The following is a 165,581-nucleotide window of genomic DNA, read 5'->3' as shown; positions in this document are numbered from 1 at the left end:
TGCAGGTCGCGGGCGAGCGCCGCTGTCAGCGCATCGCGGCCTGCCGGCGCCAGCAAGGTCACGCTCATCGGCAGCCCGTCGTCGCGCGTGCCTGTCGGTACGGCGATGCCGCACATGTCGAGCAAGTTGACGAAATTGGTGTAGGTGCCGAGGCGGGTGTTGGTCTCGATCGGATCGGCGAGCACAGCGGCGGTTGTGTAATGCGTCGGCGCGGTCGGCACACAGAACAAGTCGACAGAGGCGATGACGGGAGCGAGCTTTGCCCTGTGGGCCTGCAAGGCATAGAGACCGCGGAAAGCGTCCGCCGCCGTAAGCTTGCGCGCGCCGCCGATGATCTTGCGCGTCACCGGATGCAGGGCCGCTTCGTTGGCCTCCATGAAATCGCGGATCGCTGCATAGCGCTCGGCCACCCAAGCGCCCTCGTAGAGAAGGTTGGCGGTGGCGTAAAAATCGCCGAAGGGGATTTCCACCAGCCGGCAGCCGAGCCGCGACAGCGTGGCAAGCGAGGCCTCGAAGCCGGCTTGCATTGCCGCATCGCCGAAGAATTTCAGGTCGGCCTTTGCCGGGATGCCGACGCTCAGCACGGGCGGGCGTACGGCGAGCGGCTGGACAGCGATGTCGCGCGAATATGGATCTGCGGCGTCGCGCGCCGCCGCCACCGAGAACACCCGATAGGCGTCGTCGACGGTCAATGCGAACACCGACACGCAGTCGAGCGTGCGGCAGGCCGGCACGACGCCGGCGGCCGACAGCGCGCCGACCGTCGGCTTCAGCCCGACTATATTGTTGAGGCCGGCGGGGATGCGGCCGGAGCCGGCGGTGTCGGTGCCGAGCGCAAACGAGACGATGCCGCGCGCCGTCGCCACCGCCGACCCGGACGAGGAGCCGCCCGGCACCAGCTCGGCGTCGATGGCGTTGCGCGGGATCGGCCATGGCGTGCGCACGCCGACAAGGCCGGTGGCGAACTGGTCGAGATTGGTTTTGCCGACGACCAGCGCGCCGGCCGCCCTCAGCCGCGCCACCACGGTGGCGTCCCTGTCGGGCCAGTAGGTGTATTCGGCGCAGGCCGCCGTCGTCGGCATGCCGGCGACGTCGATATTGTCCTTGACGGCGAAGGGGACGCCCCAGAGTGGCTGGGCCACCGGGTCGAACGAGCAGAGGGCGGCGGCGGCCGCCAGCAGCGCGGCCTTGTCGGCCAGATGGATGAAGATGCCGGGATCGTCGGCGGCCCTCAGGCGGGCGTACACCGTCTCGATGACTTCGTCTATGCCAATGCCTGCCCGATAGGCGGCGTGCAGGCTGCTTATGTCGAAGCGCAGGTCGCTCATTTGGCCTCCCCCAGAATGATCACCGGCAGGTCCCACTGGATCAGCACGACGCAGCCGTCTTTCGTCCACACCGAATGCTCTGTGCCGACCGGATTGAGCACCACGCTGCCGGTGGCATAGTCGCCATTCTCGTCACTCTGCGTTCCCTCCAGCACGACGATGGTTTCCAGCCCGACATGGCGATGACGCGGCACGCCGGCGCCGGGCCGGTAGCTGAGGACGGCGACCGACGGCTCCACCGGCCCGCCCTTCAGCAGCCAGTGCACACTGATTCCATCTCGGAAAGGCTCGAACGCCAGATCGCGCCAGCCGCCGTCGAGCAGGCCGGCAAAGGCAAGATTAGGCATTGGCAATTCCCTTGAGTACCTGATCGGTGGTCGCTGTCCAGCCGACGATGGCGCCCTGCGCCCTGATCATGGCGATCGCCGCGGCCTTGAACTCGGGGAAATAGCTTTCCGTCGCGTCCTCGGCGAGCAGGCACTCATAGCCACGGTCGTTGGCCTCGCGCATCGTCGTCTGCACGCAAACCTCGGTGGTGACGCCGGCAAAGACCAGCTGCCCTGCGCCAAGCCTCTTAAGATCTTCGTTAAAGGAAGTGGCGTAGAATGCGCCCTTGCCGGGCTTCTTGATGACGATCTCGCCAGGCAGCGGCGCAAGCTCGTCGAGGATCGCCGTGCCCGGCTCGCCGACGATCAGCACGCGGCCCATCGGCCCTACATCGCCGATGCGGATTGTGGGATTGCCGCGATTGCGCTTGGCTGGCGGCAGATCCGAAAGGTCCGGACGATGGCACTCCATCGTGTGGATCACCGGCAGGCCGGCGGCGCGAAATCCCTCGATCAGCCGCTTCACCGTCGGCACGATCGCCACGACCCGGCTGACATCGTTGCCGAGGCTGGCGCCGAAGCCGCCGGGCTCGGCGAAATCGCGCTGCATGTCGATGACGACCAGCACCATGCTCTCACGCTTGAAGGCGAACGGAAACGGCTGCGCTGCGATTTCAGCCATCAATGATGTCCAGCCATATGCGCGCCGATCGTCTGCACGCTCGCCTGCGCGATCGGCGTCTCGTAGACCAGTGCGCCGTCCGACATGACCAGGATACGGTCGGAGAGTTCGAGCAGCTCGTCGAGGTCTTCCGACATCAAAAGCACGGCCGCACCCGCATTGCGCGCCTTCATGATGCGGGCGCGGATTTCGGCCACTGCCGAGAAGTCGAGGCCGAAGCACGGATTGGAGACGATCAGAAGGTCGACTTCGCCGGTGAGTTCGCGGGCGAGCACGGCGCGCTGCACATTGCCGCCCGACAGCGAGGCGATCGGCGAGGATAGCGAGGCGGTCTTGACCTTGAACTGCTCGACCAGGTGGGCACTGAAGGCCTTGATGGCACCGGCACTGATCCAACTCACCGGCTTGCCATTGCCGTCAATATCGAAGGTGCGGAAGGAGATGTTTTCGGCCACGGTCATCTTAGGCGCGCAGGCGTTCTTCAGCGGCTCCTCCGGAATGAGGCGGACGTTGAGCGCACGCGCCTCGGCGCGCGTCGCCGCATAGGCAGTGCCGCGCACCATCACTTCGCCGGCGTCGCGCGGGCGCTGCCCGGCCAGTACTTCGAGGAATTCCTTCTGGCCGTTGCCGGAAATACCGGCGATGCCGACGATCTCGCCGGAGCGCACGCCGAGGTCCTCGATCCGGATCGACTTCAGCCCGGTGCGATCAGGCGCCTTCAGCGCCTTGACCTTGAGTACGATCTCGGCGTCCGGCTTCGGCTCGGCGCGGCTGTCGAGCGCCGCGATCGGCTGGTCGCCGATCATCATCGCCGCCATCTGCCTGTGGTCGAGGTCGACGACGCGGCCGGTCCCGGTGAGCCTGCCCTTGCGCAGCACGCTGACGTCGTCGGCGAACGCCGTCACTTCGTGGAACTTGTGCGAGATCATCAGCACGGTGAGGTCGCCGGCCCTGGTCATGGCGCGCACGAGGCCGAGCACCTCCTGCGCCTCGGCGGGGGTGAGCACCGAAGTCGGCTCGTCCAACACCATGAAGGAGCGGCCGAGATAGAGCTGCTTGACGATCTCCAGCTTCTGCTTCTCGCCAGCGGCAAGCTCGGCCACCTTGACATCGAGGGGAAGCTTGAAAGGCATCCGGTCCATGAACACGGCAAGTTCGTCGCGCTCCTTGCGCCAGTCGATGATGGCAGGCACCTTTTCGCGCGAGATGACCAGGTTTTCCGCGCCGCTCAGCGACGGCACGAGGGTGAAATGCTGGTAGACCATGCCAAGGCCGAGCGCCGAGGCGTCCTGGGGGCTGGCGATTGCCACCTCGCGGCCGTCGACCAGCATCTCGCCGGAGGTCGGATGGTAGAAACCCATCATGCATTTGACCAGCGTCGACTTGCCGGCGCCGTTTTCCCCGAGCAGCGCATGGAATGATCCCGCCGGCACCTTGATCGAAACATCGCCCAGCGCCGTGAAGGCGCCGAAGCGCATGGTCATGCCGATGGTCTCGACACCGACGGCCTTGTGGCCGGTGATCTTGCTCATCCCGGGTTCCTCACGGCAGTTGGGCGACGAATGAGGCCGAGCTCGACACCGCGCCGAAGACGCCGCCCTGCATCTTGATCATCTTGATGGCGGCCAGATGGTTGCCGTAGTCGGTGGCGCCGCAGCAATCCTCCAGCATCACGCATTCGAAGCCGCGGTCGTTGGCCTCGCGCATGGTGGTATGGACGCAGACATCGGTCGTGATGCCGGTAAGCACGATGTTGTCGATGCCGCGCTGGTTGAGGATCAGCTCCAGGTCGGTGGCGCAGAAGGAGCCTTTGCCCGGCTTGTCAATGATCGGCTCGCCCTCGGCCGGATAGAGGTCCGGGATGATGTCCCAGCCCGGCTCGCCGCGCACCAGGATGCGCCCGCAGGGGCCGGGATCGCCGATGCCGGCATTGATGCGACGCGAGCGCCAGCGCTTGTTGGCCGGCAGGTCGGCGAGATCGGGCCGATGGCCTTCACGGGTGTGGATGACCGTGTAGCCCTTGGACCGCATCGCCGACAGCACCGACTTGATCGGCTCGATCGGCGCACGCACTAGCGACAGATCGTAGCCCATATGATCGACATAGCCGCCCGGCCCGCAGAAATCGGTCTGCATGTCGATGATCATCAGCGCCGTGTTGTCTGGACGAAGCTCGCCATTATAGGGCCATGGATAAGGATCGGCGTCGATATAGCGCTGGGTGATACCGGCTCTGGCGTTCATGGCAAAAACTCCGGTCTCATTTGGTGATCGACAGTTCGCCCGGAGCGCCGGCGAGCGAGCGGCTCGGCGACGAGGTGGCGATCATGATGACCAGGGTGAGGATGTAAGGTGCGGCGTAGAAGAGGTAATAGCCTTGCGTGACGCCGACCGACTGCAGCGCCGGCCCGAGCGCCCCGGCACCGCCGAACAGAAGTGCGGCGGCAAAGCAGCCGAGCGGGTTCCAGCGCGCGAAGATGACCAGCGCCACCGCCATCAGCCCTTGTCCAGACGAGATGCGCTCAGTCCAGCTGCCGGGATAATAGAGGGACAGATAGGCGCCGCCGATGCCGGCGAGCGCGCCGCCGACGCCGGTGGCGATCAGGCGCACGGTGTTGGGGTTGAGGCCCATGGCGCGCGCGGCATCGGAACTGTCGCCAACGACGCGCACGATGAGGCCGGCGCGGGTGTTGCGGAAGGCCCACCACAGGAACACCGCAAGAGCGGCGCCGATCAGGAACAGCACGTTGACGTCGAGGGCTGCCTGCACCTGCGGAATGTCGGACCATGCGCCCAAGGGGATGGCCGGCAGGTCGGGCGCCGAGGGCTGGATAAACGGCTTGCCGAAGAAGAAGGCGAGGCCCGAGCCGAACTGCATCAAGGCGATGCCGATGGCGATATCGTTAACCCGAGCGAATTTGCAGATCCAGCCGTGGAAGAGGCCGAAGCACAGGCCGGCGAAGGCCGCGGCGACGAGGCCGAGCCAGGGCGAGCCGGTTATAACGGCCACCGCATAGGCGGCCATGGCGCCGAACACCAGCGTGCCTTCCAACCCGAGGTTGATGCGGCCCGATCGCTCGGTGATGGCTTCGCCGAGCGAGACGAAGATGAAGGGCGTGGAGACGCGGATGGCGCCGCCGAGGATGGCGAGCGGCACGCCCCAGAGGCCGATCCCGCTGGCGTCCATCAGTTGCTCCTCTGCCACAGATCGGGGTTGAAGGCCTTGAAGCGGCCGTAGAAGGTCTCGCTGAACAGGATGACGATGAACAGCATGCCCTGCAGCACCAGCACGGTGGCATCAGGCAGGTCCATGCGGCGCTGGATCAGCCCGCCGGAGGCGTCGATCCCGCCGAGCAGGAAGGCGACCGGGATGATGGCCAGCGGATTGTGGCGGGCGAGGAAGGCGACGAGGATGCCGGTATAGCCGTAGCCGGCAGCAAGCGAGGCGTTGGCGCTGCCCTGCACCGCCGCGACCTCCAGCATGCCGGCAAGACCGGCGAAGCCGCCGGCCAACCCGGTGAAACCGACGATCAGCGAGCCGACGGCAAGCCCCTGCACCTGGGCGGCCCTGACATTGCCGCCGGCGATGCGGGCGGCGAAGCCCCAGCGGGTCTTTTCGATCAGCACCCAGGACACGACGCAGGCGACGACGCCAACGGCAAGGCCCCAATGCACCTCCATGCCCGGCATGTCGCCGATGCGGTAGATATCGGCCAACGGCTGGGTCGAGGGCTTGTTGAGCGACGCTGGGTCGCGCAGCGGCCCTTCGACCAGCTGGTTCATCAGGGCGATGGCGATATAGGCCATCAGCAGGCTCGAAATGGTCTCGTTGACGGCGCGGTAATGGCGGAGCGCGCCGACGGCACCTATCCAGATGCCGCCGGCGGCCATGCCCGCCACGCCCATGACGAGAATGACGATGAAGGAGGGGACGCCGTCGAGCGCCGTGCCTGCAGCCGCGGCGGCGACGCCGCCCAGCACGATGGCGCCCTCGCCGCCGATAACGACGAGGCCGAGCCGCGCCGGTAGCGCCACGCAGAGCGCCGCCAGCAACAGGGGTGCGGCGCGTGACAACGAGTTCTGCATCGAGAACCACGAGCCGAAGCCGCCACGCCACATCGTTTCATAGAGCTGGACCGGCGACTTGCCGACAGCCAGGATGAACAGGCTGAACAGGGCCATGCCGACGACCAGCGCGGCCAGCGGAATGACGAAGGCCTCGGCCCGCCGGGCCATCCATTCCAGCGCTGCCGGATGACTCCTGGCGCCGAACGTCACCGGCATGCCGACTTCTGTCACTATCTCGGCCATCGCCCCGCTCCCCTTCGATCAGGCGGTCGAGCCGACGACCCCGTCGACCAGATAGTCCATGCTTTCGAGTTCGATCGCGTTCTCGAGGAAGGCCTGGCCCGCAGTGGCTACAACAGCACCCTTGTTGCTGTTCAGTGGACCCTTGATGACGGCGAAGCCGCCCTTCATCATTTCGGCCAGCGTGGCGTCGAACTGCTTGCGCGCCGGCTCGCCGACGGCCGGGCCAAGCGGGCTCATCTTGACGAAGCCATCGGCCAGTCCGCCGCGGGTGAAATTGGGCAGCGGGTTGCCGGCGACGAGGTCGTCGACGAACATCTTGTAGACCTTTGCCCAATTCCATTCGGCACCAGTCAGGTATTTCTCGGGCGCCAGTGGGCTCTGGTTGGCGTGGTAGCCGCAGACGAAGGCGCCGCGGCCGGCGGCCGTCTCGACCACGACCTTGGGGCTGTCGACATGACAGGTGATGACATCGACGCCCTGGTCGACCAGTGCGTTGGTGGCCTCCGCCTCCTTGACCGCCAGGGACCATTCGCCGGTGAAGATCACCTGGCAGGTGATGGTCGGGTCGACGGAGCGCGCACCGAGCAGGAAGGAGTTGATGTTGAGCAGCACCTGCGGGATCGGCTTGGCGGCGACAAAGCCGAGCTTCTTGGTCTTCGTGGTGTGGCCGGCGACGACACCGTTCAGGTACTGGCCCACGCCGATATAGCCGAAATAGGATCCGGCATTCTTCGGATGCTTGTCCTTGTTCCACATGCCGCCGCAGTGGCGGAACTGCACGTCGGGGAATTTCGTGCACATGGCCAGCATATGCGGGTCGAAGTAGCCGAAGGAGGTCGGGAAGATCAGCGAGGCGCCGTCGAGGTTGATCATCGATTCCATCGTCTTCTGGACATCGACGGTCTCGGGCACGTTCTCCTCCTCGACAATGGAGAGGCCTTCGATACCCTTCAGCGACGCGGCCCCCTCGGCATGCGCCTGGTTATAGCCATAGTCGTCCTTCGGGCCGACATAGATGAAGCCGACAGTGGCCGAAGCGGCGAAGGCGCGGCCGATGGGAAAAGATGCCGACGCGAGCCCAAGTGCGGCTCCGGCAGCGGAGGTCTTGAGCAACTCGCGGCGGTTAAGCGTGAATTTCGCGGTCATAGTGAATGCTCCCCTGTAAGACCCTTTTCCGGGTCGGTTAACATGCCTTCGAGAAATTGCATGCAATCGCCGTGCCAGTTCCGACGACGAAATTTATCTTATAAAATCAGCATCTACATGAAACACACCTGCTCAGATCAAAGGCAATTGCATGCACTTTTTGCCTTGAAAATAGCCAGTTTGACAGGCAGATTAAAATAGAGGCATAAGCAGGGAATATCGATTCGACGGGCCGCTGAGCCGCCCAACGAGAAGACCAAACGGAGGAAACTTGTCGGGGAAGCGCAGCTTGATCAGGTCCGGTACGACCGTGGATCAGATGGTGAGGGCGATCGGCGACCGGATCGTCACCGGCTTCTTGCGCCCCGGCGAAAAGCTGGACGAGACCTCTCTCGCCGCGCGCTTCGACGTATCACGCACCCCGGTGCGAGAGGCGCTCGGCCAGCTGAGCGCCATGGGCCTGGTCGAAAGGCGGCCCAACCGCGGCGCCATCGTCGCCGTGGTGACGCAGGAGCATCTCGCCTCGATGTTCGAGAGCATGGCCGAACTGGAAGCGATCTGCGCGCGCTTCTCGGCCGAGCGCATGACCAGCAGCGAGCGCCGCGCACTCGAGGTCGAGCACCAGGCCTCGGCGCGGATGGTGCGTCTGGGCGCCGAGGAGGACTACGAGTACTTCAACACGGAGTTCCACAGCAGGCTTTATCGCGGCGCCCACAACGCACATATCTACGAAATGACCGTGATGACGCGCAGTCGGCTGGCGCCGTTCCGCCGAGCCCAGTTCATGCTGCCAGGCCGGCTCGCCAAATCCTGGCAGGAGCACGATGCCATCGTCACCGCGATCATGCGCGGTGACGGAGTTACTGCGGGAAACTCCGCCAAGGATCACGTTTCCATCGTCAGCAAGGCCAGTTCCGTCTTTGCGCTCGGCGAGCAGCCAAAGGGCACAAGTACGACAATGCCGGTTACCGCCGGTTGACGCCCACACGCCTTCATCTCGCTTTCCTCCCTTACGCCGCGCAAGCCTGCCACAAGCTTGTTGAGGCATGGTCTGGCTAAGGAAAACCGACAAAAGGCGGACTTTCTTGGCGATTTCTCCACCCAGCGACATCGTTATGGATGTGGCCCGAGCCGTCGACCCGACGGATATTGAAGCCGCCCGCGCCGCGCTTACAAAGCGAGCCGGTGGTGCTGCTGGCGCATTTTCGGTCGGTGACGCCGCTTCGGTGAATGCCGGCTCGATCCTGTCGCGCGCCACCGCCGACAAGGCCGCCGCTTCAACCGACCCCGCCAAGAAGTTCAAGAAGTTCGAGGCCATGGTGCTGCAGACCTTCATCCAGAACATGCTGCCCAAAGACACCGAAGGCGTCTACGGCAAGGGCCTGGCCGGCGACATGTGGAAATCGCAGCTTGCCGAGCGGGTGGCCGACGTCATGGCCGACCGCGGCGGCATCGGCATCGCCAAGTCGATGCTGGCCGACCACTATGTCGAAGGCAAGCGCATCGTGCCGGTCGGCCCGGTTTCGGGCGGGCCGGAAAAAACCGAGATCGATCAACAGAGCAGCCTGTCGACCTCGCTGGTCCACGAATTGCAGCGCAAGGCGGCGCGGTCAATCACCGGTGGCGAGACCACCATCAGGACAGACATCAAGATTTAAGGCATGCCCGGAAGCGGAACCAGTTTTGGAAAGTCACGCTGAACCAAGCAGATAGTGCGTATCCGAGTTCAATCTAACCAGACCGGGATTTCTCATGGCCGACTTTTCGGAATTCACCGCCAACCTGCCAGCACGCACGACCGTGTCGGAAGCGCCGATCCCGTTCGCGCGGCCTGGCAACCTCGCTGCCATCATCGGCCGCATCGAGGACGTGGTTGAGGAAGAGACGGCCGGCATTCGCAACGCCACCGATTATGATCTCAAGGCATCGAACGCCCGCAAGAGCCGCTACCTCTATGAACTGACCCGCGCCATGAAGGGCGGCAGCGAAGCCGAATTTCTCGAACAGCACCGCGAGGGCCTGACCCGGCTGCGCCATAAGCTGGCGAAGAACGAGGCGGCGATCCTGGCGCACCTCAGCGCGGTCAACGAGGTTGCCAACCTGCTGCGGCACGCCATCCAGCGCGCGGAAACCGACGGCACTTATTCGGCCGGCGAATTCGGCTGGGCAAAGGCATGATGCGGGACACAAGGAACGCATCGGCGACCCTGCTCATGCAGGAGGGCAGCGCCGCGTTGCCATCGCAAGTCAATGACGGGGCCCGATGATCAAGGTCATCGCGATCGCGGTCTGGATCTGCGCCGCGACGCTCGGCGCGGTGTTCTATTCGTTCCAGGCTGCGGGCGAAAAGGGCGTCGGCGAAACGCCGAAGCCGATGCTGGGCGGTCTCGACTACGTCAAGACGGATATCATTTCGGTGCCATTGATCCGCGATTCGCAGATCGGCGGCTATTTCCTGACAAAGCTCGTCTATACGGTCGAACCCGAGCAGATAAAGAAGCTGTCCATTCCGGCGGAAGCGCTGATCACCGACCAGGTCTATTCCTACCTCTATTCCAATCCTCAGATCGACTTCACCAACAAGGCGACGATCGATCTCGATGCCTTCCGCGCCGCGATCCGCGATACCGTCAACACGCGTGTGGGCGCCACTTTGGTGCATGAGGTTCTGATCGATCAGGTCAATTTCCTGTCGAAGGACGAAATCCGTGACAACTGGCTGCGTCGCAAGAAAAGCGAGACGGCCGCGGAAATGACCAAGGCTTTCAAGGAACACTGAGTTGCCCTGCCCACGGGTTCCGATCACATCGGGCCCCACCTGCCGCCAGCGCAGGAACCAGCCACCGGAATCCGCGTTGACGTAAACGTCAACCCAAAGCTATATGCGCCAGCGACCGTGATCGCGAAACCGCGGCATGGGCTTCGGCCGGATCGAAGCGCCGTTGCGAGACAGATGCAACCAGACAAGGAGAACAGCGTGAGCGTTCAGGAGATTGCCGAGAAGATCAAGTCGCGCGTGGCAAGCAGCGGGTTCGATCGTTCCGTGAAATTCGACACCGGCAGCGACGGCGTCATCGTCATCGACGGCGCGACAATTTCAACCACCGACGCGCCCGCCGATTGCACCATCAAGCTTTCGATCGACGACCTGGATTCGCTGATCGCTGGCGACCTGAACCCGACCATGGCCTTCATGACCGGCAAGATAAAGGTCGAAGGCGACATGACCGTCGCCATGGCCCTCAGCCAGTTGATCGGCTGAAGGTATATCTGTCGCAAGCCGCGCCGCGGCTTGCGACAGATATGCATAAGACGAAGCCGATCCGCGCCACTTCCGTCCGCAATTGCGTCATGAAAGGAAGACAGGGCGGCTCAGCGTTTTCCATGAACGATGAAGCGCTCCGGGTCACCATCCTCGAGACGGCATATTCGTTCCACAGGGTTCGGCAATCTTGGCACGAAACCTTCACGCGGCCGGGAACGGCAAGCCGCTCATACCTTTGATTGTGAAATCATCCATTTAGTCTGGCCTCGGCTCCAGAAAGGAGCAAAGCAGCGAGGTCCGGTAATGAATATCCACATCGTTCGAGCAATGGGGCGTGCGCTGCTTGTCGCTGCCCTGGTTTCGGTGACAGCGGCAGCGGCGGCTGACGAGCTTGTCCTGATTTCCTACGAGGCCACACCTTCCGTGGGCTTCGACCTGCCAAATCTGAAGACGGCCGGCTATGCCGATCGGGCTGCCTTTTCAGCGGAGGTGCTTGAGAAGATCGTGCCCAAGGTCGCCGCCGGCATAGGCGTCGATCCTGCGGTGCTTGAGACGGAAGTGACTCCGGGTGGCTACCTCCTCAAGACCAACGCCTCGCTGCAAACCGAGGCGGCGCTTGACGACGCAACCGCCGATCGCCTTGCGGCTGCCTTCGGCTACATTTTCCACCAGCATAGCGTGCTTGTATCGAGGCTGGACGACAACGGCGGGAGCACGGGTTTCGTTACCGTTCGCTTCCCGAAGGATACGCTCGACGCCGGCGTGGCACAGCGTTTCTTCGAAAAGGCCGATGCTGTGGAAAAAGGTCTGGGCGGCGGTTACACCGCCTTTGGTGACGAGCAGATATTTCTCAATGTGGTGGACGGCAGCGGCAAGCCCTACAGCGGCCTGGACAATGCTGCGTTTCTGGATGGTCTCAAGCGCACGGCAGCCTCGTTTGGATCGCCGACGCCCGAAGTCTCGGACTCCGGCACGGCAGCGGCCCGCTTCATCGGCAACGACTGGGACAAGGCTCCCAAGGGTGAGGATTACGCAGCCCGCCTGGGAGGCGCCGGCTCACCGACCGTGACCGGCCTGGATGCCGTCGCGACCGAGTATGCCGAACTGGTTTCAGCCAGCGCGTCGCGCTTCGGCTGGAACCGATAGCTTGCGCCCTGCCGCCCGCAGCGTGCCTTCGACGCCGTCCAGCGTGCCTTCCACCAATTCCAGGGCCAGCAGGCGGTGCCGCTCATAGGGGCCCGGCATGGCAAGCGAACCGGTCCTGGCGGCCGAGAATCCGAAGCGTGCGTAATAGGGCGCATCGCCGACCAGCAGGATCGCGGCATGGCCAAGACGCGCCGCCTCGGCGATGGCGTGGCGCATCAGCGCCGAGCCGATGCCGGCACTCTTGAGCGACGGATCGACGGCGAGCGGGCCAAGCAGCAGCGCTGCCGGGCCGCCCTCGCCCAACCGCACATCCCACAGCCGCACGGTGCCGGCGACGCCGCCCGCCGCATCCCGGGCAACGAAGGCCAGGCCTTCCGAAGGCCGCCGGCCACGCCGCAGCTTCTCCGACGATTTCTTCCGCCGCTTCGGCCCCATGGCCCGATCGAGCAACGCCTCGCGCGCCGCGACATCGGCAGCGGTTTCGGCGACCATCACAAAGGCCGGTGCGTGGCCCACGATTTCAACTGACATTTCCATTTCCGTCATCCCTGGCGAGCGGAGATTGTTCCACAGGCGAGCCCGGGTGGACGACAGACGCCACCTGGGATGATCTGATCGGTCTTTCGAACCGTCAGATCACGTAGGATCGGAGAGGCTCGAAGCCGTTGAAGGCGACCGCCGAGTAGGTGGTCGTGTAGGCACCGGTGCCTTCGATCAGCACCTCGTCGCCGATCGTCAGCGACAGCGGCAACGGGTACGGCGTCTTCTCGTACATCACGTCGGCCGAATCGCAGGTCGGGCCGGCGAGCACGCAAGGTGCGGTCTCCGTGCCGTCATGGCGGGTGACGAGGGGATAGCGGATAGCCTCATCCATCGTCTCGGCAAGGCCGCCGAACTTGCCGATGTCGAGGAATACCCAGCGCACATTGTCGTTGGCGGCCTTCTTCGAGATCAGGACGACTTCCGACTTGATGACGCCGGCGTTGCCGACCATGCCGCGGCCCGGCTCGATGATGGTTTCCGGGATGGCATTGCCGAAATGCTTGCGCAGCGCCGAGAATATCGCCTGGCCATAGGCCTGCGCTGCCGGCACGTCACGCAGATAACGCGTCGGGAAACCACCGCCCATGTTGACCATCTTCAAGACGATGCCTTCCTCGGCGAGCGTCGCGAACACCGCCTTGGCATCGGCCAGCGCGCGGTCCCAGGCGGTCAGGTCGGTCTGCTGCGAGCCGACATGGAACGACACGCCGTAGGCATCGAGGCCGAGCCCCTTGGCATGGCGCAGCACGTCGACGGCCATCGCAGGCACGCAGCCGAATTTGCGCGACAGCGGCCACTCGGCGCCCTCGCCATCGGTCAGCACGCGGCAGAACACGCGGGAACCTGGAGCGACACGGGCGATCTTCTCGACCTCTTCGACGCAGTCGACCGCGAACAGGCGGATGCCGAGCTGGTAGGCGCGTGCGATGTCACGTTCTTTCTTGATGGTGTTGCCGAAGGAGATGCGGTCCGCCGGCGCACCGGCGTCCATCGCCATCTCGACTTCGGCAACGGAAGCGGTGTCGAAAGACGAGCCCATCGCAGTAAGCAGGCGCAGGATCTCCGGCGCCGGGTTTGCTTTCACCGCATAGTAGATTTTCGAATCGGGCAGCGCCTTCTCGAAGGCTCGGAAATTGTCGCGCACGACATCGAGGTCGACGACGAGGCAAGGGCCGGTCGGACGTCGGGTGGCGAGGAAGTCAAGGATGCGCTGGGTGGCCATCGGGGTCTCTCCATCAGCGCCTTTCGGCGCGCAATAAGGCTGCGGGAAGCGGGCTGTTGGCCTCGCGAACACGCGGTGGACAAAGGCGGGACGGAAATCCATGGAACCAGCCGGTGGAGACCCCGGAACCATGAAACGCCGTCTCGCGGCGGTGAACCTTGGCCTTGCCCGGCCTCGGTTCGCTTTGTCTGCCTTGGCTTGGATGGGAAACCCGTCCGCACTGCCGGCAATGAAGGTGTGCCTCTTCAGTAACCCCGGTCTTTGGACAACCGGCAGAACACCAGAAAGGCCCGCACCGTCGTTGCTTCAAGGTGTCCTCGGGCTTGCGGTTGGCCGCTAGACCGACTGGAGGGGTTAGCTCCAGTTACCTTACCGATTTCCCTCACCATTCGAGGATCGGCGGACACCCACAGGCACGTGCGACTTTGGGCAAGCGCGATATAAGATTGAACGATTTCACAATCAATAAAAATCGTATTCCAGGTTGTAAAATTCCTGGCATCGAACAATGCTGCGCCAACCGTATCCGGATAGCGAACGATGACAGGCACGCACGGCCCTCTAAACGCCTTTCTCGACCTTTGCCAGATGCCGGTGGCGCATGCCGAAACTGGCCCTCTGGCCGGCCTGCGGCTGGCCGTCAAGGACATCTACGACGTCGCCGGCTACCGCACTGGCTGCGGCAACTTGCAGAAATTCGCAGACAGCCCCGCCGCCTCGCGCACGGCGCCGGCCGTGCAAGTGATTCTCGATGCCGGGGCGCGCTTCGTCGGCAAGACCCAGACCGACGAGCTTGCGTTCGCGCTGTTCGGCCAGAATGCGCATTTTTCGTTTCCGGTGAACCCGGCCGCGCCCGACCGTGTCACCGGCGGCTCGTCATCGGGATCGGCGGCGGCGGTGGCGGGCAGGCTTGCCGATATCGCCACCGGCTCCGACACCGGCGGCTCGATCCGCGCGCCGGCGAGTTTTTGCGGACTGATCGGGCTGCGCACCACGCATGGCCGCATTTCGCTCGATGGCACGATGAAGCTGGCCCCGAGCTTCGACACGTTCGGCTGGTTCGCCGACGACATCGAGACCTACGAGACCGTTGGCAGGCTGCTGCTCGGCCGCGACCCGCACCAGAACACGCTCAATCGGCCGCTGGCGCTGGACTGGCTGGATGGGATGGTCCACCACCCGGCGCTTGCCGAATATGCCCGAATGAAGGCACTGGCGAGTACGGTGTTCGGCGCGCCGGCGCCGGCAACGACGCGCTTCACCTCATCTCCCGATGAACTCTACTGGTGCTTTCGCCGGCTGCAGGCCAAGGAGGCTTGGGCGGTGCATGGCGAATGGATCACCAGCGGCGAGCGCGACCTCGGTCCGGGCGTCGAAGAGCGCTTCGGCTTCGGCCGTGCCGTCGATGACAAAACAGCCCAGGCCGAGAAGGTGCGCCGACTGACCTTTCGCGGCGAATTGAGCGCCCTACTGGGCAAGGATGGCTTCCTCATCCTGCCGACGGTGCCGGGCCCAGCTCCCTACGTGGACAGCACGCCGGAGCAGTTCCAGGCCTATCGCGAACGGGCGCTTCAACTTCTGTGCCTGGCCGGCCTGTCCGGTTTTCCACAGATCACCCTGCCCATCGGCTCGGTCGCCGGCGCCCCGTTCGGCCTGTCGCTGCTTGGCCCTTCCGGCAGCGACATTGCCCTGATACGGCTCGGCCGGAAACTTCTCGACGCCGCACGAAAGGCCTGACCATGGACACACTGACCCGCATGCGTGCCTTCATCGACGTGGTCGAGGCCGAGGGCTTTTCGGCGGCGGCACGCAAGATCGGCCGTTCCAAGGCCCTTTTGTCGAAATATGTGCGCGAACTGGAGGACGAACTCGGCGCGCTGCTGCTCAACCGCACCACGCGCCAGTTCTCCATGACCGAGGCCGGCCACACCTATTACCGGCGCGCCTCGGAGATCGTGCGCGAGGTCGACAGCCTGGCCGACGCCGTGCGCGAATCTTCCGGCGACGTGCGTGGCCGGATCAAGCTGTCGGCGCCGCGCACCTTCGCCGACGCGCCGGTCGGCCAGTCGCTGATCGATTTCGCCAAGCAGCATCCCGACATCGTGCTCGACGTCCAGCTCGACGACCGCTTCGTCGATTTGGTCGAGGAAGGCTTCGACCTCGCGGTGCGCATCTCGCGGCTCGAGAACTCGTCTCTGATCGCCAGGCGGCTGGCGCCATTTTCTATAAAGCTCTGTGCCTCTCCCGAACTGATCGCCAAGCATGGCATGCCGACGCGGCCGCAGGATCTTAGCCGCATGCCCTGTATCGTCGACACCAATGGTCGCGGATTGAGCAACTGGCCGTTCAAGGGCGACAATGGCGATCCGATGAGCGTTTCGGTGTCGGGTCCCATCGAGGTCAACAGCCCGATGACGGCGCGTGCGGCGACCGTGGCCGGGTTGGGGTTTTCCGTCCTGCCGGATTTTATCGCCGCGCCCGACCTCGAGAGCGGCCGGCTGGTGTCGGTGATGGATGACCGTATCCTGCCGGGCGGCGGAATATTCGCCGTCTACCCGCACCGCCGTTACCTACCCGCCAAGGTTCGCGTTTTCGTCGATTTCCTGGTGCAGTGGTTCAGGACGCGTGAAGCTGCCTGACCCATTCAGTCGAGTCCCGGTCCCAATTTCGCCCCCTTTCTGATAACTCTCGACATCACTCCGAGGCACATGGAATCGCGACTGAGAATGCACCTGAAACGGCACGCAATCATGCTGGCTTCGGCCCTGGCGGCGACCTTTGCCGCCACCGGACCGGCTGAGGTGCACCCGCACGTCTTCGCCGAGGCCCGCCTGGACGTGATCCTCTCCCCGGATCACCAAAGTGTGAAAGCGCTGCGTCATCTCTGGCGCTTCGACGATCTCTTCTCCAGCACGGTGATGATGGAGTTCGACAAGAACTCCGACCTGAAGCTCGACGACAACGAGCTCAAGGAGGTCGCCGACACCGTCCATGCCTCGCTGGCCGAGTTCAATTACTTCCAGCTCGTCACCGTCGATGGCAAGGACGTGGCGATGACGCCACCGCCGCATCTGATGGCCAATTTCGACAACGACCAGTTGATCATCCTGTTCGAGTCCGAGCCGAAAGTGCCGATCAAGCTCAACGGCAAGATAGATATCGGCGTCTACGATCCGACATTCTACACCGCGATCGACTTCACCGACGATTCCAACATCACGGTTGAAGGCCTGCCGTCGAACTGCACCAGCAAGGTGATCCGTCCGGACCCGGACGAGGCCATCAAAGAAAACCAGAAGACCCTCACCGATGCCTTCTTCAACGATCCGACAGGCACCGACATGAGCAAGATCTTCGCCACAAAGCTCGAACTGACCTGTCAGCCAGAAGGATGAAGCCGGTGACGAAACCGTCCCTGCGTTTGGCATTCGGCCTGTTGGCCGCCACTGTCGTCATGATGCATCTCGCCAACTCCGCCCATGCCCAGAGTTCGCTCGGCATCGGCGTCAATGACGGCATCGCGCCCAGCACCGGCCCCTTCGCCCACATACTGATGTGGATCAATCTGCGGCAGCAGGAATTCTATCGCGCGCTGGCAACTGCAATGAAGGCGATGCGCCAGGACGGCAGCAAGATTTGGATACTCGTCGGCCTGTCCTTCGCCTACGGCATCTTCCACGCCGCCGGCCCGGGCCACGGCAAGGCGGTGATCTCGTCCTACATGGTCGCCAACGAAGTGGCGCTACGGCGCGGCATCCTGTTGTCCTTCGTCTCGGCGCTGCTGCAGGGCCTGACGGCGGTCGCGGTGATGGGGGTAGCCTATTTCGTCCTGCGCGGCACCTCCGTGACGATGACGGACGCCGCCTGGTTCATGGAGATCATGAGCTTTGTCTTCGTCACCCTGTTTGGCGCCTGGCTGCTGTGGCGCAAACTCGGCCCTGCCGTCCTGCGCATGTTTGGCAAAGGCCCCGCCTACAGCCTGTCGGCGGCGCACGCCGGCCATTCTCATGGTGGGCATTCGCATGCCGGTCATGCCGGTCACAGCCATTCGGCGCATGCCCATTCGCATGCGCTGCAGGTGCATCACGATCATGACCACATGCACGACCATTCCCACGATCATCACGACCACGGAACGCATGACCATGATCACGCCACCCACGATCATGCCCATCACGATCACGCGGCCGGCGAGGTCTGCGACACCTGTGGCCATTCGCACGCGCCCGACCCGGCGTTGCTGTCGGGCGACCGCTTTGACTGGCGCACCGCCTGGTCGGCGGTGGCGGCGGTCGGCATCCGCCCCTGTTCCGGCGCGCTGATCGTGCTCAGCTTCGCGCTTCTCAACGGACTTTGGCTCGGCGGCCTGCTGTCGGTGCTGGCGATGTCGCTGGGCACTGCCATCACCGTCTCGGCGCTGGCGACACTGGCGGTGACGGCAAAGAACTGGGCGGTGTATTTCGCCGGCGACGGCCGCATGGGCAACCGCATCCACTCGATCGTCGAGATCGGCGGCGCCGCCTTCGTGTTCCTGTTCGGACTGTTGCTTTTGTCGGCGAGCCTAGCGTCAGGCGGATGATATCCCCACCGTAGTGCTGCGGGTTTAACTCGCGATCTTGCCGCCGAGTTCATCCTCGATGTGAGCGCGGATGATCTCGTCAAAACTCTTTTCGGCGACAAAGCCGAGTTCCCTTGACCGCCGCGCCTCGAACCGGGTCGGCCAGCCCTTGACGATCGCCCAGATCGTCTCGTCCGGCTCCTCGCGGATCAGGCTTGCCACCTTCGGTCCGGCGATGCGTTCCAGCGCCTCGATCTGCTCGCCAACGGTGACGGCGACGCCCGGCATCGTCAGATTGCGGCGCGGCCCCACGGCAGCGCCATCGATCTCCGCCGCATGGATCAGGAAATTGACTGCCGAACGCGGGCTGGCGTGGGTGTGCACGACGGAGCGCGGCACCGGCAGGATCGCCTCGCGGCCGCTCAAGGGCTCGCGGATGATGCCAGAAAAGAAGCCTGACGCCGCCTTGTTCGGCTTGCCGGGCCGCACGCAGATGGTCGGCAGCCGGATGCCGATGCCATCGAAGAAGCCGCGCCTGGTATAGTCGGCCAGCAGCGCTTCGCTCATCTGCTTCTGGGTGCCGTAGGAGGTCAGTGGCGTCGGATGGAAGTCGTCCGGAATGACATCCGGGAACGGCGCGCCGAACACCGCGATCGACGAGGTGAAGACGACACGCGGTGCAAAGCCCGCCAGGCGAATGGCATCGAACAGCGCGCGCGTGCCATCGAGATTGACGCGGTAGCCGAGTTCGAAATTCGCCTCCGCCTCGCCGGATACGATACCGGCGAGATGGAAGACGACATCGGGGCGCGATGCGACCAGGCGCTCGGTGGCACCCGCCTCGGCAAGATCGCCGGTGTGGAAGGTGATGCTGACCCTATCCATGCTAGGTGCCTGCGGCGGCACGATATCGTGCAGGTCGAGCGCGGTGATCCTGCCGCCGCGCAGCGTGCCGTCCTTGGCCAGCCGGGCGATGAGCTTGCGGCCGACCATACCCGCGGCGCCGGTGATCAGAATGCGCATGTCGAAAATCCCTTGCCTATTTACCCTGGTTTTTGCGCTGGTTGCGGGCCCGCAGCCAGAACACCGAGAAGAACGCCAGCACGAAGACGATGGCAAAGGCGCCGGCCAGCACGGTCGAAAGGCTGCCGAGCGCCAGCATCATGGTCGGCAGATAGTAGGCGCCGATGCCGAACAGAAGCATGATCCACACCGCTGCGATGGCCGCATTCCTGGTGTCGCGATCCATCATGCCGCGTCCGGGCAGTGGGCGTTCATCAAGCTGGTTTTCAAGGTTTGGAACTCCTGAGGCAGGACCAATCGATCGGTCCTAGTGATGGTGGTCGTGATGCGCAGCCGCTTCATGCCCATGCTCGTGGCTATAGTCGGCGCACTGTCCGAATTCCGGTTCCACGGTGGCATGGCTGATGCCGTGCTCGCTGGCAAGCCGCTTCTTGACGGCGCTGACCGCCTGGTGCGCGTCGACGCCCTCGTCGAGACAGGCATGCAGCGTCGCCATGTTGCTGGTTCCGTCGAGCGACCAGACATGCATGTGATGCACTTCGCGGACGCCGGGGACCGTCGCTTCGATGTCCATGGCGATGAGATCGCGGTCGAGGCTGGGCGGCACCCCCTCGAGCAGGACATGGGCGGCTGCGCGCATCAGCGACCATGCCGTATACAGGATCAGCAGCGAGACCAGGACCGACAGGATCGGGTCTATCGGCGTCCAGCCGGTCGCCAGGATGACCAACGCGGCCGCGATGGCGGCGGCTGAGCCGAGCAGGTCGCCCAGCACATGCAGGATGGCGCCGCGCATGTTCAGGTTCTCGTGATCGCCGCCATGCAGCACCAGGAAGGACCCGATATTGACCAGCAGCCCGAGGGTCGCCACCACCAGCATCGGTCCGCCAAGCACCGGTGCCGGCGCCTGCAGCCGCCTCCAAGCCTCGTAGACGATCCAAAGCGCGATGACGAAGATGGCGATGCCGTTGGTATAGGCCACCAGCGTCTTGACCCGGCCGAAGCCATAGGTGAGGCGCACGGTCGCCGGACGCCCCGCAAGATGAAACGCATACCAGGCAAGGCCGAGCGCGATCGAATCGGCGAGCATGTGGCCGGCATCGGCCAACAATGCCAGTGAGCCGGTAAGGATGCCGCCGAGCGCTTCGGCGACCATGAAGCCGCCAGTCAGGCAGGCCGCGGTAAGCACGCGTTTCTTGTCGGTCGAGCCAGGCACATGACCGGGCGCATGATCGTGCCCAATGTGATCGTGCCCGCTGTGATCGTGGATGTGGGCCAATGGCAACTCCCGTTACGCGCCTGATCTCACGCACCGAACTGCACGCGAAAATCCTCAAGCCGTCGCTTCTGCTGGCCGTCGCCATCGAAATTGGCCGGATCGAGCCACGCTTCATAGGCCTTGCGCAAGGCCGGCCACTCCTTGTCGATGATCGAATACCATGCCGTATCGCGGTTTTCACCCTTGACGATGAGATGCTGGCGGAAAATGCCTTCAAACTTGAAGCCGAACCGTTCTGCCGCCCGCTTAGATGGCTCGTTGTGGTTGTTGCATTTCCATTCGTAGCGGCGATAGCCAAGCTCGTCGAAGATGTATTTCATGAACAGGAACTGCGCTTCGGTCGCTCCCGGCTTGCGCGAGATGAGTGGCCCCCAGTAGATGTTGCCGATTTCGATGACGCCGTAGGCTGGATCGATGCGCATCAGCGTCTGGCGTCCGGCGACCTTGTCGCTGGCCTTGTCGATAACCGCGAAGAACAGCGGATCTTCACTGGCCTCCACCTTGTCCAGCCATGGCTGGAAGGCGGCACGGGTCTCCGGCGGATAGTCGGGCAGCCAGGCGAAGCGCCCATCGACATCGGATACGGACGACGCTTCATAGAGACCGTCGCCGTGTTTTGCAGCGCTCAGCGGTTCAAGCCGGACATACCGGCCGTCGATGGCCTTTCGTTCGGGCCGCGGGCGCGGTTGCCAGTCTTTGAGATTTTCCGACACCGAAAGCTCCAATCCGTTTGACTTTTGCGGCCTGAGGCTCACAAAAACGCGACCCAACAGTAAGAACCACACGGACGGGAAAAATGCTCCACACGATTTCGGCCTTCGACCGTCTCGGCGAGGAAAACGCCTTTGCCGTGCTCGCGAGGGCCACAGCACTGGCCCAACAAGGCCGCGACATCGTCAATCTCGGCATCGGCCAGCCCGACTTCAAGACGCCGCAGCACATCGTCGAGGCGGCGATCAAGGCGCTGCGCGACGGCCATCACGGCTACACGCCGGCCAATGGCCTTTTGGCGACGCGCGAGGCGGTGGTGCGGCGCACGCTGACCACCACCGGCGTAGAGGTGTCGCCCGAAGCGGTGATGATCCTGCCCGGCGGCAAGCCGACCATGTTCGCCGCGATCCTGATGTTCGGCGAGCCTGGCGCCGAGATCCTCTATCCCGATCCCGGCTTTCCGATCTATCGCTCTATGATCGAGTTCACCGGCGCGGCACCTATTCCAGTGCCGATGCGCGAGGAAAACGGCTTTGCCTTCTCCGCAGAGGAAACGCTGGCGCTGATCACCTCCAAGACCAGGCTGTTGATCCTCAATTCGCCCGCGAATCCGACCGGCGGCGTCACGCCGCGCGCCGAGATCGAGAAACTGGTCAAGGGTCTGGAGGCACATCCCCAGGTTGCCATCCTCTCCGACGAGATCTACGACGTCATGACCTATGACGGCGAGACGCATTGCTCGCTGCTTGGCTTCCCCGGGATCCGCGATCGGCTGATCGTGCTCAATGGCTGGTCGAAGACCTGGGCGATGACAGGCTGGCGCATGGGCTGGTCGATCTGGCCGAATGGCGACAAGGGCGCTCACCTCTACGACAAGGTGCGCAAGCTAGCGGTCAATTGCTGGTCCTGCGTCAACGCGCCGAGCCAGTTTGCCGGCATCGCGGCCATCGACGGCCCGCAGGACGACGTCGACAAGATGATGCGCGCCTTCGACCGCCGCAGGAAGATCGTGGTTGACGGATTGAACGCCCTGCCTGACATATCCTGCATCACGCCCAAGGGAGCGTTCTACGCCTTCCCCAACGTCTCGAAGACCGGCTGGAAAGCAAAGAAGCTTGCTTCGGCCCTGCTCGACGAGGCCGGCGTGGCATTGATTGGCGGCCCCGATTTCGGCATTCTCGGCGAAGGCTATATCAGGCTCTCCTACGCCAACTCCGAGGAGAACATCTTGCGGGCACTGGAGCGGATCGGAGCGTTCCTGGCCAAGTGAGGCTGTCGGGCCTTGCGACCGGCGCTGGATGTTTGCAATCACGACAGAAGGTGACTCGATGTTTTACGCCATCCTCGCCTACCATGTGGAAGGAGCCATCACCGCGCTGACGCCGGAGCAGGACGCGGCATTGATGGCCGACCTGCTCGAAATCAACGATCGGCTTTACCGGGAAGGCAATCTTGGCCCATCGGCGCGGCTTGGGGCGACCCAGTCGGCCTGCACCTTGCGTGGACCGGGCGATGGAACCATTTTTGACGGGCCGTTCGCCGAGACGAAGGAACAGCTTCTCGGTCTCTATGTGGTCGACTGCGGGACACGTGACGATGCGATCGTTATCGCCCGCGACCTGCGCCGCGTTAATCCGACCGCCGTCTACGAAATCCGTCCAATCGCGCTCTACCTGCCGGGCGTGCCATTGGCCGGGAAATAACTACCCACGCCCGACGAACGGCATCTTGGTCGCCATCACCGTCATGAACAGCACATTGGCGTCGAGCGGCAGGCTGGCCATGTGGACAACGGCGTCGGCAACGTGCTGAACGTCCATCACCGCTTCGGCAGCGATAGAGCCGTTGGCCTGTGGCACGCCGACCGTCATCGGCTGCGCCATGTCGGTCAGTGCGTTGCCGATGTCGATCTGGCCGCAGGCAATGTCGTAGGGCCTTCCGTCGAGCGCCAGCGTCTTGGTCAGCCCGGTGATGGCATGCTTGGTCGCGGTATAAGGCACGGAGCCCGGGCGCGGCGCGTAGGCCGACACCGAGCCATTGTTGATGATGCGGCCGCCCATCGGCCGCTGCTTGCGCATGGCGCCAAAGGCGGCGCGAGCGCACAAGAATGAACCGGTGAGATTGACGCCGACGATATCGTTCCACACCTCGACCGGGATCTCGTCGATGGGCGTCGATTTGTAGCCCATGCCGGCATTGTTGAAGAGCAGGTCGACGCGGCCGAAGGCCGCCGCCACCGTCTCGAACAGATCGTCGACCTCGCCGGCCTTGCTGATATCGCAGGCAACCGCCAATGCCTTGGCATCGGTGCGGCCAGCCTCGGCGACCGCGGCATCCAGCACCGGCTTGCGGCGCCCGCAAAACACCGTGTTCCAGCCGGCCTTGAGCAGCGCCGTAGCGACGCTCTTGCCGATGCCGGTGCCGGCGCCGGTGACGATGGCGGTTCTTTTTACGGTCATGGCTATTGTCCTCCGAAGCGACGCGCGCGCGCGCTATTTTCCGGGTTTGCGCACGAAGCAAAGGGATCGCAAATGACGGCGGCGATGGCAAGCCGAAGCACAAAGCATGATCCGAAAATTGGGATCCGATTTTGCTCGAGATCATGCTCGGGCGAGCAGATCGTGCCGACAAAAAGGGCGGTCATTGGCGACCGCCCTGATCTGGACCGGGCTTGGGAGGAGGAAAGCCGATCCAACTGGTTAGAATGATGCGCTTGCTGGGTTAACGAAAGGTTAACGCCAGACAAGCCGCCTGTGCCGTTTTGGCCTACCAGCGCGGATTGGGTGAAGTTCCGGCCTTGGCCGGCACCTTGGCTGCCGAAACTGTCGCCTCGACATGATCGACCAGCGCATCCGGCAGGCCAAGCCGGCCGGCCAGCAGGTCGAGGTAGCCGCGCTCGGCGCGTGTGTCGGGATCGATGGTCAGGCGCGATGCCGTGTAGAGTTCGAGCTTCTGCGCATCGGTCTGGGCGCCTGCCACCAGCGCGTCGAGGTCGAGCGGGCTCGCCAGCTCCGCCATCAGGAATTTTTCGGCGTCGGAGCCGATGCCCGAAAGACTGAGCTTGCCGGCGATCTTCTGGCGCTCGTCATCGTCGACATGGCCGTCGGCCTTTGCTGCCGAGATCATCGCCCGCACCAGCGTCAGCGTGAATTCGTCCTCGCCTTGCGGCGCCTGCGACGGGTGGAAGGCGGTGTCCTTGGGCGGCGGCAGCAATTCAGGTTCGCCGCCTGCCGGCGCCTCGGCCGGAGCATTGCCGGCCTTGTAGTTCTGGTAAGCCTTGTAGGCGAGCCCGCCGATCGCGGCCAATCCACCGAGCTTCACCGCGGTACCCGTCACCTGGCGGCCGGCACCGGTTCCGAGCAGCACTGCAGCGAGCGCTCCAGCGGCCAGCGGATTGTCCTTGGCCATCTGCACGGCCTGGCCCGCCTTGTCGCGAACGGTGCCACTGGTGCCCGGGATTTGCGAGCCGAGCAGATCGTCGAGAAGCTTCTTGGGATCGAACATTCAGTGCCTCCAGGATTGCCCGGCCGAACGGGCAGGTTTCGAACGTCGAAGACGTAGGTCCCGGATCCTTGCATTACAATGACAAACCGTCGCCTTGCGGCTGTCGATAACAGAGCCAAACTAGGATCCGATGTGCGGATCCCTGCCCCGCGCCTGCGCAAGCTCGACTTGCCGCTGACGCTCGGCATAGCGCTGGCGGTCCTCGTCCGAACGCGCATCGAAGCAATGCGGGCACGAAACACCGGCGGCAAATTTGGGCGATGTCAGGTCGTTCGGCGTCAGCGGATGGCGGCAGGCGCGGCAGAGTTCCGCCTCGCCCTCGGCGAGGCCGTGCGACACAGAAACGCGCTCGTCGAAGACGAAGCACTCGCCTTGCCAGAGGCTCTGTTCGGACGGAACCTCCTCGAGGTATTTGAGGATGCCACCCTTGAGGTGGAACACGTCCTCGAAGCCGAGCGATTTGACGTAGGCGGTCGCCTTTTCGCAGCGTATGCCGCCTGTGCAGAACATCGCGACCTTGCGGCCTTCGAACTCCGCCCGGTGTGCTTCCACCCAGGCCGGAAACTCGCGAAAGCTGGCGGTAGCAGGGTCGATTGCGCCCTTGAAGGTGCCGATCGATACCTCATAGGCGTTGCGCGTGTCGATGATGACAGTGTCGGGCTCGGAAATCAGCGCATTCCAGTCGGCAGGCGCGACATAGGTGCCGGCGCTCGTCGCCGGATCGATATCGGCGATGCCCATGGTGACGATCTCGCGCTTCAGCCGCACCTTCATGCGATGAAACGGCATTTCCGCGGCTACGCTGTATTTGACCTCGAGGCCGGCGAGCCCTTCGACGGCTTCGAGATAATCGATCAGTTCGCCGATCGCCGTTTCGCTGCCGGCCACGGTGCCGTTGATACCCTCATGCGCCAGAAGCAGTGTGCCCTTGATGCCGCGCCCGCAACAGAAGGCAGCGAGCGGCGCGCGCAACTCCTCGAAGGCGTCGAGCCGGGCAAACCGGTAGAGCGCCGCAACGCGAAAGGGTTGAAGTGATGTCATGGCCGAAGCCACTAAACGCTCCCGCAAGCCGATTCAAGGCAGCGCCGGAATCCAGCCAAGTATCGGGGCCGCGCGTGACATCGCGACACGCTTCGTTTCATGGACAGAAAAACACCCGTCTGCTAATCGGTTGAATTGCCCTCAAGCGCGTCGCGCCGAAACCAATTCATACGTCGCGCTTTAGGTCTTTGTTTTATGGATGTCGTTTTCCCAAAGCCGGGATCCCTTTGGGGCGACATGCGCTAGGATACGGAGAGACAGATGCCCAGCAAGACCGAAAACCTCCTGTCGCTCCTAAACGGCCAGCCGGTCATCCCGGTGCTGAAGATCGCCAATGTCGCTGATGCCGTGCCCTTGGCCCGCGCCCTGGCACGCGGCGGCCTGCCGGCGATCGAGATCACGCTGAGGACCGCCGACGCGCTTGAGGCGATCCGGCGGGTGGCTGGTGAGGTCGAGGAAGCCATCGTTGGCGCCGGCACCATTCTCGATGTCAGGCAGTTCGAAAAGGCAGCGAGCGCAGGCTCGCGATTCATCGTCAGCCCCGGCATCACCCGCGAGCTTCTGGCGGCAGCAAGCGACAGCGCTGTTCCGCTGCTACCCGGCGCCATCACGCCCGGCGAGATCATGGCCGCACGGGAAGCCGGCTTGCGCTTTCTCAAATTCTTCCCGGCTGAGCAGTCGGGCGGCATCGCCTCACTGAAGGCCCTCGCCTCGCCGCTTGCCGATGTGAAATTCTGCCCGACCGGCGGCATCACCGGCAAGAACGCAGCCGATTATCTCAGCCTGCCCAATGTCATCTGCGTCGGCGGCTCCTGGGTGGCCCCGGACGATATGGTCAAGGCCGGCAAGTGGGACGAGATCGAAGCCCTGGCGCGTGCGGCAAGCAAGCTGGCGAAGTAAGGCCTTCGTCGCCGCATGAAAACCCGGCCGGCTTCCGTCGACCGGGTTGCCTGATGCGAGCAGGATCCGTCGCAGGTTTTGAGCCGTCCGCGATCACCGCGATGTCAGACCGGGGTGATCGGCCGATGGCAGGCGGTCTCGCAGCAAAAAGCAGCGCAGGTTGCCCGGCGCGGCTTTGTGGATTGGCTGGTCGCTTACTTGGTCTGGAAGCGGGCGACCGAGAGGAACTTGACGGCATTGCCGGTGAAGCGGTTGGCATCGGCCATCTGGTTGTCCTGCTGGAAGCCGGCCGTATAGACCTCGCTCGGCGCCGTGTGCACGATGCTGTAGGCATAGCCCGGCGCCGTCGTCGCGCTCGAAACGGTGGCGACATGCTCGCCGCTGGTCAGCGCCCAGCGGGCGGCCTGCGGTGCGGCGGCAACCACCATGGCCTTGGGGCCCGGCTTCAGGTCTCGCGCGGTGGCTCTCGATTCCTTGCGGGTGGTTTTCACGCCGGCGCCGATCGCGGCGGCCGGATCGGAGCCGGCCGGGCGGGCAACGACAGCCTCGCGCGGCGATGCGGCATCATTACCCGAAGGATCGTTGAAGGCCGAACGCGGCTCGGACTCGGACAATGAAGCAACTTGGTATTCGCCGGCCGCGCCGACCTGGGCATTGGCCTCGTCGAGAACGGCCTTGACCGCGTCCGGCCGGGCCATCTCGGGGCGCGCCGTCGGCAGCACCGAGAACGCGTCGGTCGCGGTCTTGCTGTGCTCAGCCGTATCGGCCAACGCCATCAGCACAGTCTTGCTGGGCGACGCAGCCAGAGCGGCTGGCAGAGAAGCGTCGGGGCGCCATGTCGGCAACGGTATGTTGTTGACGGCAATCTGGGCCGGATCAGCCGAAGCCGTTGCATCGGCCATGCCGAATGGAACGGTAGCAGGCGCATGTGCGGTCGCTACGGCCTGCTCGGTGGTGGCTGTCGCATCCGCCATCCCAAACGGAACATTTTCAGGCGGCTGAGCGCCGACATCGGCCTTCGGCCGCGGTGCGAAATCAGGCAACGGAACGCTGCGTGCAGGCAATGCCGCTATGATCGTCTCCGGCGTGTCCTGTTCAGGCTCGGGGGCCTGCTCCTCGGTCACCTGCGGAATCTCGGCGCGCTGCGCGTTCTCCGGCGCCACGATGGCGATGCCTGGCAGGTTGCTGGTCTTTGCCGCCTCGGCCGGCTTCAGGTTTCTCGCCTTGGGCGGAGGTGCAGCCGAAGCGGTTTCGACATCGGCGCTGTCGTCGGCCTCGTCGTCGCCGCCGCCAAAAAAGGCCGACAGGAACCCGCCTGATTTCTTGCCGCTGCCACCAGCGCTGGCCAACTCGATGGCCGGCGAGCCCGAACCCTTGCGCGCCTTGTAGGAGGCGAGTGCCTGCTCAAAGCCGGGCAGCGGCCTGCCGTCGCTCGGCACATGCAGTGTCTTGCCATTGGGGAACAGGCTGACCAGTTCCTGGCGGCTGATGCCGGGCCAATGGCGCACATTGCCGACATCCATATGGACGAACGGCGAACCGGAAGACGGATAGTAGCCGACGCCGCCGCCCTGCATCTTGAGACCGATATTGCGCAGCTTCTTCAGCGGCACGCCGGGAATGTAGAAGTCCATCGCCTTGCCGAGCATGTGCTGGCTCTTCTCGGCGACGCCCCGGCTGCGGCTGCGCAGCATTGAGTTCGTCGACGGCGAGCGATAGCCGCAGACGACCTGGATATAGTCCGTGGCGCCGGCTTCCCGGTACGCTTCCCAGACCAGATCGAGCAGACGCGGATCCATCTTGGTCGGCTCGTTGCGACGCCAATCGCGCAGAATGATGTTGATCTTCCTGAGACCCTCCGGGACGTAGCGGCCGTTGCGCTTGTAGACGATCTCGGCCTTCTCGTGTGTGTGGAGGTGATAGAGCTTCAGCGAACGTGTTTCGGCGCTGGCTCCGGTCGCAGCCGCGGCAACAAAACCAAGTGCAACAATCAATGCCGCCAGCCACTTCGGCCAGACGTTCACTTGATGGTGCCGCCCGTTTGTGTGTCGTTCGATTCTGTTCAAATCAAAAGGCCCTGCAGGCTGCCGTTTGTCCCCGGATTTGCCCAAACGGATGTGTCGCGATCACATCCGAATATCGATCCTAATGGTTAATCATCGCTTATTGAAGTCGAAATGCGGTAACACAGTGGCGATATCCCGCCAAAAATTGTACACGGGGTTTCTTGGTAAACCACTGGTTTAGATCATGTTTCCGCCTTTGCGTGGAACACGATCTGTTACCGTTAGCCTTAATGCGTGAACAGCGCTGTCCATAGGCCCGCCACAATCCGCCAACGGCCGGTATGTGGCCTGTTGTGGCATTGCAGACTGGTGCCGAGCTTGCGCCTCAGGAAGCGAGCCGGTCGACCCGGCCGGTCTCGGGGTCGATGCCGTATTCCTTGAGCTTGCGATAGAGCGTCGAGCGGCCGATGCCGAGTCGGCGGGCGACTTCGCTCATCTGGCCGTTGTAGTGATCGATGGCGAGCTTGATCATCTCGAATTCGACATCGGCCAGAGCGCGTACATTGCCGCGATCGTCGAGCGCTCGCAACGTGCCGAAGCGGGGCGGCAACCTGGCCGGTGAATTGGACTCGGTTGCCGGGCTAACCTCGCCGGGCAAGGCTTCTTCTTCGTCCCCCTGCGGAGGCAAGGACGGCGACAGCGCATCGCCGTCGGTGTCGAGGTTGACGGTGCCTTCCACCTGCGCCCGGATCTGCGGGAAGTCCTCCGAGGTCAGCAAATCGCCTTCGCAGAGCACCGAGGCCCGGAAGACGGCATTTTCGAGCTGCCGGATGTTTCCGGGCCAGTCATAGGCCTGCAGCACGGCGAGCGCCGCGGCCGAAATGCCTTGCAGTCGATGACGCGGGTCGGCCGGAGCCACCTTATCCATGAAATGGGTGACCAAGTAGGGGATGTCGTCGCGGCGGTCGCGCAGCGGCGGCACGAAGATCGGATAGACGTTCAGCCGATAGAACAGATCCTCGCGGAACTTGCCGTCCTTGACCTGCTGCAGGAGGTTGCGGTGCGTTGCCGAAATCAGCCTGATGTCGACCCTGACGGTCGAGCGTCCGCCGACCGGGTCGACCTCGCCGTCCTGCACGGCGCGCAACAGCTTGACCTGCACGTCGAGCGGCAGGTCGCCGATCTCGTCGAGAAACAGCGTGCCTGAATGCGCTTCGACGAATTTTCCGGTGTGCTTGTCGGTCGCGCCGGTGAACGAGCCCTTCTCGTGGCCGAACAGGATCGATTCGACCAGATTGTCGGGAATGGCGCCGCAATTGACGGTGACGAAGGGTTTCGAGCGGCGGTCGCCGCTGCCCTGGATGGCGCGCGCCACCAGCTCCTTGCCGACGCCGGACTCGCCCTCGATCAGGATCGGAATGTTGGATACCGCCGCCTTCTGGCCAAGGCGGATCACCCTGTCCATGGCCGGGCTGTGCGTGATCATGTCCTTGAAGGTCAGAAGGCCGCTGCGCCGGCGCGACGTGCGCTTGACCTCGCCCTCGACGGCCTCGACCTTGAGCGCATTGCCGATCGACGCCTGCAGTCTGTCCGGAGACGCCGGCTTGACGACGAAATCGAAGGCGCCGTGGCGCATCGCCGAGACCACGGTCTCGATGCCGCCCTGGGCGGTCTGCACGATGGTCGGGACATTTATGTCGCGCTCGCGCATCGCCTTCAGCACGCCGATGCCGTCGAGACCGGGCATGACCAGATCGAGGATGACCACCGAAACCTCGCGGGCGCTGGGCCCGTCGAGGACATCGAGAGCAGCCGCGCCGCCATCGATGACGATGGCCGTGTATCCGAACCGTGTCACCGCCGCTTCGAGCAGCCGGCGCTGCACGGGATCGTCATCGACTATGAGTATGGAACCTGTCATGACTGGTATGACTGCCCGCCCGAGGAATTCTGCCCTGTGGACCATCTTGGCACAGGGTTCTAAATAAGGTTTCAAAAAACCCGGTGAATGAATTCCTTAGGATTTGACCGGCTTCTCGTTTCCCCCTGAATCTTGGCCACGGAAGGTGTCGGCAATGCACATGGTCTCTGGGCACATGGTTTCTGCTCGGCAGCTTGCGGCACCAGCGTCCAGTCAGGGCGCGGCCGAGCTTGGCGACCTGCCGGAATGGAATCTTGCCGACCTCTATGCCGGCATGGACGCGCCGGAACTGAAGCGCGACATCGCCAAGGCCGCCGCCGATGCGATCAGCTTCGAGAGCCGCTGGAAGGGCACGCTGGCCGCCGAGGCAGAGCGCGGCGGCGCAGGCAGGCTGGGCGAGGCGCTTGTCGCCTACGAGGCACTGGAGGAACTGATCGGCCGCATCGTCTCCTATGCGGGGTTGGTCTATGCCGGCAACACTGCCGACCCGCAGCGCGCCAAGCTCTATGGCGACATCCAGGAGAAGATGACCGACGCCAGCGCGCACCTTCTGTTCTTCGCGCTCGAACTCAACCTGATCGACGATGCCGCCATCGAAGGCGCGCTCACCGGTGATCCGGCATTCGGCCACTACCGGCCTTGGGTGCTCGATCTGCGCAAGGACAAGCCCTACCAACTCGAGGACCGTGTCGAGCAGCTCTTCCACGAAAAATCTATCACCGGACGCGGTGCCTGGAACCGACTGTTCGACGAGACGATGACCGATCTTCGCTTCGACATCGACGGCGAGGAACTGACGCTGGAGCCGGCGCTGAACCGGCTCCAGGATGCCGATGGCGAGGTGCGCCGCCGGGCGTCCGAGGCGCTGGCCACGACCTTCCGCAAGAATTTGCGCACCTTCACATTAATCACCAACACGCTGGCCAAGGACAAGGAAATATCAGACCGTTGGCGCGGCTTCGAGGACATTGCCGACTCACGCCATCTCGCAAACCGCGTCGAGCGCAGCGTGGTGGATGCCCTGGCGTCCGCCGTTCGCGATGCCTATCCGCGCCTGTCGCACCGCTACTACGCGATGAAGGCGCGCTGGCTGGGCATGGAGGCGATGAACCATTGGGACCGCAACGCGCCGTTGCCGGACACGCCTCAGGCGATCATCGGCTGGGACGAGGCCAGGAACACCGTGCTGTCGGCCTATCAGCGCTTTTCGCCAGACATGGCGGAGATCGCGCGAACCTTCTTCGACCGCAACTGGATCGACGCGCCGGTGCGTCCGGGCAAGTCGCCCGGCGCCTTCGCGCATCCGACCGTGCCGTCGGCGCATCCCTACGTGCTGCTCAACTACATGGGCAAGCCGCGCGATGTGATGACGCTGGCGCACGAACTTGGCCATGGCGTGCATCAGGTGCTGGCCAGCGGCCAGGGCGCGCTGATGGCCTCGACGCCACTGACCCTGGCCGAGACCGCGTCCGTCTTCGGCGAGATGCTGACCTTCCGCTCCCTGCTCGACCAGACCACGGACAGGCGCGAGCGCAAGGCCATGCTCGCCCAGAAAGTCGAGGACATGATCAACACGGTCGTGCGCCAGATCGCCTTCTACGAATTCGAGCGCAAGGTGCATGCCGAACGCAAGAACGGCGAACTGACCTCTGACAGGCTCTGCCAGTTCTGGCTCGAAGTGCAGGCCGAAAGCCTGGGTCCGGCGATCAAGCTGCGCGAAGGCTACGAGGTGTTCTGGACCTACATCCCGCACTTCATCCATTCGCCCTTCTATGTCTATGCCTATGCCTTCGGCGACTGCCTGGTGAACTCGCTCTATGCCGTCTATCAGAACGCCGAGCGCGGCTTTCAGGACAAGTATTTCGAAATGCTCCGCGCCGGCGGCACCAAGCATCATTCGGAGCTTCTGGCGCCCTTCGGCCTTGACGCCACCGACCCCGCCTTCTGGCAGATCGGGCTTGGCGTCATCAGCGGCCTGATCGACGAGTTGGAAGTGCTCGACACTTGAAATGCGTCGCGCAGGCGTCACCAAACAGTTTAGCCCGAATGCATGTTGGTATCGCTGTATTCGTGCTCTAAATATCTGTTCTTGAAGTACTCTCCGTCGAAGTTTTCAGATAGCTTTCCACAAGCTCTATGATAGCCTTCGCTCCAAGCTCAGCCGGAGCGCATGCGGATCGGCGAGGAAAGATCTCAGCCGGCAGTAGCGCTCAGGCGAACGCGACGATGGCCGTTGGCCATGGCAAGCAAGGCCGATTGCCGACAGCTCGAACCGAAGCCGGCTGTTCTGCGAACCGCGGAACCACCATCGAGTAGTCCTTCGCCGAAGGTCATGACCCAACGGCAGACGGATCTGACTGGAGAGAGACAATGGGCACTTTTTTCTACATGCTCCTGGCATTCCTGGTAGGCGTGCTTGTGGGCTGGTTCCTGTGGGGCCGCCTGCGCGGTGAGTTGGACAGCTTGCGTGGCGACATCGACCGCACACGCAGCGAGCGCGACAGACTGCGGGCCGACAGCGACCGGCTGACCGGTGAACTCGATGCATGCGGCAAGACTCGCGCCGATCTTGAGCGCCGGCTGCGCGACGCGCAGGCGACGCCCGCTGCCAGTGCCACGACAAACGCCGCCCCCTCGCCCCTGATGTCGCCGCCTTCGACGGCCAAATCCGCGCCCACAAAGCCGGCGCCTGCCAAGCCGGTGGCCGCAAAGGCAGCCCCTGCAAAGGCAGTGGCTGCGAAATCGGCGGCGCCAAAGGCGGCAGCGTCGAAACCTGCGGTCAAGCCCGCGGCGAGCAAGCCGGCAGCCGCGACCTCGGCAGCCAGGAGTTCGACCGCACCAAAGGCAGCCCCAGCCAGGAAAGCCGCACCGGCACCGGCCAAGCCAGCATCCGGCAAGCCCGACAATCTGCGCCGGCTGATTGGCATTGGGCCGGTCAACGAGAAGCTGCTCAAGGCGCAAGGCGTCACCAGCTTCGCCCAGATCGCCGGCTGGACAGCCGCCGATATCAAGCGGATCGAGGACGTGATGAATTTCGACGGCCGCATCGCACGCGAGCGCTGGATCGAGCAAGCGAAGCTGCTCGCTGACGGCAACGAGAAGGAATTCGCCAAGCAGTTTCCAACTGCTGGAACCGCCAGCAACACCTGATTGTCAGGCAATAGCTGAAGATTGCAAACGGCGGCGCCAATCCTGCGCCGCCGTTTGCTTTTGGCCCTTGGGTTTGCCCGGAGTCGACCCGAAGGTCGGCTCAAAGGTCGGCCCAAGGTCGGCCCAAGGTCGGCTTTGAGTGGCGGCGTGCCGTTCCCTCGATTGCGCGCGAGCGGCCCCCCATATAGAGCGATCGACGGCTTCATTGACCGCAGCATCCGGTGCCCATGTCCCTGCCCGCCGCAATTTTCCGCAACGACGAAAGCGCGCGCCAGCTCGTTTTCGACCGGCCGGCCGATATCATCGTGGCGCATGAGGCAAAGGATTTCCTGCCGGCGCTGGAAGCAGCGCAAGCCGCGCACGATGCCGGCAAATGGCTTGCCGGCTATTTCTCCTACGAGGCGGGTTATTTGCTCGAACCGAAGCTCGTTCCCTTGCTGCCGGACGGGCGCCGAACTCCGCTCGTGTGCCTTGGCGTTTTCGATGCGCCGGTCGAAGAGGCGGTGCCGCCGCGCAATACCGTGGCGACCAATGGCCCGATCTTCGACGCCCGCGCGACGTGGTCGCCCGAGGATTACGAGAAGCGGTTCTCACGGCTGCACCAGCACATCAGGCAGGGTGATTGCTACCAGGGCAATTTGACCTTTCCGGTGCATGCGCAATGGTCAGGCGACCCGCTGGCCGCCTTCGATGCGCTGACCGAACGCCAGCCGGTAAAGTATGGTGCGCTCGTCGCGCTCGGTGAACCCATCGTGCTGTCGCGCTCGCCCGAACTCTTCTTCGAGATCGACGCTGGGGGCATGATCGAGACGCATCCGATGAAGGGCACGGCGCCGCGCGGCGCGACCAAGGCCGAGGACGAACGGCAGAAAATCTTTCTGCGCAACGACGAAAAGAACCAGGCCGAAAACCGCATGATCGTCGATCTCCTGCGCAACGATATCTCGCTGATCAGCGAGGTCGGCACGCTGGATGTGCCGGCGCTGTTCCGCATCGAAACCTATCCGACGGTCCACCAGATGGTGAGCGACGTCAGGGCCAAACTGCTGCCGGGTCTTTCCATCCGTCAGATCTTCGCGGCGCTGTTTCCTTGCGGCTCGATCACCGGCGCGCCAAAGATCCGCGCCATGGAAATCCTGCATGATCTGGAAGGCACGCCGCGCGATGTCTATTGCGGTGCCATCGGCTGGATCGCGCCCGGCGGCAGGATGCGCTTTTCCGTGGCGATACGCACCATCTCACTCTTTTCCGGTGGCGAGGCCGTCTACAATGTCGGTGGCGGCGTCGTCTTCGATTCGACGGCGCAGGAGGAGTATCAGGAGTGTCTGCTGAAAGCGCGCTTCGCGACGGGAACACCGCCAATTTCCAGCTGATCGAGACCATGCGCTGGGAACCCGGTTCGGGCTTCCTGCGCTTCGATCGCCATCTCGCCCGCCTCTATGGTTCGGCGGCGGAACTCGGCTTCCGCTATGATCCGGGCAAGGTCGGCGAGGCATTGAGCAGCGCGGTCAGCGGATCCCGCATTGCCATGCGCACCCGCCTCGTCCTGTCGCAAGACGGCGAGGTGACGGCCTCGGCACAGCGCTTTGAACCCCTCGCCGCCGACAAGGTCTGGCTGCTGCGGCTGGCGCGAACGAGGCTCGATTCGCACGATACGCTGCTGCGCCACAAGACCAGCCGGCGGCAGCTCTACACGCATGCCCGCGCCGAATATCTCATCACCCAGGCGGACGAGGTGATCCTGGCCAACGAGCGCGGCGAAATCTGTGAAGGTACCATCACCAACGTCTTCGCCGATTTCGGCGACGGAGCATTGGCGACGCCCCGGCTCGACTGCGGCCTGCTGCCTGGCGTATTGCGCGCGGAGCTTCTGGACGAAGGCCGCGCCCATGAAGCGATCTACAGCTTGGACGATCTGAAGACCGCCAGGGCGCTGTTCGTCGGCAACTCGCTGCGCGGACTGATTCCGGCCAAACTTACCTGAGGGAAGCCCAAACAATGTTTGTCGTCTCGCTGAACTACAAGGTGCCGCTGACCGAAATCGACCGCTTGCAGGCGGCGCACGTGGAATGGCTGAACGCCTGCTATGCGGACGGCATCTTCGTTGCCTCCGGGCCGAAGAAGCCGAGGACCGGCGGCATCATCATCGCACGATGTCCGCGCGAGGTGCTCGACGCTAGGCTGGCCGCCGACCCTTTCGCCAAGGCAGGCGCGGCCGACTATGATGTCACCGAATTCCTGGCGAGGATAACCGCCGCCGGCCTCGATCATTTCAAGGAAATATGAGCTTGGCCGAGGTGCTGCCCGCCCACACGCCTTATGATGGTTCGTCGAAACTCTTCAGCATCGGACTGAAGCCGCTCGATCCGGCGGACTGGATCGAGGTCGACGATCATCTGCTGCCTTATCTCGCCGAGAAGCGCCGGCTCTACGCGGAACTCCCCGAGCGCGTTTTTGTCGAGGAGGACGGCACGCGGGACGCCCAGCGGGAAGTGCTCGAATTGCTCCGCGCATATCTGCCCGGTAGATTTCCCGGTATCTATCACCCCACCGATGCGGGCATCGAGGCCTTTGATGCCGCGAACCATCCCGCCATTCCTTCCGGTCTGGGCGATGCGCCGCTGGTCACGGCTTCGCTGCTGGTCCAGGAAGACCTGATCCTGATGCGCCGCAGCGACAGCGGCTGGCGGCTTGTCGCCGGTTCGCTGTGCTTTCCCTCTTCCTGGTCGCTTCTCGAGAAGTTCGGCAAGCCGCTGCAGGACATCCACGCCCCGGTGCCGGGTTTCGGCCCGGGCACGCGTCCGGCCGAGCTGATCAACCGCATGTTCGACGGTCTGCAGGGCCAAGCCGTCGAGCGCTACAACTGGTCGATCCAGTCGGGCGACGCGCTCTACCATCCGCTCTCCGACCTGCAGCGCATCGACCGCGCCACGAACCGGCCCTCGCGCTTTCCCGACGGCGACATCAACGCCCATGCCTTCATCCGTGTCGAGCGTCAGACATTGCGAAGACTGCCTGTTACACGCGATATCCTGTTCACCATCCGCATCCATCTCGACCCGCTCGCCGTCCTCGCCCGGCACCCGGATCGGGCGATGCTCGCGGTGTCATTCGCCGCCCAACTCGAAGCGCTCGATCTCGCCCAGCTCGACTACAAGGGCCTGACCGCAGACCGCGACCGGCTGATCTCAGTCCTTAACCACATGGCCAATGACGGCTAGCCGCTGGTTGGCGCTTTTCGCTGGTTTGTGACAATGATCTGTGATGTAGCGCATGGCCGCCGGGCAAAGATGCCCGGTTTTGTGTGCGTGTTCCCAGTTTCCTGGGCTTTAAAGGAGTGTTCGATAAAATGGCGACCGAAAACTGGCCCGTTTACGGTGAAATCACCGGCCCTGTCGTGATGATCGGCTTTGGTTCGATCGGCCGGGGAACGCTGCCGATGATCGAGCGCCATTTCCAGTTCGACAAGTCGCGCATGACGGTCGTCGACCCGCGCGACACCGACCGCAAGCTGCTCGACGATCGCGGCATCGCCTTCGTCCAGGAAGCGGTGACCAAGAAGAACTACAAGGAGCTCTTGACGCCGCTTCTGACCAATGGCGGTGGCCAGGGCTTTTGCGTCAACCTGTCGGTCGATACCGGCTCGGTAGACCTGATGCGGCTCTGCCGCAAGCTCGGCGTGCTCTACATCGACACCGTCGTCGAGCCATGGCTCGGTTTCTATTTCGATGCTGAGGCCGACAACGCCAGACGCACCAACTATGCGCTACGCGAGGCAATGATCCAGGAAAAGCACGACAAGCCCGGCGGCGCGACGGCGATCTCCACCTGCGGCGCCAATCCCGGCATGGTCTCGTGGTTCGTCAAGCAGGCGCTGGTCAATCTCGCCACCGATCTTGGGCTCGAGTTTTCAGAGCCTGCGCAGGACGACCGCGAGGGCTGGGCCAAGCTGATGAAGAAGGCCGGCGTCAAGGGCATCCACATCGCCGAGCGCGACACCCAGCGCGCCAAGAAGCCGAAGCCGATGAATGTGTTCTGGAACACCTGGTCGGTCGAGGGCTTCATCTCCGAAGGCCTGCAGCCTGCGGAGCTCGGCTGGGGCACGCATGAGAAGTGGATGCCGAAGAACGCCAAGAAGCACAAGCATGGCTCCAAGGCCGCGATCTACCTGGAGCAGCCCGGCGCCAACACGCGCGTGCGCTCATGGTGCCCGACGCCCGGCGCGCAGTACGGTTTCCTGGTCACCCACAACGAGGCGATCTCGATCGCCGATTTCTTCACCGTACGCGGCAAGAAGGGCAAGGTGCACTACCGCCCGACCTGCCACTACGCCTACCATCCCTGCAATGACGCGGTGCTGTCGCTACACGAGATGTTCGGCGCCGCCGGCACGGCCCAGCCTGTGCACCACGTGCTCGACGAGAACGAGTTGGTCGACGGCGTCGACGAGCTCGGCGTGCTGCTCTACGGCCACGACAAGAATGCCTACTGGTACGGCTCGCATCTTTCGCTCGCCGAGGCGCGCAAGTTGGCACCCTACCAGAACGCCACCGGCATGCAGGTCACCTCGGCGGTTCTCGCCGGCATGGTATGGGCATTGGAAAACCCGGAGGCCGGCATCGTCGAGGCCGACGAGATGGACTACAAGCGCTGCCTGGAAGTGCAGTCCCAGTATCTCGGGCCGGTCGAGGGCCACTACACCGACTGGACGCCGCTCGATAACCGCCCCGGCCTGTTCCCGGAAGACCTCGACCGGAACGACCCGTGGCAGTTCCGCAACATCCTCGTCCGATAGCGCCCCGCAGGGCATACCGCGCTGCCTTGCAATCGCCCGGAAATCGGGCGATTGAAGGGATGCGGACGAGAGCGACGCGTGCCCGTTTGAAGGCACGATGTACGCTCTGGAAACTTGGATGCGCGCATCGTGCTTTCCGAAAATCGATTCCGATTTTTCGGCCGATGCGAGAGGAGAGGATTTTCACATGACTTTTGCGCGCAAAGTTCTTTCTATGAGTTTGGCGGGGGCCATTGTGGCGATGCTTGCTGCTTGTGCCACCAGTGGCCCCGACGGACCGCCGATGGCGGCGTCGCCGAAAGGCGTTGAAGGCTCCTGGATCGATGCCAAGGGCACCGGCCTGTCGACCTTCACCGGCGGCACCTTCACAACCGTCGCCACCGACACAGGCCAGAAGCTTGCCGATGGCAGCTACACGATGACCGGTGCCACTTCGGTACAGATCAACGGCACCTCGCTAATCCGCCAGACGCCAGTCAGCTTCAACTGTCTGATGGTTTCGACAAGCCAGCTCAACTGCACCAGCTCCAGCGGCCAGAATTTCGTGCTGACACGACGCGTTTGAACCTGCTGGCATTCGCTGACCACGGACGGCGGCCGATTGGCCGCCGTCCTTTTTACGCCGGCAAAGTTCCCGGATTTCCGCTTGCGTCATCCGGGACGCGATGGGAACATGGCCAAAGCGCCGACTGTTATGTTCCAGTCAAGCAAGAGCGTTAAAGGCCTCTGATCAGCTTTCCGGGAGACGAAGATGAAGAAGCTTGCTGCCGTTGCCGCCCTGTCCGCCTCAGCACTCGGCCTGTCGGCCGGCGCATCCTTTGCCGACTACACTTTGAACATCTTGCACATCAACGACTGGCACAGCCGCATCGAAGGCAACAACAAATACGAGTCGACCTGCTCGGCCGACGAAGAGACCAAGGGCGAGTGCATCGGCGGCGCGGGCCGGCTGATCACCGCGATCGCCCAGGAACGCAAGAAGCTGGATGGTCAGAACGTGCTGCTGCTCAGCGCCGGCGACAATTTCCAGGGCTCGCTTTTCTACACGACCTACAAGGGCAAGGTCGAAGGCGAGTTCCTCAACCAGATGAAGTTCGACGCCATGGCGCTCGGCAACCATGAATTCGACGACGGCGAAGCGGCATTGGCGCCGTTCCTCGACATGATCGAATTTCCGGTGCTGGGTGCCAATGTGAAGGCCAATGCGCAATCCAAGCTCGGCGACCGCGTCAAGCCGTCGATCGTCGTCGAGGTCGGAGGCCAGAAGATCGGCATCATCGGCGCGATCACCAACGACACGCCGGAGCTCGCGTCCCCCGGTCCCAACGTCGCCATCGAGGACGACGTCAAGTCGATCACTGCCGAGGTCGAGAAGCTGAAGGGCGAAGGCGTCAACAAGATCATCGCCGTGACCCATATCGGCTACAAGCGCGAGCGCGATGTCATTGCAAAAATCCCGGGTATCGACGTCGTCGTCGGCGGCCACAGCCATTCGCTGCTGTCGAACACCGACCCCAAGGCTGAAGGGCCCTACCCGACGATGGTCGACAACCCGGACGGCTACAAGGTGCCGGTCGTGCAGGCGGCGTCTTACTCGAAATATCTCGGCGAGTTCAAGGTGGTGTTCGACGACAATGGCGTCGTCAAATCGGCCAGCGGCGACCCCATCTATCTCGACAAGTCGATCACGCCCGATCCGGCCGTGCTCGCCCGCATCAAGGAGCTTGGCGCGCCGATCGAGGCACTGAAGAACAAGGAAGTGGCCGAGACGACCGACGTTATCGACGGCAGCCGCGAGAGCTGCCGCACGCGCGAGTGCGCGATGGGCAACCTCGTCTCCGATGCCATCCTGGACCGCGTCAAGGGACAGGGCGTCGAGATCGTCATCTCCAATGGCGGCGGCCTGCGCGCATCGATCGACAAGGGCACAGTGACCATGGGCGAGGTGCTGACCGTGCTGCCGTTCCAGAACACGCTGGCAACCTTCCAGATTTCCGGCAAGGACCTGGTAGCCGGTCTCGAGAACGGCCTCAGCCAGGTCGAGGACGGCGCCGGGCGCTTCCCGCAGGTCGCCGGCCTGAAATACACCTTCGACAGATCCGCCGCACCCAATGCCGGCCGCGTCAAATCGGTGGAGGTCATGGAAGGCGGCGCCTGGACGCCGCTCAATCCGGACAAGGACTATCTGGTCGCCACCAACAATTATGTCCGCCAGGGCGGCGACGGCTACAAGGTCTTCGCCGACAAGGCGAAGAACGCCTACGATTACGGTCCAGGTCTTGAACAGGTGGTTGCCGACTATCTCGGCGCCCACCGGCCGTACACGCCGAAGCTCGACGGCCGCATCACCGAGATCGCGGCGACCGTCGCGGCGGCACCCGCGGCCGAACCAGCCAAGCCTGCGGAAGCGGCCCCGGCAATGCCTGAACTTCCGGCCAACTCGGGTGATATCGCCAACACACCGCCGGCCGTATCGACAGAGACAGCGCCAGCCGCGCCTGTCGCACCGGCCGAGCCGGCAAAACCGGCTGAAGCAGCACCGGCTCCTGCCCCTGCGGCACCGGAGCCGGCAAAGCCCGCCGAGCCCGCACCGGCCGAAAGCAGCCATGTCATCGTTGCCGGCGATACCTACTGGGATCTGGCGGTGAAGGCCTATGGCGACGGCACCAAGTGGAAAGTCATTTCGGACGCCAACAAGGGCTACGAGCCGCGCCGTCTTCCGGTCGGCGCAACGCTGACCATCCCGCCGAAATAGCATCGCTTCTATGCCTGAAAGACACCGCCCGCCCGAGAAACCGGGCGGGCGTCCTGTTTTCGAGCTAAGGTGCGGCCAGACGCTGCATTGAAAGTGCGCACAAGATAGTTAGGTTCGCGTCTCCCGGAGAAACCCTATGACGCTGTCCACCCCTGTCGATCGCAAGGCCGCGAAGGCACTTGGCCCGTTGCCCGCCGGACATCCGCCAGTCAAGGCGGGCAAGATCGGCATCATGCTGGTCAATCTTGGCACGCCTGATGGCACCGATTTCAAGTCGATGTGGCGCTATCTCCGAGAATTCCTGTCCGACCCGCGCGTCATCGAGCTCAACAGGGCGATCTGGTATCCGATCCTCTATGGCCTGGTGCTCACCAGGCGGCCGAAGACGTCGGGCGCCAACTATGCCCGGATCTGGAACCGGGAGAAGAACGAGTCGCCGCTGCGCACCTACACCCGCGCCCAGGGCGAGAAGCTGGCCGAAGCGCTGCGCGACCTGCCCGACGTCGTCGTCGATTGGGCGATGCGCTATGGCAATCCTTCGACCGAAAGCGTTGCCCAGCGTCTGGTCGAGCAAGGCTGCGACCGTATTCTTTCATTTCCGCTCTACCCGCAATATTCGGCGACGACCACGGCAACCGCCAACGATCAGCTGTTTCGCGCCTTGATGAAGATGCGCCGCGCGCCGGCCATCCGCAGCGTGCCCCCTTACTATGACGAACCGGTCTACATCGAAGCGCTGGCGCGCTCGATCGAACAGCATCTGGCGACGCTTGATTTCGAGCCGGAGGTGGTCATCACCTCCTATCATGGCATCCCGAAGCCCTATTTCGAGAAGGGTGATCCCTATTATTGCCATTGCCAAAAGACGACGCGATTGTTGCGTGAACGGCTCGGCTGGGATGACAAGAAGCTGATCATCACCTTCCAGTCGCGCTTCGGCGCGCAGGAATGGCTGCAGCCCTATACCGACAAGACGGTAGAGAAACTCGGCAAGGACGGCGTGAAATCGATCGCCATCGTCAATCCCGGCTTTTCCGTCGACTGCATCGAGACGCTGGACGAGATCGGCCGCGAGGCGGCCGAGACCTTCCATCATGCCGGCGGCAAGAATTTCGCCCATATCCCGTGCCTCAACGACAGCGCCGAGGGCATGGCAGTGGTCGAGGCGATGGTGCGGCGCGAACTGTCCGGCTGGGTCTAAAGCAATTCCAGAAAAAGTGTGAAACGGCTTTCCGTCCGGAATTGCTTCAAACAAGAATTAGAGCGGCTCGCCGCTTCCGTGAAGCGGTGAGCCGCTCTGAACCGGAACAACACGAACTCCGGAGCGTTAAGGCGCGCCCTCCGGAGAATTCGATGCCTCGCAAGCTCGACCTGAGAACCGGCCGGCCCGTCTGGTCCGCCTATCGCGCGCCTGCGGTGCCGACGGACAGCCTGACCCGGGACGTCAAGACGGATGTGCTGATCGTCGGCATGGGCATCAGCGGAGCCATGATGGCGGAGGCCCTGACGGCGCAAGGCCATGCGGTAATCTGCATCGACCGGCGCGGCCCGCTGAAAGGCTCGACATCCGCGACCACTGCGCTGGTGCAATTCGAGCTCGATCAGCCGCTTTCGACGCTTTCAAAGATAATCGGCAGTGCCTCGGCGAACCAAGCCTGGCGACGCTCGCGGCTCGCCATTTCCAATCTTGCTGCCCGCATCGCCGAACTCGGCATCAATTGTAGTCTGAGCCGCACGCCGTCGCTCTACCTGGCCGGCACCTTGCTCAGCCCATCGCAGCTGCGTGACGAGGCCGACGCGCGGCGGCAAGCCGGTATCGGCGCGGCCTATCTCACACCAGCGCCGCTGGCGGAGAAGTTCGGCATCGATCGCAACAGCGCCGTCCTCAGCCATGGCAATATAGCGCTCAACCCGCGCAAGCTGACGGCCGGGCTGCTGCTCAAGGCCCTAGAGCGCAAGGCAGGTCTCTACGCCCCCGCCGAAGCGACGGCGATCGTCGACAAAGCCGACGCGGTAGTGGTCGCAACCAGGGACGGCCCGGCCGTCACCGCGCAACATGTCGTGCTTGCCACCGGCTACGAACTGGTCGATATCGTGCCGGCGACTGCCCACCAGATCCGCTCGACCTGGGCGATCGCGACACGACCGCAACCGCGAAAGATCTGGCGGCAGGCAGCCTTCATCTGGGAGGCGTCGGACCCCTACCTCTATATGCGCGCGACGGCCGACGGCCGGGTCATCTGCGGCGGCGAGGACGAGGATTTTGTCGACGAGGCGCGGCGCGACGAGCTGATCGGCGACAAGAGCGCACGCATTGCCGAAAAGCTTGGCCGGATATTTCCGCATCTCGACAACAGGCCTGAATTCGCCTGGACTGGTTCTTTCGGCACCACGACCACCGGCCTGCCCTATATCGGCGCCATTCCCAGCCACCCTCGTATCCATGCCGTGATGGGCTACAGCGGCAATGGCATTACCTTCTCGCAGATCGCTTCCGAGATTGTCTCGGCTTCGATCAACGGGCTGGACGACATGGATGCAAGGCTGTTTTCTTTCAACCGTAAGTCGCAATCCGACAAACAATGCATCATCACCTGATTGTAACGCATCTGAAATACACTTAAGCCTTTGGTGAAGTCGGCTGCGCGAGAATGGCTTGTGCGGCCTTCGTCTGGGGAGAGCCAAATGGATTTCAGTGGTTTCGATATTGCGGTTGGTGCACTTGCCCTTCTGGTATTGGTGCTTCTGATCAAAGGCATAAGGACGATCCCGCAAGGCTACAATTATACGGTGGAGCGCTTTGGCCGCTACACCAAGACACTGAGCCCGGGCCTCAATTTCATTTTCCCGTTCGTCGACCGCATCGGCGCCAAGATGAACATGATGGAGCAGGTGCTTGACGTTCCAAGCCAGGAAATCATCACCCGCGACAACGCCATCGTCGGTGTCGATGGCATCGCCTTCTACCAGATCCTCAATGCGGCTCAGGCCGCCTACCAGGTTGCGGGTCTGCAGAACGCCATCCTCAACCTGACAATGACCAACATCCGCACCGTCATGGGTTCGATGGATTTGGACGAGCTTTTGTCGAATCGCGACGCCATCAACGAGCGGCTGCTGCGCGTCGTCGATGAAGCAGCGCATCCGTGGGGCATCAAGATCACGCGCGTCGAGATCAAGGACATCAACCCGCCGGCCAACCTCATCGAATCGATGGGCCGGCAGATGACGGCGGAACGCAACAAGCGCGCGCAGATCCTCGCCGCCGAAGGCCTCAAACAATCGCAGATCCTCGAAGCCGAAGGCCGCAAGGAGGCCGCCTTCCGCGACGCCGAGGCACGCGAGCGTTCGGCTGAGGCGGAAGCCCGCGCCACGCAGGTGGTATCGGAAGCAATTTCCAAGGGCGACGTGCAGGCGCTGAATTACTTCGTTGCCCAGAAATACACCGAGGCGTTGGGTAAGATCGGCACCGCCACCAACAGCAAGATCGTGCTGATGCCGTTCGAGGCGTCGTCGCTGATCGGTTCGCTCGGTGGCATTGGCGAGATTGCCAAGGAAGTCTTCCGCAGCGAAGGCACGACCGGCGCGCAAAGGCAGGCCGCACGCCCGCCAGTCGTGCGCCCAAGCGACAACTGAGATCGTAGGAGCATGACCCCGAAAAGTGGAAATCGGTTTTCGGAAAACGTCATACTCAAACAAGAAGAAACACACCCATGATCGACCGCATCATTTCCGAACTTGGCCCGTGGAACTGGATGGTTCTCGGCTTCGCCCTGCTGGTGATGGAAATCATCGCGCCCGGTATCTTCATGCTGTGGATCGGCATCGCCGCCCTGATCATCGGCGCCGTGTCGCTACTGATCTGGGACACCGGTTTCTGGACCTGGCAGGTTCAGGTCCTCGCCTTCCTGGCGCTGTCGCTGGTCTCAGCCTATATCGGCAAGAAGCTGGTTGGCAGTCGCAATGACCCGACCGACCAGCCGCTGCTCAACCGCCGCGGCGCGCAAATGGTCGGCCGTATGGCGACACTTGCCGAACCGATCCGGGATGGACGTGGCCGCATCAAGCTGGGCGACACGCTGTGGCGTGTCTCCGGTCCGGATCTGCCGGCCGGCACGCAAGTGCGCGTGACGGGTGCGGCCGACACCGATCTGGAACTGACAGTGGAGCCCGTCTGAACGTTCAGGCCGCGCCGATCCGCAAGAGATCGTGCAGGTGGATGAGGCCGACTGGTTTCCGGCCCTCCACCACCATCAGGCTGGTGATGGCTGAATTGTTGATCGTCTGCAGCGCCGTTGCGACCAATGTGTCCGGCGCCGCCGTCTTCGGTCCTTTCGTCATCACCTGATCCACCGTCATCGCCAGCAGATTGCTGCCGATATGACGGCGGATGTCACCATCGGTGATGATGCCGACCAGCGCACCGTCGGCGTCGACGATCGCCACGCAGCCAAATCCCTTGCGCGACAGTTCCAGGATAGCGTCCTGCATGCCGGTGCCCGTGACCACCAGCGGCAGCCTGTCGCCGACATGCATGATCTCGCGGATCTGCGTCAGGTTGACGCCGAGCTGGCCGCCCGGGTGAAAGGTTCGGAAATGGTCCGGCGTGAAGCCGCGTGCTTCAAGGAGAGCAATCGCCAATGCATCGCCCATCACCAGTTGCAGCAGCGTCGATGTCGTCGGTGCCAGGCCGTGAGGGCAGGCCTCCGGCGCGCGCGGCAAAAGCAGCACCACATCCGCCGCCCGCGCCAGCGCGGATGTCTCTCCGGCTGTTATGGCGATAAGCGGAATGGAAAAGCGCCTGGAATAGGCGACGATGCCCATCAATTCCTTGCTCTCGCCCGACCACGACATGGCGATGATGGCGTCGTCCCTGGCGATCATGCCGAGATCGCCGTGATTGGCTTCGGCGGAATGGACAAAGAAAGCCGGCGTGCCGGTCGAGGCCAGCGTCGCTGCGATCTTCGAACCGATATGGCCGCTCTTGCCGACGCCGGTGACGATGAGGCGGCCTTCAACCCCGGCGATCATGTCGACGGCCTGGCAGAAAGGCCCGGCCAATCCGTTCTCGAGGGCCTCGGCAAGGGCTGCGACACCAGCTTGTTCTGTCGCCACCGTCCTCAGCGCCGAAGCGATCGCCGCTTGCCCGTCCGAAGGCTTGTTGTCAGGAGATCCCGCATGCATGGCTGATGCGATTAACGCTTTGCCGGAGCGCTGTCCAACGGAAATGGCCGCAGGCATGTCGTCCGAATGTTTGCGGCGGTTTGCGATTGCGACAGGCATGGAGACAAAAGGCTTAACGCGAGCGGTATGAATCCCTTGGGAAATCAGCGCTTCGGGCGGCCAGCGGCCTGCCTCCTCAACCCTCCGTTAACCATCCCCATTTACGGTTCGGTAAGTATGGCGCGCGTGCGCCGCGCAAGCAGTGGTGGCGATGTCCAGGGTCCAGCCAGAAAAATCGACAGGACGAAAGGGCAAGGCGGCCTGCGCGTTGCTGCTGGCGACCAGCATGTTTGCCCTGCTGCGCCCAACGGCGCTCCATGCCCAGGAAACGGAACTGCGCGGCGAGGTTTCGGAATCGGCGATCCTGTCCGACCAGCAGCGCAAGGCGAGGCAGCTAGCCCAAGCAGCGCAGGGTCAGGCGCAGACCAACGCCGCGCAGGACGACGCGTCGGCCCGCACCTATCTGCCGGCCAGCGCCGGCGCTGTGCCTGACGACACCGATGCCGCCGATGCAACCGCGGACGGCAGTATTTTCGGTCCGCCGGAGGTCACCGGCGACACCCCTGCCGGCATTCAAGCGCCGCAGAAGCCTCGCCGTCGCTCGTCGACCGCCGGGCAGAATGCGGCTGACCAGACCAAGGACAAGGCTGCGGACAAGTCTAGAAAGAAAAAAAAGTCGACGGCAACAGCCACCGACATCACTGCTTCCACGACCGCCTCCACGACGGACGCCAGCGACAGCGCTGACACCCCCGATGAGGAGACGGCCAACCGTCGCGCCCTCACCATCGACAGCGCCGACAAGCAGAAGCTCGACCCAGGCGCAAAACGCACGGATGCCATCGAAGGCCAGAAAAAGAAGCCGGAGGATGACCCGTTCGCCGCCACCGGCGTCAAATGGGGCTCCTTCGTCATCCGGCCGACGATCGAACAGGGCCTGACCGCCACGTCGAACGGCGATTCGAGCAATGCCGGCAAGTCGGCACTGCTGTCCGAGACGGCGCTGCGCTTTTCCGCCGCCTCCGACTGGCGCGAGAACTCCGCCACGATCGACGGCTATGGCCTGTTCCGCGAGACCGTCTCGGGTTACCCCGTTCACAACGAGCAAGGGCGCATCGAAGGCCAGCTCAATGTCGACCTCGACAATGAACTGCGCGCCATTGCCAAGCTCGGCTACGAGGCCGTACCGGAATCGGCATCCTCGCCTGACGCCATCGCGGGCGTCAGCAAGCAGCCGCTGCGGCAGACCGTCAACGGCAGCCTCGCCGTCGAAAAACACATCGGCAAGATGCAGTACACATTGACCGGTGCGGTCTCGCACGACTTCTACGGCGACGCCAAGCTTTCGAACGGCACCTCGCTGTCCCAGAAGGATCGAGACTCCACGCTCTACACCGCGACCTTGCGCACCGGCTACGAGATCTCCCCCGCCCTCACCCCTTTCACCGAAATCGAGGTCGGCCGTCGGGCCTATGATCAACGCATCGACAATGAAGGCTTCGAGCGCTCGTCGACGCGGCTAGGCGCCCGCGCCGGCCTTGCGCTCGACATGGGTGAGAAATTGTCGGGTGAATTCTCGGCCGGCTGGCTCAGGGAAGCGATCGATGACAAAGACCTGGATGCGATTTCGGGTGCCACCGTCAACGCCGACCTCAAATGGTCGCCCGAACGCGGCACCACGATCGGCCTGACCGGGCGGACCACCGTCGAGCCCACGACCACAGCCAATGAAAGTGGCGATATCCTTTATTCCGGCCGCCTGACCGCCGAACGCCAGATTCGCGCCAACCTCACCGGAAATGCGGCTTTGGGCCTGGACTGGCGTGACTATGTCGGCATCGACGGCCACGACAGGATCTGGAGCGCCGAGGCGGGCCTGACCTGGTGGCTGAACCGCTATGCCGGCCTAACGACAAGGGTGAGGACCGAACAGCTGACCAGCAATTTACCGGGCCGCGACTACACCGCCAACAGCATCTTCCTCGGTGTAAAAGTGCAGAGATAGGAAAGCCAGCCAGGCGCAGTCTGGCAAGCGACAAGTCCCCAGCTTGACTGCCTCAAGCGACGCCGAGCCGCTCCGATGGTCTTATCTCATCGAGAAGCGTGCGGATCACGCCGGCCATGTTCCCGTTCATGTCGCTGCGCCACAATGCGAAGGCGACATTGGCCTCGACAAAACCTTCCGGCGACCCGCAATCGAACGTGCGGCCCTGATAATGGTAGCCATAAAAGGCTTGCTGCTTTTCCAACTTCAGCATCGCGTCGGTGAGTTGGATCTCGTTGCCGGCGCCCTTTTCCTGGCCTTCGAGGATATTGAAGATCTCGGGCTGCAGGATGTAGCGGCCGTTGATGTAGAGATTGGACGGCGCGGTGCCGGTCTTCGGCTTTTCTACCATCTCGGTGATGCGGAAGCCGTGATGCGTGTCCTCGCCCCGGCCGACGATGCCGTATTTGTGGGCTTCGGCGGGATCGCATTCCTGCACGGCGATGATGTTGTTGCCGGTTTCCTCGTAGAGCTCGACCATTGCCTTCATGCAGCTCTTCTCCGACTGCATGATCATGTCGGGCAACAAAAGCGCGAACGGCTCGTCGCCGACGAGCTCGCGGGCGCACCAGACGGCGTGGCCGAGCCCCATCGGCACCTGCTGGCGGGTGAAGCTGGTCTGCCCCGGCGCCGGTTGCAGCCGTTGCAGGCGGGCGAGCTGGTCGTCCTTGCCGCGCTGGGCCAGCGTGTCATAGAGCTCGAACTGAATGTCGAAATGGTCCTCGATGACGGCCTTGTTGCGGCCGGTGACGAAGATGAAATGCTCGATGCCTGCCTCGCGCGCTTCATCCACCACATATTGGATGACTGGTCGGTCGACGACGGTCAGCATTTCCTTGGGAACGGCCTTGGTGGCCGGGAGAAACCGCGTGCCGAGACCGGCGACCGGGAACACTGCCTTGCGAACTCTCTTCATGCAGTCAATTATCCGCTTGATGGCTAGCTCCGCAATCCCCGCTGCAAGACATTTTCACGCCGGAATTGAGGATTACTGGGCGACAGGGCTGGAGCGATCGTCGGAAAGCTTCGAGACGTCTTTTCGTTCCCGGCGGCGCCTATGGTAAACTAATTCCTAACCTGGTTCGGCGATGAATGGTCTTTCCTGAGACAGAGAAGGAGGAAAAGATGTCCGTTCGCAATGCCGCAAAACGTTTTACCAGCGTCATAACGGCAGCCAGCCTCTCGCTCGCTCTGCTGATGCCTGGCCCCGCTTTCGCCGATGCCGGCTTCCGGCAATGGGTTGCCGGCTTCCGCGCCACCGCCGTGCAGAGCGGCGTTTCCGGCGCCCTCTACGACCAGGCCTTCAGGGACATTCGGGATATTGACCCGGTGGTTCTGGAAAAGGCGCGCACGCAGCCTGAATTCACCGCCCCTGCCTGGGACTATTTCGACAACCGCGTTCATGACCAGTCGGTCTCGGTCGGCCAGCAGATGGCCAGGAAATGGAAGCCGTGGCTGGACAGGATCGAGTCAAGGTTCGGCGTCGACCGCCACATCGTGCTGGCCATCTGGTCGATGGAATCGAACTATGGCGAGATCCTCAAGCGCGACGACATCATGCGCAACGTGGTCCGCTCTCTGGCGACCTTGGCCTATGCCGATCCGAAGCGCGCGAAATTCGCCCGCACCCAGCTGATCGCCGCGCTGAAGATCCTGCAGACCGGCGATATCGACGAAAGCCATCTGAGCGGATCGTGGGCCGGCGCCATGGGCCACACCCAGTTCATCCCGACCAGCTATCTGCACTATGCCGTCGACATGGACGGCAACGGCAAGCGCGACATCTGGAATTCGATACCCGATGCGCTGGCGACCGCCGCCAACCTGTTGGCGAAGAATGGCTGGCAGGCCGGCAAGACCTGGGGCTATGAGGTTGTCCTGCCTGCCGGCAAGCTTCCCGGCGGCTCCAAGACGCTGTCGCAGTGGCAGGCTCTCGGCGTGGTCAGGGCCAACGGCAAGCCGTTCAAGAACGGCTCCGACAAGGCAACGCTGAAAGTGCCGGACGGCCGCAGTGGGCCGGCCTTCTTGATGATCAAGAATTTCTCCGTCATCAAAGCCTATAACAACGCCGACAAATATGCGCTTGCCGTCGGTCTTCTTGCCGACGAGATCGCCGGCTCCAGCGGTCTCGTGCAGGACTGGAAGCGGCCTTTCACCAAGCTCACCTTCGAGGAAAGGCAAGAGCTGCAGAAGCGGCTTTCCCAGCACGGCCTCTACGACGGCAAGTTCGATGGCAAGATCGGCGACGGCTCGAAGTCAGCCATCATGGCCTTCCAGGCCAGCGCCGGCTTGACCCAGGATGGCTATCCGAGCATGGAAGTGCTGAAGTGGCTCCGGCAGAAATAGAGCCGCATGCAGTGCCGCGCGGCCCTTCGGGCGCGCAAAGGACGCTGTAGCAATCTGCCAAGGGATGGAGGAAACGATTGGCTTCGGCTGCGCGCATCGCAGGGCTTGTTCGTCGCATGCCGGTGCTCATTCTGGCCGTAATCGTGCTCGCCGTCGGTGTGGCCGGCGTCTTTCACGCACCTGCAATGGCGCAGGAGCAGCAAGACCGCGGCTGGTCGTTGCGCGACCTTCTGTTCCCGCGCCGCAGCGAGCGATTCGAGCCGCCGCAGGATATCCAGAAGGCAAGGCCCAGGCCGATGGTGAAAAAACCTCGCGCGCCCCGCCCGCCCGCGGAACCGGAAACCCCTGTGGTCGAAAAGGCGCCGGACGCCCGCGCCGTCCTGGTGGTCGGTGACTTCATGGCGGCCGGTCTCGCTGAAGGCCTCGACACCGCCTTTGCCGAGAATGCCGGCGTCAGGATCGTCGTGCGCAGCAATGGTTCGTCCGGCTTCGTGCGCGACGACTTCTACAACTGGCCCGAACAGATCAAGTCGTTGATCGAGACCGAAAAACCCGCCGCCGTGATCGTCATGCTTGGCTCCAACGACCGCCAACAGATGAAAATCGGCGACATTCGCGAACTGCCGCGGTCCGAAAACTGGACTAAGGAATACGAGCGTCGCGCCGACGCGTTCGGCAAAGCCATTACGGAGGCCAAGGTGCCTTTCCTTTGGGTCGGCATGCCGGCCTTTCGGGTACAGAAGATGACCTCCGACATGCTTGCCTTCAACGACATCTACCGTCAGGCGGCCGAAAGCCATGGCGGCGAATTCGTCGATATCTGGGACGGCTTCGTCGATGAGAACGGTGCCTTCGTCACCAGCGGCCCCGACATCAACGGCCAGCCGGTGCGACTGCGTGCCGATGACGGCATCAACGTTTCGAAGGCAGGCAAGCGCAAGCTCGCCTTCTATACCGAAAAGCCGCTGTTGAAGATCCTCGGACTGACCGCGCCGGGGAGCGCGGTCACGGCATCTGCCCCCGCAGGCGCTCCCGTGGAGGCGCCGGCGCCGGCCGCGGCCCCCATTGTCATCGACCGAACCGCACCGATGCTGCTCAGCGATCCGGCACTCGATGGCGGCACCGAGCTGCTTGGCGCGGCACCGCTAGCGAAGGCCAATCCGGACCTGCCGGGTGAAAAGCTAATAATCGAGGGCAAGGCACCAAACGCCTCGCCCGGCCGCGCCGACGATTTCTCCTGGCCGCCGAAGGCTACCACCGCGACCGACACCACGACCGCGATCAGTCGTTAGTATCGCAGAGCGGCTCTGAGGCCGTTTGGCTCAGCGCGGCAGAACGCTCGACCCCATTAGCGCCTCGTCGATCGATCGTGCCGCCTGTCGGCCCTCGCGGATCGCCCAGACGACCAATGACTGGCCGCGGCGCACGTCGCCGGCCGCATAGAGCCTGTCGACGCTGGTCCTGTAGTCACGGTCGTTGGCCTCGACATTCCTGGAGCGGCGGTTGTCGGTGACGATCTTCATCTTACCGTCCAGCTCCGTCGCCACGCCGGCCTTCGCCGGTCCGGCAAAACCGATAGCGATGAAGGCGAGATCGGCGCGTATGACGAATTCGCTGCCGGGGATCGGCTTGCGCTTCTCGTCGACCTCGCAGCACTTGACGCCGGTCAACTGGCCTTCCTCGCCGATGAATTCGAGTGTCGCCACCTGGAATTCACGCTCCGCGCCTTCCGCTTGCGAGGACGAGGTGCGCATCTTGGTCGCCCAGTAGGGCCAGACAGAAAGCTTGTCTTCCTTCTCCGGCGGTTGCGGACGGATGTCGAGCTGGGTGACGCGCACCGCGCCCTGGCGGAAAGCGGTGCCGACGCAGTCGGACGCGGTATCGCCGCCGCCGACAACGACGACATGCTGACCGCCGGCGATGATCGGATGCGACGGCCACGCCACAGACTGGATCGGCTCGCCGCCGACACGCCTGTTCTGCTGCACCAGATAGGGCATCGCATCATGCACGCCGCCGAGATCGTCGCCGGGAATACCGGCCGCACGCGGCGTTTCCGACCCGCCGCAATAGAGCACGGCATCATGTTCGGCGAGCAACTCGGCAACCGGCTTGTCGACGCCGACATTGACGCCGCAATGGAAGGTGACGCCCTCGCCCTGCATCTGCTCGATGCGCCGGTCGATATAGTGCTTCTCGATCTTGAAGTCGGGAATGCCGTAACGCATCAGCCCGCCGGGTCGGCTCTCGCGCTCATAGACATGGACGTCGTGGCCGGCGCGGCCGAGCTGCTGGGCAGCCGCCATGCCGGCCGGTCCGGAGCCAATGACGGCGACACGTTTGCCGGTCTTCTTCTCCGGCGGATAAGGCCTGATGTGGCCGGTTTCATAGGCCTTGTCGGCGATCGCCTGCTCGACCGTCTTGATGGCGACGGGGATGTCCTCGAGGTTCAGCGTGCACGCTTCCTCGCAGGGCGCGGGGCAGATGCGGCCGGTGAACTCCGGGAAATTGTTGGTCGAATGCAGGTTGCGGATCGCGTTGTCCCAGTCCCTGTTGTAGACNGCCCAAGCTGCTGGGCTGCTGCCATGCCGGCCGGACCGGAACCGATGATGGCGACCCGCTTGCCGGTCTTCTTCTCCGGCGGATAGGGCCTGATATGGCCGGTCTCGTAAGCCTTGTCCGCGATCGCCTGCTCCACCGTCTTGATGGCGACCGGAATGTCCTCGAGGTTCAGCGTGCAGGCTTCCTCGCAAGGCGCGGGGCAGATGCGGCCGGTGAACTCCGGGAAATTGTTGGTCGAATGCAGGTTGCGGATCGCGTTGTCCCAGTCTCCATTATAGACGAGGTCGTTCCAGTCGGGGATCTGGTTGTGGATCGGACAGCCGGTCGGCCCATGGCAGAACGGAATGCCGCAATCCATGCAGCGCGCGGCCTGTTTCTCGACCTCCTTGTCCGACATCGGCAGCGTGAATTCACGGAAATGCCGGATGCGGTCGGAGGCCGGCTGGTACTTGTGTACCTGCCGGTCTATTTCAAGAAAGCCTGTTACCTTGCCCATAGTCCAGTTCCTGCTGTCCAGATGGTGCGGTTTTCGCCGCACCCGTTAACCTCTTGAGGCAGCCGTGGCAACCTTTCGCACGAGGTCAAACTGTCGATGAAGATAGGCCGGGAGACCTGAGCCTCCCGGCAATCCCAAGTCTATTCCGCCGCAACGCCCATGCGCATGCGTTCCATCTCGATCAACGCGCGGCGGTATTCGACCGGCATGATCTTGCGGAATTTCGGCCGGAATGTCGTCCAGTCGTCGAGGATCTCGCGACCGCGCACCGAACCAGTGTAGTGCACATGGTTCGAGATCAGCTGATAGAGCCGCTCCTCGTCATGGCTGGTCATGTCGCCTGACACATCGACGCGTCCCTTGTGGTCGAGGTCGCCGCCGTGATGCAGCAGCCTTTCCATCAAATCGTCTTCTTCCGGAACCGGTTCCAGCTCGACCATCGCCATGTTGCAGCGCTCGGCGAAATCGCCCGCTTCGTCGAGCACATAGGCGACGCCGCCCGACATGCCGGCGGCGAAGTTGCGCCCGGTCTGGCCGATGACGACGACGATGCCGCCGGTCATGTACTCGCAGCCATGGTCGCCGACGCCTTCGACGACAGCCGCCACGCCCGAATTGCGCACCGCGAAACGCTCGCCGGCGACACCGGCGAAATAGGCCTCGCCCTCGGTAGCGCCATAGAGCACCGTATTGCCGACGATGATGGAGTCAGCCGCGACGATCTTGGCCGCTTCTGGCGGCCGGATGACGAGGCGTCCGCCCGACAGGCCCTTGCCGACATAGTCGTTGCCTGCGCCGACAAGCTCGAACGAGATGCCGCGCGCCAGGAAGGCGCCGAAGGACTGGCCGGCGGTGCCGGTCAGCTTCACCGAAATCGTATCCTCGCGCAGGCCCTTGTGCTTGAAGCGCTTGGCCACCTCGCCCGACAGCATGGCGCCGGTCGAGCGGTCGACATTTCGGATGTCGACCTCGATCTTGACCGGCTGCTTGCTTTCGAGCGCCGGCTTGGCCAGTTCGATCAGCCTGCGGTCGAGCACGTCGTCGATCGGATGCTTCTGCCGCTCGGTCCAGTGCGCCGCTTCATGCGGCGCATCCGGCTTGAAGAACATCTTCGAGAAGTCGAGCCCGCGCGCCTTCCAGTGGACGATCAGGTCGCGCTTTTCCAGAAGGTCGGTGTCGCCGATGATCTGGTCGATATGGGTGTAGCCCATTTCGGCGAGCAGACCGCGAACCTCTTCCGCAACGTAGAAGAAGAAGTTGATGACGTGTTCCGGCGTGCCCTTGAAGCGCTTGCGCAGCACCGGATCCTGCGTAGCGACGCCGACCGGGCAGGTGTTGAGATGGCACTTGCGCATCATGATGCAGCCGGCCGCGATCAGCGGCGCGGTCGAGAAGCCGAACTCGTCGGCGCCGAGCAGCGCGCCGACGATGACGTCGCGCCCGGTGCGCAAGCCGCCGTCGACCTGCAGCGCGACGCGTGACCGCAAGCCGTTCAAAACCAGCGTCTGGTGAGTCTCGGCGAGACCCATTTCCCACGGGCTGCCGGCATGCTTGAGCGAGGTCAGCGGCGAGGCGCCGGTACCGCCATCATAGCCCGAGATGGTGATGTGGTCGGCGCGCGCCTTGGCGACGCCCGCCGCAACCGTGCCGACGCCGACTTCCGACACCAGTTTGACCGACACGTCGGCGGCCGGATTGACGTTCTTCAAATCGTAGATCAGCTGCGCCAGATCCTCGATCGAATAGATGTCGTGATGCGGCGGCGGCGAGATCAGGCCTACGCCCGGCGTCGAATGCCTGACCTTGGCGATGGTGGCATCGACCTTGTGACCGGGCAGCTGGCCGCCCTCGCCGGGCTTGGCGCCCTGCGCCACCTTGATCTGCATCATGTCGGAATTGACGAGATATTCGGCCGTGACGCCAAAACGACCCGAGGCGACCTGCTTGATCGCCGAGCGTTCGGGATTCTTGCCGCCGCCAGGCAACGGCAGGTAGCGGTCGGCCTCCTCGCCGCCCTCGCCGGTGTTCGACTTGCCACCGATCTGATTCATGGCACGCGCCAGCGTCGTGTGCGCTTCGCGCGAGATCGAGCCGAACGACATCGCCCCGGTCGAGAAGCGCTTGACGATGTCGGCCGCCGGCATGACGTCGTCGAGCGCGACCTTCTTGCGGCCGGTTTCCTCGGCTAGCTTGATCCTGAACAGGCCGCGAATGGCCTGTGCGCGGGCCGTCTCGCTGTCGATCTGGGCGGAATAGTCCTTGAACGTCTCCCACGATCCCTGGCGCACGGCGTGCTGCAATGTGGCGACCGCGTCGGGCGACCACATATGCGCCTCGCCGCGCATGCGGAACATGTATTCGCCGCCGACCTCGAGGCTGTTGCGCAGCACCGGGTCGTTGCCGAAACCGTCATTGTGGCGGCTGAGCGTCTCGGCCGCGATCTCGTCCAGCCCGACACCTTCGATCAGCGTAGCGGTGCCGGTGAAATATCGCTGCACGAAATCGGTCTTCAGCCCGACGGCGTCGAATATCTGGGCGCCGCAATAGGACTGGTAGGTCGAAATGCCCATCTTGGACATCACCTTGAGAATGCCCTTGCCGATCGACTTGATGTAGCGCGAGACGACTTCGTAGGCGTCCACTTCCTTCGGCAGCTCGCCACGCTTGTGCATGTCGAGCAGCGTGTCGAAGGCGAGGTACGGGTTGATCGCCTCGGCGCCATAACCGGCAAGGCAGCAGAAATGATGCACCTCGCGCGGCTCGCCGGATTCGACGACGAGGCCGACCGAGGTGCGCAACCCCTTGCGGATCAGGTGATGATGGACCGCGGCCGTCGCCAAAAGCGCCGGGATGGCGATGCGGTCCGGCCCGACCTGGCGGTCCGACAGGATGATGATGTTGTAGCCGCCGGCGACCGCCGCCTCCGCCCGCTCGCACAGGCGGTCGATGGCGCCTTGCATGCCTGCCGCCCCTTCGGCGGAGCCATAGGTGATGTCGATCGTCTTGGTGTCGAAGCGGTCCTCGGTGTGGCCGATGGAGCGGATCTTTTCGAGATCGCCATTGGTCAGGATCGGCTGGCGCACTTCGAGCCGCTTGCGGCGCGAATTGCCGACCAGGTCGAAGATATTCGGCCGCGGCCCGATGAAGGACACCAGGCTCATCACCAGTTCCTCGCGGATCGGATCGATCGGCGGGTTGGTGACCTGGGCGAAGTTCTGCTTGAAATAGGTGTAGAGAAGCTTCGACTTGTCCGACATGGCCGAGATCGGCGTGTCGGTACCCATCGAGCCCACCGCTTCCTGGCCCGTCGTCGCCATCGGCGACATCAACAGCTTGGTATCTTCCTGGCTGTAGCCGAACGCCTGCTGGCGATCGAGGAGGCTGACGTCCTTGCGCAGTTCGCGCGGCTCGACCGGCTTCAGATCTTCCAGGATGAGCTGCGTGTTGGCGAGCCAGGTCTTGTAGGGATGCTTGGCCGCGATTTCCGACTTGAGCTCCTCGTCGGAGACGATGCGCCCCTTTTCCAGGTCGATGAGAAGCATGCGGCCGGGCTGCAGCCGCCACTTCTTGACGATCTTCTCCTCCGGCACCGGCAGCACGCCGGCTTCCGAGGCCATGATGACCCGGTCGTCGTCGGTGACGATGTAGCGCGCCGGGCGCAATCCGTTGCGGTCGAGCGTAGCGCCGATCTGGCGGCCGTCAGTGAAGACGACCGCCGCCGGTCCGTCCCACGGCTCCATAAGGGCCGCATGGTATTCGTAGAAGGCCTTGCGGTCGGCATCCATCAGCTTGTTGCCGGCCCAGGCTTCCGGGATCAGCATCATCATGGCGTGGCTGAGGCTATACCCGCCCTGGAACAGGAACTCGAGCGCATTGTCGAAGCAGGCGGTGTCGGACTGACCGTCATAGGAGATCGGCCAAAGCTTCGAGATGTTGTTGCCGAACAGTTCGGAATCGACCGAAGCCTGCCGCGCTGCCATCCAGTTGTTGTTGCCGCGCACGGTGTTGATCTCGCCATTGTGGGCGACCATGCGATAGGGATGCGCCAGCTTCCACGACGGGAACGTATTGGTCGAGAAGCGCTGGTGGACGAGGATCAGCGCGGTCTCGAAGCGCGAATCCTTGAGGTCCTTGTAATAGGCACCGACCTGATAGGCCAGGAACATGCCCTTGTAGACGATGGTGCGCGCCGACAAAGACACGCAATAGGCGCCGATGTCCTTGTTGTCGTTCTCGGCATAGATCCGGCCGGATATGACCTTGCGCAGCAGATAGAGCCTGGCCTCATACTCCTCGTCGTCGGTAATGTCTGGCGTGCGGCCGATGAATATCTGCCGATGGAACGGTTCCGACGCGACGATATCAGCCGCCTTCGACAGTGACGAATTGTCGACGGGCACGTCACGGAAACCGATGAGCGGAAGCCCCTCGGATTGCGCCGATTCGGCAATGATGTCCTCGACATGGGCGCGAAGTGCCGCATCCTGCGGCATGAACCAGTGGCCGACGCCGTATTGGCCCGCCGGTGGCAGGTCGATGCCCTGGGCCGCCATTTCCTCGCGGAAGAAACGATCGGGAAGCTGCACCAGCACGCCGGCGCCGTCGCCGACCAGGGGATCCGAGCCGACGGCGCCGCGATGCGTCAGGTTTTCGAGCACGGCAAGTCCGTCCTTGACGATCTGATGCGACTTCACGCTCTTCATGTTGACGATGAAGCCGACGCCGCAGGCGTCATGCTCGTTACGCGGGTCGTAGAGACCTCGGGCGGAAAAGCCGTTGACGGTGCGACCGTTGTTGGATCGGCCGAGATTGGTCAGGGACGTATTTTTGACGGTTGCCGCTTTCGTCTGCGCGGCCTGGCCGTTCGTCGCAGATTGCGTCATGTCCGTCATCTCCTGTCCTCCGTTCCCAGCCCCTCGGGCGCTGGTTTGCCTCGGCAAGCGCTTGGCTCACCCTGATCCTTGCGGCACGTCTTGCGAAATCCTTACCGGACCAGGCGGCTTTCCGCATGGTTCGTATTCGTACAGGCCAAATCGGGGCCGTCCACCTGTCGCTCGCAGCAACAGCCGGAGAGGCCCAAATGATACGCCAATCCAGCTCGTTTTGTGCGACAAAATAAGACAGCACTACTGTCCTAAATTTTTATGACAGAAATCCCGGACGCATACAAGATCGATTCACAAAAAACTTGGGCCTCTTGCGACAGAAAATTACGTGAAGCCGGGGAGAAACGTAAGGTTCAGTCGCCAATCTCTCTTCTGTCGGCTGGCTGGCTTTACCGATTTTTCGGCGCCCGGCCCCCTTGCGATCAGCATGCGAAACCGGTCAACTTCAGGCTGACTTCCCCAAAACCCGATTTCCCTAGACATAGGCAGATGAATGTTCTTCGCTTCCGACAATTGGGCAGGCGCCCATCCCAATATCGTTGCTGGCCTGTCGGCCAATGCGGGGGGCTATTCCACCGCCTATGGCGACGGTGCACTCGACCAAGCCGTCTATCAGCGCTTCAATGAGATCTTCGAACGAGAGGTCGCGGTGTTCTTCGTCGCAACCGGCACTGCCGCCAACTCTCTGGCGCTGACCGCCTATAACAAGCCTGGCGGCATCTCCTTCGCCCACCGCGAATCGCATGTCATCGAGGACGAATGCGGCGCGCCGTCATATTTTTCCGGCGGTTCGCGCCTGCATGAGATCGACGGCGCGCTTGGCAAGGTCGACCCGCACAATCTGGAACGGACCATCGGCCGTTTTGCGCCCGAAATCGTCCATTGGGGACGGCCGATGGCTGTTTCGATCACCCAGTCGACCGAGGTCGGCACCGTCTACGGGCTGAATGAAATCGAGACGATCTCGGCGATCGCCAAACAACATTCGGTGCCCCTGCACATGGATGGCGCCCGCTTTGCCAACGCGCTGGTCGCGCTCGACACCACGCCTGCCGAAATGACTTGGAAACGCGGCGTCGACATCCTCTCCTTCGGCGGCACAAAGAACGGCTGCTGGTGCGCCGAGGCAATCGTGTTGTTCGATCTTGATCGCGCCAAGGAATTGGCCTTCCTGCGTAAACGCGCCGCCCAGCTGTTTTCGAAATCGCGCTTCGTCGCCGCGCAGTTCGAGGCCTATTTCAAGGACGGATTGTGGCTGGACACCGCCCGCCACGCCAACGCCATGGCCGCGCGCCTTGCTGCGGCGATCGAGGATTCGGCCACGGCCAAGCTGGCATGGTTGCCGCAGGCAAATGAGGTGTTCGCAGTGATCAAGAAAGCCGAGGCCGAAAGGCTGCAGGCAGCCGGCGCTGCCTTCTACGACTGGCACAGGCCACATGGCTTTGACGGCCACATCAGTGAGGACGAGCTGCTCTATCGCTTCGTCACCAGCTTCGCGACGACCGCGGAAGACGTCGACCGGTTTGGCCTCATGCTCGCCTGATAGGTTTCTCCCGAAAGAGCTCGGAGCCCGTTTCGAATTAGCCTGGGCCGTGATAGGCAGACATAATGGTTGGCAAGGGATCGGGTTTCGGGAGACCGCTACGCCGTGCGCTACACTGGACAGTGCGGCTACGGGCAGTGCTGGTCACGATATTTCTCGTTTCCAGCTTGCAAGGGGCTTGGTCCCAGAGCTGCTCCGTCACGGCCGTCAGCGGGTCGTACGGCGCTGTCGATATCCTAAGTGGTGCCGTCGACGACACGACTGCGACCTTCTCGATCAGCTGCTCGGGCGTGATCTTCTCGACCGTGCGCCTGTGCGTCGAACTTTCGCCCGGCCAGACCAACACGGCCGGCAATCGCCGGCTGGCGTCGGGCACCCAACGATTGGTGCATGAGCTCTACAGCGACGCGGCGCGAACGACGATCTGGGGATCCTGGGGCCTGGCCACGACGGCCTATGCCCTCCATCCCATCGGAACGACCTACGATCTCAACATGGGCTTCTCCGGTAGCGCCAATGCCACGCTGACGGTTTATGGCAGGGTGGCCGCGAACCAGACCACCGCCGGACCCGGATCATACATCTGGACCATGACCTCCGCGCCGGCGATTGGCTACGACTACGTGACGGCAACGGCGTGCCCGACAGGCAGCCGACAAGCCGTCTCAAGCGGCTCCACCTGGACCGCGACAATCAACGCGAACTGCAACGTCTCGGCCACCAACGTGAATTTTGGCTCCGTCGGGGTACTGGCGTCGAATGTCGATTCGACAGGTTCGGTCACCGTCCGCTGCACCAATTCGACGCCTTACTCTATCGGACTCAGTGCGGGAACGGGTTCCGGAGCTACAATCGCCGCCAGGAAGATGACGAGCGGCACCAAGCTCGTCAGCTATTCGCTTTACCGCGACAGCGGCATGGCTACGGTTTGGGGGAACACGATCGGCACCGACACCGCCAGCGGCACCGGCACCGGGTTGGACCAGCCCTACACCGTATATGCCGAGGCGCCCGCACAGACGACCCCCGCGCCAGGAACTTACACCGACACGGTCGTCGTCACCGTCACCTACTGACATCCGGCGACCGCCGGCATCAACGGCAGGAAATCTCGACGACCACTTGCGCGTTTGTCTTCGGCGTATAGTTGAACGCAGCACTGCACGTACCGCTGGCGGTTTCGGCCACGACAGTGTTCTTGCGCGCCAGCCCCTCGACATAGGCACGCCCGTCATAGCCGATGACGAAGTCCTGCTTGCCGTTGATCGTGCCGTGCGACCCCGCCATGAGCGGCTGTCCGTCCGGGCCTGACAGGACCAGGACTGCGGCGTCCACATTCGTGCGAATCCGGAAATCGGCCCGTACACCGGCCCGGTCGGCCGGCGCGATGACATCCTGCGTTGTGGATACATCGGCATCGATCGGCAGGTTGGTGGTATCGATGGCGATTCTGTTTTTCTGATAGGAGCGCAGGCCCGGCAGCAGCAGCCGGCCCTTGCCATCCGTAACCCCCACCGGTCGATTCTCGTACAACACGCCGACATCGGGCACGCCTGTTTCGACGACGGCGAAACTGTCGTCGATGCGGTCCGTCAGGAAGACGCCGGATCCCATCGTTGCGATTGCCCCATCGAACTGGGCTGTCGCCGTGGTGCCCGAGATTGAACGGCCGACGGCGGCATCGGCACGGCCATGGGAAGAGCGATAGGCAATCGCTGCGGAGCCCTCCGCGGATCCGCCCTGGCTAAGGCTTGTCCGCCAGCCAACGTTGCCCGGTTCCTCGCCGAGCGGCTTGCTCACGTCGGCAATCATGTCGAGCCCGTCCTTGCCGGCCGAGACAGCCGTCGATGCCATTGCATCGCCGCCGATCGGCATCGACAGTCCGGCGAAGAGACCGGCGCTCCTTCGCCCGCCAAGCTCAGCGAAGGCCGTGGCGTTGAGGTAGCCGAAAGGCAGCGTGCGCGAGTAGGACGCAGTGACGACCTTGGAGCTCTCGCCGCCGGCCGATGTCAGGTCGATGTAGCTTGCGCTGACGCTGCCGCTGTCGAAGGACAGTGGCGTTCCGACGGAAATGCTGTTCACCCTCTTGGGCGGCCTGGATCTGGCCACCGCGTCCGTCGCTTCCGGATCGAACGACGATAGATTGAAGAACGCGTGACTGGGCGCTTCGCTATCCTGAAGCCGGTCGGTCACCGAGGCGAGATCGTCATAGGAACCGAGCGTCATCTGCGAACTGGCATTGACGCTGAGGGTCCCGATCCTGATCTCGTAGGAGGCATAGGCCTGCAGGCCGTTGCCGGCCCGGCCATGACTGCCGGCCAGCGCGAACGAGGCGACGCCAAGCGAGCCGGTTCGCATCGCCATGCCTATTCCGCCATTGACCAGATCCTTGCCGGCCTCCGCATGGCTCTCCAGCGTCAACCAGTCGTAGATGCCTTTTCTCAGGCTTGCCGACACGACGGGCTGATTGACGGCGTAGGCATCCGACGTCGTCGCATACCCGAGCCTTGGCATGCCAGCCTCCAGCGAAAAGTCGAAGAGGCCCGGCCTCAGCAAACTGGGTGAGGCGTAGAACGGTACGCTCGTGCGCGTTTCATGGCCGGCGGCATCGCGCAGCACGACAAGTGCCTGCCCGCCGCCCGTGGTGACGGGAATGTCGGTGATCTGGAACGGACCCGTGTCGACTGGGTGTGAATAGGTTTTCAAGTCGTTGACGTAGACGTCGACCGTCGACGGCACCGCCGCGCTGCCGCTCACCGAGGCCAGCGGCTGCGTGATCAGGTCGGCGCGAAGCCCGAAATTGCGGCGCACCTGAAGCCCGCCGACGCGGATCGGCCTGGTCCAGGCGAAACCACCGGAGATGACATCGCCAGCCTGATACGTCACCAGCTTCGCCGGGTCGGAATAAGTATAGGCGGTGTCGAGCCTCAGCGCATCGGTCCGTCCGTTGTCCGTCAGCCGCATGATCGCCGACTGACTGAACGTGCCGACCGGCGAAAATGCCCTGGCGTCCAGGGTTGCGGACACGCCGCTGAAGGAGAAGCCGCTTGCGTCCGGCTCCTGTCGTGACGCCGCGAACAGATTGTAGTTGAGGACGCCGCCAAACCCCGCGTGAACGTCAGGCGATGCCTCGCGATCGGGCGCGGCGTCATAGGATATCGTCCCGCGCAGGCCGTTACCTACGGTCAGGAAAATACGCTGCTGCGCCGCCTCGTAGCGGTAAGTCAGGCCCTGGACACCGTCGAGCATGATGGTTGTGGCGGTGGATCGACCCTTGCCCAGATCCAGCCCCAATGCCTGCAGCTCATCAGGCGTGGCGCCGATATGCTGCCCGTCGGTAGAAATGAATGCCGCGATCTGATTGGTTGGAGCGTCGTTGATGAAGACTTCGAGTTGAAGCTGCTGGACCGCTCCGGCTGCCTGATTGGACTGCGTCAGTGCAGCGATCAGGATCGACATGGCCAGCAAGCAAGCCGGATTCACGGCGCGGCGACAACCGGCGCTGTGGCCTCGATGGCACCATCATTTCCCTGACCNCCCTGACCGGCGATCGAGATCGATCCCTTCGCGGCGAATTTGCGCCCGCCAGCAGGCGCCGTCCATCGCATGGTCGACTGACCGAGCGCATAGCCGACGAGCCCTCCCCCGAACGAGATCTTGTGTCCGCCCGCGTCGCGCAGCGAGAGTGCGGAGACACGCAGGCGTGTACTGCCTTTGTTGTGGGCCGACACGATCAGCCTGCCGTCCTGCTTCGATACGGTCCAGTCCACGGCCGGTGGCGTTCTTTCCGGCGAACTGAAGAAGACTGGGATCGAGTGGCGAACCAACAATCTAACCGTGCCGGTCTTGGCCCGGCTGGCGTCCGGTAGCTCGTCGACAAGGAGGCGATAAGCCTCTTCAGAGGCAATCGGCCGCTTGGCCACGCGCACGATGCGAACCACATAGTCGGCGCCCGGCTGAAGTGTAGCGCCCGGAGGAGAGGCGACCACATCTTGCGTGGGCAGCAGGCTCTCCTGGCCATCAGCTTGCGACCAGCGAAAAACACGAATCTGCACGTTGCTTGGCGTCTGCCCGTCATTGCGCAGCGTGATCGTCGACGCCGCGCCGGGAGCGACGACATCGACGAGAGCAGGCTGCACTTGAAGCGATTCCGCGTGCGCCTGCGCACCGCCGAACAACAATGCTCCCATCAAAGCCAAAGTCAGCCTTGCCAAATTCATTTGCACCCCCCGGGCGTCGACCGTCGATGCGGCAGACCTAGTAAGTGACCGTGACCGTCACCGTATCTGTGTAAAGGGCTGGCGCAGGTGTTGATTGCGCTGGCACGCGTCCATACACGGTAAAGCTTTGTGAAGATCCGGTACCCGTCGAAGAGACCGTATTGCTTCCTATTGTGTTTCCCCAGACGGTCGTTCTGCCGCTGTCGCTGTAAAGAGAATAGGTGACAGTGGCGGCGCCATTGGTCATCTTGCGCGCGGCAACCGTCGCGCCCGATCCAGTGCCGGCGTCCAAACCAATATTATAGGGGGTCGTGTTCGTGCATTGAACCTGAACCGTCGATGTCTGGTCGACATTGGCTGCAATGAGGCCCGATGAGCCGAAGTTCAGCGTCGATGCGCTGCCAATGGTGCAGGATGCGGTGATTGTCATCTGCACGGTCATGTTTAATGTCGTCGTCGTCGCGCGTGCCTCGGCGCCGAGAAGCGCCAGGATCGCCAGGCACGCTGCCGTTTTTCTTCGCCACATTCGTCGAGAGTCCTTTTTCGATGGTTCCGGAGAGAAGGTGAAACGGGCGTTGGAGCCTCCGGGGCCTGTGGACTGGCCGAGCTAAATATGTTCGAACTTGGTTAAAAAGGGATTACTTATTTAGATAACGCTAAAGTAACAATCGCGCTCGTTTCCCGCGAAATCCTTTGGTCGCCCCATCCGGCGAGCGCGATCACCCTCAAGTCAAAGACTGCGCAGTTCCGGCCTCTCGTCGAGCGAACTGATACAAAAAAAGGCGACGCCTTTCAGCGCCGCCTTTGCCTTGGGAGGCTGCAGGTTTAATTGGCGGTTTTGGCCTCGATCTGCTTGGCCTTGGCCGGAGCCGAGGTGATCGCGATCTTGCGGGGCTTCAGTTCCTCGGGAATGTTGCGCTTGAGATCGACGAAGAGCAGGCCGTTCTTCAGCGCGGCGCCGACGACTTCGACGTGATCGGCAAGCTGGAAGCGGCGCTCGAAAGCCCTCGAGGCGATACCGCGATAGAGCAGTTCGGACCCTTCGCCGGTGCCTTCGTCCTTGCGCTCACCCTTCACGGTCAACACATTCCGATGGGCTTCGATCGAGATTTCCTCGTCCGAGAAGCCGGCAACCGCCATCGAGATGCGATAGGAATCCTCGCCGGTACGCTCGATGTTATAGGGTGGATAGGTCTGCGCGCCATCCGGCTGCGCAAGCGAATCGAGCATGGTGAAGAGACGGTCGAAGCCGACGGTCGAACGATAAAGCGGGGAAAAATCAACGTGACGCATGGGGTGTTCTCCTGTTGAGCAACATGGTTTGCGTATGGCCGGTGCGAAACCCTTGAGCGGCATTTCTGCTGGACCAGCGACCCCAACATTGGCGGCCGCATCAGACATTTGGGGAGCAATCGAATGCATTTCAAGATTACATCCGGCGGCAAAAAACCGTGTGGCTGATGCCTTGATGAACGGCAGATGAACCGGCGCTTCGGCGCGCGTTCAGACAGCCGGCGCTAAAGTGCATTCCAGGATCAAGGACTGGCGGCGCCGACAGGCACCGCGACGAGGCCGACCGGGTGTCAACGTCCCTTCCTCCCGGATCGACAGGGGCCGGAAGCATGCTTTCAAGCGGCTTCCGGCCTTCCCCGTTACAGCCTCCGTTGCCGTGAATTGCTTTGCTTTTGGCGCATGGGCGTCTATCACCTTAGCAGAGCCGGCCGGCACAGGCAGGCATGCGAGACGCCAAGCACGAAGCGCCGAATGACGGATCTTTTCAACGACAACCGCCTTTTTCACGAAATTGAGGGCAATCCGCGGCCGGAAAACGCCTCTGCCGGCTTCTTCACCACGCGCGACGGCAAGAAGATCCGCTACGGCCTGTTCGGCGCGGTCGCCCGCCCGATCAAGGGCACCGTGGTCCTGCTGTCTGGCCGCAACGAGTGCATCGAGAAATATTTCGAAACCATCCGCGACCTCGCCGATCGCGGCTTTGGCGTCGCCACCCTCGACTGGCGCGGCCAGGGCGGTTCCGACCGGCTGATCCGCGATCGCCAGCGCGGCTATGTCAAGCGCTTCCGCGACTATACCGCGGACCTCGAACAGTTTTTCGAGGAGATCGTGCTGCCCGATTGCCGAGGGCCGTACTACATCCTGGCGCATTCGGCAGGGGCGTTGATCACGCTGCTTGCCGCACGGTCAATGATGAACCGCGTGCGGCGCATGGTGCTGATCGCGCCATTCCTGACGCTGCCCGACCTGCCGGTCTCGATATCGACGGTTCGCCGCGTCTGTTCGTTATTCTGCGCTGTCGGCCTCGGCCGGCTCTATGCCGCCTGGGGCCCGCGGCCGAAGGTGACGGCCCCGTTCGAGACCAACAAGCTGACGAGCGACCCGGTGCGCTATCGGCGCAACACGCGGATCTACGAAGAGTACCCGCAACTGGCACTTGGTGGACCCACGATCCGTTGGCTGCGGGCAGCCGCGAAAGCCTCTGAAGCCGTCAGCGACCCCGACTTCATGGCTCGGATCCAGATTCCACTGCTGATAATCGCAGCCGGCGCCGACCAGGTCGTCTCGACCAAGGCCGTGGAAGCCTACGCCAGGCGTCTGCGGCTCGGTTCGCTGCTGATGATCGACGGTTCCCGTCACGAAATCCTGCAGGAAGCCGACATCTACCGTGAGCAGTTGCTCGCCGCCTTCGATGCCTTCATTCCCGGCAGCGACGACCCGACTGCCTGAAGCGCCGATCACTGGTTCAGGTCGCGCTGAGGCAATTTCGAGAAAAGCGTGAAGCGGTCAGCCGCGTAAGGCGGCCATGGCCGCGGCATGGAGCTCCGGCGTCGCCGCTGCCAGCACATCGCCACCCTGTTCCGCCGGCCCGCCGTCGAATGTGGTGACGACGCCGCCTGCCTTCTCGATGATCGGGATCAGCGCGACGATGTCGTAAGGCTTCAAGCCGGGATCGGCGACGATGTCGACGCTTCCTGAGGCTATCATGGCAAAGGCGTAGCAATCGGCGCCGTAGCGAGCGAGTTGGATCTGCTTTTCGAACTGGTCGTAGCGATTGCGCGCCTCGCCTTTGAACAGTGCCGGCGTGGTTGTGAACAGCGTCGCCTCGGCCAGCTTCGTCGTCTTGCGGGTTGTCAGTTTTCGCGAGCCACCTGGACCCTCATAGTGAGAACCCGAGGCGTTGGCGTAGAACAGTTCACCGGTGAAGGGTTGAGACATCATGCCGGCAACGGCGTCTCCGTCGACGGTGAACCCGACCAGCGTCCCCCATACCGGCAGGCCGGAAATGAAGGCGCGCGTGCCATCGATCGGGTCGATCACCCAGACATGCCGGCTCGAAATGTTCTCGCTGCCGTGCTCCTCGCCGAGAATGCCATGGTCGGGATATTGCGCCGATATCAGCGTCCGGATAGCGCGCTCGGCCTCGCGATCGGCCTCGGTGACCGGGTCGAAACTGCCCATTTCCTTGTTGGCGACAGCGCCTTGGCTGCGAAAGCGCGGCAAGGTCTCCGCCGCCGCCGCCTGCGCTATGCGGCGCATGAAATCGATGCTGATGTCCAACTGATTCTCCCGCATTGCGGCATGCCCGAGCCGTGCTCTGCCGACAATTTTGTCCCAAAACAAGGGTGTTCGATGATTTTTCCGCGACGACATCTGTTGCCCGGATGTCACACAAGCATCTTCGAAACGCAATTTCCACATCACAGTGAATTAAAAAAGCCTGAAGGTCGCTTGACATTTGTGCAGCGCACAATACCCTTGTTCTCGGACAGCTTATCCTGTCCATGCCCTCCTTGGGCGTTTCCTCCCTAGACTTCGACCGTATCGTGCAAACGATGCGGTCTTTTTTTACGCCGGGATTTCCAAGGCATGTCGCCCAAAAGCGTGCCCACGGGCCTGACCCGAGGTGCGCAGCGGTTTTGGGCCAACGACATGCACCAACAAGGCGAACTTCACTCCGCAGCCAGCGGCAGGTCGACGAAATGATGGTCGGGCATCGACATCAGGTCAGCTGAAAATCGCGTCAAATCGTCGGCCAGAGCGTCAAAGCCGGCGACCTTCTCAAATGTCCGCTCGTTCATGTAGAGCCCGCGATTGACCTCGATCTGCAGCGCATGCAGATGGCGCGCCGGGCGACCGTAGTGCTCGGTGATGAAGCCGCCAGCATAGGGTTTGTTGTGAGCGACCGCATAGCCCATGGCGGTGAGCAGGCCGATCGCGGCCTCGGTCAAGGCCGTGGTGGCCGAGATGCCGAAACGATCGCCGATGATGAAGTCGGGCCGCAAGCCGTTGTCGCCGACACGAATGCTCGCCGGCATCGAATGACAATCGATCAGCACGGCAAAGCCGAAACGCGCATGGGTCCTGGTCAAAAGCCGCTTCAGCGTCTCATGATAAGGCTTGTAGACGGCCTCGATGCGGGCGACCGCCTCGGCCAGAGGCAAGCGGCCGGGATAGATGTCGAGCCCCTCGCCGACCAGTTTCGGCACCGTGCCAAGTCCGCCGGCCACCCGCGCCGAGCGGATGTTGCAGAAGGACGGCACCGGCTCGGCGAACATGCGCGGATCGAGTTCCCAAGGCTCGCGGTTGACGTCGAGATAGGCGCGCGGAAAATTCGCCGCCAGCATCGGTGCGCCGAGCGCGACGGCGCCGCCGAACAACTCATCGACGTAACAGTCCTCCGACCGGCGGATGGCGTTGCGATCCAGTCTTGCCATGGCCAGGAAGCGTTCGGGATAGTAGCGGCCGCTATGCGGTGAGTTGAAGAGGAAGGGGACGCGCTGCTCGGCGCCCGACCGGATTTCGAAGGGCGGAAAGACCGAAAAATCCTCGGCTGCCGTCTTCAATTTGAACGAACCCGAAAACACCAGTGCATCATGATGCGAAAGTGCCACCTTGCTGGCCGCGTGTCCAGCATTTCAGGGGTCGAGCCGCCGGGCAAATATGGATCATCGCCGTCCGCGTTCACTTGATGTTTACCCTCACCTCCTCATATACAGGATGGTTAACGGGCTTGCCCAACGGCAATCTCGGGCGGGTGATTCGGACGGGACATCATGGCACGCATTCTTCTGGCGGAAGACGACGACGATATGCGTCGGTTCCTCGTCAAGGCGCTGGAGCGCGCCGGTTACCAGGTCAGCGATTTCGACAATGGCGCCAGCGCCTATGAGCGGCTGCGCGAGGAGCCGTTTTCGCTGCTGTTGACCGACATCGTCATGCCGGAGATGGACGGCATCGAGCTGGCACGCCGCGCCACCGAGATCGATCCTGATTTGAAGGTCATGTTCATCACCGGTTTCGCCGCCGTTGCGCTGAACCCGGATTCCAAGGCGCCGAAAGACGCCAAGGTCTTGTCGAAGCCATTCCATCTGCGCGATCTCGTCAACGAGGTCGAGAAGATGCTTCAGGCGGCCTGAGCCGCTTTCCAAGCGAGGCGCCGCACCTCTTCGCCACTGCGGCGAGACGACGCCTTCTTTCCTTTTTCCTGCTATTGACGCGCTGGATCAAAAATGGTGTATGCGCGGCTTCGGATGGGCGTGTAGCTCAGCGGGAGAGCACTGCATTGACATTGCAGGGGTCACAGGTTCAATCCCTGTCACGCCCACCATCCAATCCAGACATTGGCGAGCTTGAGCGCAATGCGCCCGTCCCGGCACTGACCAGAGCGGGCCTGCGTGAGATACCTGCGTTAGAAGCCAGGACATTGGTTCCGTGAGGGACCCTCCGGCTCAGACGCCCGCGACGGCGCAGAGGCTCCTCATTCTGGCAACCGCTAGGTCTGGATCGGCCAGCAATCCGACTTGGTCGGCAAGGCGGAACACATCGGCATAGTGACGGATGCCGCGCGCCGACTGCATGCCGCCGACCATAGCAAAATGGTCCTGATGGCCGTTCAGCCAGGCCATGAAGACGATGCCGGCCTTGTAATATTCGGTAGGCGCCTCGAAGATTTTTCGCGCTAGCGGCACGGTCGGCGCCATCAATGCGTCATAGCCGGCGCGATTCCCCTCCGCCAGTTTCGCCAATGCGGCATTGGCGACCGGCGCGATGGCGTCGAAAATGCCGAGCAGCGCATGCGAATGCCTTTGCTCGTCGCCGGCGATCAGTTCGGGGTAGTTGAAGTCGTCACCGGTGAACATCACGACGCCGTCCGGCAGGCGGTTTCTGAGCGCGACCTCCTTGCCGGCATCGAGCAGCGAGATTTTTATCCCGTCCACCTTGCCGGCGTGGCGGTCGATGATGGCGACGACGGTGTCGAGCGCGGCCTCGAAATCGCTGCTGCCCCAATAGCCCTTGAGCGCCGGATCGAACATGTCGCCCAGCCAATGCAGGATGACCTTGCCGGAGGCCTGGCCGAGGATGCGGTCGTAAACATGCACATAGTCAGCCGGGCCCTTGGCTGTCGCCGCGAGCGCCCGGCTGGCCATCATGATCGCCTTGCCGCCCAGCCCTTCGATAAAACCGAGCTGCTCCTCATAAGCGGTGATGACATCGTCGAGCGTTCTGGCAGCGGCCGGCGCCAGATGGTCGGTGCCAGCGCCCGAGGCCAGGTCGGCGCCATCGACGGTACGCGCCTCGGCGATCGAGCGGCGGATCAATTCCTGCGCGTTTGTCCAGTCGAAACCCATGCCACGCTGCGACGTGTCCATCGCCTCGGCGATGCGAAAGCCTAGCCGCCACAGGTGGTGCCGGAACGCCATCGTCCTGTCCCAGTCGACCACCGGCCTAGACCACGGATCGGNGTCATCGCAAGCGGATCGGCAACGACGTGTGCGGCGGCATAGGCGATGCGCGTAAACCGCGCGCCGATCACCGGCTGCACCGGCTGGCCGGCAAGCGCGTAGCGGGCACTGCGGCCATCCTCGCCAGGCAAGGAAATGTCCATCGATCTCTCCCTTTCCCGCGCCTATAAATGGAACGTTCCAATAAATCAAGAACCTTTAGGATTCAGAGTTCATTCACAGGCAAATGCTGCATTGCAACAGATAAAAGCCTTATACAATATGACATTGGAGTACGTACGATCGATCGTTCCCGACCGGGAAAAGATCTGGGGTTGACTCAAGATCCAACCGATGATTAGAACGTTCCAATAAAACGCGATCATAAAGTTGGGAGGATGCATCTGAATGGCCAGCCGGGCCAAGGCGACGATATTCGACATCGCCCGTGAAGCAGGCGTGTCCAAATCGACGGTATCGCTCGTGCTCCAGGGTAGCGGGCTGATCCGGCCTGAGACAGCAAGCAAAGTTCGCAAGGCGATCGACGATGTCGGTTACGTTTACAACCGCGGCGCCGCCAACCTGCGCAAGGCTCACTCCAACGTCATCGGCATGGTCATCAACGATCTCACCAATCCTTTCTTCGCAGAACTGGCGGTCGGCATGGAACGCGTCTTCCAGTCGGCCGGGATCGTGCCATTCATCGCCAACACGGCTGAAAATCCGGTGCGCCAGGAGGAAGTGCTGAAATCGCTGATGGAGCAAGGTGTCGCCGGTCTCATCGTGTCGCCGGCCCGCGGCACGACGCCGGGCGCCTTTCGGCGGATCGAAACGGCGGGCCTGCCTGTGGTCTTCGCCATGCGCCGGCTGCCGGAAAGCCGCATCCCCGTGATCGCGCCGGACAATCATCGCGGCGCCTATCTCGCCACCGCTAGATCGGAAGAGCACACGTCTGAACTCNGACCGCTCTCGCGATGGCTGAACCGCCGACCGCGGCACTCTGCTTTAATGACGCCGTCGCCTTTGGCGCGATGCTGGCGCTGCGCAAGCGTGGGCTTGAGCCGGGCGCTGATTTCGCCATCGTCGGCTTCGACGACGTGGCCGAGGCCGAGCATCATATGCCGGCCCTGACCAGCGTCGCGGTGGACTCGGCGGGCCTGGGCGAACGTGCCGCGCATGTCATGCTGAAAATGATCCAGTCGCGCACCACGCGGGCCGAGGACCATATCGGCGCGGTCAATCTCGTGGTCAGGGAAAGCTGCGGCCCGGATCGCCGCACCCGAAACAGGCCCGCGGGTTCGGGGGGCGCGGCATGAGCGTCAAATGGGGCTTGATCGGTGCCAGCACGATCGCCAGACAGTTCATGATCAACGCCATCCGCGCGCAAGGCGATGGCGAGATCGCGGCGGTGATGAGTGCCAGCCCCGAGCGCGCGATGGCCTATGCCGGGGAAAACAACATTCCGCTTGCCGTTTCGACGCTCGATGGCCTCCTCGGCGCCGATATCGACGCCGTCTACATCTCGACCACCAATGAATTGCACCTCGAGCAGGCGCTCGCCGCCGTCAGGGCGGGAAAGCACGTGCTGTGCGAAAAGCCGCTGGCGCTAAGCAGCAGCGACGCCCGCAAGATGGTTGCCGCCGCCAAGGCCGCCGGCGTCGTGCTCGGCACCAACCATCATCTACGCAACGCCGGCGCGCACCGCACCATGCGCGAGGCGATCGCCGCCGGCCGCATCGGCAAGCCGATTGCCGCGCGCGTCTTCCATTCCGTCTATCTGCCTGAGAATCTGCAGGGCTGGCGCATCACCAAAGCCGAAGCGGGCGGCGGCGTGGTGCTCGACATCACCGTGCATGATGCCGACACGCTGCGCTTCGTGCTCGGCGACGATCCGGTCGAGGTTTCCTGCTTCACGCAGTCGGCCGGCATGGCCGGCAGCGGGCTGGAGGATGGCGCCATGTGCATCTGGCGCTTCAAATCGGGCGTCATTGCGCAGTCGCATGAAGGCTTCACCACCAAATTCGCCGGCACCGGCTTCGAGGTGCACGGTTCGGAAGGGTCGCTGATCGCCAGCAACGTGATGACTCAGAAGCCGATCGGCTCGGTGCTGCTGCGCACGGCAGCAGGCGAAGAGGAATTGAGCTTCGACCGCGAGGATCTTTATGCGCGCTCCGTGCGCCAGTTCCACACCGCGATCCGTGGCGAGGGCCAGCCTGCCGCAACCGGAGAGGACGGCATCTGGTCGCTGACCGCTGCCGAAGCAGCGCTGCAATCGGCAAGTTCCGGCAAGGCCGTCAAGATCGACCCGAAACTCGGGAGCATGAATTGAATAAGGTCGTTTCCGCATCTGAAGCCGCAAGCCTGATCAAGGACGGCATGGTCGTGTCGGTGTCCTCGTCAAGCGGCCTCGGCTGCCCGGACGCCGTGCTGGCCGCCATCGGCGAGCGCTTCGATGGGGAAGGCCATCCGAAGAACATCACCACGCTGCATCCGATCGCCGCGGGCGACATGTATGGCGTCAGGGGTATCGACCATCTGGCCAAGCCCGGCCTGCTGAAGCGGACTTTGTGCGGTTCCTACCCGTCCGGCCCCTCCTCTTCCGAACCGCCGCAGATCTGGAAGATGATCGGCGACAATTCGGTCGCCGCCTACAACGTGCCGTCCGGCATCCTGTTCGACATGCACCGCGAGGCTGCCGCCAAGCGGCCGGGCGTGCTGACCAAGGTCGGTCTCGACACCTTCGCCGATCCCCGCCACCAAGGCTGCGCCATGAACGCCGCCGCCAGCGAGCCGATCGTTTCCGTGCAGCAGTTCGACGGCGAGGAATGGCTCTATTTCCGCTCCATCGTGCCGGATGTCTCGATCATCCGCGCCACCACGGCGGACGAGCGCGGCAACCTCACCTACGAGCATGAGGGCGCCTATCTCGGCGGGCTGGAGCAGGCGCTTGCTGCCCGCAACAATGGCGGCATCGTCATCGCGCAGGTCAAGCGCGTCGTCGAGAACGGCACGCTGAAGCCGCATGACGTACGCGTGCCCGGCGTGCTGGTCGACCATATCGTCGTCGCGCCCGACCAGTTGCAGACGACGCTGACGCCTTACGATCCGGCAATCTCGGGCGAGATCTTCCGGCCGCTGTCGAGTTTCCGCAACGCGGAGATGAATATCCAGAAGGTGATCGCGCGCCGCGTCGCCATGGAATTGCGCGACGGCATGGCCGTCAACATCGGCTTCGGCATTTCGGCCAATGTGCCGCGCATCCTTCTCGAGGAAGGCCAGCACGGCAAGGTCACCTGGGTCATCGAACAGGGCGCGGTCGGCGGCGTGCCGCTGCTCGACTTCAAGTTCGGCTGCTCGTCGAATGCCGACGCCTTCATGCCCTCGCCGCACCAGTTCATCTATTTCCAGGCCGGCGGCTTCGATGCGTCACTGCTGTCCTTCCTGCAGATCGACCGTCATGGCTCGGTCAACGTCTCGAAGCTTTCGGCGCGGCCGCATGTGACAGCCGGCGCAGGCGGCTTTGTCGACATCACCGCACGGGCGAAGAAGATTGTCTTCTCCGGCTTTTTCAACGCTGGCGCCAAGCTCTCATTGGCCGATGGCGGCATCCGCATCGACCAGGAGGGCAAGATCAAGAAGGTCGTCGCAGAGGTCGAGCACATCTCGTTTTCGGGCAAGCGGGCGGTCGCGCAGGGGCAGGACATCACCTATGTCACCGAGCGCTGCGTGATGAAGCTGACGCCGGAAGGTCTGGTCGTCACCGAACTCGCCCCGGGCATCGATCTGCAGCGCGATGTGCTGGCGCAGGCAGAGATCCCGCTCGGCGTCGCCAAGGACCTCAAGACGACACCAGAGGCGCTCTACCTGGACCAGCCGATAGGCCTGTCGCTGAATGGCGGCGCCTCGCTCGGAGGCGCGCATGGCTGAACGTCTCGTTACCTTCGAGCAGCATGGCGCCATCGGCACCGTCACGCTGCGCCGGCCGGAAAAATTCAACGCGCTCGACATCCCGATGCTGCGGGCGCTGGAGACGGCGCTCGACGCGGCCGAGTTGGCGGAAGGCGTGCGCGTCGTGCTGCTTTCAGGCGAGGGCAAGGGCTTTTGCGCCGGCGGCGATGTCGAGGCCTGGGCGCAGATGAGCGCGGCCGATTTCCAGGTGCAATGGGTGCGCTACGGCCACCGGGTGTTCGACCGGCTGGCGCAGCTGCGGCAGCCGACCATCGCCGTCCTGTCCGGCCATGCGCTGGGCGGCGGCCTGGAACTGGCTGTGGCCTGTGATTTCCGCGTTGCGGAAACACAGGTGAAATTGGGCTTCCCGGAAACCTCGATCGGCGTGGTCCCCGGCTGGTCCGGCACGCAGCGCGCGGTGCGCCGTTTTGGTGCACAGACGGTGCGTCGCATGGCGCTGGGCGGCGAGATCTTGCTCGCGCCCGAAGCGCTGGCCCTGGGTGTGGTCGACCGGGTGGTCGAGACCGGCAAGGCTCACGACGAAGCCAGGACCTGGGCCGAAAAGATCGCCGAGCGCGGGCCGCTGGCGACAGAGGCCGCCAAGTTGATGATCGCTGTCGCCGAAGGCGAGGAAAGCGCCGCCGCCACCGAAGCGCTGGCCAGCGGCTTCATCGCGATGTCCGGCGATCTCAAGGCCGGTGTCGGCGCTTTCAAGGCCAAGCACAAACCGACCTTTTCGAGATCCTAGAGGAACCACATGAACGCACCTCTCAAGATTTCCATGCCGGTCGAGGCGTCCGCGGCGCCAAAGGCGTACAAGCTGCTGATCGACGGCAAGCATGTCGATGCCCGCGACGGCCGCACGATTGCGCGCCAGAGCCCCGGCCACGGCTTCACCGTCTCGCACTATGCGCAGGCCGGCGAGGCCGAAGTGGAAGCCGCTGTGCAGGCTGCGCACAAAGCTTTCGAAACGGGCCCATGGCCGCGCATGAAGGCTGCTGAACGTGCCGCGATCCTGCTCAAGGCGGCCGACTTGATCGAGGCGCGGCTCGAAGACATCGCCCGGCTCGACGCGCTGGAATCCGGCAAGCCGATTGCTCAGGCGCGCGGCGAGATCGGCGGCGCCGTCGACATCTGGCGCTACGCCGCCTCGCTCGCCCGCACGCTGCATGGCGAATCCTACGCCAATCTCGGCGATACGATGCTGGGTGTCGTGTTGCGCGAGCCGATCGGCGTCGTCTCGATCATCACGCCCTGGAATTTCCCCTTCCTGATCGTCAGCCAGAAACTGCCCTTCGCGCTCGCCGCCGGCTGTACGGCGGTGGTCAAGCCGAGCGAAATGACCTCGGCTTCCACCTTCGTGCTCGGCGACATCCTGATGCAGGCCGGCCTTCCTGCCGGCGTCGTCAACATCCTCGCAGGACTCGGCGCCGATGTCGGCGCCCCGATGGTCAGCCATCCGCTGGTCGAGATGGTGTCGTTCACCGGTTCGACCCGCGTCGGCAGGATGACGATGGCCTCGGCCGCGCAGTCGCTGAAGAAAGTCTCGATGGAACTCGGTGGCAAGAACGGCCAGATCGTTTTCCCCGACGCCGACCTCAAGGCGGCCGCCGACGCGGCGGTGTTCGGCGGCTTCTTCAATGCCGGCGAATGCTGCAATGCCGGCAGCCGGCTGATCGTGCACGAGGCGATCGCCGACGATTTTCTCGACGCCGTCAAGGCGCTCACCGCTAGGGTGACGGTCGGCGATCCGCTCGATGACAAGACCAAGGTCGGCGCGATGATTTCATCCGACCATTTGGCCAAGGTCGCCGGTTACGTGGCAGCAGCCGCGGCCGAAGGCAGCAGCGTCTACAGCGGCGGCAATCAGCTGGCCTCCAATGCCGGCCAATACCTCGATCCCACCATCATCCGCGGCGTCACCGAGGATATGGCCATTGCTCGCGAGGAAGTGTTCGGCCCGGTGCTCTCGGTGCTGACTTTTGGATCGATTGAAAAGGCGTTGCACATCGCCAACGACACGCCCTATGGTTTGTCGGCGGGCGTGTGGAGCGCCAGCATCGACACTTGCATGTCGATAGCGCGTGGGGTGCGTTCGGGGACCGTCTGGGTGAACACATTCATGGAAGGTTATCCCGAGCTGCCTTTCGGAGGCTACAAGCAGTCCGGTCTCGGACGCGAACTCGGCAAACGCGCCGTCGAGGACTATACCGAGGAAAAGACAATCCAGTTTCATCGCGGCCAACGCACCGGATGGTGGGTCGGCTGAGTTGAGAAGAACCCGGTGGGCCTCCACCGGTCGTGTAATGAAACAAGGGAGGAAGTACATGTTGCGCAAACTGCTTATCGGAACGGCTCTCGCATCGGGTCTGGCTTTCGCGGCCCATGCCGCGGACGTCAAGGAAGTCCAGATGCTGCATTGGTGGACGTCGGGCGGCGAAGCGGCTGCTCTCAACGTCCTAAAGGGCGACCTGGCCAAGGAAGGCTATGCCTGGAAAGACGTGCCGGTGGCCGGTGGTGGCGGCGACGCTGCCATGACCGCGCTGAAGGCGATGGTCGCGGCCGGCAATTACCCGACTGCCTCGCAGATGCTCGGCTACACCGTGCTCGATTATGCGGCGGCCGGCGTCATGGGCGATCTGACCGAGACGGCGAAGAAGGAAGGCTGGGACAAGTCCGTTCCGGCAGCCCTGCAGAAGTTCTCGGTCTACGAAGGCAAATGGGTCGCGGCTCCGGTCAATGTCCACTCGGTCAACTGGCTGTGGATCAACAAGGCCGTCATGGACAAGATCGGCGGCACCGAGCCGAAGACCTTCGACGACTTCGTTGCCCTGCTTGACAAGGCCAAAGCAGCAGGCGTGATCCCGCTCGCTCTCGGCGGCCAGAACTGGCAGGAAGCCACCATGTTCGACTCGGTCGTGCTGTCGACCGGCGGACCTGAGTTCTACAAGAAGGCCTTCAACGATCTCGACGACGCTTCGCTCAAGTCCGACACGATGAAGAAGTCGTTCGACAACCTCGCCAAGCTCGTCACCTATGTCGACCCGAACTTCTCGGGCCGCGACTGGAACCTTGCCACCGCCATGGTCATCAAGGGCGATGCCCTCGTGCAGGTCATGGGCGACTGGGCCAAGGGTGAGTTCCACGCCGCCAACAAGACCCCGGGCACGGACTTCCTGTGCTACCGCTTCCCGGGCACCGACGGCTCGGTGATCTACAACTCCGACATGTTCGGCATGTTCAACGTTCCGGACGACCGCAAGGCCGCCCAGATCGCATTGGCCACCGCTACCCTGTCGAAGAGCTTCCAGTCGGCCTTCAACGTCGTCAAGGGTTCGGTTCCGGCTCGTACCGACGTTCCGGACACCGACTTCGACGCTTGCGGCAAGAAGGGCATCGCCGACCTGAAGGCTGCCAACGAAGGCGGCACGCTGTTCGGTTCGCTGGCCCAGGGCTATGGCGCGCCTCCAGCGGTCGCCAATGCCTATAAGGATGTCGTCTCCAAGTTCGTCCATGGTCAGATCAAGACCTCGGACGAGGCCGTGACCGAACTGGTCAAGGCCATCGACGACGCCAAGTAAGCGCCACACAAGAAAAGGCCTTCCCTGCTCCGGTGGGGAAGGCTCCGATCCGCGAAGCCGGTTGGTCGCGCGTCGACGGGAGGAGCCTCATGAGCACGGTAGCGACAAGCCAGATCAAGCTGACGCCGGAGCACGCACGCCCGCGCGCCTCGGTGCGCTCGCGCCTGCAGGACGCCTTGCCCAAGATCGTGCTGGCACCGAGCTTCGCCATCACCATCGTCTTCGTCTACGGCTTCATCCTGTGGACGATCTATCTGTCCTTCACCAATTCCAAGACCTTCCCGTCCTATGCCATCACCGGCTCGCGCGCTTATCAGCGGCTGTGGGGCTGGACCTTCGACACCGACCCGCCATCGAGCTGGTACACGTCGATCACCAACATGGGCATTTTCGGTTTTCTCTACATCTTCATCTGCCTGGCGCTCGGCCTGTTCCTGGCCATCCTGCTCGACCAGAAGATCCGCGGCGAAGGCGTGCTGCGGCCGATTTATCTCTACCCGATGGCGCTGTCCTTCATCGTCACCGGGGTTGCCTGGAAATGGTTCCTCGATCCCGGCCTCGGCCTCGAGCAGACCTTGCATCAATGGGGTTGGACGAGCTTCCATTTCGACTGGATCAAGAACAAGGATTTCGTCATCTACACGGTGGTCATCGCCGGTGTCTGGCAGGCCTCGGGCTTCATCATGGCGATGTTCCTGGCCGGTCTGCGCGGCATCGACGGCGAGATCATGAAGGCGGCGCAGATCGATGGCGCCACCACCTTCCAGCTCTATCGCCGCATCGTCATCCCGCTGCTGCGGCCGATCTTCCTGTCGGCCTTCATCGTGCTCGCGCACCTCGCCATCAAGTCCTACGATCTGGTGGTGGCGCTGACCAGCGGCGGCCCCGGCGGCTCGGCCTGGCTGCCGTCCAACTTCATGTATGAGTACACCTTCAAGCGCAACGAGATGGCCGTCGGCTCGGCCAGCGCCGTGATCATGCTGATGACCATCATCGCCATCATCGTGCCCTATCTCTATTCGGAACTCAGGGAGAAGCCGCGATGAGCGCCGTCACCACTCCCGCCCGTCAGGCCTCAGGCGGCGTCAACGTCAAGCTCATCAACCGCGTCGTCATCTACGGGCTCTTGGCGCTGTTTGCGCTGTTCTACCTGATGCCGCTGTTCGTCATGCTGGTGACCTCGTTCAAGACCATGGAAGAGATCCAGAACGGCAACATGCTGGCGCTGCCGCAAGCGCCGACCTTCGACCCATGGATAAAGGCGTGGAGCGAAGTTTGCTCGGGCCTGACCTGCGTCGGAATGAAGGGCTATTTCTGGAACTCGATCAAGATGGTGGTTCCGGCAGTCATCATCTCGACCCTGCTCGGCGCGCTCAACGGCTATGTGCTGACAAAATGGCGCTTTCGCGGGGCGACGCTGGTGTTCGGGCTGATGCTGTTTGCCTGCTTCATCCCGTTCCAGTCGGTGCTGTTGCCGATGGCGACCATCCTTGGCAGCATCGGCCGTTTCGGCGTGACTTTGCAGAATGCGACCGGAACGAGCTTCGGCCTCGGTAATTCGACAGTCAACCTTGTCTTCGTCCACGTCGTCTACGGCATCGGCTTCACCACGCTGTTCTTCCGCAACTACTACGAGACGTTCCCAACCGAACTGGTCAAGGCGGCGCAGGTCGACGGGGCAAGCTTCTTCCAGATCTTCCGGCGCATCATGCTGCCCAACTCACTGCCGATCATCGTGGTGACGGTGATCTACCAGTTCACCAACATCTGGAACGACTTCCTGTTCGCCTCCGCCTATGCCGGCTCCGGCGACGTAATGCCGATGACGGTGGCGCTCAACAACGTCGTCAACACCTCGACAGGCGTCGTCGAATACAACGTCAACATGGCGGCCGCGATGATCGCCGCGCTGCCCACCCTTCTCGTCTATGTGCTCGCCGGCCGCTATTTCGTGCGCGGTCTGATGGCTGGCGCCGTCAAAGGATAATCTGATGGCTTTTCTGGAAATTGATGGTCTGCGAAAGCGCTTCGGCCAGGTCGAAATCCTCAAGGGGATAGATGTCGAGCTCGAGAAAGGCGGCTTTCTGGTGCTGGTCGGCCCGTCCGGCTGCGGCAAGTCCACGCTGCTCAACACCATCGCCGGGCTGGAGACGATCACCTCGGGCGAAATCCGCGTCGATGGCCGCCAGATCAACGATCTGCATCCCTCCAAGCGCGACATCGCCATGGTGTTCCAGAGCTACGCGCTCTACCCGAACATGACGGTGGCCGGAAACATCTCGTTTGGCATGGAGATGCGCGGCGTGCCGACGGCGGAGCGCCAGAAGGCGATCGACAAGGTAGCCAAGGTGCTGCAGATCGGTCACCTGCTGCAGCGCAAGCCGAGCCAGCTTTCCGGCGGCCAACGCCAGCGCGTCGCCATGGGCCGGGCCCTGGTGCGTGACCCCAAACTGTTCCTGTTCGATGAACCCTTGTCCAACCTCGACGCCAAGCTTCGCGTCGACATGCGCATCGAGATCAAGCGCCTGCACGCCACCACCGGCACCACCATCGTCTACGTCACCCACGACCAGATCGAGGCGATGACGCTGGCGACCAAGATCGCTGTCATGCGCGACGGCGAGGTACAGCAGTTCGGCACCCCGGCCGAAATCTACAACAACCCGACCAATCTCTTCGTCGCCGATTTCATGGGGTCGCCGGCAATGAACCTGATCCCGGCGACGATCGGCACCAACGGCAACGCGCTGTCCGTCGTGCTCCAGCGCGAGGCGCGCGCGCCGATCAATCTGCCGATGGCCAATGCACCGGCCGGCCTGTCGGCATTCCAGGGCAAGCCGATCATCTTCGGCGTCCGCCCTGAAGCGCTGACCGATCCGGAAGGCGCCGAACGCAACGCCTCGAACATCGCCACGGCCGACTGCCATATCGAGGTCGTCGAACCGGCCGGCTCCGATACCTTCGCCGTCACCAATCTCGGAGGCAAGGGCGTGGTGGCGCGGCTGCGTGCCGACGCCAACATCCAGCCGGGCACCAACACGCCGCTCGCCTTCAACCTGACAAAGGCAGTGTTCTTCGATCCGGCGACCGAGAGCCGCATTCGCTGACGGCCATGACAAATCCGGACATCGTCATCATCGGCTCCGGCATAGGCGGCGCAACGATCGCCTCAGGCCTTGCCGGCAGCGGCGCCTCGATCCTGATGCTGGAGCGCGGTGTGCCGTTGCCGGCGACGCCGCATGCGCGTGACACGCGTTCGATCTTCGTCGACGGCCACTACCGGCCGAAGGAGATGTGGCGTGAGGCCGGAGGAGCTGCCTTCAATCCCGGCAACTACTACTATGTCGGCGGCAATTCGAAATTCTATGGCGCAGTGCTGATCCGCTACCGCAAGGAAGACTTTGCCGCGATGGAGCATTTCGGCGGCGTTTCGCCGGCCTGGCCGTTTTCCTACGAGGAGTTCGAGCCCTGGTATTCGACAGCCGAACAGCTGTTTCGCGTGCGCGGTGCGCTGGGTGAAGACCCGACAGAGCCTTTCCACTCGATCCCGTATGCCTACAAGCCAGTGCCCGACGAGGCACCGATCGCCCGCGCCCGCGCCGAACTCAAGAGCCTCGGCCTGCATCCGGCCTCGCTGCCGCTCGGCGTCGACATCGACAGCTGGCTGAAGGATGGCAGGACCGGTTGGGACGCGTTTCCCAATACCGGTCAGGGCAAGATCGACGCGGAGACCGGACCGCTGACTGCAGCACTCAAGGACAGCAACATCCGGCTCGAGACCAGCTGCTATGTCGAGTACCTAGAAGCGTCACCCGACGGCAAAAGCATCGCCGCCGTCCACTATCGCCAGAATGGCGAGGCGAAGAAGGTCACGCCGAAGCTGGTCATCCTCTCCGCCGGCGCGGTCAATTCCGCCGTCATCCTGCTGCGCTCGCCCTCGCCAGACGGCAAAGGCCTCGCCAACCGCTCCGACCAGGTCGGCCGCAATTTCATGAATCACAATTCGAGCGCCATGCTGGCGATCGACCCGCGCCGCCGCAACGATGCCGTCTACCAGAAAACGCTGATGCTGAACGACTATTATCTGTCCGACGGCAAGGGCGGCAAGCCACTCGGCAATGTCCAGCTTCTCGGCAAGATCGACGGCAACATGCTGAAGGCCAATATAAGGTTCGCGCCGAAATTCGCGCTCGACTTCATGGCCGGTCATGCGGTCGACTGGTACCTGATGTGCGAAGACCTGCCCGATCCCGAAAGCCGCATCATGGTCGACGGCAACGACATCGTCATGCAGTGGCGGCGTTCCAACATTCAGTCACTCGATGGATTGACCAAGGTGATGCGCGAAAACTTCCGCGCTTGCGGCTATCCAATTGTTCTGTCGCGGCCTTTCGACAAGCGCACCCCCTCGCACCAGTGCGGTACGGTGAAGATGGGCGACGATCCGGCGACCGCACCGCTCGACCCCTTCTGCCGGTCGTTCGACCACAGGAACCTGTTCGTCGTCGATGCCAGCTTCCTGCCCAACTCGGCTGCCGTGAACCCGGCCCTGTCGATCGCGGCTCAAGCGCTGCGGGTGGCTGATCATATCCGCAAGATGGAGTTGACCGCATGACCCGCCCGGCGGCCATCGTCACCGGCGGCGCGCGCGGCATCGGCCTTGCCTGCGCCGGGGCGCTCGCCGATGCCGGCTTCGATATTCTGGTCGCCGATCTTGCCGAACAAGCGCCAGATGGTCTTGCTACTGATATCGCCGGGCGTGGCGCAAAGTTCGCCTACTCCCCTTGCGACATCGCCTATCTCGCCAGCCACACCACGCTTGTCGATGCCGCGACGCGCGCCTTCGGCCGCATCGACTGCCTGGTCAACAATGCCGGCGTCGGCGCTGCCGTGCGCGGTGACCTGCTCGACCTCAAACCGGAAAATTTCGACCGCACGCTGAACATCAATCTGCGCGGCACTGTCTTCCTCAGCCAGGCCGTCGCCAAGGCGATGCTGGCCGCACGTAGCGATCATCCGAAATCGATCATCACCATTACCTCGGTCAGTGCCGAAATGGCATCGCCCGAGCGGCCCGATTACTGCATCTCGAAGGCCGGGCTTTCGATGTGGGTAAAGAACCTGGCGCTGCGGCTGGCGCCCGAAAACATCGGCGTCTTCGAGGTGCGGCCCGGCATCATCCGCACCGACATGACATCCAACGTCGCCGCCAAATACGATGCGCTGATCGACGGAGGGCTGGTGCCCGCCAAACGCTGGGGCGAAGCCTCAGACATCGGTGCGGTGGTGGCGACGCTCGCCGGCGGCAAGCTCGGCTTTTCGACCGGCTCGATCATCAATGTCGACGGCGCGCTCTCCGTGCCGCGACTGTAAGTGGACAGTGTCATGACCGACTACATCATCGTGGGCGCCGGTCCGGCCGGCTGCGTTCTGGCCAACCGATTGAGCGAGGATCCGGGCAATTCGGTCCTGCTGCTGGAGGCCGGCGGCAAAGACTGGCATCCCTATATCCATATGCCGGCCGGCTTTGCCAAGATGACCAAGGGCATTGCCTCCTGGGGCTGGTCGACCGTACCGCAGAAGCACATGAAGGACCGCGTCTTCTGGTACACGCAGGCCAAGGTGGTCGGCGGCGGCTCGTCCATCAACGCCCAGATCTACACGCGCGGCAACGCCCGCGACTATGATGCCTGGGAGAAGGAGGAGGGCCTCGCCGGCTGGGGCTATCGCGATGTGCTGCCTTACTTCAAACGCGCCGAGAACAACCAGCGCTACGCCAACGACTTTCACGGCGACCAGGGCCCGCTTGGCGTGTCGAACCCGATTTCGCCGCTGCCGATCTGCGAGGCCTATTTTCGAGCCGGCCAGGAAATGGGCATCCCCTTCAACCCGGACTTCAATGGCGCCAGCCAGGAGGGCGTCGGCTACTACCAACTGACCCAGAAGGACGCCCGGCGCTCCTCCGCGTCGGTCAGATCGGAAGAGCACACGTCTGAANCGCCTATCTCAGACCGATCCGCTCCCGCAAGAACCTCACCGTCAGGACCGATGTGCTGGTGACGCGCATCGTCGTCGAGAAGGGCCGCGCCATCGGCGTCGAAATCGTCGACAGGCCAGGCGGCGAGAAGAAAATCCTGCGCGCCGAGCGCGAGGTGATCGTCTCCTCCGGCGCCATCGGCTCGCCGAAACTGTTGATGCAATCGGGCATCGGTCCGGCCGATCATCTGAAATCGGTCGGCGTCACGCCGGTGCATGACCTGCCAGGCGTCGGCTCCAACATGCAGGATCATCTCGATCTGTTCGTCATTGCCGAATGCACCGGCGACCACACCTATGACAACTACGCGAAGCTGCACCGCACGGCCTGGGCCGGCCTGCAATACCTGCTGCTAAAGAAGGGGCCGGTGGCCTCCAGCCTGTTCGAGACCGGCGGCTTCTGGTACGCCGACCCGACGGCCGCCTCGCCCGACATCCAGTTCCATCTCGGCTTGGGCTCCGGCATCGAGGCCGGCGTCGAGAAGCTGAAAAACCCGGGTGTCACCTTGAATTCGGCCTTCTTGCGGCCACGCTCGCGCGGCACGGTGCGGCTGAAAAGTGCCGATCCCGCCGACCACCCGCTGATCGATCCGAACTACTGGTCCGATCCCTATGACCGCGCCATGTCGATCAGGGGGCTGAGACTGGCGCGTGAGATCATGCGGCAGAAGGCGCTTGCCCCCTATGTGCTGCGCGAGGTGCTGCCCGGCCCATCGCTCGCCAGCGACGACGAGCTGTTCGACTACGCCTGCCGCAGTTCCAAGACCGACCATCACCCGGTCGGCACATGCCGCATGGGTCATGACGACATGGCTGTCGTAACACCGGATCTGCGTCTGCGCGGCGTCGAGGGGCTGCGCGTCTGCGACGCCTCGGTGATGCCGCGCATCCCCTCCTCCAACACCAATGCGCCGACCATCATGGTCGGCGAAAAGGGCGCCGACCTGATCCTCGGCCGCGAGCCGCTGCCGCCGGCCGTGTTTTCTGGAAACCGGGCGGCTTAGGAGCAATTCCAGGAAAAGTGTAAAACGGTTTTCCGTCCGGAATTGCTTACAACAAAGGGATAGAGCAAAAAATGATCAGGCACTGTGTGTTCGCTAGATTCCGCAACGATGTTCCCGTCGCCGAGCGCATGGCGATCCATGCCGACCTCGAGGCGCTGCGACAGGTTATCGACGGCATGGACGCAGTAAATTTCAGCGCCAATGTCAGCCCGGAGCCGTTCGCGCGCGGCTTCACCCACGGCTTCACCATCGACTTTCGCGATGCCTCCGCGCGCGACGCCTATTTGGTGCATGGGGCCCATCAGCGCGCCGGCGCAAGACTGGTCGCGGCGCTCGAAGGCGGCACGGACGGACTGATGGTCTTCGACCTTAGGATTGCTCCTTAAGACAAGATGCTCACCTTCAATCGAAAAATTGGGGCACATTTGTAGATGTGCTTAGTTTCGTCGCCCCATTGGTGAAATGGGTGATCGCGAGACGACACCTGGACTAACCGAGCCTGAGCGCAACGACACCGGCGACGATGCTGAGCGCGGCGGCACCGCGCCAGCCCGTCATCTTCTCGCCGAGCGCGAAGACCGAGATCATCATGGCAAACAGGATCGAGGTCTCGCGCAGCGACGCCACCGAGGCGATCGGCGCCTTGGTCATCGCCCACATCACGATCCAGTAGGCCGCGCCGCTGAGCACGCCGGTGAACAGTCCTGCCTTCCAGTCGCGCGCCAGCACCGGCAGCGCCTTCGGCCCACGGAAGATAAGGCACAGCACCAAGGCGCCAAAAGCATCGCAGATGAACAGCCAGGCGGCATAGCTCTGCGCCGTGGCGGCCAGCCGTGCGCCGCTGCCGTCCGACAGTGTGTAGCTGGCGATGAAAATCGAGGTGGCCAGCGCAAAGCCGACCGCGCGCAAGTTGAGCCTCTCCAGATGCGCACCGCCGCGAAACGACATCACCAGCGTGCCGGCCGACAACAGAAAGATACCCAGAATGGCAAGCGGGGCCGGAACCTCGGCGACGACGAACATGCCGCCAAGCGCCGCCAGCAGCGGTGCGGTGCCGCGCGCCAGCGGATAGGTCTGGGCGAAGTCGCCGGCCCTGTAGGCGCCGATCAGGAAAGTCCGGTAGCCCATGTGGAAAAACACGGAGGCGATGATGTAGGGCCACACTTGCGCTTTCGGCATTTCGACGAAGGGCAGCACCAGGAGGGCCGCGGCACCCATGCCCAGCGTCATCAGCGTGATCGACAGGAAGCGGTCGAGATGAACCTTGACCAGCGCGTTCCAGATCGCATGCATGGCGGCGGCCGCAAGCACTGCGAAGAAGACGAAAAGTGTCATGGGGCGAAGCCGGGTGTTTCCAGATCGATGTCGACCCGGAGCGGGAAATGGTCCGACGCAACCTCGCCGATGTCGGCGCTGATTGAACGCACGCGCCCGGCTAGCATGCCGCCGACGAAACAATGGTCGAGCCGCCGCCTTGCCACCTTGCCGTCGATGGTCTTCACATGGGTGTGGAAGTCCGGGACCGGCTCGCCGGCCACGGCAGCGGCATCGACGAAGCCGTCGAGATAAGCAGCACCGCGATGGTAGGGCGAGCTGCCGACGATGCGATGGTATTCGGCACTGCCCGGTTCCATGTTGAAATCGCCCATCCAGATCGCCGCCAGCGGGTTCTCCGGCTCCGCTTCGCCGCTGGTCCAGTTGCGCGTGGGCTCGTCGTCGACGCCGCTCCACGGCCCGCCATCGGAGGGTGCCCGGCGGTGCGCGGCCATGAGGTAATCGATCTGCTCCAGCCGCTCTTCGACCGCGATATGGGCGAGATGCAGCGAAACCATCCGCACCGGGCCCGCTGGCGTGCGGATCATGCATTCGAGTGCCGCATTGCGCGTGTTGAGTGGCCGGAGCGTACGGCGCATCGGCAGCGCATGCAGTCGCGACCAGACGATCGGCAGCTTCGACAGCACCATGGTGCCGAACTGCCGGCGCCGGTTGACCAGGCGGCCGTCGCGCCGCTCGCTGGCATCCATGTCGAAAGCTGGGCCGTAAACCCAGTGATAGCCCGACAGCAGGCGCGAAAGCAGTTCCGGCTGGTCGTCGAAATTGCTGCGCTGCCAGTGCCGCTCGACCTCCTGCAAGGCGATGATGTCGGCGCCGGCAACGATGCCTGCGGCGCGCGACAGATCATAGCGGCCGTCGCCGCCGAACCCGTACTGGATGTTGTAGCTGACCAGCTTCATTGCTTATCCGGCTCAATGTTGAATGGCAGTAGCGGTTCGGCAGATTGGTTGCAATGTACCGGGCGAGCGACGGGGCTGGGCCAGCGGCCAAAGTTTGATCTCGGAAAGTGGAACCCGGTTTTCGGAATAGATCATGCTCAAACAGGAATCAGAGCCTGCTTCATCTTGAGTCCATCGGATGGAGCAGGCTCTATGTCGTCAGCGGTTGGAACCGGCCTGGTGGCGACGCCGCCAGTTCGGTCCAATCGATCTCTTCCTCGAGGCGGTGATAGGCTTCGTCACCGATCGTGCCGTTGCGGCGCAGTTCCTCCAGCACGTCGCGCTGGCTCTTGATGGCATAGAGGCGCAAGCGGTCATATTCGGTGGCCGCCTGGGCATCGTCAGGATTTTTGGCGATCTTGCGTTGAGCGGCATATTGCTCGCGCACCGCAGCCGCCGCGTCCGATGTCTTGCGGCTCAATATGTCGAGGGCGGCCTGCATGACCAGAACGCGTGCCTGCGCAACCTCTCGGTCGACCGTTTCATCCGGGTCGAGGTCGAGCAGGCGCAGCAGCGGTTTCAAGCTCATGCCCTGGAGCACCAGCGTACCTAGCACAACCGTGAAGGCAGCGAGCACGATCGGGTCGCGGGCGGGGAATTCAGCCGGCAAGGCAAATGCCGCCGCAAGCGTCACCAGACCACGCATCCCGCACCAGCCGATGAGCATGCCGCCGCGCAACGATGGCGCGTCTCGCTGACGATCCGCATTGCCGAAACGGGCCAACCACCTGATGGCCGCGCCGCAGCCCAGCACCCAGGCCAGACGGGAAACGATGACGATGGCAAGTACGGTCCCGGCCAGCAAGAAGGCATCGGTCTGCTGCTCGCCGGCAAGCCTGCCGACAATCGAACGTGCCTGCAGGCCCATCAGCACGAAAGCCAGCACGTTGAGCACGAACACCGCCGTTTCCCACACCGAATAGGAACTGATGCGGTTTCTGGCCGGCATGCGGCGCGGCGCGGTGCGAGCGATTGTCATTGCATAGACCACGATGGTGATGATGGCAGAAAGGCCCAGCCTGTCGGCCAGGATCCAGACCCCGAATGTGCCGGCAAATTGCACCACAGTGCCGCTCGCCGGATCTTCGATACGGTCCAGTGTCATCAGAGACAGCCGGCCAAGCAGATAGCCGGCCGCAAGGCTGCCCAGGGTGGACAGCAGGATCATCGGAACGGCGCTGCTCAGCAGGATGGAGCCTGCTGCCGCCGAAACCGCCATCCGGTAAATCAGCAGCGCGGTGGCGTCGTTGAGCAGGCTCTCGCCTTGCAGGATGGCTGTGATTCGATGCGGCACCTTGAACTGGCCAAGCACGGCCGACGCCGCCACCGCATCGGGCGGCGCCACAATGGCGCCGAGGGCTATGGCCGCGGCGATCGGCAGGCCTGCCATCGTCCACCCGACCAGAGCCACGGTCGCCGTCGTGAAAAGGACAGCACCGAGTGCCAGCAGCACAAGCGGCACCTTGTAACGATTGAGGTCGCGCAAAGACGTATCATAGGCGGCATCGAGCAGCACCGGCGCGATGAACAGGGCAAGCGCCAGTTCCGGGTCGATCTCGATCGTCGGCACGCCAGGCACGAAGGCGATGCCCACCCCTGCCAGCGCCAGCAAGGAGGGATAGGGAACCTGCACGCGCCGTGACAGCGCCGTCAGCGCAACGGCGATCAACAGCAGAAGGAGTGTCAGTTCGAAGAGGGCCATGGCTTGTTTATAGCCGGTAAGCGGGATTGTCGGCAGTGGCAAAGCAGCTGGAAAACGCTTGGCCAGCAAGCTCAGGATGGCAGGCAATGTACCCCCACCAGCTTTTCTTCCACACTCTACTGGTTTCGGCGAGCGCATCGACCCAAGGTCGAAATCACTGCGCCGCCGTTGGAAGCCACGCGAATGGAAGCCCTGCCGGTTTTTCAGGCGGTGTTGCGTCCATTCATGGTGCCAGCCTGAGGGAGAGCTGTCACGCCTAGTGCAGCACCAGCATATCGCTCGACGAGAACGATATCTCGGCCTTTTCACCCACCGCGGGGGGCGGCGTTGCCGGGCTGTTGAACGTATCGAGCGAGACCGTGCTGCCGCCGATGCCGACCCGAACCCGGATCACCGATCCGAGGAAATGCACTTCGGAAATTTCTCCCGAAAGGCTGGAGTCACGGCCGGGCTGGCGGCCCAGCGAGATCGCCTCGGGCCGCAACGCCAGCGACAGCGTGTCGCCCGACTTGGAACCGTTGAGCTTGCCCTGCAGCGATATCTGTTCGGAATTGACCCGCACCGTGCCCGCAGCGGGATCGGTGACGGTTCCCTCGAGCACGTTCAGCGTGCCGACGAAATTGGCGACGAACTTGGTTGCCGGGCGGTTGTAGATCTCGAACGGCGTGCCGACCTGCTCGGCCTTGCCGCCATACATGACGGCGATGCGGTCGGAGATCGACAGCGCCTCTTCCTGGTCATGCGTGACGAAGATGGTGGTGATGCCGAGCTTCTTCTGGATCGAGCGGATTTCCTCGCGCAGCGACACGCGCACCTTGGCGTCAAGCGCCGACAGCGGCTCGTCGAGCAGCAGCAGCTTCGGCTTCGGCGCGATGGCGCGGGCCAGCGCGATGCGCTGCTGCTGGCCGCCCGAGAGCTGGTAGGGATAGCGATCTGCCATCTGCGGCAGCTTGATGATCCCGAGCATCTCGGCGACACGGGCATCGATGTCCGCCCTCGGCATGCCGACGACCTTGAGGCCGAAGCCGATATTCTGCGCCACGGTCAGGTTCGGAAACAGCGCATAGGCCTGGAACACCATGCCGACATTGCGCTGGTTGGGCTTCAGCCTTGTGATGTCCTTCCCACTGACGACAATCTTGCCGGCGCTCGGCTCCTCGAAGCCGGCGACCATCCGCAGCACGGTGGTCTTGCCGCAGCCGGACGGGCCGAGAAAGGAGACGAATTCGCCGCTCTCGACATCGAGATTGAAATCCTCCACCACCGTGGTGGCACCGAAGGATTTTCGAACGTGCTGGATGGACAGAAACGGATCGGCCATGGCTTTGACTTTCAGTTCGGACGGTTCGCCGATCTCGGCGCGAAGCGGGACAGGATCTGGATCAGCGACATGCAGCCCCAGGTAATGGCGAAGGCGATAATGGCGAGCGCTGCCGGCTCATAGGCGCGGTTGGCGCCGATATTCTGCAGATAGGGGCCGAAAGCCGGTCGATTGAGCAGGCTCGCCATGGTGAACTCGCCAATGACGATGGCGAAGGTCAGGAAGGCGCCCGACAGCACCGCGATCAGCACATTGGGCAGGATGACACGGGTGATGATCGTCCCCCAACCAGCACCAAGGATCTGTGCCGCTTCCGTTAGGGTACGCACATCGATGGTGCGAAGCCCGGTGTCGACGGCGCGATACATATAAGGCAGCGCCAGTGTCGCATAGCCGATGACCAGCAAGGCATTGGTGCCTGTATCGGTCGCCAGGAACGGCAGCGGCGAATTCGACCCGTACATTCTGATGTAGCCGAAGACGATGACGATGGCCGGGATGACCAGCGGCAGCAGCGTGATGAACTCGACGATCGGCCGCAACTGCGGCAGGCGAAGCCGGATCCAGTACGCAGCAGGCACCACGATAAGCACACCCAGAATGATGGTGAAGACGGCGGCAAGCACCGAATAGCCGAAGGTCGCCTGGAAGCGCGCATCGCCGAGCACGACCTTGTAGGCGTCGAAGGAGTACTCGCCACGCCGCATGCGCATGGAGAACTCCACGGTCGCGATCAGCGGAATGAAGAAATAGGCCGCACCCAGGGCGAAAACGAGCCAGGCCCAGAACTTTCCCGACTTCATTTCAGCCACCTCTCGGAACGGGTCCGGAACCAAATGTAGAAGACATTGGCCAGGCCGGTAATGAAGATCATGCCGAAGGCTATGGCATAGCCAAGATGGGCATTGTGCAGCACGTCACCGCGGATCTGCGCATAGAGCAGGATCGGCACGATGTTGAGCGACGAGCCAGTCAAAGCATAGGCGGTGGCTATCGCGCCGAATGCGTTGGCGAACAAAAGGATGACGGTGCCGAGAAAGCTCGGCCAGATCACCGGGATGACAACCATGCGCCAGTATTGCGCCATGGTCGCCCCAAGCGTTGCGGCGGCCTCGCCCCATTCCTTCTTCAGCCCATCGATTGCCGGTACGATGATCACCACCATCAGCGGAATCTGGAAGTAGACATAAGTCAGCGTCAGTCCCCAGAATGACAGGATGTTGAAGCCATGCGCATAGATGTTGAGACCGAACAGGGTGTTCAGGATCACCGTCGCAAGGCCGAGCCGGCCGAGCGTGGCGAGGAAGGCGAAGGCCAGCGGCACGCCGGCAAAATTGGAAGCGACCCCGGAAAAGGTCAGCGTCGCCGAGCGTATCCACTCCGGCAGGCCGCCGCGCACAATGGCGATGGCGATGGCGAGACCTGCGAAGGCGCCGATCAGCGATGAGGCGAGGCTGACCTTGATCGAAATCCAGTAGGCGGCAATGATCGAAGGCTGCGCCAGTGCGGCAATATTTTCGAAGGTGAATTCACCCGCCTCATTCTGGAACGCGCCCAGCATCAGATACAGCGTCGGCAGGATCAGGAACATTATGGCGAAGATGAAGAACGGCGCGACACCCAGCCATTGTGTGGGCAGCCGCATGCTGCGTGCTTCGGCGGGAGGCGCAGTCTTGCCGGTAACAGCGTGGTCGGACATTGAGATATCGGTCATGCGCCGGCTACCGTCTTCGAGAGAAAGACCGGGCGACCCAGAGGCCGCCCGGCATGGCGTAACTTACTTGACGTTGGCGCCGACAACGGCATCCCAGTTCTTGGTGATGGCTTCCTTCGCCTTGCCCTGCTCGTCGAGCGTCGGGAACGCCGCGGCCGCGTAGGACTCAGCCGGCGGCAGCTTGGCCAGCACGTCCGCCGGGATCTTGTTGTTCTTGGCAAGATCGTTGAAGCGGATCGGGTGGCAATAGCCCTTCAGCCAAGCGATCTGGCCTTCGTCGGAATAGAGGTATTCCAGCCAGAGCTTGGCTGCGTTCGGGTGCGGCGCGTAGGCGCTGATCGCCTGCACGTAGACGCCGGCGACGACACCGGTCTTCGGCACGACGACGTCGACGGGCGGGTTGCCCTTCAGCGTGTCACGGCCGGCGAGCGCGTTGTAGTCCCAGGTGACGAGGATCGGAGTCTGACCCTGGGCGAGCGTGGCGGCCTTGCCGATGACCGGCACGAAATTGCCGGCGGCGTTGAGCTTCTTGAAGAAGTCGAGGCCAGCGGTGCCGGCGGCCTCGCCAGCAGCCGCACCCGACGACAGGCCAGCGGCATATACCGCCTGGATGGCCTGGTTCGACGCGCGCGGATCACCGGCCAAAGCGACCGAGTTGGCGAATTCCGGCTTCAGCAGGTCGGCCCAGTCCTTCGGCGATTCCTTGACCAGATCCTTGTTCACCTGGAAGGACAGCACGCCGTAGTAGTCGCCGGTCCAGAACCCTTCGGCGTCCTTGGCGCTGTCGGGGATCGAATCCCAGGTCGACACCTTATAAGCCTGGATCAGGCCATCCTTCTTGGCCGACGGGCCGAACGACAAGCCGACGTCGATGACGTCGGGCGCCTGCGGGCCCTTGTTGTCCTTGTTGGCCTTGATCGCCTCGACCTCGTCGCCGGATCCGGCATCGGGGTTGAGTTCGTTGACGGTAATCCCAGGATACTTGGCCTTGAAGCCATCGATGACGGCACCGTAGCCGCACCAATCATGCGGCAAAGCGATGGTAGTGAGCTGGCCTTCGGCCTTGGCGGCCTTGACGAGATCGTCCAGCGAAGCCGCGGACGAAATCACCGACGACACCATCAGGGTCGCGGCCGAAAGGGAAAGCATTTTCCCCGTGAATTTCAACATGTGTTCTCTCCGTTGAACTGACGCCGTTGGACGCCTGCGATGCGGTATCGTTTTCATGTGACAGCCAGATGAAAGCTTTATGAAACCGGCTGCTCGCAGTGCGAAAAGTAAACTCTTTTTAACCGGCTGTAGCAATCGCTTCGCGATTCTTTTTCCGGCTAACTAATTTCTGCCTTGCCCGTCATCCTCCCCCTTGTTTTTGTAGCCCCTTTTCAAATCACTTTGCGATGCGGAAAACGCCTCAGACCGTGCCGGCGATGGCGTTTTCGAGCAAGGTCAGCGCCGCCTTCTTGGTCAGCTTGACCGGGTTGCCGCCTGCGGTCGGATCGACCACGGCCATGTCGGCGATCAGCGCCTTGCGCTTCTTGTCCATGTCGAGCCCTTTGATCAGGCCCGGCAACGCGTGCGGTACCTTCAGTTCCTTGCGCAGCTTGATGACTGCCTTGGCAAAGCCGTCGAAGCCGCCCTTGATGCCGCAATAGGCGGCGAGCCGGCCGATACGCTCCTCGATGGGATCACGATTGAAGGCCAGCACATAGGGCATGAACACCGCGTTGGTCATGCCATGATGAGTGTCGTAGAGCGCGCCGACTGGATGCGACAGCGAATGGATGGCGCCAAGCCCCTTCTGGAAGGCGGTGGCGCCCATCGCGGCTGCGCTCATCATATGGGCGCGCGCGACGAGATCCTTGCCGTTGGCAAAAGCCTTCGGCAAGTTTTCGAAAGCCAGCCTCACACCTTCGACAGCGATGCCATCGGCCATCGGATGATAGCCCGGCGCGCAATAGGCTTCGAGACAATGGGCAAGCGCATCCATGCCGGTGCCGGCGGTGATGAAGCCGGGCATGCCGACCGACAGTTCCGGATCGGCGATTACGATGGCCGGCAGCAATTTGGGATGGAAGATGACCTTCTTGGTGTGGGTCGCCTCGTTGGTGATGACGCCGGCGCGGCCGACTTCCGATCCGGTGCCCGCGGTGGTCGGCACGGCGATGATCGGCGCGATGGCCTCCGAATTGGCGCGCGTCCACCAGTCGTCGACATCCTCGAAGTCCCACACCGGCCGCGTCTGCCCGGCCTGGAAGGCGATGAGCTTGCCGAGATCGAGCGCCGAACCACCGCCGAAGGCGATGACGCCGTCATGCTTGCCCTTCTTGAACACGTCGATGCCGGCGGTCAGATTGGATTCGACCGGGTTCGGCCTGACCTCCGAGAAGACGCCGTAGGGGACCTTGGCGTCGTCAAGGATCTTCAGCGTCGAGGCGACGACCGGCAGTTTTGCCAGGCCTGGATCGGTGACGAACAGCGGCCGCTTGATGCCGGTGGCCGCCAGCACCTCAGGCAATTCCTTGATGCGCCCGGCGCCGAAGCGGACGGTGGTGGGGTAGTTCCATTTGGAGATCAGCTTGGACATTTTTGTCTTTCAATAAATCAAATGGCTTCGCGCAGATGGAATGACTTCGGCCTCGTCAGATTGTCGTAGCCGATGGCCGACAGCCCCGCGCCCTTGCCGGTGTCCTTGACGCCGGTCCATACCAGTGCCGGATCGAGGTAGTCGCAGCGGTTCATGAACACCGTGCCGGTTTCGACGCGGTTGCCGATCGCCACCGCATGCTCGGTATCGCGCGTCCAGATCGAGGCCGTCAGCCCGTAAGGACTGTCGTTCATCAGCGCGATCGCCTCTTCGTCGTTGCGCACCTTCATGATGCCGACGATCGGGCCAAAGCTCTCCTCGCGCATGACGCTCATCTGATGATCGACATTGGTCAGCACTTCCGGCGCCAGATAGGGCGAACCGGCCTTGTCGTTCGCCACCTTCATGTTGATGTGCGCCACCGCGCCTTTGCGCAGCGCCTCGGCCTTCTGCTCACGGATCAGGTCGGCGAAGCGCGCCTGCGCCATCGGCCCCATCGTCGTCGCCTGGTCGAGCGGATTGCCGACGACATAGTTCTTCGTCTCGGCGATGAAGCCTTCGACAAACTCGTCATAGACGTTCTCGTGCACATAGACGCGCTCGATGCCGCAGCAGCACTGGCCGGAATTGTAGAAAGCGCCGTCGACCAGATTGGCGACCGCATGGTCCATCTTGGCATCGGGCAGCACATAGGCCGGATCCTTGCCGCCGAGTTCGAGGCCGAGCGTCATGAAGGTGCCCGCCGCCGCTCTTTCAATGGCGCGGCCGCCGGCGACCGAACCGGTGAAATTGACATGGTCGATCTTGCCCGAGCCGAGCAGCTTCTCGGTCTGGGCGTGGTTGAGCACGATATTCTGGAACACACCCTTCGGCAGACCGGCCTTCTCGAAGGCCTGCTGAAAGCGCTCGCCGACCAGCAGTGTCTGCGCCGCATGCTTGAGGATGACGGCGTTGCCGGCCATCAGTGCCGGCACGATGGTGTTGACGGCGGTGAGATAAGGATAATTCCACGGCGCGATCACCATGACCACGCCGAGCGGATCTTTCTTCACATAGCGGCGGAAACCGTCCTTCGGATTGGAAGCCGGCATTGACCTGAGTGCCTGTTCGGCGATCTCGACCATGTAGTTGGTGCGTTCCTTGACGCCGCCGAACTCGCCGCCATAGCGAACAGGCCGCCCCATCTGCCAGGCAATCTCCGGCACGATCTCGTCGGTCATCGCGACCAGCGCTTCTAGCATCGCCAGCATGTACTTGCCGCGCTCGACGATCGGTGTCTCAGCCCACTTCTCCTGCGCCGCTTTGGCGCGCTCGACCGCGGCGTTGATCGCCTGGTCCGTTGCCACGGGCCTCTCGGCATAGATCGAGCCATCGACGGGGGATATGAGTTTCACGGTTTCCAATTAAACGTCTCCAAATCAACAAGGAACTGTTTTGACGAAGCCAGCCGAGCCATAGGCAAGGATCGCGCGATCGCGGGTGATAATTTCCAAATTCTTCGAGCGCGCCGTAGCTATGATGATCCGGTCTGTTGGATCATTGTGAACGACGCCGGGCAGGAACGAAGACTCGACCAAGAGCTCACTGTCGATTCCTTCAACACTCGTTGCACCAGTCTTCACGAACCGTTCAAACCATGCGAGCGGTGACTTGATGAGCGGAAGCCGGCCTTTAGAAACCAGCATTCCGATTTCCCAAGCGGACATGACGGAAACGGCGATCACGTCGCCATTTTTCCGCGCGCTTGTCACCCTCTCAACCGCCGCTCTCGCGACCGGTTGTTCCGTCGACAGCCACAGTATGAAGCATGTGTCCAGGAGCACCCCATCAGTCGTCATACACCTTGCCCCAATCCGGATCCGCGGGTGCGGTGTAATCGACGTCCGGGAGAAGCGTGAGCGTCCCAGCCATGCATCCAAACAACGGATCGCCGCCTCGAGGCGGCACGATGTATTCTCCAGCGGGGTCGTTTACGTCTAACGCCTTCTCGAAATCCACCTGCCCCTCCATGAAGCCGGGACGACGCTCCGCCGCCTTCGCATCCGAAGAGCCCAGGTGGACCAACACCTCGCTTTCCGGCTGGTCGAAAATTTCAGCGATCTTGCGTATTTCATCAACTTGCATACGCCGCTCGCCGTTCAGCGTCCGCGACAGGGCGCTGTAGTGCATGTTCATTTGGGTGGCCATGCGGCGCACCGTCAGGTTGCGCTCCTTCATCTGACTGTCAAACCACACCTTGTCGACATTGGCTTTGCCTCGGGGCAATCCTGCCTCCCGTATGTTGCGATGCCATAATTACAACATAGTGCGAAAAACGCAACACTGTCAATATCGCTCGAACCCTCTATGCAGTTCCCAATCCGTAATCCGGCGGTCGTATTCGAACTGCTCCCACTTGGCGGTATGGACATAGTGTTCAAGCACGTCCTCGCCGAGCGCCTCCTTCAGCATCATCGAGTTCGTCAGCGTCTCGGTGGCATCGCGCAGCGTCTTCGGGATCTCCGGCAGGCGAGATGCCTGATAGGCATCGCCGACAAACGGCTTTTGCAGTTCCAGCTTCTCGTCGAAGCCGGCAAGACCGGCTGCGATCAGCGCCGCGAAGGCAAGATAGGGGTTGAGGTCGGCGCCGCCGATGCGGCACTCCATGCGGATGCCCTTGGTGCCCTCGCCGCACAGCCGGAAACCGGCGGTGCGGTTGTCCTCGCTCCACATGATCTTGGTCGGCGCGAAGGTTCCGGCCTGGAAGCGCTTGTAGGAGTTGACGTAAGGTGCCAGGAACCAGGTGAATTCGTTGGCGTATTTGAGTTGGCCGGCCGCCCATTGCTGGCCGAGCGTCGACAGCGTCCACTCCGCATTTTTGTCGAAGAACAGCGGCGTCTTGCCGTCGGCGCTCCACAGCGAATTGTGGATGTGGCTGGAATTGCCGGCGAGCCCATAATTGTATTTGGACATGAACGAAATCGCCTTGCCCTCGGACTCGGCGATTTCCTTGGCGCCGTTCTTCAGGATGACGTGGCGGTCGGCCATGTCGAGCGCCTCGGCGTAGCGCACATTGATCTCTTCCTGGCCGGGACCCCATTCACCCTTGGAATTCTCGATCGGGATGCCGGCCGCTTCCATCTCGTTGCGAAGCCGGCGCATGACGCCTTCTTCCTTGGTGGTGATGCCGATCTGGTAATCGCCGATATAGGGCGATGCCGTGTCGAGGCCCTGCCAATGCTTCTTGCGGGCGGAATCGTAGGTCTCGTTGAACAGGTAGAATTCCAGCTCTGAAGCGAAATAGCCGATATAGCCGCGCTCCGTCAGCCGCTTGACCTGCTTCTTGAGGATGGCGCGCGGCGAGTGCGGCAGGTCGTCATGCGTGTGGTGGTCGAGCACGTCGCAGATCACAAGTGCGGTCTTTTCCAGCCAGGGAATGCGCCGAAGCGTGGCCAGTTCCGGCTTCATGACGAAGTCGCCATAGCCTTTCGACCAGCTCGCCGCCTTGTAGCCGGGCACGGGCTCCATATCGATGTCGGCGGCCAGCAGATAGTTGCAGCCATGCGTTTCGTCGTGCGCGGAATCGACGAAGTATTGCGCCAGGAACCGTTTGCCCGCCAGTCGGCCCTGCATGTCGACGATGCAGGCCAGCACCGTGTCGATCTCGCCGCTGGAGACCGCTTTCTTCAATTGATCGAACGAGAAATTTCCGGCCATTCCTTTGGCACTCCAGCGCTTGACGATTGAGAGGGGCTAACGAAACCATGGCCGGCAAAAACGCCGGCCATGGCCATGATGGTTGATGTCAGTAGCCGGTTTCGCCGACGGCCAGTTCGGCGGCCGCGATGGCAGCCTTGCGCTTGGCAATCTGGTCGCCGATCGGTGGACCCTGGAAGCGGCGGTTCTCGAAACCGAACCAAAGCACGGCGGTCAGCACAATGAAGCCAATGGTGATGTATAGCACCTTGTCGTTCGGCGGCTGGATGGCGATGTAGAAGATGATCGCCATGCCGACAACCGACAGGACGCAAAACAGCTTGAACAGCCCGGCGCCGAGGTTCCACGGGCCCGGATTCGGCCATTTCGCCGTTCCGAAAGTCATCATGCCGAGCACGATCGGAATGATGAACGACAGGAACAGGAACACCAGCGTAGAATTGACGACGATGGTGTAGATGTTGGTGCCGCCGATCGAAATGAACTGCGCAAGAAAGACATAGATGATCTCAAGCACCGCAGCGGTCCAGATCGCGTTGACCGGCGTGCGCCAGGTCGGGTTGACTTTGGCGAGCGATGCGGAACCAAACGGCATGCCACCGTCACGCGAGAAGGCAAACAACATGCGCGAGGCCGAGGTCACCGTGGCGAGACCGCACAGGAACTGCGAGATCAGGATTGCGAGATACAGCAACGTCTTCAGCCAGACGGGCATGATCGCGTCCATGGTGGCGAAGAACACGTTCCAGCCCTGCTTGGCGCCGGCGGCCAGGTCGGGGATTGCCAGAACGATTGCGCACAGCATCACCCAACCGATTAGCGAAGACCAGAGCACGGACGAAACGATCGCCTGCGGCACCGAGTGTGCTGCTTTCTCTGTTTCTTCGGAGGTATGCGCTGACGCGTCGTAGCCGGTGATGGTGTAGACCGGCAGAAGCAGGCAGAGCAGGAACAGGTAGCTCATGGAGTCGGACTGCGGGAAGACACCGCCACCGGCATCGCCCGAATAGTTGGTGAATGTCCACAACCGCGTGATATCGATCGCCGGCGCAAACACCAAGCAAGCCACGATCAGTACTGCCGTCGCGCCCAGGATGAGGAAGCCCGAAGCATCCGTCAGCATGGCCGTGAGCCTGATGCCAAAATGGTTGAACACCGCCTGCAATACCGTGATGAAGGTAACGAACCCGACGATCTCGCCAGGCGTTCCGGTTATGCCAAACCAGCTTCCGAACGTTCCGACAAAGAAGAATGCGGTGCCGATATTGATCGCGCCCAGCACGGTGATCAGGCCGAGCAAATTGAGCCAGGCGGTCAGCCAGCCGGTGAAGCGGTTTCCGAGGATCGAAGACCAGTGGTAGAGGCCGCCAGCGGTCGGAAATGCCGAGGCAATCTGCGCCATCGCAAGGGCAAAGCAGGCCGAAACACAACAGCCGACGATCCAGCCGATGCCCGCCGCGGCGCCGCCGATCGACCCGGTGGCTTGTGCAAAGGAATTGATGCCACCCGAAAGGATGCAGATGATCGAGAACGAGATCGCGAAATTCGAGAAGCGGCTCATGCTTCGCGACAATTCCTGGGCATAGCCCATACCGTGGAGAACCTTGAGGTCCTCCTTCTTGTCAATGTCTGTGTAACCCGGTGCTATCATTGGAAGTCCCCTGTTGTTTCCGAGCGAGATGCGTCAATCTCATCTCGCTCTGGCTAGCCGATTGAACTGACTTTCCGACTGAATGCGATCTGGCCGACTGAATGCGATCTGGTCTGTCCTGCCTCCTCCGGCTCCAGATCCGAAAAAATGCCCGTGAGCAGATCCCCCCATTTCCGCTGCCCGGTCTCGCCGGAAATTTCATCATTGCGGATTTCGATCATCGCGCAAGGCAAGCCGCGCGAGCGCGCGTGGCGTTCCAGCGTGAAATAGACGCGGTCGGCCGGCGAATAGGGCTCGTTGACGCCGACGGTGACGCCGGCAAGCCGCTTCAGCGCTGATATCAGCGGTGACGCCAGCCGGCGATCCTCGTCGTGGATGATGCCTATATGCCAGGGCCGATTCTTACCCTTGAAGACCGGGGTGAAAGAATGGATCGACACCAGTCGCGTCTCTCGGCCCGACGCCAACCGATCCTCGATGGTCTTCTCGATAGTGTCATGGAACGGGTGCCATGCGAGCGCTACACGCGCCTCCCGCTCGTCGGCGGAGAGTCCCTGGTTCGCTGGAACGACGGTTTTCTCGCTGACACTGACACTCATTATGAGGTCGGGCGCGTCGAGCGGTCGGTTGCAGTCGATGACGAGACGCGAGATACGGGTTTCGATCAGCGTGGCATCGAGCGCCTCCGCCATGCGGCGGGCAACCGGCAGCGCGCCGGGATCCCAGGCGATGTGGCGCGACAGGTCCTCGGCGGCAAGGCCGAGCGTGCCGAATTCAGCGGGAAGGAAGTTCGAGGCGTGGTCGCAGGTCAGCACAAAAGGGCTCGATCCGCCGGGGTTCGTCACCCTCACGGTATCAGACGCTGCAAGGCTGGCGGGCCGTGCTTTCTCCATAGTCTGCTGTCCCCGGGGACGCTGTATCATATGTTACGTATTTTGTGTCATTGCGTCCCTATGGATGATTTCATACAGTTTGGGCGACTTTGTCAAATGCGATTTCGGAAAAGACCTTCGACTAGGCCGAAGCGTTTTGCAGCCAGGTAGAATCACTTGGCGTCGGAGAAATGGGACCAAGACAAACAGACGGAGCGGAATGGTTTACCATCCCGCTCCAAGGGTGGGGAAAAGATGATTTCCAGTATTGCCGAACTGATTGCCGACCGCATCGGCACGATGCCGGCCGGCGAACGGCGCGCGGCCCAGACGCTGATCGCCAGTTACCCGATGATCGGCTTGAAGACGGTTGCCGAATTCTCGGCCACGGCCGGCGTCTCTTCGCCGACGATCCTGCGTTTCGTTGCCCGGCTCGGCTTCCAGAACTATCCGGAATTCCAGTCGAGCCTGCAGGATGAACTGGCGGCGCAATTGCAATCTCCGGCGACAAGGACGCTCAACCCGCCCTCGCCCGGCGGCGGCACGGTGTCACCAATGCTGGAAGCGACGCTCGACAACATGCGCGAGACGTTCAGGCACCTGTCCGACGGGCAGCTTGCCGACATCGCCGCCCGGCTTGTCGACCGGCGCGGCAAGACATTCCTGATCGGCGGCCGCTTCACCGATCCGCTGGCGCGCTACATGGCCGCCCACCTCGCCGTCGTTCAGCCCGATGTCTTTCACCTTGCCGGCCAGGAAAGCATGTGGCGCGACAGGCTGATCGACATGGGCAAACGCGATGTGCTGGTGATCTTCGACATCAGGCGTTATCAGGACAGCCTCGCTCGCTTTGCCGAGAAGGCGCATCAGCGCGGCGTGCAGATCGTGCTGTTCACCGACCAGTGGCTGTCGCCGATCGCGCGTTTCGCCCGCCATGTCATCGCTGGACGAACGGCTGTGCCGTCGGCGTGGGATTCCTCCGCTGCCCTCTTCGTCGTTGCGGAAATGCTGATCGGCGCTGTCACCAGGCAACTGGAAGCAGAGGGCGCCAAGCGCATTCGCGAGATGGAAAGTCTGCGTTAGTGCATGTAACGACGACCCCAAAGGTTACGCATGTTTTCTCAAATGTTACATATATTTAATGTGCGCGGCCCTTGGAGACTTGTCATAAAAACGCGATATCAGGGTGGCTTCTTGCCTTATAATAGCCTCGCTGCGTCTGCTTCATTTCGGGAAACCCGGTAGACGGAAGGATTGCTTTGCCAACCGGAGTGCCGATGGCCGCCTGGAAACAGATAATTTTTGCGCTTGTGGTGCTGGTGGTGGCGGCATCCGCCTGGCTGCGCTTTTATCCGGGCGCTCACGACGTGCTGGCACGCTGGGGCATTGACTGGGCTTATGCGGCAACGTCCCCGGCTGAAAGCGGCGCCGCCAACGCGAAGCAGGCAATCGGCCGCGAAGGTGGCAACCAGCGGGTGAACGTGGTGGCCCTGGCGGCCACGTCGGCCGTTATCAACGATCGCCTGCAGGCAATCGGCACCGGTCGTGCCAACGCCTCCGTGACCGTCAATCCCTACAGTTCCGGCCGCCTCGCCGAGTTGCTGGTCGAATCCGGCAGCCATGTCGACAAGGGACAGATCATCGCGACACTCGACTCCGAGACCGAAACGATCGCCCAGGACCGCGCCAAGCTTGCCTTGCAGGACGCGCAGGCCAAGCTCGATCGCGTCAAGTCGCTGCGCGCCTCCAACGCCGCGACACCGGTTGCCGTGGCCGATGCCGAAGTGGTTTTGGCCGGCGCCAAGCTGGCGCTTCAGGACGCGGAACTTGCGCTGCAGCGGCGATCGATTCTGGCACCGATTGCCGGCACTGTCGGCATTCTGCCGATCTCCGCCGGCAATTACGTGACCAACCAGTCGGCGATCGCCACGCTCGACGACCGCTCCAGCATTCTGGTCGATTTCCTGGTGCCGGAGCGTTTCGCCGCCGCCGTCAAGGTCGGCGCGCAATTGACGGCGACGCCGATCGCCAATCCCAGCAATGCCTATACCGGAACGGTTTCGGCCATAGACAATCACATCGATGAGAAGAGCCGCACCCTTCTGGTCAAAGCCAAGATCGCCAATCCGGCCGATTCCCTGCGCGCCGGCATGTCGTTCGGCATCAGCATGAAATTCCCGGGACAGACCTATCCGGCCGTCAGCCCGCTGGCGATCCTGTGGGGTTCGGACGGCGCCTATGTCTGGCAGATCGAGGACGGCAAAGCCAGGCGGGTCCCGGTGCGCATCATCCAGCGCAACACCGAGACCGTGCTGATCGACGCCGAGATCGACAGCGGCGACATGGTGGTCACCGAAGGCACCCAGAGCGTCAGCGAGGGCGGCACAGTCCGCTTTGCCGGCGAAGAGCAGCGTGCCGTGGAGGCGGCCGAGGGCTCATGACCGGAACCATCAACACCGCCAGCGATACCGGCTTCACCGCGCTGTTCATCCGCAGGCCGGTGATGGCCTTCGTTCTGAACACCCTCATTGCCGTTGCTGGCCTTGCCGCCTTCTATGGCGTCGANCTGACGTCGATCGTGCGGTCGTTACTGTTTCCACCGCCTTTGAAGGGGCGGCGGCAGAAACCGTCGACCGCGAGTTGACCGACACGATCGAGGGCGCCGTCGCCCGCGTCTCCGGCGTCAAGTCGATCTCGTCTTCTTCCTCGTTCGGTTCGAGCCGCGTCACCATCGAGTTCAACGACGGTGTCGATCTCGACGTCGCCGCCTCGGACGTGCGTGATGCCGTCGGCCGCGTCGCCAACCAGATGCCAGATACCGCCGACCCGCCGCGCATCGTCAAGGCCGACGCCAATTCCGAACCGGTGATGCGATTGGCGGTGACCTCGGACAACATGTCGATCCAGGACATGACGGTGGTGGTCCAGGACCAGATCGAGGACGAACTGGCCGCCGTGCCCGGCGTTGCCGATGTCCAGGTCTATGGCGACCGCGACAAGATCTTCCGCATCGACGTCAACCAGAACAAGCTGGCCAGCCTCGGCTTCACGGTTGCCGACCTCAGGACGGCGCTTGCCTCGGTCGCCTTCGATTCGCCGGCCGGTTCGATCACCACGACCAACCAGGACCTGATCGTCCGCACGACGGCCGACGTGACCACGCCGGAAGAGTTCGAAAACATCATTATCGGCGGCACGACACGCATCCGCGACGTCGCCACCGTCACGCTCGGCCCCGATGTCGGCCAAACCACGCTGCGTTCGGATGGCAAGACCGGCATTGGCGTCGGCATCATCCGCCAAGCGGAATCGAACACGCTGGACATCTCGACCGGCGTCCAGGCCGCTGTCGCCAAATTGCAGCAAAACCTGCCGAAGGGCATGTCGATCAAGGTCACCAGCGACGACGCCGTCTTCGTCAAGGGCGCGGTGCACGAGGTCGAGATCGCGCTTGGCCTGTCGGTGACCATTGTGCTGCTCGTCATCTATGTCTTCCTGCTCGACTGGCGCGCCACGCTGATCCCAGGGCTGTCGATGCCGGTCGCCATGATCGGCACCATCGCCGCGATTTATCTGGCCGGCTTCTCGGTCAACATCCTGACCCTGCTCGCCCTGGTGCTGGCGACCGGACTGGTCGTCGACGATGCCATCGTCGTGCTCGAAAACATCGTGCGACGGCGCAACGAAGGCATGGGGCCGCGNATGTCGGTGCTTCTGTCCTGCGTGGTCGCGCTGACGCTGTGCCCGATGCTCGCTTCGCGCATGCTGACCAGTGCATCCCTCCACCACGAAGGCGGTCACGGCGTCGGCGCCCGCATCGGCGGCGTGCTCAATACTGCCTACAAGCGCAGCCTGCACGCCTGCCTCGATGCACCATGGATTGTGCTTCTGGTCGCGGTGCTGTTTGCCGGCACCGCCTTCGCGCTGTTCGGCACCATCCGCCAGGAATTGACGCCGACCGAGGACCGCGCCGCCGTGCTGCTGCGTATCAGCGCCCCGCAGGGCGTCAGCCTCGACTACACGACACAGCAGATGCAGAAGATCGAGAAACTGATCCAGCCAATGCGCGATTCCGGCGAGATCCGCAGCACTTTCGAGAATGCCGGCCAGAACGGCTCCTACAATTCCGGCTTCATGGTGATGACGCTGGCGCCGTGGAACGAGCGCAGCCGCAGCCAACAGGAGATCATGGCCGAGATCAGCCGATTGACCAAACAGGTGCCGAGCGTGCGCATCTTCCCGGTGCAACCCAACAGCCTCGGCATCCGTGGCGCCGGCAACGGCCTGCAGTTCGCGCTGGTCGGCAACGACCGCAAGGCGCTCGGCGACGCAGCGGTGAAGATCATCGCCGAGATGCAGAAGGATCAGCGCTTCCAGACCCCGCGCCTGTCGATCGACCCGACGCAGCCGCAGCTCGCCGTCGCGATCGACCGCGAGCGCGCCTCCGACCTCGGCATCGACATCACTGGGCTGGCCAACACCTTGCAGGCCATGCTCGACGGCAACGACGTCGTCGACGTCTACATCGCCGATCGCAGCTATGGTGTGAAACTGGTCTCGACGACAAATCCGATCAACGACCCGACCGACCTGGAAAACATCTTCCTGAAAACAGCCGACGGACGCTTCGTGCCGATGTCGACAATCGCCACGCTGACCGAGCGTGCCGTGCCGCCATCGCTGTCGCGCGAACAGCAGCAGCCTTCGGTGGCCATCACATCCAACCTTAGCGGCGACTTCGCACTCGGCGCCGCGCTGACCCGCGCCGAGGAGATCGCCACGCCGCTGTTGCCGCCCGGTAGCCGCATCCTGCCGCTGGCCGAGGCCGCGACGCTGGGCGAGACCAACAGCGCCATGGTCACCATCTTCGGCTTCGCCCTAGTCATCATTCTTTTGGTGCTGGCCGCCCAGTTCGAAAGCTTCGTCAGCGCCGTCATCATCATGGCGACGGTACCGCTCGGTCTTGCCTGCGCCATTTTCGCGCTGCTCTTCTCGGGTAGCAGCCTCAACGCCTACAGCCAGATCGGCCTGGTCTTACTGGTCGGTGTCATGGCCAAGAACGGCATCCTGATCGTCGAATTCGCCAACCAGCTGCGCGACCGCGGGCTTGGCGTGCGTGAGGCGATCGAGCAGGCCTCGATCATCCGCGTGCGGCCGGTGATGATGACGATGATCTGCACCGTGCTCGGCGGCTTGCCGCTGGTGCTGGCGAGTGGCGCAGGGGCGGAGGCGCGCGTCGCGCTCGGCTGGGTCATCGTCGGCGGACTGGGGCTTGCCACCGTCTCGACGCTGTTCCTGACGCCGGTCGCCTATCTCCTGCTTGGCCGCTTCGTCACCCCGAAGACCCATGAGGAGGCCCGGCTGAAGCGCGAGCTCGAGGAAGCCGTCTACACCAATGCGGAGCCGGCCGAGTAGAGACATTCCGGGAAAACTGAGAAGCGGCTTTCGCCGCTATTTCAGCAACCGGCCTTCGATCGACCAGCGCGCGGCGAGGAAATTAAGCACCGCGGCGATGACGACACCGGAAATCTTTGCCGGCCAAACTCCAACGGTCGTTGCGAACAGCGCGATCGAAAGGCTGGAGACGCCGAGCGAAATCAGACCCCCAAGCGAGGCGAAGCGAAGGAACGCATCATGCAGCCGGATGGCTCGATTGCGCTCGAACGACCAGAAGCCGTTCGCCGCGAACGAAAATATGACGGCGACAAACCAGGCACCGATGTTGGCGGGCAGCGGCGGCATCTGCAGCTTGAGCAGCAGGGAGAAGCTGGCAAGGTCAATCGCTGTGTTGGCGAGTCCGACAATGGCAAAGCGGACGATCTTGTTGCCGGTCGAACGCGGGGGCCGCTCGGCGTCGCTCATCCCTTGCCACCCATGATTGCGACACCGGCGCGGGCCAGGCTGGCGCCGAACGCATCCGATGCCAGGGTCGCGAATTCGACCTCGCGCACGCCTTGCATCGGGTCGCGCGCGCGCAGGGTCGCGTCGACATGGCCGGGGTGACACATGAACAGCCCATGTTCCGGCAACGCCTCGACGGCGGCCTGCAGCACGGAAGCGAATTTTTCGGGTTGGCGCCAGTCATAGATGCCGGCGAGCGGCTCGAAAACGGTAAAGCCGGCGCGCCGCATCGACCGGTTGAAGCCGGAGGCGAGCGCGGCGATCGCGGCGACTTTCGGCGCCGCAGTCAGAGCCGGGGCGCCGCGTAGCGCCGGCTTGTCGCTTTCTTCGCCAAGACGCGCGCGCAGCCATTTGCGCACCACGGGAAGGAAATGCACATGCTGGTGCCCGTCGATGAAATCGGGGCGGCGCCCGAGTGCTTCGACGAAGCGGCTGTATTGGGCGTCGAGCTCGGCATGAACATCGCGATCATTGACGCGGCCGCGTAGGATCGGCAAGGCCAGCGTGCGGAGTGGCGGCAGCCGACCTTCCGGCGCCAGGCTCGACCTGCCGGTGATGGCAGGCTGGTCGGTCAAGGTGAGATGCAGCCCGACCGCGACATGGCCGCAAAGAGGTTTTATGCGCGCCGCCTCCTTTGGCCATTCCGGAAAGCCGGACATACAGCTGGTGCCGGTCAGGCGGCCGCGATCGAGCAGATCGAGAATCCCATCGGAGACGCCGGGCGCCAGGCCATAGTCGTCGGCGATCAGGCGGATGCGCCGCGTCATGTGTCGAGAGCGCCTGCCACCGATCTGTCGGCGGAGACCTCACTGCGAACGACATCGCGCACGAGATAGACCGGCCGATCCTTGCTTTCGCTGAGCGTGACCCAGACATATTCGCCGATCAGGCCAAGCAGCGTCAGATTGAGGCCGCCGAGCAGGACGACGGCGACCAGCAGGCTGGGATAACCCGGAACGGCAATGCCGTAGAAGATCACCTCGAAGAGCACCTTGGCCCCGTAAACCGCGCCCGCAAGTGCCGCGAGCAGCCCGCTGAGGCTGATCAGGCGCAGCGGAATGACGGAAAATGAGGTGAAGCCTTCCAGCGAGAAGGCGATCAGGTTGAGCCGGCTCCATTTCGACGTGCCGCTGGCCCGGCTCTCCGGCGAATAGGGCAACGCCTTCTGGCGGAAGCCCGCCCAGGCAAACAGGCCCTTGTTGAAGCGACGCTTGTCGCGCAGGCTGGTCAGCGCACGCGCCACGGCGCCGCGCATGACGCGGAAGTCGCCGGCATTCTCAGGAATGTCGAAACGCTGACTGCTGTTGATCAGGCTGTAGAAAAGCCGGGCCAGCTGGCTGCGCCGCCAGCTCGCCTCGCGCCGGTCGTTTTGTGCATAGACGACATCGACATCAGGATGTTCCACCAGCTCGGCGATCAGCTTCAGGCTGATGTCCAGGGAATGCTGGAGGTCGGCGTCCATGATCAGCACCATGTCGCCGCGCGACCGATCGAGGCCGGCTAGCACCGCGACCTCCTTGCCGAAATTGCGGCTAAGGCGGACGATCTCCCACGACCCCGTCAGCGCCTGCGAAAACCGTTGGGCGCCATCGTCACGGCTGCCGTCATCGACCAGGATCTTGTGCACGGTCATGCCGAACCGCTGTGCCACGGCCGCTTCGAGTTCGCCGAGCAGGCGTGCGAAGGCCGATGCCGATTGCGCCTCGTTCAAGAATGGCGCGACGATATCGAGTGTCGGCCGCAATTCAGTCATTTGCGATCCCTGCATTCACCACCTTTACCCGCGCCGTGGCCCAGAACCACCAGATCAGCGAACCCGCGATGAACGTAACCGCGATCGGCCGGAACCAGGGGTAGAGCAAGTCGTGCACATGGCGATCGATGCCGGTCAGTCCGGTCGCGAACAGCACCGTCGACAACACCGAGGCCAGAACGCCACCGCGTTCTTCGCGCCACAACAGCGCGATGGCGAGACCGGCGGGTACCGCGATCATTGCATAGGTGTTGGGCTCGACGCGCGGGTTGAAGACGCACATGTAGAAAGTGGCCGTCAGGAAGATCGCCAGCCCCGCCGGTCCGCGTTCCAGCTTGCGGTCGAACCAGATGACCGCCGAAAGCGTAAACAGGGCCATGACGATGCGCATGATCGTGGCGCCGAATTCCGGAATGGGCAGCCCTATCCTGGTGAACGGCGCCGTGAAATCAGTCGGCACGAAATGGCTGGTGTTCTCGACGGCCATCGAGGTCAGCATCCTGGCGAAGACACGATACTGATCGTTGAGATAGCCGGGAGGAGCGAAAGCGTAAGGTAGGGCGAGGACGAACAGTACGGCCAGCCCCAGCACCGGTATCAACCGGAGCCGAAGGGCTCCTACCAACAACAGCATGATGATCGCGGTCGGCTTGGCGATGACGGCAAGCGAAGCCCAGAAGAACGTCTCCACCCGCCGTCCCTCCAGCGCCGACAGGGTGAGAAGCCAACAAGCGCCGGTCAAGAGGATCGTCGCCTGGCCGTTGCGGATCGCCCCCGCTGCCATTGGCAAGGCGAGGAAAAGACCGAAAGAAAGCAGCCACGTCAATTCGCCGCCGCCGAGCTTGCGCACCTGTCGCATCGCGGCATAGGTCAGCACCGCAAAGCCAAGGCTGTGCCAAACCACGCCGCCCAGCTGCGGACCGAGTTTGGCTATTGGAATATACAGCGCGGCAAAGGCTGGCGCGTAAAGATACCCCATCTCGGATTGGGTGTCGTAGAGTGGCAGACCGGCCAGAAGCGCCTCGCTGCCGTCTATATAGGCCTTCCATACCGTGCGCGTATGGGGTGACCACAGGACCAGGACAAGAACGACCAGGAACGCTCCGATCCACAGGCTGAACCCCAAACGGTCGAAGACCGGCTTGGATATCGTCATCAAATCACCCTACACCCGCCCGGATCAGGCGCTTGCCCACGTCGTCCGGAATTCGATGGCGGCGACATATCACGGACAAAGCGGCGTGGCATAGGGGGTCGCAAGATGGGAACAGAGGCCGACGATCCGGGCAGCGGCCAGATACCGGACATTCTTCCGGCTCATGTCCAAGTTTCTCGCGTCTTTCGGATTGGGCCAAGGCTGGATGAACACCTTGCCGTTGGGCCAGTTCCGCGCCATGGCCTCGGCAAGCGGTCGCCGGAAGATGATACCGGCGCTCAGACCTTTTCCTGCGAGTATTTCTTCAGCTCCGTCCGCGCCACCTGCCGGCGATGGACGGCGTCAGGCCCGTCGGCAAGGCGCAATGTCCTCAGATGCGTCCACGACCGCGCCAGCGGCGTGTCCTGGCTGATGCCTTGCGCGCCGAACATCTGCACCGCCTCGTCGGTGACCTTGAGCGCGACGCGGGGCGCTATCACCTTGATCTGGCTGATCCAAGGGGCGGCGGCCCGCGCGTCGCCCTGATCGATCATCCATGCCGCCTTGAGGCAGAGCAGGCGGGCCATCTCGATCTCCATGCGGCATTCCGCGATGATGTCGAAATTGGCGCCGAGCTTTGCCAGGGGCTGGCCGAAAGCCTCGCGGCGCATGGAACGCTGGCACAGCATTTCCAGCGCCATCTCGGCTTGGCCGATGGCGCGCATGCAGTGATGGATGCGGCCGGGACCGAGCCGCCCTTGCGCGATCTCGAATCCCCTACCCTCGCCTACGATCAGGTTCGACGCCCTAATCCGCACATTGTCGAAGCGAAGATGCATATGGCCATGCGGCGCGTCATCGTCGCCATAGACCTGCATGGCGCGGACCTTGGTGACGCCTTTGGTGTCGGCGGGCACCAGGATCATGGAATGGCGGCGGTGCTTTGGCTCGCTGTCGCCCCCGGTCCGGACCATGACGACGTAGATGGCGCAGCGCGGATCGCCGGCGCCCGATGCCCACCATTTCTCGCCGTTCAGTACATAGTCGTCGCCCTGCCGCTCGCAGCGCATTGCAATGTTGGTGGCGTCGGACGAGGCGACATCCGGCTCGGTCATCAGATAGGCCGAGCGGATCTTGCCCTCGAGCAGCGGCTCCAGCCACGCTTTCTTGTGATCGGCCGAGCCGTAGCGTTCCAGCACCTCCATATTGCCGGTGTCCGGTGCCGAGCAATTGAAGGTTTCCGCACCGAGATGCGACTTGCCCATCTCCTCGGCCAGATAGGCGTATTCGACCGTGGAAAGGCCGTAGCCGCGCTCCGAGCCGGTCAGCCAGAAATTCCACAGGCCGCGCTCTCTCGCGGTCCTTTTCAGCCCTTCGAGGATCTCGCTCTGGCGCGCCGTATAGACCCAGCGATCGCCTTCCTTGCCCACTTCGGCGAGAAATTCCTTGTCGAGCGGCATGATCTCGTCGCGCACCATGGCCGCGACGCGCGCGTGGATCGGCCTCAGCCGCTCGGTCATGCCGAGATTCATGTCCGTCATCGGTCGCTAACCCTTCATGGATGCCAGGCATTTTGTCGGTGGCAAGGATGACTGTACTTCGGATAGCCTTGTCAACGCGAACTGTTTGCCCGCATGCCGAGCGCGGAGGACTGTGATGAGCTATCTGGACGAGTTGTTTTCGGTGGCCAGCAAGACCGCGTTGGTGACGGGTGCTGCAACCGGCATCGGCCGCATGGCGGCGACGGCGCTGGTGCAGGCCGGCGCCGGCGTGATGATCGCTTCGCGCAAGGGCGAAGACTGCATCAAGGTCGCCGCCGAACTGAATGGACTTGGCGCACCCGGCCGCGCCGAAGGGTTTGCGGGTGATGTCTCCAGCGAGGCCGGCATTGCCGCACTCGTCGCCGAGGTCAAGGCGCGGACCGATAGGCTCAACATCCTGGTCAACAATGCCGGCGTTTCCTGGGGCGCACCGCTCGAAAGCTTTCCCTATTCGGCGTGGGCGAAAGTGTTCGGCGTCAACGTCACCGCGGTCTTCCATCTGACCCGTGAATTGCTACCGCTGCTCGATGCCGCCGCCAGCGATGCCGACCCGGCCAGGGTCATCAATCTCGGTTCGGTGATGGGCACGCAACCGCTGGCCGACGACGCCTATTCCTACACGGCTTCGAAGGCCGCGGTTCACCATCTGACACGCACCCTGGCGCTTGAGTTCGCCGCTCGCCGCATCACCGTCAACGCTTTCGCCCCTGGCCCCTTTCAGAGCCGAATGACGGCGTTTGCCACCGGCACGGAAGAACAGGCCAGACATGTCGGAAACGATGTTCCGATCGGCCGTATCGGCGCACCGGATGACATTGCCGGCGCAACGCTCTATCTGTGCAGCCGTGCAGGAAGCTACGTCACAGGCGCCGTCCTGCCGATCGACGGCGGACAGTCGGTGCAGCATGGGCTGACGCTGTTCAAGGAATAACATTTTCCGGCCACAGAAGCCGGAGGTGAACTGGAGGACATGAGCGTGGAACCGATCAGTCTCGATGTGCTTCTGGCCAATGTCGGCAAGGAGGTTGGCGTGTCGCCGTGGCGGGTGGTCACGCAGCGTATGATCGACCAGTTCGCCGACGCCACCGACGACCACCAGTTCATCCACTGCGATCCGGAGCGCGCCAAGCGCGAGACGCCGTTCGGCGGCACCATCGCACATGGCTTCCTGTCGCTTTCGCTTTTGTCGGCGATNGCGCGAGACGCCGTTCGGCGGCACCATCGCGCACGGCTTCCTGTCGCTGTCGCTGTTGTCGGCGATGACCTTCGAGACCATGCCGCCGCTGGAAAACAGCAAGATGGGCGTCAACCACGGCTTCGATTCGCTGCGCTTCCTGGCGCCGGTGAAGACCGGCGCGCGCATTCGCACCCGTTTCGTGCTGGCCGACGTCAAGGTCAGGCCGTCGGGTTGGGTGCAGACCGCGCATGACGTGACCATCGAGATCGAAGGCTCGAAGAAACCGGCGCTGACGGCACGCTGGCTGACGCTGACCTTGATCGAACGCCAGCCCGAGACGGCATGAGCGATCCGAACGTCCTCGACCAGGCGGCGCTCGCGCCTTACCTCGAGGCAAACATACCGGGCTTTTCCGGGCTTGCCGCAATCGAAAAATTCAAATCCGGCCAGTCGAACCCGACCTATCTGCTGACGGCGGCAAGCGGCCGTTACGTCCTGCGTGCCAAGCCGCCGGGCCAGCTGCTGAAATCGGCGCATCAGCTCGACCGCGAATTCAGGGTGATGAAGGCGCTTGCCGGCACCGCCGTGCCCGTGCCGGAGATGCTGCATCTCTCGTCGGAGGACTCGCCGATCGGACGTATGTTCTACGTCATGGATTTCGTCGACGGCCGCATTTTCTGGGATCCGGCGCTGCCGGAGGCCGGCGATAACGATGAACGCGCCGCCATGTACGATGCCATGAACGACACCCTCGCCGCGCTGCATGATGTCGACGTCGGGGCCGCGGGTCTCGGCGATTTCGGCCGGCCGGGCAACTACTTCGAGCGCCAGCTGGCGCGCTGGACCAGCCAGTACCGTGCCTCGGAGACCGGCACCGTGGCCGATATGGACCGGCTGATTGCCTGGCTGGAAACGCACATGCCCGAAGATGACGGCAGCGTCTCGCTGGTGCATGGCGACTACCGGCTGGACAATCTGATCTTCGCTTCCGATCGGCCTCAGGTGGTGGCGGTGCTCGATTGGGAACTGTCGACATCAGGCCATCCCTTTGCCGATATCGCCTATCAGTGCATGCAATGGCGCCTGCCTCACGCCTCAGGTTTTCGCGGCCTGGGCGGTATCGACCGGTCCGCGATCGGCCTGCCTTCCGAAGAAAACTATGTCGCCAGCTACTGCCGGCGGCGCGGACTCAGCGGCGTCGGCAACTGGACGTTCCTCCTCGCCTTTTCCTTCTTCCGGCTGGCGGCAATCTGTCAGGGCGTCTTCAAACGGGCGCTGGACGGCAACGCCTCCAATCCCGAAAAGGCGAGAACCTATGGCGAGGCGGTGAAACTGCTTTCGCATCTCGCTGCCCGACTGATCGACAAGGAGGCGTGACGATGGCCGCTTCGACGCAGCAACAATGCCGGTCGCGGATGCCGCCGGCGGGCTTGGCCGGGGCGTCGCGAAAGGCTTTGCCGCTTTTGCCGCTGAAGACGCGCTACTGATGCTCTCGGATATGGACGAGCCTCGGTGCGAGCTGAGGCATGTTGCCGTTTGGGAGCCTGTCACACCCTTGTCCGTTTTCGTACAGCGTATATAATTTGGGCCAGCACCAACCCGAACAAAGGCACCGATCTTTGCCGCCGAGTGTCCAGACACGCCGCGAGAAACAAAAGGCCGAACTGCGCTCCGAACTGGTCGAGGCCGCGCACAGGCTCGTTCAGGAGGAAGGCTATGAAGGCCTGACCATCCGCAAGCTGGCCAAGCGGGTCGGCTACGCACCGATGTCGGTCTATTCCTATTTCGCCGACAAGCAGGACATCCTGTTCGCACTCGCCGAGGATGCGTTCGAGACGCTAGCCCGCCGCATCGAGGAGCACCCATCCGACGATCCGATCGAGGCGTTGCAGGCCGTCATGACCGAATATGCCGCCTTCGGGCTCGGGAATCCCAACGAATACCGCACCGTGTTCATGACCGAGAAGACGAAGCTGCCGGAAGGCAGGAGCTACGAGGACATGGAAGAGGGCAACCCGGCGATGAAGGTGCTGATCAGCAGGGTCGAGGCCTGCGTGGCCGCCGGCAAATTGCAGGGCGACCCGCGCGCCATCGCCACCATGCTGTGGGCAGTTGGCCACGGCACGATCTCGCTGCTGATCACCTTTCCGTTCTACCCCTTCGGCGATCCGCAGGCTTTCGTGAAGCGCATGTGCGATTTCACGCTTGCCACGCTCAGCACGCAAAACGTGCCGCCGCTGACCGACACACCGGTCAACTGCTGAACGCCAGTTTCCTTTCGAATTCTTGGTTAACAAAAAGTTTAGCGTACGCGTACGGTTTTATCTTGAACTTCGCGATCTACGGACGTATGTGTACAGTGCATCGTACATGTACGACAAGAATTCACCCGTCGAAAACGGAGACAGACTATGAAAAAGACACTCTTCACCCTCGCAGCCGTGCTGGCACTTTCGGGCTCGGCCTTCGCCGCCAGCGCGCCCCACATGGTCAAGCATGCGTCCGCTGCAACCTGCGTAGACACGAAGACCAACGTGAAGCTCGATTGCGCCTCGACCGGCTCGGTCGAGAAGAAGGGCGCCACGGAAAACACCGCTGAAGGCAAGAGCCCGCGGCTCGGCATCAGCATCGACCCGTGGATCGTGCCGAGCTCGTTCTAAGATTCGCAGAAATCGCGTACGGCCGGCAAAAGCCGGCCAGCTTCAGGCGACCAGGATCGGCAGCTTGGCCGCAGAACTCTCGAAGGCCGCGTCGATCAGTTTCTGCATGTCGGCGGCGCGCCGGAAGGACGGATCGCCGTTTCGGCCTGCATCCAGCGCGTCGGCAAAGCGCCGGGCGTTACGCTTGACATTGGGCAGCGGCAGCGTTCGCCAGCGCTGAAGATCGACATCGCCAGCCAGGCAGGCCGACAGGTTCGACACCTTGCCATTGGTCTCGACCTTGATGGCGCCCTTGGTGCCGTGCAGGGCCAGCGACAAATCGTTGGTATGGCCGGTCATGTAGCGGCTTGCCACGATCGTGGCGAGCGCGCCGGAATCGAGACGCGCCGTCATCGCGACGCTGTCATTGGCATCCAGCACATAGTCGCCGATGCGCTCGCCCTCGGCCTTCGGAAACGTCACCAGATCGGCATGCAAGCTGACGATATCCTGGCCGGCGCCATAGGTGGCGAAGTCTAGGATGTGAATGCCGACATCGCCGAGAACGCCGGTCGAACCGTGCCGGCTCGACAGGCGCCATAGCCATTTGTCCTCGACCCGCCAGTCGCCCCATGATTTGCTGATCAGCCAGCTCTGTCGGTAGCTCGCCTCGACATGGCGCAGCTCGCCGATCTCGCCGGCCTGCACCATGCGCCGCGCTTCCTGGATTGCCGGTGAGTTGCGATAGGTCAGGTTGACCATGTTGACCACCCCGGCTGCCTCTGCCGCTTCGGTCATTGCCAGCGCGTCGGGGTGGTTCGGCGCCAGCGGCTTTTCGCAAAACACATGCTTTCCCTCGGCAAGCAGCGCCAGCGTCGTCGCCAAATGTGCACCATCCGGCGTCGCGTTGATGGCGGCATCGAAATGGCCCCAGGCGACCGCCGCCTCCAGGCTCTCGAAGAAATCTCCGATCTTGCTGGCAGCGGCGAATGCGGCCGCACGGCCGGGCACCTGATCGACGCAGGCGACGATGCCGCAGCCGGCAATCCCGGCGAACTCCTCGACATGATGCCCGGCGATGCCGCCCGTGCCGAGCAGAAGAATTCGATGCATCAGTTCAGGCCCCCAATCACCTCACGCCGCAATCGACTCACGCGCCGATCAGCCAAGACCCCTGTCGCCATCGGCATGCAGGCGCAGGCCTTTTTGGACGATCTTCTCCTTGGCGGCATCCGTCGGCACGTTCGGGGCATTGGTGATGCCGGACCAGGCCGGCGCCGGGTTGCGCGCCCAGTGCACCGCATTGCGCAGCACCTGCCGCACGCCTTCGTTGTGATAGATTGGATAGGTCTCGTGACCGGGCGAGAAGTAGAAGATCCTGCCGGCGCCGCGCTGGTAGGTCAGCCCGGACCGGAACACCTCACCGCCCTCGTACCAGGAGACGAACACCGTCTCGAGCGGCTCCGGCACGGCGAAGGGCTCGCCATACATTTCGGTCTCGCCGATCTCCAGGCACTCGCCGATGCCCTGCGCGATCGGATGGCCGCGGTTGATCGCCCAGACGCGCTCGCGCTCGCCCGCCTCGCGCCATTTCAGCGAACAGGGCGTGCCCATCAGCCGCTTGAAAATCTTCGAGTAATGCCCGGAATGGAGCACAATCAGCCCCATGCCTTCCCACACCCGCTTCTGCACCCGCTCGACGATCTCGTCCTTGACCTCGCCATGCGCCGCATGGCCCCACCACAGCAGCACGTCGGCGGCGGCCAGGCGCTTTTCGCCCAGGCCGTGCTCGGGCTCCTGCAAGGTGGCGGTGGTCGCCTCGATGCCCTTGTCCTGGTTGAGCGCCGCGGCAATGGTGCCATGCATGCCCAGGGGATAGAGGTCGCGCACGGCGGCATTGGTCTGCTCGTGGACGTTCTCGCCCCAGACGATCGCTTTTGTCGGCATTTTTATCTCCCAAAGCGCTTTAAGTAGCATGTCCAATGGGATTGAGAAGGTCCGATGCCGCCTGGCCCGATGAAAACTACGCCTTGCGCTTCTTGCGCCCGGGCACGGTCTTGGCCTGGCCCGGCTTCGCCGGAGCGCCCGAGATGGACGATCCAGTGATCGACACCGGATCGCTGGCCGGGAACGTGTCTTCGAGGCCTTCCTCGAGTTCCTCTTCGGCGCTCGGCGCTTCGTGCCGCTCCTGTTCGAGCGAACGGACGGCCGACGTCTTTTTGACCGGCGACTTGGGCGCGGAATTCGACGGCATCGGCATTCTCCCTCGGCGTGAGGATGCAGAACGAGCCTGCCCTGCAAACGTTCCGGATTCAGACCGCTGCGTCGCGCGATCCCTCGGACAAAAAAGTAAAGACATAGTCCGAGAAGGAACGCCAGCATTCAACCCTGAAGGCGTCCGGCGCCGTGCGCAACAGCACGATCTCGGTCTTGCCGAGGATGGTTCGCGACGCCGCTCCAACCGGGAAGCCATCGGGCGACAGGTCCTGCGGGCAACCCGCATTGATCGTCGCTGCTGCCCCGGTGCCCGTCACGGCGATAGCGATGTTGCGATGCGAGATGCCGACCGCCGAGTGCAAGGCGGAAACCCCAGCACAATCGGCCAGCGGATCCTTGCCCGCCTCATCGATGACCAGCCATTCGTCGGGGCCGAGCCACAAGGCGGTTCGCCCGCCCTTCGAAGCGGACGTCTTCGGCTTTTTCGGCAAGGTCACGCCGAGCGCCTTGGAAAGCGCTGCAAGCGAGGCCTCCGGTGCGCGCAATGAAATGCGCTCGGCCGGCGGCAGCACCTCGACCTTGACGCCGATACCGGTCGTGCTGCGTCCGGCCAGCGCCGGACGGCGTTCTACCGAAGGCGATGTCACCGGTGCCGTCTTTCTTGCAGCAGCCTTAGCCATTGAGGCGCCCTCCCGTCTCGTCGAAGAACACCATGCTGGCAACCTCCACTTCGATCGCGCCGTTCGGCATCGGCACAAAGAGCGTGTCGCCCATGCGGTCGCGGCCGCCGGCGACCAGCGCCACCGCGATCGAGCGGCCGCAATTTTCCGACCAATAGCTCGAGGTGACATGGCCGATCATCTTCATCGGGATCGCCTGCCGGGGATCCTCGACGATCTGCGCGCCCTCTTCCAGCACCACCTTTGGGTCCTTGGTCTTCAGGCCGACCAGTTGTTTGCGGCCCTTGGCGACGAGATCAGGCCGCGTCAGGCCGCGAATGCCGACGAAATCGGCCTTCTTCTTGCCGACCGCCCAGTCGAGACCGGCATCGTTCGGCGTCACCGTGCCGTCGGTATCCTGGCCGACGATGATGTAGCCCTTTTCGGCGCGCAGCACGTGCATGGCCTCGGTCCCATACGCGGCAGCGCCGTGCTTCTGGCCTTGCGCCCACAGCGCTTCCCAGACAGCCTGCCCGTAATCGGCAGGCACGTTGACCTCGAAGCCGCGCTCGCCAGTGAACGACATGCGAAACAGCCTGGTCGGCACGCCGCAGATCTTGCCTTCGCGCACCGACATATGCGGCAGCGCCTCGTCCGACATGTCGATGCCTTCGACCAGCGGAGCGATGATGTCGCGGGATTTCGGTCCCTGCACCGCGATGACGGCCCATTGCTCGGTGATCGAGGTCAGCCAGACGTTGAGATGCGGGAACTCTGTCTGGAGATAATCCTCCATGTGGTTCATGACGCGCGGCGCGCCGCCGGTCGTCGTCGTCACATGGAAACGGTCTGGCGCCAGCCTGCCGACGACGCCGTCATCATAGATGAAGCCATCCTCGCGCAGCATGATGCCGTAGCGGCAGCGGCCGGGCTCCAGTTTCTCCCATGGGTTGGTGTAGAGCAGCTCCATGAATTTCGCTGCGTCCGGACCGACCACTTCGATCTTGCCCAGCGTCGAGGCATCGAACAGGCCGGCCGTCTTGCGTACCGCAACGCATTCGCGGTCGACCGCGGCGTGCATGTCCTCGCCTGCCTTGGGGAAATACCAGGCGCGTTTCCACTGGCCGACATCCTCGAACACCGCGCCTTGCGCCTCTGCCCAGGGATGGATCGCAGTCTTGCGCGTCGGGTCGAACAGCGGACCCCGCGCATGGCTGACGATCGCGCCGAAGGTCACCGGCGTATAGGGCGCCCGGAACGTGGTCAGCCCGACCTCCGGGATCGGCTTGCCCAGCGTCTCGGCGGCAATCGCCAGGCCGTGCATGTTGGAGGTCTTGCCCTGGTCGGTCGCCATGCCGTTGGTGGTGAAGCGCTTGACGTGCTCGATCGACCGCATGCCCTCGTGCACCGCCTGGCGGATATCCTTGGCGGCGACGTCGTTCTGGAAATCGACGAAGGCTTTCACGGTCGTGTCCGGCCCGGCTCCTGGCGCCGCACCCAGCATGCCGCGCGACCAGTTTTCCGAGGCATCGACTTTCGGCTTTGTGCCCTTGGCGGTTTTCGCGCCCGCATCCTTGGCCGACTTGGCGCCCGCCGCATAGGCTTCGTCGATCGTCGCCGACAGCCCGTCGGTGCCGTTGCAGGCGCCGACAGAGACGCAGTCCTGCGCATAGGTGCCCGGCACGAAGCGCTTGGTCTCGTCGTTGAAGGCGACCTTGCCGCGCGACTGCGAGAACAGATGCACCGAAGGCGTCCAGCCGGCCGACATCAGGATCGCATCGACCGGGATGGTGCGTTCGCCGCCGCCATTCTTCGGCTGCACGGTCATCGACGACACCCTGAGCTTGCCGCCTGCGCGGATGACGGCACGGCCGAAATTCACCTCGATGCCGAGCGCCCTCGCCTCGTCGATCGCCGGCCCGGTCGGGTTGTCGCGTAAATCGACGATCGCCGCCACGTTAATGCCGGCTTTCTTCAGGTCGATTGCCGCTGCATAGGCGGAATCATTGGCGGTGTAGACGCCGACATTCTTGCCGACCGCAACGCCATAGTGGTTGAGATAGGTGCGCGCCGCACCTGCCAGCATGACGCCCGGCCGGTCGTTGTCGGCGAACACCATGTGGCGCTCGATGGCGCCGGAGGCCAGCACCACGCGCTTGGCCCTCACCTGCCACAGCCGCTCGCGCGCCAGATCGTGGCCGGGAGTCTTCAAATGATCGCTGACACGCTCGACCAGCCCGACGAAATTCTGCGCGTAATAGCCGAACGCCGTCGTGCGCGAGAGCACGCGTACATTGTCCATGGCGGCGAGCTTGGCCACCGCACCTTGAGCCCAGGCAAAGCCGTCCTGGCCGTCGATTTTCGCACCGCTCTCGAACCGTAGGCTGCCGCCGAACTCGGCCTGTTCGTCGGCAAGGATGACGCGCACGCCGGTCTCGGCTGCGGCAAGCGCCGCCGCGATGCCGGCGGCGCCGCCGCCCAGCACCAGGACCTCGCAATGCGCATAGCGCGACGAATAATGGTCCGGGTCCGGTTGGTCCGGGGAAACGCCAAGTCCGGCCGCGGCGCGGATCTTGGGTTCGTACAGGCTCTTCCATGCAGCCTTCGGCCACATGAAGGTCTTGTAGTAGAAGCCGGCCGAAAACAGCGGCGAAGCAAAGTCGTTGACCGCGCTGACGTCGAAGGACAATGAAGGCCAGCGGTTCTGCGACTGCGCGTCCAGCCCGTCATAGAGTTCCTGCACGGTGGCCCGCACGTTCGGCGTCTTGCGTGCCGCGTCGCGCTTGATCTCGACCAGCGCGTTCGGTTCCTCGGCGCCCGCCGACAGGATGCCGCGCGGACGATGGTACTTGAACGAGCGGCCGACAAGATGGACGCCATTGGCGAGCAGCGCCGAAGCCAGCGTGTCGCCCTCGATGCCGGTATAGGACTGGCCATCGAAACTGAACCGCGCGGTCTTCGCCTGCTTGAAGCGACCGGCGCCGGGAATGCGGAACGCGCCGATCATTTGGCAACCACTTCGTTGGAGTTTTTGGGCAACTTGGACGGTTTCGGCTCGCCAGCCTTGTAGGTCATGACGAACTTGTCGGTGACGGTGTCGCGCACGGCGTTGAAGAAACGGGCGCAGCCATGCATGTGCCGCCAGCGCTCATAAATGATACCCTTGGGGTTCGAGCGGATGAAGAAGAACTTCTCGAAATCGTCGTCGCTCTCGCCGGCCATGTTGGCCGAGCGCGCGATATGCGCCTCGCCGGCGTTGCGGAACTCGAGTTCCGGGCGCTCTTCCTCGCAATAAGGGCAGCGGATGAGAAGCATTGTCCTGGTTCCTACAATTCGCCGTGGCCGACGCGGGCGCCCGCCGGTTGATCGCAAAGCTTCTGTCCCAACGTCGCGAACGGTGCGACGAGCCGGATGCGCTCTTCCACGCTTGCAGCGGGACGAAACAGATCGCGAGACGCCATGTTGCCGAGGGTGAGTTGCATCGGATCGGTTGTGACGATGACCTGACGTGGCTGGAACGTCTCGTCCTCCTCGAGCCCTTCGGACCGTCCCTCGAAGAACATCACCACCCTCTGGCCGCCGCTCCAGACGCAGGCCAGCGTGCCATCGTCGACCGAAAATGGCCAGTCGGCCTCGTTGTCGGCGCGACTGATCGGCTGCAGCCGCAATTCATCCGCCGAAGGAAAATGGAACATCCCCTGTTCCCCCGCCAGCATCAGCGGCATAGCGACAGCCATCTGCGCCATCATCAGTGCGCCACCGCCGCCGCCGCCGCCTCGTCGATGAGCCGGCCGGTGCGGAAGCGTTCGATGGTGAAGGGTGCGTTGATCGGATGCGGATCGTCCTTGGCGATTGTGTGGGCAAAGACATGGCCCGAACCCGGCGTCGCCTTGAAGCCACCCGTGCCCCAGCCGCAATTGACGTAGAGGCCAGGCACCGGCGTCTTGGCCAGGATCGGCGAGCGGTCCGGCGTCACATCGACGATGCCGCCCCAGGAGCGCAGCATCTTCATGCGCGTGAAGATCGGGAACATCTCGCAGATGGCGTCGAGCGTGTGCTGCAGGATGTGCAGGCCGCCGGTCTGCGAATAGGACACATACTGGTCTGTGCCGGCGCCGATCACCAGTTCGCCCTTGTCGGACTGCGAGATATAGGCGTGCACTGTGTTCGACATGACAACGCAAGGCACCACCGGCTTGACCGGCTCCGACACCAGCGCTTGCAACGGATAGCTCTCCAGCGGCATGCGCACGCCGGCCATGTTCATGATCACCGAGGAATGGCCGGCGGCAACGACGCCGACCTTCTTGGCGCCGATGAAGCCGCGCGTCGTGTCGACGCCCGTGACGGCGCCATTGGCGGCCCGCTTGACGCCGGTGACTTCGCAGTTCTGGATGATGTGCACGCCGCGCGCCGAAGCGCCGCGCGCATAGCCCCAGGCAACCGCATCGTGGCGCGCCGTGCCGCCGCGCCGCTGCAGTGCGGCACCGACGACTGGATAGCGCGCATCCTTGGAGGTGTTGAGCGGCGGGCAGAATTCCTTCGCCTGCTCCGGCGTCAGCCATTCATTGTCGATGCCGTTCAGCCGGTTGGCGTGGACGTGGCGCTTCAGCACCTGGACGTCGTGCACGTTGTGGGCGAGCATCATGACGCCGCGGGCCGAGTACATGACGTTGTAATTGAGCTCCTGGCTCAGCCCATCCCACAGCTTCAGCGCGTGGTCGTAAATGCCGGCGCTCTCGTCATAGAGATAGTTGGAACGGATGATGGTGGTGTTGCGGCCGGTGTTGCCGCCGCCAAGCCAGCCCTTTTCCAGCACAGCGACATTGGTGATGCCGTGCACCGTGGCGAGATAGTAGGCTGTGGCCAGGCCATGGCCGCCGGCGCCGACGATGATGACGTCGTATTCCTTCTTGGGCTCCGGCGAGGACCACTGCTCCTCCCAGCCCTTGTGGCCGCGCATGGCCTCGCGGGCGATGGCGAATACCGAATATTTCTTCAACGTCCCAACCTCGCCCCAGAAAAGGCCTCGCGAATAGCAGCCGGGCGTTCATTCGATCCCGGCGCGCGAGGTGTATCACTAGCGAAACAGCGCTTCCACCCTTGCGCTGTTTGCGACGGCGCTTGCCGTTTTGCGCCACGGCGAAAAAGCCGCATGCGATCTGGCAGCTAAGGCCCCGTTCGGTCACACTGTCTGTCGCGAGACTTTGGAGGACTATTATGGGCAATGCCTGGTGGAATCTGACGTTGCGCTTCCTGCTGGAGCTTGCGGCCTTGCTCGGGCTCGGCATCGCCAGCTGGGGCCTCTCACACGATTGGTGGCGCTGGGTCGCTGCGTTGGCCATACCGCTCGTTGCTGCTGCGCTGTGGGGAACCTTCGCCGTGCTCAATGATCCGAGTCGGTCGGGCCGCGCCCCTGTGCCGGTTCCGGGCGCGGTGCGGCTGGTGCTGGAACTCGTCATCCTGTTCGCCGGCGCGGCTGGGTTCTACCTGGCCGGCCAAACGACCACGGGCATCGTCATGGCCCTGCTGATCGTCATCAGCTACGCATTCTCGCTCGATCGCCTGGGATGGTTGTTGCGGCAATAGTTCGCCCCACTGGCCTCGCCTGTTTGGCGAGCGACAAGGAAGGCGCGGCGTGTCGATCAACCGGACGTGAAGTCTTTTTGCGGCCAGGACGCATGTTCGTAGTCATAACGCAGACCGCCGGTCTTGCTTTTTCCACGCGATTTGGCGATGCCGTTTCGAAACGGGTCTTCTTGCCAAAACGGGTCCTGCCAACATGATGCTGATCAGAACCTACGTGGCTGCGAGCGCGATCGAGGGCGTCGGCATGTTCGCCGCCGAGCCGATCAGGAAAGGCGCTTCGATCTGGCGGCTCGATCCGGATTTCGACCGGTTGATCCCGATGGACAAATACGAGGCGGCACCGCCGCCTCTGAGGGAATTGCTCGAGCGCTATGCCTATCCGAGCCCTGACCGGCCTGGCTTCATGGTCTATGAGGTCGACAATGGGCGCTTCATGAACCATTCGGCCAGCCCGAACACGGATTTTTCGCAGTATGGCGGGGCCACCGCGACCCGCGACATCGCCGAGGGCGAGGAGATCACCTGCGACTACGGCGAGTTTTTCGAGGATTTTGAGCGGCTGCATTTGGCAACGGCATAGAGATCCGCCGGGGAGTGGGAGGCAAGCTGGCCTCGGCTTGCCCGCCATCATTCGTCTGAAGCGACTGCCTTGCCGCCTTGGCCATAGCCGTGACGGCAACTATGCTAGTGTTTTGGGTATGGTGCTGATTTGCGCCTGAACCCCGCCCATGAGGCGGGTTTTTTGTTTCGGCTTCGGCGCCATTCTTCCATTTCGACTGTGGACAGCGCGGCCTGATTCTGCTATCAGCCGCCCCAATTCGTGGTGTAAACCGCCGCGGAGGCTAGTGGCTATGGCCGCTTGCCTGTTGACATCAAACCCGAAAGACAGGATTGCCCGTGCAGGTACTCGTCCGCGACAATAACGTTGATCAGGCGCTTCGCGCTCTCAAGAAGAAGATGCAGCGCGAAGGCATTTTCCGCGAAATGAAGATGCGCGGTCACTACGAGAAGCCGTCCGAAAAGCGCGCCCGTGAAAAGGCTGAAGCTGTCCGCCGCGCCCGCAAGCTGGCCCGCAAGCGCGCCCAGCGCGAAGGCCTGCTGCCGATGACGCCGCGCCCCGTTGCTGCTGGCGCCGCCGGCGGTGCTCCGCGTCCGCCGCGGTTCTAACGCCAATTTTTCGTCCTTTTCGAAGGATATCAGAGGTGGCGCGATGCGGAATCGCCGCCACCTTTTTGTTTTGGTTGTGACCCGGCCCGGAGGGGGGAACCGGACCTGAGCGACGCGGCTTGAAGTGAGGACAGGGCAGACATGAACGCAGCAAGCGTGGAGCGCGGGACCGCATTGCGTGGTTTCGCCCTGACAGTGGCCCTGCTCTCCGGATTGGCGCTTGCCGGCTGCCAGACGTCAGGCCCGACCGGCGAATTCAACAACATCGACAAGGCGCAGGGGTCGAGCGAGAACATCTCCTCGCTGTCGGCGGTCATCCAGCGCAATCCCCAGGATCCCGAAGCGTACAACGTGCGCGGCTCGGCCTATGGCCGTGGCGGCCAGTACCAGGCAGCGCTCAAGGATTTCAACCAGGCCATCCAACTCAACCCGAATTTCTTCCAGGCCTATTCGAACCGCGCGCTCATCCAGCGCTTCCTCGGCAATCAGACGGCCGCGCTCGAGGACTACAACCGTTCGATCCAGATCAATTCAAACTATGACGCCGCCTACATTGGGCGCGGCAACCTTTATCGCAAGGCGGGCCGCACCCAGGACGCTTTCAACGACTTCCAGAAGGCGATCCAGCTCGACACGACCGACGCGCGCGCCTACCACAATCGTGGCCTGATCTATCAGAGCCAGGGTCAGCACAAGTTCGCTATCGAGGACTTCTCGACGGCGATCTCGCTGGCGCCGGACGCTGCCGAACCCTACAATGGCCGCGGCCTTTCCTATCTGGCAACCAACGACGAAGACAACGCCTTCTCCGACTTCAACATGGCGATCAAGCTCGACGGCAACAATGCCGAAGCCTGGGCCAATCAGGCGTTGATCTACGAGCGGCGCGGNGCGCGGCGACAAGGCCAAGGCAGCGAAATCCTATCGCGAAGCCGTCCGCCTGAACCCGGCCTACCAGCCGGCCAAGGACGGCCTCGCCCGCGTCAGCTGATCGATTTCGGTAGCATTCCCAGACAATCTGCGTGGCATCCAAGTGCCGCGGCGTCCTTTGCGTGTCCGAAAAGACGCATCTCGGCAACCGTGCGTTAACCCCGGCAGCAAGGGGTTGACCCGTGCCTTGTTCGCGCCAAGTTTTCAGCGGAACGGTCTGCCCACCGTTGTCAAAAAGCTATTTGCGAAAGGACCTCCCATGATCAAGAAACTCGCCTGCGCCGCTGTCCTCGCCATGACGGAGTTTGCCGTCGCCCCGGCCAGCGCCGGCAAGCTGCAACTCGGCACGCTCGACTGCACCATTGACGGCGGCACCGCTTATATCGTCGCGTCCAACAAGGGTGTGTCCTGCGTCTTCCGCCCCCATCATCACGGACCGTCCGAGGTTTACACCGGCGTGATCTCCAAGGTCGGCCTGGATGTCGGCAAGACGCATCAGGGCCAGCTCGTCTGGGCCGTGCTGGCGGCAACGCGCGACCGCGACGGAGGCGATCTCGCCGGCAGCTACTACGGCGTCAACGCCGAGGCGAGCGTCGTGACCGGCGGCGGCGCCAACCTGCTGGTTGGCGGCCTGGACAGCGCCTTCATGCTGGAGCCGCTCAGCGTCCAGGCGCAGACCGGCGTCAACCTTGCTGTGGCCGTGACCTCGCTCCAGCTCATCCATTCGTTCAAGTGAATGCAGTGGAGCCATGCGCTCCACGACCCCTCACCCTGCGGCGCGGAACCGGATAGGATGGTTCCGCGTCGTTTGTTTTTGAGGGGGACCGCCATGCCCAAAGCAACCATACCGCAGACAGCCATTGCCGCTGCGATGATCGCAACTTTGCTCGCCGGGACGGCGCGGGCGCGGGACCAAGGGATAGAACTCGGCACGCTTGATTGCGCCATCGGCGGCGGCACCGGTTTCATTTTCGGCTCGAGCAAGGATTTGAGCTGCACGTTCAACCCCGCCGACAAGAGCTTCGCACCGGAAGCCTATTTCGGCGCGGTCAACAAATACGGCCTCGACATCGGCACGACGAAGCAGACGTTCATGCAGTGGATCGTGCTGACGCCGCTGAAGAACATCTATGCCCCGGGTGCGCTGGCCGGCGACTATATCGGCGCCAGCGCCGAAGTGACGGCAGCCGTCGGCGCCGGCGCCAATCTGCTGGTCGGAGGATCCTCGCAGGCCTTCACCTTGCAGCCGCTCAGCCTGCAGACGCAGACCGGCATGAACCTCGCGATCGGCGTCAGTCAGTTCCAGTTGCGCAGTACCGAGAATTGACCGCGCAACCGGACCGCAACCCTATCTCGAAAAAATCCGCTTGAGCTCAACCCCAGTTGAGGTTTTACAAGCCTGCCCGACCGGAGCAGCGCGCTCGATGCGGTGCGCGATACACGCTCCTGCCTGCGCATGGTCCTGCCGGAAACCGGTACTGGCTTCTGGCGTCCTGCTCTGGCGTCAGGATATGGAAAGCAGGGGTGGACATGACCGAAATCAGCACAAACAGGGTCGACTGGCGCGCATTGTGGGCAAGCGGCGACCNGGAAAGCAGGGGTGGACATGACCGAAATCAGCACAAACAGGGTCGACTGGCGCGCATTGTGGGCAAGCGGCGACCTGGCGCGCTTCTGCTTCATCAGCCTCGGCATCCTGCTGCACGCCACCAACGAAACCATGGTGGCCACGGTGATGCCGGCCATGGTCGGCGAACTGGCCGGTGTCCAACTCGTCGGCTGGTCGCTGGCTATCTACGAACTCGGCGCCATCGTTGCCGGCGCGGCAGCCGGGCGTCTGGTGAGCTATGTTCCGCTGCGCACCAACATGGTGGTCGCCGCGCTCCTCTACGCAGCCGGAGCGCTGGTCTGCGCCACCTCGCCTTCCATGCAACTGTTCCTTGCAGGCCGCCTGATCGAGGGGCTTGGCGGCGGTGCGCTGGTGTCGTTGGCCTTCGTCTCGGTCGAGCGGCTGTTCTCGCGCACCATCTGGCCACAGCTTTTCGGCATCATGTCGGCGATCTGGGGCGTAGCCGCCTTCAGCGGACCGTTGCTCGGCGCGATCATGACCGAGCTTCTGTCATGGCGCTGGGCCTTTGGCGTCTTCACCCTCGGCGGCACCGCCATGGCGCTGGCAAGCTTCATCGTGCTCGACACGCCGGAGGCGACGAAACCCAGGACGAGCATAGGCAAGGCGCCGCCCTTCCCGTTCGCAGCCCTTGGCTGCCTTGCCGTCGCCGTGGTGCTGATCGCCTCGGCCGGCGTCGACATCGCCTTGCTGCGTTCCTCGCTGCTGATGGCCCTCGGGCTGGTCGGCCTGGTGCTGTTCTTCTCCATCGACGCGTTGAAGCCGCGTTCGCGGCTGTTTCCGGCGCGGCTGTTCTCGTGGCGAACGCCGGTCGGCGCCGGCATGACCATGGTTGCCGCCTTTTCGGTGGCGACCTGTTCCTTCGGCGTCTACGGCCCGCTGCTCCTGACCAGCCTGCACGACATTCCGCTGCTGACCACCGGCTACATCATCGCCGCCGAATCGATCGCCTGGTCGATCCTGTCGATCCTGGTCGCCAACGCACCACCGCAACGCGAGCGACTGATCATCGTCGGCGGCGCGGCGATGATCGCGGCCGGTATTGCCGGCTTTGCCTATACGATACCCCTAGGCTCCATCCCGCTGATCCTGATCTGCGCGCTGCTGCAGGGCGGCGGCTTCGGCGTCTCATGACCCTTCCTGACGCGCGTCATCGTCGCCTCAGCGCCTGAAAGCGAGCAGACCATCGCCTCGGTGGCGGTGCCGACCATGCAGCGGATCGGCTATGCCGTGGGTGCCGCACTTGCCGGCATCGTCGCCAACGCCAGCGGCTTTTCGCAAGGTTTGAATTATGACGCCGCGGCGAATGTCGCGTCATGGCTGTTTCTTGCCTTCGTACCGCTCGGCATTGTCGGCTGCCTTGCGGCCTTCCGGGCATCCACGCCCTTCGGTCAGCCGCGGGAAGCGATCGGCTAGACCTTGCCCGCTCACTCGACCTCGCGCAGGCGGTAACCAACGCCGGTCTCGGTGGTGATGTAGCGCGGCTGGTCGGGGGTCTTCTCGATCTTCTGCCTGAGCTGCCGGACATAAACCCTGAGATACTGCACGTCGGTCGAATCGCCCCAGACCTGCTTCAACAGGAATTGATGGGTCAGCACCCTGCCGGCGTGCTGCACGAGAATGCGCAGGATATCGTATTCCTTCGGCGAGAGCTTTACGTCCTTGCCCTCGACCTTGACGATGCGTTTGACCAGATCGACGGATAGGTCGCCGGTCTGGAAAACAGGCTTCTCGCCCTGTTGCTGGAATTTGTGCCGCAGCGCCACGCGGATGCGCGCGACCAGTTCGTTCATGCCGAACGGCTTGGTGACATAGTCGTCGGCGCCGAGTTCCAGAGCCTGGACGATGCCGGCCTCGTCGGTGCGGCTGGACAGGATGACCACCGGAATGTCGAGACCGTCGTCACGCCATTTGCGCAACAGCTCATGGCCGCTCATGCCGGGCAGGCCGAGGTCGAGCAGGACAAGGTCCGGCTCCTCCGTCTCCATCAGTTCGATCGCCGCTTTGGCGTTCGGCGCCTCGCTGATCGCATAGCCCTGGCTGCCGAGCCCGACACGCAGCAGCTTTCGGATCGGCGGCTCGTCATCGACGACCAGGATCCTGACATTCGAGTTTGTCATTCCAAGTCGCCCCCATCATCCGTGGCAGAGGCGTCGAGATCGGGCGTGTTGGCCGGCTTCGGCATCTTGATGGTGAAGACCGCGCCTGAGCGATCGGTCCGGTTTGCCGCCGTGATCGTCCCGCCCATCGCCTCGATGAAACCACGACAAATCGACAGCCCGAGCCCGGTGCCGGCGCGAACCTGGTCGCCCTTGCGCACCCGGTAGAAGGTGTCGAAAATCCGTTCCAGATCGCCGGTGGGAATGCCCGGCCCTTCATCCATGACCTGCAGGAGGACAGAACCATTGTCGGTCCAGCCCTGAACGCGGATCGTCGAGCCGGCCGGCGCGTATTTCGCTGCATTGTCGAGAAGGTTGAACAGCGCCTGCTCGAACAGGACGGGATCGACCTTCAACATCGGCAAATCCGAGGTGATGTCCGTCTCGATCTTGTGCTCGGCGATGATCTTCCTGGCCCGCTGCAGGGCGGAGCCGACGATGTCGCCGACATAGTGGAAGGCGTAGTTCGGCTCCATCGCGCCGGACTCGATCTTGGTCATGTCGAGCAGATTGGCGATGAAGCGGTTCAGCCGCTCGGATTCGTCGAGCACGGTCGACAAAAGCTCTGCCCGATCCTGTTCGGGAAGTGCGGCTGAGAATTCCCTCAGCGTGCCGGCCGCGCCCATGATGGCTGCGAGCGGCGTCTTCAGATCATGGGAGATCGAGGTGAGAAGCGCCGAGCGCAGCCTGTCCGCCTCGGCGGCAAGCTTTGCGCGGTCGACGTCGGCGACCAGTTGGATGCGCTCGATGGCGACCGCCGCCTGATCGGCCAGCGCGTCGAGCAGGCGCTGTTGCTCGGGCGTCAGCAGCGGCCCCTGTTTGTCATTGTCGAGGCCGACGACACCGAGTGCCGTGCGCCCCGTGCGCAAGGGAAGATAGAGGCGCTTGGCGCCGGGAAGCGTATCGGCGCCACGTCCGGCGGCCCGATTGTGCTCCCAGGCCCAGCGGGCGGCGGCGATGTCGGCTTCGGCCAATGTGTCGTCTGGCGGATAGCCGGCCTTGACGGTGATCGTTCCGTCTTCAGGCAAAAGCAGCACCACCCGCAGCTTCAGCATCGAGGCGATCTGGAAAGCGGTGGCCCAGAGAACGTCGTCGAGCGTGCCGGCACCGGCGAGCTTCTTTGAAAAAAGGTAGATGTCCTCGGTGGCCCGCGCCCGTGAGCGGGCGGCGACCGCCTGGCGCTGCACGCGCGCCGTCAAATTGCTGGCGATAACGGCGACAACCAGGAACACGCCAAGCGCGACAATGCTTTCCGGATCCCGGATGGTCAGCGTGTAGCGCGGTTCCATGAAGAAATAGTTGAAGGCAAGGGCACTGACGAAACAGGCATACAGTGCCGGCCACAGGCCACCGGTCACCGCCGATGCCAGCACCGCGATGAGAAAGATGATCGCCAGATTGCGGACGTCGAGAAACTGATCGAGAACGACGGCGAAGGCGAGCGAGCCCATGAGATAGGCCGTGGCCTTGAGATAGGGCCAGATCTCGAACTGCCGCTGCTCGTCCGCCGCCCGGACGCTTCTCGAAGCCGCCTCGGTGCCGCGTTCGTTTCCCGAAATGACATGGACGCTGATGTCGCCGGCATTGCGGATGAGATCATAGGTGAGCGAGCCTTCGATCAATTCCCGCCAGCGCGACCGGGTCGGCCTGCCGACCACGATATGGGTGAAGTTGTTCGCCGTCGCGTAACGCACGATGTCCTGCGCCACGTTCTGACCCGGTATGGTCGTCACCTCGGCGCCAAGCTGCTGGGCGAGGCGCAGGTTGTTTGCGAGCCGGTCTTTGTCCTCTTCGGGCATACTGGCCAAGCGCGTGCTATCGACATGCAGCGCGGTCCAGGGGGCACGCAGCCGGTCGGCCAGCCTGCGCGCATAGCGGACGCGGGCCGCTCCTCCAGGACGCGCGTCGAGGCAGACGAGAACCCTTTCCCCGGCTGCCCATGGTCCGGGAATGGCATGCGCCTGCATATGGATCAGCAACTGGTCGTCGACGCGCTGCGCGGTGCGGCGCAGCGCCAACTCCCTAAGCGCCGTCAGATTGCCTGATGAGAAATAGTTTTCGATCGCGCGCTGGGCGGTGTTGGGGAAATAGACCTTGCCTTCCTCGAGCCGTTTGATCAGGTCGTCGGGGGTGAGATCGATGATCTCGACATCGTCGGCTTGGTCGATGATGGAATCGGGAACCGTCTCGCGGACCCTGACCTTGGTGATCTGGGCGACGACGTCGTTCAGGCTTTCGACATGCTGGATGTTGAGCGTCGTATAGACGTCGATGCCGTGCGTCAGGATTTCCTGAACGTCGAGATAGCGCTTGGGATGGCGGCTGCCGGGCGCGTTGGTGTGGGCGAGTTCGTCGACGAGAACCAGCGCCGGGCGCCGGGCAAGGATGGCGTCGATATCCATCTCTTCGAGGATGCGCCCTCTGTAGTCGACCTTGCGGCGCGGAATGACCTCGTAGCCCTCGACCAGGGCCAGCGTTTCCTTGCGGCCATGCGTCTCGACGATGCCGATGATCACGTCCACGCCGTCGGCCACCCTGGCGCGGCCAGACATCAGCATCTCGTAGGTCTTGCCGACGCCCGGTGCCGCGCCGAGGAATATCCGCAGACGGCCGCGACCTTCCCGCTCGGCATGATCGAGCAGTGCGTCGGGAGAAGGTCTGGTGTCGTTGCTTCTGTCGTCCGGCATCATTATCGATCATGGATGGAGCCGGGGATACTGTCGATCCCCGGCCCGAGCCATTCACTCTTTCGCTACGTCCAGTGCAAGGTTGAGACCCAGCACATTGACCACCGGTTCGCCCATGAAGCCGAGCTCCCTGCCCTCGACACGGGCGTCGACCAGCGCCTTGATCCTGGCCTCGTCGATCCCCCTGGCCTTGGCCACCCTTGCGACCTGGAAGTACGCGGCTTCTGGGCTGATGTCAGGATCGAGGCCGCTGCCTGAGGTGGTGACCAGGTCGATCGGCACGGGCTGGCTCGGATTCTGCGCCTTCAGCTTTTCCACATCGCCCTTGATGCGGTCGATCAGCTTGGGATTGGTCGGACCTAAATTGCTGCCGCCGGAGGCGGAAGCGTCATAGCCGTTGCTGCCGGCAGCCGAGGGGCGGCCATGGAAATACCGGTCGCTGGCAAAGCCTTGGCCGATCAGTTCGGAGCCGATGACCTTGCCGTCCTTTTCGATCAGGCTGCCATTTGCCTGGCGGGGGAACAGTGCCTGGGCGATGCCGGTCATGCCGATCGGATAGATCAGGCCGGTCAGCACCGTGAAGAAGACGATCATGACGATCGCGGGTCTTATCTGGGTGAGCATGGGGATATTCCTTAAGCGAGGCCAAGCGCCGTGACGATCATGTCGATCGCCTTGATGCCGACGAAGGGGACGATGATGCCGCCGAGGCCGTAGACGAGCAGGTTCCGGCTGAGCAGCGCGCCGGCGCCGATGGCACGATATTTGACGCCTCTCAGCGACAGCGGAATCAGCGCGATGATGATCAGCGCGTTGAAGATGATGGCCGACAGGATGGCGCTTTGCGGCGTCGCCAGATGCATGATGTTGAGCGCCTGCAACGGGCCGGTGGTTTGCCCAGGCGCGATGTAGAAGGCAGCGAACATCGCCGGGATGATGGCGAAGTACTTGGCCACGTCGTTGGCGATGGAGAAGGTTGTCAGCGAGCCTCGCGTCATCAGCAGCGCCTTGCCGATCTCGACGATCTCGATGAGTTTGGTCGGATCGCTGTCGAGGTCGACCATGTTGCCGGCCTCGCGCGCGGCGACCGTGCCGGTGTTCATGGCGACGCCGACATCGGCCTGGGCAAGGGCCGGCGCATCGTTGGTGCCGTCGCCGCACATGGCGACCAGCTTGCCCTTGGCCTGCTCGTCGCGGATCAGCTTTAGCTTGTCCTCCGGCGTTGCTTGGGCGAGGAAGTCGTCGACGCCGGCTTCCGCGGCAATGGCTGCCGCCGTCATCGGATTGTCGCCGGTGATCATCACCGTGCGGATGCCCATCTTGCGTAATTCGGCGAAGCGCTCCCTGATGCCGCCCTTGACGATATCCTTGAGGTGGACGACGCCGAGCAGGCGCCCGTCGCGCTCGACAGCCAACGGCGTGCCGCCCGATTTGGCGATTTCGTCGGCGATCGCCTGCAGGTCGCGGACGGTATCGCTGCCGGGCCGCGTCGCGTGGGCGGCGACCGTCGACTGGCTGACATGGGCAAGCACGGAATCGACCGCGCCCTTGCGCACCGAGGAGCCATCGATGTCGACGCCGCTCATACGGGTCTGGGCGGTGAAAGGCACGAAGGTGGCGTGCAGCGTGGCCATGTCGCGGGCGCGGATGGCGTATTTCTCCTTGGCCAGCACGACGATCGAACGTCCTTCCGGCGTTTCATCGGCAAGCGAGGCGAGTTGTGCCGCGTCGGCCAGTTCCTGCTCGGTGACGCCCTTGACCGAGCGGAACTCGGTTGCCTGGCGGTTGCCGAGCGTGATCGTGCCGGTCTTGTCGAGCAGCAGCGTGTCGACGTCGCCGGCAGCCTCGACGGCGCGTCCCGACATGGCCAGCACATTGAAGCGCACCAGGCGGTCCAAGCCTGCGATACCGATGGCCGACAGCAGCGCGCCGATCGTGGTCGGAATCAGGGTGACGAACAGGGCGACGAGCACGGTGACCGAGATATAGCCGCCCGAATAAGTCGCAAAGCTCGGGATCGTTGCGGTGGCCAGCACGAAGATAAGTGTCATGCCGACGAGCAGGATGTTGAGCGCGATCTCGTTCGGCGTCTTTTGCCGCTCCGCGCCTTCGACCAGCGAAATCATCCGGTCGAGGAAGGTGTGGCCGGACGCCGCCGTGATGCGCACGCGGATCCAGTCGGACAAGACCTGCGTGCCGCCGGTGACCGCCGAGCGATCGCCGCCGGATTCGCGGATGACCGGCGCGGACTCGCCGGTGATCGCCGCTTCGTTGACCGAAGCGACGCCTTCGATCACCTCGCCGTCGGACGGGATGATGTCGCCGGCCTCGACCAGCACCGCATCGCCGACCTTGAGGCTGGTGCCGGGCACGAGTTTGTATTTCGTACGATCTTCGCCGGTCAAAAGCTTGGCCTGGGTCTCGGTGCGCGCCTTGCGCAGCGAATCNTCGCCATCGGACGGGATGATGTCGCCGGCCTCGACGAGAACGACATCGCCGACCTTCAGGCTGGTGCCGGGCACCAGCTTGAACCTGGTGCGGTCCTCGCCCGTCAAAAGCTTGGCCTGGGTTTCGGTGCGGGCCTTGCGCAGCGATTCCGCCTGCGCCTTGCCGCGCCCTTCGGCGACGGCTTCGGCGAAATTGGCGAACAGCACGGTGAACCATAGCCAGATGATGATCTGCAGCGTGAAGCCGAGATTGCCGCCGCCGGTGACTAGGTCCTTGACGAACAGCACCGTGGTGAGCACCGAGACGACGGCGACGACGAACATCACCGGGTTCCTGGCCAGCGTGCGCGGGTCAAGCTTGCGGAAAGCGTCGCCAATGGCGGGAAGCAGGATGCGGGCATCCATGATGCTTGCTGATTTCGAGCGGCTCATTTTGAAGCTCCGGCTTCGGTGTTGTTGGACGGCACTGGATGATCGGATGCCGAAAGGAAGTGCGGCGGCCCGTAGACCAGCAACCAGAGGACGAGCATGACTGCCGCGAGGCCGAGAAAGGTCGACAGGGTCGGGAAAGGAGGAGGTCTCTCCTCCTTTCCTTGATCGCCACTGTGGCTGATGTTGCGGCGCTTGGTGCTGAACCAGGGCATGACAGCCTCAGAAGGTCTGCCCGTGGATGCCAGCCAGATGCTCGATGATCGGTCCGACGGCGAGCGCCGGGAAGAAGGTCAGACCACCGACGATGAGGATGACGCCGACCAGCAGCCCAACGAACAGCGGGCCATCAGTCGGGAAGGTGCCGGCGGAAGCCGGAACCGTCTTCTTCGCCACCAGGGAGCCGGCGATGGCCAGCGCCGGGATGATGACCAGGAAGCGGCCCATCAACATTCCGATGCCGATGGTGATGTTGTACCAGGGCGTGTTGCCGCTGAGGCCGCCGAAGGCCGAGCCATTGTTCGCCGCAGCCGACGTATAGGCATAGAGAACCTCGGAGAAGCCGTGCGGGCCGGCATTCCCCATCGACGCCACACCGGTCGGCAGCACGACCGCGATGGCGGTGAAGATCAGCATCGCCAGCGGCAGGCACAGTATGGCCAGCATCGCCATCTTGACCTCCTTGGCCTCGACCTTCTTGCCGAGATATTCGGGCGTGCGGCCGACCATCAGGCCGGCGACGAAGACGGCGATGACGATGTACATCAGGATGCCGTAGAGACCGGCGCCGACACCGCCGACGATGACTTCGCCAAGCTGCATGTTGATGATCGGGATCATGCCGCCGAGCGCCGTGAAGGAGCCGTGCATGGCATTGACGGCGCCGCAGGAGGCGGCGGTGGTGATGACGGCAAACAGCGCCGACAAGGCGACGCCGAAGCGCGTCTCCTTGCCTTCCATGTTGCCGCCGTCGATGCCGAGCGCATGCACCAGCGGGTTGCCGGCGGCTTCCGCCCAGTAGCAGACGATGACGCCGGCGACGAACATGACGCCCATGGCCGACAGGATTGCCCAACCCTGGCGCTGGTTGCCGATCATGCGTCCGAAGACGTTGGTCAAGGCTGCGCCGATGGCGAAGATCGACACCATCTGGATCAGGTTGGAGATCGCGTCGGGATTCTCGAAGGGATGTGCGGCATTGGCGTTGAAGAAGCCGCCGCCATTGGTGCCGAGCATCTTGATGGCAACCTGCGAAGCGACCGGGCCGACGGCGATGGTCTGCTGTGCCCCTTCGAGCGTGGTGGCGTTGACGTAGGCGCCAAGCGTCTGCGGCATGCCGAGCCAGACATAGACCAGCGTCAGCACGATGCAGAACGGCAGCAGCACATAAAGCGTGGAACGGGTCATATCGACCCAGAAATTGCCGATCGACTTGCCGGAAGCGCGGGCAAAGCCGCGGATCAACGCAATGGCGATGGCAATGCCGGTGGCGGCCGAAACGAAATTCTGCACCGTCAGGCCAGCCATCTGCACGAGGTAGGACATCGTGCTCTCGCCGCCGTAGTTCTGCCAGTTGGTATTGGTCATGAAGCTGGCGGCGGTGTTGAAGGCCAGACCTGGTTCAACCGCGGTCATGCCGGCCGGATTGTAGGGCAGGCTTCCCTGTAGGCGCTGCAGGACATAGAGCACCAGGAAGCCGGCAAGGTTGAAGAGCAGCAAAGCCACCGCATAGGTGGTCCAGTGCTGTTCCTCGCGTTCGTTGGTTCCGCAAACGCGGTAGAGCCCGCGCTCGAGCGGGCCGAAGACTGGCGAGAGCAGCGTCCGGTCGCCGTTGAAGACGCGGTGCATGTAGCCGCCGAGCGGCTTCACCAGCAAAATGATGATCCCGCAAAAGACCAGGATCTGTATCCAACCGTTCAGGGTCATGGCTGTGCTTTCCGTGCCTTCAGAAGCGTTCTGGACGAACGAGCGCGTAGGTCAGATAGGCGAGCAGGAACAAGGTCACGCCACCACTGAGGATGTAGTCGAGAAGCATGGTCCTATCCTCAGCTCAAATTCGGTCGCATGCTTTGACGTAGGTGAAGAACAGGGCGAAAAACAAAACCCCGATCCCGAGAACAATGATGTCCATTGTGTTTGTTCCTTGCGCCTGTCTGTACTTTGCGCCCTTGACGAAAAGGTGCGCAAAATCGTGGCCCGCCGCACACTTTGCCGCCGACGAAACCAGTTGTGTTTTCTCAAGGGGAATATGGACCCGATCGCCATAAAGGTTCGAGACGGGACGGGGCGGAAAGAAATAGGAATTTCATAAAGGTTTTCGGTCCGGCGGCCGTCCGAGGCGTCGCGGTCGGTGCGTCGTGCACGCTCTACCGGCTGGCCGTCACACCGGCCATGCGGGGCATCATGGTACAGCCAGTCCGAAACGCCGAAAGGGGCCGGAGACGATGGGAGGCGCCGTCATTGCTGAACGGATTTGGCCGGCATTCCAATATCGTTCTGTATTCCTCTGGCATCCGAGGCCCATTCCCGCATTTCCGGGGAAGCATCGCTGGACTTGAGAATCGACACTGCCAGCGCTGCCATATCGGCCGGCGATTTTTGGTTGGCGGCCATGGCGGCCATATAGGCGAAATAGCCGACCGTGACGGCACACCCTATCGAACGATGTACTGCTCGCAGCCGGTGGGCTGGACGGAAGGCTGCAGACAGAGGCGATTAGCAACAATCACCCCGCCTTGTGCGCTGTTTGGCAGGGACGTGGCGGTTGCCGCCTTGAGGGTCACGCCTTCTTCACGAACTCGGTTTTGAGCACCAGGCCCTTCACTTGCTTGGTGTTGCATTCGATCTCGCCGGGATTGCCGTTGAGGCGAATGTTCTTCACCAATGTACCCCGCTTGATCGTCTCCGAAGTGCCTTTGACTTTGAGGTCCTTGATCAGCGTGACGGAATCGCCGTCATTCAATTGAGCGCCATTGCTGTCGCGCACGACTACATCGTTTGGCATGCCGTCTCCTGTGATTTGGATCACCACTACCAGATCGCGCAACAATTCCAAAACCGGCTTGTCGGCATTCACACATGCACCCTTGCTAGCCGACAAGATCACCGTGAATTTGGACACCAGAATAGGGCATTGATCCTTCTGGCGCCCCTTACGAAACGCAACGATATCAGACGATTCTACCATTTTTGTGGAATGGCGGAGAGAGCGGGATTCGAACCCGCGTTACGGTCTCCCGTAAACACACTTTCCAGGCGTGCGCCTTCAACCACTCGGCCACCTCTCCGTCCATGCATGTCACGCCGGCCGGTTTCGCCGCGCGGGTTGGGGAGATGCACCTCCCTTGGGGCGGAGGCGTGGAATTCCTCGCCGGCGTCGCCAACCAGCGAACGCCCTTCCCCTGCACCTGAGCCGTCGAAGCAACAGGCGCGGGGCTCATCTAGTCGATCCGGCGCCGAATGCCAAGCCATAACGGCAGTCTATTCGCTTTGCCGGCCACACAGCGTTTCGCGAAGCCGCCAGCGCGGCGCAAACGCAAGCCGGCGGTATAGCTACGACCGGACAAAGCGCCGGAATTCGCGTAGGACGATTGCGAAGTAGGCAGGCCCATTCTATCTCTCGTTCGAAACGTGCCGGAACGCCCTCGGGAGGAGCTTGAGGACTGGCCCGGGAGGAAGGTCGCTGATGTTTCGCTTCATCTTTCGTCTTGCCGCCATGGTCGCCCTGTCGATTTCCGTCATCATGGCGGTGCTTGACGCGACGCGTACCGTGGCGGCTTCGGCACTGGTTCTGACTCCGCTCAACACCAGTTGGCTGGCGGTCTCGCCGGACACTCGGGCCGAATTCGAGACCTTCGTGCGAACCAAGGCCAGCCCGCTGCTGTGGGACGGCGCCGTCGCCTGGGTGCTCAATCAGCCGGGCTTCGCCGTGTTCGCCGCGCTGGCCTTCCTGCTCTATGCGATCGGCTACAGGCGGCAACCGCGCGGACGGTTCGCCGCGAACTGATTCCCTTCCGCGTTTCACTCAGAGGAAAGCAGCGCATGTTCTTTCTCAGCGACATGCTGAACAAGAAGCTCAATCTGCCGAAGCCGTCGGAGGCGTTGCCGGGCCGTACCAGAGCGATCCCGACCGCACGACGGCACCAGGTCTCGAAACGACCGCTCAAGGGTCCTTATCCCGAGGGGCTGGAGACGGCGATGTTCGGGCTCGGCTGCTTCTGGGGGGCGGAGCGGCTGTTCTGGCCGATCGAAGGCGTCTGGGTTACGGCGGTCGGCTATGCCGGCGGCATCACGCCCAATCCGACCCACCAGGAAACCTGCACCGGCCTCACCGGCCATGCGGGAGTTGTGATGGTCGTCCATGATCCCAGGATCGTCTCCTATGCCGCGCTTCTGAAGCTGTTTTGGGAAAGCCATGACCCGACGCAAGGCATGCGCCAAGGCAATGATATCGGCACCACCTACCGCTCCGCGATCTACACGATCGGCGATGCGCAATTGCAGGCGGCGAGCGCCTCACGCGATGCCTATGAGGCTTCGCTGCGCGGCGCCGGCCACGGCGGAATCACCACCGAGATCGCGCCGGCGACCGAATTCTACTTCGCCGAAGCCGATCACCAGCAATATCTGGCGAAGAACCCTTACGGCACTTGCAACTTGAAAGGCACGGGCGTCGCTTACGGCATTCCGGCCGCCGCCTGAGGTCTTAGGCGCAAAGATCAAGCTGCTGCGGCTGGCCTTCGCCATGCTTTTCCAAAAGGTCAAAATTCCGCGTGAATTTTGTTTCGGGCCGTGCCAGATTGCCGCCGAGCGGGAGGGGAATACACTCCTGGCTGATGTCGCATGCCTGCCGGAGAACCGGGCCGGTATGCGGTGCATAACGGAAAAAATAACCGACAGGGTGTGGATCACATGAAACGTATCGTTCTCGGCCTCCTGGCCGCAACCGCAATGGTTCTTCCGGCTTTCGCCGCGGATGTCCAGCCGGCCATCCTCTATGATCTCGGCGGCAAATTCGACAAATCCTTCAACGAAGCTGCCTTCCACGGCGCCGAAAAGTTCAAGACCGAAACCGGCACGGCCTATGTCGAGTTCGAGGTTTCCAACGCCTCGCAGCGCGAGCAGGCGCTGCGCCGCTTCGCCGAGGACGGCCGCAACCCGATCGTCATGGCCGGCTTTGCCTGGGAGGACGCGCTGAAGAAGGTCGCGGCCGAATATCCTGACCTCAACTTCGCCATCATCGACGACGCCGTCGATCTCCCCAATGTCCGCTCGCTGGTATTCAAGGAGAATGAAGGCTCCTATCTGGTCGGCATCCTGGCGGGGATGGCTTCGAAGTCGAAGAAGGTCAGCTTCATCGGCGGCATGGACATCCCGCTGATCCGCAAGTTCGAATGCGGCTATGTCGGCGGCGCCAAGGCGGCCGGCGCGACGGACGTCATCCAGAACATGACCGGTGACACGCCGGCCGCCTGGAACGACCCGGCCAAGGGCGGCGAGATCGCCAAGACGCAGATCGACCAGGGCTCCGACGTGGTCTACGCCGCGGCCGGCGGCACCGGCGTCGGCGTGCTGCAGGCGGCGGCCGATGCCGGCAAGCTTGGCATCGGAGTCGATTCCAACCAGAACGGCCTGCAGCCCGGCAAAGTGCTGACCTCGATGATGAAGCGCGTCGACGTTGCCGTCTACAACGCCTTCATGGACGGCAAGAACGGCACTTTCAAGGGCGGCCTGCAAAATCTCGGCCTCAAGGAAGGCGGCGTCGACTACGCCATGGACGACAACAACAAGGCACTGGTGACCGACGAGATGAAGGCAGCCGTCGAAAAGGCCAAAGCCGACATCATCTCCGGCAAGATCCAGGTGCACGACTACACCGCCGACAACGCCTGCCCCTATTGAGCGGCATCCGGCCATGATCTGCAAACCGCCGGGCGCAAGCCTGGCGGTTTGTCTTTTACCGGATCGAGCGAAATAGTCACCGCTCCGCCACGGATGACATTTCGAGACAACGATGCAGCCGATAATCGAACCCATGGACGAGCGCGATGTCGAAACGATCGCGCGACTGCGCCTCGCCACCTTTTTCGAGGGGACCGCAAGGACTTTCGAAGAGGACGCGGCAGGCCTTCGCGAACTGCTCGCCGGTGACGGCTTCGAGGCGGCATTCGTGGCCCGGATCGGCGATGTAGCGGTTGGCTCGCGCCTGCTGGTCCGCCACGAACTGGAACCGGCGCATGATCTGACACCATGGCTGGCAGGATTGGCTGTCGATGGTGGTCACAGAAACAGGGGAATTGGCGGTGCGCTGGTCAGGGCGACTGAAGCCCATGCAGTTGGGCAGGGTGTCGAGACGCTCTATCTCTACACATGGGAAGCACGTGATTTCTACGCAGCCCTTGGCTGGAACATGATTGAGGTTTTTGGGCAGGACAACGAAACAATGGCTCTGATGTCGTGCCGGCCGCGAGCGTGATCCCGAAAATAAACCCCTAGAATTTGCCCGCCAGATACCCCAGCGTAAAAGCCACGATCAGGCCGACGGCCACGGCAAATCCGCGCCGGCCGCCAAGCGCGTGCAAGCCGATGCCGTGCGGCCGCTGCGACAGGCTTTGGATCACGGCTGGCGACGCGGCATCGATGAGCCCAGAGCTGCGCATCTGCGGCAGGTCGCCGATGCGCTGCGTGATCTGCTTCCAGCGCTCTTCCGGCTCGGCATGGTCGAAGACATGCATGCGTTCGGCAAGCTGCACGACCGCGTCGCGAAAGGCCGGGTCGATTTCCAGATCGCGCTCGGCTCGTTCGCGTTCCGTGTCGTTCATCAGGCCGAGCACATAGTCGCCGGCCCGCGCGATGCGATTGCTTTCACCGGCCACGGCGTGCACCCTCCCCTCTTTCCTCACCAGTGCGGCGGCTTGGTTACAGGCACTTCGTCTCCTGCCTGCTCCTCCAGCGCCAGGAACCGTTCGGCCAGCGCATCGAGCTTTCGCTGCATGCGCTCGATCACCTTCCACTGCTCGGCAATCTGACCGGACAGCTCCTCGATGGTCTTCTCCTGTTCGGTGGCGCGGATCTCCAGCGTCGTCAGCCGGTCGGAGGGCATGGTCATTCAAATCCTTGTCTTGCAGCGTAAAGCCTTTGCGCCGTGATGCGAATTTCGGCTTCGCCATATTAGCGAATATGAAGGCCCCGGACACGTTGGAAATTGACAAGCGCACCGGGATTTGTCGAGAGTGGCCCTGCTCCGGCCAATTGGCACGGGCGGAGCGTCATGCTAGGCGTTTTGACCAAGCGATAAAAAATAAGAGTGGGACAGGCTGCATGGCGCAAGCCGCAATCGAGTTGATCGGCATCAACAAGAGTTTTGGCGCCGTGCGCGCCAACCGCGACATCAATCTGGAGATCGCGCGCGGCACCATCCACGGCATTGTCGGCGAGAACGGCGCGGGCAAGTCGACGCTGATGTCGATCCTCTATGGCTTCTACCAGGCCGATAGCGGCGAGATCCGAGTCGGAGGTCAGCCGGCGGCGATCAAGACGCCCAATGACGCCATCGCGCTCGGCATCGGCATGGTGCATCAGCACTTCATGCTGGTCGACAACTTCTCGGTGCTGGAAAACGTCATCCTCGGCGCCGAGAGCGATGCCCTGCTGAAGAAGAGCATCGCCAAGGCGCGATCCGAACTGGAGCGGCTGGAGCGCGAATACGGACTGGAAGTCGATCCCGATGCGATTATCGAGGAACTGCCGGTCGGCCTGCAGCAGCGTGTCGAGATACTGAAGGCGCTTTATCGCGGCGCCGAGATCCTGATCCTCGACGAGCCCACGGGTGTGTTGACACCGGCAGAGGCCGACCATCTGTTCCGCATCCTCAAGCAGCTGAAGAACCAGGGCAAGACGGTGGTGCTGATCACTCACAAACTGCGCGAGATCATGGATATCACCGACACTGTGTCGGTCATGCGCCAGGGCACGATGGTAGCGACGCGCGAGACCGCCAAGACCACGGTCGAGGAACTGGCTGAGCTGATGGTCGGACGGCGCGTGCTCCTGAGGGTCGAAAAGGGCGAGGCGGAAGCCGGCGGCGTCAAGCTGGCGGTCAAGAACCTGACGGTGAAGGATACACGCGGCGTCACCATGGTCGACGACATCTCCTTCGATATCAGGGCCGGCGAGATTGTCGGTATCGCCGGTGTCGCCGGCAACGGACAATCCGAACTGCTCGAGGCGATTTCCGGCATCAGGCGGGCTGTCTCCGGCTCGGTCATGCTCGACGGCAAGCCGATCGACCTGACCGGCGCCGCCGATCCAGGCGAATTGCGTGACCGCGGGCTCGCGCACGTGCCGGAAGATCGCCATCACGTCGGGCTGGTGCTTGCCTTCGAGGAGAATGAGAATTCCATCCTCGGCTATCATGACGACCCGCGCTATCTGAAGGGCCCCTTCCTCAACATCGATGCCATCCGCAACGATGCCAAGGACAAGATCGCCAAATACGATATCCGCCCGACGGACTGCCGGCTCAAGACCGCCAATTTTTCCGGCGGCAACCAGCAGAAGATCGTGCTCGCGCGCGAAATGGAACAGGATCCCGGCGTGCTGATCGTCGGCCAGCCGACACGCGGCGTCGACGTCGGCGCCATCGAATTCATCCACAAGCGCCTGATCGCCATGCGCGACCAGGGCAAGGCAGTGCTGGTTGTGTCGGTCGAACTGGACGAGATCCGTTCACTCTCCGACCGCATCCTGGTGATGTTTGCCGGCCGCATCGTCGGCGAGCGCGGCCCGGAGGCGACCGAAGGCGAACTCGGCCTGCTGATGGCCGGCGTCGAACACCAGGAGGCCGCAGAGTGAGCACGCCTTACGCCAAGCTGCCGGCCTGGGCCGACTACGGCCTGATCCCGCTGATCAATCTGTTCGTTGCCTTCGTGGTCGCCGGCTTCGTCGTGCTTCTGGTCGGCGAAAACCCGCTGCGCGCCGCCGTCATCCTGGTCGAGGGTGCCTTCGGCAAGGGCACAGGCATTGCCTTCACCCTTTTCTATGCCACCACGTTCATCTTCACCGGGCTTTCGGTGGCCGTGGCGGCACATTGCGGCTTGTTCAACATCGGCACCGAAGGACAGGCCTACATAGCGGGCCTCGGCATAGCCGTCGTCTGCCTCAGCTTCGACACGACGCTGCCATGGTGGCTGACCTTTCCGCTGGCCATCGTCGCGGCAGCGGTCGTGGGCGCTTTGTGGGCATTGATACCCGCCTATCTGCAGGCCAAGCGCGGTTCACACATCGTTATCACCACCATCATGTTCAACTTCATCGCCGCCTCGATCATGGTTTACCTGCTGGTTGGCCCGTTGAAGCCGGCAGCCTCGCAAGCGCCGCAGACGCGCAACTTCTTCGCCGGTGCGGAATTGCCTAAGCTCAACTGGATCATCGAACTGTTCGGCGCCAAGATCCGTTCGGCGCCGCTCAACATTTCCTTCCTGCTGGCGCTGGCCATGGCCTTCCTGGTCTGGCTGCTGATCTGGCGCACCAAGCTCGGCTATGAGATGCGCACCTATGGCCACAGCCCCAAGGCGGCGCGCTATGCCGGCATTTCCGAAACCCGCATCATCATCACCGCCATGATGATCTCGGGCGCGCTGGCCGGCATGATGGCGCTCAATCCGGTGATGGGCGACCAGCACAATGTTGCGATCGACTTTGTTTCAGGCGCCGGTTTCGTCGGCATCGCGGTGGCGCTGATGGGCCGCCTGCACCCGGTCGGCATCGTGCTGGCGGCAATTCTGTTCGGCATGCTCTATCAGGGCGGCGCCGAACTCGCTTTCGAGATGCCGGCGATCAGCCGTGACATGATCGTCATCATCCAGGGGTTGGTGATCCTGTTTGCCGGCGCTCTCGAGCACATGTTCAGGCCCTACATCCAGGCGCTGTTCGCCTCGTTCAACCCGAGGTCGGTCGGCATGGAAGCGATAAAGGGGAAGGGTGCCTGAGATGGATGTGTTCAACGCAATCGTCCAGACACTGGACTCGACCATCCGGCTCTCGGTGCCGCTGCTGCTCGCTTGCCTAGCCGGCCTTTATTCGGAACGTGCCGGCATCTTCGATATCGGCCTCGAAGGCAAGATGCTGGTCGGCGCCTTCGCCGGCGCGGCGGCGGCTTCCGTGTTCCATTCGGCCTTTCTCGGCCTTGGCATGGCCATCCTGATCTCGGTCGCCTTTGCCATGATCCACGGCTTTGCCTCGATCACCCATCGCGGCAACCAGATCGTCTCCGGCGTGGCGATCAATTTCATCGCCGCCGGATCGACCATCATCCTCGGCCAAGCCTGGTTCCAGCAAGGCGGGCGCACGCCGGCGCTGCAACCGGGCGAGCGCTTCGAGGCCATCATCTGGCCCGGCGCCGATGCCATCCACGATGTGCCGATCATCGGACCGATCTATGCCGAGCTGCTGTCGGGCCACTCGATCCTGGTCTATCTCGCTTTCCTGATGGTGCCGTTTACCTGGTGGGTGCTGTTTCGCACCCGCTTCGGCCTGCGCCTGCGCGCCGTCGGCGAGAACCCGGCCGCCGTCGACACCGCCGGAATCTCGGTCGCCTGGCTGCGCTACCGGGCGCTGATCTGTACCGGCATCCTCACGGGCATTGCCGGCGCCTATCTGTCGATGGTGCAAAATGGCGGCTTCGTGAAGGATATGACCGCCGGCAAGGGCTATATCGCGCTGGCAGCCCTGATCTTCGCCAAGTGGAAGCCGGTCAACGCCATGTTCGCTTGCTTGCTGTTCGGCTTCCTCGACGCGCTGTCGATCCGCCTGCAAGGCTCGCCGCTGCCCATCATCGGCAAGGTGCCGGTGCAGTTCATGCAGGCGCTGCCCTACATCCTCACCGTCATCCTGCTCGCCGGCTTCATCGGCAAGGCGATCCCGCCCCGCGCCGGCGGCGTCCCCTACGTCAAGGAACGCTAAGGTCGAAATGCTGCTCGGCGCAAGCGCCGGGTTTTGGACATGATCCTCGGAGAGAACACCTGAATGTCGCATGATCTGTTCGAGGCCGCCAAGACCGCCATGGCCAAGGCCTACGCGCCCTATTCGAAGTTTCCCGTGGGCGCTGCCTTGCGCACCGAGGACGGTCGCGTCTTTGCCGGTGCCAATATCGAGGTCGCCTCCTATCCGGAAGGCTGGTGCGCGGAGACCACCGCGCTCGGCCATTACATCATGGGCGGCGGTGGCAAGATCGTGGAAATCGCCGTTGTCGCCGAACGCATGGTCAAATGCTCGCCCTGCGGCGGCTGCCGGCAGCGGCTGGCCGAATTCTGCCAGCCCGAAACCAAGCTCTATCTCTGCGACGATGCCGGCGTGGCCGAGACCGTGACCATGGGCGACATGCTGCCTTACGGCTTCCGGGGCGACATTTTGAAATGAAGAGGCGGCTGTGATGACGGAAAAGGCGCTGGATCATCTCATCGAAAGACTGGACGGCCTGGCGCCGTTGACGGCGCTTGTGCTGGGTTCGGGCCTGGGCGGGCTGGTCGATCAGATCGAGGATCCGATCCGCATCTCCTATGGCAAGCTGCCGGGTTTTCCCCGAAGCGGCGTCACCGGCCATAGATCGGAAGAGCACACGTCTNGCTGGAAGTGCTTGCCGGCATCGGCATCACGAAGCTGATCCTCACCAATGCCGCCGGCTCGGTCGATCCGGAAATGCCGCCGGGATCGGTGATGCTGATATCGGACCACATCAATTTCTCGGGCAGCAATCCGCTGATCGGCGAACCCAGCGACCGCCGCTTCGTTGGTCTTACCGAAGCTTATGATGCCGGCATCCGCAGGGCGCTCGAACACGCGGCGAAGGCGACCGGCACCGCATTGCACACGGGCGTCTACATGTGGTTCTCCGGCCCGTGCTTCGAAACACCGGCCGAGATCCGGATGGCGCGCATCATGGGCGCCAACGCGGTCGGCATGTCGACCGTACCGGAGGTCATTCTCGCCCGCTTCCTCGGGCTGCGCGTCGCCGCCTGCTCGGTCATCACCAATTTGGCTGCCGGCATGACCGGGGCCGAGCTCTCGCACCAGGAGACCAAGGACATGGCACCGGTTGGAGGCGCGCGGCTGGCAACGATCCTGCAGCGCGTGTTCCGCGACGGCCTGCTGGAGAGCTGATGCTTCCGCAGGAAATCATCCGCCGCAAGCGCGATGGCCTGAGGCTGTCGGAGCAGGAGATCGCCGCCTTCGTCGAAGGGGTGACATCAGGCGCCGTTTCGGACGGCCAGGTCGGCGCCTTCGCCATGGCGGTGTTCTTCAACGGCATGAACCGCGACGAAGCGGTGGCTCTGACGCTCGCCATGCGCGATTCCGGCGATGTGCTCGACTGGTCGGACCTGCCCGGCCCGGTTACCGACAAGCATTCGACAGGCGGCGTTGGTGACAACGTCTCGCTGATGCTGGCGCCGATCGTCGCCGCCTGCGGCGCTTATGTGCCGATGATATCGGGCCGTGGCCTTGGCCACACCGGCGGCACGCTGGACAAGATGGACGCGATCCCAGGCTATGTCAGCCAGCCTGACATCGCCCTGTTTCGCAAGGCGGTGCTTGAAACCGGCTGCGCCATTATCGGCCAGACCGCCGACCTCGCACCCGCCGACCGCCGGCTCTATGCGATCCGCGATGTCACCGGCACGGTCGAATCAGTGCCCTTGATCACCGCTTCGATCCTGTCGAAGAAGCTGGCGGCCGGGCTGCAGTCGCTGGTGCTCGATGTCAAGGTCGGCAACGGCGCTTTCATGGAGAAGTCGCGCGACGCGACGGCTCTGGCCAACAGTCTGGTCGAGATCGCCAATGGTGCAGGGCTGAAGGCCTCGGCATTGATCACCGGCATGAACGAGCCGCTGGCCTCGGCCGCCGGCAACGCCGTCGAGGTGCGCAATGCCGTCGATTTCCTCACCGGCCGGTTTCGTGACCATCGGCTGGAGGACGTGACGCTGGCGCTGGCCGCCGAAATGCTGCAGTCGGCGGGACTGGTGTCGTCCAATCAGGATGGCATGCGGCGCGCCACCGAGACGCTCGCCAGCGGCCGTGCCGCCGCCACGTTCGCGCGCATGGTGGCCGCGCTCGGCGGCCCCGCAGATTTCATCGAGAAGCCGGAAAAATACCTCGCTCCGGCTGCGACCGAATTTGCCGTCAAGGCGACCGCGAACGGCTTCGTCAGCGGCATTGCCACTCGCGACATCGGGCTCGCCGTGGTTGCCCTGGGCGGTGGACGCACGCGGCCGGACGACAAGGTCGACCCTGCGGTCGGCATCACCAGGCTGTTGCCAGTCGGAGCGGAGGTCAGGGTCGGCGAGCCCTTGGCTCTGATCCATGCCCGCACGATGTCGGATGCCGAGACTGCGGCGGCAGCCGTGCTTTCGGCCTACGCGATCGGGGCCTCGAAGCCAGCGGCCGACAAGTCGGTCATCCGTCGGATTCTGCCGCGCGGCTAATTACTGAACAAGCAGCAGCGTGCCGTTCTCGACTTGATATTTGTCGAGCCGGTTGAGGAAGCTCATTCCGATCAGGTTGGTGCGCAGCGCCTTGTCGTCGAGCACGATGGTCTGGACCTCGTTGACGGTGATGCTGCCGATCTGCAGGCGGTCGATCACTGCCACGGCGGCCTTGATGGTGCCGTTGGCGGTGCTGACCTCGTGAGTGAACTCGGAAGGGTTCAGCGACAGGCCGATCCTGCGCGCCGTCGAAATGTTGATGGCGACCAGCGTGGCGCCGGTGTCGATCATGCCGTCGATCTGACGTCCGTTGAGCTTGAAGGCCGACGAGAAGTGTCCGCGATCGTCTGCCGCGACGACCACCCTGCGGCCCATCGGCAGCGGCGCCGCCGGCTTGTCGGGCACCGAAGCCAAATTGACGCCAGGCTGCGTTTCGACCGTTTGTTTGCCCGGTGCCGCCGATCTCAGCAGGCTTTCAACGAGTTGCGGATTCGACTGATACACGATCGGTATCGATGCCGACGTGCCGGCGAAAACGCCAAGGATGAGAAGTTTGCGCAGCATGGATCGGCCTCGCCGCATGACCCCGAAAATCGGGATCGATTTTCGGAAAGGATCATGCGCAAAATCAAAGTGCTACAGCGTTATTTGCGCGTCCGAATGGTCGCGCGGCGCTGTAGTGAGCCGATCCTTAAGCCCGGATGGTGTTTGCCGCTTTAACACGCGCCAAAACCCCGCCTTTGCGTAAATATCTGGTAAATCGTACCAGGCAACTTTGGCTGGTACTATTTGGTCCCGTACATGCGATCACCGGCATCGCCGAGGCCGGGCATGATGTAGCCCTTCTCGTTGAGCTGGCGGTCGATGGAAGCCGTGAATACGGGAACGTCCGGATGCGCCTTGGTGAAGCGCTCGATGCCTTCGGGCGCCGCCAGTAGGCAAAGGAAGCGGATATTGGTGGCGCCGCGCTCCTTCAGCTTGTCGATCGCCGCGATCGCCGAATTGGCGGTTGCCAGCATCGGATCGACGACGATCACCAAACGGTCGGCGAGGTCGCTCGGCGCCTTGAAGAAATATTCCACCGCTTCCAGCGTTTCGTGATCGCGATAGAGACCGACATGGGCGACGCGGGCCGCCGGCACCAGGTCGAGCAGGCCTTCCAGCAAGCCGTTGCCGGCGCGCAGCACCGAGGCGAAGACCAGCTTCTTGCCCTCCAGCGTCGGCGCCTCCATCGTTTCCATCGGCGTTTCGATCGTCGTCGTCGTCAGTTCGAGGTTGCGGGTGACCTCGTAGCCAAGCAGCAGCGAGATTTCGCGCAGCAGCCGGCGGAAGCCGGCCGTCGAGGTCTCCTTCTTGCGCATGATTGTCAGCTTGTGCTGGACAAGCGGATGATCGATGACGGTGACGCCCTGCATGGTGTTCTCCTGATGCTGCGCCCGAAAGTGCGCGCATGGTCCTTATGAGACGCGCCGCGCTTCAAGCTGCTTGAGCGAACCCTAGCGACAATGCGGCGGCCAAGGAACCGCCTGGCCCAACCCGACCACAGTTTTGTCGGCAGAAATCAGCGTGCCGCGCTGTTTAACCGGGCAAGAAGTGCTGACTTGGTTTTTTTGTCGACGAAAGCAGCTTCGATGGCGGTCCGGGTAACGGCGACCAGCGCCTTTTCGTTCATCGCGAAATGCTCGGCCGCGATGTCGTATTCGCGCTTCAGCGAGGTCCAGAAATAGGGCGGATCGTCGGAATTGAGTGTCACCTTGCAGCCGGCCGCCTGCAGCGCCGGAAACGGATGGTCGGCAAAACTGTCGAACACCTTGAGCGCGACGTTGGAGCCGGGGCAGCATTCGAGCACGACGCCCTCGTCGGCAATGCGCCGGACAAGATCCGGATTCTCGATGGCACGCACGCCATGGCCGATGCGAGAGGGACGGATGTGATCGAGCGCCGCCTGGACGGTCTCCCAGCCCGTCAGTTCGCCGGCATGGATAGTGATGCCGAGCCCAGCCTCGCGCGCGATCTCGAAAGCCCTGACATAGTCATCCATCTCGCCGATGCGCTCATCTCCGGCAACGCCGAAACCGGTGACCAGCGGGTGCTCGCAGCGCGCCGCGAAACGCGCCGCCTGCTCGATCGACTCGACGCCGACATGGCGCACGCCGGTGACGATCATGCGGCCCTCGATGCCGGTCTTTGCCTTGGCACGCGCCATGCCTTCGCCAAGCGCGTCGGTATAGGCCTTGGGCGAAAGCCCGGCCTTCCTTGCATGGTCCGGCGAGGTGAATATCTCGGAATAGATAGCCCCGTCGCGGGCAAGGCTGGTCAGATAATGATCGGCCAGCCGCGCATAGTCCTCCTCGGTCCGGAACAGATCGGACGAAAAGTCGTAAGCGGCGAGGAAGGACGTGAAATCGTGCCAGACGAACGAACCGTTCTGGATATAGGGCGAGGTGTCCTTGCCGTATTTCTGCGCCTGGCGGATGACGAGCTCTGGCGACGCTGCCCCTTCGATGTGGCAGTGCAGTTCCGCTTTCAAAGGCATTCAATCATCCCGTCGGTCAGTCCAGGTCTCGAAAACCGCCACCTGGAAGCGCGGCTGAACACCGCGCCTTAAACAATAGCGCCCACACTATCGATCGGCTATGGTCCCGCCGGTTTTATGACGGATCAAAAAAATGTCAGTTGAGAGAACCACGGCCGCGGGCGGCATGGAAACCTCCTATGGTTTCAAGCGTGTAGGGGCTGGCGACAAGCAGTCTCTGGTCAACGATGTTTTCCACAAGGTCGCCAACCGCTACGACCTGATGAACGATCTGATGTCGGCCGGCCTGCACCGGCTGTGGAAGGATGCCATGGTGACATGGCTCAATCCTCCAAAAAGGATCGGCTGGCGCGTGCTCGACGTTGCCGGCGGCACCGGCGACATCGCCTTTCGCATCGTCGATGCCAGCCACGGCACTGCCCATGCCACGGTGCTCGACATCAATGGCTCGATGCTGGCCGTCGGCCGCGATCGCGCCGAAAAGAAAGGCCTGTCCGGCAACACCGATTTCGTCGAGGCCAATGCCGAGGAACTGCCCTTCGCTGACGCCTCATTCGATGCTTACACCATCGCTTTCGGCATTCGCAACGTGCCGCGCATCGATGTCGCGCTCAGCGAAGCGTTTCGCGTGTTGAAGCCGGGCGGGCGATTCCTGTGCCTTGAATTTTCCGAAGTCGAGATGCCGCTGCTCGACAAGGTCTACGAAGCTTGGTCATTCAACGCCATTCCGAAGATCGGCAGGATGGTGACCGGCGACGGCGAGCCCTATTCCTATCTGGTCGAATCGATCGCCAGATTTCCCAACCAGCAGAATTTCGCGACGATGATTTCCCGCGCCGGCTTCGATCGCGTTTCCTTCCGCAACTATTCCGGCGGTATTGCCGCGCTTCATTCGGGCTGGAAGCTTTGAGGCCGGGGCGCATTTTTCACATTCGACATGCGCTATGCCGGTTCGAAGAGCCGGCAGAACGAGCGCGGCCATGAGCACCGCCAGCGCTGGATTTCGGCTTATGCGCGCCGGCTGGGTGCTTATGCGCGAGGGCGTCGTTGCCGCCTTGCCAGGCGAGGAACTGTCCGGCCTGCCGAAATTCGGCTGGCGACTGGCGCGGCTGTTCACCCGCCGCCGCGCGCTTGCCTATGAGCGCAGCGACCGGCTGGCCAAGGCGGTTGTCCGGCTCGGACCGTCCTATGTCAAGCTCGGCCAGTTCCTGGCGACACGGCCCGACGTTGTCGGCAACGACATGGCTCTCGATCTCGCCATGTTGCAGGACAAGATGCACACCTTCCCGAAGGTCGAGGCTATCGCGGCTATCGAGGCTTCGCTCGGGCGCAAGATCGGCGATCTCTATTCGCAGTTTGGTGATCCGGTCGCTGCCGCCTCCATCGCCCAGGTCCATGCCGCCGACGCGGTCCATGACGGCGTTGCCACCAAGGTGGCGGTCAAGGTGATTCGGCCGGGCGTGCGCCGCCGCTTCTTCCAGGATCTCGAAAGCTATTTCCTCGCCGCCCGCCTGCAGGAAAAATACATCGCGTCGTCCCGTCGTCTGCGGCCGGTCGAGGTCACCGAGACGCTGGCGCAGACCACCAAGATCGAGATGGATCTTCGCCTCGAGGCGGCCGCGCTTTCCGAGCTCGGCGAAAGCACCAGGAACGACCCCGGCTTTCGTGTGCCATCTGTCGACTGGGAGCGCACCGGCCGCGATGTGCTGACGATGGAATGGGTCGACGGCGTCAAGATGAACGACATTGCTGGCCTCGAAGCCGCCGGCCATGACCTGAAGGCGATCGCCGCCAACCTTATCCAGTCGTTCCTGCGCCACACGTTGCGTGACGGCTTCTTCCATGCCGACATGCATCCGGGCAACCTCTTCGTCGAGGCAAACGGCACCATCGTCGCCGTCGATCTCGGCATTGCCGGACGCCTCGGCAAGAAGGAGCGCCGGTTCCTCGCCGAAATCCTCTACGGCTTCATCGTGCGCGACTATCTGCGCGTCGCCGAGGTGCATTTCGAGGCCGGCTACGTGCCGCGCCAGCACAATGTCGCGGCCTTCGCGCAAGCGATCCGGGCGATCGGTGAGCCGATCCATGGCCAGCCGGCCGAGACCATTTCGATGGCCAAGCTTTTGACGCTGCTATTCGAGGTGACCGAACTCTTCGACATGGCGACGCGGCCGGAACTGATCCTGCTGCAGAAGACCATGGTGGTGGTCGAAGGTGTCGCGCGCACGCTCGACCCGGCCTTCAACATGTGGAAGACGGCCGAACCGGTGGTAAGCGGCTGGATCGCCGGTAACCTCGGGCCGCGCGGCATGATGCTCGATGCGCGCGACGGCGCCAAGGCGCTGCTGACGCTCGCCCGCCAGGCGCCCGAGCTTGCGGCGCGCACCGATCGCCTGTCGCGCGAGATCGATCTGATGGCCGAGCACGGCCTGCGCTTCGACGAGACCACCGCGCGCGCCATCGGCAAGGCCGAGGCGCATTACAGCCGCTCCGGCCGTCTGGCGCTGTGGGTGATCGCGCTGGCGCTGGTCTATATCGCTTGGAAGATCGTCTAGTACTTAGTCGCTTCGGACTCCGAGGCTGCAATTTGCGCCAATTTGATTGCATTGCTATCATTGCATTCGCCCATCTCAGCCGAGTGCAATCACATGGCCAGCATCACGATCCGCAACCTAGACGATGAGGTCAAGGAGCTGCTGCGCCGGTTGGCGGCGGAGAACGATCGCTCCATGGAAGAACAGGCACGGGTGATGATCCGTGCCGCCGTTGACGGGCAGATCGGCCCGGTGGGTCGCATCGACCAGATCGAGAAGACGCTGCGCGAACTGACCAGCGCGCACGGCGCGGCGGTCCCCGCTAACGCACCGGCAGGCAAGAGGCTGCAGCACGGTCTCTCCGGCAAGCGCATCCTGCTCATCATCGGCGGCGGCATCGCCGCCTATAAGGCGCTCGATCTGATACGTCGGCTGCGCGAGCGTGGGGCTGCGGTTCGGGTGGTTATGACATCCGCTGCACAGGAATTCGTTACCACGCTGTCGGTCGGCGCGCTCTCCGCCGATCATGTCTTCGCCGACCTGTTCGACCGCCAGGACGAGCACGATGTCGGTCATATCAGGCTGTCGCGCGAGGCCGATCTGCTGGTGGTGGCTCCCGCCACCGCCGACCTTATGGCCAAGCTTGCCAATGGCCACGCCAACGATCTTGCCTCCACCGTGCTCATCGCCACCGACAAGCCTGTGTTGATGGCGCCTGCCATGAACCCCAGGATGTGGGCGCATCCGGCCACCCGCCGCAACCGAGCGACGCTGCAGAAGGACGGCATTGCCTTCGTCGGCCCGGCCAAGGGCGAGATGGCCGAAAGCAACGAGGCGGGCGAAGGCCGCATGGCCGAGCCGCTGGAGATCGTCGCCGCCATCGAGGCGCTGCTCGATGTCGGCCCCAAGCCGCTGTCGGGGCGCAAGATCATCGTCACCTCCGGCCCGACGCATGAGCCTATCGACCCGGTGCGCTATATCGCCAACCGTTCCTCCGGCAAGCAGGGCCATGCCATCGCCGCGGCACTGGCGAGACTCGGCGCCGATGTCCGTCTCGTCTCCGGCCCGGTCGGCATTGCCGATCCCGCCGGTGTCAAGACCATCCATGTCGAACGAGCGCAAGAGATGCGCGATGCGGTCGAACAACTCCTGCCCGCCGACGCGGCGGTGTTCGTCGCCGCGGTTGCCGACTGGCGCAGCGAAAATTCGGCCGGTGAGAAGATCAAGAAGGTTGCGGGCGAAGGGCCGCCGGTGCTGCGCATGATCGAGAACCCCGACATTCTCGCCGGGATTGGGCATCACAGCCAGCGACCCGGCCTTGTGATCGGCTTCGCCGCCGAGACACAGGATCTCTTGCGCAACGCCGAGGCCAAGCTGCGGAAGAAAGGTGCCGATTTCATCGTTGCCAACGACGTGTCGCAGTCCAGCGGCGTTGGCCCTTCAGGCGTGATGGGCGGCGATCGCAATCGGGTGCGGATCGTATCGAAGTCCGGCGTCGAGGAATGGCCCGAGATGAGCAAGGACGAAGTGGCGGCGCGGCTCGCCGCCCTGATCGCCGAAAGGCTGAAAACGATCGTCGTTTGAGCCGACGCGAAGACGTCCGGCCACTGCGTTCTGCTGCGGCGACGCACCGCCTTCAAGCGCCGCGCTTCAGGTCCTGCGGCTCCACATGACCTTTGCGGTCAATTGGTCAAAAGCTCCGCGGTTCGGGCAAGCGCGCCGGCGAAGCCGTTGAGCGGAATGGAAAAGCTCACCGCCTGTCCGGTGTCGGCCGCGAAGGCATCGATCTTCAGTGTGGTGCCTGACTTCAGCAGCGGCGTGACCGTCGCATCGAGCGCCACCGGCACCAGACATCCGACGACCTGGCAGGTGTTGAATGCCAGGGTGCCGTCCAGCTTCTGGTCGTCGATGGACAGACTGACCCCCTTGGCCAACGCCAGCCCGAACGGCAGTGCAAGCGTTCCCGTGGCGTCCTCGCCGGTCTTGCTCGACAGCTCGATCGCCAGCAGGCGCTGGTTGGTTTGCTTGTTGAATTGCTGATGCGACAGACTGCAGATCTTGGTCGTGCCTGATATCTGGCAATTGACGGTCCAGTCGCCATGGGTTTCGGACAGGGCGGACGCTCCACCAGGCAACTGCGGCGCATCGGCGGCGGGCGGCGCCGCCACCTTGTCGCCCTTGGTCTGCGCCGCCGCGGCCGGCACGCCGATGGCACAGGCAACACCCAGCATCGCCATGAGATACGCGTACTTCCTCATCAAGTCCTCCCGCCCGGCTCCGCCTCGGGCCAGAAGCTGACCTTGAGAGACGCGCTGATCGCGTTCTGTTTAACCGTTTCGCCGAAGGCGCCATCATACCCGACGGCCACCATTGACGCATCCAGCACAAGGCTGACGCCGACCCGATAGAGCGGCGAATCGACGGCCTCCGTCAAGTGCAATGCGGGGTTGCCGGGCAGATTCTCCGCCACCGAGCGGGGTCACCCAACGGTCGACAAGCCGATGTCGCTTGGAACGGCGCCTGGATATGGCACGGCCGGGCAGATGCCCTATATTAAGGCGAGGATTTTTGCGCGGGAATGAATGGATGTTAGCACTTCGACCATCAATGATTTTCAGGTCGGCAATGCTGGCCACGGCAATGCTGGTGGGCGCTTGCCTGCCCACTTTCGCGCAAGCCATCGATTCCGCCGCCGGCGACAACGCGTTGATTCGGCAGAACGACCTGCAAATTCTGGAAAACAGGATACAGCGCCAACAATTCCAGCAGCAACAGCAGCAGTATCGCGCCCAGGACCGCCAGATCGTTCAGCAACCGCCACCGATGGTGCAACAACTCAATCCAAGCTGCCAGACGCAGATAATCGGCACCACCGCGGTGCGCAATTGCCGCTGACATCCAGTCGTTTTTCGTTTATTTAGCCGACTTATGTATTCGGAGCGCCCTGCGGCACAAGCGAAATGTTTGGTTTGCAACGATGCCTGGTCGCGGCTATGCGGCATTGCATCGACTGGATGACGAATGGCAGCCCCCAAGAAAAAGGCCGTCCGCAAGGCAAAGAAGGGCGACAGGATCCGCCAGGTAGCTGCTATTCCCTTTCGGCTGAACGCGCGCGGCGATATCGAGGTCATGCTGGTCACGTCGCGAACCACCAGGCGCTTCATCGTGCCCAAGGGATGGCCGATGAAAGGCAAGAACGGACGCAAGGCGGCGACCATCGAGGCGCAGGAGGAAGCTGGCGTGCTCGGCAAGACGCTGAAGCAGCCGGCGGGCATCTATTCCTACTGGAAGCGGCTGGCCAACCGCTTTGTCCGCGTCGACGTCATCGTCTACCTGCTTGAAGTGACCGAGGAACTGGGCAACTGGCAGGAAGCAAAACGACGCCAGCGGGCCTGGCTGACGCCGGCCGACGCAGCCATGCTCATCGATGAACCCGATCTTTCGACGCTGGTGAAAACCTTGAAGGTCCCCCAGCCCGTGACGGTCGATCAGGCCTAGAGCAAGATCAATCAGGCCGCGAGCAAAGAGCTCCGAGCCTCACTCGTCGGCCGCCACCTGCGCCTTCGGCGAGGACGCCTCCATGCTCGAGCAGGCGAGCCTCGCGGCGGACGCGCTGTCGTAGAATGCGTCCTCGTTGGGAAGGCTCGCTCAGTTCAACTTGACCAGAACCACTCGGCGGTTCTTGGCGCGGCCCGCGTCGTCATCATTGCTGGCGACAGGCGCCATCATGCCGGCGCCGGCCGCGGTCAACCGCCCCCCGTCGATGCCGTATTTCGCCACTAGCGCTGCCTTGACCGCTTGTGCCCGTCGCGACGAGAGGTCGAGATTGTAGTCGAAGGCGCCCTGGTTGTCGGTGTGGCCGACGACGATCACGGCCATCTTCGGGTCGTTGGCCAGCAGCGTCGAAATTTCCTTCAGTGTTGGTTCCGACTCCGGCTTGATGTCGGCCTTGTCGGTGTCGAAGAGGATGCCGTAGAGCGAAATGCTGCCGGTGGCGGAAAGCGAATCCGCCATCTTGGCCGCCTCGACGACCACCATCTTCTTGTCGCGTGCCTTGGGTTCCAGCACCTGGACGATGGCTATGGTGCGGCCGTTGAGTTCCTTGCAGTAGAGATCGCCGGTCATCGAATAGGTCTGCACGGTCACATAGGCGTCGCCGCCTTCCTGCGGCACCTTGGCCGAGAAATAACGCTGGTCATTGATGCCGGAGGTCAGTGCGCAGGCGCCATTCGAGAAGGCTGCGTCCTTCAGATCGCTCTCATGAAAGGAATACATCGTCAGGCTCATGTCGCCACCGCCGCCACTCGACGAACGGTCGGCGGCGCCGCCGCATTCCTCCTTCTTGCATTCGAACAGGATTTCGCCGCCCGCCGCCGCAATCACATCCTGATAGTTGCGCAGCACTTCGAGCGGCGAGCGCTCGGCCGGCAGCACATAGGCAATGCGGGTCAGGGCGCCTTCGACCTCGGCCTTCTTGTCAGGTGCAAAGACACGATTGTTCATCGCATCACGCGCATCCGGGTCGGCGCTCGGCTTGAGTGGCGACAGCGGCACGCTGAAATCGGTGAAGGCTAGTTTCTCGTATGAGACGATGAATGAGCCTTCGTAGCGCTTGGCGAGATGGTTGTCGGCGGCACCCTTGATATCGGCGGTCGGCACCGTCGCGTCGGCAGCGGCCAACCGCAATGTCAGCACGAGAACAAACCCCGCCCAGAAAAACGCCATGGCTATCGTCTTGAATGCACGCATCGATCATCCCCCTTCGCACTATGATCGATGCTAGCAGACCGGGTATGTCCAGTCGATGACGCCGCCGAGAGCATGATGCCGAAAAGTGCGAAGCGGTTTTTCGGGCGACATCATGCTCTATCCCTTTGATTTAGAGGCAGATTCAGATCTCAGGTCGGTCGATTCGACCTGAGATCTGAATCTGTCGCTAAGGTCATCGCGCCAGCAGGATGGTCGGGGCGTTATGGTAGGTGGTCTGCACCACTTCCCGGTAGCCGCACTTCGCCGCAACCCTCAGCGAAGCGGCGTTCTCCGGATCGATGATGCAGACGGTCTTCGCACGCCCGAACGCGTCTTCGCCCCATGCGAGCACGCGGCCTACCACCTCGGTGGCGAAGCCTGCGCCGTGAACAGTCGGAACCAGCGCCCAGCCGGCCTCGGGAATGCCTTCGATCGACGGCTCCATATCGCGCTTCAGATCGTGAAAGCCGGCCTCGCCGATGAAACGGCCCGTCGCCTTCTCCTCGATTGCCCAGAAACCGTAGCCGAGCAGCGACCACAGGCCGGCGTGACGCAGGAAACGCATCCAGCTCTCCTCGCGCGTGCGCGGCTTGCCTCCGATGAAACGGGTGACGACGGGCTCGGTCCACATCGCGGCATAGGTGTCGAAATCGCCCAGCCGGTGCGCTCGCAGGATGGTTCGCTTCGTCTCGATGACCGGAGCGCTGGTCGCTTGTGGATTGTTCATGAGATCTGTCTCGCACGGATAGTCAGCGCTTAGCAAATAGCCGGCGCGGTGCAAGGGCCAGGGGCGATACGGGCCATCATCCACGCGCCGCTGCTGGGATTTTCGCGCGACGGTGTTACTTTGACCGCAGGCTGATTCAGCACCTGCCGACGCCTCCCCTTTTAGGCGCGGCGGTGCCGTCAAACCAAGGGATAGAGCATGGACACCACCGATCTTGTGCTTGCCATTGCCCATCATGTGCTGGTGTTTTCGCTGGCGGGGATCATCGGCGCCGAATTCGTACTGACCCGTGGCGATCTGGCCGCCGCGACGCTCAAGCGGCTCGCAGGCATCGACCGCCACTATGGCATCATCGCCGTGCTTATCATCGTCGTCGGCATCGGCCGTGTGTTCTATGGCCTCAAGGGCTGGGAATTCTACGTTTACAACTGGGTGTTCTGGGCCAAGATGACGGCGTTTGCCGTCGTCGGCCTGTTGTCGATCATCCCGACGATCCGCTTTGTTTCCTGGAACAGACAGGCGAGCGCCAGTCCCTCGTTCCAGGTGCCGGCGGCCGAGCTTGCGTCCGTGAAGAGCTACATCCGCGCCGGGGCCTTCATCTTCCTGCTCATCCCGGTCTTCGCTGCGGCGATGGCGCGCGGCTACGGCTATTAGCTAGAATAGGCCGTTTGGAGAGTTATGCCGTTGAGGCGAGCGGCGCGAGCTCGATCAGCGGTGCCGGCACATCGGTCGTCTTCACCTCTGCCTTGCAGATGTCGGCGATGACGCAGGCCGGGCAATCCGGCTTGCGCGCCTTGCAGACATAGCGGCCATGCAGGATCAGCCAGTGATGCGCGTGCCGCATATATTCGTCCGGGATGATCTTGAGCAGCCCCTGCTCGACCTGTTCCGGCGTATTGCCAGGGGCCAGCCCGAGCCGGTTGCCGAGGCGCAAAATATGGGTGTCGACCGCCATCGTGTGCTGGCCGAAAGCCATGTTGAGCACGACATTGGCGGTCTTGCGCCCGACGCCGGGCAGCTTGACCAATTGATCGCGCTCGTCGGGCACCTCGCCGCCATGGTCGCGGATCAACGCCTGCGACAGCGCAATCACATTCTTGGCTTTGTTGCGCCAGAGCCCGACGGTGCGGATATGCTCGCCGACCTTGGCTTCTCCCAGTGCCAGCATCTTCTGCGGCGTATCGGCGGCCCTGAACAGCGCCCGCGTCGCCTTGTTGACACCGGCGTCGGTTGCTTGCGCCGACAGCACCACCGCGACCAGCAGCGTGAACGCATTGACATGTTCGAGTTCACCCTTCGGCTCCGGCCGCTGGATCGAAAAGCGCCGGAATATCTCGTGCACTTCCGCCGGGCTGTAGCGCGAAGTGCTCCGCACCGGCTTCGGGCGCGGCTTGGCGTTCGACCCCTCGCGCCGGCCGGGCAGCAATTCTTTTTTGGACATGGAAGAATCTTTGGACTTGGGGCTCGCCATTTCCCTCCTATAATATCCCGCCATGAGCGACACAAACGCCTCGTTTCAGGCCGACGAACCATTCTTTCAGGCGCTACTGACCCCGCACCGGTCGCTGGGCCGGACAGGCTTCTTCATCCTGATGGGCGCGCTGCTGTTCGGCTGGCTGGTCACAGGCGCGTTTTTCCTGTCGCGCGGCGCCTGGCCGGTGTTCGGATTCTTCGGCCTCGACGTGGCCGGCGTCTACATCGCCTTTCGCCTCAACTACCGTGCTGCCCGCGCACGCGAGGAAGTGTCGGTTTCGCGCACCAGCCTCGACATCCGCAAGACGGCACCATCCGGTAAATCGGAAGCGCATCGCTTCAATCCGTTCTGGACGCGGTTTTCGATCGCCCGTCATGCCGAGATCGGGATCACAAGGATGACGGTGGAAGGCCAAGGCCAGAACGTGCCGATCGGATCTTTCCTGGACCCTGACTCCCGAGAAAGCTTTGCCACTGCCTTTTCACGCGCGCTGGCCACAGCCAAGGCGCGCTAAAGCAAAGCAACTCCGCGGAAAGCGCTGCGCGCTTGATCCCCGAGCAGCGAATCCGACATCCGGCTCTCCAGCGCCTTGCCGTAGAGCGTAATCAGCAAGGTTTCCTTAGCGCCGGTGAGGGCTACTTTTTCGCCAGCCATGAGCGACTCCTGGCTCAAGATCCGAGTCTATCTGGGTATGCGCGGCCAGAAGGCAAGTTTCGGGTGGCGGTCACCGCCGCAAGGGGCGATATTCCGGCTCAAGGAGATAGTCCATGAGCACACACACAGCGGTCCTCAAAAAGGACATCACGCCTGAAGGTAGCGACTACGAAATCGTGCGCCGCGCCATCGAGAAGATCAGCCTCGACTATCGCGATCAGCCTTCCCTCGAAGAGCTGGCCGAGGAGGTCGGCGAGACGCCCACCGGCCTGCAAAAGCTCTTCACACGCTGGGCCGGCCTGTCGCCCAAGGCCTTCCTGCAGGCGGTGACATTGGATCATGCCCGCAGGCTGCTCGATTCAGGCATGCCGCTGCTTGAAACCTCGTTCGAATTGGGCATGTCGGGCCCTGGCCGGCTGCATGATCTTTTCGTCACCCACGAGGCGATGTCACCGGGCGACTACAAGACGCGCGGCGCCGGTCTCACCATCCGTTACGGCTATCATCCCTCGCCGTTCGGCACCGCCCTGATCATGTCCACCGACCGCGGACTTGCCGGCCTTGCCTTCAGCGATCCCGGCGAGGAGCGTGCTGCCTTCGCCGACATGTCCAGCCGTTGGCCAAACGCCATCTATGTCGAGGACATGGCTGCTACGGGCCCCTATGCCGCGCGCATATTCGACCCGACGCTGTGGCGCCCGGACCAGCCGCTGCATGTCGTCATGATCGGCACCGACTTCCAGGTTCGGGTCTGGGAGGCGCTGCTCAAGATCCCGATGGGCAAGGCCCGCACCTATTCCTCGATTGCTGCCAGCATCGGTGCGCCGTCCGCCAGCCGTGCGGTCGGTGCGGCGAACGGCGCCAACCCGCTCTCTTTCGTGGTTCCCTGCCACCGCGCTATCGGCAAATCCGGCGACCTCACCGGCTATCACTGGGGATTGACGCGCAAGCGCGCTATCCTGGGCTGGGAAGCGGGACAGGTGTCGTGAAATATCGATTTTTCGAGCTTTGCCGGAGAGATGTATAGATACTGATAAATTCCCAAGTATAAGTGCGATATCCGCGTCAATTTTATTTCTTGCAACCGGGAGCAACCTCCGGTTTTCCTGTTTGTTGTTTTTAGCATTTATTTCAGTTAACTCAAAATTAACTACGACAAAGTGATGATGACCCCTATTAATTCGGGCGATCCGAATTGATAGGAGGTCTCGATGACATGGTTTCGCGCCGCCCTCGGCGCAGCAATGCTGTTTGCCTGTCTTGACCAACCCGTATTGGCCACGACGCAAAATGTCATTTTCAACGGCACGATCACGCCAACCTGCACGCTTGTCATTGCCACCAATGGCACGATGACAGTCAGCCCCGACCTGCAGTCACTCAGCTCTCACAACAGCGGCGGTTCTGCCGGAACCGTGACGCTGACGACAACCGGAGGCGTGTCGCTCAGCGTCGATCCGGTCACCACGACGACGGTACCTTCGGCGGACGTAACGTCGACGACCTGGACACCGACCTACTCCGCTGCGGGCACGCATTCTATCGTTGAAACCGGCTCGGCCACCAGCATCGGAACACCCGGCGCCGACCTCGTCTCGGTCAATCTCGCCGGCACCAAGGGTGGCAGCAACCGCTTCGCCTCCGGCAACTATCAGGCAACGGTAACGCTGCGCTGCGAATGACGCCGTAGCGATGGAGGGGTCCTTGAAACATGCTCGAATCCTGACGACGGCACTGGCCATCGGATTGGCACCCATTGCCGCCGAAGCCCAGTCGATGTCGCCGATGCGTGGCGAGGTCAACAGCTTCAGTGACGCCTTCGCTGTCCGCATTTTCCCCGCCAATCCCTATGACCGGAAGATCCGGGTCGAAATCCACGTCTACGATCAGGATTTTCAGCCAGTAGACGCCAGGATCTCTCCGAAAGTCTTCCAATTGGCTTCGCAGGCTTCACGTCCTGTCCTTGTGGTCGTGCCTTTCGACGGTGCCCCCGAGCGTAAAGTGCGTATCTGTACCGAAAGCATCCCCTTCCCCAATCAACAGACGCAGATAAGGGCACAGATATGCGGAAAGTTCTTTGGGCGCCGCAAATCCTGATAGTCGCGCTCGCGGCTGCTTCGGCGGGCATCTCGCCTGCGGTGGCCGAGGATGTCTACAACCTCAACCAGAACGAGAGCGGTTTCAACCTGCCCGGCGTCACCTTGCCCCAGGGCCAGGACGAGGTCCATGCCGCGGACGGCACCACTTGCCGTTCCGCAGTCTCCGGCACCGGCGCCTATGTTGATCTCGGCGTCATCAGAGGTAACAGTCAGTCGGACAACAGCGTTGCCACCTATGGCCGGGTTGTGATCCCGATCGGGCGTACGCCGAAGCGCGTCGACTGCAGCCGGCTCTACGAACTCGAGGTCGACCGCCTGCAACTGGAACTGAAACTGCTGAAGATGGGCCTTGGCGCCGACGGCCAGACGGCGAGCGTGGCCGCCAGCGCTCCCGCGGCCGCATCACCCGGATGGGCAAACGAAGGCTGGAGCATCAGGACCGGAAACGGCGATGGCAAGAAAAAGAAGAAGAAATAACCGTGCGCTGCTTGCGATGGCAGCATTTGCCGGCTTCTGCCTTCCGGTGCAAGCGGCGATCACCGGCACCTGCACCATCATGGTCGGGACGTCGGGAACAATGACCGCAAATCCCGCTATCGGCATACTGGGCTCCAAACAGGCGGGTGGATCCAGCGCCAGCGCCACCATCGTGGCAAACTCACTGCTGTGCTCCTTGCTCAATCTGCTGGACTGCTATTCGGTTTCGGCGCCGGCGCCGGCCGCATTCACGTCCGCACCGAGCGGCGGCGACACCAACGTGACCTTCGCCTCAGTCTTCCGCCTCGATGGCTCGGGGGTCGACATCAACGGAAGTGCGCCGCAACGGGTCGTCAACGGCACTCACACCATGCAGGTCGACCTCACCGCCACCAAGTCGAGCGGTATCTTTCCCGCCGGCAACTATCAGGGAGCGGTCACTGTGCGCTGCGAATAGGCCATGACGCATCAAATCGAGGCGGACCCTTCGCGCGGTCTGGCAAGCTGCGGCCTTACAGGTTAGCTTTCGCGCACGATTGGAAACGACCTTCGCCCGCGCGGACCAACGAGGACGCTCCGACACTTTGAATTTGTACTGCCAGGAGGCCTTGCTTGATTATCGTCATCGGCTCGATAAACCTCGACCTTATCGCCAATGTCGACCGCCTGCCGCGCCCCGGCGAGACGGTGGCCGGCTCGGCCTTCACCACCGCGCCCGGCGGCAAGGGCGCCAACCAGGCGCTGG

Annotated in this window: 151 protein-coding genes, 2 tRNA genes and 12 pseudogenes; 84 read left to right on the top strand and 81 right to left on the bottom strand. The window is 63.1% G+C overall.

What is annotated here, in order from left to right:
* The 8 genes from atzF to X744_RS154540 form a co-directional block, all read right to left on the bottom strand.
* The coding region (atzF, locus tag X744_RS154505) for an allophanate hydrolase (protein WP_023759785.1) at positions 1-1,328 on the bottom strand (1,328 nt) is incomplete at its 3' end.
* A complete protein-coding gene (locus tag X744_RS154510) occupies positions 1,325-1,675 on the bottom strand; it encodes a cupin domain-containing protein (RefSeq protein WP_023759784.1) in 351 nt (116 codons plus the stop codon). The genes atzF and X744_RS154510, both read right to left, overlap by 4 nt.
* Complete coding sequence (locus X744_RS154515) at positions 1,668-2,336, bottom strand: isochorismatase family cysteine hydrolase (protein ID WP_023759783.1); 669 nt, start codon at positions 2,334-2,336, stop codon at positions 1,668-1,670. The genes X744_RS154510 and X744_RS154515 overlap by 8 nt, the downstream gene beginning before the upstream one ends.
* Positions 2,336-3,868, bottom strand: coding sequence for an ABC transporter ATP-binding protein (locus tag X744_RS154520; protein ID WP_031260329.1), 1,533 nt, complete (start codon positions 3,866-3,868; stop codon positions 2,336-2,338). Before X744_RS154520 ends, X744_RS154515 begins: the two co-directional genes overlap by 1 nt.
* A 10-nt stretch (positions 3,869-3,878) precedes the next feature.
* Positions 3,879-4,580: an isochorismatase family cysteine hydrolase gene (locus tag X744_RS154525; RefSeq protein WP_023759781.1), complete on the bottom strand. Its 702-nt coding sequence runs from the start codon at positions 4,578-4,580 to the stop codon at positions 3,879-3,881.
* Between the two features lie 16 nt (positions 4,581-4,596).
* On the bottom strand, positions 4,597-5,523 hold the full coding sequence (locus X744_RS154530) for an ABC transporter permease (RefSeq protein WP_023759780.1): 927 nt from the start codon (positions 5,521-5,523) through the stop codon (positions 4,597-4,599).
* On the bottom strand, positions 5,523-6,620 hold the full coding sequence (locus tag X744_RS154535) for an ABC transporter permease (protein ID WP_050589536.1): 1,098 nt from the start codon (positions 6,618-6,620) through the stop codon (positions 5,523-5,525). The genes X744_RS154530 and X744_RS154535 overlap by 1 nt, the downstream gene beginning before the upstream one ends.
* Positions 6,621-6,665: 45 nt before the next feature.
* Positions 6,666-7,793 carry a BMP family ABC transporter substrate-binding protein gene (locus tag X744_RS154540; protein ID WP_023759778.1) on the bottom strand — a complete coding sequence of 376 codons (1,128 nt, stop codon included), beginning with the start codon at positions 7,791-7,793 and terminating at the stop codon, positions 6,666-6,668.
* 289 nt (positions 7,794-8,082) lie between these two features.
* Between X744_RS154540 and X744_RS154545 the strand changes: the two genes are divergently transcribed.
* The 6 genes from X744_RS154545 (at position 8,083) to X744_RS154570 (ending at position 12,204) form a co-directional block, all read left to right on the top strand.
* On the top strand, positions 8,083-8,772 hold the full coding sequence (locus X744_RS154545) for a GntR family transcriptional regulator (RefSeq protein ID WP_031260325.1): 690 nt from the start codon (positions 8,083-8,085) through the stop codon (positions 8,770-8,772).
* 67 nt (positions 8,773-8,839) lie between these two features.
* On the top strand, positions 8,840-9,451 hold the full coding sequence (locus X744_RS154550; RefSeq protein ID WP_031260324.1) for a rod-binding protein: 612 nt from the start codon (positions 8,840-8,842) through the stop codon (positions 9,449-9,451).
* Positions 9,452-9,545: 94 nt separating this feature from the next.
* Positions 9,546-9,971, top strand: a complete 426-nt coding sequence (locus X744_RS154555) for a hypothetical protein (protein WP_023759775.1) — start codon at positions 9,546-9,548, stop codon at positions 9,969-9,971.
* A gap of 85 nt (positions 9,972-10,056) precedes the next feature.
* The gene (locus X744_RS154560) at positions 10,057-10,572 is read left to right on the top strand and encodes a hypothetical protein (protein WP_023759774.1); all 516 of its coding nucleotides are present in this window, start codon (positions 10,057-10,059) and stop codon (positions 10,570-10,572) included.
* Positions 10,573-10,770: 198 nt separating this feature from the next.
* Entirely contained in the window at positions 10,771-11,055 is a 285-nt protein-coding gene (locus X744_RS154565) for an SCP2 sterol-binding domain-containing protein (protein ID WP_023759773.1), read from the top strand.
* Between the two features lie 306 nt (positions 11,056-11,361).
* Positions 11,362-12,204: a hypothetical protein gene (locus tag X744_RS154570; RefSeq protein ID WP_245266645.1), complete on the top strand. Its 843-nt coding sequence runs from the start codon at positions 11,362-11,364 to the stop codon at positions 12,202-12,204.
* On the opposite strand, the gene X744_RS154575 is transcribed toward X744_RS154570, so the two are convergent.
* Entirely contained in the window at positions 12,169-12,741 is a 573-nt protein-coding gene (locus X744_RS154575; protein ID WP_023759771.1) for an N-acetyltransferase, read from the bottom strand. The two genes, X744_RS154570 and X744_RS154575, sit on opposite strands and share 36 nt — an antisense overlap.
* A gap of 94 nt (positions 12,742-12,835) precedes the next feature.
* A complete protein-coding gene (gene odc2 / locus X744_RS154580) occupies positions 12,836-13,969 on the bottom strand; it encodes an ornithine/lysine decarboxylase (protein WP_023759770.1) in 1,134 nt (377 codons plus the stop codon).
* Positions 13,970-14,509: 540 nt separating this feature from the next.
* Here odc2 and X744_RS154585 point away from each other — a divergent pair.
* The 4 genes from X744_RS154585 (at position 14,510) to X744_RS154600 (ending at position 18,548) form a co-directional block, all read left to right on the top strand.
* Positions 14,510-15,706: an amidase gene (locus X744_RS154585; RefSeq protein WP_023759769.1), complete on the top strand. Its 1,197-nt coding sequence runs from the start codon at positions 14,510-14,512 to the stop codon at positions 15,704-15,706.
* Between the two features lie 2 nt (positions 15,707-15,708).
* Positions 15,709-16,608: a LysR family transcriptional regulator gene (locus X744_RS154590; RefSeq protein ID WP_023759768.1), complete on the top strand. Its 900-nt coding sequence runs from the start codon at positions 15,709-15,711 to the stop codon at positions 16,606-16,608.
* Positions 16,609-16,695: 87 nt separating this feature from the next.
* A complete protein-coding gene (locus X744_RS154595) occupies positions 16,696-17,364 on the top strand; it encodes a DUF1007 family protein (RefSeq protein WP_023759767.1) in 669 nt (222 codons plus the stop codon).
* A complete protein-coding gene (locus X744_RS154600; protein ID WP_023759766.1) occupies positions 17,361-18,548 on the top strand; it encodes a nickel/cobalt transporter in 1,188 nt (395 codons plus the stop codon). The genes X744_RS154595 and X744_RS154600 overlap by 4 nt, the downstream gene beginning before the upstream one ends.
* Positions 18,549-18,572: 24 nt before the next feature.
* On the opposite strand, the gene denD is transcribed toward X744_RS154600, so the two are convergent.
* The 4 genes from denD to X744_RS154620 form a co-directional block, all read right to left on the bottom strand.
* Entirely contained in the window at positions 18,573-19,550 is a 978-nt protein-coding gene (gene denD / locus X744_RS154605; protein WP_023759765.1) for a D-erythronate dehydrogenase, read from the bottom strand.
* Positions 19,551-19,566: 16 nt separating this feature from the next.
* Complete coding sequence (locus X744_RS154610; RefSeq protein WP_023759764.1) at positions 19,567-19,779, bottom strand: hypothetical protein; 213 nt, start codon at positions 19,777-19,779, stop codon at positions 19,567-19,569.
* Between the two features lie 78 nt (positions 19,780-19,857).
* Positions 19,858-20,829, bottom strand: a complete 972-nt coding sequence (locus X744_RS154615; protein ID WP_023759763.1) for a cation diffusion facilitator family transporter — start codon at positions 20,827-20,829, stop codon at positions 19,858-19,860.
* A gap of 26 nt (positions 20,830-20,855) precedes the next feature.
* The gene (locus X744_RS154620) at positions 20,856-21,542 is read right to left on the bottom strand and encodes a GNAT family protein (RefSeq protein WP_023759762.1); all 687 of its coding nucleotides are present in this window, start codon (positions 21,540-21,542) and stop codon (positions 20,856-20,858) included.
* A gap of 83 nt (positions 21,543-21,625) precedes the next feature.
* On the opposite strand from X744_RS154620, the gene X744_RS154625 reads away from it, so the two are divergent.
* Positions 21,626-22,810: a pyridoxal phosphate-dependent aminotransferase gene (locus X744_RS154625; RefSeq protein WP_023759761.1), complete on the top strand. Its 1,185-nt coding sequence runs from the start codon at positions 21,626-21,628 to the stop codon at positions 22,808-22,810.
* A 58-nt stretch (positions 22,811-22,868) separates the two neighbouring features.
* Complete coding sequence (locus tag X744_RS154630) at positions 22,869-23,243, top strand: YciI family protein (protein ID WP_023759760.1); 375 nt, start codon at positions 22,869-22,871, stop codon at positions 23,241-23,243.
* Here X744_RS154630 and X744_RS154635 read toward each other — a convergent pair whose 3' ends face one another.
* From X744_RS154635 to X744_RS154645, 4 genes are all read right to left on the bottom strand, one after another.
* Complete coding sequence (locus X744_RS154635; protein WP_023759759.1) at positions 23,244-23,999, bottom strand: SDR family oxidoreductase; 756 nt, start codon at positions 23,997-23,999, stop codon at positions 23,244-23,246.
* A gap of 2 nt (positions 24,000-24,001) precedes the next feature.
* Positions 24,002-24,184 (bottom strand): hypothetical protein, encoded by a 183-nt coding sequence (locus tag X744_RS1000000174805; protein WP_031260322.1) that lies wholly within the window; start codon positions 24,182-24,184, stop codon positions 24,002-24,004.
* A gap of 122 nt (positions 24,185-24,306) precedes the next feature.
* On the bottom strand, positions 24,307-25,044 hold the full coding sequence (locus tag X744_RS154640) for a tellurite resistance TerB family protein (protein ID WP_023759758.1): 738 nt from the start codon (positions 25,042-25,044) through the stop codon (positions 24,307-24,309).
* Between the two features lie 120 nt (positions 25,045-25,164).
* A complete protein-coding gene (locus tag X744_RS154645) occupies positions 25,165-26,085 on the bottom strand; it encodes a rhodanese-related sulfurtransferase (RefSeq protein WP_023759757.1) in 921 nt (306 codons plus the stop codon).
* 261 nt (positions 26,086-26,346) lie between these two features.
* Here X744_RS154645 and X744_RS154650 point away from each other — a divergent pair, with 261 nt between their 5' ends.
* A complete protein-coding gene (locus X744_RS154650) occupies positions 26,347-26,985 on the top strand; it encodes a 2-dehydro-3-deoxy-phosphogluconate aldolase (protein ID WP_023759756.1) in 639 nt (212 codons plus the stop codon).
* 194 nt (positions 26,986-27,179) lie between these two features.
* On the opposite strand, the gene X744_RS154655 is transcribed toward X744_RS154650, so the two are convergent.
* The gene (locus X744_RS154655) at positions 27,180-29,009 is read right to left on the bottom strand and encodes a DUF882 domain-containing protein (RefSeq protein ID WP_023759755.1); all 1,830 of its coding nucleotides are present in this window, start codon (positions 29,007-29,009) and stop codon (positions 27,180-27,182) included.
* Positions 29,010-29,376: 367 nt separating this feature from the next.
* Complete coding sequence (locus tag X744_RS154660; protein ID WP_023759754.1) at positions 29,377-30,912, bottom strand: sigma-54 dependent transcriptional regulator; 1,536 nt, start codon at positions 30,910-30,912, stop codon at positions 29,377-29,379.
* 154 nt (positions 30,913-31,066) lie between these two features.
* On the opposite strand from X744_RS154660, the gene X744_RS154665 reads away from it, so the two are divergent.
* The 13 genes from X744_RS154665 (at position 31,067) to X744_RS154725 (ending at position 45,790) form a co-directional block, all read left to right on the top strand.
* Complete coding sequence (locus tag X744_RS154665) at positions 31,067-32,920, top strand: M3 family oligoendopeptidase (RefSeq protein WP_245266643.1); 1,854 nt, start codon at positions 31,067-31,069, stop codon at positions 32,918-32,920.
* A 362-nt stretch (positions 32,921-33,282) separates the two neighbouring features.
* Complete coding sequence (locus X744_RS154670) at positions 33,283-34,062, top strand: NADH dehydrogenase (RefSeq protein ID WP_023759751.1); 780 nt, start codon at positions 33,283-33,285, stop codon at positions 34,060-34,062.
* Between the two features lie 227 nt (positions 34,063-34,289).
* Positions 34,290-35,435: an aminodeoxychorismate synthase component I gene (locus tag X744_RS154675; protein ID WP_023759750.1), complete on the top strand. Its 1,146-nt coding sequence runs from the start codon at positions 34,290-34,292 to the stop codon at positions 35,433-35,435.
* Positions 35,384-36,046, top strand: coding sequence for an aminotransferase class IV family protein (locus tag X744_RS154680; RefSeq protein ID WP_031260321.1), 663 nt, complete (start codon positions 35,384-35,386; stop codon positions 36,044-36,046). The genes X744_RS154675 and X744_RS154680 overlap by 52 nt, the downstream gene beginning before the upstream one ends.
* Positions 36,047-36,060: 14 nt before the next feature.
* Positions 36,061-36,348, top strand: a complete 288-nt coding sequence (locus X744_RS154685) for a YciI family protein (RefSeq protein WP_023759748.1) — start codon at positions 36,061-36,063, stop codon at positions 36,346-36,348.
* Positions 36,345-37,283 (top strand): DUF3445 domain-containing protein, encoded by a 939-nt coding sequence (locus X744_RS154690; protein WP_031260320.1) that lies wholly within the window; start codon positions 36,345-36,347, stop codon positions 37,281-37,283. The genes X744_RS154685 and X744_RS154690 overlap by 4 nt, the downstream gene beginning before the upstream one ends.
* A gap of 128 nt (positions 37,284-37,411) precedes the next feature.
* Positions 37,412-38,857 (top strand): homospermidine synthase, encoded by a 1,446-nt coding sequence (locus X744_RS154695; RefSeq protein ID WP_023759746.1) that lies wholly within the window; start codon positions 37,412-37,414, stop codon positions 38,855-38,857.
* 187 nt (positions 38,858-39,044) lie between these two features.
* Positions 39,045-39,422 (top strand): hypothetical protein, encoded by a 378-nt coding sequence (locus X744_RS154700; protein WP_023759745.1) that lies wholly within the window; start codon positions 39,045-39,047, stop codon positions 39,420-39,422.
* A gap of 186 nt (positions 39,423-39,608) precedes the next feature.
* Complete coding sequence (locus X744_RS154705) at positions 39,609-41,612, top strand: bifunctional metallophosphatase/5'-nucleotidase (protein WP_023759744.1); 2,004 nt, start codon at positions 39,609-39,611, stop codon at positions 41,610-41,612.
* Between the two features lie 136 nt (positions 41,613-41,748).
* Positions 41,749-42,813 (top strand): ferrochelatase, encoded by a 1,065-nt coding sequence (gene hemH, locus X744_RS154710; protein WP_023759743.1) that lies wholly within the window; start codon positions 41,749-41,751, stop codon positions 42,811-42,813.
* 152 nt (positions 42,814-42,965) lie between these two features.
* On the top strand, positions 42,966-44,210 hold the full coding sequence (locus X744_RS154715; RefSeq protein ID WP_023759742.1) for an FAD-binding oxidoreductase: 1,245 nt from the start codon (positions 42,966-42,968) through the stop codon (positions 44,208-44,210).
* An 87-nt stretch (positions 44,211-44,297) separates the two neighbouring features.
* A complete protein-coding gene (locus X744_RS154720) occupies positions 44,298-45,248 on the top strand; it encodes an SPFH domain-containing protein (protein ID WP_023759741.1) in 951 nt (316 codons plus the stop codon).
* Between the two features lie 77 nt (positions 45,249-45,325).
* A complete protein-coding gene (locus X744_RS154725) occupies positions 45,326-45,790 on the top strand; it encodes an NfeD family protein (RefSeq protein ID WP_023759740.1) in 465 nt (154 codons plus the stop codon).
* 4 nt (positions 45,791-45,794) lie between these two features.
* Here the strand turns inward: X744_RS154725 and X744_RS154730 are convergent, their stop codons facing one another.
* Positions 45,795-46,796: a KpsF/GutQ family sugar-phosphate isomerase gene (locus X744_RS154730; RefSeq protein WP_023759739.1), complete on the bottom strand. Its 1,002-nt coding sequence runs from the start codon at positions 46,794-46,796 to the stop codon at positions 45,795-45,797.
* 250 nt (positions 46,797-47,046) lie between these two features.
* Between X744_RS154730 and X744_RS154735 the strand changes: the two genes are divergently transcribed.
* Positions 47,047-48,840, top strand: coding sequence for an outer membrane beta-barrel protein (locus X744_RS154735; protein ID WP_031260316.1), 1,794 nt, complete (start codon positions 47,047-47,049; stop codon positions 48,838-48,840).
* 52 nt (positions 48,841-48,892) lie between these two features.
* Here X744_RS154735 and galU read toward each other — a convergent pair whose 3' ends face one another.
* Positions 48,893-49,804 (bottom strand): UTP--glucose-1-phosphate uridylyltransferase GalU, encoded by a 912-nt coding sequence (gene galU / locus X744_RS154740; RefSeq protein ID WP_198032230.1) that lies wholly within the window; start codon positions 49,802-49,804, stop codon positions 48,893-48,895.
* Between the two features lie 200 nt (positions 49,805-50,004).
* Here galU and X744_RS154745 point away from each other — a divergent pair, with 200 nt between their 5' ends.
* Both X744_RS154745 and X744_RS154750 read left to right on the top strand, forming a co-directional pair.
* Positions 50,005-51,225 (top strand): lytic murein transglycosylase, encoded by a 1,221-nt coding sequence (locus tag X744_RS154745; protein WP_023759736.1) that lies wholly within the window; start codon positions 50,005-50,007, stop codon positions 51,223-51,225.
* 77 nt (positions 51,226-51,302) lie between these two features.
* The gene (locus tag X744_RS154750; RefSeq protein WP_023759735.1) at positions 51,303-52,517 is read left to right on the top strand and encodes a DUF459 domain-containing protein; all 1,215 of its coding nucleotides are present in this window, start codon (positions 51,303-51,305) and stop codon (positions 52,515-52,517) included.
* A gap of 30 nt (positions 52,518-52,547) precedes the next feature.
* Here X744_RS154750 and X744_RS154755 read toward each other — a convergent pair.
* The 3 genes and pseudogenes from X744_RS154755 to gltB form a co-directional block, all read right to left on the bottom strand.
* A pseudogene (locus tag X744_RS154755) lies at positions 52,548-53,786 on the bottom strand (glutamate synthase subunit beta); the annotation flags it as partial.
* A 2-nt stretch (positions 53,787-53,788) separates the two neighbouring features.
* Positions 53,789-54,283, bottom strand: a pseudogene (gene gltD, locus X744_RS1000000172080) (glutamate synthase); the annotation flags it as partial.
* A 140-nt stretch (positions 54,284-54,423) separates the two neighbouring features.
* The gene (gltB, locus tag X744_RS154765; RefSeq protein WP_023759732.1) at positions 54,424-59,175 is read right to left on the bottom strand and encodes a glutamate synthase large subunit; all 4,752 of its coding nucleotides are present in this window, start codon (positions 59,173-59,175) and stop codon (positions 54,424-54,426) included.
* Between the two features lie 487 nt (positions 59,176-59,662).
* On the opposite strand from gltB, the gene X744_RS154770 reads away from it, so the two are divergent.
* The gene (locus X744_RS154770; RefSeq protein ID WP_023759731.1) at positions 59,663-60,712 is read left to right on the top strand and encodes a low specificity L-threonine aldolase; all 1,050 of its coding nucleotides are present in this window, start codon (positions 59,663-59,665) and stop codon (positions 60,710-60,712) included.
* Positions 60,713-60,849: 137 nt separating this feature from the next.
* Positions 60,850-61,788, top strand: a complete 939-nt coding sequence (locus X744_RS154775) for a spore coat protein U domain-containing protein (RefSeq protein ID WP_050589535.1) — start codon at positions 60,850-60,852, stop codon at positions 61,786-61,788.
* A 19-nt stretch (positions 61,789-61,807) separates the two neighbouring features.
* Here X744_RS154775 and X744_RS154780 read toward each other — a convergent pair whose 3' ends face one another.
* From X744_RS154780 to X744_RS154795, 4 genes are all read right to left on the bottom strand, one after another.
* Positions 61,808-64,171, bottom strand: coding sequence for a fimbria/pilus outer membrane usher protein (locus X744_RS154780; protein WP_156938557.1), 2,364 nt, complete (start codon positions 64,169-64,171; stop codon positions 61,808-61,810).
* A 20-nt stretch (positions 64,172-64,191) separates the two neighbouring features.
* Complete coding sequence (locus X744_RS154785; RefSeq protein ID WP_023759728.1) at positions 64,192-64,932, bottom strand: molecular chaperone; 741 nt, start codon at positions 64,930-64,932, stop codon at positions 64,192-64,194.
* 37 nt (positions 64,933-64,969) lie between these two features.
* Entirely contained in the window at positions 64,970-65,458 is a 489-nt protein-coding gene (locus X744_RS1000000172075) for a spore coat U domain-containing protein (RefSeq protein ID WP_084025440.1), read from the bottom strand.
* 299 nt (positions 65,459-65,757) lie between these two features.
* Entirely contained in the window at positions 65,758-66,225 is a 468-nt protein-coding gene (locus tag X744_RS154795; RefSeq protein WP_023759726.1) for an Hsp20 family protein, read from the bottom strand.
* 471 nt (positions 66,226-66,696) lie between these two features.
* Between X744_RS154795 and X744_RS154800 the strand changes: the two genes are divergently transcribed.
* On the top strand, positions 66,697-67,674 hold the full coding sequence (locus X744_RS154800) for an alpha/beta hydrolase (protein ID WP_023759725.1): 978 nt from the start codon (positions 66,697-66,699) through the stop codon (positions 67,672-67,674).
* 57 nt (positions 67,675-67,731) lie between these two features.
* Here the strand turns inward: X744_RS154800 and hisN are convergent, their stop codons facing one another.
* Complete coding sequence (hisN, locus tag X744_RS154805; RefSeq protein WP_023759724.1) at positions 67,732-68,505, bottom strand: histidinol-phosphatase; 774 nt, start codon at positions 68,503-68,505, stop codon at positions 67,732-67,734.
* A gap of 392 nt (positions 68,506-68,897) precedes the next feature.
* On the bottom strand, positions 68,898-69,839 hold the full coding sequence (locus tag X744_RS154810) for an N-formylglutamate amidohydrolase (protein ID WP_023759723.1): 942 nt from the start codon (positions 69,837-69,839) through the stop codon (positions 68,898-68,900).
* Between the two features lie 162 nt (positions 69,840-70,001).
* Between X744_RS154810 and X744_RS154815 the strand changes: the two genes are divergently transcribed.
* Together X744_RS154815 and X744_RS154820 are read left to right on the top strand one after the other, a co-directional pair.
* Positions 70,002-70,364 (top strand): response regulator, encoded by a 363-nt coding sequence (locus X744_RS154815; RefSeq protein WP_006199474.1) that lies wholly within the window; start codon positions 70,002-70,004, stop codon positions 70,362-70,364.
* A gap of 116 nt (positions 70,365-70,480) precedes the next feature.
* A tRNA-Val gene (locus X744_RS154820) sits at positions 70,481-70,555 on the top strand.
* 121 nt (positions 70,556-70,676) lie between these two features.
* Here X744_RS154820 and X744_RS01000000169750 read toward each other — a convergent pair.
* A pseudogene (locus tag X744_RS01000000169750) lies at positions 70,677-71,833 on the bottom strand (dihydrodipicolinate synthase family protein).
* Positions 71,834-72,981: 1,148 nt separating this feature from the next.
* Between X744_RS01000000169750 and X744_RS154825 the strand changes: the two are divergent.
* The 12 genes and pseudogenes from X744_RS154825 to X744_RS154875 all read left to right on the top strand — a co-directional run bounded on the left by X744_RS154825 (position 72,982) and on the right by X744_RS154875 (position 86,624).
* Entirely contained in the window at positions 72,982-73,998 is a 1,017-nt protein-coding gene (locus X744_RS154825) for a Gfo/Idh/MocA family oxidoreductase (RefSeq protein ID WP_023759722.1), read from the top strand.
* Complete coding sequence (locus tag X744_RS154830) at positions 73,995-75,596, top strand: acyl CoA:acetate/3-ketoacid CoA transferase (RefSeq protein WP_023759721.1); 1,602 nt, start codon at positions 73,995-73,997, stop codon at positions 75,594-75,596. The genes X744_RS154825 and X744_RS154830 overlap by 4 nt, the downstream gene beginning before the upstream one ends.
* Positions 75,589-76,365: an enoyl-CoA hydratase/isomerase family protein gene (locus X744_RS154835; RefSeq protein WP_023759720.1), complete on the top strand. Its 777-nt coding sequence runs from the start codon at positions 75,589-75,591 to the stop codon at positions 76,363-76,365. The genes X744_RS154830 and X744_RS154835 overlap by 8 nt, the downstream gene beginning before the upstream one ends.
* 9 nt (positions 76,366-76,374) lie before the next feature.
* Entirely contained in the window at positions 76,375-77,886 is a 1,512-nt protein-coding gene (locus tag X744_RS154840) for an aldehyde dehydrogenase family protein (protein ID WP_023759719.1), read from the top strand.
* A 58-nt stretch (positions 77,887-77,944) separates the two neighbouring features.
* Positions 77,945-79,198 carry an ABC transporter substrate-binding protein gene (locus X744_RS154845; RefSeq protein ID WP_031260305.1) on the top strand — a complete coding sequence of 418 codons (1,254 nt, stop codon included), beginning with the start codon at positions 77,945-77,947 and terminating at the stop codon, positions 79,196-79,198.
* Between the two features lie 89 nt (positions 79,199-79,287).
* Positions 79,288-80,244 carry a sugar ABC transporter permease gene (locus X744_RS154850; RefSeq protein WP_023759717.1) on the top strand — a complete coding sequence of 319 codons (957 nt, stop codon included), beginning with the start codon at positions 79,288-79,290 and terminating at the stop codon, positions 80,242-80,244.
* Complete coding sequence (locus X744_RS154855; protein ID WP_023759716.1) at positions 80,241-81,185, top strand: carbohydrate ABC transporter permease; 945 nt, start codon at positions 80,241-80,243, stop codon at positions 81,183-81,185. The genes X744_RS154850 and X744_RS154855 overlap by 4 nt, the downstream gene beginning before the upstream one ends.
* 4 nt (positions 81,186-81,189) lie before the next feature.
* A complete protein-coding gene (locus tag X744_RS154860) occupies positions 81,190-82,305 on the top strand; it encodes an ABC transporter ATP-binding protein (RefSeq protein ID WP_023759715.1) in 1,116 nt (371 codons plus the stop codon).
* A gap of 5 nt (positions 82,306-82,310) precedes the next feature.
* Positions 82,311-83,813, top strand: coding sequence for a GMC family oxidoreductase (locus tag X744_RS154865; RefSeq protein ID WP_023759714.1), 1,503 nt, complete (start codon positions 82,311-82,313; stop codon positions 83,811-83,813).
* Positions 83,810-84,571, top strand: a complete 762-nt coding sequence (locus tag X744_RS154870) for a 3-ketoacyl-ACP reductase (protein WP_023759713.1) — start codon at positions 83,810-83,812, stop codon at positions 84,569-84,571. The genes X744_RS154865 and X744_RS154870 overlap by 4 nt, the downstream gene beginning before the upstream one ends.
* Before the next feature lie 12 nt (positions 84,572-84,583).
* Positions 84,584-86,238, top strand: a pseudogene (locus X744_RS01000000169740) (GMC family oxidoreductase N-terminal domain-containing protein).
* Positions 86,239-86,309: 71 nt separating this feature from the next.
* Complete coding sequence (locus tag X744_RS154875) at positions 86,310-86,624, top strand: Dabb family protein (protein WP_023759712.1); 315 nt, start codon at positions 86,310-86,312, stop codon at positions 86,622-86,624.
* Positions 86,625-86,727: 103 nt separating this feature from the next.
* Here X744_RS154875 and X744_RS154880 read toward each other — a convergent pair whose 3' ends face one another.
* The 14 genes from X744_RS154880 to X744_RS154940 all read right to left on the bottom strand — a co-directional run bounded on the left by X744_RS154880 (position 86,728) and on the right by X744_RS154940 (position 102,072).
* A complete protein-coding gene (locus X744_RS154880; protein WP_023759711.1) occupies positions 86,728-87,573 on the bottom strand; it encodes an EamA family transporter in 846 nt (281 codons plus the stop codon).
* Positions 87,570-88,472, bottom strand: a complete 903-nt coding sequence (locus X744_RS154885) for an endonuclease/exonuclease/phosphatase family protein (RefSeq protein WP_023759710.1) — start codon at positions 88,470-88,472, stop codon at positions 87,570-87,572. Before X744_RS154885 ends, X744_RS154880 begins: the two co-directional genes overlap by 4 nt.
* Before the next feature lie 190 nt (positions 88,473-88,662).
* Positions 88,663-90,213 carry a sodium:proton antiporter gene (locus tag X744_RS154890; protein ID WP_023759709.1) on the bottom strand — a complete coding sequence of 517 codons (1,551 nt, stop codon included), beginning with the start codon at positions 90,211-90,213 and terminating at the stop codon, positions 88,663-88,665.
* 256 nt (positions 90,214-90,469) lie between these two features.
* Positions 90,470-91,534, bottom strand: a complete 1,065-nt coding sequence (locus tag X744_RS154895) for an ABC transporter ATP-binding protein (RefSeq protein ID WP_023759708.1) — start codon at positions 91,532-91,534, stop codon at positions 90,470-90,472.
* A gap of 11 nt (positions 91,535-91,545) precedes the next feature.
* Positions 91,546-92,337 carry an ABC transporter permease gene (locus X744_RS154900; protein ID WP_023759707.1) on the bottom strand — a complete coding sequence of 264 codons (792 nt, stop codon included), beginning with the start codon at positions 92,335-92,337 and terminating at the stop codon, positions 91,546-91,548.
* Complete coding sequence (locus tag X744_RS154905) at positions 92,334-93,233, bottom strand: ABC transporter permease subunit (RefSeq protein ID WP_031260303.1); 900 nt, start codon at positions 93,231-93,233, stop codon at positions 92,334-92,336. Before X744_RS154905 ends, X744_RS154900 begins: the two co-directional genes overlap by 4 nt.
* Before the next feature lie 78 nt (positions 93,234-93,311).
* Positions 93,312-94,418, bottom strand: coding sequence for an ABC transporter substrate-binding protein (locus tag X744_RS154910; protein WP_023759705.1), 1,107 nt, complete (start codon positions 94,416-94,418; stop codon positions 93,312-93,314).
* Between the two features lie 241 nt (positions 94,419-94,659).
* Entirely contained in the window at positions 94,660-95,832 is a 1,173-nt protein-coding gene (locus tag X744_RS154915) for an iron-containing alcohol dehydrogenase (RefSeq protein WP_023759704.1), read from the bottom strand.
* Positions 95,833-95,849: 17 nt separating this feature from the next.
* Positions 95,850-97,235, bottom strand: a complete 1,386-nt coding sequence (locus X744_RS154920; RefSeq protein ID WP_031260301.1) for an aldehyde dehydrogenase family protein — start codon at positions 97,233-97,235, stop codon at positions 95,850-95,852.
* Positions 97,236-97,250: 15 nt separating this feature from the next.
* Positions 97,251-97,670 (bottom strand): type II toxin-antitoxin system VapC family toxin, encoded by a 420-nt coding sequence (locus X744_RS0137030; RefSeq protein ID WP_031260300.1) that lies wholly within the window; start codon positions 97,668-97,670, stop codon positions 97,251-97,253.
* Positions 97,660-98,097: a helix-turn-helix transcriptional regulator gene (locus X744_RS154925; RefSeq protein ID WP_023759701.1), complete on the bottom strand. Its 438-nt coding sequence runs from the start codon at positions 98,095-98,097 to the stop codon at positions 97,660-97,662. Before X744_RS154925 ends, X744_RS0137030 begins: the two co-directional genes overlap by 11 nt.
* A gap of 60 nt (positions 98,098-98,157) precedes the next feature.
* Complete coding sequence (locus X744_RS154930; protein ID WP_023759700.1) at positions 98,158-99,528, bottom strand: glutamine synthetase family protein; 1,371 nt, start codon at positions 99,526-99,528, stop codon at positions 98,158-98,160.
* Between the two features lie 88 nt (positions 99,529-99,616).
* Positions 99,617-101,179, bottom strand: a complete 1,563-nt coding sequence (locus tag X744_RS154935; protein WP_023759699.1) for an amino acid permease — start codon at positions 101,177-101,179, stop codon at positions 99,617-99,619.
* Positions 101,180-101,232: 53 nt separating this feature from the next.
* Entirely contained in the window at positions 101,233-102,072 is an 840-nt protein-coding gene (locus X744_RS154940; protein WP_023759698.1) for an N-formylglutamate amidohydrolase, read from the bottom strand.
* A 234-nt stretch (positions 102,073-102,306) separates the two neighbouring features.
* Between X744_RS154940 and X744_RS154945 the strand changes: the two genes are divergently transcribed.
* From X744_RS154945 to X744_RS01000000169735, 3 genes and pseudogenes are all read left to right on the top strand, one after another.
* Positions 102,307-103,134 (top strand): MurR/RpiR family transcriptional regulator, encoded by an 828-nt coding sequence (locus X744_RS154945; RefSeq protein WP_023759697.1) that lies wholly within the window; start codon positions 102,307-102,309, stop codon positions 103,132-103,134.
* A 194-nt stretch (positions 103,135-103,328) separates the two neighbouring features.
* A complete protein-coding gene (locus X744_RS154950) occupies positions 103,329-104,492 on the top strand; it encodes an efflux RND transporter periplasmic adaptor subunit (protein ID WP_023759696.1) in 1,164 nt (387 codons plus the stop codon).
* A pseudogene (locus X744_RS01000000169735) lies at positions 104,489-107,466 on the top strand (efflux RND transporter permease subunit). Before X744_RS154950 ends, X744_RS01000000169735 begins: the two are co-directional and overlap by 4 nt.
* 36 nt (positions 107,467-107,502) lie before the next feature.
* Here X744_RS01000000169735 and X744_RS154955 read toward each other — a convergent pair.
* From X744_RS154955 to X744_RS154975, 5 genes are all read right to left on the bottom strand, one after another.
* Entirely contained in the window at positions 107,503-107,913 is a 411-nt protein-coding gene (locus X744_RS154955; protein WP_023759695.1) for a GtrA family protein, read from the bottom strand.
* Entirely contained in the window at positions 107,910-108,719 is an 810-nt protein-coding gene (locus X744_RS154960; RefSeq protein WP_023759694.1) for a ChbG/HpnK family deacetylase, read from the bottom strand. Before X744_RS154960 ends, X744_RS154955 begins: the two co-directional genes overlap by 4 nt.
* The gene (locus X744_RS154965; RefSeq protein WP_023759693.1) at positions 108,716-109,705 is read right to left on the bottom strand and encodes a glycosyltransferase family 2 protein; all 990 of its coding nucleotides are present in this window, start codon (positions 109,703-109,705) and stop codon (positions 108,716-108,718) included. Before X744_RS154965 ends, X744_RS154960 begins: the two co-directional genes overlap by 4 nt.
* Positions 109,698-110,861: a glycosyltransferase family 87 protein gene (locus X744_RS154970; protein ID WP_023759692.1), complete on the bottom strand. Its 1,164-nt coding sequence runs from the start codon at positions 110,859-110,861 to the stop codon at positions 109,698-109,700. The genes X744_RS154965 and X744_RS154970 overlap by 8 nt, the downstream gene beginning before the upstream one ends.
* A gap of 278 nt (positions 110,862-111,139) precedes the next feature.
* Positions 111,140-112,381 carry an acyl-CoA dehydrogenase family protein gene (locus X744_RS154975; RefSeq protein ID WP_023759690.1) on the bottom strand — a complete coding sequence of 414 codons (1,242 nt, stop codon included), beginning with the start codon at positions 112,379-112,381 and terminating at the stop codon, positions 111,140-111,142.
* Between the two features lie 115 nt (positions 112,382-112,496).
* Here X744_RS154975 and X744_RS154980 point away from each other — a divergent pair, with 115 nt between their 5' ends.
* From X744_RS154980 to X744_RS155000, 5 genes and pseudogenes are all read left to right on the top strand, one after another.
* Positions 112,497-113,312 carry an SDR family oxidoreductase gene (locus X744_RS154980; RefSeq protein WP_023759689.1) on the top strand — a complete coding sequence of 272 codons (816 nt, stop codon included), beginning with the start codon at positions 112,497-112,499 and terminating at the stop codon, positions 113,310-113,312.
* A gap of 39 nt (positions 113,313-113,351) precedes the next feature.
* Positions 113,352-113,904: pseudogene (locus X744_RS01000000169730) on the top strand (MaoC family dehydratase).
* Positions 113,901-114,935 carry a phosphotransferase family protein gene (locus tag X744_RS154985; RefSeq protein WP_023759688.1) on the top strand — a complete coding sequence of 345 codons (1,035 nt, stop codon included), beginning with the start codon at positions 113,901-113,903 and terminating at the stop codon, positions 114,933-114,935. The pseudogene X744_RS01000000169730 and the gene X744_RS154985 overlap by 4 nt, the downstream one beginning before the upstream one ends.
* A gap of 242 nt (positions 114,936-115,177) precedes the next feature.
* On the top strand, positions 115,178-115,822 hold the full coding sequence (locus X744_RS154995; RefSeq protein WP_023759686.1) for a TetR/AcrR family transcriptional regulator: 645 nt from the start codon (positions 115,178-115,180) through the stop codon (positions 115,820-115,822).
* A gap of 147 nt (positions 115,823-115,969) precedes the next feature.
* The gene (locus X744_RS155000) at positions 115,970-116,218 is read left to right on the top strand and encodes a DUF680 domain-containing protein (protein WP_023759685.1); all 249 of its coding nucleotides are present in this window, start codon (positions 115,970-115,972) and stop codon (positions 116,216-116,218) included.
* A gap of 42 nt (positions 116,219-116,260) precedes the next feature.
* Here the strand turns inward: X744_RS155000 and X744_RS155005 are convergent, their stop codons facing one another.
* The 8 genes from X744_RS155005 to X744_RS155040 form a co-directional block, all read right to left on the bottom strand.
* Positions 116,261-117,310: a Gfo/Idh/MocA family oxidoreductase gene (locus tag X744_RS155005; RefSeq protein ID WP_023759684.1), complete on the bottom strand. Its 1,050-nt coding sequence runs from the start codon at positions 117,308-117,310 to the stop codon at positions 116,261-116,263.
* A 48-nt stretch (positions 117,311-117,358) separates the two neighbouring features.
* On the bottom strand, positions 117,359-118,144 hold the full coding sequence (locus X744_RS155010; RefSeq protein WP_023759683.1) for a ThuA domain-containing protein: 786 nt from the start codon (positions 118,142-118,144) through the stop codon (positions 117,359-117,361).
* A 76-nt stretch (positions 118,145-118,220) separates the two neighbouring features.
* Complete coding sequence (locus tag X744_RS155015; RefSeq protein ID WP_023759682.1) at positions 118,221-118,451, bottom strand: hypothetical protein; 231 nt, start codon at positions 118,449-118,451, stop codon at positions 118,221-118,223.
* Between the two features lie 58 nt (positions 118,452-118,509).
* Complete coding sequence (locus tag X744_RS155020; protein WP_023759681.1) at positions 118,510-119,094, bottom strand: sarcosine oxidase subunit gamma; 585 nt, start codon at positions 119,092-119,094, stop codon at positions 118,510-118,512.
* Positions 119,087-122,080 (bottom strand): sarcosine oxidase subunit alpha, encoded by a 2,994-nt coding sequence (locus X744_RS155025; protein ID WP_023759680.1) that lies wholly within the window; start codon positions 122,078-122,080, stop codon positions 119,087-119,089. Before X744_RS155025 ends, X744_RS155020 begins: the two co-directional genes overlap by 8 nt.
* Positions 122,077-122,388, bottom strand: a complete 312-nt coding sequence (locus tag X744_RS155030; protein ID WP_023759679.1) for a sarcosine oxidase subunit delta — start codon at positions 122,386-122,388, stop codon at positions 122,077-122,079. Before X744_RS155030 ends, X744_RS155025 begins: the two co-directional genes overlap by 4 nt.
* Positions 122,389-122,399: 11 nt before the next feature.
* The gene (locus X744_RS155035; RefSeq protein ID WP_023759678.1) at positions 122,400-122,822 is read right to left on the bottom strand and encodes a hypothetical protein; all 423 of its coding nucleotides are present in this window, start codon (positions 122,820-122,822) and stop codon (positions 122,400-122,402) included.
* The gene (locus X744_RS155040) at positions 122,822-124,075 is read right to left on the bottom strand and encodes a sarcosine oxidase subunit beta (protein WP_023759677.1); all 1,254 of its coding nucleotides are present in this window, start codon (positions 124,073-124,075) and stop codon (positions 122,822-122,824) included. Before X744_RS155040 ends, X744_RS155035 begins: the two co-directional genes overlap by 1 nt.
* Before the next feature lie 218 nt (positions 124,076-124,293).
* On the opposite strand from X744_RS155040, the gene X744_RS155045 reads away from it, so the two are divergent.
* The 7 genes and pseudogenes from X744_RS155045 (at position 124,294) to X744_RS01000000169720 (ending at position 129,802) form a co-directional block, all read left to right on the top strand.
* A complete protein-coding gene (locus tag X744_RS155045) occupies positions 124,294-124,662 on the top strand; it encodes a YrdB family protein (protein ID WP_023759676.1) in 369 nt (122 codons plus the stop codon).
* Positions 124,663-124,855: 193 nt separating this feature from the next.
* Positions 124,856-125,242, top strand: coding sequence for an SET domain-containing protein-lysine N-methyltransferase (locus X744_RS155050; RefSeq protein WP_023759675.1), 387 nt, complete (start codon positions 124,856-124,858; stop codon positions 125,240-125,242).
* Positions 125,243-125,559: 317 nt separating this feature from the next.
* Positions 125,560-125,829, top strand: coding sequence for a 30S ribosomal protein S21 (gene rpsU / locus X744_RS155055; protein WP_023759674.1), 270 nt, complete (start codon positions 125,560-125,562; stop codon positions 125,827-125,829).
* Between the two features lie 141 nt (positions 125,830-125,970).
* Positions 125,971-126,820: pseudogene (locus tag X744_RS01000000169725) on the top strand (tetratricopeptide repeat protein).
* Positions 126,821-127,018: 198 nt separating this feature from the next.
* Positions 127,019-127,495, top strand: a complete 477-nt coding sequence (locus X744_RS155060; protein ID WP_023759673.1) for a DUF992 domain-containing protein — start codon at positions 127,019-127,021, stop codon at positions 127,493-127,495.
* Between the two features lie 93 nt (positions 127,496-127,588).
* A complete protein-coding gene (locus X744_RS155065) occupies positions 127,589-128,086 on the top strand; it encodes a DUF992 domain-containing protein (RefSeq protein WP_031260295.1) in 498 nt (165 codons plus the stop codon).
* Positions 128,087-128,365: 279 nt separating this feature from the next.
* A pseudogene (locus X744_RS01000000169720) lies at positions 128,366-129,802 on the top strand (MFS transporter).
* Positions 129,803-129,813: 11 nt separating this feature from the next.
* On the opposite strand, the gene X744_RS155070 reads toward X744_RS01000000169720, so the two are convergent.
* From X744_RS155070 to X744_RS155105, 11 genes and pseudogenes are all read right to left on the bottom strand, one after another.
* Entirely contained in the window at positions 129,814-130,506 is a 693-nt protein-coding gene (locus X744_RS155070) for a response regulator transcription factor (protein ID WP_023759671.1), read from the bottom strand.
* Positions 130,503-133,232 (bottom strand): sensor histidine kinase KdpD, encoded by a 2,730-nt coding sequence (locus tag X744_RS155075; RefSeq protein ID WP_023759670.1) that lies wholly within the window; start codon positions 133,230-133,232, stop codon positions 130,503-130,505. The genes X744_RS155070 and X744_RS155075 overlap by 4 nt, the downstream gene beginning before the upstream one ends.
* A 54-nt stretch (positions 133,233-133,286) precedes the next feature.
* Positions 133,287-133,856: a potassium-transporting ATPase subunit KdpC gene (kdpC, locus tag X744_RS155080; RefSeq protein ID WP_023759669.1), complete on the bottom strand. Its 570-nt coding sequence runs from the start codon at positions 133,854-133,856 to the stop codon at positions 133,287-133,289.
* 11 nt (positions 133,857-133,867) lie between these two features.
* Positions 133,868-135,679 (bottom strand): annotated as a pseudogene (gene kdpB, locus X744_RS155085) (potassium-transporting ATPase subunit KdpB); the annotation flags it as partial.
* A 3-nt stretch (positions 135,680-135,682) separates the two neighbouring features.
* Positions 135,683-136,111: pseudogene (locus tag X744_RS1000000176245) on the bottom strand (potassium-transporting ATPase subunit B); the annotation flags it as partial.
* On the bottom strand, positions 136,108-136,323 hold the full coding sequence (locus X744_RS155090) for a hypothetical protein (RefSeq protein WP_023759667.1): 216 nt from the start codon (positions 136,321-136,323) through the stop codon (positions 136,108-136,110). The pseudogene X744_RS1000000176245 and the gene X744_RS155090, both read right to left, overlap by 4 nt.
* Positions 136,324-136,330: 7 nt before the next feature.
* A complete protein-coding gene (gene kdpA / locus X744_RS155095) occupies positions 136,331-138,034 on the bottom strand; it encodes a potassium-transporting ATPase subunit KdpA (protein WP_023759666.1) in 1,704 nt (567 codons plus the stop codon).
* A gap of 19 nt (positions 138,035-138,053) precedes the next feature.
* Entirely contained in the window at positions 138,054-138,143 is a 90-nt protein-coding gene (gene kdpF / locus X744_RS15815) for a K(+)-transporting ATPase subunit F (RefSeq protein ID WP_023759665.1), read from the bottom strand.
* 422 nt (positions 138,144-138,565) lie between these two features.
* Positions 138,566-138,730 (bottom strand): hypothetical protein, encoded by a 165-nt coding sequence (locus tag X744_RS1000000173750; protein ID WP_023759664.1) that lies wholly within the window; start codon positions 138,728-138,730, stop codon positions 138,566-138,568.
* A gap of 157 nt (positions 138,731-138,887) precedes the next feature.
* A complete protein-coding gene (locus tag X744_RS155100; protein ID WP_023759663.1) occupies positions 138,888-139,112 on the bottom strand; it encodes an alkylphosphonate utilization protein in 225 nt (74 codons plus the stop codon).
* A gap of 193 nt (positions 139,113-139,305) precedes the next feature.
* A tRNA-Ser gene (locus tag X744_RS155105) sits at positions 139,306-139,395 on the bottom strand.
* A gap of 398 nt (positions 139,396-139,793) precedes the next feature.
* On the opposite strand from X744_RS155105, the gene X744_RS155110 reads away from it, so the two are divergent.
* The 4 genes from X744_RS155110 to X744_RS155125 all read left to right on the top strand — a co-directional run bounded on the left by X744_RS155110 (position 139,794) and on the right by X744_RS155125 (position 142,583).
* Positions 139,794-140,114 (top strand): hypothetical protein, encoded by a 321-nt coding sequence (locus tag X744_RS155110; RefSeq protein WP_023759662.1) that lies wholly within the window; start codon positions 139,794-139,796, stop codon positions 140,112-140,114.
* A 35-nt stretch (positions 140,115-140,149) separates the two neighbouring features.
* Positions 140,150-140,809, top strand: a complete 660-nt coding sequence (gene msrA, locus X744_RS155115) for a peptide-methionine (S)-S-oxide reductase MsrA (protein ID WP_023759661.1) — start codon at positions 140,150-140,152, stop codon at positions 140,807-140,809.
* Positions 140,810-141,019: 210 nt separating this feature from the next.
* A complete protein-coding gene (locus tag X744_RS155120) occupies positions 141,020-142,009 on the top strand; it encodes a BMP family ABC transporter substrate-binding protein (RefSeq protein ID WP_023759659.1) in 990 nt (329 codons plus the stop codon).
* A gap of 112 nt (positions 142,010-142,121) precedes the next feature.
* On the top strand, positions 142,122-142,583 hold the full coding sequence (locus X744_RS155125; RefSeq protein ID WP_023759658.1) for a GNAT family N-acetyltransferase: 462 nt from the start codon (positions 142,122-142,124) through the stop codon (positions 142,581-142,583).
* Positions 142,584-142,599: 16 nt separating this feature from the next.
* Here X744_RS155125 and X744_RS155130 read toward each other — a convergent pair whose 3' ends face one another.
* Both X744_RS155130 and X744_RS155135 read right to left on the bottom strand, forming a co-directional pair.
* A complete protein-coding gene (locus X744_RS155130) occupies positions 142,600-142,983 on the bottom strand; it encodes a hypothetical protein (protein WP_023759657.1) in 384 nt (127 codons plus the stop codon).
* Between the two features lie 23 nt (positions 142,984-143,006).
* Positions 143,007-143,216, bottom strand: a complete 210-nt coding sequence (locus tag X744_RS155135) for a SlyX family protein (protein WP_031260294.1) — start codon at positions 143,214-143,216, stop codon at positions 143,007-143,009.
* Positions 143,217-143,428: 212 nt separating this feature from the next.
* Here X744_RS155135 and X744_RS155140 point away from each other — a divergent pair, with 212 nt between their 5' ends.
* From X744_RS155140 to deoA, 6 genes and pseudogenes are all read left to right on the top strand, one after another.
* A complete protein-coding gene (locus X744_RS155140) occupies positions 143,429-144,961 on the top strand; it encodes an ABC transporter ATP-binding protein (RefSeq protein WP_023759655.1) in 1,533 nt (510 codons plus the stop codon).
* Positions 144,958-146,097, top strand: coding sequence for an ABC transporter permease (locus X744_RS155145; protein WP_023759654.1), 1,140 nt, complete (start codon positions 144,958-144,960; stop codon positions 146,095-146,097). Before X744_RS155140 ends, X744_RS155145 begins: the two co-directional genes overlap by 4 nt.
* 1 nt (position 146,098) lies before the next feature.
* Entirely contained in the window at positions 146,099-147,070 is a 972-nt protein-coding gene (locus X744_RS155150; RefSeq protein ID WP_023759653.1) for an ABC transporter permease, read from the top strand.
* Between the two features lie 63 nt (positions 147,071-147,133).
* The gene (gene cdd, locus X744_RS155155) at positions 147,134-147,526 is read left to right on the top strand and encodes a cytidine deaminase (protein ID WP_023759652.1); all 393 of its coding nucleotides are present in this window, start codon (positions 147,134-147,136) and stop codon (positions 147,524-147,526) included.
* A gap of 13 nt (positions 147,527-147,539) precedes the next feature.
* Positions 147,540-148,267: pseudogene (locus X744_RS01000000169715) on the top strand (purine-nucleoside phosphorylase).
* A complete protein-coding gene (gene deoA / locus X744_RS155160; RefSeq protein WP_023759651.1) occupies positions 148,267-149,586 on the top strand; it encodes a thymidine phosphorylase in 1,320 nt (439 codons plus the stop codon). Before X744_RS01000000169715 ends, deoA begins: the two are co-directional and overlap by 1 nt.
* Here the strand turns inward: deoA and X744_RS155165 are convergent, their stop codons facing one another.
* The 3 genes from X744_RS155165 to X744_RS155175 all read right to left on the bottom strand — a co-directional run bounded on the left by X744_RS155165 (position 149,587) and on the right by X744_RS155175 (position 152,122).
* Complete coding sequence (locus X744_RS155165; protein WP_023759650.1) at positions 149,587-150,150, bottom strand: TIGR02281 family clan AA aspartic protease; 564 nt, start codon at positions 150,148-150,150, stop codon at positions 149,587-149,589.
* Between the two features lie 221 nt (positions 150,151-150,371).
* Positions 150,372-151,001 (bottom strand): uracil phosphoribosyltransferase, encoded by a 630-nt coding sequence (gene upp / locus X744_RS155170; RefSeq protein WP_023759649.1) that lies wholly within the window; start codon positions 150,999-151,001, stop codon positions 150,372-150,374.
* 146 nt (positions 151,002-151,147) lie between these two features.
* Positions 151,148-152,122 carry an adenosine deaminase gene (locus X744_RS155175; protein WP_023759648.1) on the bottom strand — a complete coding sequence of 325 codons (975 nt, stop codon included), beginning with the start codon at positions 152,120-152,122 and terminating at the stop codon, positions 151,148-151,150.
* 133 nt (positions 152,123-152,255) lie between these two features.
* Between X744_RS155175 and ubiE the strand changes: the two genes are divergently transcribed.
* The 3 genes from ubiE to coaBC all read left to right on the top strand — a co-directional run bounded on the left by ubiE (position 152,256) and on the right by coaBC (position 156,240).
* Positions 152,256-153,032: a bifunctional demethylmenaquinone methyltransferase/2-methoxy-6-polyprenyl-1,4-benzoquinol methylase UbiE gene (gene ubiE, locus X744_RS155180; RefSeq protein WP_023759647.1), complete on the top strand. Its 777-nt coding sequence runs from the start codon at positions 152,256-152,258 to the stop codon at positions 153,030-153,032.
* Between the two features lie 70 nt (positions 153,033-153,102).
* Complete coding sequence (gene ubiB / locus X744_RS155185; RefSeq protein ID WP_023759646.1) at positions 153,103-154,677, top strand: 2-polyprenylphenol 6-hydroxylase; 1,575 nt, start codon at positions 153,103-153,105, stop codon at positions 154,675-154,677.
* Between the two features lie 93 nt (positions 154,678-154,770).
* Positions 154,771-156,240 carry a bifunctional phosphopantothenoylcysteine decarboxylase/phosphopantothenate--cysteine ligase CoaBC gene (coaBC, locus tag X744_RS155190; RefSeq protein WP_023759645.1) on the top strand — a complete coding sequence of 490 codons (1,470 nt, stop codon included), beginning with the start codon at positions 154,771-154,773 and terminating at the stop codon, positions 156,238-156,240.
* A 98-nt stretch (positions 156,241-156,338) separates the two neighbouring features.
* Here the strand turns inward: coaBC and X744_RS155195 are convergent, their stop codons facing one another.
* Entirely contained in the window at positions 156,339-156,914 is a 576-nt protein-coding gene (locus X744_RS155195) for an invasion associated locus B family protein (RefSeq protein WP_023759644.1), read from the bottom strand.
* A complete protein-coding gene (locus X744_RS1000000173745) occupies positions 156,914-157,126 on the bottom strand; it encodes a hypothetical protein (protein WP_156938556.1) in 213 nt (70 codons plus the stop codon). The genes X744_RS155195 and X744_RS1000000173745 overlap by 1 nt, the downstream gene beginning before the upstream one ends.
* Positions 157,127-157,281: 155 nt before the next feature.
* Between X744_RS1000000173745 and X744_RS1000000172070 the strand changes: the two genes are divergently transcribed.
* Positions 157,282-157,551 carry a hypothetical protein gene (locus X744_RS1000000172070; RefSeq protein ID WP_245266640.1) on the top strand — a complete coding sequence of 90 codons (270 nt, stop codon included), beginning with the start codon at positions 157,282-157,284 and terminating at the stop codon, positions 157,549-157,551.
* A 126-nt stretch (positions 157,552-157,677) separates the two neighbouring features.
* Positions 157,678-158,154, top strand: a complete 477-nt coding sequence (locus tag X744_RS155200) for an NUDIX hydrolase (RefSeq protein WP_023759641.1) — start codon at positions 157,678-157,680, stop codon at positions 158,152-158,154.
* Between the two features lie 150 nt (positions 158,155-158,304).
* Here X744_RS155200 and X744_RS155205 read toward each other — a convergent pair whose 3' ends face one another.
* Positions 158,305-159,405 carry an OmpA family protein gene (locus X744_RS155205; protein ID WP_023759640.1) on the bottom strand — a complete coding sequence of 367 codons (1,101 nt, stop codon included), beginning with the start codon at positions 159,403-159,405 and terminating at the stop codon, positions 158,305-158,307.
* Positions 159,406-159,598: 193 nt separating this feature from the next.
* Entirely contained in the window at positions 159,599-160,132 is a 534-nt protein-coding gene (locus X744_RS155210; protein ID WP_023759639.1) for a GNAT family N-acetyltransferase, read from the bottom strand.
* Between the two features lie 198 nt (positions 160,133-160,330).
* Here X744_RS155210 and X744_RS155215 point away from each other — a divergent pair, with 198 nt between their 5' ends.
* On the top strand, positions 160,331-160,786 hold the full coding sequence (locus X744_RS155215) for a DUF2214 family protein (RefSeq protein ID WP_023759638.1): 456 nt from the start codon (positions 160,331-160,333) through the stop codon (positions 160,784-160,786).
* Between the two features lie 22 nt (positions 160,787-160,808).
* On the opposite strand, the gene nth is transcribed toward X744_RS155215, so the two are convergent.
* Positions 160,809-161,603 (bottom strand): endonuclease III, encoded by a 795-nt coding sequence (gene nth, locus X744_RS155220; RefSeq protein ID WP_023759637.1) that lies wholly within the window; start codon positions 161,601-161,603, stop codon positions 160,809-160,811.
* Positions 161,604-161,625: 22 nt separating this feature from the next.
* Between nth and X744_RS155225 the strand changes: the two genes are divergently transcribed.
* The gene (locus X744_RS155225) at positions 161,626-162,120 is read left to right on the top strand and encodes a DUF2244 domain-containing protein (RefSeq protein ID WP_023759636.1); all 495 of its coding nucleotides are present in this window, start codon (positions 161,626-161,628) and stop codon (positions 162,118-162,120) included.
* Positions 162,121-162,152: 32 nt separating this feature from the next.
* Here the strand turns inward: X744_RS155225 and X744_RS1000000173740 are convergent.
* Positions 162,153-162,260: pseudogene (locus X744_RS1000000173740) on the bottom strand (class I SAM-dependent methyltransferase); the annotation flags it as partial.
* Positions 162,261-162,373: 113 nt separating this feature from the next.
* On the opposite strand from X744_RS1000000173740, the gene X744_RS155230 reads away from it, so the two are divergent.
* The 6 genes from X744_RS155230 to X744_RS1000000173735 form a co-directional block, all read left to right on the top strand.
* Positions 162,374-163,249 (top strand): bifunctional helix-turn-helix domain-containing protein/methylated-DNA--[protein]-cysteine S-methyltransferase, encoded by an 876-nt coding sequence (locus tag X744_RS155230; RefSeq protein ID WP_023759634.1) that lies wholly within the window; start codon positions 162,374-162,376, stop codon positions 163,247-163,249.
* Positions 163,250-163,471: 222 nt separating this feature from the next.
* Positions 163,472-163,942 (top strand): hypothetical protein, encoded by a 471-nt coding sequence (locus X744_RS155235; RefSeq protein WP_023759633.1) that lies wholly within the window; start codon positions 163,472-163,474, stop codon positions 163,940-163,942.
* A gap of 22 nt (positions 163,943-163,964) precedes the next feature.
* The gene (locus X744_RS155240; protein WP_023759632.1) at positions 163,965-164,357 is read left to right on the top strand and encodes a hypothetical protein; all 393 of its coding nucleotides are present in this window, start codon (positions 163,965-163,967) and stop codon (positions 164,355-164,357) included.
* A complete protein-coding gene (locus X744_RS155245) occupies positions 164,324-164,836 on the top strand; it encodes a hypothetical protein (RefSeq protein WP_023759631.1) in 513 nt (170 codons plus the stop codon). Before X744_RS155240 ends, X744_RS155245 begins: the two co-directional genes overlap by 34 nt.
* Positions 164,811-165,293 (top strand): hypothetical protein, encoded by a 483-nt coding sequence (locus X744_RS155250; RefSeq protein ID WP_023759630.1) that lies wholly within the window; start codon positions 164,811-164,813, stop codon positions 165,291-165,293. Before X744_RS155245 ends, X744_RS155250 begins: the two co-directional genes overlap by 26 nt.
* Positions 165,294-165,448: 155 nt before the next feature.
* Positions 165,449-165,581, top strand: a 133-nt coding sequence (locus X744_RS1000000173735; protein WP_245266647.1) for a PfkB family carbohydrate kinase, incomplete at its 3' end; no start/stop codon positions are given.

Origin of the sequence: Mesorhizobium sp. LNHC252B00 (genome assembly GCF_000502955.1) — a bacterium.
Classification (GTDB): domain Bacteria; phylum Pseudomonadota; class Alphaproteobacteria; order Rhizobiales; family Rhizobiaceae; genus Mesorhizobium.
This window is presented reverse-complemented; position numbering and strand designations above follow the sequence as displayed.

Coding starts and splice junctions, on each gene's coding strand:
- X744_RS154555 (WP_023759775.1), top strand. CDS start 9,546: ATGGCCGACTTTTCGGAATTCACCGCCAACCTGCCAGCACGCACGACC.
- X744_RS154825 (WP_023759722.1), top strand. CDS start 72,982: ATGAGCGTCAAATGGGGCTTGATCGGTGCCAGCACGATCGCCAGACAG.
- X744_RS155110 (WP_023759662.1), top strand. CDS start 139,794: ATGTTTCGCTTCATCTTTCGTCTTGCCGCCATGGTCGCCCTGTCGATT.
- X744_RS155245 (WP_023759631.1), top strand. CDS start 164,324: ATGCGGAAAGTTCTTTGGGCGCCGCAAATCCTGATAGTCGCGCTCGCG.
- X744_RS154840 (WP_023759719.1), top strand. CDS start 76,375: ATGAACGCACCTCTCAAGATTTCCATGCCGGTCGAGGCGTCCGCGGCG.
- X744_RS154660 (WP_023759754.1), bottom strand. CDS start 30,912: ATGACAGGTTCCATACTCATAGTCGATGACGATCCCGTGCAGCGCCGG.
- odc2 (WP_023759770.1), bottom strand. CDS start 13,969: ATGGCCACCCAGCGCATCCTTGACTTCCTCGCCACCCGACGTCCGACC.
- X744_RS154675 (WP_023759750.1), top strand. CDS start 34,290: ATGTCCCTGCCCGCCGCAATTTTCCGCAACGACGAAAGCGCGCGCCAG.
- X744_RS154885 (WP_023759710.1), bottom strand. CDS start 88,472: ATGAAGCTGGTCAGCTACAACATCCAGTACGGGTTCGGCGGCGACGGC.
- nth (WP_023759637.1), bottom strand. CDS start 161,603: ATGGCGAGCCCCAAGTCCAAAGATTCTTCCATGTCCAAAAAAGAATTG.
- X744_RS155250 (WP_023759630.1), top strand. CDS start 164,811: ATGGCAAGAAAAAGAAGAAGAAATAACCGTGCGCTGCTTGCGATGGCA.
- X744_RS154575 (WP_023759771.1), bottom strand. CDS start 12,741: ATGGAAATGTCAGTTGAAATCGTGGGCCACGCACCGGCCTTTGTGATG.
- X744_RS155165 (WP_023759650.1), bottom strand. CDS start 150,150: ATGCTGCGCAAACTTCTCATCCTTGGCGTTTTCGCCGGCACGTCGGCA.
- X744_RS154935 (WP_023759699.1), bottom strand. CDS start 101,179: ATGATAGCACCGGGTTACACAGACATTGACAAGAAGGAGGACCTCAAG.
- X744_RS155125 (WP_023759658.1), top strand. CDS start 142,122: ATGCAGCCGATAATCGAACCCATGGACGAGCGCGATGTCGAAACGATC.
- X744_RS154855 (WP_023759716.1), top strand. CDS start 80,241: ATGAGCGCCGTCACCACTCCCGCCCGTCAGGCCTCAGGCGGCGTCAAC.
- coaBC (WP_023759645.1), top strand. CDS start 154,771: ATGGCCAGCATCACGATCCGCAACCTAGACGATGAGGTCAAGGAGCTG.
- X744_RS155175 (WP_023759648.1), bottom strand. CDS start 152,122: ATGCCTTTGAAAGCGGAACTGCACTGCCACATCGAAGGGGCAGCGTCG.
- ubiB (WP_023759646.1), top strand. CDS start 153,103: ATGAGCACCGCCAGCGCTGGATTTCGGCTTATGCGCGCCGGCTGGGTG.
- X744_RS155070 (WP_023759671.1), bottom strand. CDS start 130,506: ATGACAAACTCGAATGTCAGGATCCTGGTCGTCGATGACGAGCCGCCG.
- X744_RS154600 (WP_023759766.1), top strand. CDS start 17,361: ATGAAGCCGGTGACGAAACCGTCCCTGCGTTTGGCATTCGGCCTGTTG.
- X744_RS155090 (WP_023759667.1), bottom strand. CDS start 136,323: ATGCCCTGGTTCAGCACCAAGCGCCGCAACATCAGCCACAGTGGCGAT.
- X744_RS154870 (WP_023759713.1), top strand. CDS start 83,810: ATGACCCGCCCGGCGGCCATCGTCACCGGCGGCGCGCGCGGCATCGGC.
- X744_RS154715 (WP_023759742.1), top strand. CDS start 42,966: ATGCCTCGCAAGCTCGACCTGAGAACCGGCCGGCCCGTCTGGTCCGCC.
- X744_RS155010 (WP_023759683.1), bottom strand. CDS start 118,144: ATGCCGACAAAAGCGATCGTCTGGGGCGAGAACGTCCACGAGCAGACC.
- deoA (WP_023759651.1), top strand. CDS start 148,267: ATGCTTCCGCAGGAAATCATCCGCCGCAAGCGCGATGGCCTGAGGCTG.
- X744_RS154940 (WP_023759698.1), bottom strand. CDS start 102,072: ATGGAGAAAGCACGGCCCGCCAGCCTTGCAGCGTCTGATACCGTGAGG.
- X744_RS154860 (WP_023759715.1), top strand. CDS start 81,190: ATGGCTTTTCTGGAAATTGATGGTCTGCGAAAGCGCTTCGGCCAGGTC.
- X744_RS154610 (WP_023759764.1), bottom strand. CDS start 19,779: ATGATGGATCGCGACACCAGGAATGCGGCCATCGCAGCGGTGTGGATC.
- cdd (WP_023759652.1), top strand. CDS start 147,134: ATGTCGCATGATCTGTTCGAGGCCGCCAAGACCGCCATGGCCAAGGCC.
- X744_RS154985 (WP_023759688.1), top strand. CDS start 113,901: ATGAGCGATCCGAACGTCCTCGACCAGGCGGCGCTCGCGCCTTACCTC.
- X744_RS155205 (WP_023759640.1), bottom strand. CDS start 159,405: ATGCGTGCATTCAAGACGATAGCCATGGCGTTTTTCTGGGCGGGGTTT.
- X744_RS154865 (WP_023759714.1), top strand. CDS start 82,311: ATGACAAATCCGGACATCGTCATCATCGGCTCCGGCATAGGCGGCGCA.
- X744_RS154850 (WP_023759717.1), top strand. CDS start 79,288: ATGAGCACGGTAGCGACAAGCCAGATCAAGCTGACGCCGGAGCACGCA.
- X744_RS154910 (WP_023759705.1), bottom strand. CDS start 94,418: ATGTTGAAATTCACGGGGAAAATGCTTTCCCTTTCGGCCGCGACCCTG.
- X744_RS154800 (WP_023759725.1), top strand. CDS start 66,697: ATGACGGATCTTTTCAACGACAACCGCCTTTTTCACGAAATTGAGGGC.
- X744_RS155230 (WP_023759634.1), top strand. CDS start 162,374: ATGAGCACACACACAGCGGTCCTCAAAAAGGACATCACGCCTGAAGGT.
- X744_RS154520 (WP_031260329.1), bottom strand. CDS start 3,868: ATGAGCAAGATCACCGGCCACAAGGCCGTCGGTGTCGAGACCATCGGC.
- X744_RS154950 (WP_023759696.1), top strand. CDS start 103,329: ATGGCCGCCTGGAAACAGATAATTTTTGCGCTTGTGGTGCTGGTGGTG.
- X744_RS154630 (WP_023759760.1), top strand. CDS start 22,869: ATGTTTTACGCCATCCTCGCCTACCATGTGGAAGGAGCCATCACCGCG.
- X744_RS154515 (WP_023759783.1), bottom strand. CDS start 2,336: ATGGCTGAAATCGCAGCGCAGCCGTTTCCGTTCGCCTTCAAGCGTGAG.
- X744_RS154795 (WP_023759726.1), bottom strand. CDS start 66,225: ATGCGTCACGTTGATTTTTCCCCGCTTTATCGTTCGACCGTCGGCTTC.
- X744_RS154835 (WP_023759720.1), top strand. CDS start 75,589: ATGGCTGAACGTCTCGTTACCTTCGAGCAGCATGGCGCCATCGGCACC.
- X744_RS1000000173750 (WP_023759664.1), bottom strand. CDS start 138,730: ATGGCCGCCATGGCCGCCAACCAAAAATCGCCGGCCGATATGGCAGCG.
- X744_RS155045 (WP_023759676.1), top strand. CDS start 124,294: ATGGGCAATGCCTGGTGGAATCTGACGTTGCGCTTCCTGCTGGAGCTT.
- X744_RS154945 (WP_023759697.1), top strand. CDS start 102,307: ATGATTTCCAGTATTGCCGAACTGATTGCCGACCGCATCGGCACGATG.
- kdpA (WP_023759666.1), bottom strand. CDS start 138,034: ATGACCCTGAACGGTTGGATACAGATCCTGGTCTTTTGCGGGATCATC.
- msrA (WP_023759661.1), top strand. CDS start 140,150: ATGTTCTTTCTCAGCGACATGCTGAACAAGAAGCTCAATCTGCCGAAG.
- X744_RS154640 (WP_023759758.1), bottom strand. CDS start 25,044: ATGTTCGATCCCAAGAAGCTTCTCGACGATCTGCTCGGCTCGCAAATC.
- X744_RS154530 (WP_023759780.1), bottom strand. CDS start 5,523: ATGGACGCCAGCGGGATCGGCCTCTGGGGCGTGCCGCTCGCCATCCTC.
- X744_RS154650 (WP_023759756.1), top strand. CDS start 26,347: ATGCCCAGCAAGACCGAAAACCTCCTGTCGCTCCTAAACGGCCAGCCG.
- X744_RS155030 (WP_023759679.1), bottom strand. CDS start 122,388: ATGCTTCTCATCCGCTGCCCTTATTGCGAGGAAGAGCGCCCGGAACTC.
- X744_RS154845 (WP_031260305.1), top strand. CDS start 77,945: ATGTTGCGCAAACTGCTTATCGGAACGGCTCTCGCATCGGGTCTGGCT.
- X744_RS154735 (WP_031260316.1), top strand. CDS start 47,047: ATGTCCAGGGTCCAGCCAGAAAAATCGACAGGACGAAAGGGCAAGGCG.
- gltB (WP_023759732.1), bottom strand. CDS start 59,175: ATGACGGACATGACGCAATCTGCGACGAACGGCCAGGCCGCGCAGACG.
- X744_RS154540 (WP_023759778.1), bottom strand. CDS start 7,793: ATGACCGCGAAATTCACGCTTAACCGCCGCGAGTTGCTCAAGACCTCC.
- ubiE (WP_023759647.1), top strand. CDS start 152,256: ATGTCAGTTGAGAGAACCACGGCCGCGGGCGGCATGGAAACCTCCTAT.
- X744_RS155225 (WP_023759636.1), top strand. CDS start 161,626: ATGAGCGACACAAACGCCTCGTTTCAGGCCGACGAACCATTCTTTCAG.
- X744_RS1000000174805 (WP_031260322.1), bottom strand. CDS start 24,184: ATGACCGCCCTTTTTGTCGGCACGATCTGCTCGCCCGAGCATGATCTC.
- X744_RS154895 (WP_023759708.1), bottom strand. CDS start 91,534: ATGGCCGATCCGTTTCTGTCCATCCAGCACGTTCGAAAATCCTTCGGT.
- X744_RS154535 (WP_050589536.1), bottom strand. CDS start 6,620: ATGCCGGTGACGTTCGGCGCCAGGAGTCATCCGGCAGCGCTGGAATGG.
- X744_RS155100 (WP_023759663.1), bottom strand. CDS start 139,112: ATGCCAAACGATGTAGTCGTGCGCGACAGCAATGGCGCTCAATTGAAT.
- X744_RS154625 (WP_023759761.1), top strand. CDS start 21,626: ATGCTCCACACGATTTCGGCCTTCGACCGTCTCGGCGAGGAAAACGCC.
- X744_RS154960 (WP_023759694.1), bottom strand. CDS start 108,719: ATGACGCGGCGCATCCGCCTGATCGCCGACGACTATGGCCTGGCGCCC.
- X744_RS1000000172070 (WP_245266640.1), top strand. CDS start 157,282: ATGCTGGCCACGGCAATGCTGGTGGGCGCTTGCCTGCCCACTTTCGCG.
- X744_RS155000 (WP_023759685.1), top strand. CDS start 115,970: ATGAAAAAGACACTCTTCACCCTCGCAGCCGTGCTGGCACTTTCGGGC.
- X744_RS0137030 (WP_031260300.1), bottom strand. CDS start 97,670: ATGACGACTGATGGGGTGCTCCTGGACACATGCTTCATACTGTGGCTG.
- X744_RS155135 (WP_031260294.1), bottom strand. CDS start 143,216: ATGACCATGCCCTCCGACCGGCTGACGACGCTGGAGATCCGCGCCACC.
- X744_RS155005 (WP_023759684.1), bottom strand. CDS start 117,310: ATGCATCGAATTCTTCTGCTCGGCACGGGCGGCATCGCCGGGCATCAT.
- X744_RS154510 (WP_023759784.1), bottom strand. CDS start 1,675: ATGCCTAATCTTGCCTTTGCCGGCCTGCTCGACGGCGGCTGGCGCGAT.
- X744_RS155235 (WP_023759633.1), top strand. CDS start 163,472: ATGACATGGTTTCGCGCCGCCCTCGGCGCAGCAATGCTGTTTGCCTGT.
- X744_RS154915 (WP_023759704.1), bottom strand. CDS start 95,832: ATGTCCAAGCTGATCTCCAAATGGAACTACCCCACCACCGTCCGCTTC.
- X744_RS155025 (WP_023759680.1), bottom strand. CDS start 122,080: ATGATCGGCGCGTTCCGCATTCCCGGCGCCGGTCGCTTCAAGCAGGCG.
- X744_RS155200 (WP_023759641.1), top strand. CDS start 157,678: ATGGCAGCCCCCAAGAAAAAGGCCGTCCGCAAGGCAAAGAAGGGCGAC.
- X744_RS154550 (WP_031260324.1), top strand. CDS start 8,840: ATGGTCTGGCTAAGGAAAACCGACAAAAGGCGGACTTTCTTGGCGATT.
- X744_RS154780 (WP_156938557.1), bottom strand. CDS start 64,171: ATGTCGATCCTGATCGCTGCACTGACGCAGTCCAATCAGGCAGCCGGA.
- X744_RS154570 (WP_245266645.1), top strand. CDS start 11,362: ATGAATATCCACATCGTTCGAGCAATGGGGCGTGCGCTGCTTGTCGCT.
- X744_RS154980 (WP_023759689.1), top strand. CDS start 112,497: ATGAGCTATCTGGACGAGTTGTTTTCGGTGGCCAGCAAGACCGCGTTG.
- X744_RS154930 (WP_023759700.1), bottom strand. CDS start 99,528: ATGGCCGGAAATTTCTCGTTCGATCAATTGAAGAAAGCGGTCTCCAGC.
- X744_RS154815 (WP_006199474.1), top strand. CDS start 70,002: ATGGCACGCATTCTTCTGGCGGAAGACGACGACGATATGCGTCGGTTC.
- X744_RS154955 (WP_023759695.1), bottom strand. CDS start 107,913: ATGAGCGACGCCGAGCGGCCCCCGCGTTCGACCGGCAACAAGATCGTC.
- kdpF (WP_023759665.1), bottom strand. CDS start 138,143: ATGCTTCTCGACTACATCCTCAGTGGTGGCGTGACCTTGTTCCTGCTC.
- X744_RS155215 (WP_023759638.1), top strand. CDS start 160,331: ATGGACACCACCGATCTTGTGCTTGCCATTGCCCATCATGTGCTGGTG.
- X744_RS154705 (WP_023759744.1), top strand. CDS start 39,609: ATGAAGAAGCTTGCTGCCGTTGCCGCCCTGTCCGCCTCAGCACTCGGC.
- X744_RS154965 (WP_023759693.1), bottom strand. CDS start 109,705: ATGACTGAATTGCGGCCGACACTCGATATCGTCGCGCCATTCTTGAAC.
- X744_RS154745 (WP_023759736.1), top strand. CDS start 50,005: ATGTCCGTTCGCAATGCCGCAAAACGTTTTACCAGCGTCATAACGGCA.
- X744_RS155075 (WP_023759670.1), bottom strand. CDS start 133,232: ATGCCGGACGACAGAAGCAACGACACCAGACCTTCTCCCGACGCACTG.
- X744_RS154645 (WP_023759757.1), bottom strand. CDS start 26,085: ATGACATCACTTCAACCCTTTCGCGTTGCGGCGCTCTACCGGTTTGCC.
- X744_RS154585 (WP_023759769.1), top strand. CDS start 14,510: ATGACAGGCACGCACGGCCCTCTAAACGCCTTTCTCGACCTTTGCCAG.
- X744_RS154700 (WP_023759745.1), top strand. CDS start 39,045: ATGACTTTTGCGCGCAAAGTTCTTTCTATGAGTTTGGCGGGGGCCATT.
- X744_RS154665 (WP_245266643.1), top strand. CDS start 31,067: ATGCACATGGTCTCTGGGCACATGGTTTCTGCTCGGCAGCTTGCGGCA.
- X744_RS154975 (WP_023759690.1), bottom strand. CDS start 112,381: ATGACGGACATGAATCTCGGCATGACCGAGCGGCTGAGGCCGATCCAC.
- X744_RS155015 (WP_023759682.1), bottom strand. CDS start 118,451: ATGCCGTCGAATTCCGCGCCCAAGTCGCCGGTCAAAAAGACGTCGGCC.
- X744_RS155195 (WP_023759644.1), bottom strand. CDS start 156,914: ATGAGGAAGTACGCGTATCTCATGGCGATGCTGGGTGTTGCCTGTGCC.
- X744_RS154770 (WP_023759731.1), top strand. CDS start 59,663: ATGTTCTTCGCTTCCGACAATTGGGCAGGCGCCCATCCCAATATCGTT.
- X744_RS154900 (WP_023759707.1), bottom strand. CDS start 92,337: ATGAAGTCGGGAAAGTTCTGGGCCTGGCTCGTTTTCGCCCTGGGTGCG.
- X744_RS155050 (WP_023759675.1), top strand. CDS start 124,856: ATGATGCTGATCAGAACCTACGTGGCTGCGAGCGCGATCGAGGGCGTC.
- X744_RS154720 (WP_023759741.1), top strand. CDS start 44,298: ATGGATTTCAGTGGTTTCGATATTGCGGTTGGTGCACTTGCCCTTCTG.
- denD (WP_023759765.1), bottom strand. CDS start 19,550: ATGCGCATTCTGATCACCGGCGCCGCGGGTATGGTCGGCCGCAAGCTC.
- X744_RS154890 (WP_023759709.1), bottom strand. CDS start 90,213: ATGGCCCTCTTCGAACTGACACTCCTTCTGCTGTTGATCGCCGTTGCG.
- X744_RS154725 (WP_023759740.1), top strand. CDS start 45,326: ATGATCGACCGCATCATTTCCGAACTTGGCCCGTGGAACTGGATGGTT.
- X744_RS155020 (WP_023759681.1), bottom strand. CDS start 119,094: ATGGCTAAGGCTGCTGCAAGAAAGACGGCACCGGTGACATCGCCTTCG.
- X744_RS154525 (WP_023759781.1), bottom strand. CDS start 4,580: ATGAACGCCAGAGCCGGTATCACCCAGCGCTATATCGACGCCGATCCT.
- X744_RS155140 (WP_023759655.1), top strand. CDS start 143,429: ATGGCGCAAGCCGCAATCGAGTTGATCGGCATCAACAAGAGTTTTGGC.
- X744_RS154560 (WP_023759774.1), top strand. CDS start 10,057: ATGATCAAGGTCATCGCGATCGCGGTCTGGATCTGCGCCGCGACGCTC.
- X744_RS154730 (WP_023759739.1), bottom strand. CDS start 46,796: ATGCATGCGGGATCTCCTGACAACAAGCCTTCGGACGGGCAAGCGGCG.
- X744_RS154905 (WP_031260303.1), bottom strand. CDS start 93,233: ATGTCCGACCACGCTGTTACCGGCAAGACTGCGCCTCCCGCCGAAGCA.
- upp (WP_023759649.1), bottom strand. CDS start 151,001: ATGCAGGGCGTCACCGTCATCGATCATCCGCTTGTCCAGCACAAGCTG.
- X744_RS155065 (WP_031260295.1), top strand. CDS start 127,589: ATGCCCAAAGCAACCATACCGCAGACAGCCATTGCCGCTGCGATGATC.
- X744_RS1000000172075 (WP_084025440.1), bottom strand. CDS start 65,458: ATGTGGCGAAGAAAAACGGCAGCGTGCCTGGCGATCCTGGCGCTTCTC.
- hemH (WP_023759743.1), top strand. CDS start 41,749: ATGACGCTGTCCACCCCTGTCGATCGCAAGGCCGCGAAGGCACTTGGC.
- X744_RS154670 (WP_023759751.1), top strand. CDS start 33,283: ATGGGCACTTTTTTCTACATGCTCCTGGCATTCCTGGTAGGCGTGCTT.
- X744_RS155120 (WP_023759659.1), top strand. CDS start 141,020: ATGAAACGTATCGTTCTCGGCCTCCTGGCCGCAACCGCAATGGTTCTT.
- kdpC (WP_023759669.1), bottom strand. CDS start 133,856: ATGCTCACCCAGATAAGACCCGCGATCGTCATGATCGTCTTCTTCACG.
- X744_RS154880 (WP_023759711.1), bottom strand. CDS start 87,573: ATGACACTTTTCGTCTTCTTCGCAGTGCTTGCGGCCGCCGCCATGCAT.
- X744_RS154690 (WP_031260320.1), top strand. CDS start 36,345: ATGAGCTTGGCCGAGGTGCTGCCCGCCCACACGCCTTATGATGGTTCG.
- X744_RS154685 (WP_023759748.1), top strand. CDS start 36,061: ATGTTTGTCGTCTCGCTGAACTACAAGGTGCCGCTGACCGAAATCGAC.
- X744_RS154595 (WP_023759767.1), top strand. CDS start 16,696: ATGCACCTGAAACGGCACGCAATCATGCTGGCTTCGGCCCTGGCGGCG.
- X744_RS155035 (WP_023759678.1), bottom strand. CDS start 122,822: ATGATGGCGCAGATGGCTGTCGCTATGCCGCTGATGCTGGCGGGGGAA.
- X744_RS155210 (WP_023759639.1), bottom strand. CDS start 160,132: ATGAACAATCCACAAGCGACCAGCGCTCCGGTCATCGAGACGAAGCGA.
- X744_RS154970 (WP_023759692.1), bottom strand. CDS start 110,861: ATGACGATATCCAAGCCGGTCTTCGACCGTTTGGGGTTCAGCCTGTGG.
- X744_RS154695 (WP_023759746.1), top strand. CDS start 37,412: ATGGCGACCGAAAACTGGCCCGTTTACGGTGAAATCACCGGCCCTGTC.
- X744_RS154590 (WP_023759768.1), top strand. CDS start 15,709: ATGGACACACTGACCCGCATGCGTGCCTTCATCGACGTGGTCGAGGCC.
- X744_RS155060 (WP_023759673.1), top strand. CDS start 127,019: ATGATCAAGAAACTCGCCTGCGCCGCTGTCCTCGCCATGACGGAGTTT.
- X744_RS155150 (WP_023759653.1), top strand. CDS start 146,099: ATGGATGTGTTCAACGCAATCGTCCAGACACTGGACTCGACCATCCGG.
- X744_RS154635 (WP_023759759.1), bottom strand. CDS start 23,999: ATGACCGTAAAAAGAACCGCCATCGTCACCGGCGCCGGCACCGGCATC.
- X744_RS154875 (WP_023759712.1), top strand. CDS start 86,310: ATGATCAGGCACTGTGTGTTCGCTAGATTCCGCAACGATGTTCCCGTC.